The 230686-nt window shown below is 58.6% G+C and carries 153 protein-coding genes, 1 tRNA gene and 32 pseudogenes (1 of these 186 running past the window's edge); 114 read left to right on the forward strand and 72 right to left on the reverse strand.

All coding sequences use genetic code 11. The features are described from left to right. From ABIA40_RS01445 to ABIA40_RS01460, 4 genes and pseudogenes are all read left to right on the forward strand, one after another. A protein-coding gene (locus ABIA40_RS01445; protein WP_404538456.1) for an ABC transporter substrate-binding protein crosses the window boundary here: on the forward strand, positions 1–1051 show its 3' portion. Its footprint begins 56 nt before the window's first position; only the last 1051 of its 1107 coding nucleotides appear in the window; its start codon lies off the left edge, out of view; its stop codon occupies positions 1049–1051. A gap of 250 nt (positions 1052–1301) precedes the next feature. Next, positions 1302–2396: an ABC transporter ATP-binding protein gene (locus ABIA40_RS01450; RefSeq protein WP_404538459.1), complete on the forward strand. Its 1095-nt coding sequence runs from the start codon at positions 1302–1304 to the stop codon at positions 2394–2396. Positions 2397–2417: 21 nt separating this feature from the next. Continuing rightward, positions 2418–3917: an ABC transporter permease subunit gene (locus tag ABIA40_RS01455; RefSeq protein ID WP_404538462.1), complete on the forward strand. Its 1500-nt coding sequence runs from the start codon at positions 2418–2420 to the stop codon at positions 3915–3917. An 817-nt stretch (positions 3918–4734) separates the two neighbouring features. Then, a pseudogene (locus tag ABIA40_RS01460) lies at positions 4735–5173 on the forward strand (nuclear transport factor 2 family protein). 199 nt (positions 5174–5372) lie between these two features. On the opposite strand, the pseudogene istA reads toward ABIA40_RS01460, so the two are convergent. Continuing rightward, positions 5373–6785: pseudogene (gene istA / locus ABIA40_RS01465) on the reverse strand (IS21 family transposase); the annotation flags it as partial. 745 nt (positions 6786–7530) lie between these two features. Between istA and ABIA40_RS01470 the strand changes: the two are divergent. From ABIA40_RS01470 to ABIA40_RS01510, 9 genes and pseudogenes are all read left to right on the forward strand, one after another. Further along, positions 7531–8448 carry a 3-hydroxyacyl-CoA dehydrogenase NAD-binding domain-containing protein gene (locus ABIA40_RS01470; protein WP_404538465.1) on the forward strand — a complete coding sequence of 306 codons (918 nt, stop codon included), beginning with the start codon at positions 7531–7533 and terminating at the stop codon, positions 8446–8448. Positions 8449–9168: 720 nt separating this feature from the next. Continuing rightward, positions 9169–10650 (forward strand): 3-hydroxyacyl-CoA dehydrogenase NAD-binding domain-containing protein, encoded by a 1482-nt coding sequence (locus ABIA40_RS01475; RefSeq protein WP_404538468.1) that lies wholly within the window; start codon positions 9169–9171, stop codon positions 10648–10650. A gap of 449 nt (positions 10651–11099) precedes the next feature. Next, positions 11100–11741, forward strand: a pseudogene (locus ABIA40_RS01480) (CoA transferase); the annotation flags it as partial. A 277-nt stretch (positions 11742–12018) separates the two neighbouring features. After that, the gene (locus ABIA40_RS01485) at positions 12019–12816 is read left to right on the forward strand and encodes an SDR family NAD(P)-dependent oxidoreductase (protein WP_404538471.1); all 798 of its coding nucleotides are present in this window, start codon (positions 12019–12021) and stop codon (positions 12814–12816) included. Positions 12817–13571: 755 nt separating this feature from the next. Continuing rightward, positions 13572–14666 (forward strand): ABC transporter ATP-binding protein, encoded by a 1095-nt coding sequence (locus ABIA40_RS01490; RefSeq protein WP_404538472.1) that lies wholly within the window; start codon positions 13572–13574, stop codon positions 14664–14666. Between the two features lie 89 nt (positions 14667–14755). Next, a complete protein-coding gene (locus tag ABIA40_RS01495; RefSeq protein ID WP_404538475.1) occupies positions 14756–15820 on the forward strand; it encodes an ABC transporter substrate-binding protein in 1065 nt (354 codons plus the stop codon). Between the two features lie 84 nt (positions 15821–15904). Next, positions 15905–17155, forward strand: a complete 1251-nt coding sequence (locus ABIA40_RS01500; protein WP_404538478.1) for an ABC transporter permease — start codon at positions 15905–15907, stop codon at positions 17153–17155. Between the two features lie 5 nt (positions 17156–17160). After that, positions 17161–17988: an ABC transporter permease gene (locus ABIA40_RS01505; protein ID WP_404538481.1), complete on the forward strand. Its 828-nt coding sequence runs from the start codon at positions 17161–17163 to the stop codon at positions 17986–17988. A 428-nt stretch (positions 17989–18416) separates the two neighbouring features. Continuing rightward, a complete protein-coding gene (locus tag ABIA40_RS01510) occupies positions 18417–18797 on the forward strand; it encodes a transposase (RefSeq protein ID WP_404538484.1) in 381 nt (126 codons plus the stop codon). Positions 18798–18964: 167 nt separating this feature from the next. On the opposite strand, the gene ABIA40_RS01515 is transcribed toward ABIA40_RS01510, so the two are convergent. The 9 genes and pseudogenes from ABIA40_RS01515 to ABIA40_RS01555 all read right to left on the reverse strand — a co-directional run. After that, entirely contained in the window at positions 18965–19378 is a 414-nt protein-coding gene (locus ABIA40_RS01515) for a tyrosine-type recombinase/integrase (protein ID WP_404538487.1), read from the reverse strand. A gap of 12 nt (positions 19379–19390) precedes the next feature. Beyond that, positions 19391–19642, reverse strand: coding sequence for a tyrosine-type recombinase/integrase (locus ABIA40_RS01520; protein ID WP_404538490.1), 252 nt, complete (start codon positions 19640–19642; stop codon positions 19391–19393). A 155-nt stretch (positions 19643–19797) separates the two neighbouring features. Further along, positions 19798–21450 (reverse strand): IS66 family transposase, encoded by a 1653-nt coding sequence (gene tnpC / locus ABIA40_RS01525; protein ID WP_404538493.1) that lies wholly within the window; start codon positions 21448–21450, stop codon positions 19798–19800. A gap of 45 nt (positions 21451–21495) precedes the next feature. Beyond that, positions 21496–21843, reverse strand: a complete 348-nt coding sequence (tnpB, locus tag ABIA40_RS01530; protein WP_212400135.1) for an IS66 family insertion sequence element accessory protein TnpB — start codon at positions 21841–21843, stop codon at positions 21496–21498. Further along, entirely contained in the window at positions 21840–22241 is a 402-nt protein-coding gene (gene tnpA / locus ABIA40_RS01535; protein ID WP_404538496.1) for an IS66-like element accessory protein TnpA, read from the reverse strand. Before tnpA (ABIA40_RS01535) ends, tnpB (ABIA40_RS01530) begins: the two co-directional genes overlap by 4 nt. A 30-nt stretch (positions 22242–22271) precedes the next feature. Beyond that, a complete protein-coding gene (locus ABIA40_RS01540; protein ID WP_404538498.1) occupies positions 22272–22592 on the reverse strand; it encodes a site-specific integrase in 321 nt (106 codons plus the stop codon). Positions 22593–22928: 336 nt separating this feature from the next. After that, on the reverse strand, positions 22929–23501 hold the full coding sequence (locus tag ABIA40_RS01545) for a tyrosine-type recombinase/integrase (RefSeq protein ID WP_404546131.1): 573 nt from the start codon (positions 23499–23501) through the stop codon (positions 22929–22931). Then, positions 23501–23719 (reverse strand): tyrosine-type recombinase/integrase, encoded by a 219-nt coding sequence (locus ABIA40_RS01550; RefSeq protein WP_404538501.1) that lies wholly within the window; start codon positions 23717–23719, stop codon positions 23501–23503. The genes ABIA40_RS01545 and ABIA40_RS01550 overlap by 1 nt, the downstream gene beginning before the upstream one ends. A gap of 77 nt (positions 23720–23796) precedes the next feature. After that, positions 23797–24762: pseudogene (locus ABIA40_RS01555) on the reverse strand (tyrosine-type recombinase/integrase); the annotation flags it as partial. Positions 24763–24925: 163 nt separating this feature from the next. On the opposite strand from ABIA40_RS01555, the pseudogene tnpB (ABIA40_RS01560) reads away from it, so the two are divergent. From tnpB (ABIA40_RS01560) to ABIA40_RS01570, 3 genes and pseudogenes are all read left to right on the forward strand, one after another. Next, positions 24926–25210 (forward strand): annotated as a pseudogene (gene tnpB, locus ABIA40_RS01560) (IS66 family insertion sequence element accessory protein TnpB); the annotation flags it as partial. Between the two features lie 50 nt (positions 25211–25260). After that, a pseudogene (locus ABIA40_RS01565) lies at positions 25261–25625 on the forward strand (IS66 family transposase); the annotation flags it as partial. A gap of 772 nt (positions 25626–26397) precedes the next feature. Further along, on the forward strand, positions 26398–27282 hold the full coding sequence (locus ABIA40_RS01570) for a 3-keto-5-aminohexanoate cleavage protein (protein WP_404538502.1): 885 nt from the start codon (positions 26398–26400) through the stop codon (positions 27280–27282). Positions 27283–27895: 613 nt separating this feature from the next. Here the strand turns inward: ABIA40_RS01570 and ABIA40_RS01575 are convergent. After that, positions 27896–28372 carry a plasmid pRiA4b ORF-3 family protein gene (locus tag ABIA40_RS01575; RefSeq protein ID WP_404538505.1) on the reverse strand — a complete coding sequence of 159 codons (477 nt, stop codon included), beginning with the start codon at positions 28370–28372 and terminating at the stop codon, positions 27896–27898. Positions 28373–29595: 1223 nt separating this feature from the next. On the opposite strand from ABIA40_RS01575, the gene ABIA40_RS01580 reads away from it, so the two are divergent. From ABIA40_RS01580 to ABIA40_RS01635, 12 genes and pseudogenes are all read left to right on the forward strand, one after another. Further along, a complete protein-coding gene (locus ABIA40_RS01580) occupies positions 29596–31065 on the forward strand; it encodes a M81 family metallopeptidase (RefSeq protein ID WP_404538507.1) in 1470 nt (489 codons plus the stop codon). 88 nt (positions 31066–31153) lie between these two features. After that, a complete protein-coding gene (locus ABIA40_RS01585; protein WP_404538509.1) occupies positions 31154–32755 on the forward strand; it encodes an ABC transporter substrate-binding protein in 1602 nt (533 codons plus the stop codon). Positions 32756–32827: 72 nt separating this feature from the next. Continuing rightward, positions 32828–33769 (forward strand): ABC transporter permease, encoded by a 942-nt coding sequence (locus tag ABIA40_RS01590; RefSeq protein ID WP_404538512.1) that lies wholly within the window; start codon positions 32828–32830, stop codon positions 33767–33769. After that, entirely contained in the window at positions 33769–34644 is an 876-nt protein-coding gene (locus ABIA40_RS01595) for an ABC transporter permease (protein WP_404538515.1), read from the forward strand. Before ABIA40_RS01590 ends, ABIA40_RS01595 begins: the two co-directional genes overlap by 1 nt. A gap of 281 nt (positions 34645–34925) precedes the next feature. Beyond that, positions 34926–36068 carry an ABC transporter ATP-binding protein gene (locus ABIA40_RS01600; protein ID WP_404538518.1) on the forward strand — a complete coding sequence of 381 codons (1143 nt, stop codon included), beginning with the start codon at positions 34926–34928 and terminating at the stop codon, positions 36066–36068. A gap of 41 nt (positions 36069–36109) precedes the next feature. Beyond that, positions 36110–37099 (forward strand): ABC transporter ATP-binding protein, encoded by a 990-nt coding sequence (locus ABIA40_RS01605; protein ID WP_404538521.1) that lies wholly within the window; start codon positions 36110–36112, stop codon positions 37097–37099. A 176-nt stretch (positions 37100–37275) separates the two neighbouring features. After that, the gene (locus ABIA40_RS01610; RefSeq protein WP_404546133.1) at positions 37276–38514 is read left to right on the forward strand and encodes an NAD(P)/FAD-dependent oxidoreductase; all 1239 of its coding nucleotides are present in this window, start codon (positions 37276–37278) and stop codon (positions 38512–38514) included. Positions 38515–39263: 749 nt separating this feature from the next. After that, the gene (locus ABIA40_RS01615) at positions 39264–40130 is read left to right on the forward strand and encodes an MBL fold metallo-hydrolase (protein ID WP_404538524.1); all 867 of its coding nucleotides are present in this window, start codon (positions 39264–39266) and stop codon (positions 40128–40130) included. A 925-nt stretch (positions 40131–41055) separates the two neighbouring features. Continuing rightward, positions 41056–41490: pseudogene (locus ABIA40_RS01620) on the forward strand (ATP-binding protein); the annotation flags it as partial. 311 nt (positions 41491–41801) lie between these two features. Then, positions 41802–42680 (forward strand): amino acid ABC transporter permease, encoded by an 879-nt coding sequence (locus ABIA40_RS01625; protein WP_404538526.1) that lies wholly within the window; start codon positions 41802–41804, stop codon positions 42678–42680. Positions 42681–42693: 13 nt separating this feature from the next. Beyond that, a complete protein-coding gene (locus ABIA40_RS01630; RefSeq protein WP_404538529.1) occupies positions 42694–43458 on the forward strand; it encodes an amino acid ABC transporter ATP-binding protein in 765 nt (254 codons plus the stop codon). 47 nt (positions 43459–43505) lie between these two features. Beyond that, a complete protein-coding gene (locus ABIA40_RS01635) occupies positions 43506–44321 on the forward strand; it encodes a transporter substrate-binding domain-containing protein (RefSeq protein ID WP_404538531.1) in 816 nt (271 codons plus the stop codon). A gap of 371 nt (positions 44322–44692) precedes the next feature. On the opposite strand, the gene ABIA40_RS01640 is transcribed toward ABIA40_RS01635, so the two are convergent. The 3 genes and pseudogenes from ABIA40_RS01640 to ABIA40_RS01650 all read right to left on the reverse strand — a co-directional run bounded on the left by ABIA40_RS01640 (position 44693) and on the right by ABIA40_RS01650 (position 49793). Then, complete coding sequence (locus ABIA40_RS01640) at positions 44693–46048, reverse strand: amidase (protein ID WP_404538534.1); 1356 nt, start codon at positions 46046–46048, stop codon at positions 44693–44695. Positions 46049–46837: 789 nt separating this feature from the next. Further along, positions 46838–47258 (reverse strand): annotated as a pseudogene (locus ABIA40_RS01645) (MFS transporter); the annotation flags it as partial. Between the two features lie 1650 nt (positions 47259–48908). Continuing rightward, a complete protein-coding gene (locus tag ABIA40_RS01650) occupies positions 48909–49793 on the reverse strand; it encodes a 3-keto-5-aminohexanoate cleavage protein (RefSeq protein WP_404538537.1) in 885 nt (294 codons plus the stop codon). Positions 49794–50080: 287 nt separating this feature from the next. Here ABIA40_RS01650 and ABIA40_RS01655 point away from each other — a divergent pair, with 287 nt between their 5' ends. Continuing rightward, a complete protein-coding gene (locus ABIA40_RS01655) occupies positions 50081–51034 on the forward strand; it encodes a 2OG-Fe dioxygenase family protein (protein WP_404538540.1) in 954 nt (317 codons plus the stop codon). A gap of 172 nt (positions 51035–51206) precedes the next feature. Here ABIA40_RS01655 and ABIA40_RS01660 read toward each other — a convergent pair. Further along, positions 51207–51589, reverse strand: a pseudogene (locus ABIA40_RS01660) (IS701 family transposase); the annotation flags it as partial. A gap of 923 nt (positions 51590–52512) precedes the next feature. Between ABIA40_RS01660 and ABIA40_RS01665 the strand changes: the two are divergent. The 6 genes and pseudogenes from ABIA40_RS01665 to ABIA40_RS01690 all read left to right on the forward strand — a co-directional run. Further along, a complete protein-coding gene (locus ABIA40_RS01665; RefSeq protein ID WP_404538542.1) occupies positions 52513–52698 on the forward strand; it encodes a hypothetical protein in 186 nt (61 codons plus the stop codon). 343 nt (positions 52699–53041) lie between these two features. Then, positions 53042–54231, forward strand: a protein-coding gene (locus ABIA40_RS01670) for an IS3 family transposase (RefSeq protein ID WP_225174769.1) whose coding sequence is annotated in 2 segments (ribosomal slippage) — positions 53042–53291 and positions 53291–54231 — 1191 coding nt in all. Because the reading frame shifts where the segments join, the coding sequence is not laid out codon by codon here. Positions 54232–55092: 861 nt separating this feature from the next. Next, positions 55093–55638, forward strand: a complete 546-nt coding sequence (locus tag ABIA40_RS01675) for a GNAT family N-acetyltransferase (RefSeq protein WP_404538545.1) — start codon at positions 55093–55095, stop codon at positions 55636–55638. 129 nt (positions 55639–55767) lie between these two features. Further along, the gene (locus tag ABIA40_RS01680) at positions 55768–57132 is read left to right on the forward strand and encodes a CapA family protein (RefSeq protein ID WP_404538548.1); all 1365 of its coding nucleotides are present in this window, start codon (positions 55768–55770) and stop codon (positions 57130–57132) included. A 446-nt stretch (positions 57133–57578) separates the two neighbouring features. After that, positions 57579–58564, forward strand: a pseudogene (locus ABIA40_RS01685) (IS110 family transposase). A 198-nt stretch (positions 58565–58762) separates the two neighbouring features. Further along, positions 58763–59014: pseudogene (locus tag ABIA40_RS01690) on the forward strand (transposase); the annotation flags it as partial. Between the two features lie 248 nt (positions 59015–59262). On the opposite strand, the pseudogene ABIA40_RS01695 reads toward ABIA40_RS01690, so the two are convergent. Beyond that, a pseudogene (locus ABIA40_RS01695) lies at positions 59263–60316 on the reverse strand (IS110 family transposase). A gap of 74 nt (positions 60317–60390) precedes the next feature. Here ABIA40_RS01695 and ABIA40_RS01700 point away from each other — a divergent pair. Further along, positions 60391–61030 (forward strand): annotated as a pseudogene (locus ABIA40_RS01700) (DDE-type integrase/transposase/recombinase); the annotation flags it as partial. Between the two features lie 258 nt (positions 61031–61288). Here ABIA40_RS01700 and ABIA40_RS01705 read toward each other — a convergent pair. Continuing rightward, positions 61289–62316, reverse strand: a pseudogene (locus tag ABIA40_RS01705) (IS110 family transposase). Between the two features lie 72 nt (positions 62317–62388). Here ABIA40_RS01705 and ABIA40_RS01710 point away from each other — a divergent pair. Next, a pseudogene (locus tag ABIA40_RS01710) lies at positions 62389–62658 on the forward strand (transposase); the annotation flags it as partial. A gap of 15 nt (positions 62659–62673) precedes the next feature. Here ABIA40_RS01710 and ABIA40_RS01715 read toward each other — a convergent pair. Together ABIA40_RS01715 and ABIA40_RS01720 are read right to left on the reverse strand one after the other, a co-directional pair. Then, positions 62674–62877 (reverse strand): hypothetical protein, encoded by a 204-nt coding sequence (locus ABIA40_RS01715; protein ID WP_404538550.1) that lies wholly within the window; start codon positions 62875–62877, stop codon positions 62674–62676. A 676-nt stretch (positions 62878–63553) separates the two neighbouring features. Further along, positions 63554–64579, reverse strand: a complete 1026-nt coding sequence (locus ABIA40_RS01720; RefSeq protein ID WP_404538553.1) for a RimK family alpha-L-glutamate ligase — start codon at positions 64577–64579, stop codon at positions 63554–63556. Positions 64580–65690: 1111 nt separating this feature from the next. Here ABIA40_RS01720 and ABIA40_RS01725 point away from each other — a divergent pair. The 4 genes and pseudogenes from ABIA40_RS01725 to ABIA40_RS01740 form a co-directional block, all read left to right on the forward strand. Then, positions 65691–67160, forward strand: coding sequence for a 3-hydroxyacyl-CoA dehydrogenase NAD-binding domain-containing protein (locus ABIA40_RS01725; RefSeq protein WP_404538555.1), 1470 nt, complete (start codon positions 65691–65693; stop codon positions 67158–67160). A gap of 763 nt (positions 67161–67923) precedes the next feature. Then, entirely contained in the window at positions 67924–68151 is a 228-nt protein-coding gene (locus ABIA40_RS01730) for a hypothetical protein (protein ID WP_404538558.1), read from the forward strand. After that, positions 68097–69459 (forward strand): annotated as a pseudogene (locus tag ABIA40_RS01735) (transposase); the annotation flags it as partial. The gene ABIA40_RS01730 and the pseudogene ABIA40_RS01735, both read left to right, overlap by 55 nt. A 75-nt stretch (positions 69460–69534) precedes the next feature. After that, positions 69535–69796 (forward strand): annotated as a pseudogene (locus ABIA40_RS01740) (transposase); the annotation flags it as partial. Positions 69797–70036: 240 nt separating this feature from the next. Here ABIA40_RS01740 and ABIA40_RS01745 read toward each other — a convergent pair. Further along, positions 70037–71261, reverse strand: a pseudogene (locus ABIA40_RS01745) (IS110 family transposase). Positions 71262–71490: 229 nt separating this feature from the next. Between ABIA40_RS01745 and ABIA40_RS01750 the strand changes: the two are divergent. The 4 genes and pseudogenes from ABIA40_RS01750 to ABIA40_RS01765 all read left to right on the forward strand — a co-directional run. After that, a pseudogene (locus tag ABIA40_RS01750) lies at positions 71491–71709 on the forward strand (transposase); the annotation flags it as partial. A gap of 464 nt (positions 71710–72173) precedes the next feature. Then, positions 72174–72930: pseudogene (locus ABIA40_RS01755) on the forward strand (IS5 family transposase). Between the two features lie 668 nt (positions 72931–73598). Further along, a pseudogene (locus tag ABIA40_RS01760) lies at positions 73599–74786 on the forward strand (IS3 family transposase). A 492-nt stretch (positions 74787–75278) separates the two neighbouring features. Next, a complete protein-coding gene (locus ABIA40_RS01765) occupies positions 75279–76934 on the forward strand; it encodes a class I adenylate-forming enzyme family protein (protein ID WP_404538561.1) in 1656 nt (551 codons plus the stop codon). A 258-nt stretch (positions 76935–77192) separates the two neighbouring features. On the opposite strand, the pseudogene ABIA40_RS01770 reads toward ABIA40_RS01765, so the two are convergent. From ABIA40_RS01770 to tnpB (ABIA40_RS01780), 3 pseudogenes are all read right to left on the reverse strand, one after another. Beyond that, a pseudogene (locus ABIA40_RS01770) lies at positions 77193–77611 on the reverse strand (integrase core domain-containing protein); the annotation flags it as partial. A gap of 56 nt (positions 77612–77667) precedes the next feature. Next, positions 77668–79188, reverse strand: a pseudogene (gene tnpC / locus ABIA40_RS01775) (IS66 family transposase). Positions 79189–79309: 121 nt separating this feature from the next. Beyond that, positions 79310–79599: pseudogene (tnpB, locus tag ABIA40_RS01780) on the reverse strand (IS66 family insertion sequence element accessory protein TnpB). Here tnpB (ABIA40_RS01780) and ABIA40_RS01785 point away from each other — a divergent pair. The 6 genes and pseudogenes from ABIA40_RS01785 to ABIA40_RS01810 all read left to right on the forward strand — a co-directional run bounded on the left by ABIA40_RS01785 (position 79546) and on the right by ABIA40_RS01810 (position 85923). Continuing rightward, on the forward strand, positions 79546–79842 hold the full coding sequence (locus tag ABIA40_RS01785; protein WP_404546458.1) for a hypothetical protein: 297 nt from the start codon (positions 79546–79548) through the stop codon (positions 79840–79842). The pseudogene tnpB (ABIA40_RS01780) and the gene ABIA40_RS01785 overlap by 54 nt on opposite strands. 286 nt (positions 79843–80128) lie before the next feature. Next, positions 80129–80906: pseudogene (locus tag ABIA40_RS01790) on the forward strand (IS110 family transposase). Positions 80907–81217: 311 nt separating this feature from the next. Then, a pseudogene (locus ABIA40_RS01795) lies at positions 81218–81448 on the forward strand (acyl-CoA thioesterase II); the annotation flags it as partial. Between the two features lie 937 nt (positions 81449–82385). Continuing rightward, positions 82386–83570: a pimeloyl-CoA dehydrogenase large subunit gene (gene pimC / locus ABIA40_RS01800; protein WP_404538564.1), complete on the forward strand. Its 1185-nt coding sequence runs from the start codon at positions 82386–82388 to the stop codon at positions 83568–83570. A 70-nt stretch (positions 83571–83640) separates the two neighbouring features. Then, the gene (pimD, locus tag ABIA40_RS01805) at positions 83641–84783 is read left to right on the forward strand and encodes a pimeloyl-CoA dehydrogenase small subunit (RefSeq protein WP_404538566.1); all 1143 of its coding nucleotides are present in this window, start codon (positions 83641–83643) and stop codon (positions 84781–84783) included. A 315-nt stretch (positions 84784–85098) separates the two neighbouring features. Then, positions 85099–85923, forward strand: a complete 825-nt coding sequence (locus ABIA40_RS01810; RefSeq protein WP_404538569.1) for an enoyl-CoA hydratase-related protein — start codon at positions 85099–85101, stop codon at positions 85921–85923. Positions 85924–86556: 633 nt separating this feature from the next. On the opposite strand, the gene ABIA40_RS01815 is transcribed toward ABIA40_RS01810, so the two are convergent. Next, a complete protein-coding gene (locus ABIA40_RS01815) occupies positions 86557–87900 on the reverse strand; it encodes an LLM class flavin-dependent oxidoreductase (protein WP_404538571.1) in 1344 nt (447 codons plus the stop codon). A 955-nt stretch (positions 87901–88855) separates the two neighbouring features. Between ABIA40_RS01815 and ABIA40_RS01820 the strand changes: the two genes are divergently transcribed. Both ABIA40_RS01820 and ABIA40_RS01825 read left to right on the forward strand, forming a co-directional pair. Next, positions 88856–89968, forward strand: a complete 1113-nt coding sequence (locus ABIA40_RS01820) for an aminopeptidase P family N-terminal domain-containing protein (RefSeq protein WP_404538574.1) — start codon at positions 88856–88858, stop codon at positions 89966–89968. Between the two features lie 345 nt (positions 89969–90313). Next, on the forward strand, positions 90314–92746 hold the full coding sequence (locus ABIA40_RS01825) for a CoA transferase (RefSeq protein WP_404538577.1): 2433 nt from the start codon (positions 90314–90316) through the stop codon (positions 92744–92746). A 19-nt stretch (positions 92747–92765) separates the two neighbouring features. Here ABIA40_RS01825 and ABIA40_RS01830 read toward each other — a convergent pair whose 3' ends face one another. Further along, on the reverse strand, positions 92766–92975 hold the full coding sequence (locus ABIA40_RS01830; protein ID WP_404538580.1) for a hypothetical protein: 210 nt from the start codon (positions 92973–92975) through the stop codon (positions 92766–92768). Positions 92976–93034: 59 nt separating this feature from the next. Between ABIA40_RS01830 and ABIA40_RS01835 the strand changes: the two genes are divergently transcribed. From ABIA40_RS01835 to tnpC (ABIA40_RS01900), 14 genes are all read left to right on the forward strand, one after another. Beyond that, positions 93035–94126, forward strand: a complete 1092-nt coding sequence (locus tag ABIA40_RS01835) for a diaminobutyrate--2-oxoglutarate transaminase (protein WP_404538583.1) — start codon at positions 93035–93037, stop codon at positions 94124–94126. Continuing rightward, positions 94110–94331: a hypothetical protein gene (locus ABIA40_RS01840; protein WP_404538586.1), complete on the forward strand. Its 222-nt coding sequence runs from the start codon at positions 94110–94112 to the stop codon at positions 94329–94331. Before ABIA40_RS01835 ends, ABIA40_RS01840 begins: the two co-directional genes overlap by 17 nt. Before the next feature lie 39 nt (positions 94332–94370). Further along, positions 94371–95261 carry a crotonase/enoyl-CoA hydratase family protein gene (locus tag ABIA40_RS01845; protein ID WP_404538589.1) on the forward strand — a complete coding sequence of 297 codons (891 nt, stop codon included), beginning with the start codon at positions 94371–94373 and terminating at the stop codon, positions 95259–95261. Between the two features lie 631 nt (positions 95262–95892). Next, on the forward strand, positions 95893–96585 hold the full coding sequence (locus ABIA40_RS01850; protein ID WP_404538592.1) for a hypothetical protein: 693 nt from the start codon (positions 95893–95895) through the stop codon (positions 96583–96585). Positions 96586–97506: 921 nt separating this feature from the next. Next, positions 97507–98886: an LLM class flavin-dependent oxidoreductase gene (locus ABIA40_RS01855; protein ID WP_404538595.1), complete on the forward strand. Its 1380-nt coding sequence runs from the start codon at positions 97507–97509 to the stop codon at positions 98884–98886. A gap of 1560 nt (positions 98887–100446) precedes the next feature. Then, complete coding sequence (locus ABIA40_RS01860) at positions 100447–101736, forward strand: aminotransferase class I/II-fold pyridoxal phosphate-dependent enzyme (RefSeq protein WP_404538598.1); 1290 nt, start codon at positions 100447–100449, stop codon at positions 101734–101736. A 584-nt stretch (positions 101737–102320) separates the two neighbouring features. Further along, positions 102321–103109 carry an SDR family NAD(P)-dependent oxidoreductase gene (locus tag ABIA40_RS01865; protein ID WP_404538601.1) on the forward strand — a complete coding sequence of 263 codons (789 nt, stop codon included), beginning with the start codon at positions 102321–102323 and terminating at the stop codon, positions 103107–103109. Positions 103110–103397: 288 nt separating this feature from the next. Continuing rightward, a complete protein-coding gene (locus ABIA40_RS01870) occupies positions 103398–105872 on the forward strand; it encodes a CoA transferase (RefSeq protein ID WP_404538604.1) in 2475 nt (824 codons plus the stop codon). Between the two features lie 857 nt (positions 105873–106729). Beyond that, entirely contained in the window at positions 106730–108085 is a 1356-nt protein-coding gene (locus ABIA40_RS01875; protein ID WP_404538607.1) for an aspartate aminotransferase family protein, read from the forward strand. Positions 108086–108375: 290 nt separating this feature from the next. Next, complete coding sequence (locus ABIA40_RS01880; protein ID WP_404538610.1) at positions 108376–108570, forward strand: transcriptional regulator domain-containing protein; 195 nt, start codon at positions 108376–108378, stop codon at positions 108568–108570. Between the two features lie 235 nt (positions 108571–108805). Further along, a complete protein-coding gene (locus ABIA40_RS01885; protein WP_404546135.1) occupies positions 108806–109156 on the forward strand; it encodes a DUF2285 domain-containing protein in 351 nt (116 codons plus the stop codon). Between the two features lie 282 nt (positions 109157–109438). Further along, positions 109439–109840, forward strand: a complete 402-nt coding sequence (tnpA, locus tag ABIA40_RS01890; RefSeq protein ID WP_404538496.1) for an IS66-like element accessory protein TnpA — start codon at positions 109439–109441, stop codon at positions 109838–109840. Then, the gene (tnpB, locus tag ABIA40_RS01895) at positions 109837–110184 is read left to right on the forward strand and encodes an IS66 family insertion sequence element accessory protein TnpB (RefSeq protein WP_212400135.1); all 348 of its coding nucleotides are present in this window, start codon (positions 109837–109839) and stop codon (positions 110182–110184) included. The genes tnpA (ABIA40_RS01890) and tnpB (ABIA40_RS01895) overlap by 4 nt, the downstream gene beginning before the upstream one ends. 45 nt (positions 110185–110229) lie before the next feature. Continuing rightward, entirely contained in the window at positions 110230–111882 is a 1653-nt protein-coding gene (tnpC, locus tag ABIA40_RS01900; protein ID WP_404538493.1) for an IS66 family transposase, read from the forward strand. Between the two features lie 149 nt (positions 111883–112031). On the opposite strand, the gene ABIA40_RS01905 is transcribed toward tnpC (ABIA40_RS01900), so the two are convergent. The 6 genes from ABIA40_RS01905 to ABIA40_RS01930 all read right to left on the reverse strand — a co-directional run bounded on the left by ABIA40_RS01905 (position 112032) and on the right by ABIA40_RS01930 (position 120323). Continuing rightward, positions 112032–112940: a LysR family transcriptional regulator gene (locus tag ABIA40_RS01905; RefSeq protein ID WP_404538613.1), complete on the reverse strand. Its 909-nt coding sequence runs from the start codon at positions 112938–112940 to the stop codon at positions 112032–112034. 166 nt (positions 112941–113106) lie between these two features. Then, positions 113107–113388 carry a helix-turn-helix domain-containing protein gene (locus ABIA40_RS01910; RefSeq protein ID WP_404538616.1) on the reverse strand — a complete coding sequence of 94 codons (282 nt, stop codon included), beginning with the start codon at positions 113386–113388 and terminating at the stop codon, positions 113107–113109. Between the two features lie 2416 nt (positions 113389–115804). Continuing rightward, a complete protein-coding gene (locus ABIA40_RS01915) occupies positions 115805–116383 on the reverse strand; it encodes an anthranilate synthase component II (protein ID WP_404538619.1) in 579 nt (192 codons plus the stop codon). After that, entirely contained in the window at positions 116380–117771 is a 1392-nt protein-coding gene (gene pabB / locus ABIA40_RS01920) for an aminodeoxychorismate synthase component I (protein ID WP_404538622.1), read from the reverse strand. Before pabB ends, ABIA40_RS01915 begins: the two co-directional genes overlap by 4 nt. Positions 117772–118308: 537 nt before the next feature. After that, positions 118309–118593: a Dabb family protein gene (locus ABIA40_RS01925; RefSeq protein ID WP_404538625.1), complete on the reverse strand. Its 285-nt coding sequence runs from the start codon at positions 118591–118593 to the stop codon at positions 118309–118311. A 656-nt stretch (positions 118594–119249) separates the two neighbouring features. After that, positions 119250–120323 carry an MFS transporter gene (locus ABIA40_RS01930; RefSeq protein WP_404538628.1) on the reverse strand — a complete coding sequence of 358 codons (1074 nt, stop codon included), beginning with the start codon at positions 120321–120323 and terminating at the stop codon, positions 119250–119252. A 1273-nt stretch (positions 120324–121596) separates the two neighbouring features. Between ABIA40_RS01930 and ABIA40_RS01935 the strand changes: the two genes are divergently transcribed. From ABIA40_RS01935 to ABIA40_RS01975, 9 genes are all read left to right on the forward strand, one after another. Further along, positions 121597–122358 carry a hypothetical protein gene (locus tag ABIA40_RS01935; RefSeq protein ID WP_404538631.1) on the forward strand — a complete coding sequence of 254 codons (762 nt, stop codon included), beginning with the start codon at positions 121597–121599 and terminating at the stop codon, positions 122356–122358. Next, positions 122355–122726, forward strand: coding sequence for a hypothetical protein (locus tag ABIA40_RS01940; RefSeq protein WP_404538634.1), 372 nt, complete (start codon positions 122355–122357; stop codon positions 122724–122726). The genes ABIA40_RS01935 and ABIA40_RS01940 overlap by 4 nt, the downstream gene beginning before the upstream one ends. Before the next feature lie 393 nt (positions 122727–123119). Next, positions 123120–124157: a biotin synthase BioB gene (gene bioB, locus ABIA40_RS01945; RefSeq protein WP_404538637.1), complete on the forward strand. Its 1038-nt coding sequence runs from the start codon at positions 123120–123122 to the stop codon at positions 124155–124157. Position 124158: 1 nt separating this feature from the next. Further along, entirely contained in the window at positions 124159–124512 is a 354-nt protein-coding gene (gene panD, locus ABIA40_RS01950) for an aspartate 1-decarboxylase (protein WP_404538640.1), read from the forward strand. 89 nt (positions 124513–124601) lie between these two features. Then, on the forward strand, positions 124602–125741 hold the full coding sequence (locus tag ABIA40_RS01955; protein ID WP_404538643.1) for an 8-amino-7-oxononanoate synthase: 1140 nt from the start codon (positions 124602–124604) through the stop codon (positions 125739–125741). Further along, positions 125738–126367 carry a dethiobiotin synthase gene (bioD, locus tag ABIA40_RS01960; RefSeq protein ID WP_404538646.1) on the forward strand — a complete coding sequence of 210 codons (630 nt, stop codon included), beginning with the start codon at positions 125738–125740 and terminating at the stop codon, positions 126365–126367. The genes ABIA40_RS01955 and bioD overlap by 4 nt, the downstream gene beginning before the upstream one ends. 1 nt (position 126368) lies before the next feature. Beyond that, positions 126369–127631: an adenosylmethionine--8-amino-7-oxononanoate transaminase gene (locus ABIA40_RS01965; protein WP_404546137.1), complete on the forward strand. Its 1263-nt coding sequence runs from the start codon at positions 126369–126371 to the stop codon at positions 127629–127631. Between the two features lie 1492 nt (positions 127632–129123). Beyond that, the gene (locus ABIA40_RS01970; RefSeq protein WP_404538649.1) at positions 129124–129492 is read left to right on the forward strand and encodes a hypothetical protein; all 369 of its coding nucleotides are present in this window, start codon (positions 129124–129126) and stop codon (positions 129490–129492) included. A gap of 1622 nt (positions 129493–131114) precedes the next feature. Then, entirely contained in the window at positions 131115–133010 is a 1896-nt protein-coding gene (locus ABIA40_RS01975) for a methyl-accepting chemotaxis protein (protein WP_404538652.1), read from the forward strand. A 1091-nt stretch (positions 133011–134101) separates the two neighbouring features. Here ABIA40_RS01975 and ABIA40_RS01980 read toward each other — a convergent pair. After that, positions 134102–134404: a hypothetical protein gene (locus tag ABIA40_RS01980; protein ID WP_404538654.1), complete on the reverse strand. Its 303-nt coding sequence runs from the start codon at positions 134402–134404 to the stop codon at positions 134102–134104. A 626-nt stretch (positions 134405–135030) separates the two neighbouring features. Here ABIA40_RS01980 and ABIA40_RS01985 point away from each other — a divergent pair. Together ABIA40_RS01985 and ABIA40_RS01990 are read left to right on the forward strand one after the other, a co-directional pair. Next, entirely contained in the window at positions 135031–135231 is a 201-nt protein-coding gene (locus ABIA40_RS01985; RefSeq protein WP_404538657.1) for a hypothetical protein, read from the forward strand. 1866 nt (positions 135232–137097) lie between these two features. After that, on the forward strand, positions 137098–137358 hold the full coding sequence (locus tag ABIA40_RS01990; protein WP_404538660.1) for a hypothetical protein: 261 nt from the start codon (positions 137098–137100) through the stop codon (positions 137356–137358). A 215-nt stretch (positions 137359–137573) separates the two neighbouring features. On the opposite strand, the gene ABIA40_RS01995 is transcribed toward ABIA40_RS01990, so the two are convergent. Continuing rightward, positions 137574–137855 (reverse strand): hypothetical protein, encoded by a 282-nt coding sequence (locus ABIA40_RS01995; RefSeq protein ID WP_404538662.1) that lies wholly within the window; start codon positions 137853–137855, stop codon positions 137574–137576. Between ABIA40_RS01995 and ABIA40_RS02000 the strand changes: the two genes are divergently transcribed. From ABIA40_RS02000 to ABIA40_RS02010, 3 genes and pseudogenes are all read left to right on the forward strand, one after another. Next, complete coding sequence (locus ABIA40_RS02000; protein WP_404538664.1) at positions 137854–138141, forward strand: hypothetical protein; 288 nt, start codon at positions 137854–137856, stop codon at positions 138139–138141. The two genes, ABIA40_RS01995 and ABIA40_RS02000, sit on opposite strands and share 2 nt — an antisense overlap. A gap of 179 nt (positions 138142–138320) precedes the next feature. Beyond that, positions 138321–139247 (forward strand): HesA/MoeB/ThiF family protein, encoded by a 927-nt coding sequence (locus tag ABIA40_RS02005; protein ID WP_404538667.1) that lies wholly within the window; start codon positions 138321–138323, stop codon positions 139245–139247. 331 nt (positions 139248–139578) lie between these two features. Then, a pseudogene (locus ABIA40_RS02010) lies at positions 139579–139892 on the forward strand (zincin-like metallopeptidase domain-containing protein); the annotation flags it as partial. Positions 139893–139989: 97 nt separating this feature from the next. Here ABIA40_RS02010 and ABIA40_RS02015 read toward each other — a convergent pair. Beyond that, the gene (locus ABIA40_RS02015; protein ID WP_404538670.1) at positions 139990–141054 is read right to left on the reverse strand and encodes a hypothetical protein; all 1065 of its coding nucleotides are present in this window, start codon (positions 141052–141054) and stop codon (positions 139990–139992) included. 437 nt (positions 141055–141491) lie between these two features. Here ABIA40_RS02015 and ABIA40_RS02020 point away from each other — a divergent pair. Beyond that, positions 141492–142283: pseudogene (locus ABIA40_RS02020) on the forward strand (M4 family metallopeptidase). A 70-nt stretch (positions 142284–142353) separates the two neighbouring features. Here ABIA40_RS02020 and ABIA40_RS02025 read toward each other — a convergent pair. From ABIA40_RS02025 to ABIA40_RS02065, 9 genes are all read right to left on the reverse strand, one after another. Beyond that, positions 142354–142899 (reverse strand): hypothetical protein, encoded by a 546-nt coding sequence (locus ABIA40_RS02025; protein WP_404538672.1) that lies wholly within the window; start codon positions 142897–142899, stop codon positions 142354–142356. Continuing rightward, entirely contained in the window at positions 142899–144284 is a 1386-nt protein-coding gene (locus tag ABIA40_RS02030; protein ID WP_404538675.1) for a tyrosinase family protein, read from the reverse strand. The genes ABIA40_RS02025 and ABIA40_RS02030 overlap by 1 nt, the downstream gene beginning before the upstream one ends. A 35-nt stretch (positions 144285–144319) precedes the next feature. After that, positions 144320–144961, reverse strand: coding sequence for a cytochrome P460 family protein (locus ABIA40_RS02035; RefSeq protein WP_404538678.1), 642 nt, complete (start codon positions 144959–144961; stop codon positions 144320–144322). Between the two features lie 35 nt (positions 144962–144996). Next, positions 144997–146616: a WD40/YVTN/BNR-like repeat-containing protein gene (locus tag ABIA40_RS02040; protein WP_404538681.1), complete on the reverse strand. Its 1620-nt coding sequence runs from the start codon at positions 146614–146616 to the stop codon at positions 144997–144999. Positions 146617–146966: 350 nt separating this feature from the next. Beyond that, positions 146967–147356, reverse strand: a complete 390-nt coding sequence (locus ABIA40_RS02045; protein WP_404538684.1) for a hypothetical protein — start codon at positions 147354–147356, stop codon at positions 146967–146969. 19 nt (positions 147357–147375) lie between these two features. After that, positions 147376–148764, reverse strand: coding sequence for a tyrosinase family protein (locus tag ABIA40_RS02050; RefSeq protein ID WP_404538687.1), 1389 nt, complete (start codon positions 148762–148764; stop codon positions 147376–147378). Between the two features lie 219 nt (positions 148765–148983). After that, the gene (locus tag ABIA40_RS02055; RefSeq protein WP_404538690.1) at positions 148984–150936 is read right to left on the reverse strand and encodes a multicopper oxidase domain-containing protein; all 1953 of its coding nucleotides are present in this window, start codon (positions 150934–150936) and stop codon (positions 148984–148986) included. Positions 150937–151070: 134 nt separating this feature from the next. Next, complete coding sequence (locus tag ABIA40_RS02060; protein ID WP_404538693.1) at positions 151071–151583, reverse strand: hypothetical protein; 513 nt, start codon at positions 151581–151583, stop codon at positions 151071–151073. A gap of 80 nt (positions 151584–151663) precedes the next feature. Next, positions 151664–152698: a trypsin-like serine protease gene (locus ABIA40_RS02065; RefSeq protein WP_404538696.1), complete on the reverse strand. Its 1035-nt coding sequence runs from the start codon at positions 152696–152698 to the stop codon at positions 151664–151666. A 683-nt stretch (positions 152699–153381) separates the two neighbouring features. On the opposite strand from ABIA40_RS02065, the gene ABIA40_RS02070 reads away from it, so the two are divergent. Beyond that, the gene (locus ABIA40_RS02070; protein ID WP_404538699.1) at positions 153382–153609 is read left to right on the forward strand and encodes an I78 family peptidase inhibitor; all 228 of its coding nucleotides are present in this window, start codon (positions 153382–153384) and stop codon (positions 153607–153609) included. Positions 153610–154530: 921 nt separating this feature from the next. On the opposite strand, the gene ABIA40_RS02075 is transcribed toward ABIA40_RS02070, so the two are convergent. Together ABIA40_RS02075 and ABIA40_RS02080 are read right to left on the reverse strand one after the other, a co-directional pair. After that, complete coding sequence (locus ABIA40_RS02075; protein WP_404538702.1) at positions 154531–154698, reverse strand: hypothetical protein; 168 nt, start codon at positions 154696–154698, stop codon at positions 154531–154533. 334 nt (positions 154699–155032) lie between these two features. Beyond that, a complete protein-coding gene (locus ABIA40_RS02080) occupies positions 155033–157465 on the reverse strand; it encodes a patatin-like phospholipase family protein (protein WP_404538705.1) in 2433 nt (810 codons plus the stop codon). On the opposite strand from ABIA40_RS02080, the gene ABIA40_RS02085 reads away from it, so the two are divergent. Next, a complete protein-coding gene (locus tag ABIA40_RS02085; protein WP_404538707.1) occupies positions 157445–158572 on the forward strand; it encodes a hypothetical protein in 1128 nt (375 codons plus the stop codon). The two genes, ABIA40_RS02080 and ABIA40_RS02085, sit on opposite strands and share 21 nt — an antisense overlap. A gap of 6 nt (positions 158573–158578) precedes the next feature. Continuing rightward, on the forward strand, positions 158579–159373 hold the full coding sequence (locus tag ABIA40_RS02090; RefSeq protein WP_370157748.1) for a hypothetical protein: 795 nt from the start codon (positions 158579–158581) through the stop codon (positions 159371–159373). 440 nt (positions 159374–159813) lie between these two features. On the opposite strand, the gene ABIA40_RS02095 is transcribed toward ABIA40_RS02090, so the two are convergent. After that, positions 159814–160332 (reverse strand): recombinase family protein, encoded by a 519-nt coding sequence (locus ABIA40_RS02095; RefSeq protein ID WP_404538710.1) that lies wholly within the window; start codon positions 160330–160332, stop codon positions 159814–159816. On the opposite strand from ABIA40_RS02095, the gene ABIA40_RS02100 reads away from it, so the two are divergent. Beyond that, positions 160280–160486 (forward strand): cold-shock protein, encoded by a 207-nt coding sequence (locus tag ABIA40_RS02100; RefSeq protein ID WP_404538712.1) that lies wholly within the window; start codon positions 160280–160282, stop codon positions 160484–160486. The two genes, ABIA40_RS02095 and ABIA40_RS02100, sit on opposite strands and share 53 nt — an antisense overlap. 883 nt (positions 160487–161369) lie before the next feature. Here ABIA40_RS02100 and ABIA40_RS02105 read toward each other — a convergent pair. Then, positions 161370–162323, reverse strand: coding sequence for a hypothetical protein (locus ABIA40_RS02105; RefSeq protein ID WP_404538715.1), 954 nt, complete (start codon positions 162321–162323; stop codon positions 161370–161372). A gap of 742 nt (positions 162324–163065) precedes the next feature. Continuing rightward, complete coding sequence (locus ABIA40_RS02110) at positions 163066–163572, reverse strand: hypothetical protein (protein ID WP_404538717.1); 507 nt, start codon at positions 163570–163572, stop codon at positions 163066–163068. 2067 nt (positions 163573–165639) lie between these two features. Between ABIA40_RS02110 and ABIA40_RS02115 the strand changes: the two genes are divergently transcribed. From ABIA40_RS02115 to ABIA40_RS02140, 6 genes are all read left to right on the forward strand, one after another. Then, positions 165640–165831, forward strand: a complete 192-nt coding sequence (locus ABIA40_RS02115) for a hypothetical protein (RefSeq protein ID WP_370157753.1) — start codon at positions 165640–165642, stop codon at positions 165829–165831. A 288-nt stretch (positions 165832–166119) separates the two neighbouring features. Next, positions 166120–166623, forward strand: a complete 504-nt coding sequence (locus ABIA40_RS02120; protein ID WP_370157754.1) for a hypothetical protein — start codon at positions 166120–166122, stop codon at positions 166621–166623. A gap of 636 nt (positions 166624–167259) precedes the next feature. After that, complete coding sequence (locus tag ABIA40_RS02125) at positions 167260–168174, forward strand: DNA-processing protein DprA (RefSeq protein WP_404538721.1); 915 nt, start codon at positions 167260–167262, stop codon at positions 168172–168174. Continuing rightward, positions 168171–168785, forward strand: coding sequence for a hypothetical protein (locus ABIA40_RS02130; RefSeq protein WP_404538724.1), 615 nt, complete (start codon positions 168171–168173; stop codon positions 168783–168785). The genes ABIA40_RS02125 and ABIA40_RS02130 overlap by 4 nt, the downstream gene beginning before the upstream one ends. 414 nt (positions 168786–169199) lie before the next feature. Beyond that, positions 169200–169772: a hypothetical protein gene (locus ABIA40_RS02135; protein WP_404538727.1), complete on the forward strand. Its 573-nt coding sequence runs from the start codon at positions 169200–169202 to the stop codon at positions 169770–169772. Positions 169773–169886: 114 nt separating this feature from the next. Then, positions 169887–171128 carry a Fic family protein gene (locus ABIA40_RS02140; RefSeq protein ID WP_404538730.1) on the forward strand — a complete coding sequence of 414 codons (1242 nt, stop codon included), beginning with the start codon at positions 169887–169889 and terminating at the stop codon, positions 171126–171128. 114 nt (positions 171129–171242) lie between these two features. Here ABIA40_RS02140 and ABIA40_RS02145 read toward each other — a convergent pair whose 3' ends face one another. From ABIA40_RS02145 to ABIA40_RS02175, 7 genes are all read right to left on the reverse strand, one after another. Further along, positions 171243–171404, reverse strand: coding sequence for a hypothetical protein (locus ABIA40_RS02145; protein ID WP_404538732.1), 162 nt, complete (start codon positions 171402–171404; stop codon positions 171243–171245). An 835-nt stretch (positions 171405–172239) separates the two neighbouring features. Then, positions 172240–172506: a hypothetical protein gene (locus ABIA40_RS02150; protein ID WP_404538734.1), complete on the reverse strand. Its 267-nt coding sequence runs from the start codon at positions 172504–172506 to the stop codon at positions 172240–172242. Continuing rightward, on the reverse strand, positions 172494–173279 hold the full coding sequence (locus ABIA40_RS02155) for a hypothetical protein (protein ID WP_404538737.1): 786 nt from the start codon (positions 173277–173279) through the stop codon (positions 172494–172496). The genes ABIA40_RS02150 and ABIA40_RS02155 overlap by 13 nt, the downstream gene beginning before the upstream one ends. Next, a complete protein-coding gene (locus ABIA40_RS02160; RefSeq protein WP_404538739.1) occupies positions 173276–173872 on the reverse strand; it encodes a hypothetical protein in 597 nt (198 codons plus the stop codon). Before ABIA40_RS02160 ends, ABIA40_RS02155 begins: the two co-directional genes overlap by 4 nt. A 70-nt stretch (positions 173873–173942) precedes the next feature. Beyond that, complete coding sequence (locus tag ABIA40_RS02165; RefSeq protein ID WP_404538742.1) at positions 173943–174752, reverse strand: metallophosphoesterase; 810 nt, start codon at positions 174750–174752, stop codon at positions 173943–173945. 19 nt (positions 174753–174771) lie between these two features. Continuing rightward, the gene (locus ABIA40_RS02170) at positions 174772–175314 is read right to left on the reverse strand and encodes a hypothetical protein (RefSeq protein ID WP_404538744.1); all 543 of its coding nucleotides are present in this window, start codon (positions 175312–175314) and stop codon (positions 174772–174774) included. A 417-nt stretch (positions 175315–175731) separates the two neighbouring features. Then, positions 175732–177324 carry an Eco57I restriction-modification methylase domain-containing protein gene (locus ABIA40_RS02175; RefSeq protein ID WP_404538747.1) on the reverse strand — a complete coding sequence of 531 codons (1593 nt, stop codon included), beginning with the start codon at positions 177322–177324 and terminating at the stop codon, positions 175732–175734. Here ABIA40_RS02175 and ABIA40_RS02180 point away from each other — a divergent pair. Genes ABIA40_RS02180 through ABIA40_RS02195 form a run of 4 tightly spaced genes read left to right on the forward strand, consistent with a single transcriptional unit; the run spans position 177323 to position 187794 of the window. Next, the gene (locus tag ABIA40_RS02180) at positions 177323–178570 is read left to right on the forward strand and encodes a hypothetical protein (RefSeq protein ID WP_404538750.1); all 1248 of its coding nucleotides are present in this window, start codon (positions 177323–177325) and stop codon (positions 178568–178570) included. The two genes, ABIA40_RS02175 and ABIA40_RS02180, sit on opposite strands and share 2 nt — an antisense overlap. After that, a complete protein-coding gene (locus tag ABIA40_RS02185; protein ID WP_404538752.1) occupies positions 178567–181290 on the forward strand; it encodes a hypothetical protein in 2724 nt (907 codons plus the stop codon). The genes ABIA40_RS02180 and ABIA40_RS02185 overlap by 4 nt, the downstream gene beginning before the upstream one ends. Beyond that, complete coding sequence (locus ABIA40_RS02190; protein WP_404538755.1) at positions 181287–185564, forward strand: helicase-related protein; 4278 nt, start codon at positions 181287–181289, stop codon at positions 185562–185564. Before ABIA40_RS02185 ends, ABIA40_RS02190 begins: the two co-directional genes overlap by 4 nt. Then, the gene (locus ABIA40_RS02195; protein ID WP_404538758.1) at positions 185557–187794 is read left to right on the forward strand and encodes a hypothetical protein; all 2238 of its coding nucleotides are present in this window, start codon (positions 185557–185559) and stop codon (positions 187792–187794) included. Before ABIA40_RS02190 ends, ABIA40_RS02195 begins: the two co-directional genes overlap by 8 nt. 278 nt (positions 187795–188072) lie before the next feature. Here ABIA40_RS02195 and ABIA40_RS02200 read toward each other — a convergent pair. The 5 genes and pseudogenes from ABIA40_RS02200 to ABIA40_RS02220 form a co-directional block, all read right to left on the reverse strand. Next, positions 188073–188148 (reverse strand) — tRNA-Ile (locus tag ABIA40_RS02200). 280 nt (positions 188149–188428) lie between these two features. Further along, positions 188429–188584 (reverse strand): annotated as a pseudogene (locus ABIA40_RS02205) (helix-turn-helix domain-containing protein); the annotation flags it as partial. A gap of 484 nt (positions 188585–189068) precedes the next feature. Continuing rightward, positions 189069–189317, reverse strand: a complete 249-nt coding sequence (locus ABIA40_RS02210) for a cold-shock protein (RefSeq protein WP_370158073.1) — start codon at positions 189315–189317, stop codon at positions 189069–189071. A 210-nt stretch (positions 189318–189527) separates the two neighbouring features. Then, positions 189528–189851, reverse strand: coding sequence for a hypothetical protein (locus tag ABIA40_RS02215; RefSeq protein WP_404538761.1), 324 nt, complete (start codon positions 189849–189851; stop codon positions 189528–189530). Positions 189852–190174: 323 nt separating this feature from the next. Further along, the gene (locus ABIA40_RS02220) at positions 190175–190567 is read right to left on the reverse strand and encodes an avidin/streptavidin family protein (RefSeq protein WP_404538764.1); all 393 of its coding nucleotides are present in this window, start codon (positions 190565–190567) and stop codon (positions 190175–190177) included. A 710-nt stretch (positions 190568–191277) separates the two neighbouring features. Between ABIA40_RS02220 and ABIA40_RS02225 the strand changes: the two genes are divergently transcribed. From ABIA40_RS02225 to ABIA40_RS02240, 4 genes are all read left to right on the forward strand, one after another. Further along, on the forward strand, positions 191278–191817 hold the full coding sequence (locus ABIA40_RS02225; RefSeq protein ID WP_404538767.1) for a hypothetical protein: 540 nt from the start codon (positions 191278–191280) through the stop codon (positions 191815–191817). A gap of 607 nt (positions 191818–192424) precedes the next feature. Beyond that, positions 192425–192694, forward strand: a complete 270-nt coding sequence (locus tag ABIA40_RS02230) for a hypothetical protein (RefSeq protein ID WP_404538770.1) — start codon at positions 192425–192427, stop codon at positions 192692–192694. Positions 192695–193218: 524 nt separating this feature from the next. Continuing rightward, positions 193219–194181, forward strand: a complete 963-nt coding sequence (locus ABIA40_RS02235; RefSeq protein ID WP_404538772.1) for a hypothetical protein — start codon at positions 193219–193221, stop codon at positions 194179–194181. A 10-nt stretch (positions 194182–194191) separates the two neighbouring features. Continuing rightward, the gene (locus ABIA40_RS02240; protein WP_404538775.1) at positions 194192–194770 is read left to right on the forward strand and encodes a hypothetical protein; all 579 of its coding nucleotides are present in this window, start codon (positions 194192–194194) and stop codon (positions 194768–194770) included. A gap of 557 nt (positions 194771–195327) precedes the next feature. On the opposite strand, the gene ABIA40_RS02245 is transcribed toward ABIA40_RS02240, so the two are convergent. Beyond that, complete coding sequence (locus ABIA40_RS02245; protein WP_404538777.1) at positions 195328–196485, reverse strand: MFS transporter; 1158 nt, start codon at positions 196483–196485, stop codon at positions 195328–195330. Between the two features lie 400 nt (positions 196486–196885). Here ABIA40_RS02245 and ABIA40_RS02250 point away from each other — a divergent pair, with 400 nt between their 5' ends. The 3 genes and pseudogenes from ABIA40_RS02250 (at position 196886) to asnB (ending at position 200451) form a co-directional block, all read left to right on the forward strand. Then, entirely contained in the window at positions 196886–197497 is a 612-nt protein-coding gene (locus tag ABIA40_RS02250) for a CDP-alcohol phosphatidyltransferase family protein (RefSeq protein ID WP_370157772.1), read from the forward strand. A gap of 34 nt (positions 197498–197531) precedes the next feature. Next, positions 197532–198317: a formyltransferase family protein gene (locus ABIA40_RS02255; protein WP_370157773.1), complete on the forward strand. Its 786-nt coding sequence runs from the start codon at positions 197532–197534 to the stop codon at positions 198315–198317. Between the two features lie 303 nt (positions 198318–198620). Next, positions 198621–200451 (forward strand): annotated as a pseudogene (gene asnB / locus ABIA40_RS02260) (asparagine synthase (glutamine-hydrolyzing)). Positions 200452–200861: 410 nt separating this feature from the next. Here asnB and ABIA40_RS02265 read toward each other — a convergent pair. From ABIA40_RS02265 to ABIA40_RS02290, 6 genes are read right to left on the reverse strand one after another with little or no spacing between them, the layout of a single operon-like run. Next, on the reverse strand, positions 200862–201593 hold the full coding sequence (locus tag ABIA40_RS02265; RefSeq protein WP_404538781.1) for a peptidase C39 family protein: 732 nt from the start codon (positions 201591–201593) through the stop codon (positions 200862–200864). Between the two features lie 9 nt (positions 201594–201602). Next, a complete protein-coding gene (locus ABIA40_RS02270; RefSeq protein WP_404538784.1) occupies positions 201603–202508 on the reverse strand; it encodes an ABC transporter permease in 906 nt (301 codons plus the stop codon). After that, positions 202509–203444, reverse strand: coding sequence for an ABC transporter permease (locus tag ABIA40_RS02275; RefSeq protein WP_404538786.1), 936 nt, complete (start codon positions 203442–203444; stop codon positions 202509–202511). A gap of 7 nt (positions 203445–203451) precedes the next feature. Further along, positions 203452–204351 carry an ABC transporter ATP-binding protein gene (locus ABIA40_RS02280; protein ID WP_404538789.1) on the reverse strand — a complete coding sequence of 300 codons (900 nt, stop codon included), beginning with the start codon at positions 204349–204351 and terminating at the stop codon, positions 203452–203454. Continuing rightward, positions 204352–205482 carry an ABC transporter ATP-binding protein gene (locus ABIA40_RS02285; RefSeq protein WP_404538792.1) on the reverse strand — a complete coding sequence of 377 codons (1131 nt, stop codon included), beginning with the start codon at positions 205480–205482 and terminating at the stop codon, positions 204352–204354. Further along, positions 205425–206870, reverse strand: a complete 1446-nt coding sequence (locus ABIA40_RS02290) for an ABC transporter substrate-binding protein (protein ID WP_404538794.1) — start codon at positions 206868–206870, stop codon at positions 205425–205427. The genes ABIA40_RS02285 and ABIA40_RS02290 overlap by 58 nt, the downstream gene beginning before the upstream one ends. 331 nt (positions 206871–207201) lie before the next feature. On the opposite strand from ABIA40_RS02290, the gene ABIA40_RS02295 reads away from it, so the two are divergent. Beyond that, entirely contained in the window at positions 207202–208701 is a 1500-nt protein-coding gene (locus ABIA40_RS02295) for an alkaline phosphatase family protein (protein WP_404538797.1), read from the forward strand. A gap of 19 nt (positions 208702–208720) precedes the next feature. Next, positions 208721–209521, forward strand: coding sequence for a phosphonate metabolism transcriptional regulator PhnF (phnF, locus tag ABIA40_RS02300; RefSeq protein WP_404538800.1), 801 nt, complete (start codon positions 208721–208723; stop codon positions 209519–209521). A gap of 270 nt (positions 209522–209791) precedes the next feature. On the opposite strand, the gene ABIA40_RS02305 is transcribed toward phnF, so the two are convergent. Both ABIA40_RS02305 and aepX read right to left on the reverse strand, forming a co-directional pair. Continuing rightward, a complete protein-coding gene (locus tag ABIA40_RS02305; protein ID WP_404538803.1) occupies positions 209792–210565 on the reverse strand; it encodes a phosphocholine cytidylyltransferase family protein in 774 nt (257 codons plus the stop codon). Between the two features lie 325 nt (positions 210566–210890). After that, the gene (gene aepX, locus ABIA40_RS02310; RefSeq protein ID WP_036031328.1) at positions 210891–211748 is read right to left on the reverse strand and encodes a phosphoenolpyruvate mutase; all 858 of its coding nucleotides are present in this window, start codon (positions 211746–211748) and stop codon (positions 210891–210893) included. 605 nt (positions 211749–212353) lie between these two features. On the opposite strand from aepX, the gene ABIA40_RS02315 reads away from it, so the two are divergent. After that, positions 212354–212527 (forward strand): helix-turn-helix transcriptional regulator, encoded by a 174-nt coding sequence (locus tag ABIA40_RS02315; protein ID WP_404538805.1) that lies wholly within the window; start codon positions 212354–212356, stop codon positions 212525–212527. Between the two features lie 752 nt (positions 212528–213279). Here the strand turns inward: ABIA40_RS02315 and ABIA40_RS02320 are convergent. Then, positions 213280–213600: a hypothetical protein gene (locus ABIA40_RS02320; protein WP_404538808.1), complete on the reverse strand. Its 321-nt coding sequence runs from the start codon at positions 213598–213600 to the stop codon at positions 213280–213282. Between the two features lie 422 nt (positions 213601–214022). On the opposite strand from ABIA40_RS02320, the gene ABIA40_RS02325 reads away from it, so the two are divergent. The 4 genes and pseudogenes from ABIA40_RS02325 (at position 214023) to ABIA40_RS02340 (ending at position 220042) form a co-directional block, all read left to right on the forward strand. Further along, positions 214023–216149 carry a prolyl oligopeptidase family protein gene (locus ABIA40_RS02325; protein ID WP_404538811.1) on the forward strand — a complete coding sequence of 709 codons (2127 nt, stop codon included), beginning with the start codon at positions 214023–214025 and terminating at the stop codon, positions 216147–216149. A gap of 987 nt (positions 216150–217136) precedes the next feature. Further along, on the forward strand, positions 217137–217511 hold the full coding sequence (locus ABIA40_RS02330) for a helix-turn-helix domain-containing protein (protein WP_404538813.1): 375 nt from the start codon (positions 217137–217139) through the stop codon (positions 217509–217511). Further along, entirely contained in the window at positions 217486–218775 is a 1290-nt protein-coding gene (locus ABIA40_RS02335) for a type II toxin-antitoxin system HipA family toxin (protein WP_404538816.1), read from the forward strand. The genes ABIA40_RS02330 and ABIA40_RS02335 overlap by 26 nt, the downstream gene beginning before the upstream one ends. Positions 218776–218836: 61 nt before the next feature. Then, a pseudogene (locus ABIA40_RS02340) lies at positions 218837–220042 on the forward strand (IS701 family transposase). Positions 220043–220246: 204 nt separating this feature from the next. Here ABIA40_RS02340 and ABIA40_RS02345 read toward each other — a convergent pair. After that, the gene (locus ABIA40_RS02345; protein ID WP_404538819.1) at positions 220247–222439 is read right to left on the reverse strand and encodes a hypothetical protein; all 2193 of its coding nucleotides are present in this window, start codon (positions 222437–222439) and stop codon (positions 220247–220249) included. Between the two features lie 1878 nt (positions 222440–224317). Between ABIA40_RS02345 and ABIA40_RS02350 the strand changes: the two genes are divergently transcribed. Next, positions 224318–224680, forward strand: a complete 363-nt coding sequence (locus tag ABIA40_RS02350; protein WP_404546139.1) for a Wadjet anti-phage system protein JetA family protein — start codon at positions 224318–224320, stop codon at positions 224678–224680. A 169-nt stretch (positions 224681–224849) separates the two neighbouring features. On the opposite strand, the gene ABIA40_RS02355 is transcribed toward ABIA40_RS02350, so the two are convergent. After that, positions 224850–225263 carry an isocitrate lyase/phosphoenolpyruvate mutase family protein gene (locus ABIA40_RS02355; protein WP_370157789.1) on the reverse strand — a complete coding sequence of 138 codons (414 nt, stop codon included), beginning with the start codon at positions 225261–225263 and terminating at the stop codon, positions 224850–224852. A gap of 664 nt (positions 225264–225927) precedes the next feature. Here ABIA40_RS02355 and ABIA40_RS02360 point away from each other — a divergent pair. The 3 genes and pseudogenes from ABIA40_RS02360 to ABIA40_RS02370 all read left to right on the forward strand — a co-directional run. Further along, positions 225928–226122, forward strand: a pseudogene (locus ABIA40_RS02360) (response regulator transcription factor); the annotation flags it as partial. A gap of 762 nt (positions 226123–226884) precedes the next feature. Next, positions 226885–227091, forward strand: a complete 207-nt coding sequence (locus ABIA40_RS02365) for a cold-shock protein (protein ID WP_036030656.1) — start codon at positions 226885–226887, stop codon at positions 227089–227091. 2764 nt (positions 227092–229855) lie between these two features. Continuing rightward, positions 229856–230059, forward strand: coding sequence for a hypothetical protein (locus ABIA40_RS02370; protein ID WP_404538822.1), 204 nt, complete (start codon positions 229856–229858; stop codon positions 230057–230059). Positions 230060–230686: the final 627 nt, after the last annotated feature.

A 230686-nucleotide genomic window follows, 5' to 3' on the forward strand; every position in this document is an offset into this window, starting at 1 on the left:
TTCGGGTGTGCTGGATTCAGTCACGGGCCACGCGCTGGCGCGATCGCCGGAGGAGCTGCGAATTGTAGTTGGAGGAGGTGATTGGGGAAAAGCGAATATCGAAGCTTATGTCAAACCTTTCCAAGCCGAGACCGGAATTAAAGTTACGCCCATTACCGACCAGACCAGCTTGGCACAGATCGAGCTGATGGTGACGACCAAGAACGTTTCGGTGGACGTAGTTGGAGCAAATCTAGGCACCGCTTTCACTGCGGCAGCGAAAGGTTACCTTGAGGAGATCGACTACTCGATCTATAAAAGCGAGGAGCTGGCCGGGATAGTAGATTTCGCCAAGAAACCCTGCAGCGTGCCTGCGCTGATCTATTCCTATGTCATGGTCTACAACACCGAAAAGTTCTCAGCCCAAACACCGCGGCCGACCTCGTGGACCGAGTTTTGGGAGGTCAACAAATTTCCTGGTGTACGCGTACTTCACTCTGGCCAATTGGGGACTGAGGGTCCCTGGGAGGAAGCGCTGCTGGCGGATGGCGTGGCTCCGGACGCCCTCTATCCGATGAATATCGATCGCATTTTCGCCAGCCTGAACAGAATTAAGCCACACGTTCGCAAGTGGTGGACCGTTGGATCGGAGATCCAGCAGATCATGCACGACAAGGTGGCCGACGTCATGAATTCTTATGACGGGCGGGCTGGGCTGTTGATCGACCAGGGCGCGCCGCTTGAGATCAACCGAAATCAGAGCAAATTGAGCTGGGACTACTGGGCCATCCCAAAGGGTAGCCCGAATGTACAGAATGCGCAGAAGTTTATCGAATTCGCGACCCGCGCCGACCGCCAGGCGGCCTTCGCCCAGCTTATTCCGTACGGTCCGACCAATCTTAATGCCTACAAGCTTATACCGGAGAAAGTGGGTCGTAGACTGGCCAGCCATCCCGACTACATGGCGCAGAGCATTCGGGTCAACATGCAGTGGTACGGTCAGACTGGTCCGGATGGTGTATCCAATGCCGAGCGGCTCCGCGAGCGCTGGAACGATTGGATCCTACTCTAAATTAGAGATCTATCGGCTGCGAGTGACTCGCCCAGGGGCTTCCTCGCCGGCCGGCTACCGTTTTGATCTGAGATTTCGTGGTGGCATCATGCGTGTTCGAGCGGATGGAATGACTTGTTTGGCTTCACGCTGATTGCCGCCAAGTGAAACGGCACGCCGGCTCTTCAGGGTAGCCCCTAGGCGGGCTCCCTCAGAAGAACGTGCAGCTCTAGAGTCGACTAGCCAATCAGGGTTGTTTGGAGCATTCGTGATGATCCCGCCTATCAGAAGTCCCATTTCGCTCGAAGAAAAGGCAGCGTTGGAAAAGAGCTCGGATGCCGCACAGATTGAATTCTGCAACGTAACAAAGATGTACGGGCAGGTGACTGCGGTCAGAGACCTGTCATTGGCCATTCGTCGCGGCGAATTCCTGACCATGCTCGGTCCGAGCGGCTCTGGCAAAACGACAACTCTGATGCTGCTCGCGGGTTTCGACATGCCTGATCACGGAGACATCCTGATTGGCGGAAAGTCTGTTGCCGCGGTGCCATCTTATCACCGCGACCAAGGCATAGTGTTCCAGAGCTACGCGCTGTTTCCGCATCTTACGGTGCGCCGGAATCTAGAATTTCCCCTCGAGATGCGCGGTATGAAGGCCGCTGAGAGGACAAAGCGGGTCAACAGCATCCTTGAACGTGTGCACTTACGTGAGTTCGACACACGCGTCCCATCGCAACTCAGCGGCGGGCAGCAGCAACGCGTGGCGCTTGCTCGGGCGCTGATTGCCGATCCGCCACTCCTCCTGTTGGACGAGCCGCTCAGCGCACTCGACCGTAATCTGCGTGAGCAAATGCAAGGTGAGATCAAGAGCTTGCATCAGGAGTTCGGCATTACCACAGTTTGCGTGACTCACGATCAGGAGGAGGCACTCACGCTCTCAGATCGCATCGTTGTCATGCGCGAAGGGCGTGTCGAGCAAACTGATACGCCGGAGACGCTCTATGACTGGCCAGCGACGCGCTTTGTGGCAAACTTCATGGGCGAGGCCAACATTCTAGAAAATCCTTGTTTCAGGATCGAAGCCGATGAACGCCAGTCTCCGGGAACCGTGCCTATGATCCGACCAGAGCGCATCTGCATCACCAGCGCAGACAAAAAAGTGGCCGATAAGGACTATCGCCAGTCCGTCACGGGTACTGTCATCAACATGATCTATGCTGGCCCGCTACGTAAATACAAGGTGAGCGTCGGGAGCAGCGTCCTTGTGGTGCGGGAACATGTCTCATCAGGGCAGCACACCTTTCGAGCCGGCGAGGCTGTGCGGCTCGATTGGCTGAGGTCCGATGTCCGCTTCGTAGCAACGTGAGGCGCTGGGAGAGCATTGCAGATGAAGACGATTCGGAAATTGGGTCAAATCCCCATCGCCCTCACTGTGCCGGCATTAGGCATTCTACTTGTTGTTTTTGGCATGCCGATCGCTCTGCTCTTCTTGAAAAGCGTAAATGCGCCGGCTTTGTCATTGGCCAACTATCAAGCGTTTGTCGGCCACACCGCCAACCTTCGCGTGCTCTTCCAGACGATAGAAGTCAGCGTGGTGGCCACGACATTCTGCCTCGTCATTGGCTATCCGACGGCTTATCTGATTGCGGCCGCTCCAAAGCGCGTTCGCTTAACGCTCACCGCGCTCGTCATAATTCCCTATCTGACGAGCTTATTGGTCCGCACCTATGCATGGATCGTTATTCTCGGCGATCGCGGCCTTATCAACAATCTGCTGCTCGATCTCCGGCTAATCTCTAGCCCTCTACCTCTCATTTACAATCGCCTTGCCGTGTATGTTGGCATGGTGCACATTATGCTGCCAGTAATGGTCCTACCGCTGGCCAGCGTCATGCTGGGTATTGACAAGTCGCTGTTGCCCGCGGCCCGAAGTATGGGTGCCCGCCCATTCGCCGCCTTTTGGCGCGTATTTTTCCCGCTGAGCCTGCCGGGCGTACGCAGCGGCTCACTGCTGGTGTTCGTGCTGTGCCTTGGTTTCTACATCACGCCGGCGTCCCTCGGGGGCTTGCGCGACGCTATGTTATCGACGTTCATCGCGGCGCAGGTCTCGAGCTCGTTCAACATGGCGCGAACCGCGGCGTCGGCCTTCATCCTTCTGGGCATCGCGGCGGTCGTGCTGTCCCTGTTCGGACTCGATCTCTCAGGAACGCAGCGCGATGCGGCGCGACATTCATGGCAGTCTTGGTATAGTTTCTCGCGTTTATTCGGCGCGCTGACTCGCTATTTCAATGAGATAACCGCTCCGTTTCGCGCCAAGCGTTGGGCGGCCAAGCTCTACCAGCCCCGGAGCAGTAGCCACTTGTGGTCAATCATCGGCACGGCGTTCGTCGCACTTGTCATGTTCTACTTGCTCTTTCCTAGCCTTGTAGTCATCATTATGTCTTTTAGCGCCGACACGCTTCTGAAGTTTCCACCCTCGGACTTTTCGTTAAAGTGGTATCGTTCCTTCTTTGATCATCCCTCCTGGACCGCCGCTACCTGGACTAGCATCGAGATCGGGATCGCTGTCGCTCTTCTGTCGACATTCGTCGGTACGCTCGCGGCTTTTGGCCTCAATCGCACTTTTCCGCGGCTGCGCAGTTTCGTGACAATGCTAATCCTGACGCCGATCACCTTGCCGAGTATCGTCGTCGCCATTGCGGCCTATCTTGGGCTGCTGAACCTAGGATTGATCGGCTCGAAGACCGGCATAGTCGTGGCGCACAGCATCGGCGCAATCGGTTATGTCGTCGTAATCGTCTTGGCGACCCTTTCAAATTTCGACCCACGGCTGGAAAAGGCTGCGAAAAGTATGCGAGCCGGGCCCTGCGGACCTTCGCGAGGATAACATTGCCGCTAATCCGGTCTGGCATAATTGGAGGGGCTCTCTTCGCGTTTATTCACTCATTCGACGAAGTTGTCGTGTCATCGCTAGTCAGCGGGCTTTCGGTCCGCACACTGCCGTTGAAGATGTGGGAGAATATGCGCCATGAGATCGATCCGACGATCGCTGCAGTGGCGTCATTGCTTGTACTTCTGCCGCTGCTCTGGCTGCTGGCCATCTACGCTACATGGTGGCGGTCGAGTCGAAGGCTCAGCGCAAATCTCCGGGCCACCACGGGCTGAGCTGAAAACGTCAGCTGTCGTCAACGTGGTTGCACGATCGGCAGGTTGACACCACTCAGACTAGGTTTGCGATAATCCGCCGCGATCAGACATTTGCGGCAAATCCATCGAAAATCCGTTTGCAGTCGACAGTTGATCGCTGCCATCGACGATCCTCACTTGCGCGCTCGCCAGCGATGGCGTCCGCCAATCCGTGCTCGACCAATCGCGATGAACTTCTGCGTCTTGGGAGCGAATTGAACCTAATCTAGGCGTGTGTCCCCAGGAACTCACTGACTTTCGTCTTCGCTACAACGTAAGATTCTATTTCTTCGTAGGCGCCCGATGAAGAGTCCAAAGTCGGCCAACGAATGACGAATCCAGCAACAGCACGTTTCCTGCCGATGAGCCCCGTTAGTTCGTTGCCTCTGCGGAAGAGGAAACGCGTTGTTTGATTCTCGAGTCCCCAAGCAATGAGGGTGGCGCGACGACTTGGAGTACCCAGAACTCGCGGCCCCAACAGTACTCTCTCTTCGACGCGGACTTTAGAAGGAACACGAATGACAGAGCATTGCTTCTGGCGCTTTTCGCGCGCATTACACCGCGCGGTCAATGACGCATCTTAGTGTGATTGAGCCCTCATCGCCGAAAAGGCTAGCTGGGCACTCTACGGACCAATCAAACATGTTTCCGTTTCTGGGCGCGCGGCATGGCAGGCAAGCCGTGCTCGATGTGATTGGTCGCCTTTCCGAAAGAATTCAGATCCGAAGTTTTGATCGCGAGAGGACAATACTCAGGGTCGATTCCGCTGCGTCCATGCTTCGGTGTTGCCTGATGGCGCGGACGTCCGACAAACCAATTGCATTGCGCGTGGCGCAGTTCGCTCAATTCGAAGCCGGTCGGCTCGTCGATATGCGCGTCCTCCTCGATACGTTCGATCTAGTTGAGCAGGCAATCGGTCGCCCAATTCAGCTCCCGACGACCTGCCGGCCGAACTGAGGAGCAACAGCACTTGTTCAAAGGAGTCGGTTGACAGAGCATTCGTAGGCCGATTAGTCGTAGGCTTCGGCCGTGACACGATTATGGTCTAAATTGGTGCTCCCCTACAATTTCGCGGTGAGGCGCCGGCTGGGGCTGATATATGAGAATACTTCTTACTAGCTCGATTCACGCTGATGCAGGAGCGCTTCTCTGTCGCCACGCGGAGGGCGGGGTCACGTTGACGGGCCAGGATATTGAGCACGACATCGGCGAAATGGACGCTGTGACTGAGCGCTTCGGTACAGGCTGCTTCCACCGCGGGCAGACCGTCGGTCAGCACCGCGTTGAGGATGTCGACCATCTGCCGATTGCCATCGTCGGTGCTGGCAAGCTTGCGCCGGATCCCCTCGATCGCCGCCGGCAGCACCCAGTCTTTGAAGGGAGCACCGTTGCGCAAGGCGCCGGGTTTGCGGACTAGCACCGGCACATAATGCCAGGGGTCGTAGACGGTAGCGCCGCGGCCAAAGGATCGCGGGTGCTCGGCAACGATGCGTCCATCCTGACGGATCACGATGCGATCGGCATAGGCTTGAACCTCGACCGGTCGTCCGACTGCGCTGGCTGCGACCGAGTACTTGTTGTTGTCGAAGCGCACCAGGCAGGTCTTCGAGGTCGATGCCGTCACCGCCTGGAAGCCGTCGAAGCGGCCGGCATAGGGAACGAGTTTGGGGCGTTCGGCTTCGAACACGTCCCAGATCGTCTGATCGATCAGCTCCGGATGGCGATGAGCCTTGGCGTAGGCGATGCATTTGTCGAGCAGCCAGGCGTTTAACTCGTCCAGGTTTTTGAACCGCAGCCGCGGCGTGAAGAAGCGTTCCCTGACCAGCCCGACCTGGTTCTCGACCTGCCCCTTCTCCCAGCCCGACGCTGGCGTGCAGGCGACCGGATCGACCGGATAGTGGCTGCACATTTGCAGGAAGCGGCGATTATAGCGACGGTCCTTGCCGACAAAGATGGTCTCGACCGCCGTCTTCATGTTGTCGTAGATGCCGCGGCTGCAGGTGCCCTTAAACAGAGCGAACGCCCGGTCGTGGGCGTCGAATACCATCTCCTGCGTCTCCGGCGGATAGCCCCGCACGAACAGCATGCGGCTGTGACAGAGCCGGACATGGGCGGCCTTCACCATCACCGTGGTGCCGCTCAGCAAGACCACCTCGTGGCTCCAGTCGAACTGGTAGGCTTCGCCTGGCGCAAAGCTCAGTGGGACATAGGCTGATGCTGTCGATTGCCCGCGTTCTTTGCTCCACCGCCTGGCGTGACGCCGCGCGGCATCGTAACCGCCGTCATAACCACGGCCGCGTAGCTCTTCGAAGATCCGGATCAAGGTCAGTTGCTCACGCGCCGATTTACCCGCGTTCGCCGCCAGCAGCCCGTCGAGCTCCGATGCCCATCGCCCCAGCTTTGGTCGTGGCTGCACCTGCCGCTCGTACTCGAAAGAGGTCTTTCCGGACCTCAGCACCTTCCGGACCGTGTTCCGCGACACCTTCAGGTCGCGGGCAATCTCCTTGATCGTCTTGCCCTTGATGAAGTGCTCGCGCCGAATCCGCGCAATCGTCTCTACGACCAGCATCCCCAACCACCTGCTTCATTCCAAAGCAGGCAGCGCAACAGACCTAGCAAAAGGGGGTCAATTTTGGACGCCGATCCCCCGCCTTAGGGGGCAATATTGCAGGCCGAATGACAGTCTTCCTTGGAATGCATGTATGCCCGAAGGGCAACATGGATCTCGGGTTCGGCGAGCTCGCGAAGGCGGGCCTCCGCCACGAGGACGCAAGAGCTCGCAATCGGGCCACCTTCGAAGGCGCGCGCCGGACCGAGTCACCCGGTCGACTTCAATGCGAGCTATACAGAGCTATCTCTCGGCGGCCAGCCCCAAAGTGACAGCGAGAACTCTCTGGATCACGGCGCCGGGCAGCCGCACGCTAATCGCGCGGAGAGTTTGATAGCCGTGCCGCTGAGGGATCAGGGCTGCGTTCCCCGCAAGCTGGTACTGTGGACGCTCTCTTGCCGGGAGTTCGCAGGAGCCCCCGCCTGCGGTTGTATCCTGCGCAACCTTAACGAACCGCGGCGGATTCCGGCAAATTGGCGACTGCTTGGCAACTTTGCGCCGCCGCTTTCGCCTATATAGCGTTCTAAATAGTTGCGAGCGTGCGCGTGATGCGATTTCGCATGACTGGAGTGCCTGAAGGCCGGCCGAGAGGTGTATGGGCTAAAAAGGATTGCCGGAAGGGAGCTGCCGCTTTCGAGCAATTGCCCCACTATGCTTGTGCTGGTTGCTGGTTGCCAATGGTTAAAGAGGAGATTTGCGCCTGATCATGACTGATCGTAAACATACAGTCGCGGTTCTGGGCTGTGGGCTCATCGGGCAGAGTTGGGCGGCTCTCTTTACTGCCTACGGCTATGATGTCATCGGTTGGGATCCGGCGCCGAAATCGCTATCGGCTATACAAGACCAGATTGCCCGATCTCGCGACCAAGTTCGCCTCCCGGAAATAGCTCGTTTGAAAAGAGGATCGTTCCGGCTTGTAGACACTCCCGAAGCCGCGGTTGCGAGCGCTTTCTGGGTCCAGGAGAACGCCCCTGAATTGGTGCCAGTCAAACTGGAGCTTTATGAGCGCGTAGAAGCAGCGGCCAGCTTTGACACGGTCATTGCGAGCAGCACGTCGTCCTTGACGTGGTCCCAGCTCGCGACTGGGTTAAAGCACAATCGTCGCTTTATCACTGCACATCCGTTCAATCCACCGCACATCATGCCGCTCGTGGAGATCTATGCGGCTGATGAAGATGTACGAAGGGCGGCTGTTTCATTCTTTAAGAACCTGGGTCGCGAACCGGTCGTCCTCTCACGCGATGTGGTCGGTCACATCGCAAACCGGTTAGCGTCGGCCCTTTGGCGTGAAGCTGTCAATATTATTGCAGAAGAAGTGGCCGATGTCGCGGCAGTCGATGCAGCGCTCGTGCATGGGCCGGGACTGCGCTGGTCTGTGGTCGGTGCACATATGGCTTATCATCTCGGCGGTGGACCGGGTGGTATAGAACATTACATAAAGCATCTTGGGCCCAGTCAGGAACGGCGATGGTCGGCTCTCGGCACGCCGCGGCTTACGCCGGACGTCTGTGATCGACTGGTGCGCGGTGTCATTGCTGAAGCGAACGGTCGTTCAGTTGCAGAACTCGAAGCAGACCGCGATGCCTCTCTGTTGAGGGTGTTGTCTGCGCGAGAGCAGCGATGATTCCTTATTTCTTAGCCGTATGAAAGCGAGCGTCCGCAAATCGTTGCTCATAGGCGTGGTGACGAATCCGTCCAAATGATATGCCTCGGGGTAGCGCTCTAGAACGAAATTGTGAGATCTCCCATGTTCTCGCTCTTCGCTCGGCGAATACAACGAGGCGAGCTGATCGGGGCTAGGTGCGGCTTCGTCCAAGTGTGTTGCTATGTCTATTGGTTTCCGCGAAGAGTGCGTCGCCCTCAATATGCTCCCGACAAGCTTGCCAAAACGCATCGATAATGTGCGCGCAATGTAGATGGTCGGAGCGGCGTTTCTATCTTCAACCTAATCAGATGAGGTGTGCAGGTCGATGCGCACGGGAGCCAGATGCTGATTGGTTTGATGATCTAAATGATCTAGCGGAATGATGCAGCGCGTGCTTGCCACTGACGGCCGTTCGCTGCAGCACGCCAGCCATGCGGCCGCTCGATCTATCTCGGCTATGCGCGTGCATCCTTATAGTTCGTTGTGACTTCTAGTTCGTTGTGACTTCGCTCGGTTCACGGCCAATCCTTGACAAGACAAACCTTCACGGGTTGCGGTGTAGGCGCAGAATTACTGCGCTAGGAGAGAGATATCGCTCGAACAGACATCATTGGGCTCGGTACAAATTCTTCGAGGCGAAGCTCGTCCCTGATGTGGCCCGGTGTCCACTTCTCGAATTCCAAACCTGAGGAGTTAATAGTGGTGCTTGAGAGATCGAATCCTGCGGATAAGCGACCGCGCGCTGTCGGGCTTCTCGGGGGCGGTGTGATTGGCGGGGGATGGGCGGCGCGCTTCATCCTCAACGGAATCAAGGTGCGGATCTACGATCCGGCCCCTAATGCAGTTGAACATGTGCAAAAGGTAATCGACAGCGCTCGACGAGCCTATCGACAGCTGACGCCGGTCTGGCTGCCGCCAGAAGGAGCGCTGACGGTGGTCGAGTCAGTGGCGGAAGCCGTGCGCGGCGTAGACCTCGTGCAGGAGTCCGCACCGGAGCGCCTGGAGTTGAAGCAGCATCTGCTCGCAGAAGCCGCCCGCGCGGCGCCGCACGGCGCCCTGATCTGCTCCTCGACCTCGGGTTTTCGGCCGTCGTTGTTGCAAGCTGAGATGGAGCAGCCGGAATTCTTCCTCGTCGCGCATCCGTTCCAGCCCGTCTACCTGCTTCCATTAGTTGAATTGTGCGCCGGGGAGCGCACGGTGTCCGAGGCGGTGGAGCGGGCGGCGGCTATCTATCGCGCCATCGGGATGCACCCGCTTGTGGTGCGCAAAGAGATCGACGGGTTTATCGCCAACCGGCTGCAGGACGCAATCTCCCGTGAGGCGCTGTGGATGGTACATGACGACGTCGCGACCTTGCAGGAGATCGATGATGCGGTCCGCTATTCTTGGGCGCTGCGCCGCGCGGTGATGGGCTCCTACCGGATGGCCAATGGCGGACCCGGCATGCGTCAGTCCATAGCTCAATGGGCATTCAAGTGGCCGTGGTCGAGGCTCACCGAAAAGCCGGATATGGATTCGGACTTTTTGGACAAGGTGGCCGAGCAGGCGGATGCACAGGTCAAGGCTGATCCTCTGCCGCTGCCCACCGAACAAATGCGAGATGACTTGCTCGTCGCGCTGCTGCAAGCATTAAGTTCACAGGGCTACGGACCCGGCGAGACCCTTGCGAATTGGGAGCAGGAGCTCCGCAAACTTGCTCCCGAGCCCATCAATGAGTCCGGGCCGCTCCGATTGCCGATCCTGGAGGTGTCGGCTCGTTGGCTCGACTATAACGGCCACGTCACGGAAAGGAGCTACCTCCAGCTGTCTGGCTTCGCGCTCGGCAAGCTGTTTAGACATATCGGTCACGATGCTGACTATCGAGCCAAAAGTGGCAGCTACTACACGGTCGAGACGCATATGTGCCATCTCGGGGAACTGCACGCCGGTGATCGGGCCGAGGTGCTCACGCAGGTTCTCGGCGTCGACGACAAGCGGTTGCATCTCTTCTATGTAATCCGGCGCGAGGGCGACGAGAAGCCGGCTGCAACCGTCGAGCAGATGCTGATTCATGTGGACGCCGTGACCAAGCGTGGCGGGCCAGTGAAGGGCCGCGTGCGCGAGCGTTTGCTGGACTTGGCGCGACGGCACGCCCAGCTGCCCCGTCCGGAGGGGGCCGGCGCAAGCATCCGGATGCGCTGAGAACGAGTGCACTATGTCAGTTCATCGCCGTCGGCAAACGCAAGATCGGAATGGACCCAAACGGTGACAGGACCTGAGCGGCGAGGCGAGCGATGTGCCGAGCGCCTAAGCAAATCGCTCATTCGGCCATCGAGGTCACAGGCAGGCGGATAGGCTATGCACGCGCACGTGCGTGAGCTTGAGCTCCGAGAGGGAGCGCTGGAGCCCGCGACATCTATTCCTTGATCTCGAGACCTCGGCCCTCGTTGCTGCAGTCAAGATGAAGCGTGCTCAATGCCTTCTCGTCGACAACCCGTTAGGGGCGGCTAGGAAACCGAATGGCTAAGTTGGGTGCAAAGAGCAAGGACACGGCCGTCGGCCGGCTCGGCCGCGAACCATCCGAGGCCGCGCCGCTCGCTGGGGTACGTGTTATCGATTTCGGTCAGTACATCGCAGACCCATTGGCGGCGATGATCCTGGCGGATCTAGGTGCCGATGTTGTCCAGGTAGATCCACCTGGTGGTCCGTCGTGGGATCACCCGGGGACCAACATTCTGAACCGGAACAAGCTGAGCATCGCCCTCGATCTCAATATACCCGGAGACATTGAGATCGCTCGCCGGCTCGTCGCGACAGCCGACGTCGTCATCGAGAACTTCCGACCTGGCGTCATGGATCGCTTCGGACTTGGCGCAAGCGAGTTGTCTGCGGCCCTCCCGCGGCTAGTCTACCTGTCGTTGCCAGGCTTCGCCAGCAGTGATGCTGGAGCTCGCGACATTCCTGCTTGGGAAGCGATTATCGCCGCCGCGGTCGGAGGATTTATCGACGCGGGGCTGAATCGCATTTTGATGGGCGTGAAAGCGTCCTACACTGCATTGCCGCTCGCGTCAGTCTACGGTGCCGTATTGGGCGCGATGTCCATCGTGCTCGCTCTTCATTCGCGTGCTAGGGACGGCCGTGGCGATATAGCGGAGGTACCGCTCGCGGCAGCGCTGTCGGAGGGTTTGGCCTACAACCCGATGCGTATCGAAAGACTGCCGGCGCGCTATAAGGGTGTCCGCGAGCGCGAGATAGAACGGCGTCGGCAAGCCGGGTCGCCTTTCGATCTCACTTACGACGAACTAGAATCCTATCTTGGTGCTTTATACCGGCATTACCGGTGCGCAGACGGCCGCCAATTTGACTTCCAGGCGAGTGTTCATGTCAACCACACGAAGCGCGCACTGGATCTGCTCGGTGTCCTTGAACGCCGGCTGGAGTTTTTGCGACTGCACCACAGCGGCCCCGTGAGGGGGCCATCGCAAGCAGCCTGGTGCCATTGAGCATGGCAGCCTGCGCCGGAGTTGATACTCACTATTCGCAACAAACACCGCAAGAGGGGTAATGGTCATGACTAGCACCACAGGTCGCGAATCTCCTAAAGGTGAGAACGGCTACGAACAGCGATCCCACGCCCTTGGATGGTCACTCAAGGGCCGAGTCGCGCTCGTAACTGGCGCGGCAGGAGGGCTGGGGAGGGCCGTTGTGGCTGAACTATCTGAACGGGGAGCGGACGTGCATGGTGTAGACATCGTTGGCGAGGGTGTCTTCCACGCGGATCTTTCGACTGCGAGCGGAAATAGGGAAATGGTCACCCATGTACTCGAGACCGCTGGGCGCCTCGATATCCTCGTGTTGAATGCTGGCGACCAGGTCATCGCACCGCTCGACCAGTTTCCAGAGGTCGAATGGGAGCGTCTCAATGCCGTGATGCTGGACGGACCGTTTCACGCGCTGAAGGCGGCGTGGCCAGCTTTGACCAGATCCGCTGGTGGTCGAGTCGTGGTCACGGCATCAGTATCAAGTTACAGGGGCGCACCCAAGAAAGTTGCATACACGGCCGCAAAACATGGCGTTCTCGGTCTGGTCCGTGTTGCCGCGCGGGAGGGCGGCGTCCATGGCCTTACTGTCAATGCCGTCGCGCCGGGCTGGATGGATACTGGGATAATGCGTGGTCAACTACAAGCCCAGGCGGCAATCCTAGGTAAGAGCGCCGATGAGGTCATCGCGCTATTCCGCTCGTCACAGCCCGGCGATCGTTTCGTCGAGGTCCATGAGGTCGCGGCAGTTATTGGCTTTCTTGCTAGCCCCTGTGCTTCCGGAATAAATGGCGAATGCATCACTATCGATCTGGGTGCGAGCGCCTGATCATAACACCAGCTATATCTGTCGCCACAGCAAAGGTGGTTCACTTGATGTTTCGCAAATTTCCACCAACCTGAGTCGGGATAAGCGCACCAATCATTGCAAGCACAGAGCGGCAAGATGAAACCAAAGGAAAGGATGGGAGAGGGTACAAAGGACATCAGTACGGTTGATCTCGGTACAACAATGGCCATAGATACCAAAGCTCGCGCCTGAGCCAAGTCAAATACGATTACCTTGACGCTCGTCCGAGGAAGAAATCCCGCAACGGTTCACCAAGCTAAGGTATCCTCCAAGTCGATGACGATGTGTGTTCGCAAGAACTCGTGGACGAACTGTATCCAGGAGCCGGAAGAGCATCGTTTGGGGGCGGCATAAACGTCGGGTGAAAGTGAGTGTGAGATACCGGCTGTAGGGTCGCCCGCTTGCAAGGCAACTCATGTTGCGCATGAAAGCGAATCCCCCCGATCTGTCGAGGTTGCGCTGAATTTCGCCTCGCCGAGTGGCCAAATCAGTGAAATTCGTCGCTGGCAGCCGGTACATTTTTCGTGAAAGACGAGCTCTTGTCTTTTAAGGCCGCAACGTGAACCGCGGTCGGAGAAGGGATATGCCAATTGGTTATTCGTAGCCTCCTCACGGAGAGCCTATCCGTGCGGCCGCAGGCGCAGGTCAGGCAATCCGTGAAGAAAGAACATTGTGGTCTGGTAGCCGACGGCGGCGCGTCGCCAGGCCAAGCGCCGGGACTCGGGAGGGGGGCGATGCCGGACGCGAGCAATGCATTCGTGAGGTTTGCTGACATTCAGAAGACCTACGATGGCGAAACGTTGGTCGTTAAAAATCTCAACCTGGATATCGCGCGGGGTGAGTTCTTGACAATGCTGGGGCCCTCCGGATCCGGCAAGACGACAACTCTCATGATGCTCGCCGGCTTCGAGATGCCCACCCAGGGGCAGATTCTTCTGGGCGGGCGCTCGATCGATAAGATGCCCCCGCACAAGCGCGACATTGGTATGGTGTTCCAGAACTACGCGCTTTTTCCGCACATGACCGTGGAGGAGAACCTCGCGTTCCCACTCAAGGTCCGCAATCTCAGCAAGGTTGAGGCTGAGGCCAGAATTAAGCGGGCGCTCGACATGGTTCGGCTCGCCGCTCACCGCAAGCGTCGGCCAAGTCAGCTTTCCGGCGGGCAGCAGCAGCGCGTCGCGCTAGCCCGCGCCCTCGTCTTCGATCCCAAGCTCGTGCTAATGGACGAGCCGCTCGGCGCCCTGGATAAGCAGTTACGCGAGCAGATGCAGCTTGAGATCAAGCACATCCACGAGGATCTCGGCGTCACCCTGGTTTATGTGACGCATGACCAAAGCGAAGCGCTAACTATGTCGGACCGCATAGCGGTGTTCAACGACGGCGTCATCCAGCAGGTCGCCGCACCTATCGAACTGTACGAGCGACCGCAGAACGCCTTCGTCGCCCAGTTCATCGGCGAGAACAACCAAGTACACGGCAAGGTCGTTGCGATGAATGGCGCGATTTGCGAGGTGGAAGTTCCAGGCGCGGGCAGCGTGCGTGCACTGGCGGTCAATGTGGAGGCGGTCGGTCAGCCGACCGTACTGTCATTGCGGCCGGAGCGGGTGAAACTGAACCCTGCGCCGGGATCTCTGCCTAATGTCTTCGTCGCGCGAGTTGCCGAGCTGATCTATCTGGGCGACCACGTGCGCACCCGGGTTTCATTCTGCGGGGATAGTGACTTTGTGATCAAGTTGCCGAATTCGGAAGGCGTGGTGCAGCTCGAGCCTGGCGCGCCGATCACTATCGGCTGGAGAACGGAGGATTGTCGCGCGCTCGACGCGTCATGACGATGACCCGAAGCTCCGCGGTGAAGGCAGTGGCCGGGTTTCGGCGCGAACCTATTCCTAAAGATCGCATAGCAGGAGGGAAGCAGACAATGATGAAGAGATTGATGATGCCTGGTGCTTTGGCCATAATCGGCTTAGCCGCGGGTACGCTTGCGCCAGCGAAACTTGCCTTTGCGGGCGATCCGCTGACGATAGTCTCATGGGGGGGGGACTATCAAAAAGCTTTGCGCAAGGCCTATTTTGATCCATTCACAAACGCAACCGGGATCAAGATCACCGAGGACGAATACAGCGGCGAGGTCGCCAAGGTCCGTGCCATGGTCGAGTCCAAGACCGTGAGCTGGGACGTGATCGACACGGCGGGAACGTTCGCCTGGAATTTGTGCGCCCAGGGTCTTCTCGAGACGATCGACTGGAAGAAGGTGGGCCTCGACCGGGCCAAATTCGGTGACCCTGCCAAATTTGATTGTGGTGTGCCGTTTCAAGTCAATTCCACGATTGTGGCCTACGACAAGGACAAGCTGTCGGATGGTCCGAAGACAATCGCTGACTTGTTCGACACTAAAAAATTTCCCGGCAAGCGCGGGCTTGCAAAGAATCCCCAGATCAATCTCGAATGGGCGCTGATCGCCGACGGTGTGCCCGTAAAGGACGTCTATAAGGTCCTCAACACCCCCGAGGGCGTCGAGCGCGCGTTCAAGAAGCTCGATACGATCAAGAAGGAGGTCGTCTGGTGGACGGCGAGCGCCCAGCCGCCCCAGCTGTTGGCTGATGGGCAGGTTATCATGACTTCAGCCTATCACGGCCGCATCTACAATGCTATCAAAGACTCAGGCAAGCATTTCGAGATGATGTGGGACGCTGCGCCGGCGGGCTGGGCGTACTGGACGATTCCCAAGGGCAGTCCGCATCTGGACGACGCCTACAAGTTCCTCGCCTTCGGTGGCTCCCCCCAACCGCAAGCCGACCTGACGCACTACATCCCATATGGGCCCAGCAACAAGGATGCGATGGCGCTTGTCGATGCGGCTGTGCGGTCCAGTCTTCCGAATACGCCCGAGCATGAGGCCATTGCTCTGAACGTGGACTACCTCTTCTGGATGGAAAAGGGCGATGAGTTGCGCCAGCGCTTTAACGCCTGGCTTGCAAAGTGAGCGCAACCCAAGGCGAGGAGAACTTCCGTTCTCCTCGCCTTGCACGGACGATCTGCGACATTGAGAAGAGTGGGAGAGGAGTCGATGGCGACGATGGCCGTCCAAATCGCCGGCGTTGCCGGCGGCATACCGTTGCCGGTCAAGCTGCGGCGGGTCGAGCGCCGGCGCAAGCTGACGGCATTCGCTCTTGTCCTGCCGCTCCTGCTGTTCATCCTGACCACCTTCGTCGTGCCGATCGGCCGGATGATGCTCAACGCGATCTATGACGATACGCTGCTTACACTCATGCCGCGAACAACGGCAGCGCTCAGCACTTGGGACGGCAAGGACCTGCCTGATGAGAGCGTCTATGCCGCTCTGGCCGAAGATCTCCAGCAGGCCTGGACGCAGAAGACTGCAGGCGTGGTCGCCAACCGGATTAACTATGAGCTCCCCGGCGCCGGCGGCCAGGTTCGCTCGAGCGCCCGTAAGGCGAGCACACTTTCCAACGGCCCCTACAAGGCCGTGTTAATCGAAAATAGCCCGCTCTGGGGGCAGCGCGGCGTATGGAGCTTGCTTAAGCGCGGCCACTCAGCCTACACGGCTTACTACCTGCTGCGTTCGCTTGATTACCAGTATGGGCCCGAGGGCCAGATCGTCGCCTCCCCGCCGGAAAACGCGATCTTTCGCGACGTCTTCCTGCGCACACTTGGTATTAGCATCGGCGTGACCGCTTTGACCCTGCTGCTAGGCTTTCCGGTGGCTTATCTCTTGGCGACATTACCGGCGAAGACTGGCAATCTGCTGATGATCATGGTTATTCTGCCGTTCTGGACGTCGCTTCTGGTACGCACCACGGCGTGGGTCGTGCTCCTACAGGAGCACGGTCTTGTAAATGACCTGCTGATGGGGCTGCATATCATATCGCAGCCCGCGGAGCTCATATTTAACCGAATCGGCACAGTGGTAGCGATGACCCATATCCAGTTGCCATTCACATTGCTGCCGATTTACAGCGTGCTAAAGACGATTCCGCCGAGCCATGTCCGCGCCGCCCGCTCGCTCGGCGCCGGTCCATTCTACGCGTTCTGGAAGGTCTATTTTCCCCAAACATTACCAGGGATCGCTGCCGGCTGCCTTCTGACCTTCATGCTATGCCTGGGCTATTACATTACCCCTGCGCTTGTCGGGGGCCCGGCCGACCAGATGGTCAGCTCCTTCGTGGCCCACTATACGAACGAGGATCTCAACTGGGGTATGGCCTCGGCCCTTGGTGTCATCCTGCTCACTGCGACTCTGCTGCTTTACTATGCTTACAACAAGCTGGTTGGCTTTGACCGGCTCAAGATGGGATGAGTGCGATGGCCGCTTCCGCCTATGCCTCTCCAATAGAGAAGGGCTGGTACTATCTGCACCGGCTGATCTGCGCGGCGGTGCTGCTGTTTCTCATCGCGCCGATCCTTGCCATTCTCCCGCTATCATTCAATTCTGTGCCGTTTTTCACCTACCCAATGCCAGGGCTGTCGCTGCGGTGGTACGAGGAGTTCTTCCTAACAGATCGTTGGCAGGGCGCGCTGCACAACTCTATCTTCGTCGCCGTGTTGGTCACGCTGCTGTCGACTGCACTCGGGACGCTAGCCGCGCTCGGGTTGAGTCGCCCGAACTTCCCATGGCGCACTCTGGTGATGAGCCTATTGATCTCACCGATGATCGTCCCAATAGTAATTACCGCTGAGGCTGTATATTTCTTCTATGCCAATGTTGGACTGCTCAACAGCTATACCGGGCTGATTCTAGCGCACACCACGCTTGCAACGCCCTTCGTCGTCATTGCGGTGACCGCGACTCTGATGGGATTCGACCACTCGCTTACACGCGCAGCCGCTGGGCTGGGCGCGCCGCCGATTACCGTATTCTTCAAGGTCATTCTGCCGCTTATTCTACCAGGCATGATCTCCGGAGCGCTTTTCGCCTTCATCAGCTCCTTCGACGAGGTGGTGATTGCGCTTTTCGTCACTAGCGGCGAGCAACGCACGTTGCCGAAGGTTATGGTTTCCGGCATCCGCGAGCAGATCAGTCCGACTATCACTGCCGCGGCCGCCGTGCTGGTCCTGTTCTCCATCGCCTTATTGACAATCGTCGAGATGCTGCGCCGACGGTCGCAGCGGATGCGTGGGATGAGCACTTGATTTCACCGACCCCGTCGGAGAGCGCCTCTTCCGCTTTAGAGGCGGCGGTCCGCCTGCCAGCTTCCCAGCGAAGGCCAGAGCAATGACGAACTACGCCCGACAGTCAAGGAATGGGTCGAACAGACGACGTTCTGGACGACCCACGAGCGTCTGATTGAGCAAAGCCAGCGCCTTTCGGGTACCTCCATCAATTCCAGCGGTACGATGACTGGGCCGATCTGTTCTCCGCCTACTCCAGCAGTAACTTTGCCTCAGCTGCCTCGGTCTGGATCTTTCGAGCGAGGGCTAGCGGTGCAGGATCTCAGGAATCTAAATTTCTGCCAATGCAGTGCCGTTGACCGTAAGCGTAGCGCCGAGGCCCTTTAGATTGTCTGTGCGCAGCCTTCGGAGCACCGTTAGAAGAGTCATCTTCGGCAAGGGTGCCCATAATGGACGACCATTCGGACGACATAAGACGACCGGTGACGCAGCGTATTGAAGTGTATGCTGGTGCAGGCCGGAAGCAGTGGCCGGATGATTTGAAGGCACAGATTGTGGCGGAGAGCCTCGAGCCAGGTGCGGTTGTGACAGATATCGCACGCCGCCATGGCTGCCGGCCGCAGCAGGTGCATGACTGGCGACGCCGGGCGCGTTCAGGTCAACTGGTGCTGCCAGCTTCGGTGGATACACTATCATTCGTGCCTTTAGTGTCGGAGACGTCGCTGCCGGGGACTGCCGCGCCCTCCGGATCGCCGGAGGCTGCCGCTGTTACGATTGTGTCCTGGGGGAACGGGTGGAGGTGCGCGGAACACCTAGGCTTGCCGTGCTGAGTGATGTGTTTGTGGCATTACGCCGGACACGTTCATGCTGACGGCTCCGGCTGGCCTCATGATTTATGTTGCGACCCGACCTGTAGACTTCCGGAATTATGCGGAGCCCACGATTATGCGGAGTGTGCGGCGGGAAGTTGGTTCCCGCCGCGGTCTTCTCGCCTATTTCACTCCGCATAATTCGGCTTGCGTCCGGCCACATTCAGCATGGCCAGGAGCTTGTCGGGCGCCCGGAATCGACCGGGCGTCAGCATCGGCGGCGACATGGCGGCGAGCGCTTCGAGCTTCTCTGTCGGATCGGCGCGAAGGTAGACCTCGGTGCTTTGCAGGCTGGCGTGTCCGAGCCATAGCGAGACTTTCCGGACGTCGCGAGTCGCCTGAAGCGTATGCATGGCGCAGGTATGGCGCAGTACGTGCGGACTGACGCCTTTGCCGGCGATCGACGGCGCCTTGCGAGCGGCGGCGGCGACATGCTTGGTCAGGATGTACTCAAAGCCCGAGCGGGTCATCGCCTGAGCACGGGCGTTGAAGAACAGCTCAGGAACGTCGGTGACTGGGCGCACTTTGAGCCAAGCCTTCACAGCTGCAGCCGTTTATTTCCAGAGCGGCAAGACACGTTCACGACGGCCCTTACCCATGATGTGCACGCTGGATATGGTCTGGCGGTCGATCTGATCGAGCCGAAGGCCGACCAGCTCCGACACGCGCATGCCTGCGGCGAAGGCCAGATGCAGCATGGCTCGATCACGGATGCCGGACACGGTGCTCGCGTCTGGCGCATCTAACAGAGCCTGCAGCTCGTCACGAGTGAGATAGCCGACGAGCGCCTGATCGGTCTTCTTCATCGGGATCGCATGGATCCGACGTGATTGGTCGAGGCAGGATGGCACCCTGTATTCCAGATTCGGGAGAACGAGTTGATCGGTACGCATACGACGAGGACCGCCTGATTGACGTACGCGCGCGGGCTCAGTGAGCTCTATGATCGGTTGGGTGAAGGTCAGGCGGCCTGCTGACCGGCAGGCTTATCGGCTTGGCGCAGGAGCTTCCATTCCCAGGGCAGCAGTTCGTGCAGCCGCGACGTGGGAAGATCGGCGATCCGGGCAAAGACGTCGGCGAGCCAGGCCTTGGGATCGACGTCGTTGAGGCGACAGGTCGTGATCATCGTCAGCATGATAGCGGCACGGTCGGCGCCACGCTGGCTACCAGCGAAGGTCCAGTTGCGCCTTCCCAAGGCAATGCCTCTCAATGCACGTTCAGCGCAATTGTTGGTCAAGCAGATCCTGCCATCGTCGAGGAAACGGGCGAAGTCGTCCCAGCGCCTGAGCATGTAGTTCATGGGCTTCAGGACCTCGGCGGAGCGCGAGAGGGTTTCTCGCTCGCGCAGCAGCCAGGCGTGCATGTCGTCGAGCAGCGGCTTGCTCCGCTCCTGGCGCACGGCGCGCCGCTCGTTGGCACTACGGCCGTTGATGGCGCGCTCGATCTCGAACAGGGCGTCAAGACGCCTGACCGCCTCTAGCGCGATCGGGGAGACCGGTTTGCCCTTGCGGCCTTCCCGTGCGGTTTTCTCGATGTCGGCCAGCTCGAAGAAGCCTCGCCGCGCATGGGCCAGGCAAAATGCCGGCGTGATCGGCATCGCTTTCCTTTTTGGGTCGAACAACGGCTCGAAGCCGCCATAGCAATCCGCCTGCAGGATGCCGGCGAAGGCGGCCAGATGCTTCTGGGGATGTTCGCCCCGTCGGTCGCCTGAGGCATAATAGACCGCCGCCGGCGGCGCAGGCCCGGCGAACGGCCGGTCATCCCGCACATAGGTCCAGATCCGGCCGGTCGTGCACTTGCCCTTCGCCAGGATGCGGATGGTGGTGTCGTCGCCATGAAGGCGCTCGGCCGCGCGCACATGACGCTCAATCAGCTGGAACAGCGGCATGACAGCGAAGGTTCCGTGGCCCACCTGGTCGGCCAGTGTCGACAACGGCAGGTCCATCCGCTCGGCCTTGAAGCGCACACTCTGACGATTGAGCGGGATATGCATGCCGAACTTGTCGAACAGGATCGTCGCCAGCAATTGCGGACCGATGAAGCCGCGCGGCGTGGCATGGAACGGTGCCGGCGGCTGGCTGATCTTCTCGCAATCGCGGCAGGTGAACTTCTCGCGCACCGTCTCGATCACCTTGAAGCGACGCGGGATCTCCTCCAGCGTCTTGGTGACATCCTCTCCGACCTTCGCCAGCCGAGATCCACCGCAGCAGGCGCAGCTCGTTGGAGCCTCAATGACGACGCGCTCGTGTTCGATGTCGTCCGGCCATGGCTGGCGAACCGGCCGCTTGCGCATGAAGGGGCGGACGTTCTGCGTCTTCGCCGCTGCGGCCTGCGCGGCAAGCTCATCCTCGCTCGCCGTGGTGACGAGTTCTTCGAGCTCCAATTCCAGCTGCTCGATCAGCCGCGCCGTGCGCTCGGATCGCTGCCCGTGCAGTTCGCGTTTGAGCTTCTCGATCCGCAGTTCGAGATGCGCGATCAGCGCCGCGTTATCCGACAGCTCCGCCTGCGCGCTGGCAGCCATCGCCTCGGCTCGCAGCCGCGCCTCACGCTCGGCTTGCAGCGCTGCCAAGGCACTGACGAGATCCGACGGGAGGTCGTCCGGCTTCGATATCATGAAGCCATTGAATCAGATCGAGCAGCAGATTCAAACCCAAAACGGTTATCCGACCCGCGTCGGACGCTGGGTTTCTTGCGGATTGCGCCAATCGATCCCGGACAGCAGATAGCTTAACTGCGCCGGCGAGATCGTTACCGATTCACCTGCAACCGATGGCCAGATGAACTTTCCTCTCTCGAGTTTTTTTGTGAACAAGCAGGCTCCCTGGCCATCGTGCCAGATCGCCTTCACGAGATCGCTGCGGCGACCGCGGAAGACGAACAGATGACCGCTGAGCGGGTCTTTGTGTAGCACCTCCTGCACTTGGAGGGCCAGCGACGGAAAGCCTCTGCGCATATCCGTGTAGCCAGTCGCGAGCCACACTCGCACATTCCCCGGTATAGCAATCATCGGCGTCCAAGCACATCGAGAACCCGCGACAGCGCCTCCGGATCGACGTGCGCATCCACCCGGATGCACCGTCGGTTGCCGAGATCGATCTCTATCAATCCAGTACGCGCGGCTGCCACCGAGCGAACTCGGCCGTCAACGGTATGCAAAAGCTTCGGAGCTTCCTCAGCGGAGGCCGCTACGGCGGCGATCTGCACCGGCGTAAAAGACGGTACAACTTGTTCCGATGTCCGTGCTTGTCGACGCCAGGTAAACACCAGGCTGGCCGCTACTCCGTTGCGACGCGCAACCTCGGTTACCTTCGCGCCCGGTGCCAGCGTCTCCTCGACAATCCGTGCCTTGTCGTCCTGCGACCAGCGCCGCCGCCGCTCCAGCCCGCCCAAAACCTCGACCCGCATCGCCTGATGACCTTAAAGCTAGACCTAAGGTCACACGCTTCGCGAATTACCACCCGTCATGCAAGACGGCCCTCGTCGGAGGCGTACGTTGATCGCAGCGAGCCGGGCATTGCGAGTTCGTGCCGAGTTGCCGCGCTGCTTCTCTAGATGCTCCAGGAATGCCAAGATCAGCGGCGCGTCGAGCCGTTCGATCTCGATCTTCGATGGCTTGAGCTTGAGTCGGCCGGCGGCAAATTGGAGCAACAGCTGGAAGCTCTGGGCATACGCCTCGCAGGTATGCTGGCTCGCCCTGCGTTCTTTGGGCAGGTGCTCGCGCAGGAAGCTGCTCAGGTAGGGGGCGAGCGCAGTCATGCGGCGCCTCCAATGAGCATGCCTCGCCGGCCTCGGCGATCTGGCCCATTAGGGTCCGCGTCGCCTGCAAGTACCAATAGGTGTCGGTCACGTGGGCGTAGCCGAGGTAGATGCTGAGCGCCACGATATGGCGGGCGATCGCAGCACGATCGTGGCGGCACTGCTCCAGCGAGCGGACCGCGAAGGTGTGGCGCAGATCGTGGATGCGCGGATCTCGCCCCGCGTAGGCGCCCCGAGATTGGTAACTGTCGAGGAGTTGCAGGAAGATGCGTCGCGCGGTGTTGTAGGGCAGCCACTGTCCGGCAACCGATACGAAGAGAGCACGATCTGTGGTGGTCAGCGACCGCCGGGTGACCAGATATCTGTCGAGCGCCAGCCGAGCTGTTGCGTGAAGTGCAACAGCCGGCTCTTCTGGAACTTGGTCTTTCGGACGACGAGCCCATCGGCACTTACATCGTCGATCCGCAGCGCCAAAGCTTCCGCGATCCGCATGCCGGTAGCGGTGAGCAGGCCGAAGAGCGTTACATACATGATCGGTCTGATCGAGCCTACCGGCCGGAGTGCCGTCGCAGCGCGAAGCAATCGTGCGATCTCGTCCGCACTATAGATATAAGGCGGTCGCCGCTTGACGACAGCGTGGCCGAGTGCATCCGCCGCCGGAACCTGATGGCGCGGCTTCACGGCATGCATCGCCAGCGCGAACCGCCGCACGGTAAGCAACCGGTTGCGGCGCTGCTCCGGTGACGGCGCTCGTGCGGCCCATGCCAGGACCCGGGCACTTCTGATGTGCCGGTCGCCGTGCTCCTCGGCGAAGCTGACGTAGCCCCTCAGCAGGATTTGCTGCACACGGAACTTGAACCCCAGCGACTGCTGCTGGTCCACATATTTGGCCAGATATTGACTCAGCATCACGCATCTCCCGGCCAGGGCTGCGCGATCTGCAGCAGCATCGTGACGTCGACTTTGGCATAGTGCGCGGTCATGTCAGGCGAGCGGTGGCGGAGCACGGCACCAACCGTGTCGAGCGTCGCGCCGCCCCGGAGCATGGCCGTCGCGGCCGAGTGTCGAAGCAGGTTGGCCCCATTCGACGGAGCGGTGATGCCGGCCTTTCGTATTGCACAGCGCACACGTCAGAGACTACGCTCGACCTTGTCAGTGGCCGGATTGGTGCGTTCAACATGAAGAAGATTCGACCACCGACGACGTGCGGCCGGGCTTGATCCAGATAAGCGAGCACGGCATCACCGGCGTCTTGCGGCAATGGTAATCTCGTTTCCCGGCGCCCCTTGCCACGAACCGACAGCGTAGCTTGTTGCCAATCAATATCGGTGAGACGAAGAGAAAGAATGTCGCTGGCTCGCAAACCCAGTCGCGCCAACAGCAGCAGGATCGCCCGATCACGCACGCCAGTCGCCCTGGTCTGATCGCACGTTGCAATCAACGTCTCGACATCCGACGAGCGGATGTATCGCGGCAGCGACGACAGTCGCCACTGCGGAATGATTGGCACAGCCTGATCGAGTCCAGCTCGGCACACCCCCGCGCGCTGAGGAACCGCAAATATCCTCTCAGCGCCATCGTCATCGTCTTCACATAGGCCAGCGAGACCCGCTTCGTCTCTGCAATGATCACGTCGCGAATGAGCTGAGCATTCCAACTTCGCGGCCTGATGCCAAGCGCCGGGAGCAGCCGCATGACCATGCGACCGTGCCGATCTATTGTCAGCTCTGTGACGCCGCGATGCTGTCGCAGTCAGTCCTGGAACTCGACCGCCCGGCGGTGGGGCGTCGGTAATCCGGGCTTCGGCTTGCGCTGGACGATTCCGCGCTCGCCGAGAAACTCGATGAACCGGCGCACCCGCCTCACGCACTTCGCGGACACGCTCCTCTCGCGACGGATGCCGGGACATCGACAGCGATGCCAGAGCGAACCGATCGGCGACGCCATCATCGATACCAGCGACTGCGATCTTGGCCAGCGTCAGCCATTGCGCGAGGTAACCGGCTGCAGCGTCATAGCCGCTCACCGTCAAGCTCTTATGCCCCAATACTGTCAGGTGTCGTGTGAACTCCGTCACCAGCGGGGCGAGATCGCCTGCGTCCATGCAGCGCAGCCCGTGGCAGTGATCCTCACTCGACTTGGTCATTCCTTGTCTCCCTTTCGTTGCCATCAGGCAGGAAGGGAGGCCTCGGATTATGCTGAGTGAGAAAGAGGGCAGCAGGCCTAAACTGTTGATAACGAAGCGGGTCTCGGATTGAACGGCCGCACACTCCGCATAATCGTGGGCTCCGCATAATTGCGGTTATGGTGCACCACATAACCGCAAGGGCGCGGATGGCTTGGCACTCTTGGCGAAGGAGACGCTGGGCCACGATCCGATGAAGGGCGTGGCAGTGGTCTTCCGTGCGAAGCGTGCCGATCGGGTGAAGATCGTCGTTTGGGATGGCAGTGGCCTTGTGCTGTACTGGAAGCGGCTTGAGGGCAGCGCCTTCAAATGGCTGCCGGTTGTTGACGGTGTGATGCGAATGAACGCCGCGCAGCTGTCGGCGCTTCTGGCCGGCATTGATTGGACACGCATGCACCCATCCCGAATCCCGCAGCCGAAAGCACTTGCGTAGGGCATAAAATCTTCGCTACATCGGGGCGCGAAGCATGGCAACTCGGGCCAATGAGTGATTTGGCTGATGTGCTGCCGAGCGATCCAGCCGAGTTGCGTGCCTTTGCCGCGGCTCTGCTGGAGCGCTGCGCCAGGCTCGAGCGGTTGCTCAAGCAAAAGATGCGCAGTTCGGTCGATCCTCCGAAAAGCTTGACGTTGATCAGCTCCAGCTTGTTCTGGAGGATATCGATCAGGCCGTCGCGGCTCTCGAAGCAGCCGAGGATCATGCCAATCCCAAAACATGCGAGAAGAGAGCTGCCGAGCACAGGGCCAATCGCGGTCAGTTGCCGGAGCATTTGCCACGCATCGTTGAAACACTGATGCCGGCTGCAACCTGCTGCCCGTCCTGCAAAGGCGATCTCGTTGAGATTTCGCGCCGGCGGCGCACCACGGGACCCTCATCTCGGCATGAAAGTCTCGCGATTCAAGCATCAGACACACAATTCCGGCACAACATGCTTTCAAATTGAGGAAATCCGCTTCATCCTGCAGCTATAGTGAACCCGATCACATGCCAACGATTTCGGGACAGCCGAGTGGCAATGCCGCGCCAAAGCTTTGTTGGACTTTCAACCATGGAGATGAACCCAGAGAGCCGACGATAGGCTCGGCGACTATGGTATTTGCGGCTGTCAGATCGTCGTGAATGCCGCCTGAGTTCTGGTTACGTATGTGCGCTACAATCCCACAAGAAGCAGCCCACCTTGCGGCTGCTCGCCCCCTTGGCTGGAACTACGCGGTTTCCATCCCCGGAAACGTCGATTCGGATTCACACGCGGTATTCATGAAGTGCCTCTGCATTCGTGCACTCGGATATCACGCGGGACTACGGACAACTCCAGCTCAACGACGCTTTCCATCAAATGATGGCGGCAAGCGCAACCGGGTTGCCGCCATCGACGGCAAACCGCTGGAATTCAATGCTAGCGCAGCAAGCCAGCACCTCGCGCCGGTCCCTCCGAAGTGGCCTGCGAAGCTGCAGCACTACCATACTGGAAGTCTCTCCTGGATGTCGGCCGTGGGACTAGTCTCACTGCCGCACTGCCGAGCGATGAGCGAGGCTCTGCAACCCAGGCATCGCGGCCAAAGCCTCAATGTTTCAACTCCGACTCAGAGTGAGTCCCCAGATTATCAACAGAGGAGATCTTGATGTCTCGAAAAGTGATCGTAACGTGTGCAGTTACTGGTGGGAGTTCCGAGGTCATCGCGAAACACCCCGATATTCCGAAGACGCCTTCGCAAATTGCAGCGGCGGCATTGGACGCCGCGAAAGCAGGGGCTGCGGTCGTCCACATCCACGTCCGCGATCCAGAAACCGGGGTCCCGTCGCACCGGTTGGAGCTCTATGAACATGTCGTGAAGAAGCTTCGGGACGCGGCTACTGATGTGATCATCAATTTGACCTGTGGAATGGAGGGGAGCGTGAGGCTCGAATCCCTCGACCCTATAAAGCTGGACACAGCGAGCTCACTGAAAAGTCCTGCGGGACGCTGTATTCACGCAATCAAACTTCAACCGGAGATTGCCACCCTCGACTGCGGCACGATGGCTTTCGGGGAAAGCATTTTTGTCGCGCGCATGTCCGACCTGCGAGAGATGGCAACGCTCATGAGAGACGCCGGCGTGAAGCCGGAGCTTGAATGCTTCGAGCTAGGCCATATTGAAAACGCCAAGCGTCTAGTATCAGAAGGCAAGATTGATGGCCGGCCCCTCTTTCAATTTTGCCTCAGCACCGGGTATGGCGCTCCTGCTGTGCCGATCGTCATGCAGGCGATGCGCGACATTTTGCCGTCAGGGGCTATCTGGGCCGGATTCGGCTGCGGCGCCGACGAAATGCCTGCGGTTCCACAGCTGGTAGGCTTGGGCGGGCATGTCCGAGTTGGATTGGAAGACAACATCTATCTTCGGCGTGGCGTGCTGGCTTCAAACGCCCAGCTTGTTGAGAATGCGGTTGGAATCATCGAACGTATGGGCGCCAGCGTTGCTACACCGGCAGAGGCTAGGGAAATTCTCGGCGTCGTGAAGCGCGGATAATAGAGCCCGACTTTCGCGGCCTGTTCTGGACTATTCCGGAGCAGGCCGAGTTTCGGTCATTCAGAAGCAAGCTATTCATCGCCGCCCCCGCCGGCCAAGCATGCGTGGTTCGAGACCGACCGAGCGAACCGACAGCGGGAACTCCTTGAGCTAACGGCCGCCGCCGGGTTGATGATCTACGCGCAGCACATGTCGATTGTAACGTGAAGATAGTGTTTGTCTGGCGCGATAAACTCATGCTCTATGCATCAGCACGAACCGGGCATCGAGAAATCCTGCAACAAGAGAGAGGTCGAAGGCATTGTCAGGAATGCGCGCAACTTGCATCATACCGGAGCCTGCGAGATAGCCGGTGTGCAGTTTGGCTTGAAGGGCACCCTCACTGCCTTGCCACAGTAACGAAAGATAGAATCCTGCAGCGCTCTAAAGGTCTACTGAACCGAACGGGTGTCCGCGGTCAGCGGCATAATGAAGAAATAACGCGACGCACGAGCCTTCGGGACTGGCGCAAGTTGAGAGTACGTGAATACGCACTTTGGCATTTCACTGCGCCCGCTGCTGGGCTGTATCTGAAGAGGTAGAAGTCGATAATATCGATCCCAATCCTTAAGTGTCACTGCCTCTCTTCCGGTCTCCACCTGCGCGCGCGCGAGGTCAACGGTAAGCGTAGCTCTGCGGCCCTTTTGATTGACGCTTGACGTTTATTTGAGCCGCGCGGCGCGAGGCCGCGGCTTCCAAATTCCGGACAATGCGTTGACGGCGGCCTCGAGCGTCTTCCGGTCGACGACGTTGGGATCGAACTGTTCGGGCCCGAGAGGTGCATATTCTCATGTTCTGGATGAGTAGGGTCGCCGATGGCGTCGAGGTAGTCGGCATAGCCTGGTGCACCGCCGACGTCCTCCGGAGGACAACGACCGGCAGCCTCGAGCAGGAGCGGTAGTCCCTCCATCGTCGTGTTGTCGAACCATTTTTCGAGTTTGATCACATGGTCCCAGCTGTCGCCGAAAGCGAACGGGCTCGCACGCGAGGCAAATCCACACCACCAAGGCGGCGAGAGCGTTCGGATCATGTGCAACGACGCGCTTTGCATTCAGGACTCATTTTGCCTTACTTGCCCGTCCCACAACTAAGCTGGTCGCATTTCCAATTGAGCCGCTCCAAATAATCCACGCACGATTGACGGCGGATTAAGGGGCGGATTTCATCACTAGAACTATGCGGTCTTCGCTCGATCCTAGAAAAGAGGCCGCCGCAGCATGGCCGGCGGGTATCAGGTTCGCCATCGCAAATCGCGAATTAGATCGAGACCAGCATTGTGGCAACGACCCTAGATTTAAAACACGTCGGTTTGTGGGTTTCCCAATAAAAAGCTCAACGCGTTGGACTCTATTCCGCAATCATGGCTCTGCCTTCATCGCAGCCTTGCTTTGGACTAGCGTGGTGCTGTCACGGTGCGGCGACGCATAATCGGAAGGTGGGCGCACGCGTCACCAAACGGTCTTGTTTGTCCAATTCCTGATACGTCGGATGCCCGCCTCAGCTCCTGCACCCCAGCACGTCTGCCCCGTTGTATTAAAGCCGAGACTGTGGCGGGGCACTAGCGCGTTCTGACTAAGTCGTAACGTTCGCGCACAGTTTCCACGCGATAGGCATGTAACTGTCACCAACTAAGCGCGCAATTGCGATTAGATCATAATGTTCGCTGCAAGCGCGCTTCAGCGCTTTAAATCTGTGGTACGAAGCGCGCTGTCCGCGGAATGAGCTCTGTAATGCGCGTGATCTCCGTCATACTAGGAGTCCGCGGCGTCTAACATCGAGCCAGGTTCCCAAAAACTGCTCGGGCAATTGCGCTTGGCCACCTCGCCGCCGCATCATGTTCAAGATCCAAAACGTCGACTGCCATTGACTGATTGCCAACACGACCACGCCGAGTTTGGCCATCTACCTTATGAAACGCTTGATTAGCGAGATGAGTATGCGCTGCGCAGAATTCCTGCGGCCCGCGGAGAAATTGGCCGTCAAGCTGCAGCAGAGTCCTGCATAATGCCTCGCGAAAAACTGATCAACGAGTCGGGGGGGGGCTTAGGATGCAGGCAAGCCCACGCACTAGCTGGATCGGCGGGAGACTCCGTGCTCAATCTGAAATTCGGTAAAGGCGCTGAACGGCGAGTAATCGTCTTCCGTGGCGGCTCAGTGCTCCCATGGATGTGGCCTGAGAAGCAATTGGGCTCGTTCGTGTCCGCTGAAGCTGGCGAAGTCTGCTCGCGAATTTAGAGAAAAACTACGCCGAAAAAAGCCGGGAGACTGTTTTAGATGCGCTTGTTCGCTGCCTCCATTGCGACGGAAACAAACCCGTTCTCGCCTTTGCCAACCAGCCTCGATTCGTACAAAAGGAGTGTATTTTTTCGGCCTGGCGAACACCCCCGAGAGCGGCCGGTTTTTGGCACTGACCCGCTCTGGGTGGCGCGGGGCAAGGCAGCCAGCGAAGATTTCACTCTCATTGAAGGGAGCTGCTTCGCAGCTGAACCCGCTGGTGTGACGAACCGGTCCGACTACGAGTTCATGAGAGATGAGATCTTAAGCGAACTCAGGGCGGCGCTGCCAGTTGATGGCGTGCTATTGGGTCTTCATGGTGCAATGATTGCGTATGGGTATGACGACGTAGAAGGCGACATCTTGGAGCGCGTGCGCGCCATCGTTGGTCCGAAGTGCGTGATTGGCGTCGAACTCGATCCGCATTGCCATTTGACTGTAAAACGGGTGAAGCTGGCTGACGTCATTGTCCTCTACAAAGAGTTTCCCCACACCGACATGGTGGAGCGCGCCGAGGATTTGCTCGGAATCGTGCTGAAGACATTGCGCGGGCAGGTGAAGCCCGTCATGTCCCTCTATGATTGTCGACAAATTCAGAGCTATCCCACGACCCAGCCTCTGATGCGCGGCTTTGTCGACCGGATAAAAGCGATGGAGGGTAGCAATGGTGTGCTTTCGATTTCAGTCTGTCACGGATTCGGCTACGCTGACGTGCCGGAGCTGGGGAGTCGCATCTTGGTCATCATGGATAAGGACAAAAGCAAAGGCGATGCACTTGCGACGAAACTCGGCGAGGAATTGGTCTCGATGCGAGGCCGGACCATGCCGCAATACTACTCCGTTGATGACGGGATCAGTGCAGCAATTAACTTCGAGGGGGCTCCGGTCGTCGTAGCGGATCCCGCCGACAATGCTGGAGGCGGGGCGCCTTCGGACAACACCACCATTCTTCGTCGCCTAATTGAGCGTCAGGTCGAGAACGTCGCGCTCGGCCCGCTCTGGGATCCAATCGCTGTACAGCTCTGCTTCGACGCGGGCGAAGGCGCGAAGTTTTCGCTCCGTTTCGGTGGAAAGATCGGTCTCGCCTCAGGAGCGCCGATCGATGCCATGGTAACTGTGGTCGGACTCCGCCGCGATTGTTGGCAAAGCTTTGGTCCGAACCGCGGTCGGCTCGGTGACTGCGCTGCGGTGCGGGTCGGAGGCGTCGACATCGTGCTCAATACCACGCGTACACAGGCTTTGGGACTGGAGCTGTTTCGTAACGTCGGCATCGATCCGCGCGCCAAAAACGTCGTCGTCGTCAAGTCGACCAATCATTTCATGGCGAGCTATGGCCCGATCGCGAAGCAAGTAATTTATATCGACAGTGGCGCGCTTTTAAGTCGCGACTGCCGCAATATTCCCTACAAGCGCGTAACGCGCCCAATTTGGCCGCTCGACGAAAATGCGAGCCATGGCCTGATTCTTTAGGAAACAATAGCTGGAGAAGGCCGCTCTCGGGCTGAATGCGTTCGAGGAAGTGCGGCAATTCTGTTGTTGATCGGAGAGGACAATAGACATGACAAACGTCACGCGTCGCACAGTTGTGAAAAGCGGTCTCGCCGTTGCTGGGGCGATCGCAGCACCCCGGATAGCACTGGGCCAAACGGCTGACGCCAAGACAATCAGAGCCGTTATGCATGCCGACATCCCGACTTATGACCCTATCTGGACCACTGCAAACATCTCGGCCTATCACGGCGCGATGGTCTATGACACGCTGTTCGGCGTCGATGGCCAGCAAAATCCACGCCCGCAGATGGTAGGCAAATACGGGCTTTCGGATGACAAGCTCACCTGGACATTCCAGTTGCGCGACGGGCTTAAATTCCACGACGGTGCGGCAGTCACGAGCCGCGATGTCGTTCCGTCCATCCGCCGCTGGGCCGCGCGCGCGGGCTTTGGTCAGAATATGATGAGCTATGTGAAGGATATCTCCGCCAAGGACGAAAAGACATTCGTTATACAGCTCAAGGAGCGCTACGGTCTCGTTATCGATCTTCTTGCGACGAATACCGAGATGCCAATGTGCTTCATCATGCGCAAGAAGGAAGCCGAAACCGACCCTATGCAGAAGATCGACTCTATAGTCGGTTCGGGTCCATTCAAGTTTAATCACGATCAGACGAGGCCCGGCACACAATACGTCTACGACAGAAATCCTGACTATGTGCCGCGGAAGGAGCTGCCGAGTGGAATCGCTGGCGGTAAGGTCGTCAAAGTCGATCGCGTCATCTTCATAAACATGCCGGATCCACAGACTGCGGTCGCTGCAGTCCAGTCGGGCGAGATTGACTTCTACGAGACCCCGCCGAACGATCTATTCGAGCAGCTCTCACAGGACAGGGACGTTAAGCTAGAAGTGCTCAATCCGGGGGGGCTGATCGGCGTCATCCGATTCAACTTCCTCCACCCGCCGTTCAACAACGTGAAGTGCCGCCAAGCGATCCTGCACATCGTCAAACAGGTTGACTATCTCCAAGCCAACTACGGTAATTCCAAGTACTACAACACCTGCGGTTCGTTCTTCACCTGCGGCGGCCCGATGGAGAACGACACAAGCACCGGTTGGTTCAAAACTGCGCCCGACTATGTGAAGGCAAAGCAGCTCCTGATGGAGGGCGGGTATGATGGTCGCCCCGTTGTCCTCCTCCAGGCGACCACCATTCCTGGTTATAAGAATGCGGCAGAGATTCTCGCCGGCGAGATGCGCCGAGCGGGGATCAACGTGCAGATGGAGCCGCTGGACTGGTCAGGTGTGGTGACACGCCGCGCGAGCAAAGCGCCGCCTGGCCAGGGAGGCTGGAATATCTTCATCACCCAAGGGGCCGCCGGAGGTGCGGGCATTCCGCTTGGGGTCTTTTATCAGGCGAATGGTGAGAAGGCTTGGTACGGCTGGCCAAGCGATGAGAAGAATGAGGAGCTTCGCACCAAATGGGCTATCGCCGAGACTCTCGAAGAGCGTAAGAAGCTCGCCCGCGAGATACAGGAGAACGCCTGGAATTTCGTACCGCATGTCTGGTACGGGCAGGGCAGATCGGCGGCTCTGATGCGCGCCAACATCAATGGGTTTCTACCGAACCCAGGAATCGTGCCTTTCTGGAACGTCGAGAAGACGTGATCGATCGGGACTAAAAGGAAAGGGCGGCGCATCGGATCTCCGAGGCGCGCCACACAGAGAGTCATCGCATCCATGAGTAGCTACATCATTCGTCGCCTCCTCTCGATAGTACCGGTAATGGCGGTCGTTGCCGTCAGCATTTTCCTGCTCCTCCACTTGTCGGCCGGTGACCCCGCAGCCATTATGGCGGGCGAGAACGCATCACCGGAGTCCATCGCGCAGGTCCGCCAAAAACTCGGCCTGGACGAGGCGCTGTGGAGGCAGTTCCTCATCTGGGTCCTGAACGTCCTGCATGGCGATCTAGGCCGTTCGATGTTTTGGAACGCCCCGGTCACCACACTTATCGCGCAGCGTGCCGAGCCCACCATCGCCCTCGCCCTATCCACCAGCATCTTTGCTGTGGTGATCGCGCTGCTGCTTGGCGTCTCCGCCGCCGCGAAAGCTGGCACGGCGCTCGACCGGCTCGTGATGGGATTTGCAGTGCTCGATTTTTCCGTACCAGTGTTCGTCGTGGGATACGTTCTCATATTCGTCTTCGCTATTCAGCTCAAATGGTTACCGGTCCAGGGCTACTCACCCATATCCGACGGGGTAACTACATGGCTAAGCAGCCTCATCCTTCCGACTGTAACGCTCGGCCTTCCATATGTCGCGTTCATTGCGCGCATGACCCGCGCAACGATGCTCGATGTGCTGAGTGAGGATTACATCCGCACAGCGCGAGCCAAGGGCGTCACCAACCAAAGGCTTCTCTTAAAGCATGCACTTAAGAACGCCGCAGTACCAATCGTGACGGTGATCGGCATGGGCGTGGCGTTTCTCGTCGGCGGCGTGGTCATCACCGAGACCGTCTTCAACATACCGGGCATTGGCAGGCTCGTCGTCGACGCCATCACGCGGCGAGACTATCCCATCATCCAAGGCGTCACCCTCGTCTTCTCCGGCTTCTACATGTTGGTGAACCTTTTAGTCGATCTGTCCTATCCGTTCTTCGATCCGAGGATCCGGTACTGATGGCTTCCGCCCTAGCCGAGATTCGGAGCGCAGTGCGGCCCAAGCGCTCAGGCCTTCGCGTCTTCGCCCGCCGCAACCCAACGATAGTTGTGGGCTTGACCCTGCTTACCATCGTCGCCCTCACGGCCCTCTTCGCGGCCTCCATTGCTAGTGATCCCATGGCGATAACACCGGCCAATCGCTTGGTGGCACCCTCCGGGCAACACTGGTTTGGTACTGATGCGCTTGGGCGCGACGTTTTTGCGCGGACCGTCTATGGCGCACGCGTCTCGCTGGTGGTTGGCCTTTTGGTGGCTATGTTGGCGATCTTCTTCGGCCTGCTCATCGGCCTGGCTGCTGGCTATTATCGACAGCTGGACGCCTTCATCATGCGAATCATGGACGGTACGATGGCGATCCCTTCGATCCTGCTCGCCATCGCGCTAGTCGCCCTCAACAGCGGTGGCGTCCTTGTGGTCGTGATCGCGATCGGCATCCCCGAAGTTCCGCGCGTCGTGCGCCTGGTGCGCTCAGTCGTGCTCTCAACTCGCGAGTTGGCCTTCGTCGAGGCCGCGGTGGCGTCGGGTAGCGGTGACCTGAAGATCATCTGGCGCCATATCGTGCCGAGTACGATAGCGCCGCTGATCGTGCAGGGAACTCTCATTCTCGCCTCGGCCATCCTCGTCGAGGCCGGGCTTTCATTCCTTGGCGTCGGCGTGCCACCGGAAATTCCGACTTGGGGTAACATGATCTCGGCACACCGCCTCTACCTCGCGCGTGCGCCTTGGACAATCTTCTTCCCCGGCGCCTTCCTTACCGTCGTTGTGCTTGCCGTCAACCTCCTTGGTGATGGACTCCGCGACCGCCTTGATCCGCGACTCGCGCGCCGGATGTGAGGGATGGACATGCTTGGCAGTCGCTGGATTTTCCGCTTCGCCGCGGACCAAAAGGAAAAAGACGTAAACGACTTCAAGGTATCAGTCTCTGTCGCGATCTATGCGATCCGCCTTCGAACGCGACAGGTGATGAGCGCCGCCTCCGCACTACACCGTGCGTGCCTCTACGCCGCCGGCATCTTGCCATTCAACTTTCTAAGTCTCAAAGAAAAGCTGACGCCTTCATCGCGGAGAGTAGCACAAGGACCGAACTCCAATAGGGCGAAAGGAGGGCCACTTGAATGGCTAGCGTAACATCGGATGCTAAAAGCATCGAGGCGACCAAGAAAGCCGAAGCCGTCCCAGATGGCATCGCAGAGGCACTGAGGTGCTGCGCCGAATCAGAACCCCGCGTTGAACCTCCATCCCGCGCGGAAACGGATCCGATCAACGAGATCGCGCCCGTTCTCACGGTCGAAGACCTCCGGACTTATTTCTTCACGCAGGACGGGACGACACGGGCCGTCGATGGCGTGAGCTTCGAGGTGAAGCCCGGTGATACTTTAGGCATCGTGGGTGAAAGCGGATGCGGAAAGAGCGTCACAGCTCTCTCCATTATGCGACTCCTGCCGACCAAACTGGCACGCACGATAGGCGGTCGCATCCGCTTCGAGGGCCAGGATATCCTAGCGCTCAGCGAAGCCGAAATGCGACTGATTCGCGGCAACCGCATCGCTATGATCTTTCAGGAGCCAATGACCTCACTGAACCCCGTGCTCACCGTTGGTGATCAGATCGCGGAGGCAATCATGATCCATCAAAAGGTGGACCGCGCGGGGGCTCTGGCGCGTGCGGCCGAGATGCTGCGCCTTGTGCGCATTTCTGATGCCGAGCGTCGCCTGAACGACTACCCGCACCAATTCTCGGGTGGGATGCGTCAGCGTGTCATGATAGCGATGGCTCTCTCTTGCAGCCCCAAGCTCCTCATCGCTGACGAGCCGACAACGGCGCTGGACGTCACCATCCAGGCGCAAATCTTGCGACTCATGCTGGAGCTGAAGGGACGCATCGGGGCCGCGATAATGCTCATAACTCACGATCTCGGTGTGGTCGCCGAGACTTGCCAGCGAGTGATCGTGATGTACGCCGGTCATAAAGTCGAGGAGGCCGCCGTTACGGAACTCTTCGACCGGCCGCTCCACCCCTACACGAAGGGCCTGATCGCTTCCATCCCACGCCGTAGAGGGCTGGGAACGTCGGCTCAGCGCCTAACCGAAATCCCTGGCATCGTGCCAGCTCTAAACCAACCAATCAGGGGCTGCGCCTTTGCGCCGCGCTGCGCAGTCGCGACCGCGCGCTGCCAACGCGAGGCTCCTCCCTTGGAACGCCACGATGGCACACATTTCGTCGCCTGCTGGGAGGCCATGAACGTGGGGGCAGAATGATGCATCAATTGGTCGTTACAGAGCCCAATGAGCGTGCTGGAATGACGATCCATGACGATGCCAAGCCGGTTCTCGAGGTCATTAATCTTGAGAAGCACTTTCCGGTACAGCGCGGCTTGCTGCGGCGCGAGGTGGCGCGAGTTAAAGCCGTGGATGGCGTTAGTTTCAGAATCGCGGAGGGTGAGACGCTCTGCCTCGTCGGCGAAAGCGGCAGTGGCAAATCGACCGTGGGCAGGCTTATCCTCCGCCTCACGCAAGCGACCGCCGGGTCAATCAAGCTCCACGGCGTCGACGTGACCCAACTCGGCGAAGGCGAGCTGCGTCCCCACCGACGGCGCGTGCAAATGGTTTTTCAAGACCCCTACGCCTCGCTTAACCCCAAGCTCACCGCTGGTAAGATAGTCGGCGAACCGATCGAGAACTTCGAGAGTTTGTCTTCCGGCGAACGTGAGGCGCGAATTGCAGCCGTCTTTGAGAAAGTGGGCCTCCGCGCTGAGGCTATGAGCCGTTATCCCTTCGAATTCTCCGGCGGGCAGCGGCAGCGCCTGGCCATCGCTCGAGCCCTGGCCGTCAATCCCAGCCTTATCGTCGCCGACGAGCCGGTCTCGGCGCTCGATGTCTCGGTCCAAGCTCAGGTGCTCAACCTTCTTTTGGACCTGCAGGAGGAGCTGAAGCTAACGTATCTTTTCATTAGCCACGATCTGGGCGTCGTCCAGCACATCGGTCACCACATTGGAGTGATGTATTTAGGCCGCATCGTCGAAATCGCGCCCAAGAAAGCGATCTTCACTGAGCCGCTTCACCCTTACTCCCAGGCCCTGATCGCCGCGGCACCGGTACCCGATCCGCGGTTCAAGCGCGAGGACCTCCTTCTCGAAGGTGACGTTCCGAGTCCTATGAACCCGCCGAGCGGTTGCCGGTTCCATACGCGTTGCCCATTTGTCACAGCGCGCTGCCGCAGCGAGGACCCTCTATTACGGGAGGTCGCGGGTGGCCGTTTCGTCGCTTGTCATTTGCGCGAGGACAACTAAGGGGCCCGCTACCGCGGCCTGCCTCAGCGGGGATGGCGCGGACGCCGAACTATCAGGCCGTGACAGGACGACGGCACAGAGTTGCGGCGCCTCTAGATGAACGTCTCAATGACAATGGTGCCGTGCTTGAGCTGCGCGTCACGTTTAACGTTTCGCATGAGATATTGGTAGGTATCATGAATAGCGCGATTGTACTCGGCGCGGGCATTATCGGCGTGTCAACGGCATTGCACCTGAAGCGCCGCGGATGGCAAGTCACGCTCATTGACCGAAAAGCGCCGGGTCACGAAACAAGCTACGGCAATGCCGGCATGATCCAGGCGGAGGCGGTGAGACCCGTCGCGATGCCCCGAGAGTTCTCGGCGCTGCTGAAGATCGCTATGGGGCGTACTAACGACGTGCGCTATAGTCTCCCCGCTCTCCCTCATCATATCGAGCCTTTGCTGCGTTATTGGTGGCATTCGGCACCAAAACGCTATCGGTTGGCTATCATCGGGTGGGCCTGTCTGATCGCCCATGCAACGCGCGAGCACGACATTTTTATCGTTGAGGCGCATGCCGAAAATTTATTGCGTCGCGCCGGTTATCGGCAGCTACATCGCGACCCGGCGGAGTTCGCGCTCGCGATCAGAGCCGCGGAACGAGATCAGCGCGACTTTGGTGTGCGGTTCCATGCGCTTTCTGGTAGAGAACTCGCAAAGGCAGAACCAATCTTGCGCCATGATCTCGCTGGCGCCATTCACTGGCTTGATACTTGGACGGTGTCGGATCCGGGCGGCCTTGTCGCAGCTTACGCTAGCCTGTTGCAGCGTTCTGGTGGTTTGGTGTTGCGCGGCAACGCACATACATTGACGCAAACGGGAGCCGGCTGGTCGGTCGAAACGGATGACGGAAGAATTGATGCGGAGTCTGCCGTCATAGCGCTGGGGCCGTGGGCGCCAGATATTCTGCAAAACTTTGGTTACCGCATTTCGCTGGTGCGCAAACGCGGCTACCACATGCACTATACCGGCGGTAGTTCCCTCAATTTACCGCTGGTCGACAAGGCATTTGGCTACGCCATGGCACCAATGGCGCGTGGCATTCGCATCAGCACTGGTGCGGAGCTTACCGGACGCGACGCGCCAGCAACTACAATACAACTAAAAGTAGCCGAAGCTTCAGCTCGCAATCTAATCGATCTCGGTACGCGTGCCGAACCTGAACCTTGGTTTGGCACGCGCCCGTGCGTACCGGACATGCTGCCGGTACTTGGTCCTGTGCCCCGCTATCGTGGCCTGTGGATGAACATTGGCCACGGCCATCAAGGCTTTACGCTTGGTCCCGCGACGGGCCGCTTGCTCGCCGAGATGATGAGTAATGAAACTCCGATCGTGGATCCGTTCCCGTATCGGCCAAATCGTCTCTATGCTTGATCCTCGCGCAGCCCTTTTCTTCGGGACTGTTGCGAGGCAAGCGCGTCGTTGCTACCGCAACTGCAACTAGCGCGATTCCATTGCAACCTCATGTCAATATGGGCAGCCCACAATTATGCGGATTTCTCCTGTGCATTCTCAGGAAGCGACTGCAGTGCGCAAGCATGTTTGTCAGCACGTGAGGAGCTAGTCCAATCCAACCGTCATGCATTTCACTTTTGCGGAGCATGTGTGTCAATGCCGCAATCGCGCTATCCAATCAGGCGGCACATTGTTCGTCTTTTCTTGCGTAAAAACTCTGGCGCGGTGTTGTGGTGGGGACCCCACGGCTAAGCTCGTCAAGTTCAAGTAACCCCTTGACCGTGCACCACTTCCTTCACGGCGTGGTCGGGTTCATCCTCCTTCCGGCGCACCGATCCGCACGGACGCCGTGACGGCAAGTTCGCGCTCAGCAGCACCGGCGGCGCCGCTCAAAGGTGCTATGGGAATAACTGCAAGACGCGCTGATTTCGACTTAGTCGCAATCGCTGCTGAATTTCAGCACAACAAATTCCACATTGCAGGAATCCTGCCTTAAGCGAGGGCTATGCTGTTGCTGATGAACGGCCGGTAGTTGCGGTCCAACTCAGCGAGATCACAAGATATTCTACCGACTCGCGACCTTCGTTGCGAGCACCTCGTGCTCAACTGTCGGCATCTGCGCGCGACGGATCGAGTGCGTGCGATAGATTGGGGGGAGGAAATAACCTGTGAGCTTGATGTTCAAGGTAGGCAACTTCACTATTCATCGAATCGTAAAATACCAAAAACCCGCTGGACCGGCACTCGCGATCCTTCCGAGTTTAACACCCGAGTTATTGGCGGAAAATCGGAATTGGTTGCGGCAAGCCAGCGCGCTGGATGACAATGACGAACTGATCATGTGCATTCAGTCATATGTTATTAAGACGCCGCATCACACCGTTCTGGTCGATACCTGCATCGGAAACGACAAGTGTCGATCATACGATCTCAGTTTCCACATGAAAACTGATGACACGTATAAAAATGCGTTGAATGCGGCAGGATTTATGTTCGACCACATTGATATTGTCATGTGCACGCATTTGCACGATGATCATGTCGGCTGGAATACGCGTTTGAAAGACGGCTGCTGGGTTCCGACCTTCCCGAAAGCTCGCTACATTTTTGCTAGGGCAGAGTTCGACTATTGGGACAACGTGAACAAGTCGTCGAATCCGGCGTTTTTGGACAGCGTGCTACCAGTTGTTGAAGCCGGCCGAGCCCAGCTTGTCGATAACGAGCAGGAAATAGCCGACGGTATCCGCATCATGCCAGCACACGGCCATACCCCTGGACACGCCGTCATAGCGTTGGGCCGAACGAATGACGAGGCCGTGTTCATAGGCGATCTGATGCACTCGCCTCTGCAGGCGGCCTATCCAGAGCTGTCGTCGAAATGGGATATGGACCCGCAGCTGGCCGCTGCCACGCGACGCAACTTCCTTGAACACTACATCGACACTGACACGCTGTTCTTCACCGCACATTTTCCTGCGCCGTCGGTAGGTAAAATACGCCGTAAGGGGAACGGGTTCGCTTGCGAAACGACGTAGCCGATTGTTTGGGCCTGTGGCCTGCGCAGCCTGTCGAGCTAAAGCTGGTCCGGTCTGACTGTTCATACTGCATAATGCGTTCCACCCGTTGGTCACTTACGGTCGAGCGCTGCCGCTTCAAGAGCCATGCGCAGAGAGTTTGATATTTATTGCGGAGCTGCTCAGATTGGCGCGTCGCAGGCCGATAGTTGGGGCTTTACTCTCATCGAGGGAGTTCCTTCGCCGCTGAGCCAGCTGGCACGACGAACAGGCCGGACCGCATGCGATGAGATCTTGGGCGAGCTCAAGGCAGGCTGCGAATGGACGTTGTGCTGCAGGATCTTCATGGCAATGACGACGTATGGCTGTGACGCGAACCCGGAGCGGGGATAATGATAGTTGTCTCCGATAAACGATGAAGCGGGGTCACGCGGGTGCACTGTTAAGCACAGGGTAGGATCGTGAAGGAGGGGAAAACCGTGAGCGAGCTAGAATCATTAATCGCTTTCTTGTCGGCTACGCGAAGAACAACGCGACTGCGAGGCATTCCTTCCCGAGCTGGGAGGCATTCGAGGCGCATCTCGACACGTGGCAGCGTGAGGTTGCGAACGTTCGCATCCACGGCACGACCAGGCGCCGATCATCCGCTTTGCGCGTGACGAGATACATTGGTTGAAGCCGCTCGGCGGGCAGCCGTCGTTCGGATCCTTGCGCGAACTGACCTGCATCGTCGGTAATGATTGCGCCGTCGAGATCGGTGGCGCCCTATTGGCGAGCGCGTGGCTGTAACAATCGCGGCTGGCGAAGTGTGGATGCGCCATGGACTGCACCAGGTTGCGGTCCACAAGCAATCGGAGGGGCGCCGGCTGCGGATCGTCGACTCCGCCCATCTCGCTGGTGTTGCTGGGCGCAATGGCACGGTCCGCGGGGCGGGGATCGCGGCGGCCTTCCTGGCTTCGACTTCGAGGCTTCGAGGCGCAGCCGCCGATGGATCGATCCAAAGCAGATCCGTGACCTTTGCCGCGGCACGTTGGATCGCCAACGGAGAGAACGTGCTGCTGCTTGGCCCGCCGGGCCTCGGCAAGACGCACCTGTCCATTGCACTCGGGCGAGAGGCAATCCTGGCCGGATACACGGTGACGTCGAATCGCAGCGCAGCCAATGGGGCACCGTGTTCGCCGATTCCGTGGTCGCTACCGCCATCCTCGATTGGCTTCTGCACCACAGCCACGTGCTGACGATCCGCGGCCACAGCTAACGGCTCCGCGCCAAGCGCAAAGAGCGGCCTCATCAAGCCGCCGCCCGACGGTACGGCCCTCCGTTTTGCTCCGCCTCCCTCTGGCCCATCACCGTCGGAAACAACGTTCAACCGAGATCATAATCGGGGCAGTTCTCCATGACGCAAAGGGGGGGGGCGGATGGTGTTTGACATGTTCGAGAAGTCGCGGCCGTCGTTGGTTTCGTCCGACTCTAATGGCGAGCGCGTAACCCCCGACTTCGGCGCAAGTGCTTAAACTCGCCACCACGGAACGAGTACTGCCATCGACCGTGCCGGCGCCGATCGCCGGCGCAGAAGGCGGTATTGCGCCGAGATAATGCGCGGGACCTAGGATTTTTGATTTCTATCGAATCCCCCATAGGTCTACCAAGTGAAATCGCCACACGCATGAACGAGTGCCATAAGGTTCCAGAATGGCAAGCGTATCGGATCAGGATTACCGAATAAGCGAGCACGCCAGCCCTACGGCCGAAGACATCTCTCGGTTCGAGCGCGTGCGACGTAGGCATGTGGGACGATATGTCGGCGCCACGATAGTGGTTGCGCTTGCGGCCTGGATTGCAGTGGCGTTTGCCCGTGGTCAAATCGAATGGTCGTATGTTGGGCAATTCCTTACAGCTCGCACTATCGTGCTTGGCTGCGCCAATACCATTCTGATGACCGTTTTGGCGATGATGCTAGGCGTTGTAATTGGTGTCACGGTCGCAATCATGCGCCTCTCAACCAATCCTGTGCTGAATTGGGCGGCCGCGAGTTACGTGTGGTTCTTTCGCGGGACACCTTTATTGTTGCAGCTGATGCTGTGGTATAATCTTGCCCTGGTGTTTCCAACCATCGCTATTCCGGGCCTCTTTGAAGCCCGTACTGTGGACGTTATGACGCCCTTCCTCGCCGCGTTTCTCGGCTTGGGAATCAACCAGGGGGCATATACCTCAGAGGTGGTGCGAGCTGGTTTGCTGTCGGTCGACTCAGGGCAGTACGAAGCGGCTAAGGCGATCGGTATGCATCGGCTTCAGGCGCTGCGTCGGATCATATTGCCCCAAGCAATGCGCATGATCCTGCCGCCGATTGGCAACGAGGTTATTGGTATGGTCAAGACCACGTCACTCGCAAGCGTGATACAATTTTCGGAAATCATGCACAGCGCACAAAATATCTACTACGTGAATGCGCGAGTGATGGAGCTGCTAATAGTAGCTGCGATCTGGTACTTGGCAATCGTCACAATATTGGTCGTCCTGCAGAGCAAACTAGAACGCTACTTCGCCCGCGGCGCCGGAAAAGCAAAGTAAATAAGGACTGGAGATGAGCGCGATCCTTAAGGCCGTCGCTGTGAGTAAGTCGTTTGGTGCGTTCAAGGCGCTTAAGGATATAAATCTTGAGGTGATTCCAGGCGAGGTAGTGTGTCTGCTCGGACCTTCCGGAGCGGGGAAAAGCACTTTTCTGCGCTGCATCAATCAGCTCGAAGTTATTGATGGTGGTGCCTTGTGGGTTAACGGCGAATGCGTGGGTTATCGTCGCGTAGGGGGCAAGCTGTGCGAAATTTCCGAACGCGAGATCGCGCGGCAGCGACGTGCGACGGGAATGGTTTTTCAGCGGTTCAATCTGTTTCCACACAAGACTGCGTTGCAAAACCTCACTGAGGGGCCAATCCAGGTACTTAAGACGGAACAAAAGCAGGCCGAACAGCAAGCTTGCGAGCTGCTTCGACGAGTCGGTCTCCTGGATAAACGCGACGCGTACCCAATAGAGTTATCAGGTGGCCAACAACAGCGCGTAGCGATCGCCCGCGCGCTTGCCATGAAGCCGAGCTTGATGCTGTTCGATGAGCCTACTTCTGCGCTCGATCCCGAGCTAGTGGGGGAAGTGCTAGCAGTCATGCGGGATCTAGCGCAATCCGGAATTACGATGATGATCGTCACTCACGAAATCGGGTTTGCACGAGAAGTTGCCACCCGTGCGTTGTTTATGGATCAGGGGCAGGTCGTCGAGGCGGGGCCTCCGGCGCAGGTTCTTTGCAGTCCAACGCAGCCCCGTACGCGCGACTTCATCTCGGCTGTGCTGAAATGATTGGGCCGGTTATTCGGACTTCAAGACCGAGCGTTAGGGAGAAACACATGCTCGCGAAAATTGGACGTCGATTTGCCGGAAGCGCAATCGCTCTCGCATGCGTACTTACTACCAATTTGGCCGTCGCACAGGAAAAAAGAGTTCTCCAGGTGGGCGCAATGACCGCATATCCGCCATTCCAATTCAAGGACCCGGCATCCGATGAGCTAAAAGGCTTCGACATAGATTTGTTCGAAGCTATGGCAAGTAGAATGGGCGCGAAGGTCAACTGGAAGCAAATGGATTGGCTCGACATGGTCAACGGGGTGAAGACAAAACGCATTGATCTTATGATAAACATAGCAGACCTCCCCGAGCGGCGCGGCGAACTCAGCTTCCTCGACTATTCGCGAATGAATTCGGTTTTCTTTGTACAGAAGATGGATGCAGATCGTATTCCCAGTATGGACGCGTTGTGTGGCAAACGGGTTGTTGCATCGCGCGGTACAGCCCAGCCGGCCTTGGCTAGAAAATGGAGCGATGAACATTGCACGAAGCTTGGTAAATCTGCGGTTGATGTCTTGGAAGTTGGGGCATCTGCCGATGTGCGAATGCAATTGACTCAACGCAGAGCAGATGCAGCCACCGACGTTGAAACTCTCCTTCGATTCATGGATACGGAACAGAAATACACTGTTGTTGGAGAGCCCTATGCGGTCGGCTTGTTAGGCATGGGGTTCGCAGCAGACAACCAGGAATTTGGAAAGGCGCTCAAGAGCGCACTAGAAGCAGTTATCGCGGATGGTACGTATAAAAAGCTGCTTGCTAAGTGGAAGTTTCCAGATAGGACGGGAATAGGGAATGTAACCATTAATGGCCAGTAGCTAAACCTAAACCGTAGTGGTCCAACATCGGTCGTTCAAGCTATAGTACTGCGCTTTCAGCAAGGTTGGACATTGAGGGGCCAATGGGGCATCCACACATAAGGATCGTTACAGAGCAGTCGGTTTAAAACGACGTGTCGACCGTCACCGGCGGGAGACAAAAAGCACTGGTTCGACGCCGAATATTTGCTCAAAAGGTCGTACTCGTAGACGAGTCAGCGAAGCCGCTTGGGATAACTCGCGGACGAAACGCGCGAAAGGCCATTTTCTATTCTGCAACGGATCGGTTCTAAAATGTGGGAGCCCACGTCTGCCCCCTAACCTAGCGCATAGTGATGCACCCCGCCTTCGTCGGCCGATGCGCCTCCTATTTATCGAAGGGGGGGCGGCTTGCGGTGTCGCGTTGAGCATTCGTATGCGTAAGCGTACGCCAATAAGCGGGATTCACTCCACATTTCGCCCACGAAGATCAAGCCGAACGGGGAGCCCGACGCGTAATAGCCCGCCGGAACGGTCACTGCGGGGAGACCAGCAATATTGATTTCACTGACGGTTGTCTCCCGAATGAACTCTCTCCCGTGCAGCGGCGGTAGCTCCTGCAACATCTGAGGAAAGACGCAGGCATGGAGATGATGGTGCGCAAACACTTCTTCAAATGTCGCGAGGTACTCTTGCTTGACAGCAATAAACTCATCGATATTCGGCGGTTGCGACGGGTGTGCTAGGATCGCTTCGAACTGCGGCAGATGGAGCAAGGAGCGCAATGCGCCCATCGCCCCAAAAAGGCTTTCCTTTTCAGTTGCCTTCGCGAACTCCGCAAAGGTCTTTAGCGCGGCGTTAGGCCCCAGACGTCCTAGGTATCTATGAACGTCGTAGGGAAGGGATTCGAGGCCACGGGCATCGTAACTCCCATGGCGGGCAGTCGCTTTGCGAAGTCCAGCAAAACCCGAGCCGGCAAAAGGATCGTCTATCAGAACTGCGCCTAGTCTTTCGAGTTCTTCTTTTGCCCTATCGTAGAGTTGCTCGGCCTCCTTTGAGAGAGGTTGATTGCGCCATCCGCAGCCGTAGAGAGCGAGCCGTTTGCCCTCGAGCGCATCCAAGCTAAGTTTGGAGGTGTAACCTCCTTTTGGCTTCTTGCCGATACCTGCGAGGGTCTTTGGATCTTCTGACGTGTAGCCGGCAAGCGCATCCAGACAGATGGCCGCGTCACGTACACATCGTGCAATTGGACCTACCACGTCCAAGTTTGACGATAGAGGCATCACGCCAGCGTTAGATACCAAACCGGTAGTTGGCTTGACACCTACGAGGTCCTGCGCCGAGGCAGGATTCTGAATCGAACCACCGGTTTCTTCGGCCAAGCCGAGCACAACCATAGCCGATGCGACGGCGGACGCCGTCCCCGAGCTGCTGCCGCCAGGTACGCGGTCGGGCATCAAAACATTTAGTGTCGGCCCCGCCCAACTATCGTTCGCATGAGCGCCACTCCAGCTGAAAACAGGGACATTTGTTTTGCCGATGATTACGGCTCCCGAGTCCCGCAACCGGCTTACGACCGGTGCGTCCCGCTCTGGGATGAGGTCGATCCCACCTGTTTTGCCGTACAGGAGGGACCATCCCGCGGTGGTAGGAAAGCCGGCCATATCAATGGTGTCTTTCACGACGACTGGAACGCCCGCCAGCGGACCAAGGCACTCTCCGGCCGCGAGTCGCCGATCGATTTCCATCGCGTCCTTCACCGCCGAATGGTTCAGAAAGATGATCGCGTTGTACTTCGTGTTTATACCGCTCTATCCTTTCGAGGCTTGCCCCCACTAGCGACTGGGCTGTGTACGCTCCGGTTGACAAGCCCATCTGAACATCTTCGACGGTAAGGCGCAGAAGATCCGGCGATCGACGAACGATCCGGGCTGCGGGGGGCTGATTCATGGCTGCTCCATCGATCGCGCCTAGAATGCGTTGGTTGCGATCTCTCCTGTCCAGCTTGCGGCGATTATGGATAAAGACACATACTCTTAAGGCGCTGCCAGGCATCATGCGCTCGACGAGCGCCAGTGAGTACCTGTGGGATACGGTCCGGATACTAATGAATGAGATAATGAACCTCCCCTTCGGCGAAGGAAATGACACGCAGAATGAAATCCACAGGCAACCGGCGACGGCGCCGGGTAGGGCGAGAAGGACGTTCCAGCGTTTACTCTGCGATGCTAGCAAAGCAATTTGTCGTTACTTAGATTAGACGTCTGTCTAAGCCGACAAGACCGATGCCGAATTCGGCGTCGCGCAAGGATGCGCGGATGTTTGAACGCACTCTGAATTGAGAACTAGCACACCCTGTGCGCTCGGCCATCGTTTCATCTGCGCGCTCCACCAGGGCGGCCAATCGAATCTAACCTCGAACGCACTTGAAAGCACGACTCCAGCCTTTCACGTTGTCACGGCGACATCAGGAGGGCGCTACGGGCATTGCCCTGATCTTCGCATGAAGAGTGTGAATTTGCTTTACTCCGGCTTGCCTATCGGCCTCCCATGGCCAAGCGCTCATCAATTTCCAAGAAATCCCTGACCATGCACACTTCCGTCATAGTTGGCTCAGGATTATCCCGCCGCCGGCGCACTGATCCGAACGAGCGCTCTAGCATGCGCTCTCACCCGTACTGGCCCGGGACCGATATGGAAAGCCGACGCCTGCCGATCTAGCGCCCGCTCTGATTGCGTCGAACGACTGCGCTGTCGCAAATAATCTAAGGTGGGACAATGATAGGTTTCGGTCTACGGCTCGGGATCGGCGATGTCGTGCGCACGCGACCAGCCATGCGCGCCTGTGCGCTGGGGGTAAAGCTGAACGTCTCGCATTACGGCGTGAAAAGCGCGTGCGTTCTTCTGGGTTACGCGATACTCGATTTCGAGGACAAGCGGTCCGCTACGCCCGGTAAGATGCGTTTCTCCGAACCCTCGTGTCTGCACAACAGCTTAGTCAAGGCATCGTTTCGGGGCTCGCTACTGATCCGCCGTCAATCAAGATCGTATTGGCTCGTGCCTTGGCGCCGGCCGTGATCGGCGATGGGATTGTCGCACTCGTGCCCATTGTCGCCCGGTATCCTGGGTGGCATACGGACCTACCTGTATAACGCTCGGCGCCTTCGGTCTGGGCGTCGTCATTGGCGCGCTCATCATCACGAGATGAACTGCGATATTTGGCTCGCCCACCGCCAAGTCACGGACCGCCGCCTCGCTGCTCAGGCGCTGGCGCAGCACTCAGCCGCGAGCCGAAAGTGACGGCGGCTTTGCTGTTCTTCGCAGGAGCCGTGTGGATGATAACTTGGGGCCCGTTAATATCAGCCAGATATCCCCAAGCCAACTGCCGACAGCAATCCCGCCCAGATCGCGTGGCGTATGCTGCGGCTGCCGTAGGTGCGTGCGCCCTCAACGCGCCGCTCTATCCGCCGCTGATCTGCAGTGTTCCTGTGGTCCGGTAGCAGACGCCAGACTCCGCTCCCAACGCGCCACATAAGAGTGTCGGCTCCACTGATTCACGCGACTAGGCGGTGCAACAGCTAGTTTTTCTGGCTCCTTATCTGCGGAATGAGAAATCGGTTCTGTGCCGGTTGCGATGATCCCTCCGTGAACATGACCGGCTCTCGTAAGGTCTTCTGGCCCTAGCTTTGCAAGCTTGATTGTCGCTACCTGCTTGCTGCCACTGAAACTCTCCGCACGGGCGGGAGCAATGAACAGAGCACCTCGTCCTCCTTTCGTAGATAACCGCAGATGAGGCTCCGCTGCATGTTGGCAACGAAGACTCCGCCAGGTAAAAGCCACTGGAGGAAGGACTAGAATAAGTTCATCAGAAAAACAGAGTGGAAGATCCACAATGAATGTTCTTGGCATTCTAGGTTAATGAGACGAAAAAACGCGCCGCACTTGGAGAGAAAGCATGAGATCGCAAATCAATCATGTTGTGCATCGTTCACCAACCGCGCTTATGCGATAGAGCCAGTTTGCAGCATTTCTGGCGCACACAGGCCCACGGCGGCCTTCAGATGCGCGATCTAGCGGCGAAGGAGCTGGAGCCGTCGTTCCCTTCAATGGCGGACTGCGGGTTGAATTGTGGAAATTCGACGCTGCCCCACGCCGCCTCCCGCTCAGATGCTGAAGGGCCAACTACAACGATACGCGACCAGCTAGCAACTAGGACGGAAAACACCATCGGAGTGCGCCTTTGACTAACCCGCGACGGGATCTGGTGCTGCGCTCTGCGGATCGCTCCGCACCAGCTCCACTCGTACCACGGTCCATTCGAGTAAATGCACCAGAGCGGGATGAAACCCGGGCGCAAGGTCGCGTTGTAAGGGAGAAAGATAGGGCCGCCTGGCCTAAGCGGTCCCGATCTTCTGGCTTGGTGTCATCTCGCCCGCGAAGCAATCTGGGGCAATCGAACGCAGCATCGGCGGCCTCACGGCAGATGAGAGGCTCCGTATTCGCAAGGAGAGAAGCACGCCGCTAGTGGTGGACAACGGCAGGAAATTCCTTGGCAGCGACATAGGCGAACGCGCCTTGTGCGACTTGCGCTCACAAAGTATGCCACGTTCATCCGCGCTTAACGACGCCGAGAATTTCTCGGGCCTCGGCCGGTGTAGTAATGCTAGCGCCCATGCGCTCGATGATGCCAACCGCGTTCTCAACCAGCTGGGCGTTTGATGCCAGCACGCCACTCCGAAGGTAGATGTTATCTTCCAATCCGACTCGGACGTGTCCGCCCAGCCCCACCACCTGTGGGACCGCAGCCATTTGGTCGGCGCTGCAGCCGAATCCAGCCCAGATCGCACCTGAGGGTAGAATGTCGCGCATGGCCTGCATGACAATCGGCACTGCGGGAGCGCCATACCCGGTGCTGAGGCAGAATTGAAAAAGCGGCCGACCATCAATCTTGCCTTCTGATACTAGACGCTTGGCGTTTTCAATGTGTCCTAGCTCGAAGCATTCAAGCTCGGGCTTGACACCGGCGTTTCTCATGAGGGCCGCCATCTCTCGCAAATCGGACATTCGCGCGACAAAAATGCTCTCCCCGAAGGCCATCGTGCCGCAGTCGAGGGTAGCAAGTTCGGGCTGAAGTCTAGTTGCATGAATACAGCGCTCCAAGGGACGTTTAAGCGAGCTCGCTTTATCCAGTTTTGTGGGGTCCAGAGAGTCGATCCTCACGGTCCCATCCATTCCACAGGTCAAGTTGATAATGACATCAGTAGTCGCGTCCCGAAGCTTCTTCACGACCTGTTCATAGAGCTCCTGCCGGTTCGACGGAACCCCCGTTTCTGGGTCCCGAACGTGAATGTGGACGACCGCAGCACCTGCCTTCGCAGCTTCCAGCGCCGCCTCTGCAATTTGTGACGGCGTCTTGGGAATGTTGGGATGTTTCGCAAGGACCTCGGCACTCCCGCCAGTAACTGCGCACGTGATGATGACCTTTCGCGACATCAAAGATCTCCTCTACGTTAGGAAGCTATGAAAGATAGGTGCTTGGGCTGCTGTAGAGCTTTGGAGTATCCGCGCTCACCCGCCAGAGCTCCTGGCATGAGAGTTGTCTGCGCCGACGTTGACGTCCAGTCGGGCCACAGGGCCACTGCCGCTCGACGATCGCTGTGATTTGTCGCCAGAAGCGTTCGCACCCTTGGCCCGAATAGACGACCTCCTCAATTTGAGAGCTAGGCACACCCTCTGCACCTGCTTCATAATCGCGTGGCTTGCAGACATAGGAGATGACGATGAAGGATGTATCGTCTGCCCAACTCGACGAGCCATATATGAGGAGGTACACCAGTTGGCTCGATGGAGCTCGGATTGCGGCAGGCCAGGGACAGATTGAACAGGTGTTTCCCGTAGTCGAGCGGCCGCACCCGACCATCGAACGCTACCGGGATGCACTAGAGCGTGACGGATTTGCCTGCGAAGCCGGAGAGAATATTCAACTCGTGGTCAGCGCGACTGCGATGGAGTGGATCACCAAGGCGCGCGACGCGGGGCGCAACGGGCCAATCGACCAGAATCCTGGCGGGCGTGAAGCTGGACGCCACCGTTATCACTCGGTCGGAGTATATTTAAAGCACGCCGCCGCCGGGATGCGGTTCCTTCCGTGTCCGCCATTTGTTGACGGCCAGGGCACGCAATTCACGACGTTTCTTCAGCCCTCAGGAATGAATCGCGACTATAGTGCTGAGCGCCGGTTTGATCCCTTGCCGGAAGATCTCATTCGGCACAAAGGTCTTCAGGAAATCGTCGATTTCTGTTTCCAGGCTACACCGTCTTCCTTGTTTCCCAACGGAGCTCGCGACTGGATGAGGACAGGACTTCATCTGATCTCGTTGCATGCCGAAGAAACCCGGCCGGGCATCAGTAGTCCGAATCGGGCACATGTCGACGGTGAATTGAGTACCACAATTGTGATGCTTGAGCGCATGAACGTTATCGGCGGTGAGAGTTTGATCGTGTCGCGGGCGTTTGCGGATGCGCACCCGAATGAAATACCACTTGAGCATCGGCGGGCGAGCGTTACGCTCGAGCAGACCTTGGACATTCTTACGGTTGACGACCGGCGCTTAGCCCATTACGTGTCCCCCGTCTTCGCACGGAAAAGCACGAGGGGGTTTCGGACTGTTCTCCTCGTCGACTTTACGCCACTCGTGCCGGTGACATCCGATCAACTACTGAAGTGGGAGTAGATACCGAAGAATCGAGAGCACTATAATTTGATGCTGTGGCAGTATCGCCTACTCTCGCGTTCTTGTGTATGTATCAATGCGGGTTGGTAGCCGCTCCCAAATTCTTCCTCGACTCTGGTTGGTTGTCGTCGCGCGGATAGGTGCTCATGGGGCAGGTGAACGGCTAGCGTGACGTACGACGGGCAAGGTTGGCTGGGGCGGACGGCCGTTGCTTCGTGTGTTTTCTGCTAAGCGGATGCGAGGGGACGATGTTGCGGCAAGCGTAAGCAATCATTGTCATCAGGGCATGGCGATGAAGACCTGCCCATGATCGCCTTCGAAGTGATCAGTCCAAGCTTCACCTGCTGATCGGCCTGCTCATCACACATCTTGTTTTGATGGTGGCGCCCAATGTGCGCAGAGTCATCGCTGCAGGGAAGTTGGCGATGTAGCATTTCTTCTTCCCTGAGGCTTGTTGCTCGCCAATGAGCCAGCCATCATGGTCCGCAAGATGCTGCTGACTTTTAGGTTAAATCCGCTGCGGAGGTGGTCGGCGGTGCGGACAGCGAGAGCAGAACGTCAACTCACGGCTTTCTACCTGGCGCCGGCGAGCATTGTTTTGCCCCAATCGATAAGATCTCTGACCGACAGTTTCTCGCGGAGCACGAGGCATCGCTAACGTCGGTCGTGCGTCGCGTATCGCTCCGTCCGACCGTCGTTGCTGCCAGTCGGAACGGTGCGGCTGCCCGACCGGGCGATCTGCGTGTGCGCGAGCACAACACCTTGACGCCAGAGATTTTGCCGACGGGTACAAGGCGCACTTCTCTGGGTTCGGTGGATTTTATCGCCGACTTTCCTCACGTGCGGCGCAAGTTAAAGGCGATGATAGCGACAGCCCGCAAGATCGTAGCCTTGTTCTCAAAAACCACTGGCACGGCATGCACTACAGAGCCGCCGGCCCGGACTATTATGAGCAGCAATATCGCGGCCGCGTCCTCACTACCTTTCAGTGCAAGCCAAATCTCTGGGCTTGGTGTTACGGTCCATTCCGGGTGCCTCCGATCCGGCTGTTTCTTAGGAAGTCGATCGCGATGTTTGCCGAACCCGCCGCGCGGACTATGCGGTCCAAGTCATGTGCCGTGTGCTCGGCGTCTCGCCTGCGACGATACTGCACCACTGGGAGCGGCGTGGCTTCCCAATCGCGCCCAATCTGCTCCAGCGGAAACTTCTCGCCGCCGCGCAATCAGGTCCGGATCGCCGACATTACCTCTGAACCGGCCTGGGATGGTTGTACCTGGCCACATCATGGATCTGTACGTCGCATCGTGCGGCTGGGCGGTAGATGAACAATGCGCGCCGAATTGCAGCTGGCCGCGGTACGAATGGCGATTAAGGGAGAAGGTCCAACGCCGGCCTAATCCAACACTCCGACCGTGGCATCCCATCTAGCTTCAACCGACTATCGCCCGGCCTTGCAAGCCGCCGGCTTAGGGCCGTCCATGAGCCGCAGACCCGACTGCTACGCCAATGCCGCTGTGGAAAGGTTCTTCTACGCGATCGAGACCGAGGTAGTTCACCGCCAACATGCAACGCACAATGAAACAGGGCTCCGCTACATCGATGGCCTCTACAATTATCACCGCAGACACTCGGAGATTGGCTACATCAACCCGGTCGAGACCTAAAATCGGCTTGAATCCTACTCACTGTTTTTGGAGGGAAGATCAAAGTTCCTATCTTCCAGATCCTGAGACCAATCAGTGAATTCTCTGCGTGATTAGATCGTGTTGACGGTTCTCGGCGGCGATGTTTACGTCGTCACGTAAGCTCTGGCTTCTTTCATAATGGCTAGCGATGCGAGGGAACTGCTTCGATGCGATTGACAGAGCGTCAACGCGATAGGGATGCTCAGAGACCAGCGATCGTATTTGAGCTGGATCGCGCGGTTCGATCGCGGCGAACCGTGACCTTGCCCCCGGGGCTTAATCCAGTTTGAAGTTCGTTCTGGCCCACGACGAGGACCAGAGCATGAAGCGTAGCCGCTTTACGGAAGAGCAGATTATCGGGATCTTGAAGGAGCACGAGGCCGGGGTGTCGGTCGCCGATCTATGCCGCAAGCACGGCGTGAGCGACGCCAGCATCTACAAATGGAAGGCCAAGTACGGCGGGATGGACGTCTCCGAGGCCAAGCGGCTGAGGACGCTGGAGGACGAGAACACGAAGCTGAAGCGGCTCCTGGCTGACGCCATGCTGGACAATGCGGCGTTGAAGGACCTTTTGGGAAAGAAGTGGTGACGCCCGCGGCCAAGCGGAAGGCTGTCGCGCATCTCGTGGATGCCCACGGGATGAGCGAACGGCGGGCGTGTAAAGCCATCGGCTGCTGCCGCATGACCATGAGATATCGGACGACCCGAGCGGATGATGCCGGCGTTCGCCAGCGCATGAAGGCGATCGCCCAGGAGCGCCGCCGCTTCGGCTATCGGCGCCTGCATGTTCTGCTCAAGCGGGAGGGCTTTGCGATCAACCACAAGAAGCTATTCCGGCTGTACCGGGAAGAGAAGTTGGTGGTGCGCCGCCGTGCCGGCCGCAAGCGGGCGATCGGGACTCGGGCGCCGATGACGGTGCCGATGGCACCGAACGACCGCTGGTCACTGGACTTCGTCTCCGATCAGCTCACGGATGGCCGCCGCTTCCGCATCTTGACCGTGGTCGATGACTGTACCCGCGAGTGCTTGGCGCTGGTGGCCGATACCTCGCTCTCCGGGGCCCGGGTGGCGCGGGAGTTGGATCGGCTGGTCATGGAGCGCGGCAAGCCAAAGATGGTGGTCAGCGACAACGGCACCGAACTTACCAGCAACGCCATCCTGACCTGGGCCGATCGGAGCCGCGTCGCCTGGCATTATATCGCTCCGGGCAAACCCATGCAGAATGGCTTCATCGAAAGCTTCAACGGTCGGCTCCGGGATGAATTGCTGAACGAGACGCTGTTCACGTCGCTGGCTCAAACCCGCGTCGCGCTCGGATGCTGGCGCGCCGATTATAACTACACACGACCGCACTCACAGCTCGGATGGAAGACACCCTCCGAGTTCGCCTTTACCTGCCACCCGCGCCGGGATCTGGCGCTGCGCTATGCCGATGGCTCCGCGCCAGCTCCCGTCGCTACCACCGCCCAACTGGGCAAATCCAATGGCTTGAGCGAACTCAGAACTGGATAAAATCTGGGGGCAAGGTCAACCGCCACTCACGGAAAACCTCTCGGCTACAAGGGCCGACGGCGACGCTGTTCGTACCGAGCGTCGTGAAGCTATCAATGGGTCGCAGCCATCGACCTCTTGGACCGCGCCCAGTGATGTCGAAAGAACGGCCGCCTGCGGTATTCGTACGGAGGTGGATCTTTGTCGAAAGGCGCAGCGCGAGCGGCTGAGCGTTTCGTCATTTTTGGTTCCCGTGCCGGTGATCACAATAGATGCGTGTCCGCCCTCGGCGCCAGACGCCCCGAAATCTCGAATGCCGCCCCACCCGCGAGTTCACTAGAGTGTGTTAAGCGGATGAACAGACCCAAAGAATGCCATTGACGGTACGCCGATTGTCTAGAATTGGCGAACCACGTTCGCCACGATCGGGCAACAACCGATGGACCATCTGCCATTGTGTCTCGGCAGATCTTTCGGCTTCCCTAAAATAGCAAAGACAGTTTTAATCAAAGGTCTATTGCTGGGTCAAAAACCGTCAATACGCCTAATGCCGCGGCACGTGAAGGAGTTTTCGACACGCAAGGTGCGAGCGCACTCCCAATACTGGTAGGTGAACGCATTTGTGCGCATGCTAGTGTGCCGCTTGCAGCTTCGAAAGCACCTGCATGAAGCGCACCAGCTTCGTCTCCAGCGCACCATCATGGAGGTTCGCATGGTCATGGCGGGCCACATCCATTTCTCGCTAAAGAAGGATGGGCCGCAGCAGATCGAGCCCGTTGTATCCAACCAATCCCGGCATCCCGGCTCGATGAAAAGATACGGATGGTACCAAGGCTCGACAGAATTCTTCAGCGCCAAATGGCGATGACTGGGAGAGTATCGTTGCTTACCAACTACACCGAACGTTTAATCCTTACTTCCATGCGCCCAGAACACGAAGTGGAGTTGTTCAAGCTGCACAACGATCCATTGGTTCAGCAGATGAACTTCAAGAATGTGGCGCAGACCACTCAGGACGTGCGCAAGTGGCTCGATTGGGCGTTGGTACAGTGGCGCAAGAACCGCTTCGGCCACTGGATGGTTTATCAAAAGTCCAGCGATGGTCCGATCTTCACCGGCCGCTGCGGCTTGGTCGACTACGAAAGCGACCTCGAATTCGTTTGTTTGCTTTGCGAGCACGCTGTAGGACGCGGCCTCGGTCCCGAGGCCGCGTCTTTCGCCATCACACATGCCTTGCGAAACTCGACGAAGGAAAAAGTGGTCGCCTTCATTGCAAAGGGCAATGTCCGGTCGGAGCGAGCAGCCAAAAAGCTGGGCCTGCGCTATATTGATGACCGCCAGTATGAACATGATGGTAGTCTCAGGCAATACTACGAAGTAACCCGCCAAGAGTATTTTTCTCGGCACCAGAGCATAGCCGCAGGGTGATCACGATGGTTTTCTGGCAATATTCGTCGCTTATGAGCGCCTGTGGTTAGACATATGGCCACTCGACCTCAGCCAATCGTGTTCTATGGAGCCAACTCACCAAGAGTTAACCAATATAGAGGTCGCCACATGGAGGAACCTTCAAACCAGTATACCGCCCAACAGGATGGTCGCTATGACACGGTTGGTTCGACCGCAACGAACGTCGCGGACGGTTTCACAATGGTGGCAGTTGGCGACCTTCTCGTCACGCGGCCGCTAACTAAAGGAAGGCATCCCGGGTTCGCCGAGATTATTGAGATCCTTCATGATGCGGATGTCACGTTTGGTAACATTGAAACCAGCATCTTCGATATCCGATCGTTCAAGGGTAGTCCACAGGCTGAGCACGGTGGGGCATACGTAATCAGCTTACCAGAACTCGGGCCCGATCTGAAGGCGATGGGATTCAAGGTCGTAAGCCGCGCGAATAACCATTCGCTCGACTGGGGGCTCGAAGGCATGCGGGAAACGAGCAGAGTGCTCGATCAAAACGGAATAGTCCACGCAGGTGCAGGCGAGAATCTCGCACAGGCAGGCGCCGCCCGCTTTCTGGAGACCGTACGCGGTCGCGTGGCCTTGGTCTCCTTTGCCTCGACGTACACGCCACTATCTCGTGCGGCCGATCCCGCCAGCGAGGCTCCAGGCAGACCGGGAATCAATGTACTGCGTTTGGCGCGAAGCATCGTGGTCATGCCCGAGATGCTTGAGTGCTTGCGCCGATTACAAATTGAACTGCCGGGCTTCAGGCCCGGCAGAAAAGGTCAAAGCTCAGTCGAGATCGCTGGGGTGACCTACAAAGGTGGCAATAAGAGCGGTTATAGTTATGAAGCTGACCCGCGCGATATTGCTGACATACTGCGAAACGTTCGCCGGGCGAAGCAGTTCGCTGACTTCTGCATAGTCACGAACCACGGTCATGAGCCCGGAAATTGGAGTCAAGAGCCTCCAGACTACGAGCAATCGTTGGCGCATACGTTAATCGATTCCGGAGCGGACGCGTACGTCGTACATGGACCTCATCAATTGCGAGGAATCGAGATCTACAGGCATCGTCCGGTGTTTTATAGTCTTGGAAACTTCATCATGGAGGACCTCCATACGCCCGTGGGAGCTGACATGTTTAACGCTTACGGTAAGGACCCGCGCGTCGACACGGATGCGGATGTGACCGTGGACGAGATGGCAAGAGAGTTCTCAGATCCAATCTTCTATGAGAGCGTTGTCGCGGTCAGCCGATTTGAGCAGAACCAGCTAGCCGAGTTGCGGCTTTATCCAATCGAGCTAGGATACTCAAAGAGGTTTGCGGATCGGGGCGTACCGCGGCTCGCCCCCGCGACGGAGGCAAATGTCATCCTAGAGCGTCTACAGAAGCTTTCAGAGCCATTTGGGACCGCAATTGCAATAGAGAACGACGTCGGAGTGATAAGGCTGCGGCCGACGATGCCAAGTTGATGCTGGCCAAATGCGTCCGGCTCTAAAGCAGGGGACAGAACGACTTCGACCAGACAGTGCCGAAGTCGGTGCAGCGCCCGACGATGCAGAGACGGAAGGGCTGAGGCCGCGAGCGTACGTATGCTTCGTCTTGCTACACAGCGCCGGTCTTGGATTCGCTGAAGGACCCCTTGGCGGTTCAGACGCGAGAATGAGTATTGACGTTAGGCGTAGCGCCGAGGCTCCTCGGATTGTTTTGTGCGTCTTCGGTACGCCGCTAGAAGAGTCGTCTTGAAAAGGGCTGACCTTGCCCACGGGCTTAATCCAGTTTGAAGTTCGTTCTGGCCCACGACAAGGACCAGAGCATGAAGCGCAGCCGCTTTTCGGAAGAGATGGGGTATTCGGTCCCGATCGTCTGACCTATTTGCCGGGCGGCACGTTTTGGCTGACGATCCTGGACCAACTCCATCCGAAGGAGAAATAGTCATGTTGACGAGACCGGAAAGCTTATCCGGGAGGGAACCACCTTGGCGGACGCGCCATCGATTGTGCAGTACCTCGAACCATGGGCTGGTCAAGTTGAAGGGGTGGGCCTTGAGGCAGGACCGACGTCAGAATGGCTGACCGCAAATCCAATCAAACTGGGGCTGCCGGCCGTCAGTTTGGAAGCCCGCCAGGTAGGGCGGCGCTTTCGGCCATGCCGGTGAAGACCGATCGGAATGACGCCCGTGGGATCGCGCAGGTGGTGAGAACGGGATGGTTCAAGCCTGTTCACGTCAAGAGCATCGGCAGCCAAAGGGCGCGGACGCTGGCCGCGGCTCGCAAGCATATCATCCGCTCCATCGCTCCCACAGAGCAAGTCATCCGCGGACTTCTGCGTCCGCTCGGTCTCAAAGTCGGAGTCGTCTCGCGGACTCTGTTCGCGACGCGAGTTCGTGAGTTGGTCGGCGGTGACGCCTTGCTGGAGGCGATCATGAATCCGCTGCTTGCCGGACGCGAAGCGCTGATGCGGCAGTACAGCCGACTGCATCGTCTGGTTCTGAAGGCCGTGCGCAGTGACCCGGCTTGTCGGCTCTTGATGACGATACCGGGGATCGGCCCGGTCTCTGCGTTGACCTTCCGCTCCACTGTGGACGATCCTAGGCGATTCCTGTCTCAATCCGTCGGCGCCTATCTCGGGTTAACGCCCCGGCGATACCAATCTGGCGAGGTTGATCGGGTGGGACGGATCACAAAAGTCGGAGATGGAGAGACGCGCACAGCCCTGTTCGAAGCTGCCAACGTTATTCTCAGGCCATCAACCCAATGGTCTCCGATGAAGGCTTGGGCGGTGCGTGTTGCCCACCGGCAAGGAAGCTAGCGTGCGAAGGTCGTGCTGGCCAAAAAGATGGCTGTCGTCCTTCACCGAATGTGGGTTGATGGAACCGAATTCAGATGGACCGCGGTGGCGTAAGGACGCCATCGCCACCCAAGAGACGCCCGTCGCGGGGCGTGGGGATGGTCGAGTTCGTATGATCTGTCGTGGCGTCCGCCCTCCAGGCGCTGACTACGCCGAAGAGCTTGAACCGACCATTCAACCGAATCCCATCGTGTGGCGACTTTGCCGACCACGAACAGAAGCTAGGTACCCGCGGCACGCGCTCTTAAGGGATTGACAGAAGCAGACCGAATACAGAAGCAGATCATCGGGATTTTGAAGGAGCACGAGGCCGGCGTTTCGGTCGCGGACTTGTGCCGCAAGCACGGCGTCAGCGACGCCAGCATCTACAAAGGGAAGGCGAAGTTCGGCGGTATGGAGGTGTCGGAGGCCAAGCGGCTGAAGGCACTGGAGGATGAGAACACGCGGCTGAAGCGGCTGCTGGCGGATTTCATGCTCGACAATGTCGCGCTGAAGGACTTGCTGGTAAGAATGTATGGTCCGCCCCGTCCGTGCAAGGGTTCGTAACAGCAAAAATGACGCCTTCAGTTGCATAAATGTATCCGGCCTCTCGCGAGTGGGCTGCTGTTGCAGCCAGGCCATGATGAGATCCGCTCACGCCGTTCCCAATAAATGGTTCGGGCACGAAGCCCGCTTTTTTGCATAGGGCTTACGGCATGTTGATCCACTGTTTCGTCATCACTGTTCCCGAGCCTTGCAAGAAGCCAGAAGTGTCAGGTGAAAGCAGGATCTCTGCGTTCGTAGAGAGCTCCAGGCTTGTTCAAGACCGCCCAGACAATGCGGGCCATCTTGGCGGCAAGAGCGACAACGGCCTTGTTCGGATGCATCCGAGCCTGGTGCCTGTCGAGCCAGCTTCCTAGGCGATCGCGCGTTCGGTCCAAATGCCGGAAGCAGGATCGTGCGCCATGCACTAGAAGCTTTCTCACATAACGGTTGCCGCGTTTGCTGACGCCAAGCAACGTCTGTTTTCCGCCGGTCGAGTATTGCCTGGGCACTAACCCCAGCTAGGCAGCAAGGTCGCGGGCCTTGCGAAACTGCAGCCCATCACCAATCGCGGCAAGTACGGCGGTCGCACCCAATGCGCCGATACCAGGGATTGTCATCAGCCGGCGCGTGACGTCCTCTCGATCGGCAACCGCTTCGATCTCCGTTGTCACTTCGCGGATCCGTTCTTCGAGGCGGCGGAGATCGGCGAAGAGATCGCTCGCCAGGCGACGCATCACTGGTGACAAATCGTTTCCTTCGTCATTCAAAGCGCGCGGCAACTCGAGTTTGAATATTCCGGCACCCTGACGCAAAGGCACACACCGTACTCGAGGCAGAAAGCCCGCATCTGATTGATTAGGCGAGTCCTCGAGCCGACCATCTAGTCACGGATTCGATGCAGCGCTTGAAGATCGACCTGGCCCTCCTCCTTCACGGCGACGAAGCGCATTGTCGGTCGCGTCGCGGCCTCAGCGATCGCCTCGGCGTCGAAGATATCGCTCTTATTTGACTTCACATAGGGTTTCACGAATTGCGCGGCGATCAGGCGCACCTTGTGACCAAGCGCCTGTATCTTCCGAGCGAGCCACTGTGAACCGGCGCAGGATTCCATGCCAACTATGCTTGGTTGTGCGCGAGCAAAGAACTGAAGAAGGGTGTCCCATCGAAAGCGAACTTTCTGAACAGGTGTGCCGTCGCAGCTCAGGTCACGACGTGGAACAGGTTCTTGCCAATGTCGATTCCATAGACAGCCGCCGGTCGCGGAAAATTGCGATGGGCCATGATACTCTCCTCTTTTGATCTGACCTTCCTATGATGAAGGAGGAGGACGGGGCGGACCATCCCATTAATGGTAGGGCCCGCCGCCAAAGCGCGCTGCGATCGCGTATCTGCAGGCCGTCATGAGCCTGTCGGAACGGCGGGCCTGCTGGATTGTGGGGGCGGATCGGAAGATGATCCGCTATCGCTCCAGCCGCCCGCCGGACGCAGTTCTGCGTGGCCGATTGCGCGATCTCGCCAACGAGCGGCGGCGTTTCGGCTATCGCCGGTTGTTCGTCTTGCTGCGGCGGGAGGGCGAGCCATCGGGGATCAACCGGATCTACCGGCTTTACCGCGAGGAAGGGCTCACCGTCCGCAAACGGCGGGCTCGCCGCAAGGCCGTGGGGACCCGTCGAGGCGAGGCCGAACGCGCGCTGGTCGCTGGACTTCGTCCACGACCAGTTCGCCAATGGCCGACGCTTCCGCATCCTCAACATCGTCGACGACGTCACCAAGGAATGCCTGGGCGCCATTCCGGAGACGTCGATCTCGGGGCGGTGCGTGGCCCCCGAATTGACGGCAATCGTCCAGCGACGCGGCAAGTCAGGAATAATCGTGTCCGACCATGGCACCGAATTCACCTGCAACGCCATGCTCGGTTGGTGCAAGGACGCAGCCATCGATTGGCACTTCATTGCGCCGGGAAAGCCGATGCAGAACGGCTTCGTCGAGAGTTTCATGTATAGACGGCCCCGCGGATGCAAGGGATTTCAGCAGCACTTTGGTTACCGGTCGGGTGCGTTCTTGTATACGGCCTGTTAGTGCGACCGATGCCATGGCCGCTGGCCCTGATGGAGATCGCGGATCGAGGCCTCATCAACGGGTCGCGCTTGTTGCGCTTAAAACTCTTCGGGCTTTCTCGATCCCCAGCTCCCCCGGTTCCATCACGCTGTCATCTGCCCTCACATCTTAGGGTGGCCAAAAAAGCGCGGCAGCTCAGGCCGCGGGCTTAGGCCGATAGAACTCACCGGTCGTCATCATTGCCCAGATGATCCGAGCCAACTTGTTGTCTACAGCGACGGCAACAACCATGGGCCGACGCCGTTCAAGCAGGGCTTCGATCCAGCCAGCTCCGACCCGGGACCGGGCCTTTGGATACCGAACGACGTTGCGTGCCCCGATGACAAGCAAGTGCCTGAGATAGGAATCGCCCTGCTTCGTTATGCGGCCGAGCCTGTCCTTCCCGCCGGTGGAATTCTGTTTAGGCGTCAGGCTAAGCCAGGCCGCGAACTCTCGTCCGGAGCGGAAAATTGTCGCGTCCGGCACGGTCGCGGCGAGAGCTGTGGCCGTTATGGGACCGATCCCGGGGATCGAGGACAGCAACTTCGCCATCGGATTTACGCGCTGGATCTGAGCCAGCTCGCGCTCGATAGCCTCGACCTGCTGGTCCAATTCCTTCAGTTGGTTCACAAGCTCGGCTAGTGCGATCCGGGCGTGGGCCGGTAGCGTCAGTTCCTCGTCATCCAACACGTCCACCAGACCATCCACCCGTTGCCGGCCTTGCCCGACGATGATTCCGAACTCAGCAAAGTGAGCCCGAATGGCGCAGGCTGTCATGGTTCGTTGGCGGACCAATAAGCCTCTTGCACGATGAAGCATCAAGAAGCCTGGTTCTCGCCGCTCTTGATGGGAACGAACCGCATATTGGGACGGGTGACCGCTTCGCAGATCGCGGCCGCGTCAGCGGCGTCATTTTTGTCTCTTCTTCGTACGTAGGGTTTAACATAGGCCGGCGGGATCAATCTCACATCATGTCCAAACTCCCGAATCTCCCGCGCCCAGTGGTGAGCAGTCGCGCAGGCCTCAATGCCGCCTAGACAAGGCGCGAGCGAGGAGAAGAACGACACGATCTCGCCTCGCCGGAGGCGTTGGCGACCGGCCACTTGGCCTTGGCCATTAACTGCATGGATGTGAAATACATGCTTCGAAATGTCCAACCCAATTGTCGCGACTTCATTGGTGATTGCTCCTGTTACCGGGTTCGTCCATTGCCAGTGTATCGCCGGCGCCGAGGGAGCGGGGCCGTCTTCCCCATCAACGGTCGCCTGCGGGATGAATTGCTGAACGAGACACTGTTCACGTCAGTGGCCCAGGCTCCCGTCGCACTCGGATGCTGGCGGGCCGGTTACAGCGATGCCCGACCCCACTCGCAGCTCGGATGGAAAACGCCCTCCGAGTTCGCCTTCACCTGTCACCCGCGCCGGGATCTGGCGCTGCGCTATGCCGAAGGCTCCGCGCCAGCTCCCGTCGCTCCCACCGCCCAACCGGGCAAATCCAACGACCGGAGCGAACTCAGGATTCAATAAAACTTGGGGGCAAGGTCAGTCGATCTGCTCGCGCTGGTACACGAGCTCAGCTACGAAGGGATCGAACTCGCCAATGGGCTTGCCGCCGTGGATGTTGGCCGATGGACCGAGCTCGGACAGCTGCGCGTCCACCTCGCACCCGATCCTGCCTTCGTGCCGCAGGGTGATGGTACAGCTTCCCGCGTGGCGGCGGACATTGTATTCCCGAACTGTGGGCATCGAAAATCACCTAGCTAGCTTCCCGCATCCGATGCTGTTGCCTGAACTGATTCGGGGCGGACGGATGATCCACCTTGGAGATCTCATCGTGATTATGGACCTTCAGCGTCAGGTCTTGTCGATCGGCACAATTGCACGGCGCAGCTACGCGCCTTGAAAATAATCGGCAAGTATGTCGCGGGCGGCCTCGAACTAGCCGCCTCCGAGCCGCGGCAGGCCTGGCAAGCTCGGCCCCTATCTCGAATATCTTCGCATCGCTGCCTTCCAGGGCTGCCCGTTGATCACCGAGCTATAGTCGTGGTCACCTTGGAAAATTTTCAAGCCCATCCTCGCTGAAAGTTCGTTCCCATCGACGCACCGCGAGGCGCGGCTTTCGGCCGGAAAGACGTTCGATTGCTTCGACTTCGAGGCCTGCTCGATGATCTCCATAGCGCAGGTCACCGCGCTCGCCGCTAGCCATGGCTGGGTGGGCAAGTGCGAGAGTTTGTTGCGGTTCCGGCCGCCTGGCAACGTCAAGAGCCCCTTAGTAGCGGCGATCGGCTTACGTCGGCGCGTGTCGGGCAACTGCATTGTCAAGGAGACCGGATTGCCGCCGAGGAGCCAGTAAGCTCAATTGTTGTGGCGCCTCAGCCACAACAACGGCATCAGAGCACGTCGCATCGGTGTCACGCGGGCTTTATCCGGGAGGATGGCATCTCTTTCGAAGAACAGCGCTTTCAAAGCGATTTATCATCAGCTCGGCTACCTTGTCCGAACGATCTACCCCAGAAACCAATCCTGCGTCGTATAGCCCTCCCGGGTCGTCCATATTAAGCTCAAGAATATATGGATAAGCCATGTCTACCCCGACGAAATTGATCCCATGCTTCATCAGGCGTTGACCGATCAACTCGACGAGCTCGATTTCCCCGGAGTGCAGGTCGACTGGGATCGGCTTGGCTCCCTGAAGTATGTTCGACCTGTGATCGTCTGGATGCCTTTGCCGACCATACCAAGCAAGCGCCTTCCCACAAGCAACGAGGACGCGCTTTTCGCCTTGGGCCACCTCCGGAATGAACCTTTGAAGGATAGCATAGTCAGCTCGGAAGCCGCGTAGCGCACTACCCGGAGTGATTGCGTATCGCTCGAAAATGGTTCCTGTAAGACATTGAAGAATTGCTCGAACATTTGGTCCTTTTGGAGGGAGCAAGAAAACGTTTTCTCCGCAAAACCCATTTGGCGGCTTCGCCACCCAACACTGGTCTTCCTCCTGACGGTACCGTTCCCAAAGTAACGAAAAATCATTCGATGTATATGAGAAAGCTCTATTCTCCTTTGGCACAAGATGGCCCAGTGCATGTTTTGTATTTAGAAACATCATTCCTTCAATGCTGTTGACAAAGGCAGCATGTTGAGAAGCCAACCACAACATTTGCCAAACGTCACGGGCTACACGATCCTGGGGCCGGCTCATGACCCAGACTAGATGGCATTCATCAAGAAAATATGGTCCTCGATCTCCTAGTGCAGAAGATCCGACGTCGTACGGTAAGCCCTTTGCTCGTAACAGAACTCCTCGCGTAAAATAGCGATAGTCATCTGCTGCAATAGAATTGACCTCACCGAGTACTACTTCGCAGCCGGAGCGGCGGAATGCATTGCTGATGACCGCATCATTTTCGCCTAGGCAATCGAGCGTGTTTGTCAAAATAAGCAATCTCATTTTGTTCTCCTGGCTTGATAAGATAGAATTTTGCACTCGCTATGCGATTGGAAGCTTCAATGCGTCGAGAGCCTACCTCAGTCCTATGTCAGCGCTCCATCTCGGCACTCACCTAGAAATAGAAGTACGCGACCTTTGCCATGATCTGTCCCGCTGACATTCGCGGCGGCGCTACCCATTACGCATCATTTTACTAGCAACTGCTGTGCCAGCGTTGCCTTTCCGGTAAGCCCTATTCTGCTTTTAAAAATGTGATCCAGAGATAATTTTACTGTGCTGGAGCTTACATGATTGCGCCTTTGTCCTAAGTTGGACAATGCTTGGGGGCCTTGAAAACTATCAGGATCCCACGTTCACAGCCTTTCAGCGAGGTCCTTTTGCGAGGCCATATGCTAACTACTTCGACGTTCTCTGCAGGACGCAATATTCAAGGTCAACGATCCGATGAAGTGGATAGCCGCTGAACGACGGAAACCACGTAGATCGTGGAAATCTCAAACGGTCCGAAGATCTCCTACCTCTTGTGAATTCTGCAATACCGTTGTCGAAGCGCAGCTCGCTTCTCAAAACAATAGATCCGGCGTTCACCTTCACGCTGTACTCGTATGGGAGAGGAGCGGCCGATCGAGTTTGGTAGAAGATAACCTGGCACCAAGCCGTCCCGGCTTGCGGCCGTTTGCATGGGCTTGTCGGAAGACACTATGGTTGGGAGTATCAAGGCCTTTTTCAGATCGTATTCAGTATTGTGACGTTTGAGATCCGATAGTTCACAGCGTCATTTAGGACGAGCTAACATCCTTTTATGTTTTCTCCCTGGCGAGCGCGCTCCTTGTGCGAGTGGCATGCCAATTGCTTAGACTGACGCATCAGGGACTTGGAGGATTATTCTGTCGGTGTTCTTACGAAGTGCGCTTCGTTTATTCTACTCATGGTCTGACGGGGTTCAATTCAGCGAAGGCGGTCCGCCCAATGTCGCCCCGCACATTGCGGGCTCGCTCGTCGAAGCGGCGGGGTGCTGGTGCGGTGCACTTTGCGATCGCGCGGATGCGGATGCGATGAACGGCGAGCCTGACCAAATGTGCGAGAAGGTGTATGCTTGGGAGAATAAAAAATGCTCGAGAAGTTGAACCCAGGCGACAAGTGGCCGCACACTGTCGGGCTCTTAGGAGGTGGTGTCATCGGCAGCGGGTGGGCGGCACGCTTCATCCTTAACGGAGTCGACGTGCGGCTGTATAGCCCGTCGCGTGGTGTGACCGAGCGCGTGCAGGAAATGCTGACCAGCGCGCGGCGGGCATACCGACAACTAGCGCCGGTTTGGCTGCCGCCAGAAGGATCGCTAACGGTGGTCGATTCTGTGACTGACGCGGTGTGGGGCGTTGATCTCGTGCAGGAGTCCGCGCCGGAGCGCCTCGAGCTCAAGCAGAAATTACTCGCGGCCGCTGGTCGAGCGGCAGCGCCCGGAACTCTGATCTGTTCCTCGACCTCAGGGTTTCGGCCGTCGTTGCTGCAGGCGGAGATGGAATCGCCCGACTGTATGCTCGTCGCCCACCCTTTCCAGCCTGTGTACCTGCTTCCGCTGGTTGAACTGTGTGCCGGGGAGCGCACCGCGCCCGAGGCTCTGGAACGGGCTGCTGCGATCTATCAGGCGATTGGAATGCACCCGCTTGTGCTGCGCAGAGAAGTGGACGGATTTATCGCGAACCGGCTGCAGGACGCCCTCTCGAGGGAGGCACTGTGGCTGGTGCGCGACGACGTGGCGACTCTGCAGGAAATCGATGATGCAGTGCGCTACTCTTGGGCCTTGCGCCGCGCTGCCATCGGCTCCTATCGCATGGCCAATGGCGGCGCCGGCATGCGCCAGTCCATCGCCCAATGGGCCTTCAAGTGGCCGTGGTCGAGGCTCACCGAAAAGCCGGAAATGGACTCATCCTTTCTGGATAAAGTTGCCGAGCAAGCAGACGCGCAGGTCAGGGCCGACCCGTTGCCGCTGCCTGCTGAGCAAATGCGTGACGAGTTGCTCGTGGCCCTGCTGCATGGGCTGCGCTCGCAGAGCTATGGACCCGGCGAGACGCTCAATCGGTGGGAGCGGAGGCTCCGCGATCGCGCTTCCAGTATCACTAACCCTTCTAGCCCATTGAGGACGCGAACGCGAGACATACCGGCAGATTGGATGGGCGACCAGGGCCCTCTTAACGAGAGCCGCTACCTCCAGCTCTTCGGCGACGCTACGGACATCCTGCTCCGGTCTATCGGCGTCAACGACGAGTACCGCTCAAAGCACGGTAGGTACCGCACGCTCGAGACCCATATGTGCCATCTAGGGGAACTCTATGCCGGAGATCGCGCCTACGTGCTCACGCAGGTTCTCGGCGTCCAGGACAACTGTCTTCATCTTTTCCACGTGCTCACGCGCGAAGGTGATGCCGCGCCCGTCGCCACGCGAGAGCAGATGCTGCTTCATGTCGCCCCAAGCAGTGGAAGTAGCGAATCTATGCAGAGGACCGTGCGTGATCGCGCCTTTGAGCTGGCGCGGCTGCACGCGGATTTGCCCGGACGGAGTGCAAACCTTCGATTTCGCTAGCCCCGAACTTTGAGGCGGCTACTAACAGCAATTTGGCTCTAGAGGGCGCAGCATCAAGACGAACAATAATTGAGGACCTTCCTGATTGGGTACTTATTGGATAAGCGGCATCGAGAAGCTGTGATTAATTGCGCGAACTTCCGGTTGCGGTGCGGTCTCTGACGAGCTTGTGCGCCTTGCTAGAGAGCAGATCCGGTACCGCCGGTAGAGTGAGCGTGCTGAGACCTCCATATTGATGATCGTACAAGGCTACCACCGAGCTATGGGGCTCGCGCTGCAAATTCGGAGCCCCGTCGCAACGGCCTGGATCCCGGCGTGACATGAGACGCTGATCTCCTGTTTGAGGTTCCGCTTGGACTTGGCTACGCTCCTTCGGGATTTCAACATCAGGACAGACGCGCGGAACCCCCGCCAATTTCTGCTCGAATCGAGTGTCGCATCTAACGTACTTTGTGTGACTAGATTTCCTGTTTGCCGAGGACCTGCCCACTGTGTTGGATGAGTGGCGACAGAAATATGCCGTCTTCGTTCGCGCGCAGCTCATGCGGATAACCGTGATCTGCGGACTTCTCGCATGCTCTAGACCCGACCTTTTGCCTGCGGCGCGGGTCGTGTCCCCAGTGATGGTGTAGCTCGGTAGAGCAAAGCCGCCCGGTCGCGCGCCCCGAATAGCGCCGTAGCGGGCGGGCGGCTTTGCGGTGGTCACCGGCAGTTCGCCGGTCGGGTCGGGTTGCCGACACCAACCTGATTTGAGGAGCCACCGATGACCGATGAGATGATGGACCTCCGCACGCTCATGGAGAAGACTCCTGACGCGGATCTTTTCGCCAAGGTGCTCAACGCGACTTGGCAGCGTTGCCGCGTGGGGTTGTTGAAAAAGCTGCAATTGGCTAATTCCGTTCTCGTCGGCGATTCGCGATCGGCGGAGCAAACGAGATGCTGGGGCGCAAGGAGCGGGGTCAGTTGGAGCTCTTCATCACGGGCTCGCTGAAACAGCTCGTCCCAGATGAGCACGTGCCCGCACGGGTCGATCGTGTGCTCGACCTGTCTTGGCTAAGGGAAGAGGTGTCCGACTGCTATTGCGCGAACGACGGTCGGCCAGGCATCGATCCGGAAGCCGCGGTACGGCTCATGCTCGCGGGTCTGCTCACCGGGATCGTACACAATCGCAAGCTGATCCGTGAGGCTCAGGTCAACATCGCCATTCGCTGGTTTGCTGGTTATGGCCTGCACGAGCAGCTACCGCACCATTCAAGCTTGACGCGCATCCGCCCGCGCGGGGTCGAAGAGCGATTCCGTAGGATCTTCAAACGCACGGTCGAGGCCTGCCTGAAGGCCAAGCTCGCAACAGCCGAAGTGGTTCACATCATGCGTCGCTGATCCGCGCTAACGTGAGTTGGGACAGCGTCACCGAGCAGCATGTGATCGATTTGCTGAGCGAAAATCAAGGTGAGGATGAAAGTGAACTCGAGAGAAAGGGCCGGCAGAGCGGCAAGTACAACATTTGCACCACCGATCCGGATGCGACAATGGCCATCAATGCCCGAAACCGGCGGCTGGAACCGCTTCTTACAAGCAGCACACTGCCGTCGATGACAAGGTCGGCGTCATTCTGGACGTCGTGGTTACGACCGGACAAAAGAACGAAGGGGAGATGATCGAGCCGCAAGTCGATGAGGTTGAAGCTGTGACAGGCGTCGACATCAAGACGGTCACCACGGATGCCGGCTATGCCTACGCTAAGGTTTACGGTGCGCTCGAGGGGCGCGGCATCGACGCCTTGATCCCAGCTAAAGCCGAACCAATCAAGAGCCGCGTACCGCTCAGACGCTTCCGATACGATGCCAAGCACGACATCTTGAAGTGCCCGCAAGCACGTATCTTGGGCCCCGCGCGACCCATCAAGCACGGCCGTTTCTTCTATTCGAAGGCGAAGGATTGTGCCCGGTGTCCGCTCAAGGGCGATTGCTTATCGAAAGGGCGGGTTAACAAAACGGTCGTTATCGGTGACGATTATCCTGCACTGCTCCGCGCCCGCCGCCGTCGCGAGCGATAGAGCAGACAGGATCGACGGCTCTATCAGCACGATCGTTGGCGCTCAGAGGGCTTCCACGGCGAAGCCAAGACTTGGCACGGACTGGGTGGCGCCATACGGCGTGGTCTCCCAAACGTGAAGATCCAGGCCTACCTGGCAGCTGCCGCCATCAACCTCAAGCGGCTAGCAGCAGCTCTACTTCCGCTTATTCTGCCTTGGATTGTCCTCACAGCGTTTGCAGCTTCAGATCGCGCTGTAGCGCGGGTTTTGACGCGAGGGCCATGGTGGGGCTGGTCGCCGCATCGCGCGAAATCTATTGGCCACTTCTTCAACGACCCCCGTGTGCAGTTCATGCGCAACGCGCTGGCCCAATGCCGGCAAAAGCGGACGGCACGTCGTCTCCGCCTTCATCGCCACTGCGTTTGCCCAGGACGATGCCGAGGCCGCACGAGCGCAATGGCGGAATGTCGCCGATCAGCTCCGCCCTAAGCCACCCAAGCTCGCCGGCTTCCTCGACGAGGCCTAGACCGATGTGCTGGCCTACATGACCTTCCCGCCGCAGCACCGCACCAAGCTGCACTCCACGGATGAGATGGACAAGCGATTTCTTCATGGTCGGGACGACCATTGCGGAGATCGCTTTAAGTCCATTCTTTTGTTCGGCTGCGCTGCGGGCCATTCTTTCGTCCCGGCCACCGATCTCGCAGCCGCCGCGAGCGGGGGCGGTCAAGGCTGGCCGCATTGCGGCCACCGCAAGGCTTGGCCTTGGTCGGCCCGAGCACGGCGGTACGCTGGCCTGGAACGGGACTGCATTGGTGCCTAGAACTTGCATCAGTCGCGATTATGGTTGTGGCGCGCGGGCGACCTCGTGGCGAAGCGTGATGCGTCGGCTGCAAGCATCACCGGACTGGCTATCTTTTTGCCGAGCTGAGGCGCCCGCGCGCCGGTTTTTGGCCGGACGTTTCCATTGCGACACGATTCGTTCGTAGCTTTGCTCAGCCTGTGCGGCAAAGAACATCTCGCGGTGGCGCAGCGCCTTGATGTTGTAGGCATAAGCTGGTCTTCCACGCCGGCTCCTTATTGTTGCGGATGCCCGGCTTGAAGTTGAATCGCGCGGGTCTTGTTGGCGACCAGCGCCGGGCGCGCCCACAGGTAACCCTCGCCCTTCGTCAGCAAATGCCAGCAGAACACCGTGAGCTTGCGAGCCACGGCCACCCCCGGCGACCGGATAGCCACGCCGGGCGCGGATCCGTAGGAAAAACGCATGCAGTGGACCGGGCGCCTTCGCCGCTGCCCAGGCCGCCTCGACCAGCATCGCGCGCGCATGATTGCGGCCGATCTTGCTGATACGGCCGTGGTGAGCGGCTCCCAGCCCGGACTGCCGCACCCGTGGGTTCAACCCGAAATAGCTCACCAGCTTCTGCGGGCTGTTGAATCGGCTGATGTCGCGGATCGCTGCCATGACGCCGGCGGCGACCGCCAAGTTCACGCCGGTGATCGTCATCAATCTGTTAACCGCGGAATTCTCAATTGCGTCCTGCGCGATCTCGCGGTCGAGCAGGGCCGGGTCTTTCCGCCAGCCGGTCGAGCTCACGGACGTGCCGATCGATGGCCTGTTGGGCGGCCAACCACGCCCGGCCGCGGGCGTTGAAAAGATCGGCATGCGGGCACTTCGGGATTAGGTGCGCGTGCAGGATCGAATGCACCTCGTTCTTGAGCCGCGTGCGATGCCGCACGACCTGGTAGCGCCCCGCCACTAGCCGACGCTTGCGTTCGGTCTCCGCGTCAGGCGTCCAGATCTGCGGCAGGTACCCGGCCGCCTGCAGACTGGCGAGCGGCCGGCGTCGAATCACCCGTGCCACGAACGGCGCCAGAACCCGCGACACCGCCAGGCTGTTGGCAGTCGCTTCGACCACCACCTCATCACTGGCCAGCAGGGTCTTGCCAAATCCCTCCAGCGCCGTCCGCGTCATATCGATGCGGCCCGCATGTCGGAGCCTGCCGTCCTCCCAAAACACCACCTCGGCGAAAGTACGGTGCACGTTGATGCCAATCACCCGTCGTATTCGCACCTCCTGCCAGACATATGACTGGGCGACACGACAACTACGGATTCGCACTCCCAGCGCAACCGGGCGAGTCGCAGAGGCGGCCAGCTACTAACCCGAGCTCTCGGCTCATCGAATAACATCTGCCTGCCCGCACTTCGTGCTCCCGGTCTCCTCTGTCCCGATGGTCGAACCATACGCCACAATGTAGAACGCCGCAGCGGGAACGTTGGCACCGAGACATCTCATACCGGTTACCAACTCGGTCGGGCGCTTCAACCGCGAGATCGAGCGCCGGACCGACGTCGTCGGCATCTTTCCTAATGAGGACGCCATCGTCGTCGGCACGATCTTGCTCGAACAGTACGATGAACGGGCCGTCCAGCGCGCCCGTTACATGACGCTGGAAACAATCGAGCCGTTGAGCGATGATCCAACGGTCAGCCTCCCGGCTATCGCCGGTTGACCAGTCCGGCTCCTGCCGGCGAACGCGGTGTCCCACCGCCAGTTAACCCAATGCAGGGACACGATCCCGGCGTGATCGCCGAGCCCTGCCCGTCGTGGTCTGTGATGGACTGCTGACAGAAATTTAGCCAGCGCCTGATCGATCACGGCGCTGCAAGGTTCGATCGTTCCGCCGAACGGCGCCCGCGATGTGGGAGCAGCGTTTGTGCGCGTGGTTCCCGGCTGAAACGATGGTCTGCGTGGCCCGCCGCAGTCTGTCGATCAATTTAGGCAAGTTGGCTGTTGTGGTGAGTGGCAAGCTGCGACCGTCAGAGGGCGTGTTTTTCCGCCGCATAAGCGCGTCGATTTCGCTTGCTTGGCCGGCCGTTGCCGATGCGTTGAAGTGATAGACTGTGGGGACTATTGGATTCCGCAATTCGGACGGAGCGTGATTCTAGGGCTTCTTTTAGAGGCAGCCTTGGGCGCATGGATCAGGTCGTTCTGAGCGACCCGCAATAGCGACCGTATCTCCGGCTTGATCATCGGTTGGCCGGATCAGCGTGGTTGGACTGGCCGCGCAACCGGATATTTGTCGAGGGGCGTGTCGTGGGTCGTGCGAACCGGTGCGCCGTGGCGTGATCGGCCCGAAGCGTTTAGCCATGGAATAGCGTCTTCCGACGCTCCAGCCGGTGGAGCGCAGAGGGGTCTGGCTACGCATGTTCGAAGCACTCGCAGATGATTCGGACTTCGAACACCCTTGTCGCCTCCACCATCGTACGCGCCCGCGCGCCAGCGGCGCAAAAGGGGGTCCAAATCAGGCGTTCGGGCGTTCGCTCGGCGTCCTCCCGGCTAAAATCCATATGGCTGTGGCGGCTTGGGTTGCCCGATCCGCTTCTTCCTAACAGCAGGTCAAGCCGGCGATGCGCAACAGCCGTAGCCGCTCATCGAGAGGCTCGCAGCCGAGGTCGTGATGGGCGATACCGCCTAGGATTCCGATACTTTGTGATCTGTGATCGCCTCAAAAGCCGCCCAACCCGTCGTTCCGAAGGCCTCAGGGGCCATAAAGCATCCGCTGAACAAGCCTCTCTACGCCGAACGTCACCTGATCGAATGCTGCTTCTCGAAACTCATGCGGTCCAGCCGTGTCGCCACGCGATACAAGAAAGCAGAGCGAAATCACTTCGCCGGCGCTGCTATCGCGGCAACTCTGCTCTGGTTGAGGACAATTGTCCACACAGCCTAGGGCTAGCCAGGAAGGCATCGACGTTGTTCATATTCGCCGTCTGCATCAGTGTTGCGAGGTGATCCAGGTTCGTGCGCGAAGAGCTATTCTCTCATTGTAATTGTCTGTGGCCTTATGACGCCCTCGGCGATGTTGGAGTCGAGCTCAATGCGGTTATCGATGAGGAAGCGCTCGAAGAGAGAGCGGCGCGAGGATTGACTCGGCCAGTTTTGATTCCCGGGGATCCGCCGCAAGGTGTGCTGCCAGAGGTCGAAGCGATCTGCGAGACGGCCGCGGAGGCTTGCTTCCGCGCGTCAACCAACCCGTGCGTGGGGGCTTTGGCCGCGCACGGTCTTCTCTCCAACCGCCAGCGCAATGCCATGCGTTCGATTGTCGTCGTTCCAACTTAAACTTTCATGCAACATGTAGCTCATAGAACTTGTGCCTGTGTGACCAGCAGCCGGCCAACGTGATGCCATCATTGCCGCGATCGGGGCGCGTCAACTTGTTTTAGGCGGCGTAGCCTTCAACCTGCAGGAAGCCGCGATAGCCATTGAGATGCCAGGCCGCACATTCGCCGGAGCGGCAGTCTTGGAGGGGATCCGCCATCATCAGCGGGCCGCTGCTGACCTGCCACTGATTATTTCCTCCAGAAGGAGTTAGAGTCCGCCCCGAAGAAGGACGGACGGATGAAGCGAGCAAGGTTCACGGAAGAGCAGATTATTGCTGTGTTGAAGGAGCATGAGGCCGGGGCGAAGACCGCCGACCTGGCTCGCAAGCACGGGATATCGGAAGCGACGATCTACAACTGGAAGGCCAAGTTCGGCGGCATGGATGTCTCCGAGGCCAAACGGCTGAAGGTGCTGGAGGATGAGAACGCGAAGCTGAAGAAGCTGCTGGCCGAGCAGATGCTCGATGCGGCTGCGCTACGCGAGCTTCTTTCAAAAAAATGGTAGGGCCCGCCGCCAAACGCGCTGCAGTGGCGCATCTGGAGGCCAAGATGGGCCTGTCGGAGCGGCGGGCCTGTTCGATTGTGGGCGCGGACCGGAAGATGATCCGCTACCGCTCCCGCCGTCCGCCAGACACCGAGCTTCGCGCCCGGCTACGCGAACTGGCCAACCAACGCCGCCGGTTCGGCTATCGCCGGCTGTTCGTCCTGCTGCGGCGGGAGGGCGAGCCGTCGGGCATAAACGCGGATCCACCGGCTTTATCGGGAGGAAGGGCTCACCGTCCGCAAGCGGCGGGCCCGCCGCAAGGCCACGGGCAGCCGGGCGCCGATCTTGGTGGAAGCGAAGCCGAACGCACGCTGGTCCATCGACTTCGTCTACGATCAGTTCGCCAATGGACGGCGCCTCCGCGTCCTCAACATCGTCGACGATGTCACCAAGGAATGCCTGGGTGCGATCCCGGACACGTCGATCTCCGGACGGCGGGTGGCTCGGGAGCTGACGCTGATCGTCGAGCGGCGCGGCAAGCCAGGCTCGATTGTCTCCGACAATGGCACCGAGTTCACCTGCAACGCCATGCTGGCCTGGTGCAAGGACACCGGCATCGACTGGCACTTCATCGCGCCAGGCAAGCCGATCCAGAATGCCTTCGTCGAGAGCTTCAACGGTCGCATGCGCGATGAACTGCTCAACGAAACCCTGTTCTTTGATCTCTATGACGCCAGGACAAAGATTGCGGTGTGGGTTGCCGACTACAACAGCGACCGCCCGCACTCTTCGCTGAAATACCTCACCCCGGCGGCCTACGCTGCCACATTCACCGCAACGGGCGATCGGCTGCGCAACCCCGACCAGCTCCGCCGATCGCCCGTTGCTCCACCCGCGCCACTCGGCGTACAAACCCTGGAGACTCTGACTGCTACTGGATGAAAATTCAGTGGCAGGTCACTGCCGCCAACGTTCGATCGTCTCGGACATGGGCCTTGAGCCTCTCTTCTTTGAAAACTTGAGGTCTCGATCCCAAGCCAAGCTGTGCGCACAATAATACGTCAAATTGTTGTCGAGCATCTTCGCTAAGTCGAAGAATGATGAGGATCGTGGCACAGGCTTCTCGACTTTTACGGGCGTATTTGATGGCCTTCGGGGACCAGCTATTGAAGCAGATTTTCAATAGCAGTTCAGTCTGTGACGCTACGTCCTTTAGAATGCTGACGCTCATAATAGGCCACCTGGATAGGTAGTGCGCCTGTCTCTCTTAATGATGCAAAACTGCCCCGTGGTTAGCAAGCAACTCATCAGAATAGAAGGCGAGCAGTCGCGCGTGTTGTTGGTCCGATCCACTCGCTTTATTGCCAGACGAACGCTCGTACCACAAAGTCTCGACCAGAACTGCCATTTATCCCCTGAACCGTAAGGTATTCAATGACAACCCCGACAAGATTGAGACTAGATGAGCTGGAACGGCACGTCGCAAAGTCGTTGCGAAAGATTGAGGCGCTGGAGTCCGCATACGAGACGATCACGATTGGACAGCTAGTTTCAATGCGGGCGAGAACGCACGGATCAACGATCGCAATCGACGTCTTCGATCGCGGTGAGCGTGCGACCTATTCCGAGATGGACCGATGGTCCAACAAATGTGCGCATGCGCTGCGTGTATTCGGCGTACGCAAGCACGATCGCATCGGGGTGATGCTGCCCAATCGTATCGCATTCCCGATGTTGTGGTTCGCAATCGCTAAGCTTGGTGCCGTGATAGTCCCGATCAATATGCGCTACACTCCCAGGGAGATCGAATACGTTCTCAGCGATACACAGGCTAAGTTTGCAGTTATCGACGAGTCTGTAGAGTCAGTATTCTCCGCAATGCAACCCTGGCCCCAAGGTCTCGCCAAAGAGCGAGTAATTCTCGTTGGACGGCATGCTGAAGGCACCGCAACGACTCTCGACAAATTGCTTAAGGGAGCCGTCGACTCTCCAGTGGAGGCGGATATACGACCCAACGACCTGTTGAACATTCAATATACCTCGGGGACAACTGGCTTTCCGAAAGGCTGCATGTTAACGCACGACTATTGGGGTATAAATTCGTACCAATGGGCGAGCGGAGACGAGCAACCATACGAGAGGTATCTATCTATGCACCCTCTCTTCTATGTGGATGCTCAAGGGCATCTTATGAAGTCGTATCGGCAAGGCGGCACGCTCTACCTCGCTCCGTCAATCAGCTCGACGCGCTTTATAGGGTGGCTCAAACAGCACCGCATCGAGTGGTGCATGTTTCCCGAGTTGATCGCGCGCCAGGCCGAGGCAGCCGACGAAGACGGGGCGACGTTCCTGAAGCAGTGCCTGACGTGGGGTTGCAGTCCTGATACAGTACGCAAACTCCGGAACCGCTTTCGTATGCGGACCCAGGATGCTTATGGCATGACGGAAATCGGGTTTGGCACGCAGATGCCGATCGACCTTGAAGAGATGGCCGATTCGGGATCAGTCGGACTTCGTTCGACATTTCGTAACCTGCGGCTGATGAATGAAGATGGAACACCGACGCCGGTAGGCGAGGTCGGGGAGCTGTGGGTGAGCGGCCGTGGAATACTTAACGGTTACTGGAATAGGCCGGAGGCCAATGCCGCCTTGTTCGAAGGAGAGTGGTTCAAAACAGGCGACCTGCTGCGGCGTGACCAGCTAGGATTTTATTGGCTGTTAGGACGCACGAAGGATATGATCCGACGCTCGAACGAGAACATCGCTGCGCGTGAGGTGGAGGCCATAATCCGGGAGATTCCTGAGATTGCGGATGTTGCCGCGGTGCCCGTTCGTGATACAAGGCGCGGCGAGGAGGTCAAGATCTACGTGGAGTTGAGAGGAGGTCTGAAGCCAGACAATCTGCTCGTGCAACGCATTCTCGAACATGCTCGCAACAATCTTGCCGTGTTCAAGCGGCCTCGGTACATCGCGTTTACTTCCGCGCTTCCGAGAACCACCTCAAGCAATAAGGTGCTCAAACGACAGCTGACGGCGATTAGCGATCCGCTTTCCGGCGCCTACGATGCTGAGGAGAAGCGCTGGCGCTGAACCACGAGTGTTCTCCTCCTGGGTCTCGTACAAGCGCGGTTGCCGGGTTTGCGTCAAACGAAACACGCTGCGGCCGCTGCGATGCCAGAGAAGTTGACATGATCGGTCGCGAAATAGCTCGATTGCTCTATCATGAATTGCTTTGTTTTTAGCGATAGCACGCCGGAACCGCGGCCCACTTGGTAGCTCGGAGTGTGACATTGGTGCTCGAATGTAGGCGAAGCGTTGGTCCCAGAACCATCACTGCTAAATCACGCTCTAGATGTGGAGCCTCAACAGGTTGTTCCTGGTTAGGGCGAGTCTCCTGATGGGTGGCATCGAACCGATACTGCCATGGGGCCGATGGCAATTGTAGTTGTGAAGCCATCTGGGCAGTTCAGCGGCTCTTTCGTCTGAGGTGTTGTAAGCGCGGGCATAGGCCCATTCGCGCAAACTGGTCTGGATGAAGCGCTCGGCTTTGCCGTGGTCTTCGGCGTATAGGGCTTGGTGCGGATGTGCTTGAGGCGGAGACGCTTGCAACCTTTGCGGAAGGCGATGGATTTGTAGCAAGAACCGTTGTCGGTCATGACCCGCTCGATTTTGATGCCCAGGCTCGCATAGTAGGCGATTGCGGCCTTGAGGAAGGCCACGGCGCAACCCTGTCGCTCGCTTTTCATGACCTTGCTGAAAGCGATCCGTACGCGTTGGGTGACGGCCCCTGGTTAGGTCATCTTGGGGGGATGGCTGACCTCGCTTATGCGGCCTGAGCGACGTTCTGAGGTCGCCAATTCCAGGGCATGAGTCCGTGGATGCGCTGGCGGGATGATCCGGTAGGCGCGCGAGCACGTCGGCGAGCCAAGCCTGTGGATCGATGTCGTTGAGCTTGGCGGTGGCGATAAGGGTGTAGATCGCAGCCGCACGCCGGCCACCCTCATCGGAGCCGGCGAAGGTCCAATTTCTTCTGCCCACGGCGACAGCCCGTAGCTCGCGCTCGGCAGCATTGTTCGACATGCAAAGCCGCCCGTCGTCAAGAAAGCGGCTAAATGCATCCCAGCGGCTGAGGCAGTAGTTGATCGCTTTGGTCGTGTCGTTGTTCCTGGAGAGCTTGGCGCGCTGCTCGCGCAACCACGCCTCCACTTCGACGATCGGTGGCCGGCTACGCTCCTGGCGCACACGCAGGCGCTCCTGCGGAGCAAGACCGTTGATCTCACGCTCGATGACGAACAGGACATCGATGCGCTTGACCGCCTCGGCCGCGATCGGCGCCTTGCTGAGCCGCGCGAGATCAAAGAACTTCCGTCTGCCATGCGCCCAGCACGCGGCCTCGATGATCGGGCCGCCCTTGCGATTGGCCTCGTAGAGCCTGCCAAAGCGGGCGTAGGCGTCGGGTTGCATCAGTCCGGCATAGCCCGCCAGATGCTGCTCCGGATGCGCACCGCCACGGTCGGGCGAGTAGAAGAACACGGCCGCCGGCGGATCTGGGCCGGCAAACGGACGGTCGTCGCGCACATAGGTCCAGAGCCGGCCGGTTCGCCTCTTGCCCTTGGCCAGGACCGGCACCGTGGTGTCATCCGCGTGGATGCGCTCGGCTGCGAAGACGTGGTTCCGGATCGCGTCGACCAGAGGCATCAGGGTTGCCGCGGAGGCACCGACCCAGTCCGCGAGCGTCGATACGTCGAGGTTGATGCCTTCACGCTGGTAGACGTCGCTCTGACGATGAAGCGGCAGGTGCAGGCCGTACTTGGCAAACAGGACATGGGCCAGCAGCTTGGACCCTGCACGCCCGCGCGCATCGGATGCGAGGGAGCGGGGGCTGGGTGATCGCTTCGCAGGCCCGGCAGACGAGCTTCTCGCGCACGTGCTGGATCACCTTCCATTGGCGCGGAACGAGCTCCAGCGTCTCGGTCACGTCCTCGTCAATCTTGCGCAATCGACTGTCGCCGCAGCATGGGCAGTTGGCCGGCACCGGATAGACAATGCGCTCCCGCGGCAAATGCCCCGGCAGCGGCCGGCGGGCTGGCTTGCGACGCCCGAACGATGGCACCGCAATCTTCTCGGTTGCCATCTGCGCCGCGGTCTCAGCTTGCGCCGCGTTCTCCTCAAGGTCGGCGAGCTGTAGCTCGAGCTGATCCAGCAATGCGCCTCGCTCGGAGGACTGTCCGAACTGCTCGTGCCGGAGCTTCTTGATCGTGAGCTTGGGCTTCTCGATCAGCAATGTCCCCGCCTGGGCTTCCGCCTCCGCGGCCAACCGGGCCGCTCGCTCGGCGCGCAGCATCGCCTGCAGCGTGGTCACATCTTCGGGAAGAGAATCATCGGCGCCGATCGCGGACCAGAGAATCACAAGGCGCGGTCTCTGTCCGGACCGCTGATCGTGCCACCGATTCAAATCCCAGCGATCAGCCGGCCGTCTGCGGTCGCCAGGTCAGTTGCGGCATCCGCCAGTCGATGCCCTCCAGTAGGTAGCCAAGCTGGGCTGGGGTGATTGTCACCACGCCGTCAGCCGACGACGGCCAGAGAAAGCGGCCGCGCTCCAGCCGTTTGGCATAGAGTGACATGCCCAGCCCATCCAAAGGATCTTGATGAGCTTGCCGCTTTTGCCACCGAACACATAGAGGTCGCCACCGTGTGGGTCTTGCGTGAACGCTTCCTGCACCAGCAAAGCCAGCGAGTTCATGCCGCGACGCATATCGGTGTGGCCGGTCGCAATCCACACCCGCACGCCCGACGCAATGGGGATCACCGCGCCCGTCCATCTGCCAGAGCCGCCACCGCGGCCTTCAGCGTCGCCGCATCGATCGTGCCCGTGATCCGCATCCGAGCCCCGGCCGCAAACTCGATCTCGATCGATCCGCTGCTGCTGGACGGCGCGACTGGACAAGGCATCGGCCCTGATTCCGCGACCACTACCGCCGGTACGAAGCCAGGTTGATCGGCGGCATCCTTTGGCTCAGACCGAAACGACCGTCGCCATCGCAGCAGCAATGAGCGCGAAACGCCATACCGCCGCGCTGTTGCGCGACCTGGCGCGGCGCCTGTAAACTCTCCAGAACAATCTTGAGCTTCTCATCCTCGGACCAGCATCGCCGCCGCCCCGTGTCCACCACCTCAAGCCGTTCGACTTGGGCACTGCGCCTATCACTGATGGGGTGGACGCCCCCTCGCACCATCCTTGTGGCAAGGTGGCATCGTTCATCATCTTTGAGACGGAGGTTTCTATGTTAGCAGTTAGCACAATTGGGCTGGATCTGGCGAAAAACGTGTTTCAAGTCCACTGCTCGGATGTCTCAGGAACAGTGACTCTCCGCAAGAAGCTCCGGCGGGACCAGGTGCTTAAGTTTTTCGCTACGCAGCCGGCCTGTACCGTTGCCTTGGAAGCGTGCGCTAGTAGCCATCACTGGGCGCGGGAGATCGCAAAATTCGGACGTCGGATCCGCCTCATTGCACCGCCCTACGTCGAGCCGTTTGTTAAACGACAAAAGAACGACATGGCGGACGCGGAAGCCATCTGTGAAGCCGCACAGCGGCCGACCATGCGTTTCGTGGCCATGAAAACAGAAGAGCAACCAAGAACTTGCCTATCGTGTTAAAGAGGATGCTGAAGCAAAGCGGTTGATGACCGTTCCCGGCATAGGACCGATTACCGCGACGGCGCTTGTTGCACTAGCTCCGGCAGCCCAGGCCTTTAAGAAAGGCCGTGATTTTGCTGGGTGGCTCGGTTTAACGCCGCTGCAGCGCTCGACCGGAGGAAAGCAGAAGCTTGGCGAAACTTCTCGCATGGGTGGGCGAACATTGCGCAGACTACTGATCATCGGCGCGAGTGCTGCCGTGCGATGGGCAAGGCGCAACGGCTCTTCTAATCCTTGGCTCATGGACATGTTAAGTCGTAAGCCGCCCATGCTGGTGATTGTCGCCCTGGCTAACAAGATGGCGCGGATAGTCTGGGCATTGATAGCGAGGGGCGGAATATATGGAGCTCCAGCCGCGGTGGGCTAGTTCTCCCGCTGCCTACGATGTGAGAAGGTCGAACGGAGAGTATGGCGCAACGGTCAGAGACGGGATCGGGAAAACCAGATTATGAACACGCGCCTCGAGCGCGCATCACTGAATTGGACCCGCTCCGCGAATCCCATACAGGCCGGCGGCATGTAACGGCTAGGCCGGACACATGTCAGCACCCGATCGCGCGCTCCAGACTCATTCGAAAAGATTCTTCTTGCATTAACGGGGGCGTCCACACATGTCCATAAGGACAGTACTCAACAACACGCCTCACTCGGCAAGGCGGCCTCCACCGGATGGATACGCTCGATGCGGTGTTGGCGCGTTATGGCAGCACCCTGTTCGACGAACGAATGATGTCCGGAAGCCTCGATCACGTGATGTGGTTTCACCAACCGTTCCGCGCCGATTACTGGCGGCTCTTTGCCAGGCAGCCGCCGATCGGGCAAAGTGGACCGGTCTTGAGGCGAGGGCTGATCTTCAGGGTCGATGGCACGCTGGTGGCTTCCGTGGCCCAGCGTCGCCCAAGAAGGAGCAGTGCGCGCCCGAAGCTGGCACAAACGCATCTGGTCATGCCGGCTGCGGTGTATTTTGAGATCCCCAGTCCAAAATCACTCGAGCGAGCATCGTTCGAGCTCGGCTTGCGCGCGACCTGCTCCGAGATGGCAAGGTCGATCTCTGTTCATGTGTCTTACGAATTCGAACCACTTTAAGTCGTGTACCTGGGTCTACTTCTGGGCGCCGCCGCCATGGATGAAAACCCACTCGTAGAGGAGCACAACAAAAGAATGGATTTGCGCGATGAACGACGCAATAGGCCAGGCTAAGCAATCGAAGGGTGGCGCATGTTGAGAACTCGATCCCTTTTTGAGAACTCGATCCCTTTGCCTTACAATTGAGATTTCATGTTTTCTCCAGGTTCACGAGGGAGTGACAGTTGCGGCATCGAGCTCGACAGACCATTCAATGAGTTTGCGGCATTCGCAACAATCGCTACTGCCAGAATTTGTTCGCTTTCTAACAGGTGCGGGGCGACTGCCGGATGCAAGCGCCCGACGCTGCTCAACAAAATCGGCATATTTCGAATGGCACGAGTGTTGCTCTTGAGATAGTGGAAGAGCGGACTCCCGCAGATAGTGGCAGAGCCAACTCTCGCCGGTTGTCAATCCGGCATCTGTTCCCCTTCCGAGAAAGACGCAAAAGCGCCGGAGTACCTGCGCATACCCTAATTCTGTTGATGGAGACCAGCAGTGTTTGAAAGTGAAGCCAAGGCTAGCTCGAGTTTTGAGCTCCCAACAAAGACGCTGAGAACAGCCGAACGTGATTAGATCAAGGCTCTTCCGACGGACTCCTCAATTGATCCAGTTTTAGTTTCTCTGATGCACACGAATGTATGGGTCTAACGATCTTGCGTCGTAGGCGCCTTGGATGACAGACTCGATATTGCCCTACATCGCTCATAGGACGAATTTGATGGAACTTGCATTCACAAAAGAAGAACAGGCCTTCCGCGAAGAGGTTCGCCAGTTCCTTCATGATAATGTGCCGGCGGAGATGCGACGTAAGATGGCCGAAGGCCGTGACATCCCTAAGCAGGAGATGGTCGCCTGGTGGCGCATCCTCAACAAAAAGGGTTGGGGCGTCAGCCACTGGCCGAAAGAATATGGTGGGACGGAATGGACCCCGGTGCAGCAGTATCTCTTCAAAGAGGAACTGCAGATGTATCCGGCACCGGTGCCGCTCGCCTTTGGCGTTTCCATGGTTGGCCCGGTTATCTACACATTCGGTAACGAGGCACAGAAAAGATACTATTTGCCGCGCATCGCCAATGTCGACGACTGGTGGTGTCAAGGGTTTTCGGAACCCAGCTCCGGCTCGGACCTCGCTTCGCTCAAGACCAAAGCTGAGCGCAAAGGCGATAAGTGGATCATAACTGGTCAGAAGACCTGGACCACGTTCGCGCAGTACGCGGAAATGATCTTCTGCCTTTGCCGCACCGATCCGAGTGCCAAGAAGCAAATGGGGATTTCGTTCATCGTGTTCAGCCTGAAGTCGAAGGGGGTCACCGTGCGCCCGATACAAACGATCGACGGTGGTCACGAGGTCAACGAGGTCTTCTTCGACGAAGTCGAGGTGCCTTATGAGAACCTCATCGGCGAAGAGAACAAGGGTTGGGACTACGCAAAGTTCCTGCTCGGGAATGAGCGCACGGGTATTGCCCGCGTGGGCGTCTCCAAGGAACGGCTGCGCCGCATCCGGGATCTCGCGGGCAAGGTCGAATCCGGCGGCAAGCCGATCATCCAGGATGCGGCGTTCCGCGAGAAGTTAGCTGCCTGCGAGATTGAGCTGAAGGCGCTCGAGCTTACCCAGCTCCGTGTCGTGGCCTCCGAGGGCAAGCACGAGAAGGGAACGCAAAATCCGGCATCCTCGGTTCTGAAGCTCAAGGGGTCGGAGATCCAGCAGACTACCAGCGAATTGCTCATGGAAGTCATCGGTCCGTTCGCCGCGCCCTTTGACGAGCATCCGAACAGCCCCACCGCTATGGATTGGACCACGCAAATCGCGCCTAGCTACTTCAACAACCGGAAAGTCTCGATCTACGGCGGCTCGAACGAGATCCAGCGCAGTATCATCGCCAAGCGGGTTCTGGGACTTTAGCTCATCTCCCTCTCCGCAACTGTTGAGGTCAATAGGTCCAACGCGTTCTCTCGTCGGAGGGCAGTAAGAAATGGAGTTCGATCTATCGGAAGAGCAGCGGCTCCTAAAGGAGAGCTGCGATCGAATGTTGACCAATATCTACACTTTTGAGGAGCGCAAGAAATGCGGAAGGGAGGAGGGCGGCTGGAGCAGAAAGATTTGGAGTCGCCTTGCCGAACAGGGTCTTCTTGGCCTGCCATTTTCCCAAATTGATGGTGGCTTCGGCGCCAGTGCAGTGGAGATTGGCATCGTGATGGAAGGCTTGGGACGGGCGTTGGTGCTCGAGCCCTATCTGCCGACAGTTGTGATCGGCGGCGGGTTCCTCCGCCATGGCGCCTCACCCGCGCAGAAGGCCGCGCATATTCCGTCCATTGTTGCCGGTCGGGAGAGCTTTGCCTTCGCTCAACTCGAAAAGAACTCGCGATATGACCTACATGACATTACCGTGTCGGCGAGCAAGAAGTGCGACGGATGGGTGATCGACGGTGAAAAACTCGTTGTGATCAACGGCGAGAACGCCGACTCGTTGATTGTGACGGCGCGCACAAAAGGAGCCCAACGTGATAAAAGCGGTATCGGCGTTTTTCTGGTGCCGGCCGACTCCAAAGGCATCTCCAAGAAGACCTACCCGACCCAGGACGGCCTGCATGCCGCGAACATCACCTTCACCGGAGTGGAGGTGAGTAGCGATGCCGTGATGGGCGATCCCGAAAACGCCTTGCCGTTGATCGAGCGCGTGGTTGATCAGGCCTGCGCTGCGCTCTGCGCGGAAGCGGTCGGCCTGATGGATGAATCGCTGAAGGAAACGGTGAAATATCTGAAGACTCGGAAGCAGTTTGGCGTGCAGATCGGGTCCTTCCAGAGCCTACAGCACCGCGCCGCAGATATGTTCGTGGCGCTTGAGCTGGCGCGCTCGGTTGCGATGTTCGCCAGCATGGCGGCCGATTTCGAGGATCCAGCTGAACGGACGAAAGCGGTCTCGGCGGCAAAGGTACAGATCGGCAGGAGTAGCAAATTCATCGGGCAGGAATCGATCCAGCTGCACGGCGGAATCGGCATGACCATGGAGGCCAAGATCGGTCATTATTTCAAGCGACTGACCATGGCCGAGAGAATCTTTGGAGATGCCGACTATCATCTCCGCCGCATCTCTGAAGGGGGCGCCCTGGTTTGAACTGTGTTGTGCGGAGCATCCTGCAGAGGTCGAGATTTAATCTGCCTGCGCCGGCGGCGTAGCGGGACGCAGCCTAGAGCTGGGCGGAGCCGTGGCGGCTGAAATGAAGCGGGAGTGGACAGCAAAGGGCGTGCGAGTTGTGAAAGGGACCGCATCAGTTAGGATCTGCCAGAGCGATTGCCGAACATCCGGCGTCAATAGGGCCAGATACGGAGCGCTTGTGCGTACCGGAAATGGCAGCACACTCGCGTTCAGTGCTTACCCGAGCTCGCGTTCCAGCCGCCGATCATGCCTGCAGCACATGGAACAAGAAGTATGTCTAAGAAAGTGAGCATGGATTCAGGAACCAGTGAGTTGATGGTGGAAACGCGCGACCGTGTTGCCATTATTACGTTCAATAGGCCTGAGGCTCGCAACGCGCTTTCGGATGGCCTAACGTCTGGGTTGCGCCGCGCGATCAAATACTTCGCTGATGATCCGCAAACTGGTTCGATCCTCATCACGGGTGCGGCCACCGCCTTTTGTGCAGGGAGTGATGTGAAAGCCATGCACCAGAGTCGACCAAAGACCAAGGCGACCTTCGAACAGCAGCTCGAGGGTCTACGAGTCGCTCAGCGGATGCTGACCGGCGCACTTGTCCAAGTACGAAAACCAACCGTCGCCGCCATAGCCGGCGCAGCAGCGGGCGCGGGACTTGCCCTCGCACTTGCTTGCGACATCCGGATTGCCGCGCGGTCGGCCATTTTGACGACTGCATATGCGCGTATTGGCTTGTCCGGCGACTACGGAATCGCCTGGCTTCTAACGCGAGTGGCGGGACTTGCCCGCGCGCGCGAACTGATGTTCCTGTCTGAACGCATTGATGCACAACGAGCCGAAAGTCTCGGGCTGGTAAATCGAGTGGTGCCGGACGCTTCTTTGCGTGAGGCCGCCTTCGGGCTAGCGGCGTCCCTTGCGGAAGGTCCTCCGATCGCGCTGAGCCTCATGAAGGACAATTTGGATCACGCCGTGACCTCCACATTTTTCGAGTCGCTCGATCTTGAGGCATCGAATGTGCTCAAGAGCGAACGAACTCTCGATTACAGAGAGGGCGTGCGCGCGTTCGCGGAGAAACGAAAACCGGTTTTTGAAGGACATTGACATTTTTTATCTCACCTCGCGGGCCCGCTAAAGATGCCGTTCTGGCGAGAATCTATCAAAGATCAGAATGCCTGGGATCGCGCTATGGCAAATCGTTGCCATAGTAACCTCTCGCGTTTGGCAGCAGCCTGTGTAGGAGCAGGCTGAGAAAGGCCCGTCTAAAGGGGGCGGCTTTGGTTACGCAGAGCGGCCAACTCTCGGCAAACGCATGCTCTGCTTCCTTTATCCATGCTGAAGATGTGCGGACACAGCACGCCTGTCCCTAACTTGCTGCGTAGCGTGCTACAACTGCATCAGACGCCTGAAGGGGCCCTGAGATTCGTCGAAATCAATTGCAAGCTCGGCCGCATGAGCAGTCGCCTTGCAGGACGCGGCACCATCGTAGCCGGAGAGTGTAATCCAACCCCGATTTATCGAAAGGTACTCGTTCTTGCATTTTAACATGCCATCGTCATCTACGGCCCTGGCGGGGGCTGATTTGATAGAGGCCGTGACGCTCTGGTCCCCATCCTCGCTATAAATAGAGCCATGATTCTACATTAGTAGGTGCTTTCGAGTCGGAAAGTCAGAAGCTACTCGACGGTGGCAGATCTCGGCCCGGTGAGCCGACTACGCAATGTTTCGCGCAATTGCTTAACTCGCTCGAGCAAACCGATTGAGTGGTCGTTTGAGACCGAGGTTCTCTCGTAAGCTTTGACCCGAATATCCGGACCTGAACTTTCCCCGTCGTCGTAGTACGGGGACGACGAGTTCAACAAAATCCATCAGTTCGCCAGGAGTGGTCGCTGGTATTACGTTGAATCCATCGGCCGCTCGTTGATCGAACATTTCCCCCATTACGTCGGCAATCTCGTCCGGCGTTCCGATGGCCATCAGGTGGCCACGGCTGTCAGATACCACTCGGATCAATTCTCTCCAGGTGAGTTTCCGGCGCGCGGCCAAGTCGAGGAGCACCTTTTGGCGGCTCTGGATGAAATTCGTCTGCGGTAGGGAATCTGGAACGAACGAATCAAGGTCTACTGAATGCAGATCGATGACTGACCCAAGCCAACGATCCGCCGTCCCAATTTGCACGTCGAGATGTGTGTAGGATTGTAGCCGTTTCAGCTTATCGGATGCTTCTTGATTTGTATTCCCGACGACCGGAATGATGCCCGGCATCACCACTACCTGATCGTCCTCGCGTCCGAGTGCGCGCACTTTGTCTTTGAGAGTCGCATAGTATTGTCTACCGTGCTCAAGAGAAGGCTCTGCCGTGAATATGACTTCACCCAGTTCTGCGCCGAACCTAATTCCAGCATCGGACGCACCAGCCTGCACCAGGACTGGATAACCCTGCGGCGGTCTTGCGATGTTCAGCGGCCCCCTGACTGAGAAGTACTTTCCTCGATGATTGAGTAAATGAAGCTTTGTGGTATCAGCGTAAATCCCGTTTCGCTTATCGCGAATGAATGCGTCATCGTCCCACGAGTCCCAAAGACCTTTGACAACTTTGACGAATTCCCTTGCTCGAGCATAGCGCACGTCGTGGTCCGGAAGTTCGTGGTCGCCAAAGTTCGAAGCCTCGAACTTGATTCCAGAAGTGACGATGTTCCAGGCTGCACGTCCGTGGGATAAGTGGTCAAGTGAGGCGAGCATGCGTGCAAGATGATAAGGTTGGTGGTACGTCGTCGTTGCGGTCGCGACGAGGCCGATATGTTGTGTTCTCGATGAAAGGGTGGACAGCAACGTGATTGGCTCAAAGGCGTCGTTTCGACTTACGCTAGTTAGGCTTGCATGATCCAGCTCTGCCACGCTTAGGTGATCGGCAAGGAATACGAAGTGAAATGCAGCGCTTTGGGCGAGTGTTGCCAACTGCGCATAGTGGTTAACGTCAACTCCGCCGTTTGCGGGAACACTAGGATCGCGCCATGCGCCGTCGTGATATCCTGCTCCAGAAAGGAACAAACCGAGCTTCATTTCTTCTGTACGGGCCATGCCTATCTCCGTTTGAGTTGAGCGACCGTGACGCATCGTTCAGCGGCTTTGGGTGTTTTGGGCTGGAGACCAATTGACATTGCAAGGCCAGACCGAACGTGCAGCGTTCGCGCCTCAAAGTGTTATCGGGCCTGTGCCTGCCGAGCTGAGTTAGTCTGCTTGACCATGACCAGCGGCGCTAAACCTTGACCTTCTGAAGTAGCCAATCTCGGAAAGAGCCGGCGAGAACAGCCGCCAATCGTCAATTGAATGCTGACAGTTTCTGTTATCTATATCAATTACTAGCGTTGGTAGTTGCGAGGCGCAGACAGCCTCCGCTTGTCTTGAGAGGTGCACTTGTCTTGAGATGTTCGAGTTTGTGGGGAGAGACCACGTGGGTTGCGGATATGACCGCTGCCTGTGCTTTTAGTGGTGGTTCTTCCCGGTCCAGACGCTTTGAGACAGTTCTCCACACGCGCTGTGTCGGCCGCGAAAATAGCGCTTCGATGCGCCTTTCGGCGTTCTGAGGCCCGCCCATAGTGCCGACCTGAAGATAAACTAAAGATGGGAGCGGCCCAGCCTAAAGATGCTAGCCAGATCATCCGTGGTGCCGTCGTGCTGGCACAATTTCTACGATGACTTGCAGGTACTAACCGCGGCGCGCGCTTGTCTCGCAGGGCAAAGGCGTGCTGGTGATTTTCTTAGGATAGTGCGGGCTGCTGACAATTGCGTCCCCACGCCGCATGGCGTCGGAAAGCTAGCACTCCAAGCCGTGATGAGCGAAGCCCCTGGATGCGCCACATACGAATTTGCGAACATCAAACACTCCACATTTGGTAGGTTTGTTTTTCTACTCTCTCGGGCTACCAAGTGGGCAAGCTCGCAAGCCCATCGCGCAACTGCCGCTAATCCTCAGATGCGATAATGCTACTCAAACATGCCGATTGGGCTTGGGCGATTAACGGGAGAATCACGCGTGCCCGCTTTTCATCAGCAGGAATATCGGGATCGTACGGTTGGGCTCCGTCAGCAAATGGCCGAGGGCGGGATGGACGCACTCCCACTTATGAACGCGTCCAACCTGAACTATCTCACCGGCTATGAAGGACCCTCAGATTACTTGCCGCAGTTTATTCTCGTTTGCCCGAGCGAGGAAGATGCGTGCCCCGTTCTACGGGAGATGGATGCCGCATGCGCACCAGCTTCATCGTATCCGCCGAACTCACACATGCCCAGCTATCCCGAGAAATACATCGGTTCAAAATACATCGGTTCCAATAAGCGGGCCCAATGGCAGCCGATCGACGATCTGATCCGCGAGCGGACTAAGGTAAGCCGTATCGGGGTCGAACTGACAGCAAATATCTATGTGGTGAACGCACATACGGCTCCGAGCACGAGCCTGGACCTCCCGAAGAGCATTGATGCCGGTGGCAGGATCTCTAACCTGAAGCTGCGGAAGTCTCCCGGCGAGCTGGGCTACATGGAACAGGCAGAAAAGATCGTTGATCGCGCCATGCAACTGGGCCAGCTCCAGATCTCTCTCGACGCACGAGAATGCGACATCGCCGCGGCAGTAACACACGCACTGTGCGCTGGTAAACCAGAAGCGCCGGGAGGAGCTTCTCGCATCTTGCCGACGATGTCGATCCGTCGACCCGTGACCGCGCCTCATAGCAAGTGGTCGGACGGGTGCTATGCGATGGATTGCCAGACCAATTGCGAGCTCGGCGCTTTCCGGCATCGATATTGCTGCGCGTTCCCGGAAACTATTCTTGGGTGTGCTGTCCGCTCGGCCGCGGTACATGCACCATGCCTCCTGGCGACGTGTGAAACTGTCCGCCCTCGAGCGACGTGCGGCGATGTCGCCGAGCATTCCGGCGCGCCTTCAAACGCCGTGGTGTGCGCAAAGAATCGCGCGCATCGGCTATTCCTTGGGCATCGATTGGAGCGACGGTGGGGCGACTGCAGGAACGGCCATACCCGATATCGAGCGACTATGACATTCCACTTAATATCTGGGAAAAGGACGATGGCTATGTCTTCACCGAGACCGCCCGGATCGACACGAGCAGCGCAACGTCGCTGAGCAGCATGTCGTGCGATCTGCGCGTTAACTACTGAGCTTCTAGGTCTATTGTGATGCGGCTCGCACCGCAATTCGTCATTCGAGCAACACTGGCTGCCGGGTGCAGTGTCAAACGGTGCACAAAAGTCGGTACAGTCGGATTGAACTGGTCTTGTGTAGAGCGATCGAAGGGCGAAGTCTCGCCATAGCGCCGATGGACGACTGGCGGCACTGTGAACGCATATGCATAGAGCGCTGGTAGTCCCTTGTGAACCAGCCGGATAGCAGTGTGATGGCTAACAATATGAGCTGATATCGCTGTAGCTGCATCGGGAGGAGAACGTGGTTGGGAGAATGGAGGTCTCGATGGGAGTGTTATCTCATCTGCGCGTCGTCGAGGTTGGTAGCTCGGCGGCGATGAGCTACTGCGCAAGGTTGTTTGCAGATTTTGGTGCCAATGTGCAGAAGATTGAGCCGCTACAAGGAGATCCACTTCGCCGCAGCGCGCCCCTCACCCCTAAGGGGCAGAGCGCGTGGTTCGCATTCCTGAATTTCAATAAGTCAAGCACGACTATCGATGCCACTACCCCCGACGCGATCACGCGGCTAACGGCGATGATCGAGGGCTGTGACATTCTGGTCGATGGTCGCGATATTGACCCGGCGGGTTGCCCGGCCATCGATATCGCCACGATACGCCTGCGGCGACCCGGGTTGATTCACATCGAAGCAAGCTGGTTTGGTCGTGAGGGGCCCTATTCAGGGTTCGCGGCCACCGATTCGACAATTCGGGCACTCGCCGGCCTCGTCAAGCTGGTCGGACCAGTCGAGGGCCCTCCGTTGCACGCACCGGATTTCCAGACGGGTATCCTCGCCGGCCTATGGGGCTTCATTGCCGCGTCTTCTTCCGCAATTGCGCCAAGGCAAAATGAGGCTGGTCGGTCGTGGTCGCTCAGTATCTTCGAAGCAAGTCTCGTGATTAGTGAATACCTACTTTTCGATGCAATCGGGCGTGGCGAGAAGATGCACCGAATCGGCATCAACCGCTTCCAGCCAACGTTTCCAACGGGCATCTATGAGACAAAGAAGGGTTGGCTCGGTGTTACAACCGTCACGCCGGCACAATGGCACTCGTTCTGCGATATGCTCGGCCTGGCCGAGTTGCGCGATGATGCGACTTTGGTCGTCAGCGCCGGTCGACTGAAAAAAATGGAGCAACTTGAACGACAATTTATACCGAGGCTAAAGGAGCGGACGGCGCGAGAGTGGTTTGGGGAGGGGCTGAAACGCAAGATTCCGATAGTCCCCGTGCCAGAAATTTCCGATCTGCTCCAGGACCATGAGAAGAGGGCGCGCGGCGCGATCGTACCCGTGCACTTTGGCGAAGAAGAGGGGCTGACGGTTGGGTCGGTGCAGCGGCTGATATCGACATCGCCGCGGCGGCAGGGAAGAGTTCCGGCTCCCGGTGAGCAGCAGCAGGCTGATGTCAATACCCGAACCCACCCGACCGGCGCGACATCGCCTGGCCTCGTCGATGCCGGCGAGCCGCCCTTGAAGGGAGTTCGGGTCATCGATTTCTCGATGGGCTGGGCAGGGCCGCTGTGTACACGCACACTAGCTGATCTCGGCGCGGACGTCATCAAGATCGAGGCCATCCAGTATCCGGATTGGTGGCGTGGCGTTGACCGACGGGCCATTTACGTGGACGCCCAAATGTACGAGAAGGCGCTGGAGTTTTGCGTCATGAACCGCAACAAGCGCGGCATCACCCTCGATGTGAAGCGACCGCAAGGCCTCGGTCTTGCCAAACGGCTTCTGACGCAGGCCGATATCGTCGTCGACAATTATTCGGTCGATGTATTGCCAAAGCTCGGCCTTGGCTATGACGTGCTGAAAACGCTTAATCAGCGGCTAGTTATGATGTCCATGTCAGCCTTTGGGGCGAACAGCCTGCATCGCGATTGCCGAGCTTACGGCTCGACTCTCGAACAGGGATCGGGGTTGCCTAGTGTCGTTGGAAGAGGCGAGGGGCCACCCGTGATGAGCCACGTCGCGTTCGGGGATGCCGTCGGCGGATTGAATGGCTGCGCTGCAGTTCTGGTTGCGCTGATTCATGCCCGCAATACCGGCCAAGGACAGTTTATTGATCTTTCGCAAATCGAATGTATGATGCCCTTTGTGTCGCCGTGGATTACCGTTCAATCCATGAACGACGAACACCCGACCAGATACGGCAATCGACATCCGCAGTTCGTGCCGCACGGCTGCTTCCGCTGTGCGGGTGAGGACAACTGGATCATGATAGCCGCGACTGACGAGCTTATGTGGCAGAGGCTTGCAATCCTTATTGGGCAGCCGGATTGGGCAACGGACGCGTCGCTGAAATCCGCTGAGGAACGCCGTCGTATTGAGGATGTGATCGAGCGAGGTATCGAGGCCTGGACGCTGACCCGCGATCCGGAAGAGGCCATGTGCGACTTGCAGGATGCAGGGGTTGCGGCCGGCGTGGCCCGGTTGCCGATTGACTTGCTCAAGGATCGACATCTCGGGTCACGCGCGTTTTTGCAGGAGGTCGACCGCGCTTTCATTGGTAAACATTCGCAGCCTTCTATGCCCATTCGCGAAGGTGCGCGGCCCTATGCGGTCCGCATGGCGGCGCCAACGCTCGGACAACACAACAGAGAGATCCTGTCAGAGCTTCTTGGTCTCTCTGACGTTGAAATCGCCGAGTTGGTGAGGGAGGGCGTTATCGGCACGAAGATGCTCTCGGACGCGGAGCTTGCAAGACCGCCGCTCTAACAAAGCGGGGTGCTATGGCTCAGGTTTCAATTGGCTTGCCGGAATTAGCCAACCAATGTGCCTTCGCGCGCGGGCCAGGACATTGGACAGCAAGCTGTCGTTTGAGAAGCAGATGATGCCCGTATTGGGTGCCACCAATGTGGATAGGTTCGCAGTTCGCGGTTTCTAAGTAAGCAGGCGGAGCAGCAACATGAAGCTTGGGCAACGAGGGCGCGTTCAGGTTCGCCATGGCCACAGCTCACGCAACAAGAAGCTTGTTCGTTCATTTGAATTGAGGAGGAGGCGAGTATGCAAGAGATAAACGCGGCTCCAAACATGCAGGCCTTAGACATTCTAGAATCAAACGTACGCTCGTACTCTCGTTCTTTTCCGGCTATATTCACTCGAGCGCGCGGCTCGACTATGCTGACGAATGATGGTCGAAAGCTTATTGACTTTCTATCCGGTGCTGGAACGCTGAACTACGGCCACAACGATCAAGAAATCAAAGCTGCCATTACTGAGTATCTCGCCTCGGATGCCGTGGTTCACGGTCTTGACATGGCCACTCCCGCAAAGCTCGACTTTATGCAGACCTTTAAGTCGGTCATTCTCCGAAAGCGCGATCTGCGATACAAGTTTCAATTCACGGGGCCAACAGGTGCTAATGCTGTTGAGGCAGCGTTAAAGCTCGCACGCAAAATTACACGGCGTCAAAATATAGTCTGCTTTGTGCATGGATATCATGGCATGAGTTTAGGCGCGATTGCAGCTAGCGGTAATCGCTTTTATCGCGCAGCTAGCGGCATTCCTTTAAGTGGCGCAACTTTCATGCCGTATGATGGCTATCTCGGGCCAGGATTTGATACGGCTGACTATCTTAGAAAGGTCCTGACAGATGAAGGCAGTGGCATCGATGCCCCAGCTGCAATCCTCGTCGAGACTGTGCAGGGGGAAGGTGGTATAAACGTCGCTAGCAAAGCATGGTTGCAATCAGTTCAGACCATAGCCAAAGATGTCGGTGCTCTCCTCGTCGTTGACGATATCCAGATGGGCTGTGGTCGGACGGGCGAGTTCTTTAGCTTTGAGTTCGCTGCTCTGTCGCCAGATATCGTTGTATCGTCAAAATCGCTAAGCGGTTATGGTTTGCCATTATCGATGCTGCTGATCAAAGAGGGACTCGACGCTTGGCAACCTGGTGAACATACAGGCACGTTTCGAGGGAACAATCTTGCACTCGTATCAGGTACCGCAGCTATAAATATTTATTGGCGGTGCGAGACCTTGTCGCGGCGCGTTAAACACACGGGCGATCGAATGCGAGGCCGACTTGAAGCCATAGCGTCCAGGCATGGAAAAGGTTTTGCCGTGCGTGGGGCGTGGAATGGCATTAGGGTTTGATTGCCAAATTGCCGAAATCGCCGAAATCGCTGCACGCAAAGCGTTTGAAAAGGGACTGATTATCGAGCGGTGTGGACCTGTCGATCAGGTCATAAAGTTTCTGCCTGCACTCACTGTCGACGATGAGACGCTAAACCTCGGCTTTGAGATATTCGAGGAGTCTTTGGCCGAAGCTCTGCAACACACGGAGACTCCAGTTGCCTGACTCCTGCTGTTCGTTTGAGCAACCAGTGAAGGAAATACCATGGCCTACGAAACTATCAAATATGAGCTCGTCAAGCAGATCCTCACAATTACCCTCAATCGGCCGGATAAGCTCAATGCTTCGACTTCTACCATGGAGCGTGAATTGATCGACGCGTTCGACTGCGCAGATAAGGACGACCACGTTCGCGCGGTTATTGTAACTGGCGAAGGTCGTGCTTTCTGCGCGGGCGCCGATCTTTCCACGGGTGCGCAATCATTTGACATGGACGCGCGACGCGGGTTGGTGAAACGGCTGCCTGATGGCAAGGTAGATTACAGTCATTCGAGCGTCCGCGACAGCGGCGGCCAGCTCACGTTGCGTATTTTCAGATGCTTGAAGCCCGTGATCGCCGCAGTAAACGGGCCGGCGGTCGGCCTCGGCGTTACCATGCAACTCCCTATGGACATCCGGATCGCGAGCGAGGCTGCACGGTTCGGTTTTGTGTTTTCCCAGCGCGGAATTGTGCCTGAGGCAGCCGCAAGCTGGTTCCTGCCACGCATTGTCGGTATCGCGCAGGCGCTGGAGTGGTGCTACAGCGGGCGTGTATTCCCAGCACAGGAGGCGCTTGCTGGCGGATTAGTTAGCAAGGTAGTTTCACCGGATCAACTGTTGCCCGCGGCGCGTGTGCTCGCTCACGAGATTATCGAGAAGACCCCGCCCGTAGCGATCGCATTGATACGTCAGATGATGTGGCGCATGCTCGGCGCCGATGATCCCATGGAAGCCCACAAGGTCGACAGTCGAGCCAGCTATTCGCGTGGCCGTTCCCAGGACGCCCAGGAAGGCATAATGGCGTTCCTGGAGAAGCGGCCTGCAGTGTTCAAGGACAGGGTATCGGCCGATATGCCTGACCATTTTCCTTGGTGGACCGAGCGAGAGTACAACTAATTGTTCGCTTGCTCTGGCCAGTCTAAGGGCTGATCGGATCGGGCGCCGCAAGGTTATTCTGCCAGTTAGTGAGAATTCGCCGGATTTGGAGCCGGCCGGAACGAATCCATCCGGCCGATGGAGATGACTTGATGATCCTCGATCCGGAATGTTCCGGAATATTCTTTCCTTCGGCCTGGCACGCCATCCGTCATCCAGTTCGCCACTCGAGTCGCGAGACACGTTTTCGGGCAGCAGCACAGGGTTGGCAGTGACGTATACGCTGAACCAGACGTGTGCCCCCCTCAAAGTCAAAATTGGGTTCCTTCACGCGCAAAGCCGGTCCTTATCGGTCCGCAAATAATGACGCAATTGCGATAACCCGTTGAGGCGAGGTGCCCGCCCAGCTCACGTCACTCACCGCCCATCCGGAGAATGCATGTAGGTCGGGGGTCCAACGGCCTTCCTTTGGAAACATCTGCTGCGATTGTCATCTGACAGCATCGCTCTCGGTCAGCGAGCCACGTTTCCAATGCAGCGTCTGGGCACCACCGCAAAATACAACGCCTCCTCAGAGCAGGTAGTATCTCGACCAAAGCTAATGCTTTACATCAACGTCGCGCCCCTCGTGACGACAGGACAACGGCCGTAAATGAAGAGCGTAGTAAATCCGCTGAATGTTTCACGTTTCCTTCGACTATATGACGACGCCGCTGCCCAGAAAGGCATCGAGGTCTCGATAGGGTTCGATTTCCACGAGTATGTCTCGATCACCAATAGGGTGCCAACGAAGAAGCCGACGTACCCGATTTTTCGACCAGACCGTTCGCCGATTAAACCAGGAGAGGGATACTGGATGGTTGGCGTTGATAGTAGTGACGAGGTCGCTTTTGTAGAGGCGGCTCGACTGTATGATCTTTCCCATAGCAACTTTGCAGAACATCTTGAGTCGCTCAAGGTGTTTTATGCCGATCCAGGCAAACATGCGCATCCTCAGGACCGGTGTATTTGCACGGCACCAAGTGCGCGAAAGATTACCGGGAAGGTAGTCTACCACGGCGATGTTTGGGTGCGCAGAGATCTTAGAGGGCAGGGCGTGCCCAAGATCATGACAGGAATAGTGCGCGGCGTGTCTTTTGCCATGTGGGCTCCCGACTTCGTGTGCGGGCTCGCACCGCGCTGGTCACACGATAAGAGCGTCTACCTTGCGGCCCATTTCGAACCAGGCGGATCTATGTTGCAGCTGGTGGACGAGGATATTGTGGACGACGATTGGCTCATGTGGGTAACGGGCGAGGAGCTGAGGCAGAGTGTAGATCAACACCACAGAAGTCAGTCGCCGTAGCCCCTTGAAAGTCGCACGCATAATGCGTGCTACTACTCGGGGCATCTCCTCGGGATTGATGGCACCGTACACTCGTGCGCGCACCCGCAGTATAAGCGGCAGCGTTGAAGGCGCGAAGTGACCATGTGGTCCTGCGTTCGATTTTCATTTGCCGGGGCGATCGCCGCGACGCATGCTCTATAAACGTCGCGGAACAAGCGATATGTCCTTCGGATGCGTAAGACAAACGTGGATCGCCCTAATATTGGCACTCAGTCTTCTCCGAGGTGAGCACGAGATGCGCTCCAAACGACTCGTGCTGACACCGAATACTTCTAGATGCATCTTTTAGTGATGCTTGGCGGCACCCGATAGATGCATGCAAGTAATAGGAAGTGGCGGCAAGCGATTGCCCAGGCTCTATAGCTGGCGTTCTGCCGCCCTAAGTGATCTTCGAAGGCCCCCTCTGATCTTGTAGCTGCAAAAGCAATCCAACATGGTTTAATGATTTCAAACATGTCAGAGACGGAGCGTCAGGTTCGGCCGCGTCGGAAAACCTCTCCGATGCATGATTGTGTATGCTGGCAGATCGAACGGAGAATACAATGCAACACGGGAATCATTGGCGGTCGGCGGATCGGACAATTTCGGTGCACTGTCCACGCGACCAACAGCCCCACTTCAATACCGCCCACGCGCGTGCGGTAGCCGGATCACTTGGCCGTCGAGCGAGTCAGTAGGTCGGGTGCTACCCCCTGCGTTAGAGAATGGTGCGTTGGCCCAATTGAGGCAACATCGTCAGAAACGGTTCTGGGGGAAGCGTAGTCGTCGCGATCTCTGGCCGGTATGAATTTGCCGAGTGCTGAGGCCGTGCTTTGACCTCAATATGGTTACGATCCGAAGGGTACGCGCCGAATTGGCAATTCTAAGGGAGATACGGCATTGCGGCTTAACGAACAAATGAAGCTCGGACTGTTTCTCGCACAGGCGGGATTTCACGAAGGTGCATGGCGCGATCCGAGCGTGCCTGCGAATGGCGGAGTCAACATCGACCACTATGCTCGCGTGGTAGGACTAGCCGAAGATGCGGCATTTCACTTCGCATTTATCGCCGATAGCCCATGCGTATTGGAAGGAGATCACGAACACATAGCTCGTGTGGGTCGAAATGATGGCTTCGAACCTATCACGCTGTTGTCCGCGCTATCATCGAAAACACAAAATATCGGCCTGGTTGCAACTGCGACAACCACGTACAATCAGCCCTATCATCTTGCACGTAGGTTTGCATCTCTGGACCACCTATCGCGAGGACGTGCAGCCTGGAACATCGTCACTTCGGGAGTGAAGTTCGAAGCTGCGAATTTTGGCGATGACGAGCTGCCCGATCATGACGAGCGCTATGCCAGAGCGGGAGAATTCGTAGAAGTTGTCAGGGGTCTTTGGGACTCATGGGAAGACGACGCTTTTGTTCGCGACAAGGAAAGTGGCATTTTCGCTAACCCCAAAAAGCTTCATTTGCTAAACCACCAAGGGAAGTACCTATCAGTGAGAGGCCCGCTGAATATAGCGAGGCCGCCTCAAGGGTATCCTGTGTTGGTTCAGGCTGGCGCATCCGATGCCGGAACAGACTTCGCGGCAAAGTTCGCCGAGGTCGTTTTTACGTCCTCCCCTTATTTGGAGCTCGGTAAACGATACTACTCAAGTCTAAAAGAGAAAGCGCGCGCACTCGGGCGAGAAGACGATCAGGTGCTAGTCATGCCGGGCATTGTTCCGATCGTCGGGAAAACGAAACAAGAAGCATCTGAGAAGCTGCAGAAGCTGCAATCGTATACCCATATCGACGTGCAAATTGGATTGGCAAATCGTTTGCTGGGGTTTGTCACCGACCTGCGTTCGGTGGATCTCGATTCGTTGGTCCCGGAATCGTTACCGCAAACAAATTTCACTCAAACTACCCAGAAAATGCTTCTCGAATTAGCCGTTCGTGAGAAATTCACCTGGAGAGAGCTAATTCGGCGGATATCAGACAGCAAAAGCGCACTCATGGTTGTTGGAACGCCGGACGAAATTGCCAAGGTAATGGTGCGTATGTTTGATGAGCGCGCAGCGGATGGATTCAACGTAATGCCTGCGACCCTTCCGGCTGGACTCAAGGATTTTGTTGAGCTCGTTGTTCCTGAATTGCGCCGACTAGGGAAGTTCCGCTCCGGCTATTCCGGGCAAACTCTACGAGACAACCTCGGACTCAAGCGACCGCTCAACCAGTACGCTCTGGACAGTGCAAGAAGTCGATGCGAGTCTTACGGCGCTAGGCAGTAAGCTCAAGCTCTCTGTAGTTATCGTCCTTACGCGGTCCGGCGCAAGCTGCCAGTGAGTGCGCCAACGGCTTTCCTGAGCTGCCATTCCGAACCTGAGTCCCATCGGCTGCTGGGTGACGAACGCACCAAGTGTTCCGCCAATGACGTGCACGTTGCCGGGCGCGTTTCCACTCCGCGGCAACGTTGCGAGTGCTCTTGTGAGCGGTCACCGCTCGCCGTCTCGCCGCACCATGATTATCTGTGCGGTGAAGCTTTCAATTACCCTCAAAGTCGCGTCCGACCATGGACCCAGCGCGATGTCGGTGAGGCGTGACAACCCACGCACATGACGGTATTGCGGGCAGCGGATCGCTGGCGCGGGCGAGACAACCACCGAGGGGGCGACCTTGATTCGATAGTGCGAGAGTGGCTTTCTCTCACTTTTTTCTTGTCGTTGACCAAGCGGTCGAGCACGCAGATTCCAGTCGCAGTCAAGGGTTGGCGACGCGTCTTGGGCGGAACGGCTGAGCATCGCCATCCGGAAGACCCGCCAGCTCACCATGCAATACAGCGAGATTAGATGATAGACGCTGGCCGGTCCTGAGCTTCGACTCCTCAGCTTTGGTGCCCGATTTGAGGATCTACTCGACACGTCGATCTTTCATCTCGAAGGCCGTTCTCGATTGGGGCGGCGCGGGAACCAACAGGCAGGGCAGTGATCGATCTCATGGCGTCCCGCGCTTTTCGGTATGGATCACCCTCGGGGGGCAGAGCAGGATAGCGATTCTGCTTTCCGGTCGGCGGCAGGACGCTAATCTTGCGATACCTGATCTCAAGAACGGCCTGGTCGGGATCGCCGTTGCTGTCTCTGACTTCGATGCCATGGAGCCCTTTACTGCGACGCCGTCCATCTCGTCCGCTATCGTGTGACCCCCGTCTTCAGCCAAGCGCTTGACGCAGAGAATGAGTTCCGATCTCCTGGGCTGCGTAGAAAGGATCGTAGATGTCACTCTAGTGATCACCGATGTGGAGGCATCGACCCTGGAGTTGCGTAGACCGCTTGAGATTTTCCCACCGGGCGCTTTCTTTTTTTCTATCCGAATCCGGAACTGATTAGTATTCCCTTTAAGCGCCGCCCTCCCCTTAAAGTTCTCACGGTTCAGAGCGCAACGGCCGCGGGCCCGAGCGGCACACCCTCGGCTGTAAGCGCAGGCCTCGAATGCGTCAGTCCGATTTGAGGGCACGCCTAGTGCCGGTCAGTGTTTATGCTCTTGGTGAAGCCGATCTAATCTCCTGAGACGAGCAGAGATGCTCGATGCCGGATCGGTTTGCATGGAAAGCTGCCTAGGTCAGAACCACGAATGAAGCCCATCTTGCTCGTGGCTTCTGTAAGCAACACCGCAAGGCCGCTTCTTTACCATTGTCTCGGGCTCAAGCCTGTCCGATTTGGTAGCTGCGCAAGGGTCTTCGTCAGTGGTTAAGTTTGCTGAGGCCAATCAAGCTGCCCGCGGCTGGATGTAGTCGAGACTTCAGGCGGAGCCGCGCCAATTGAACGGGCCGGCTGCCATCCTTGGGAGATGAAATGGAGATTGAAGTGCAAGAGCGGACTCCGCTCTCAAGTGGCGGTTCTCCGAACGGACATTATCGGAATACCGCCTACATGGTCAATAAGAGCCGACCGTATTTCGATGCAGCCCACGAGGCTGGTCTCATGGCTGTCCAAGGGCGCTCTACGAGCGGACGCGCCTTTGTGTTGGGCTCCGGGCCACTTGACAGTCGACCCGAGCTAATTGATTTCGTGCGATGTTCATACCTAGGCTTAGACAATCATCCGTTGATCGTCGCTGGCGCGATCGAGGCGATCGAGGCGCACCAATCGTTGCACTGGTCGTGCGCACGGACGCGGCTCAATTTTGATCTTCTGGCAGAGCTTGAAACAACCCTGTCGGAGATGTTCTGCTCACGCGTGATCGCGTGTTCCACTGTCATGCTTGCCAATCTAGGCATGATGCCGCTCCTTGCTTCGGGCCAGTTGACCGGCGGAAGGAAGCCGGTCGTTGTTTTCGACCGCATCGCGCACATATCTCTTGCCTATCACAAGCCGGTAGTCGCTGACGAAACGCGGGTGGAAACGATTGCGCATAACGACATCGATGCACTCGAAAGCTTGTGCCGCAAACATCCTATGGTCGCCTACGTATGTGATGGTGTATACTCCATGGGAGGAAACTCGCCTATAAATGAATTGCGCTACCTCCAGGAACGATATGGGCTGTTTCTCTATATCGACGATGCTCATGGCATATCGATCTTCGGAAGCCGAGGCGAAGGATTTGCTCGTTCTCAGTTTCCGCAACTGTTAGGTAACCGTACCGTCATAATAGCCTCTTTGGCCAAGGGCTTCGGCGCATCGGGGGGCATGGTGATGCTCGGAACGGCCGACCACGAGGCGCTGTTTCGACGGTACTCTATTCCATATGCGTTTTCGGTGCCGCCCAATTTAGCGGCGGTTGGCGCGGCGCTTGGCTCATGCAAGATTCATCAGTCCCAAGAGCTCGGCGAACGGCAGATGCGATTGGCGCAACGGATCAAGGCCTTTGACGGTCGTGTCGCAACCGCCGAGCAAGGAAATCCATTTCCAATCAGAATGATCGCTCTCGGATCGGAAGCCATGGCGATCGCAATCGCAAAAGAGGTTCTGAGTGCCGGCTTCTATACCTCGGTTACGTTCTTTCCGACCGTTCCGCAAGGAAGGGCGGGGATTCGGGTGTGCATTACGGCTGATCATGAGCCCCGCGATATAGAGCGGCTGTGCGACTGCGTCTTGGCGAAAGTAGCCGAAGTAACCGGAAAGCCATATCCTCTGAGGTGATACAATGATTCAGCGAACGAGGACATTGAGCCGTCCTGTCGCGCATGGGACTTGCCTAATGGATGCAGACAGACAGGATGGTCAACAACTCAGTTCATTGTTGAACTTCGAGAGTATTTCCGGATCACTGAAACCAACATCTTCGGCGGGCCCGTTCGCGACGACCAATAAACATTCCGAGCGCGCCTATGCTCGACCGAGATACGTCGTCTTAGGTCAGTGTCGCCCAAGAAGACAGCCAGCATCGAGGATGCTGGCGCGAGATCGCCGCGAGTTAGCGATGCGCTTTTGTCGCGGTTTCAGCCGACTCGATGCACGCCAATGAAAGATCGAGAAAGCCGCCACCGCTGCTATGTCCGGAATGCTCAAGCTACGCCTTGTGGTGGAATTTGTGACGTTCTCTTCTCGCATGTGAGCCTACCGCGGATTCAAAGTTATGCACGCAAAGCGCTGTGGCCCAAGTGGACTTGGAAGCCAAGTCCCCCTTTGCAGTTTGAAGCAAGGGCGATATCTCGTCCTGAGTCGCGGTCCCGTCCATGCGCTATAGACTCGATCCCTAAGTCGTTTGCGACCGCTTTACGATCATGCTGAAACCAGCAAAGGTCAATGGCCAAAGCAACAGCCGCGTTGCTCTCGTGACCGGAGGGGCACGCGGGATTGGATTGGAGATCGTCCGCCGATTTCTCAATGATGGCTATCAGGTCGCTTTCGTGGCGACAAGAGCAGAACATGTAGAGCGGGCGCTTGCTCATCTACGCTGTCCGGAAGATCGGCTCTATGCGGAGAGGATTGACGTAACACGACACAAGGAGGTGGAGGGATTTGTCGACCGCGTTCGGGCACGTTGGGACGAGATAGGGATTCTCGTGAACAATGCTGGCATCTCCCCCAAGCGTGTGGAGCAGAATGCTCCTTGGCTTTCTCAGACGTCACTCGATGAATGGGCGCGAGTAATCGATGTCAATCTCAACGGCCCATTTTTGCTTATGCGGCTTTTGGCGCCAGCAATGATTGCGAAAGGCAATGGACGCATTATCAACATCGGATCGCTCGCGGGCCGTGCTATACCGATGATCGCCGGGCCGCACTATGCCGCGTCCAAAGCGGGATTGGTCGGATTGACCCGCGCTGCTGCGCGGGATCTCGCTCCACATGGCATTACAGTCAATTGTATTGCCCCTGGGCGGGTACTCAGCGATCTGACTGGGCCCGCCGAGGCCTTGGTCAACCGATCCGCTCTCAGCAGGATCCCGGTTGGTCGGTTTGGAACTGCTGAAGAGGTGGCGCACGTTGCAGCCTTTCTGGCCTCACCGATGGCCGGCTTTATCACAGGTGCAACCATCGATATCACGGGCGGCGAATTCGCTGCCTAAGCCAAGCGAGATCGCTCTGTTTGCCGACGACCCGATGCTGACCCGATCCGGCCTCGCGGATTCCTGAACGTGCAGTTGTCGGCGTAGTCTAAGCTGCGGGGTTTGCTGCCAACGGCACGGCGCGTGTCGCGGGCTCGTTGTGAGGGTCTGGCCTTGGATCAAGACTTGCATGCGTTCGATAAATAGCGCCGCCCCACTTCTGCCAATCGCAAACACCGTGTGTCGGCGCCTGTTAGAAAGTGCCGGCGTTTGCCTATGGATAAGGTGGCGCGTTCAGGGGAGCATTAGATGATACGGAAGGTGGAGCGCTCTACGGAGGTATTATCGCATTTGCGGGTACTCGAGATTGGCAGTTCGGCCGCGGCCAGCTATTGCGCGCGCTTGTTTTCGGATTTCGGCGCCAATGTTCAGAAGGTCGAGTGCCCAGCGGGAGACCCGATTCGCCGCAGCGCGCCACTCACGCCCGGTGGTCAGAGCGGGTGGTTTGCATTCCTGAACTTGAACAAGTCAAGCGTTGTCGTGGATGCGACGGACCCGAATGCGATCGCGCAGCTAACGGCATTGATCGAAGATTGCGACATTTTGGTCGATGGCCGCGATATTGATTCCGCAGACTGCCCGGCCATCGATATCGCGGCGATCCGGCAGCGACGACCCGGGTTGATCTACGTCGAAGCAAGCTGGTTTGGTCGTGAGGGGCCCTATGCGAGATTCGCCGCAACGGATTCGACAATCCGCGCGCTCGCCGGCCTCATCAAACTGGCGGGACCGGCGGAGGGCCCGCCATTGCACGCACCAGACTTCCAGTGTGGTATCTTAGCCGGTCTGTGGGGCTTCATTGCCGCGGCTTCGTCAGCAGTTGCGGGAATGCGGGGCGTAGGGAGAAACTGGTCGTGGTCGCTCAGTATCTTTGAAGCGAGCCTTGCTCTCAGCGAGTATCAGATGTTCGAGGCGTACCAGCGCGGCCCCGTCATGCGCCGCATTGGCATCAATCGCTTCTGGCCGAACTTTCCAGTCGGCATTTACGAAACCAAGAAGGGATGGCTCGGCATTACAACAATAACCCCGGCCCAATGGCGCGCATTCTGCGATATGCTCAGCCTGTCCAAACTGCGGGACGATCCGGCTATGGTCCTCGGTGCCGATCGTCTTCAGTACATGGAGCAGATCGAACGACAGTTCATCCCGAGGCTAAAGACGCGGACTGCGCAGGAGTGGTTTGTCGAGGGATTGAAGCGTAAGATCCCAATCGTGCCCGTACCCGAAGTGTCCGATCTAATGGTGGACGCGCAGATGAAAGAGCGCGGCGCGATTGTACCCGTCCTGCTGGACCAAGAAGAGGGCTTGACGGTCGGCTCAATGCAGAGGCTGACATCGACTCCGCCGCGCCGGGGCGGCAAGGTTCCGGTTCCTGGCGAGCAGCAGACGATTTCGAAGAGCCGTCAAAATCTCACGGACACTACGACGATCGCTTCCGACTGCATTGATGCTGGCGGACCCCCACTGCGGGGAGTTCGCGTCATCGATTTCTCGATGGGGTGGGCAGGTCCGTTGTGTACGCGCACGCTGGCTGATCTCGGTGCGGACGTCATCAAGATAGAAGCTATCCAGTATCCAGACTGGTGGCGCGGCGTTGATCGACGGCCTGCTTACATCGAGGATCGTATGTACGAGAAAACGGCGCGATTCTGCATGGCGAATCGCAACAAGCGTGGCATTACACTAGACCTGACGCGGCGACAGGGCCGCACGCTTGCAAAACGGCTCGCGGCGAGAGCCGACATTGTCGTCGATAATTATTCGGCCGACGTGCTGCCGAAGCTCGGGCTTGGCTATGACGTGCTCAGAAAGCTCAACCCCCGCCTCGTGATGATGTCGATGTCAGCCTTTGGCACGAAAGGCGTGCGTCGCAATTGCCGCGCCTACGGCTCTACTCTCGAGCAGGGATCGGGACTGCCGAGCGTGATCGGAAAGGCCGGCGGACCGCCGGTGATGAGCCATATCGCCTTCGGGGATGCTGTCGGCGGGTTGAACGGCTGTGCTGCGGTTCTGGTTGCCCTTATTCACGCCCGTAGTGTCGGGCAGGGCCAGTTCATTGATCTTGCCCAGGTCGAATGCATGATGCCCTTTGCGGCGCCATGGATTACAGTTCATTCGATAGCGGGCACACCGCCGGTAAGATACGGAAATCGACATCCGCAATTCGTTCCGCATGGCTGCTTCCGATGTTCGGGCGAGGACAACTGGATTGTGGTAGCCGCGACGGACGCGAGCATGTGGCAGAGACTTGCCGCCCTTATTGGGCGGTCCGACTGGGCCATGAACAGTTCGCTCAGCTCTGCCGAACAGCGCCGCGGCATTGAGGATGTCATTGAGAGCAGCATCGAATCCTGGACGCTCACCCGCGATCCCGATCAGGCTATGTCCGAGTTGCAGGCTGCAAAAGTTGCTGCCGGCGTCGCCCGCCTGCCGATCGACCTGCTCAACGATCCGCATCTCAGGTCGCGCGGGTATCTGCAGGAGGTCGAACGCGCTTTCATTGGCTTGCATCCGCAGCCGTCAATGCCGATTCGGGACGGTGAAGCACCATATGCAATTCGCGCGCCGGCACCGACCCTTGGACAACACAACAATGAGATCCTGTCAGGGCTTCTGGGTCTTTCCGACGCCGAGATCGCGCACTTGGCTAGGGAGCGGATCGTCGGTACGAAGATGGTATCGGAAGCAGAGCTCGCAAACGCGAGGAGCGCGGCGTCGAACTAAAAAATCAACTCTATCGGGACGATGACGCGATTTCAGCGGTGCGGAACGACGCGCTGGGCGCTTGATGCTACCGAACCGCCGCACTTCAGAGCCCGAATCATACACTGAGCCGCGTGCAGTGCGGCTCCGAAACCGCGTGCGCTACGGGTGATGACGACGAGGTTCCCGTCGATCTAGACCGTTTCTGATTCGAGCGAATATGAACACTGGTAAGGCGGGGAACATTACCTGCTTGGTCGCCGTCCACCGACGCACAGAAGCGTCTATTTCAAGCCCGAAACTCTTAGTAAGTTGCCTACTGCTGCTGACGAAGACGAATAGCTGCATTCTCTCTGCATATTGCGATGTGGAGCCTAATACGCGGCGAGTTCTCGATTAGCAAAAGGCACCACTACTCTCACCAGAGTAGGTAGTGGCTCAATCCATTTTTAGTGTGTACGTAATTTGAAATTCGGCCTACCGGCCATGATGCGGCATCTGAGAGGCTTGGCATTGCCTGTACGGAGACGCGGCAGGTCGACACTGCTATCACCAAGGAGCCAAACCGGCCATTGGGGAATGCGCGAGCGCTCCGGCCAGCGGCCTCATTACAAACAGGCCTACTAAGATGCTCAGATGAAAGCGCGAGCGAAAGTCACGGATCGGCTCGAGATGCAGCCAATTTGCTTTTGGTCAGACTTGCAGGTCCAAGTATTTGCCGTCGATTTAATTCCAGAGCAACGCCGTGTCCCCATAGCAGGCGCGATTCGCGGGGCCAGCAAGTGGTTGCTGGGTGAAAGGTATAGCTGGACCCGCCCAGCACAAATCCCGAAGAAATCGAAAATGGTGCCGCGCACCAGGAGCTTGCAGGTTTCAATATGGCGGCCGAAATGGGCGTTGGGCAGAAGTCCAAGGACAACTTTGACCGGGCATGGCTGGTGTTCCCTGATGGAACGTCACGAGTAACCATTGATCGAGATCCGACTCCACTTTACGTTGAGCGCGGGATCGGCAGTTATCTTTTCGATGTCGACGGCCGCCGGTTTGTCGACCTCAATTGCAACTTCACCACATTGATTCATGGCCATGCCTTCGAGCCTGTGGTGGAAGCGCTAACCAGTCAACTCCAGCGCGGCAGTTGCTTCGCAAATCCAACGGAGAGCGAAATCGAGCTGGCCGAACTACTTTGCCGCCGCGTTCCGGCGATTGACCGTGTTCGGTTCGTCAATACGGGGACCGAGGCCGTGCTGTTTGCGATTAAGGCTGCGCGGGCCTTCACGGGTCGTTCCAAAATTGCCAAGCTCGAGGGCGCTTATCATGGGGCATACGACTGGGTCGAGGTCAGTCAAGCGGCGACTCCGGCCAATTGGGGTGATCCAATTGCACCCCAGTCTACTGCGTTCTATCGTGGGATGCCCACGAGTGTGCTCGACGAAGTTGTTGTGCTACGCTTCAATGATGTTGAAAGCGTGCGCCGGTTGATGTCGCTGCATGCTGACCATCTCGCCGCAATCATTGTGGATCCGATGCCGAGCCGCGGCGGTCTCGTGGCGCCGAAGCCGGAATTCATTGCTGCAGTGCACGAAGCAAGCCGTGCCAACGGCATTCTGGTGATTTCCGATGAGGTCCTAAATCTTAGGCAGAGTTTTCATGGTGCTTCCGCCCGTTACGGTCTAGTTCCGGACCTCGTCACGATGGGCAAAATCATCGGGGGCGGGTTGCCAATTGGAGCAATCGGCGGCCGCGAGGACGTGATGAAAGTCTTTGACGGGTCAGCGGGGCGGCCGCTGCTTCCGCAAGGCGGCACGTTTTCTGCCAATCCTCTATCTATGACAGCGGGGCTCGCCGCAATGAGGCATTTAGATCACGTGGCCTTTGCACATCTCGAGACACTGGGGGATATTGTCCGTGACGGGATTGGGCGGGCCATCTCAATCCGGAATGCGCCCCTCTGCGTGACCGGGGCGGCCTCCCTCTTTCGACTTCATCCGTGCGCAAAAACTCCGAATGACTATCGCGAGATCTATCCCACCCCTGCAGGAGCAACCCTAATGAAGCAGCTCACGCGCTTCTTTGCGGACAATGGCATTATCCTGCCGCATGGTGCAGCTGCGTCGCTCTCGACGCCGATGACTCGCGCCGACGCTGAATTGATCGTAGATGTATTTGCAGGCTTTCTCGACAGCCATCAAGACTTGCTAGACGCGATAGAAGCGTTCAATAGACCGATGTAATAGCTGCGCAGTCTGTTTGCACTGTCAGGCGCATGACATAGGTCTCGGCGAGACCCAGGAATGCCGTGATCTGAGCTGACTTTGGCTATCGCGATCTGCTGCGTGGCGGCTGGCCCAAGCAATGAATACCGCGGATGTCAGGATCCGCGGAATTCCAGAGCTATCGCAAAAGTGGATAAATTCATCAAGTAAGTGCGTGCAAAGGCGCGCACGCGGTACGCACGAAGCCGGAAAGGGCCACAATCATCGGCTGCATTTCGCCGTGGGTGAAGATTGTGCGGGAATGGTGCATGCCGGATACTGACTGGAGATCTGAGGAAGCGTACATCGGCCTCAAAAGGGCAGAAGCTGCCGACCTGGCCTGGGAGTGGCTGCGCCGGGATCGCGACTACCAAGAGGATTATAGGCGGCTATCTCGCCGCGGACGTTCAAGCGCAGCGGCGGGCGAGTTCCGAAGCAAGTGGGGGCTCTCGTTTTCCAGCTGATCCACAAAAGACCTTCGACAAGCAAGCAGTCTTCTGGGCGCCCGAAGTTTTGCCGACTGTGCTTCATGTGCGGTTAGCCCGGTGCCTGTCGCCGGAAAGCCACCAGCTCGATTTGGCCAACCTGCCGGGTGGCGAGCTTCGTCGCGCGCCGGATGGATGGCATGCAATCTTGCCGCTCGGGGGCGCGAAACATCGCCTTTGGCTTAGCAAGCTTCCGCCGAGCGGGTCTGCTGTCGTGCTCGATCTGCCTCTCGACGCGCATTTCGAGCTTCGGTTGAACGCCGCAAGCCGATTGTGGCGCTCGCTTGAGCATCGGCCGCTCGGAACGCACCATCTAGCTTTGCCGGCTTTAAAGCAGCGTCAACTGATCCTCGCGCTGCGTGCACTGGATGGATGGCAGCAAGGAAATAGCTATCGTCAAATCGGGCAGGGCTTGTTTGGAAGCGATCGTATTGCGGGCCCAGGGTGGAAAACAGACGACCTGCGCAGCCGAACCATTCGGCTTGTTAAGCTGGGCCGGCGTCTAATGAGCTTTCGCTGCCGCGCATTATTCCGCAAGGGCAGGCGAAGGAATGACAGTTCATGAGCTCTTAGAAGATCAATGGCATACCTGCGTTCTAACGACAAATCCTCTGCTGATTATGGCATGATCGCGGTATAATGCGATCTTTGCGTAGCGATCTCTTAGCTGTTTTGGCGTCGGGATTGCTGCAACAGACAGACGCTCGCTTCGCAAGGGTTTGACGAATCTGCCTGGATGGTTCCTCAAGTTGACTGCTCTGTACGCCTCCGACGAGGGCCGTCTTGCATGACGGGTGGTAATTCGCGAAGCGTGTGACCTTAGGTCTAGCTTTAAGGTCATCAGGCGATGCGGGTCGAGGTTTTGGGCGGGCTGGAGCGGCGGCGGCGCTGGTCGCAGGACGACAAGGCACGGATTGTCGAGGAGACGCTGGCACCGGGCGCGAAGGTAACCGAGGTTGCGCGTCGCAACGGAGTAGCGGCCAGCCTGGTGTTTACCTGGCGTCGACAAGCACGGACATCGGAACAAGTTGTACCGTCTTTTACGCCGGTGCAGATCGCCGCCGTAGCGGCCTCCGCTGAGGAAGCTCCGAAGCTTTTGCATACCGTTGACGGCCGAGTTCGCTCGGTGGCAGCCGCGCGTACTGGATTGATAGAGATCGATCTCGGCAACCGACGGTGCATCCGGGTGGATGCGCACGTCGATCCGGAGGCGCTGTCGCGGGTTCTCGATGTGCTTGGACGCCGATGATTGCTATACCGGGGAATGTGCGAGTGTGGCTCGCGACTGGCTACACGGATATGCGCAGAGGCTTTCCGTCGCTGGCCCTCCAAGTGCAGGAGGTGCTACACAAAGACCCGCTCAGCGGTCATCTGTTCGTCTTCCGCGGTCGCCGCAGCGATCTCGTGAAGGCGATCTGGCACGATGGCCAGGGAGCCTGCTTGTTCACAAAAAAACTCGAGAGAGGAAAGTTCATCTGGCCATCGGTTGCAGGTGAATCGGTAACGATCTCGCCGGCGCAGTTAAGCTATCTGCTGTCCGGGATCGATTGGCGCAATCCGCAAGAAACCCAGCGTCCGACGCGGGTCGGATAACCGTTTTGGGTTTGAATCTGCTGCTCGATCTGATTCAATGGCTTCATGATATCGAAGCCGGACGACCTCCCGTCGGATCTCGTCAGTGCCTTGGCAGCGCTGCAAGCCGAGCGTGAGGCGCGGCTGCGAGCCGAGGCGATGGCTGCCAGCGCGCAGGCGGAGCTGTCGGATAACGCGGCGCTGATCGCGCATCTCGAACTGCGGATCGAGAAGCTCAAACGCGAACTGCACGGGCAGCGATCCGAGCGCACGGCGCGGCTGATCGAGCAGCTGGAATTGGAGCTCGAAGAACTCGTCACCACGGCGAGCGAGGATGAGCTTGCCGCGCAGGCCGCAGCGGCGAAGACGCAGAACGTCCGCCCCTTCATGCGCAAGCGGCCGGTTCGCCAGCCATGGCCGGACGACATCGAACACGAGCGCGTCGTCATTGAGGCTCCAACGAGCTGCGCCTGCTGCGGTGGATCTCGGCTGGCGAAGGTCGGAGAGGATGTCACCAAGACGCTGGAGGAGATCCCGCGTCGCTTCAAGGTGATCGAGACGGTGCGCGAGAAGTTCACCTGCCGCGATTGCGAGAAGATCAGCCAGCCGCCGGCACCGTTCCATGCCACGCCGCGCGGCTTCATCGGTCCGCAATTGCTGGCGACGATCCTGTTCGACAAGTTCGGCATGCATATCCCGCTCAATCGTCAGAGTGTGCGCTTCAAGGCCGAGCGGATGGACCTGCCGTTGTCGACACTGGCCGACCAGGTGGGCCACGGAACCTTCGCTGTCATGCCGCTGTTCCAGCTGATTGAGCGTCATGTGCGCGCGGCCGAGCGCCTTCATGGCGACGACACCACCATCCGCATCCTGGCGAAGGGCAAGTGCACGACCGGCCGGATCTGGACCTATGTGCGGGATGACCGGCCGTTCGCCGGGCCTGCGCCGCCGGCGGCGGTCTATTATGCCTCAGGCGACCGACGGGGCGAACATCCCCAGAAGCATCTGGCCGCCTTCGCCGGCATCCTGCAGGCGGATTGCTATGGCGGCTTCGAGCCGTTGTTCGACCCAAAAAGGAAAGCGATGCCGATCACGCCGGCATTTTGCCTGGCCCATGCGCGGCGAGGCTTCTTCGAGCTGGCCGACATCGAGAAAACCGCACGGGAAGGCCGCAAGGGCAAACCGGTCTCCCCGATCGCGCTAGAGGCGGTCAGGCGTCTTGACGCCCTGTTCGAGATCGAGCGCGCCATCAACGGCCGTAGTGCCAACGAGCGGCGCGCCGTGCGCCAGGAGCGGAGCAAGCCGCTGCTCGACGACATGCACGCCTGGCTGCTGCGCGAGCGAGAAACCCTCTCGCGCTCCGCCGAGGTCCTGAAGCCCATGAACTACATGCTCAGGCGCTGGGACGACTTCGCCCGTTTCCTCGACGATGGCAGGATCTGCTTGACCAACAATTGCGCTGAACGTGCATTGAGAGGCATTGCCTTGGGAAGGCGCAACTGGACCTTCGCTGGTAGCCAGCGTGGCGCCGACCGTGCCGCTATCATGCTGACGATGATCACGACCTGTCGCCTCAACGACGTCGATCCCAAGGCCTGGCTCGCCGACGTCTTTGCCCGGATCGCCGATCTTCCCACGTCGCGGCTGCACGAACTGCTGCCCTGGGAATGGAAGCTCCTGCGCCAAGCCGATAAGCCTGCCGGTCAGCAGGCCGCCTGACCTTCACCCAACCGATCATAGAGCTCACTGAGCCCGCGCGCGTACGTCAATCAGGCGGTCCTCGTCGTATGCGTACACTGCTCTCAACGTCAAGTAGCAAGCAATACGTTGATCTCCGCTGTATCAGATTGAGAGGGGCTTGGCAGGCGTCAGGTAGTCTGCCGAAGAGGTACCTTCTTGCAAAGACGAGCCACCCATCGGCAAAAAGAACGAGCGATCTCAGGATGCTGGCTGCGATCCACGGCATAAGCGCGATAATGCATGCCACTTGGAGTGCGTGAGCCGGGGATGATTTGCAAAGCGCCCCCTCGCACCAGATCAGTGACAATGATTTCCGGTGCTACAAGAAGGCATTTCCCTGTCATGACTGCCGGCAGAGCGAGATAATTATGATCGTACCGCGCGCCCGCTCGTACGTCGTTTGGGGACAGACTCATGGCCCTCAGCCATGTCGGCAGGATATCGGGACGTGATGTGATGTTCAGAATCGGCGTTGATCGAACGATTGAAAGGTCTCTTCCCGCGACCAGATTTGGCGGGCCGACGCATACCAGCTCCTCCTTGTAGATCTCCCAACTGTCGGCGGATTCGATGACGGAAAGATCGCGCGTAATCAAAATATCAAAGTTATCGGAAGATGTTGGCGGCGATAGCGAGCTGACGATGTCAACGATAACCCCTCCCGCTTCAGCAGAGAACTCCTGCAGATTTGGAATCAGAAGCGAAGAAGCAAAAGTCGATAATGATGTGCGGACGACAATCCGATTGGTTTCAGCGGCCGCCCGCCGCCGCATTCTCTTGGCAGTGAATCCGACTGTCTCGAGCGGTTCAGAGACTGCGTTTGCGAATAGCCTCCCAAACTCCGTCAAATCACTGCGCCGCCCCCGCCGCTCGATGAGATCAGCACCTAGATAGTCTCGCAGTACGGACAGATAGCGGCTGACAGAACTCTGCGTTGTGCCCAAAGTCGTGGCCGCGCGTGTGACACTGCCTTCGCGCGCGACGGTCACAAAAGCGCGGATGGCATTTAAAGGAGCCTCATCGTCTTGAGCTGTCACTGTCTGCTCCAGCGCCAGAATGAACCATCCATCACATTAGTCGATAACCCAAGCGGGATTGCCGCGTGTGAAGGGCCGCCTACGCATAAAATCCTCTTGGGAGCGTTACTGGTATTGGTCCTGTGTCGAGCAAGATCTGCATCACAGATCGGTGCTGTTAGCGTGACTAAGTCCTTTTGCGGCGAGCCGCCTTCGGCTTGCGACCTTTACGTAAGGTAGCCGGTGGGGGTGCACCCTTGGATGGCCGAACAAACAGCTCGGAAACAGCAACCCCAAGCGTCTCGGCCAGGCGATCGAGAAGATCGATTGTCGGGTTCGCCTGTTGACGCTCAAGACCGCCCATATAGGAGCGATCAACACCTGCATCGTAGGCCAGTTGCTCCTGCGAAATACCGCGCTGGACGCGAATCCGCCGCAGATTGTAAGCCACAAGCGCGCGAGCTCTCATGCGCGCAGGCAGCCATTTTGATGGCGATCAAACCACTGGCTATAACCCGCCTAAAAAAGCGTCGCACTAATTGGAGGTTTCAATCGAATTCTTCGATATGTGTCATCGAAACTGGGTAGTCCGCGCCAGCGCGGTCATGGCAACCGTGCCTCTGTCAATTTGTAGCGACGCAGGTTTCGAGGCGGTGACCGGAGCCCAGCCGTTCCGCTGCTCGGCAGCCGTTCGATTGCGCTTCCGATTTGCGCAAACGCCCGTCAGCCCAAGGCAAAGATGCTGATTGCGAGGGGCCCTCAATCAAGGAATGGAGTTGCAGGTTTGATGAATGAGCCGGCGCAGTGCGAATGCCCTTCAGAGGAGGTTAGATTGGCCGTCAGCCCTGCATCAGCGCAGAAAAAGATTCGCAAGATGTAGCCCGCGCGACATTTGCTGACGACTTGCAGGACCGGCAGAGAGGTCCCAAAGAAGTACTATCTCTGATTGTTTTTCTCCGTAATTAAACGCGGGGAGACTCGTGAGTCAAGGCCCTTGAGGCCCACGTAAGCAGCGTAAGAGCATGGGCGTTTTATGCAGCCCTCAATCGTTAGACAGGTAAAGGTCGTGCTGTCGTGGTTTTGTGAACAGCTATGACGCGCTTACCTTCGCGCGAATCGACAATATGCAGGCAGCCCGTCCGGCATTGAGGAGATCTCGTAACGCCTGGGCGGGCGGGTGAGGTACCGTCAGATGTGGCTATTGCCGGGCGACACCAGGAACCTGTCCGGCGCTCTTTACTTTGAATCGACCACTCTAGGCAGCTGCAATGTCCCGGTGGGCAGGCAGAAAGAGATAATACTTCCGTCCTGCGTCCTCTCTTCGATCAGCAGCGATTGCCTTGTTCATTCCTCGCGCCCTCTCACGATGGGAGGACCAAAGCTCGCAAGCGCGCACTTTGCCCACGGTGTTGAACTGACTGTGTCGGGCACAAACGATCGAGAGTTGGTAGAACGTGCAGGAAGCGGGCCGCCCGATTCGCAGCGAGCTCGCCTCGAAGCCGTCTATATTCGTTCGTGAATGAGTAACCGGAGGCCGCTGCTCCTCAGGCTATCACGAGGCCAAGGCCGGACAATTTCAATGACATGAACGATACTCGGCGGCCTATGCGCTTCATCTAGTTCGTGAGTTGGTCCGAATATCGAGTTCAATCTCGCGTGTCACCTCGATGATGCTCTCTGGATGGTGGCCGTTCTCGACAAGAGCATATTTCAAAGCTTGGGCGCGGCTGACAAAAAGGCCGCCAAAAGAGCCCCCTAGTTCGCGGGCTACCCAGTTACCGCGCCGGTTCCTGCCAACCACAATCAGCGGTACCGAGCCCGGCCGAGGAGGCTCCAAGAGCTGAGTCATCATGTCTCATCCGCGACCTGGTGGTTCAGGTTCGTCAGTTGAGTCCCCAATAGCGGTCGCCGGCTTCCAAGTCGTTATCGCAGTTGTGACGGTAGCTTGCATGACGGCTCTCAAGGAATAGGTGGTGTCGACATCGGATCGACTGCCTGCGGTCCATAGGTGGTGGCTCTGGCCGCGCGGCCACCGTAGAGTTCGGCTGCAGGATACGTCAAAACCTGAACCGGGTTCTCCTACGAGTTCTGGCAGTCAACACGGAGGCCGGGCATACTGAGAATGTCCAATGGCTTTGGCTCTGCCGCTGCTTTAAGGGATCGATGCGATCGATCCCTCCAGTCAGGCGCCTGCGAACAAGGCTGTAATCGATACCAAAAATCGGCCACTTGCCGGCTGGCACTTCACCAACGAAAAAGATGAGCTACCGTCTCAAGCCTGTGTGTTCGGAAGGGCGCTTACAGCAAACACCGCGCCCGCTGTCTTACAAAGCAATCGGATCTTGCCTGGCGCCGCACCTGCGCGGGATTTTTCACGCCTTTCTCCGCGTTTGATCTGTAGTGAGGCAGCAGACCCAATTCTTAAAAGTCACACCAGCCGATAGACCGCCGAGCTCAAGTGGCTTCGGGCCTATGCTGCGGACGACCGCCATGGAGCCGCGCGGTCCGCCGGGGCGTCTATGTCTATGCTCCGATCGCAAAAGCGACCGACCATCGTCCATCCGGCAGGATAAATGGGATCCTCCGGGTCGACTGCTACAGTGATGGCAAACTCGCCGAGTGGGGTGACGTTCAGCTTGCATTCTGTTGGTCGCACATCCAGCGGAACTTACCACTCTGGCGCCGCGCTCGTTGCAGGCGAGGCGCTCAAGCATATCCCGAGTTCTATGGCACAGAGAGAAGGACATCCACGGTCGCAGCGCCGATACGCCTCGTCTCGTTTCGTTTTTCATTCCGTTCTCCCGACGAGCGCTGAAGCTTGGCTGCCTCGGCGTTCCTGAGGATGTTCAGCTGCCTGCTCTTGTCGATTGGCCTACATCCTCGGTTCAACGAGTGGCTGCGAGCCGCAAGAAATTGTTGAGCAGCAGAGACCCGCATTCGGTGAGTATCGATTCCGGATGAAACTGCACGCCGTAAGTTGGTTGATAGCGATGTGCGAGAGCCATGATCTCGCCTTCCTCGGACCGCGCTGTCACCATGAGGTGGGGTGCGGAGGCCGGGTCGAGCGTGATCACAAGCGAATGATAACGACCGACGGAAAGTGGGGAAGGCAGTCCCTTAAATAACGGCCCCCCTTCATGCATTATGCGAGAGGATCGCCCATGCATGGGGCGTAATGCTCGAGTCACTCGTCCGCCGAAAACGCGCCCAATACATTGATGCCCGAGGCAAATCCCGAGAATCGGGATGAGTCCCGAAAGCTCGCGAATAACGGCCACAGATATTCCCGCCTCGCTTGGAGTGCAGGGACCAGGCGAGATAACGATTGCGCGGGGATTGAGCTTGATCACGTCAGCGACGCTGATCGCGTCGTTCCTAACAACCTCGGTTGACTCGCCTAGCCTCTGAAAGTACCGGCCGATGTTGAAGACGAAGGAGTCGTAGTTATCGATAATGAGGATCACAGCGGACCAGGTACTTCAGCGCCAAAAGCTTCAAAGATTCGCTGAGCCTTCGCGAGCGTCTCAGCGTACTCGGCCTGCGGATCCGACATCGCCGTTATCCCGCCTCCTGTATGAAACACGGCTTGATCGCCATCAATAGTCACCGTGCGGATCGCGATGTTGGTATCCATATACCCGTTAAAACCGATGAAGCCGATTGCCCCGCAATAGATCTGTCGAGCCACTCGCTCGATTTCCGTGATGATCTCCATCGATCGCACCTTTGGCGCCCCCGTGATCGAGCCGCCTGGGAAGCACGCTCGCAGCAGCGTGATGGCGTCTTGGCCCACTGAAAGTTCACCTGTGACAATCGAGATGAGGTGGTGCACAGATGCGTGGGTTTCGAGGATGCACAGCCCTGCAACTTCGATCGAGTGCGGCGTGCAAACTCGCGACAGATCATTGCGCAGAAGATCGACAATCATGCAGTTTTCGGCGCGGTCCTTTTCGGACGCGACTAGGACCTGCGCGCGGTGCTGGTCCTCCGCTAAATCATTGCTTCGCGCTATCGTGCCCTTGATGGGGCGTGTTTCGACATTTCGTGCGTCTAGCTTGAGGAAACGTTCCGGTGAACTTGAGGCAATGGTGAGCTCGCCATAGCGCAACAGGGCCGCAAACGGGGCCGGATTGAGGGACCGCAGCCGGCAGTAAAAGCTAATCGGGTCGAATGAGGTCGGCATCCTCGCAGTGAAGCGTTGCGCGATGTTCGCCTGGAAGAGGTCTCCGGCTAAAATGAGGTCGATGACGCGCTGTATGGCCGCGATGTAGCCGTCCAGGCTGAAGTTGGACTGCCATGCGCCTGATGTGCCAGGGAGTTCCTTTAGAGCTGGCGTCGGCACGTCAAGCAAGGCGGCGAACTGATCGGCGCGACGGCGTGCGCGTTCAAGTCGAGGCGCAGGCTCCTGAGTGGGCCATCCAGTAGAAACGATCCAGCACTTGTGATCCCGATGGTCGAAGCTGATGACGACGTCATAGAAATGCAGGACACACTCGGGTAACGCGCGACCGGCAATTGCAGGTGCCGGCAATCGCTCGAGTGTCCTGTTTAGGTCGTAGCCCCAATAGCCGGCTGCACCTCCCTGAAAGGGAGGGAGATCTGTTCGGTTCTGTTGCGGATATCTAGCGAGGAGACTGCGGAGAGCTTCCCACGCATTGCCCGCAAGAGCGAGGCCGTTGCAACTCGCTTGTCCATTGTTGACCATGTAACTGCTGAATGGATCACAGGTAACATATGAGTAGCGTCCCAACTCGCTCCTGGCGGCGCTATCCAAAAAAGTCAGGTTCGGTTGATTTCCCAGGCGCCGCATAGCAACGGCAGGTTCGATCCATCGAAGTTCGCGGACATGCATTTGAGAACCAGCTGTTCTGCTCTATTGAGAGTTGTTCCGCCAGGCGCTTTTTGCCAATTGCTTTATCTGCAGGCGCGGTCCCCTAGCGGCCGCCCCGCATCTGAAGGAAAGCGCGATCAATCTGTCTTTCCGAGCTCGGTTGCGTTCACTGAGCGCCCTTGAAAAGCGAAGTCCGGGCCGAATGTCCCCGGTGAAGCTGCCTTCACGTTCTCACTGCAACCGGCGTCGATCACGGATTGTCTGTGCCCTGCGGCTCACGGCTCCGTCTTGCTCCTGGAGCTGGCACAGGCCAGCTGTTTGTGAGCCTAACGAGCTTAGAGGAGGAAAATCAGCCGAGACGAAGTCGCCATGCATATATTTGGAGGTTTTTCTTGTTTTGTCGCAGAACTTCCTCAGGAGGCCCCTCGTCAGAGCAACGAACTGGCTAAATTTCGAACTTGCCCCTTCGCCCGACGACCGCAAAGCTACTGTTTGAGCGCCATTTTGTGACGCCCGCATCGTGCTTTGGCCCAGCCGTCTTTCAGGAGCCCGCATCCATTAGACATTATAGTCCGCCGCGAACCGTAGCTCTCGAAGAGGGCGCACACGCCTGATTGATTCCTGGTATAAAGGATGCCCCTTGTAAGCTGCGAGTTCGGCGTCGCTATCGAATTCACCATAAACGATGACATCGATATCGTTCCCGAGTGGGTCGCTCTTGCGATTGCGGGCAATCTCCAGCCGACGTGGATGTGGAATTTTCGTGAGGATCGATAGACCTTCGATTATGCCCTCAATCTGAGCTTGGTCCTTGGCGGTGAAGAACACGATGTGACGAATCATGGATGATCGGCGATCCCGGGGAGTGAAGCTGGGGTTTACTATCTCGAACGTGAGCTCGCTGCAATGGCGGCGCTGGCCACGCAGCCCGCGGTTGGTGCTCGGGCCCCTTGCTGTTGAACGTCCGCAACATGGATTCGCTGGGGCGCTGGGCGGGACAAGATGACGGCAAATCATGGTCCCGCGACGCGTTTCCAAAAGCGCGCTGCTGGTAGACGTTGCACGATAGTCTAGCTCTACGGGCTCAACCAAGTTCGGTCGATTCTCACGAAGCTTAGCTGCTTAATGAACTACCTTTGGCGGACCACGATGCTAAGGTTGCTTACTTCGATGATCTGGCGGATTCGAGTGATAAGCTGAATATGTTTGCGCCGGACGCCGCTGATCCGGCCGTGTCTGAGTATCGCCGTTAATGAATTGGCGTTAAGCCCGCGAACGCATTCCACCTCAGGTAAGTGCGCTCGCTCAAGGACATCGATTGGCGAGTGCGCGGCTCCGACAGGTCAGCCGATAACTCGATCGTTGACCGATATCACCTCGGACATCCTGCGGTCGCGGCTTCTGCAGGTACTCCATCACGCATGAAGGCAACAGCCAGCCCAATGCCGGTAAGACCAATCAGGAGCGATGCCGCGGCCAGAGACGCGACGCCGCTAGCCTCAACAAGGATGCCGCCGACAAAAGCGCCCGTGGCGATCCCCGCGAACGTGGTCGAGCTGTTCATTGCCAGCACCAAGCTTCGAACGATCTCCGGCCAGACCGAGAAGCCGGTGCTGGATCGGGACGAGATACATGTAGCTCGCGGTACCCCAAAAGAAGGCGATGAGCACGGTGAGGGCTCCATGCTGTCTGAATGCAACCAAACCTACGAGTAAGATGAGTTGTGCGCCTGCAACCGCGATGAGAACTCTATACGGGCCAAAACGGTCTGTCAGCACGCCGCACGCAGCGTTTCCGATCACGGCTCCGAAACCGTAGGCGAAGAGCGCGGCCGAAAGCAGCGGCACCCCGGCAGGCAGAGAACCGATGATCAAGACGCTCACATAGGAGTAAACAATGAATTCGGAAACGACGATGAATAGCGTCACCGAAAGGATACCGTAGATGCTCTTTGAGAGGCCTTGCGAGATCGGGCCGTTTCCGCGCTCCGGCGCCTTGGCAGCTATTGCGGACATCATCGGGGCGAGGATTACCAATGCGAGAAGCCCGGCAATGACGACGAAGCCGAATGAGAAGCGCCAGCCGATAGCATCTGCGATCCAGCTTGTGGCTGGAACGCCCGCAACCTGCGAAACAGTCATGCCGCCACAGATGAGGGACAACGCGAACCCTTTGCGCCCTGGCGGCATCAGCTCCGCGGCCAGCGCGGTCGCCGTCGGGGTGAACATCGCCGCGCCGTAGGCCGCAATGACGCGACCTGCGGCAAGGGTAAGGAAGTTCGGAGCGATCGCGCAGATCAGGTTACCGATGATGAAGATTGAAACAGACAGAATCGGAACATTGCGGCCGCTCATGGCCTTGAATATCCAGGCATTCAGCGGAGCGAAGACCGCGTAGCAGAGCGCGTAAATCGAGATGATCGAACCCGCCGTGCCGGTTGAAATTGCAAGGTCGCGAGAGATTAGATCGAGCGCTCCAATGATGACAAACGTGTCCAGGCCAATAGCGAACGCAGCAATGGTCAGAGCAGAAATGACGAGTTTCGTTCGCGCGTCGGGAGGGGATAAGGTCATGACGGTGCTCGTGCATGTTGTTGTGATGTGTTCAAGGCAGCACGTCATGCAACTCGGGATTAAGGCTGGCGATGATCGTACCCGAGTAGCGGCGTCATCGCCTGACCGACTTCTTCCACGATCTCGAGCTTGTCGGGTGTTGGACCGTCGATATGCTGAAAGCGATCCCCGCATCACACACGCCTTCAAGGAGTGTTTTTCTCGACGACCGGCTTTGTTGTTTCGAAATTCATCTTAGTCCATGCTTTTGGATGGAGATACCCACCATCTTGGGGGGGGGCTGCGTCCGAGGCTACTTCACATGCTTGCGTTTAATCACCGCGATGCTCTGGGTCGGTAGTATGAAAGGTGTCGACGACCTGGTGACCATCGCGGATCTTCTCGATCACGAGATAACATTCAGGTGGCACTGCACAGGGACATAGCCACCTCCGTGATTTGCGGGCTCGACTGTGGCAATCAGGAAATTGTCGACGAGTATGATTTTCGCATACGACGAGTCCTTGGGAACGCAAGGTACTAAGGACGCATGATCGTGAAAGCGTCTCGCTGGACCGAGCGTGTAGATACGCAACGATCAGGAGACAGCCTGCTCATTTAGTATTGTCGGTTCGAGCTCGCAGGCCCGCCTCCCATCAGCGCATACAGATCTTCGATGATCCGCCTGCGCAAGCCAAACCCACCTCAATCGCGGCGCAACGTGCCCTATCTCTGCCACGCGATCGGGTTGCATCATGTGCGCGCGGCGGTCGCTGATCGAGCCTTGCGCGGAAAACGGGCAGCAGCGGAGCCGACGGTCCCGAGGTGTTGTCTGCGGGGTCCGAGATGATGGTGCGCACCGTACTGATTTGATCGCGCGCAGGGTACCGAAATGATCGCGCCGGATTTTCGGACAGTGTGAGACTGGTCGTCGGCGCACTTCTCGGGCTGTGACCAGCTTGGATGCTCGGAGCCGATTCTGGGTGTCATGCGCCAGGTGAGCGTGATTGTGAGGTTTAGCCTTGAAGCTTGGCCCTCGACGCGCGTTGTGGCTAGGGTGTCGCGGTAGGGCCGACGACGGCCGACACGGATTGTCAGCTTTCAGGGCCAATGTCGGGAAGCTGGCACGGCGATGCAGGACGATGCGTCGGAAGCCCTCTGTTTGTCGGCGGCATGCCGCTTGCTCGTATCGAGCGGGCGGCCCGTCACAGGGTGTGCACGGTCGTAACACGAACTTGGCTACGTTCGCCCAGTCGCAATAAGTTTGGAGCTCGCCTGCGTGCCTGATATGAGGTTGAAAAAATCGCTTCTGCACGCCGCGCTGCTCTCGGCGATATGTCTTACGGTCGCGCTGCTCCACGGGCAGTCTAGTGCGACGTCGGCGGACGATGCGTTCCTCTGGCTCGAGGAGGTCGAGGGGCCGCGCACATTGGCTTGGGCACCCGCCGCGAAGGAAAGGACGCTCGGCGCGCCGCAGTGGTATTCTCGCTACAATCGCTCTTACCCGGACAAGCTGACGATCGGCGAGGCAAAACACCGGATTCCGTCCGTTTCTCTTGAACGGCAAGGTCTCTTATCTTGCTGGCAAGACGAGAGCCATGTGCGCGGCATATGGGGGCGCACCGCGCTTGAGGGCTACGGTGGCCAGGATCCCCGATGGGAGACCATCCTGGACCTTGACGTGCTCGCTGTCGCCGAGAACAAGAGCTGGATCTGCAAGGGTCACAGCTGCCTTGCGCGCCGCTGCCTCGTCAAACTCTCTGACGGTCGCAAGGACGGCGTGTCCATACGCGAGTTCGACAGCGAAGCCAAAAGCTCTGTGGCAAATGGTTTCGAGCTGCCCGAGGGCAAGCAGAGCGTCGGCTGGTTGGGCCGCGACACTGTCCTTGCTGCACGTAACTGGAGCGAGGGGACCACGACTGAGATAGGCTACCCCTTCGTGCCGAGGGAACTCAAGCGCGCTCAGCCGGTCGACCAGGCGCGCGAAGTTTTCCGCCGCCTGCGCACCGACTTGAAGATCGTGCCCTTGGTATTGGTGAACGGCGGATCGCTATGACCCGCGTCGTCTGTTGGACCAACGGCTTCGAGCGGCAGTATGCGCTTTTCGAGCCAACTGGGCCGATTGAGCTCGATCTGCCGAAGGAGGCGCCGATCGTCAGCATCGCAAGTGGTCGGCTGCTTGTGAAAATGAACGAAGACTGGATCCGCTACGGCGCTACCAGTTTCAAAGCCCGCGCAATGATCTCGCATGATTTGGTCGAATGCAGACAGGATCCGCTGCTGGCGAAACCACCTGTCGTTTTCCAGCCCGACTGTCGGCAGGCACTCCGACGATTTGGCGGCCCCAGGAATTTCCCCCCGCTCCTGACCTGTCAAAGCAAGGCATTCGTCTGTAAATACTTGATATGCCATGCCCCGCGTTAGGCGAGCCGTTTACGGATATCGAGCTGTCGACAATTGCTCCGCGTGGGCTTGGTCCTCGGCGGTGAACAACACGATGTGACGAAACATGGATGATCGGCGATCCCGGGGAGTGTAGCTGCGTTTACTATCTCGATCGTGAGCTCGCTGCAATGGCGGCGCTGGCCGCGCAGCCCCTGGTTGGTGCTCGAGCCCTTGCTGACGAACGGCCGCAACATGATATCGCTCGGAGGCGAAATCGATATTGCGTAGGGCTCTTTTCGCAGAAATCATGCAATCTGGCTGCATTTCCGCCGTCTTTGAGCGAGAGTAGGCCTTTATACCTTTGCCCTTGAAAAGGCGCGAGCTTCAATCGAGTTTCAGAAGGTTTCCGACCAAGCTGACAATGATGAATGCATGAATCCTGCCGCAGAAGCCAGGCACTACAATCGCGATAACAAAGCGCTTGTCCGCTTTGATTGGACGGTCCTCGAGGGGGAAGCTTTGTATGGGCTGCCGTTTGCAGACCTTATATTCCAAGCGCAGAACGTCCATCGCGAGAGCTTCGATCCAAATCACGTCGAGGCCGCTAGCCTACTTAGCATCAAGACAGGGGGCTGTCCGGAGGATTGCGGCTATTGCTCCCAGAGCGCGCACTTCGCTACAGATCTGAAGGCCACCCGCCTGATGGATGGTGGCGATGTATTAGCCGCAGCAAAACGCGCCAAGAATGCAGGTGCAACTCGCTTCTGCCTGGCTGCGGCTTGGCGTAGTCCAAAGGAGCGCGATCTTGATCAGGTCTGCGACATGGTCAGGGCCGTGAAAGGTCTTGGCATGGAGAGCTGCGTCACCCTCGGTATGCTGACCGCGAGCCAAGCAGCAAAACTCTCTGAAGCTGGGCTCGACTTCTACAACCATAATGTCGATACCTCGCCTGAATTTTACGGCAGCATCATCAAAACCCGTACACTAGCGGATCGCCTCGAAACCCTGGTGCACGTTCGCAGCGCCGGGGTCAAGATCTGCTGTGGAGGCATCATTGGAATGGGCGAGCGCATCGAGGATCGCCTCGGCATGCTCGTGCTGCTTGCAAACCTCCCAAGCCATCCTGAAAGCGTCCCGATCAACCTATGGAACGAGGTCAAGGGCGTGCCGGTCAATGAAACCGCCCAACGTCCTGATCCCATCGCCGTGGCGCGCCTGGTCGCGACTGCTCGAATCATGATGCCGAAGAGCGTGGTCCGGTTGTCGGCCGGACGGCAGTATATGACGGACGAACTGCAAGCCCTCTGCTTTTTGGCTGGCGCAAACTCAATCTTCATCGGTGATACGCTGCTGACGACAGAAAACCCCAACTTGGATCGCGACGCGCACTTGTTCGCGCGGCTCGGCATCACGTCTGAGCTTGCCGAACGAAACAGCGCAGACGATCGAGGCGCTGACGGGCGAGTGTGAAGTGAACATCACCCTCATGAAGGGCAAAATCCATCGCGCTTCCGTGACGGAAGCCGATCTTCACTATGAAGGATCAATCTCGATTGATCGTGCGTTGCTGGACGCGGCGGGGGTCCTGCTCTATGAGCGCGTCGAGATCTACAACATGGATACGGGGGCGCGCTTTGCAACCTATGTCATCGAGGCACCGCGTGGGTCCGGTATCATTGGTTTGAATGGTGCTGCGGCACGATTCGCGATGCCAGGAGACAAAATTACGGTCATTGCTTATGCATCCTTCGACGAAGCCGAAGCAGAGGTGTTCCAACCACGTGTCGTGCTCGTTGACCGCAACAATGGCATCCTCACCCGTTAAGACCTGAGTGGCATGTTCAAGCTCGTCGTCGGCGGCTATCGCCAAGGCGCCGGCAGCATCGGGTGGAGTGCGCAAGGAGCTCGTCGCGAATGGATAAACTCGGGCCCTACGTCAAGGCTTTGCGTGCCCTGCAAGATGACAACCGGTTGCGCGGTCTCAATTCGCGTGCCGGAATTGATTTTTCATCCAACGATTATCTGGCGCTTGCGAGTGCATCGCGTATGAAAAAGGCCGTCTTGGCGGCCATCGAACGTGGCACCCCGCTTGGTTCTGGCGGTTCGCGACTTCTGCGCGGCAATTGTGAAGAGCATGAATGCCTCGAGGCGGAAGCCGCTCAGTTCTTTGGCGCAGAGACGGCGCTGTTTTTTGCTGGCGGCTACGTCGCAAACTTTGCGGTCCTGACGACGCTGCCACAGCGCGGCGATCTGCTCGTCCTCGACTCTCTGGTTCACGCCAGTATTCATGAAGGCGCGCGAGCTGGCAGGGCCGACTTTCGCATAGCTGGCCATAACGATGTCGGAGCCATCGAAAGTGCGATCCGCGATTGGCGTGCGGATGGAGGAATGGGCCGGGTCTGGATCGTCGCGGAAAGTCTTTACAGTATGGACGGCGATTTCGCCCCCCTCAATGATCTGGTCGCGCTCGCCGATCGCCACGACGCCTTCTTGGTCGTTGACGAGGCCCATGCTACGGGCGTTTACGGTGAGCAGGGCCGAGGGCTCACCAGCCATTGCGGTCACCGTGAAAATCTCCTGGTGATACATACCTGCGGCAAGGCATTGGGAGTGGCGGGAGCGCTTGTCACTGCTTCCGGTGTGCTACGCGACTTTATAATCAATCGTTGCCGTCCGTTTATCTTCGCGACCGCGCCTTCACCCTTAATTGCCGTTGCCGTCAGAGAGGCACTGCTCATCTTGCAGCGGGAACCCGAGCGCCAGCGGCACCTCACAAGGCTGGTTGCATTCACGCATCGGAGGATGGAAGCCTGTGGCGTGCGATGTCCTTCCAGCTCGCAGATCCTCCCATACATGGTCGGGGACAATGCTCATACGATGCGGCTCGCCTCTGCGATGCAGGATCGCGGCTTCGATATTCGCGGAATTCGGCCGCCCACAGTACCGGCGGGGACAGCGCGCTTGCGAATTTCACTGACGCTGAACGTCAACGAGGATGATGTGGTCTCCATGGTCGATGCGCTCGCTGAGGAGACGAAGGAGAAGGCTCGATGAGTTTGCGGATCGTGGTGACCGGAACAGATACCGGGATTGGGAAGACCGTGTTCGCAGCCGGCTTGGCCGATCTTCTCGGCGCCAGTTATTGGAAGCCGATACAAGCCGGCCTCGACGGAGAGACCGATACCGAAACCGTCACAAGGTTGGCTCGTCTCTCAGCCGATCGAGTGGTGCCGGAGCTCTACCGGCTTCGAACGCCCGCATCGCCCCACCAGTCTGCCGAAGTGGACGGCGTTCGCATTGACGCAGCCTCCATAAGCCCGCCAGACACGGAAGGACGGCCTCTTGTCATCGAGGGCGCCGGCGGGCTTATGGTCCCGCTAAGTGGGGATACACTCTACATCGACGTGTTTGAGAGGTGGCAGCTTCCGGTCGTGGTTTGCGCGAGCACAAGACTCGGTACAATCAATCACTCGCTGCTGTCGATCGAGGCTCTTCGAAGGCGGCAGATCACGATTCTGGGTGTTGCGTTCATCGGGGAACGCAACCCGGAAACTCAGACTGCCATTCGTGAGATTGGCCGCGTGCGCTGGTTGGGACGACTACCTCTGCTTTCGCCTCTCACGCCAGAGGCACTTCAGGCGGCATTCAAGTCTTCGTTTCGTGCTGACGATTTCAGTTGAAATGCTGACCCCAAGCTCGCCAATTTGGCATCCGTTTACGCAACACGCGCTTCAAGGCGAGATGACAAGGATCGCGCGCGGTGAGGGGGCTTACCTTCACACCGCCGACGGCCGACATATCATGGACGCAATCTCGTCCTGGTGGGTCGTGACCCACGGCCATTGCCACCCACATATTGTCAGCGCCATCCAGGACCAGGCGGGCAAGCTCAATCAGGTTATCTTCGCGGGTTACACCCATGAGCCAGCCGAGGAACTTGCGGCGCAACTCCTGCAGCTCACGCCGCCTGCGCTTGAGTACGTGTTCTTCTCAGATAGCGGTTCGACGAGTGTCGAAGTCGCGCTGAAGATGGCGCTCGGCTATTGGAATAACATCGGCAAACAGCGGACCCGCATTGTGGTCATGCAACACTCTTACCATGGCGACACGGTAGGAGCGATGTCGGTCGGAGCTCGTGGCGTGTTCAATGCGGTCTACGAGGCCCTTCTGTTTGACGTCAGATCAATCCCGTTCCCGGCGACAGGTCGCGAGCGGGACACGCTCAGTGCGTTATATTCAGTGTGTCGGGAGGAGATGCCGGCGGCCTTGATCGTGGAGCCTCTGATTTTGGGCGCGGGCGGAATGCTGATGTACCCAGCCTGGGTGCTGCGGGAGATGAAGCGGATCTGCGAAGAATGGGGCGTTCTCTTCATTGCAGATGAAGTCATGACGGGCTGGGGTCGAACCGGAACGCTGTTTGCGTGCGAGCAGGCCGACGTCACTCCGGATATCGCATGTTACTCGAAAGGGCTCACTGGTGGATCGCTTCCGCTCGCAGTGACACTCTGTCGCGCTGATATTTTCGAGGCGCACTATTCGGAAGATCGCAATTTGACGTTTTTCCATTCGAGTTCATATACGGCGAACCCGCTTGCCTGCGCCGCCGCAAAGGCCAATCTGGATCTTTGGCAGAACTCCGATGCGCGAACGCACGTGTCATCCCTCGCATCCATGCAAGAGGACGCAATTCAGCCGTTTCAGACAGATCCACGCTTTGCAAACGTTCGTCGGACCGGCACCATTACTGCGCTTGATCTGAAAACAGATGACGCCGGCTATCTCGCCGGTATCGGTCCGAAACTGCAAGCCTTCTTCAGTGACCGAAGTCTTCTCCTGCGTCCGCTCGGGAATACGATCTACGTAATGCCGCCGTATTGCGTTACAGCCGCAGATCTCGATCAGATTTATGCCGCGATCAGGGAGGCTGCCGATCTGTTCGCTTGATGCACGGCGAGCAGAACCGCGAAAGATCTGGTGAACATCGTCAAGCAGAGCTGAAATATTGCAGGATTTGCGCGGCCAAATGCCGTTCATTGCATTTTTAAGGATCAAAATAGCAGTTATAGCTGGGGAAGTTTGGCGCAACTGCTTTCAAGGGCGGCGCCAAAAAAAGGCGAGCATCAGGGTCATCCTGCTGCGCCCGCTGCTTCTTGCATACCCGAGAATCGGAACTGGCGACTCCGCACGTCATGTGCGGGCGCTGTGACGTGGAAGTGGAGAATGCATGGGACTAATTTAGGAGGCAAACATGCGCAATAACTCTCACGCTTTCCATGGTGGAAGGTGCTGCGCTATTTGTGGCGGGAAGTTCGGGCTGATCCGCTACTACTGCTGGCGAACGGCGCTTTGCTCTAAAAGGTGTGTCGACCGCTTTAAGTGGCGGCGCGAGGCCGACCAAAAATGGTTGCGCTGGTTACGAGCCGCTTGACAGCTGCCACTAAGTGAGCTCCCTTGGACAGTGCCCTAGCCGGGCGATGCCTAGCGCGACATCACCCGACAGGCCAGCGAATCGAGCGAGGCGCTTTCAAGGGTGGTGTGGAAACTAGGTGAGACGGAGCACGGCAACAATCATCAGTTCCAATCCTTACGGGCTGAATAAGGTTGCTACGGCTAAGCTGTGATCGGGCCGACTTTGCACGACCGCCTCCAATGATGCGCTCAAAGCGTACTATTTCTTCTGGCTTTCTGTCGCATGGATCCCGTTCGCCCTGATGCGTTTGTCTGCAGAACGGAAACCCCTCCTGATCGATCACATGGACGGGTGTGATTTTGGGAGAAGCAGCTTTCAACTCATTCGTCGGCATCTGCCGCAGGCCGGCTGCGAGCTTGGGCGGCTATTATGGTATCGGCCACGAACGGCTTGCGAACTCTAGCCCGCCGACGCTCCGAGACGCGCATCGATCAGTCTCGCCGAGGTGGGCGGGCACGGAGGCGCCAGGAACTAATGCTGAAGCGGCAGACTCGGTTCTTCGAAATTGGTCTTGAGTAGAGCTATGGCTTGAGCGGGCTGCCATGTCCGATCAATTTTCAATTTACAAAGTCTCGCTTGAACGTTGCCGTCGAGGGTGGTCGTGGTCCATCTCCGCGACGAATGGCTCGTTGGTCATGGCGGGAACGCAAACCAGCCGAGCCGCGGCGCGCTATGAAGCCAACAGAGCGCTCTTCCTGTTATTGCAAACTGCGCCGTACCGACGGCGGCTTCCGTGTGGTTCGACCAAATAAAACGGTATCTTCGCCCTTGGAACGTGCCTTGATCGATGCTTCCGCGTCGGGAGATGAAGCCGCTCTCCTCTTCTGAACGAAACTCTTTCCGTGTCCGTTCCAACCATCAGTGTCGTAGAATTGTCCAAGCATGAGCCACACTTCAGGTCGTGTCTTTGCAGGGCGTCACCATTCCAGTCCTACAGCAATGGAAACGGAGGGGCTCCCCATAGCGATGACGACAGCTTACGATGCGGTCACGCGCGCATCGCCGACACAGCGGTCGACATCATTCTCGTCGGTGATAGTGTCGGCAAGGTCTGCCCGGAGCGTCCACGATACGCTTCCCATCAGCATGGCAATGATGAATCATCACCTGGAAGCAGCCTCGAGCACAAGGCCTCGTGCGCTGGTTGTGGCTGACATCCTGTTTCTCAACTTTCATCTCAGTCTCGATGAGACAATACGCAAAGCCGGAGGTGAAACTCGAGGGCGGCGCCAAGCGTCTGGGATCATGCGCGCTTTGGTGATCGCGAATCCCAGTGATGCGGCATCTTGGTGTGTGTGGTCTTTACCACAGAGCGCCCATGTCATGGGGGCTTAGCGCCTTTGGGCTGGTCGAAGACAAAAAGGCCAAAATTCGTTCGCGCCTACGCCAATGAGGCGGTTCTACAGGAGGCGCTGATACGCTGGGCGGTCGATGTCCGTCACGGCACATTCCCTCGGAGCAGGAATGCTATCAGCTTCCCGATGAGCTCCGCGCGGCCATTGCGAACCGGAAGGTTCCAACACGAACGGAGTGAGGGCGATCTGCAAACATAGAACTGAGTAGGATTGACGAAAGTGCAATGCCACAGGTCCGGCCAATGCCGGCGATCAGGTCCTAGAGCCGCTCAGAAGAATGGGACGCGCCTAGTCGTCGGGCGCGTCCCCTAGCCGCATCGCACTGCGCGCGGTCATGCGGAAATTGGACTATAACCGGCGCGCCCGCGCGGATTTTGAGCGTCGATGGTTGTTGATTGCATCAAATCAGTGCCAAGAGCGCCCTAGTGTGCAGCATTGCGCTCCGATCTTGGCAGGTCGGATGGGGTGCCTGGGGGGAGAAGGATATGGTTCGCCATTTCTACCGGCTCCGAATGGGCACATTCGCAGCTGCATTGCGGCAGCACAGCAGGCGCGAAATGCTGCAAACAGTCCGGTTTCAATACAGTCTCATGCAGCTTGGGAATGAATTGAAGTCCTCCGACAAACGCTGCATCGCGGCCGGAGATCCGTTAGAGGTTGAACGGGCGCGCGATCGAAGTCGTTCCTCACAGCCTTGCTCCTAAGATCCCGCGGAGCCCGGCGGCATTGCCCTCTACCGCAAAGCGGCTCAACGCCCTGACCCTCACGAGCTCTGCGCCGGAGCGGTCATTCGCCTGGTCGACAACGCCCGCAGGCGCGTGAGGGGTTAGTCTGCACGCTATCGCCTCGTTGACATGGGGTGTGCGTTCGCCACCCGCCCAGGGCGGCCTGGCTGACTAACGCCCTCGCAGGTCCGCAGAGCTTGCAGCACGATCGTGGGCTCCAACGTAGGGCCACAACTTAGGTCGAAAATTGTGCGATTGACGTGAGCGATCTGCTTTCGTCGGATTGCGAAAAAAGGCCGTGCGAAAATTCCGCACGGCCAAGTCAGGGAGGAAACGCCCCAAAGGGCGGCTGAAGAGAGCATAAAGTGAGTGCCCACACTCACTGGAGCTCCAAGCTTGCGCCTACGGTCAAGTCGCGCAAGCCGGATGTTGAAATATCCGTTTCTTGTGCTGATTGAGCCCGAATTTAGCGCATGCGTCGCATGTTTTATGCGAATTGAACCATTTAGATGCAGCTATTCCGCGAGACGCTCAGTTCAAAATGATCACGTCTCCCACGCTCTATGTTCGTCACTGACCCAACAGCAGTTAAGTCGTGCACCGGCACGGGGCGCGCGCTCGCACGAGTTCAGCATTTGGAAATTAATCTAAAGTAGGCAGCGCTCGTTGTTGATTGAACGAAGCAGGTTGAGCCAGTCCGATCAACGTGCGCGTTGCTTTCTGACCTGCGATGGTCAGCAATGCTCAAACAGATCAGGTCACATCGAGGGACAAAAAGTGAGCAAGAATTCGTCCGACACTGGCGAGCGTCCGTCCGTCAGATGGGGCTTTCGAATCGGATTGCGCGAGCAGATGGCAGCGCTCGGGGATTTCCGGTGTGCTGGTCACCGGCGTAATCTGCGCCGCAGCTTTGCACTACGCGAGTATCGTTCAGCGAGAGGCGAGTGCGAGTAATGAATTGAAAGCCCGTGTCGTTTCATTGTCACAAAGCTTTCTGGAGTCTGGCCAAATCGCGACCGAGTTCCTCCGCAGGCCCAGTGAAATGTCGGTCGAGACGCATGCGGATCTTGTTGATCGCCAGCTCGAAGAGTTAGGTGGGGTCGAAAAACTGATCGGGGAGTTGCCCGAGGATGATCCGCTGCGGCAGGCAGCCTCCCTGCGGCCGGTAATCAATCTCTATGCGACCCGCTTTGGGAACGTCGTTGCAGCACAACGCAACTTAGGCTTCAATGAAAATGAGGGATTCCAGGGCAAGTTGCGCACAGCCGTGCACGCCGTCGAGGAGCGATTGAGCCAGGTGAGGCAGCCGCGCCTGATGATCTTGATGCTGTTGATGCGCCGCCATGAGAAGGATTTTATCTTACGGGGCGAAGAAAAGTATGGCGATCAGCTTTCCGCCAGGGAGATGGAGTTCGAATCCGAACTTGCTCAGGCAAGTCTGCCTACGGAGGAGAAATCCCAGCTTCTCGAGCTGATGCGGGCGTACAAGGCAAATTTTATATCATTCATGGTGACGCAGCAGACGCTGAGCGATCAGGTGGATGATCTTCGACAAAATTACAGCCGCATTCGCCCGGCAATCGCAAAGGTCATGTCCGCGGCAGACGCGCATGCGCTCGCTATGGAGATCCGAGCCGGAGAGATTCGGCAGAGGCTGGTCTGGCTCATTGGACTTGCAACGCTGCTCGCGAGCCTGTTCAGCATGCTCTTCGGGCAGCGCATTGCCAAAACGGTCTCCTCGATGACTGCGGCCATGCGCCAGTTAGGTGAGGGTCGGTTCGATGTAGTTTTGCCCGGCCTTGGTCGAAAGGATGAGCTCGGCGATATGGCCGAAGCTGTAGAAATGTTCAAGCTGAGAGCTCGTGAAAAGCTGCAGGCGGAGCTTGATGCTAAGGTCGAACGTGACGAGGCTGCTGCTGACCTGCGTAAGGCCGATATCGCTCGGCTTGCGGGCGAATTCGAAGCAGCCGTAGGGCAGGTGATCGAAGCCGTTTCGTCCGCCTCGACGGAGCTGGAAGCCTCCGCCCGCAGCCTTACCTCTTCTGCGGTTGAGAGCCGCCAACTCTCTATGGAGGTTGCCTCATCATCCGACGACGCCTCCGCCAACGTTCAACGCGTCGCGACCTCGACAAGTGAGATGGCTATAACTATCGCTGATGTAGGCCGGCAGGTCGAGGAAGCAGCGGAAATGGCGCGCCAAGCGGTGCGCAAGACCGAGCTCAGCGATCAGCGCATGGTTGGTTTGGCGTCCGCGGCGGAGCGGATCGGCAGCGTCGTTCAACTCATCGCCGCGATCGCGCGGCAGACCAATTTGCTCGCGTTGAATGCCACAATCGAGGCTGCTCGCGCGGGCCATCTCGGCCGGGGTTTTGCAGTGGTCGCCGAGGAAGTGAAATCCCTGGCGATGCAAACCGCTCAAGCGACAATCGAGATTGGCAAGCAAATCAACGACATTCAGGCTGCAACAACTGAAGCCGTCGGCGCGAATACCCAAGCCGGCGCCATCGTCGCTCGCATTTCCGACATCGCTATGACTGTTGTCGAAGCCATCGGCGAGCAAAAAGAGGCCAGCAAGAATGTCGCGTTCAACTTGCAGGAAGCTGCGAGCAAGACCACTCAGTTGGCAGCGAGCGCCGGTGAAGTCACTTATCGCGCGAGGGCAACAGGAGGGGCGTCGATGCAAGTGTTAAGGTCTGCCGAACTGCTGTCTGAGGAAAGCGCTCGGCTGAAGCACGAACTTGGAGGTTTCCTCAGGAGAGTCCAAGCGGCCTAACTAGAGTAATGAGCCGAAGCTGTACTCCGGGTCGTGGAGGAGTTGCAGTCCGAAGGCTCGGAGGTGATCGTCTCTGAGGGGGGGACGAGAGAGCATCTGCGTACAACGCTGTTCGATCTGGCGATCCTTGATCTGACGCTCTCCCCCCACCCCTATCATTGAAAGAAATTCCTCTGCGCCGAGCCAGTGAGCAACGTCCCTTAGCCCGACAGTCGGTAGCCGACTTCTGCGCTGCAACGAAGGACGATCGATTGCATAGCGCTTGCTGCTACCTAGCTGCCTCTGCCGTGAATGAGATCGTTAGAAAGCGCTGGCAGTTTTAGTCAGGGCCGAGCATCTATGGGTAGTAATTGTCACTGGATAGAGTTGTCCAGTTGGTGTCATTCGCTTGCAACGCCGATTGAGACTTCCCACGCACCAACTGGCGATGATCCGTGAACTCAGCGCTGCCGGATAGCCGATGTCCTCTTGTAAGCCGAACAGATCAATCAACACCGCTGCCAAGCCTGCTACATTCCATGGAATGGAGTTCGTCGGCGAGGACCCTTAGGCGCCGCGGCTGGTCTTTGTTGCGTCGTTCCTATACCGGTGCCCACCATCCGCGTTGCAAGGAGCTGGCAAGACGATCTCCTATGGCACGACCCTACGCGCGCCGGATGGCGGAGCTGCCATCCGCGGAAGGTCAATAGAGGGCAGCCAGAGCCCCTCTCGAAGTGGCAGCAGGCGAAGTCGGGACACCCGTTAGATTATGAGAATTGTGGAGCAATAGCCTTCAGGAGGATGGAGCAGGACGGTGCTCGGACTTTCTGACTTTCAGGGCGCGCCTTTTCATGGTCGCGGTCAGCTTCTTGGTTTTGGAATTTCTCGGTAGCTTAGGATCTGAACGTTCGGACGATCCAATTGAGACTTTCTCTTCATTCCGTTTCATCCGTCCCTCTCCAACAAAGGGCTTACGCCCGAGTGAATCATCAAAACATCCGGAGTCGAGATCACACAAAGAATACGCCGTGCATTCAGAAGATTGTCGGGCTACATCTCAGGATTCTTGTTGGTCTGCCAGCCAAGCCTTCTGCAGCCGGTGCTTTATCGCGCTAGGTCTGTTGCCCAGCTTGCACGCCAGCTGAACAGCAGAGTCTCCAAAAACGAACCGAACGCGCTTTTCCTGCTTCGCGGCGATAATCGCGAGAAGTTTGCTGGCGTCGTCTGCCAATGAAAGGTGTATGACCCGGGGATCCCGCTTGCCTGGCTTGATAACGCAGCAATCTCTTCCTCTCCAGCAGCTCCGATTGCGCGGTGACGAAAGATGGATCAACCTTCATCAGCTTTGCAAGCACGTTGACCGGAGCACCTTGTCCTCGTCCACGTCCGCCAACACCATCAATCGAGAGCATCATTTGCGCCCTGGTAATGCCCAGCGCAGCAGCGCGCGGCAATGAAGAAGATCATTGGCACGCATTGATCAGCGGGATTCGCGCGTAGCGCCGGACCTCCTCGCCATACTCCGCAGGTTTGTTTCCGGGGTGTCTTGTTGGGGCGGACGAGTTCGGCGCATTGTGTGCAAGGTGCTCGATCCTCAACTTTGTTTGGGTTCAGAATTCGACAGAGACCCGGCTGTTGGGCCGACCGGCTGCGAGCTGCGGGACCTACCGCTGGTAGGTCACCATCCTATCGCTCCGCTCTCGGTAGCCCCCGCTTCGATGCATATACGCCGCAACTTCGCACGGTCGCGCAGGTGGAATTCGTCGAAATTTCTACTCGAGCGAGGAATTTTGGCGTTTAGGGCCGTCGCGTGCGCGATGGCCGTCTCGCTAGGTCGGCAAGGCTACAATTCAAGAGTGAAGCATCGGAATTGACCCACGAGGCGCACAGATCGGGAAAGGGTAGGCGGAAGCACAGGGAGCGCGGAGCTGAGGCCGACGATCGATCGAAGCAAGACGGTATTGGTCTTTCGGTTACTCGATCCATTCAACTAGAAGGCGCGCTGTGCTATCATCGCCCTTCAAGTTGGGGGGATTCTCCGATGTTCGACGCCACTACCACAGCACTTCTGCGTGAGATCCTCGAAACGGTCTGCGTAAACGTGCCTGGGAGTGATGGCGGCGTGCGGGCATATGTCGCCTCGAAGCTTCTGGAAGCCGCCAGTAAAGGTGAGAGCACGCGCGAGCGTCTTGAGCAGATTGGCCTTGATGCGCTTCGACACGCCCCGAGCATGTGGCGGTAAGCGACTAACATTCCAGGTCTCAGAGTTGAATGTCTCGAGAAAGAAGGCGCTCCACGCAATCTTAGGTCAGACCGCTTACCAGAGCTCATTTTACTCAAGAATTAGCATTGTGGCAGATTTAAAAAGAGCCGTCCGCCCACCGACCAGACTCCGTGCACTCGGTAAACTTGGTAATCCTGTCAATGATGCGATATGGCGCCAGAAAATCGAACTTGTGAGAGTTACCAGCGTCTCAGCCCCGACGTCATGTCATCTTGCTTCCGTTCCGGCGATCACCGCCGCGATGAGGCTGGGACTTCCGCAAGAGACCGGTTTCAAACGAGTCGCAACTGCCGCAGACGTCGGCCCTTTCGGAAAGGTTGAGCTTAACAGGAGCTTAGGGGCCAAATTCTTCGACGTGGGGCTTAGGTGCCGCTGCGTCAGTTCTGCATTCGTAAAAGACCTGGCTGACCGAGGCGAGGGCGGGCCGAGTGCTCGCGACGAAAGCTGCGGTGTAGATCGAAAGCCCTGTGTGAGGTGGCTGTGTCCCCTTAGGTTTGTAAGCCCGAGTTGCGGCGGCTCCAAGCGTTGTTGAGCTATGGTGCATTGACCGGTGGCATGGGCGCAGTCGGTCGAGGTGCAAAGTCAGTATGGAGCTGACCCCGTGCGGACACCATGATCGCAAAGGTCACTAGAAGAATGAAAAAGCCGCGCATTTGACGACATCAATCCGAAAGCCATTGAGCAACTACGAAGCGTTATGCTCCGATGCTTCACAAGGGCCGCGGAGGGATAACTACGAATCCGCGGCTCGTGAGGCGCGGAAGCCGGTAATGCTTTATGCTGTAGTGCTGCCGAAGAACAGCAAACTCGCCCGTGAGAACGACGAAAACATGCATTCTGAACCGAGAAGGGAAGGAATTTTGCATTGGTGTTGGACAAGAATGCTGTTCGGGGCGGGAAGCAGCAGCGGTTGTATTGCGTCTTTGGCGCGATCGAGGACGGCTCTATGCGCAATCACGACCTTGTTTCGGGTAGCTTCTTGGCCCTGACCGCTGTCGGCATCGCACTTTTCTGCTCTAGCTTGCTCGCATTTGCCTTGATTTAGAGCGCCGTAGCTGCAGCCAGGGAAGTCGCAGGCTTCGGCCTTCCGAGCGAGGCAACAAGCGGATCCCGGAATACTCGTGGTGGACACAGTACTGCCTCCAAGACATGCCTGGACTGCTTCGGAAACGACGGAAGCGCCGCCGCTATTGCGATTTGTGCTAGGGGGGGCAACTCGATGGCTGCAGATCTTTGGAGCCCAAGGAGCTGTTTGAGTATCCATGAAAAGCAATTATTCTGATATTCGCGACGGCGGCCGATTCATGTGCGACGATGAAAGTGTGGAGCTACCCATATCAAGGTTGCGCGGGAAGAGGCGACCACTGCGCTCTCCGAGATAGCCTTCGAATGGGCTGGAAGCAGGCCCCATCGCCCCATGCACTTGAAGTTGCGATGACTATAGCCCTGTCTTGCAGCTGGTGTCTCCAGCGGTCCAAGGAGAACGTGATGAACAACACGTTCCCATCCGTAGTGTTGATGCTGTTTCAACACGCGCCGCCCGATCTAAAGGATAAAGTAAGTCACGCACACGAATGCGTTACGCGTTCTGTAGTGAACTGCCGGAACTGGCAGCGCCAACGCGTTTTCTGCCGCTGCAGCGGCTAGAAGATCAAAAACAATATGCCATCTTGTTGCGCTACGAACCGAATTGGACGAGGCGAGACTGAAATTGACGAGTGGCTCGCGGCAAAGATAGCGGCAGGAAAGTGCTGACTCGATCAGCAGAAAGACGGCGATTGATCGGCCATTTTCGCCGCTAATAGTCGTGGACGCAATGTTAAGTTGTTTCTCCGCGACTGGCTGGGGGGCAACATGGTCAAAGCGTTTCGCAACACCGTCATTGCTGTCACTTTTATCGCAAGCGCCAGCGTCAGCATTTTGTGGGATCTTGACGGCTACATCGCCTGTGGCCTTGCGCTAGTAATCTCATTCGCGGCCGGCTATTGCGTCGAGCGCGCCTTCATCGATCGGTCCCATCGCGAGATGATCCACCTCTACGGCGCCGACTGGCATTCGGCAGACGACCGACGCGACGGTACATGATCGGCATCCCAGCTGGTCGGATGAGCGATCGTTGAGACACGTCGCACGGTTCACGCTGATCGACCTCTATATTGGTACGCATGCCCCGCCACCCTAGGGCTGTCTACGGGGCGCGGGTCTGAAATCCGTGCGCAATCGGTAGTTAAGTGAAAGGACGATTGCCCGTTACGTTCAGGATGTTGTACAGGAGACGAGCGGCGCGTGAAAGCTGGGGATTACATCTGGCTTATGTGCGGCGTGCGACGCGGCGTATTCGGCCTGCGGTTATTGTTGTATTGAGTGCAGGAAAACTCGGCCGCTGAGATTTGATTAAGGTCAACTCGTAGCTTACACCTCCGCCTTGTGAGGCGCCTGCGGTCATCGACGCCAGGACCAGCTTGCGCGAGGCAATGCCCTTCTGGTTGTTCCGCGGCCGCGATCGTGCGCTGATTTTCGACAAGAAGCTTGGCCAGACCATTGCCGGAATGGGTGGCCTGAAACTTGTCGATGCCGGTCATGCAGGTTCTCGCGGATGGACCGCAACTTGCGGCCGACCCAGACGAAATAGCCTATCGAAGGATGGAAAGCCCATCAGACTTCAGGGAGATCACGATGGCTGGCGATGCAGACGATAAGACCAATGAAAGACCTGAAGTGCTTCAGGGGCTTGCGCCCGTCGACGCCAAGCTGCTGCAGGAATTCCTCAAGGAGATGGACGAGAACGTGATTCCCGACATCGTCAAGGCTGTCGAGAAGAGGCGTCTGCGGGCAGCTGAAAGCCGCCAATGGCAGCTCAAATGCTGACGTAGCGACTTACCTGAGTGATTTTTTCGGCCGATCGTAGGCTGCGCGGACGAATGCTTCAACTGCCTCTCCGGCCTCCGCGTCCAGGGCCGGATCAGCCCGCAAGAGGCTGGAAATTTGCGCCATCGGTTCCGGCTGGCTCGCGCGATACGGCGCGTTGACAAAATCTGAGGCGTTAGGTGCAGCCCAGGCGGACAGCGCCGCCAGGATGGCGGCATCGGCACGCCGTCCCTGCGCCATCCACGTCAGGGTTTGCGGACGATCAATATGATCTTCAGATTCGGATGTTTGCCCGCGTAGGCCAGAAGACCTTGTCGCGCGCCCACATTGCGGTGGTCGGCCACGGCGCGGTCGGTAGCCTTCTTGTAGAATATCTGGCCCGCCCAAGCGTTGGCTATTTCACGCTAGTTGACGACGATGCGGTTGAAGCGTCCAATCTCGCGCGGTTGATCGGAGCATCGCAAGCCGATGCTGAAAATCGAACACCCAAGGTTCAGCTGGCGCGACGCCTGATCCAGCAGGCCAACCCATCCGCGCATATTGTGCACTTCAATGCTGATGTCGCGAAAGCTTCAGTCGCGGACCGTCTCAAAGGCTGCGACTACGTCTTCCTTGCGGCGGACTCGATGCGGGCACGCCTGGTCGTGAACGCGTTGGTCCACCAATATCTCATTCCAGCCGTCCAGCTGGGCTCAAAAGTCCGGGCCGATGAGCAGGGGCAAGTCATCGATGCATCCAGTGCTATTCGACCTCTTCGTCCTGGTGTGGGTTGTCTTTGGTGCAATCAGCTGATCGATCCCAATCTCCTCGCGAAAGAGGCCAAGACTGATGCGGAACGAAAGGCCCAAGCCTATGGCGTTGAGGAGCCTAATCCGAGCGTGATCAGTCTTAATGCGGTCTCCGCAGGACATGCGGTGAATGACTTTCTGATTGATTACCTGGGTTTACGAGCTGATCGGCCGTTGCGCTACCAGCATATCAATGCCCTGACCGGAAAGATGCAGCTGGTCGAACCGCGTCAAGATGTTGATTGTTCGGAACGCTCGAAAGGCGGGATGCGGTTCGAGCGAGGTGATGGCGTAGATCTGCCCTGTAGTGAAGGCTAACACCCGGCCCGTCCTCTTGACCTAGATTGTAACCAACGCAGCCATAAGGCATGCCTCTCGGGAAAGCCGCTTCGCTTTTCGGATATCTGCGGGGCGATGAGCGCTTGCGGTAATGCGATAGCGCCTTGAGCCCATCCTTTGGCGGGCCCAGCGCGGAGATCGTTAGAGCATGCGCGCGTCTGCTCACTTGAACTGAGGGGACAATCGCCTCCCTCGAGGATCATCGCGACGTGGCGACAAGAGTTCGAGGCAATGGTTGCAGGGTTGCCTCAGGAAATCATTCGCTGATCTCCGGAGAGTTAGATTACGAGCTGGAGCGTGGATTGCTGGCGCGACCCTCGCGCACGAGACAACGCATTGGACGCGCGATGAGCAGCGTCTCAATGGCGAATCTGGCCGCAGGCGCTTCGGCGAGTATGCGGTGGAAGAACTTGTCGCCGAACTCGGGGCCGCGTTCCTTTCGGCTGATCTCGAATTGACATCGGAGGTGAGGGACGCCGCCTAGTCGGATTGTGGATTAAGGTGCTGAAGAACGACAAGCGCGCCATATTCACCGCTTCATCGCACCCGCAGCGCGCGGCCGATTACCTGAATGGCTTGCAGCCGAATACCGACGAGCGGCGAGGGGAGACCGAAGCCGCCTGATTGTGGATGCCAAGTCCGCGATAAAAAAACCGGCGAGCGTCACCGCTCGCCGGTTTTGATTTTCGTACACGTGCACGCGACGTGGAAGGCTGAAGTGTTAGTGCGTGTAGCCCTTCACAAGCACCGGGCTCTCATTCAGAAAATCATCCGACTTCAGGCGGTTCAAGTCATAGTCGGACTGGGCAACGATGATCGGGCTCTGCACGAGGTCCGTGTCTGAGATGCTCCGGTCGATGCCGACAAGATGGCCGGCCCACACCGAACCATCCTTCGAACGCAGGAGGCTCAACTCGCCCATCACCACGCCCTTTTCGTTGCGATAGGTCAGCATGGCGCGCTTTCCGTCCGAACGGCCCGTGAGGTACCACCAGCGCGGATCGGGTTTGCCGTCCTCCGAATAGCCATGGAAGCGGCCACGAACCACGCCGGCACTATCGAGGTTCGAGATGCGGAATTCATACTTAAACTTGGTGGTCGTGTTGATTTTGCCCTGGCCGGGGGGCTGGTCGCCCGGCTCGTTCGTAAACGCCGCCATATCCTGACGCAGATACAGGTATTCGGCGGCCGGATCGACCCACTGCGGCGCGTGGGTGGCCGCGACCTGCTGAATGCCACCGGCCAAGACACCTGCGATGCCAAGCGTCTTCGCCAACACCAGCCCCCGGCGGACCGACGGATTGCGGATGAGCTGGCTTGCACCCGACTTCGCCCAGGCAAGCAACTGCTTGAGCGGCGAAACCGCGGCCGCCGCTTGGGCGGCGGCCGAAGCTTCGGCGATCTCGGGAGTGGCGACTGCCGCATCGCCAGAAGCGGTCACGACGGCGGCATGCGAGATGCGCGACGTAACTTCGACCGGCGCGATCACAGCGGCATCGTGCGAGATCCGCGCGGCTGTATCGTCCATTGCGGTCGCCGCTGTGTCGCGGGAGATACGCGCGACAGCATCGTCGGACTGCGGCGCCGCGGCATCACGGGACAGCGGCACGACCACGGCATCCATTGCCGCGGCGTCATGCGAGATGCGCGCGCTGGCATCACCCGGCGCGCGCGCCGCAGCATCGTGCGAAATCCGCGCGACTGGCGGGGTAGTGTTGGGGGAGAGTGACGCCGGCGCGTCATGCGAGATGCGTGCGGTAGAAGACTTATTCCCAAGCTTGGCCATGGCCAATCCTATTAGGGCGGTGTTGAACCTCATACCGCTGCCCTCGACGCGTATGAGGACCACGCGCCAAGGTTAAAGGATCGATTCTGAACGCAACCTGTCCGCATCCTTAACGTGTGGTAATGATGCGCTAGGCAGACACGCGGATTTTCGGCGGCAAGTCATTGATCCAGCGGCATCAAAGCCCTTGTGGTAAAGCCCGTGGAGGGAGCGAGCGCCATTGTGTCGCATGCCACCAGGCTACCGGCCACCGCAGTAATTGGCGCAGGCAATGAGAGCGTTGGTATCGGCTTACGTCCTCATGATGCGAACCCGCTGCTATCGCGCCACCGCGCAAAAGCTCTGATTCTCCATAAGAGCGCGGCGATGCCGTTCCTTATCGTCTCAAACCAAATGGACCGGCTGATCCGGCCGGCCGACCCGCGACGTTTATAGGAATGGTGGCTGCCAAGGACCTCGTACCGGGTGCCGCCGGCGTGGCCGAATCGACGAAATTCCTGCAGCTGGACTTTGTGCGGTCGTTGCGTAATGCATGTTCGGAGCCAGGCGATCCGCTGGCGGCCCGCAGCGGGCGCGAGTGGCGCAATGCCGCCTGGATCCCCGGTCAGATGATCTACGGTCAGCGGCAGGTCAATGGGCAGTTCCGCTCTTACGCGGCGGCCCTGGACATCGTCGCGCACGAATTGCTGCATGGCTTGACCGATTCAACCGCGCGGTTGGAATATCGATTTCAGTCGGGCGCGTTGAACGAATCCTACTCGGACATCTTTGGGATCATTGTTTCCAACCGCCACATCCCAAACATCGACAATTGGAATTGGGAGATGGGTGAGGATCTCACCGAAACCGGGCTGCCAATTCGCGATTTTCGTGAGCCGACTCGTTTCAACCAGCCCGCTCACATGGACGACTAACTCGATTTTTCGATCGACGAGGATTACGGTGGAGTGCACACTAACAGCGGCATTCACAACAAGGCGGCGTTCAACATTCTGACCGCAAGGACCGGCGACGAGCAGCTATTCACCCCTGCCGATGTGGCACGGCTTTTCTACACGACGCTCGTGAATCATCTAACTCGCACCTCCAAGTTCATCGACAGCAGGAGAGGGGCGATATTGGCGACAAGGTCGCTGTTCCAGTCCGATCGGCACCGCGATCAAAAGGTGAAAGAAGTCCAGACCGCATTTGACGACGTCGGCATTGTCGATGCGGGCGCAGGGGTTTGAACTTCCTCACTGCTATACGCTCAACGGAAGTGAATTCTGCGCTATCGCGGAAATCGCATTTGAGTGTGGCTTAGCTGGTTGGAATGCCAAGCGCATGTCGCCCGGCGCTATCCAGCACTACGACTTCATTCGTCGTGAGCGGGCCGCGAAGCCGCTCCTCGATCGTGATAGTGATCGGAGCGGGCGAATCCCCTTCCGGCGGCTCAAGGACGATCTCGTAAACCTGGGCGTCTGCGGTGGCCTGAATGATGCTGAACCAGGCCGATGCGCTGCCATCAGGTAGCAAAACATCGCAACTAAGGGTGAAACGGTCCGGTCCTGTCAGGGCGAGATCGAAATTCGAGCCGGTCGGCTTGATCAACCGCCCGAAGCCGGTCGTCTTCCAACGCGTGAACAAGTCGATCCATTCCTTCGGCCAGGGCCCCCCATGTGACTTCGGCGGCATCGGACTTGCCGCGTTCAGGAAGTCAAGGACGTCCTGATGCTTGTTTTTCAAGTCGTCGTAACTCGCCAAGTCCACGCGCTTTGCGGGTGGCAGCCGCAACATGTGTATCGCGTCAAGCGCGCGAAACATCGGCAGGATGTGCAGCTCGAATAGCGGGCGTCGGTCAGCCATCATCGCTCTTCCAGTGACAGAGTGCCCCAGAGTGGCCGCTGTGCGATCCGCTCGTTGGCGCTTGCGCGCGCACTTTCGAACTGACTATCAGAAGTCGGCTTAGCGTCGCTGGTCAGCGTGACGGTGAACTCGTTCCCGAGCGCTGTGACGGCGTTGGTAATGTCAAAGTTCACATTCGTGGGATGATGCGCGTGACCGTGCCCTTTCCAGACTGTCGCGGAGTCAGCGAGATAGCGCTGGCGCTCCTGCTCGCCGAGCGTCGAGATGTTTACGGCGGGCGGATGCACATAGGCGCGAATCGCATAGGTCGTGTCCGGCAGAACCGCAACGTCGCGGACACGCAAGATTCGCCGCTTCTCGCCTGCAACGCGCACTGCGCCCGTCGTCGTCATGCGCGGGCCAGCTTGCACCGACTCGAGATCCCGCTGTGTGCGGGCGGCGCTCGCGACGGGTACGGCAGGCGCATCGATCGAGAAGTCATACTGGTAACCGTAGGCGAAGCCGGCCGGCATTGTCGCGGTCTGAGCGGTGTCCGCCATCACCGGAGTGAACGGTTCGACCCAGATTTTGGTGTTCGGCGTCGTGAATGGTTGCGGAGACGTTGCACTGGTGTGCACACGCTGCCAGCGCGCCCAGATGAGGTCAATATATGCATGGAACGACCAGTAGATCGGATCGCGAGATGCGCTCTCCGGATTTCCCATCGTGGGGCCGATGTCGCCGTGGATGGTGTTGTGTGGCCCCTTCTCCACCCATCCATAGCTGCCGCCCGATCCATCCGGCGCAAGCGGCTCACCTGCGAACAGGAGCCAATCCGTTTCCTGCACCATCTTGATTCTAATTTCGTCCGCATCCCACTGGATACGACGAGTCAAAGGCGTAACCGCGTGCGCGCGGCCGTCATGGAATAGCGGCGAGGTCCTGTCCTCGAAGGCCGTCGGAAAACGCATCCCCGACGCTGGCTTCGTCCAGTCCCAAAACGGCAGGCTTACGTCGGCGGTACGCGGAGGATCCGCAGCGCGCAACAGTGCCTCGAAGCCAGCGAGATGCGCCCGATGCCAGGGAAAGAAAAGCTCGTTGCGGTGCTCACAAGCGCCGATAGATCCGTCTGGACGGACCCGCTCAAAATCATTGTGCAGAGCTGCCTGCCACACGTAGCCATCCTTGGCTGTGGCTGACGCGAGCCCGCGTTGGACAATAATTTTGAATGCGTGCTTGTAATTGTCGAGCTCCGTCGGCGTGAGGTCATCGATGTTCTTGCGCTGCGGCATCGCGGCGAAGGCCGGCGTACTTCCGAGGCCGACAGGAAGCAGGGCTGCAACGCCCGCCTGGCAGGTCGTTCTGAGAAGGTTGCGCCGCGTCAATCTGCCATTGTCGTCCCGCATCTCAGCCTCCGCAGTTAATCGCTATGCAACATTTGTCACTTCAGGAGTTTGCGCAACGTCGGATAGAACTGCGCCCAGACGTTATCCATGCTGGCATGCTGCCGGTGACAGCTCTCGCAGACCTGATCGGGAAATGCCGGTGCGAACTCGCGAATGTTGGACGACCGTTGTTGGTCGCTGAAATCGTAGTAAGCCCATGGCGTCGTCTGGCCGTCGGGACGCGCCGAATTCTTGACAGCAACCTCCAACCCGCGCCGTTCACCGTTGAAAACCCCGCTCGACAGTACGCCGTCCGCCTCCTTGCTTGCGGCGCTAAAAACCTCCATCACGAGTATCGTCGGCTCCGGGAAAGTCCTAGTTCTGCGGAAATGCTCATAAGCCTCCGGATTGATGTAGACATTATGGAAGAGTTGAGGGGCGGCGCGCGCGGCTTCGACGGAGGTCATAGTCGGAAGCTCCTCCTTATACGCAAGACCCAAGTTGGAGCCGACAAAAACCCAACCCTCGAAATCGATCGGCGCTTTCAGCCTGCCGTCGGGGCCGTATTCTGGTTTCGTAGCTGACTGGCCTACAGCGGAAGAAGACGATGCAAGCCATGTAACGGCGAAAACCAAAAAGATATGGATGGAGCGACGATGGCGCATGACCGCATTTACCACCAGCAGCATGTAAAACATTGCTCACCCCCTTCCGGTATCCTTCGGGAAGTCCACTAGCTCATTGCTTGCGGGATCGGGGCTCCTGCCGTAATCCAATCTGACAGCAGCTGGATATCGGCCTGCGCCATCACGCCCTGCATGGGCCCTGTCCCGATGATCGCAACCACAAACATGCTGCGATCGGGCTCGCCCGGAATGATCAAGCCGCCGCGGATAAGCGCGGCCATCAAATCCAGCGGTATGTCGAACAGCGATTTCAGTGATACTGGCCTGCCGTTGACGTCGGGAAGTACGAGGTCGTCATGCGCGCGTTTGGCGCGGGGGGCGAAACGCTTGATCAACTCCGCGACCTGCGCGCCGAGGGCGTCGGGAGTTGCGCGCGCTGGGCGGACGATCATGCCAGTTGTCGGCTGGCCGTCGACAAGAATGCGGTACATGAAATGGCCCGTGCCGGCATCCACGCCGTCATCGGTCTTAAAATTCCAGGAGAAGGTGCGCGCGCCCGATTGTGGCGTGCGTTCGTCCGTCACGACCTTCACCAGCGTCTGCCTGGGATCGAAGATCGTGATCGCCAGATGCCTTGCGTCTTGAGGGACCTGGGCGGTGATGTCGAGCGTATCCCACGCCTTTGGAATCGGCGGCTCCGCGATCCGCGGCGCGGCCGCCAATGCGGCCAGCGCGGCGCCTTCCGCCGCGATGCATTGATAAATCGTTCCGCCGGAAGCGTAAGCGACGATCGGTTCCGTTTTGGTGAAACGAAAGCGATTGAGGAAACGGCCGACGCCGTTGGCGTCGAACCATGTCGCGCCGCCATCAATCGTCCCACTGGTCGTACCATCTGGATTGCCTGACGTGAAGCCGTGGCCCCACCCGCCGACCCATCCGACCTTCTCATTAATGAAGCCGATCCCCTCCAACTCCACGTTCCGCTGCGGATCGGTGATCGGGATTCGCTTCCAACTCTGGCCGCCGTCAGTCGTCTTCAGAATTGCGGCTGCAGTGTCGTTCTCCAAAGACACAAATCCGACTTGCGGAGTCAGGAACTGGATCTTCCAGCCCCATTCGCCGGTCGGGAAGTCGATCCCGGAATTCTGCAGCTTGTTTTCCCAGGTCTTGCCACCGTCAGCGGTGAACATGATCACGGGCTTCAACTTGTCGTAGGTGGTCCCGCCGTTGCCGCCGACCACCCAGCCATGCAGATCGTCCACAAAATAAGTATCGATCAGAAGATTGGCGTGGGCCGCCATAGAGATCGAATTCCAGGTTTGGCCGCCGTCTGTCGTGTGCATAATCGCGGCTTCCCGATTCGGATATTGCGTCCCAGAAGCAAAGACGACTCCCTTCGAGGGCGAGGAGATCCCGCAGATTGCGCTGGGCAGTGGCGGCAGGCTAGCGGTTATGTCGACCCAGGTCTTGCCGTCCTCCGTCTTCCACAGGCGCTGCCGCCGCGTGATCGAGCCGACCCAACCGTCGGTCGGGCTCGTGAAACTCATGCAGCGGAGCCAAGTATCGGCATCGACCGTGTGCTGGACCGTCCAAGTCGTGCCAGCGTCTTCGGTATGCACGATCTGGCCAGCACTGTTCACACCCCACCCGATCTGCGGGCTGATGAACCAGATGTCGTCGTAGCGTGTCTGGACTGGAGCCGTCGTGGGATGCCAATTGAAAGCCATGGGTCTTCCCCCCGGCAAAAACAAAACTGCGCGGGCCAACCGGAAACATCAGCATTCTATGCAATCAGGCAACTTTAATACAATTCCAGGATGCAATCAAATCACTTCATCTTAAGCGCGCATTTGCCGCAGCCCTCGCGGCTTGCTTCGCCCGGCGTGAGGCTTTTCGCAGCCTTACGGCGCAATTCAGGCGGTTCTGCGCGGCGGTAACAGCCTTCCTCTGATTGCGTTCGACCTCGATCACCTCAAGCAGATCAACGGTCGCTTCGCCGGCATGGTCGTAGCGCTACGCTGAGCGGAGAAGGAGCACACCTCTTTCACGGCAGTAATTAAGGCTAATCCATCATGCCTTAGCGGCTTGCCGGCACGGTCACGAGATTGACGTGCCGGATTTCGCTCGGCTGCGCTGGACGCGCCGCGGCACCGCTTTGTACGATCTGCAGGCGCAATCGCAACCGCCCCTCTACAAGAGCGGCCCGTGGTACGGGAATCGTGGCGGTCTCGCCGCGGGGCGCATTCGGAATGCCAAGTGATCTGACTGTCCCGAGGAGTTCACCTTGCTCGGTCATAACCTCCAGGCGGGCGCCGCGCGGCAACGGCCCGGTCACGATCTGAATTTCGACTGCTTCATCGGCCGCTAGCGGGTGCAGCGCCTGCAATTCGATCACGCCGCTCTCCTGCCCAATCAGCGGGCTCGCAAGCAGCACGCTGGCGCAGATCAAAAGCACTCCGGTCGGCAAGCCAGTTCGCATCCGGTCGTCAGTCTGTCCTAATTCGGATGGCGCTGACAAGTGGTGCGGGCGCTGCGGCTGCAGTCGGAGCCGCCGCGGGACGAGGGGGAGTCCCGATCGGCACGACACGCACATCGAGCGGAACGGTTGCCCCCGTCGCGGCCGAAGCCAGCGAATCCGGCAGCGGCACCGTGAACGTGGCCGGGCCGTGATGAGGATGGCCGAAAACGGTGATCGCGCCGGCCGCAACCGGTGCGCTGCCCGGACCGGCGGACACCAGCACGCGAAAGCGGCGGCCGGCGTCGTCATGACCGAGGTTCAGGGTGACCTCCACGACGGGGTTGCTGTCCGCGGAAGCACTCGATGCCAGCGCAGCCGCCGGCACGTCGGCGATACCGCCGGCTGCGGTCGCCGCCCCGACCGCTGCGGAAGTCACCCGGGCGGAAAATACCTGCGGAGAAGCCTCGGCCACGGGGCCCGGCGCAGGCACCTGATCGTCGCCCGAACCCGGCGAATAGTCGTAGTCGAACAGCACAGTCGCGGCGTAGTCGCCGGCCTTGGTTTGCGAGACCGGTTCGCCCTTTGCATTGCTGAAGAACAGGAACTTCTCGTCGGACCAGGCGGTGAGATCGGCGCCCTGCGGAAGGATTGGACGTCCCAACGCAGTCTGCCGGCGCGTCCAGACCGTCCAGAGCCGATCCAGATTGCTATGATGCAGGAAGAAGATGGGGTCTACCGGCGAGAAGAAGGAGATCATGAAGGCATCGCCGCCGCCGCCCATGGCGCCATGCACGTTGTCGTGAGGACCGCTCTCGAGAATGCCCTTAATGCTGCCACCGCTATGGTTAGCGGCCTTCGCGCTCTGGAAGCCAGCCGGAGCACCGGTAGCTCCGCTGCCGGCAAACTGCGACGTCCTCAACGCGCTGCGTATAGTGCTCATCCCGACTGACAATTTCGTGTTGGAATCGAGATCCGGATTCGACGCCGTCAGACCTCGCGCACTCGGCTGGTCGAAGAACACTTGCGGCAAGACCTGCCAGAAATCACCCGGCGTGGTGAATGGAAACGGCCGGAGCGCCAGCAACTCCTTCTGTGCCGGCGAAAATGATGCATAGAGCGCCGTGATGGCCGGTTCGAAGGCCGTTTTGAATTTTTGGAAGGTCGGAATGAATGCGCCGTTGTTGGGATCGAGCACATCGTCAAACATCGCCGCCGGGACGCGCGGCGTCTTGGTCCAGTCCCAGTAGGGCAAGGCGAATTCCGGATCGCCAGAGAGATCGCGCAGCGTCACCTCCAGCCAGCCGAGATAGGCCCGATGCCAGCCCAGGAACCACCAATTGCCGTGCGGGCAGTCGAAGAGATGAACGATCGCGTTGCGATACCAATTCCGCGGATCGGTGGGCGGCAAGGCCAGCATCTTTGTGATCCCTCCCTTGTAGCTGGCAAGAACACGCGGAGGCATCGCCGGGTCGGTGATCTCCCAGCGGCGGAATTTTGGAGTCTGGGCCGAGGCGCCGGACGGAAAAGCCTGCGATGCCGCGAGCGCGGCCCCTGCAGCTAGCAGATCGCGGCGAGTCAGAGAAGGACGAGCGGCACGGATCATAGTTTTCTCCAATCCATTTGGCGTTCGTCGCGCTTAGTGATCGTGATGTGCCGCCGCGATCCCACCCGTCCCGTCGGGAATACCGATACGGACGTTCTGCATCATGCCCTGGTCCTCGTGATCCAGGATGTGGCAATGCAAGACGAAGTCTCCGATGTAGCGGCGATAGCGGGTGTACACGTAGGCGGTGTAGCCTTGGCGGATGAATAGCGTGTCTTTCCACACCCCCTTCAGATTGGCATATTGGGGCTCGTCGGCATCGCCGCTCACGCTCACATCCTGGCCGGTGGAGTCTTTGATGATCTTGGCGACCTGAAACGGATTGACGTGGATGTGGAACGGATGTCCGAACGCATTGACGGTGGATAATTTCCACTCCTCGATGCCGCCGAGCGGCAGCAACTGGTCAATGCGGTCCGGCTTGTAAGGCTTGCCGTTGATCTGGAAACCCGCCGCCCCGATCTCGAATTTGGCTTCCCGTTGCGGTGGCTTGATATCGGTATCGGCGATCGAGGCGTGCGGGATGAATGAATCGAGGCGAAGGCCGTTCGTCAGGTCGTTGCGCACCTTCTGGCGCGCAGACAGGGGCATGAAGCTTTCCGCCGCCGCGACGAGCTGCGCCTGGACGTACGCCTTGGGATCGGCGACGGCGACGCCCGCGGCAACGGATACTTTGCCGAGAAACTGACGGCTCTTCACCTGGCTGTTCACGGTGCTGGTGGCGGGCGCCGCTCCGTCGAGCACACAATACTCGCCGGCCTCCGGGAACACCACGAGCAAGTCCTCGCGATAGCCCGGCTGAAGTGTGCTAGTGGAGCGCTCGACGACCTGCGAACGCGTCAACCCATCGGCGGCGAAGGCGAATTGCGGCAGCAGATCGTTGCCGGGACAGTTGCGCGTCACCCAGTCCTCCTGCCGTTGTGCCGCAATCACCGCATAGGGATCGGCGTTCGCCCGCATCTTCTTGAATTGCAGATTGACCGTATCCCTCACGCCGGCATGGACGACGCGCCAGCGCTCGATCGCACCGGCACGGGCGCCGGCAAAGGTCGGGATCACTTCACCATTGATGCTGGTGTAACGGCCGGACTTCCGCCACGTAGTCGGGCCGAACTGATCATAGCCCTCGATCCCCCCGACATCCGTCGAGGCGCAGATGTAGAGACCGTTGGCATCCTGCTTGATTTGCCCATTCGCATCCCGGCACGCGTACTGGATCTGCTGCAGCAGGATGACTCGTTCGCGGTACTTTGCTCCATCGCTATTGCGCAGCAAGGTATCGATGTCGCCATGACCATCCGGACCCGGCGGGCGGTTGCCCCGGACGATCAACACGCCTGCCATGCCGCTCGACACCTGAAGCGCGGTCGATCCATGCCTGTGCGGATGATACCAGTATGTTCCCGCCGGATGATCCGGCGGCAAGTTGTACTCGTACTGAAAGCTGACGCCCTGATTGATACTCAGCAGCACGTTGTCGCTGTTGCCGGCGGGGCTGACCCACAGACCGTGCGCATGCAGGTTGGTCCGGTTAAAGCAGTTCGGATTGTTGACGTCCGGATCGGTCGGCGGGCATCGCGGGTCTGCGGGCAGCTTGTCGTTGTTCAGCGTGATGCGTACGGTCTCGCCGGGGTCGATCTCTATCGTCGGTGCGACGAACGGGACTTTCGGAGCCTCGACTTCCCGGACGTCGCGATACGAGCGCAATTTCACCGAGTCGTATTGATTGCGCCCCGGATTATAGATCCTGGCCTCCGTGTATTGGATGTTTAGGTTGATCACCGCTTCTCCGCCGGCGACCGGCGCGGCTCGCGACGGCGCTCCCGCCGCCGTCGGCGCCGGCGCACCGACACGCGGCGATAGACGCTCGATATTGGCAACCGGGGGGTCGACGGCAATGCGCTCCGTGGCCTGCCCCGATGCGATCCCGGTGCCGGCGAGTTGAGCAAAGGCGAGCAGAAACGCGCCCTTGAAAATCCTGCTCAAGACGGCGGAGCAAGATGTCCTTCCAAAATCCGTCTTCGAGAAGAGAGCGTGCAATGAAAGGCAGGCCGGCATGGCGCGATACCTCGAATGATCGGTCTGGTGCGAGCAATCTTTGAAGCCGGTGATCGTTGCGTCTAGGGCCGCTTCACCGCGATGAACGAGGCTACATAGCCAGCTGGGGCCCCATCATGCGGCTTCGCACGGATGACGCTGCCGACGAGCGCAGGCACCTGGTTGACGCCGGTCGGCCAGCGATAGTTGAGCTGGCCGCGATAGTCATATTCCCAATTTGCGGTGCCAGTGCCGGGACGCCCGAGACCCACGATCTCCACCGTGGGCACTCCACTGGCGGTATCCTGCTTGACCGTGCCTTGCAGATCGAGCCCGCCACCCGGCCAGTCGATCGCTCCCTTCAACGTGGTGCTCGTCGGGATCTCGAAGGTGAAGACGGCTTCGGCGAAAATCAGCGCCAGCGCCTTCTCTGCCGCCGTGTTCGGATCATCCGCGACCGGCGTCGGGTTGTTGTGAAAGCTTCGATAAGTCCATTTCCCCGCCAGGCTGCTCGCCGAATTTTCTTCTGAATGCGACAAGGCCGGCAACAACACCAAAGAGAGCGCCGCAATGGACGCGAACAGATGTCGACGCATATCACGCTCATAAAATTTAGAGTTGAAACATCGTCAATATACCCCTGTGCTAGCACAACCGCAAGACGTCATTTCGCGCATCAGCATCCGCCGGCTTCAAGATCGGTTCGCTCGCAAATCCAGTTTCGCCTCTCCTTGATCGTCACATCCTGCATAGCCATCGATTCCGCAGTCATGCAGGCGTGCGCCCATTGCATCTCCGGGCTGCCGAACTCAGGACGAACCAGCGTGTTGTAGGAAATGACGCCCTGGATGTACCGTGGACGAAATTCCCTGCTCTTGTCGGTTCGTCGACATCCTCGATTGCGCCCTGCCAGCACAGGCCCGCCGGAATCACCCTGACAAAAGGCGCTCTGATGACGGTCGCCTGGGCCAGGCTTGAACTTGTACTGGCCGCCAGCATCTTTCTGCAGTGGCACCGGCCAGGTCAGATTGAAGCGACCGAGAGTGCCCTGGTCGGCGTTCGAGAAACCGTAGCCTGCGATCGTCGCGTCAGGAAGAAAGCCTTCTGCGCTCGCCAGGCGAGCCGTTTCGACCGGGTCCGCAGGGTACGGCGAGGCGAGTTGCAGCAGCGCCAGGTCATCGGCGTAGTAGACATTGTTGGTCTTGGCGGAGCCGCCATAGCGGCCATAGACGATCGCGCGCGACAGCTTGCGCTCGCGTTCAGCCGCAGTCAGCGTGACGGCGTTGTCCGCGGTGATCCGGAATTGGACGAGTTCGTCCGCGCCCATCATCAGGTCGGCGCCCTGATTGGCGCCTCGCGTGCTCGGGGGATCGTCCCCGATCAGGCAATGGGCCGCCGTCAGCACCCATTGCGGCGAAATCAGAGTGCCGGTGCACAGCGCATCCCAACGGCCGGCGGCGCTATTGTACTGGCTCATCTGCACGACTTCAGTGAACTGCGAAAGGGAGTATTGCTCGCAGCGGCGGCCGGCGGCAGTCGGGCCGGCTATGCAGGACTTTGCGCGCGTCGCCAGTTCTTCGAATGGAATGTCGCAGTCGGTCAGGCCGCTGTCGAAGGTCTGCGGACCGGCTCCGTGCTGCGGCATCGCCGCCGCAGCCGGCGCTGGCGGCGCAAGCTGGGAGACTGCGACATTCGAGTCAGCGATGATCACGGCCGTCGCGCCCTGCGGTACGACATGCGTCGTCGCGGACGCAGATTGCCGATTCGGATCAACGCCCGATCGTGGAGACGGTGGGGCGGGTGGAGGGCCGACCGGCGTACCGGGCACGACGATGATGTTGGGACCTATCGTACCGGGAGGGTGCCGGGTCGCCGGGACGACGATCACATTCACGCCTCCGTCGGCAGATCCCGCAACCGGGGGCGGAGGAGCTGCAGCACCGGCGGGCGACGCTGCACTCGTGGCGGCCCGGCTGCTCAAGCGCCGCGTGCAACCGGGCCCAACGCAGGTGCCGCTATCCACGATGTCGGGAGCAAGGCCGCTACCTGAGCGGGCCGGTGCCGCCGCGCCCGCCGCTACTGCCCCGGCGTCGTGCGCCCTGAGGCAGCCCGGCCCGACGCATTCGCCAGGATCGGTGATCGGATCGACCGGCCGCAGTCCGGTCTGTGCTACGACAGCGATACTGCCTGGAACGAATGAAATGGTTCCGAGGGCGACCGCAACAAAAAACCGCTTTCCGATTTTCAATTGCATGGAAAAATTCCAAATTGACAATGCACAACCTTTAGCCGCACTGCTCGGTCGTATCAACAGGATTGCGCAATTGCGCATCGAAGGCGGGAGCGTGTGCCTTGAGTCAAAGGATTTGCTGGTCGCTGCTGGTTGCGCTGCTGTTGGCCGTGCGTGCGCAGGCGGCCACCGCCTGCGACCCGGACCCGTGCCGCGGCATGATAGGCAAGCCGTTTTCAGCAGAATTGGCCGAGGAAGCGCGGCTCATCGCTGGCGCGAAATCCGTCAGACCGAGCGGACCGGGCATCCCGAGCAGCGCCGACGTGCGCGGCGATCGGCTCAATGTTCTTCTGGACGAGAAGCACATTGTCGTCGGCTTCAGGTGCGGATGATTTCTGATGATCGACTTCAGATCGGCTGACCGCGCTTCGGAAATATGTCCTTCTAGCTCGAACTTGCGGGTGGCTGTCGTGCTCGACGACGCTCGGCGTCAGCAACGGAGCGATCGAAGGGCATCAGCCTTAGATCTTGCCCGCTCGTTCACTCCGGCTTCCGTGAGGTCGTACGCACCACCGAGCGCACGCCTCGGCCTTTGGAGTACACATCACACCGTCATCGATCAGGACGATAAGACCTATATCGATTGAGGCGAGGCGAGCAGATGGCAAGCTCGTTTCTACAGTCCTTCCTTTCCAGCTGATGGTGAAGGAAAGACCTTGTGTACGCAGTGACTCGCTTCTTGAACGCGAACTGGCAGTGGATAACTGGCAGCCTTGTGATTCCTAAGTGCGATATTCTTGTGGAGTAGGCTTGTAGGCCAGAAGAGACAGGCGCCATTGCGAACGCCTATACAAAGTCCCTTTGGGCCTCGCGCTGAGGACCGCCTTCCAGTAAGACGGCTATAGGCTGCATTAGGTCGCACGCAGACGGGGGGATTCGAATTTTCGGCAAAATGGAAGCCGCGGCCGGGGCCTAGGAAAATTCACACATCTCCAAAATGGGAAAACTATGGGGCGCACTGGTTGAGTATCCCGATGAGCCGGCTAAATCGTTGTCGCCAGCAAGTCGTTCAAAATTCCAACAAGCGCGCTATATGAATCGGTCGAGCGCAAACGCATTTCGACCCCTATCCGCAGATCGCCCCTGAAGTGCCCGGCCCTGCGCATGTCCTCCAATAAAACCTTGCCATTGCACAGGTCGCGCCACTTATCGTCCCACTTGAGCTTTAACTCTTGTAACGACTCGGAAATCGTCGCTGGTATTCATCTTGGAAGTCATTTTTCGATAAGGCGTTGAACCGCCCGTTCATTTGTTCAATACGCGTCCAGAGTGCCGATGCCGCTTCCGGGGGCCGTTTTCTCAACGACTTTCATTTCAAAGCAAATGTCTTCTAGGCCAAGCTGTTTGAAGACATCGCGACCGGCAACAACATCGAGCTGCTTCAGAGCAAGCCGTTTCATCGCCGACGTTGCCTCGGTCACTTCGCAAAAGGGGCTTCTGCGAATTCCTTCTCTCTCGAAAGATCAGTGATTAGGGCAAAGCACGCCCCTGAATCGAAGAATTGGTAACTCTTAGAAAGAAGTTCTCTCTGTCGCTGCGACACTCGGACCGCTAAACGCCTACTTTAAAATGAGCTCCAACATCCAGCACGCGACGCGGCCCGCCTGGAGCCGGCAATGAACAATAGGATTCGATAACCCGAAGTCTCACGGGCGGACAGGAGATGGTCCGCGTACTGCCCTCAATAGAGATCTGAGGTCCGTAGCAAGCAAATTCCATCGCGGTTTGAGGGTATCCTATACCGTTCGGAAGGCGCTACGGCGACGCTCGCAAATTGGGAAAACGAGTGCGCGCAATTTCGACCAACTCCTGTCTCAGTGCGCCAGATACCGACACGACGTCCTCGCCCGTGATCATACGACGCGCGATGTGCTCGCCGAGTGCTCGATAACACTCGAATTGTTTCTCCGAGAAGAGCTGTTCCAATGTGGTCTCATGGGGGAATGACGGATTCTCTAACTTATATTCGGTGACATAGTCATTCTCGTCTCCCGTAAGCGATGCCTTAATGTAGATGAGTACGCCCATCTCTCTCTCCATCTTACCTTCGGGGGGTGGATAGTCTATCTGCCCGAGAGCAACGTGAGGGCCGGGCTGCGGATCGCGCTTGCCCTTTCTCAGTTCTGCTGAGGTTGCCCGGGTTCGCTCCGCGATCGGCTTCCAGTCAAGGGAAATAACGGTCCCGAGATCGATGCGCGCAAATGCCTGCAGCTGAACTAAGGACAAAGCTCTCATGTCCTCGTCAGCTTCGGCGTCCACGGCGACGATTATCCGGCATCGGCGGCGCAATAGTTCATAGATTCCAAGATTTTCGATGTGGCCTCCGTCCGTGAGAAAAACGAAGCCTTTCCTCTTGCCGTCCGTGAGGGAGCCTTCAGCGACGGTTGTTCCCGACTTGAAGAAGGCCTCATGCATTAGGTACTTCGGTCCGGGGCGGCCGGACCAAGTTTGACCTCGAACCTTTCGCTTAGCTAAACGATAAATATCCGCGGGATGGCATAACCATCTTCCGAGCCTCAGATTGAGAAATGCAATAGTCGGCGATAGCGGACGTAGCGATGCTACTCCCATATTCGGAGCTGCAGCCGCACCAGATATCGCCATCGCGGTTCCTATGTTCAGTCCGTCAGTGATTTTTTCTGCCGACCGTGTATCTACGTATCCCGTGGCTTCGCTTCCTACAAAGAGCCTGCTGAACAGAAAAAAGTCAGCGTTTCGGCCTCGCCTGTTCGCGAACTTGGAACCGGGCACGTTAAGTGCAGTGTTGATAAGATGATAGGGTGATCTACCGCCAGGAATTTCGCTGAATTTTGTGGTGTCCGCACCTTCAAGAACATCGTTTGAACGCGTTCCGAACAAGCGCTCGATCACGCCGCGCGGCGGCGTGGCCAGGACTGCCCTTCGCTTGAAAAGAAAGGCTCTGCCTAAGCGATCGCGATAGAGTTGGTGGAGTGAGTTAGCGTTGACATTCAGTATCGGCCAGAAGAGGAAAAATGCAAGCGCTAGCGCAATGTAGAACGCCGTCGCAAGCGGACGAACATGTTCGATCGTGACCTCGTTTTGCAGAGCTAATGCTGGTGCAAGTGGCCAAGGCGTGTGGTCAGTCCATGTGTCGGTAGCGGTCATTCGACAGGGTTTGATGTCATTCGTGCAATTTGAAATGCCGATGGCCCAATACGTGAGTTGAAGCACAAATAACCAGAATAGTAGCGGGATAATCAAAGCAAGAAAGAATAGAACGATGCGGCTTGTCCACTTGGAAAGTGCTTCGGCAATGCTGTTTGAAACCGCTTTAAGAGCCTTCTCCGAGATCGAGCGCAGAAAAGGCATGATCGCAAGAGCGATCGGAGTAAAGAACGCAATGACTGCGGCGATGTTTCCGAGGGGGCCGTTTCCAGCTTGCGAAGAGATGTGAACAATGTCCGTTCCTCCGTTCCAAGGCAGTCCAAACATGATTCGCAGAATGGCGAAGTGTCCCTCTAGAAAAAGCGAAACCAGGAGAAGAAGGAATATCGACGACGAGGCTCTCGCATAAAAGCGCCGGTCTTCAACCTTCACTATAGATGCAAGTGAGACTATGACGGAGAAGGCGACCAGCGCGATGAAGATGGTGCCGGTCGATATCATAGTGAGCGGAAATCCTGTTCGTCTCAGCGTCTCCGGTATGTGGGACCAGACAGGCGGCATCATCAGCGTTTTTGTGTCGGTAACCAGGGCGAGCGCACCGGCTGCGAGGAGGAGAAATGGCAAGATGACGACGACGTTCATCGCTAGCCCGCGAAGGTAGATAGCTAACGCGGAGATTGCCGAAATGGCCCCATCCTGGAGGAGATAGCGCGAGTTGTCGCGCAAGTGTTGCGTCTCCGGAGTTTCGCCTGGATCGAATCCTGTGCGGCCGAATGGAAACTCGTTGTCGTAGCCCATCGAAACCGTTAGCGACGTTCCGATGTAGCCTCCGCCAGAGACGGTCGACATATAATCGAATCTATGAAACGAGTCGTGCGCGTTCAGCGCCTGCAAGACTCCTAGACAAAAGCTTGCGGACCTTATGCCTCCTCCGGAGAGCGAAATCCCGGTGAGCCCCTGGAGCGTGCTCGGCGTTAGCCTAAGCGCGTCAGGAAGCAAGTCCGCGCCTCGTATGGCACGGTACTCGGCCAGGAAGACGCGTTGAATATCGGTTTCGAACACTGGGGCCGGTTCAGTCGGCTCGCTGCGAGCGGTCCTCAGGATCTTTCATTGTCCCCCTCACAATGGCGCGCCCCTCTGCTTGAATTGCTGCCGAAACCAGCGGCCCGTGCAAATGTGGAAGGGGCGCCTTTGAACCCAACGTTTGAATTGACACCTGCAATCAATGATTGTAGGCCGATTTTTGGGGGAACCGAAATGATTGTTGTTGGGCGGCGCGGTAATGGCGTGCAGGGCGGCAGGGTGAAGCTGTCTGCTTTCTTGCCTGACTGGAAGATGGCTTTAACATTTCGCGCCAAAGTTTTTGCCGCAGTCCGGCCGCTCTGCCATTTTATCGAAGTGCGCTTTGCGACAGAGCATTCAGTTGCCAGGCGGTTCTCCCGGGGAGTCCTGGACCGGCCATTCGACCGAAAACTGCAGCGACGCTGGTCTAGGAGCGTTCGGGTCAGAGAGGTCGAGTTTCTGGAATACGCACCTCAGGTCGGTTCGGCCCGATCAGTCCGAACTCTCGTTCTCGGCTCGCGACGTGTTGTCGTGTACGTGATCAATGGTGTGGGCGCGGGCGGAAGCTTTGTGGCGCGCCGCGTCCTGAACATACCTCGTCGACAGGCCTACCACGACGTCTTGATATCTCATGGCATCGACCGCGCCGACCGTACCGCACTCAACTACACCCCCGCGATGCTTACGGCAGCAGTGCTGATGTATCGGCGGCTGGGCGTTCATCTGATCTATTTGACCGCGGGTTTATCAGCAGGTGGACGGATTTGGCCCAAGTACGGCTTCCGGCCGGTCAACTCGAAGGAATGGTGGCGCTGCCGTAAGAAAATATTGAGTAATCTCAATAGGATGCCGCCTGAAATCCAACGCTTGCGCGGGGCCAGAATTCGGGCTTTGCTCGATCATCCCAACCCACTGAATTTGCGAATTATTTACCAACTCAACGACCAAGTACCGGACATTGTGGAACCGACACGCTTTCGAAACCTGGGCAGCGTCCTACTGACCGGCACAAGGTGGCACGGAGTGCTCGACTTGTCAGACGTGGACTCTCGGCGCATATTTGAGGACGCGGTAAAAATGGATCTTCAGTGGGTGGGCAGAGGTTAGAAGGTCATGAGGCCTGTAACGCTCACGAGCGCAGAAGAATTCGCTGACCGTCTGGCGGCTGAGCAGGAAAACGGTGATCCGCACTGGGACCGCGGCGCGCGTGTGTCCACGTGCCGGGAAGCACTGCTGAAAGATCTGCTCAGCGTGGTTGAAGCCCGCAATATGTACGGCGCGGAAGTCGTCAGCGAAGCCCTAGGAGAAATACAGCAGCGGTTGAAGGCAGTCCCCTATAGTGACGAATCTTTCGTCGCAGTCGCGCGCGCCGTGGACCCCAAAAGGCCGCCAGTCAGTCGCTCTGATTATCCGTATTTCGATGGCGGACATCACTACGCGAAATACGCTGGCGCCGTAGCTGTCCTAGTTCTGGTTCTTGGTTGTGGCACCATTCTGGGCTCCTGGCTGGAGTTTACAGGGAGTCTTGCGCGTCTGCCGTCCGCGCCGGGACCGGTTGCGGCGGTCGCGAAGATGTTGCCGTTGCCTGAGAGCCCCGTCGAAGTGAACAACGACAGGGTGTCCCTTACGGACGGCACCCCACCGCTCAAGTACAGCGTGCCGGATACCACAGCGACTGAGAAGATGTTGGAATCGGAGGTGGCATCTGCCCAGGCGAAGGCAGAAAAGTCGCCAGAGATCATTGCTGATCAGATTAGAGCACTCAAAGCTCGCGTCGAAAACGATATTATCGCCATCGAGGCGCGCAAGCGTGCGCTTGCCCGCAGCCATTCAAAAACATCGGACGCTTCCTTCTCCGTTGGAACAGTACCTAAATTGAGTATCCCAGCCAGGTTCGATGTTCGGTGACCAGCGAGCTAGTTCCCTGATTATGCCATCCCGCCGACAATTCAGAAAAATTCCCGACCATTCGGATTTGGATGTGGAGGAGTTCCGGATGTTCGTTTTATCCGCCACCGAACGGTCTTCAGACGCTCGGAGCGGTCGCTTAATGTTTGCGTTTGTCCCCGGTCCCGTGAGCCGGTGCATTCCGGCCTGCGAGTCGGTCTGAGAGCATGAAAACGATCTCTCTGCCATACCGCTGCCCCGCCGAGGATCGCGTCTTCTTAGACGATTCCCGCCGGATCTATTCCGCGGCGTTGAGGGGGGCCTATGCGAACGCGGCCGATCTAAGCGGAAGCCGCTGCGGGACTTAGTCAAACGCTTCACTGCGCCACGCTGGAAGGAATGGACCTGCGCAAGCGCAATCACAGGCAGCTTGTTGTGATCTCATGAACAATGACGTTGTTTTAGGCGCAGAGTTGCATCAGCGACGCCACATGTGCAAGGCGCCTTGCTAGCCGAGCAGTGTCGGCGACAATGATGTCGGTCACTTGACCCGATCTGATCGCGGATATTAATCCATTGAGCCCATCGCGCTCCAGGGACATCCCCAACTTTCCGGAGCCCTGAAAAACGAAGTCAGGATCGCAGACAAACGTCAGGGAGCAATAATTGACGCAGTTCTGACCTGCCGCTTCATAAGCAAGATCGCGCCTCGCTCGGAATGGCCTGGCGCAACGCTCTGTTGCTCCCGTTGAGATCCGCATCGCTTCGCTCACGACCGCGGAGCAACTCCGCCATTGCAAGTTGCGCTGCCCCGTCAAAGCCATTTCCATGAGTGAGGGACGTGCTGCGGCTCGCTCATGCTTGCCCCTTGAAGGCCCCGAAGCTGTTCGATAAATCCAAGGCGTTGAGCTTTTTGGAGATAATGCAGTGGCGATGGGTGTTGTGAAGTGGTTCAATCCAACTAAGGGGTATGGGTTCATTCAGCCGGAAGATGAGGGAGCGGATGTTTTTGTGCATATCAGCGCGGTAGAGAAAGCAGGCTACACTGGCCTCGCGGAGGGGGCGCGCGTCAGCTACGAGCTGAAGGCCGGTCGTTCGGGGAAGATGAGCGCCGAAAATCTTCGTATCGGCTAATCTCGACGAGGCCGGCATTTGGCAGCCTCCCTCGGTCTTGTTGTGTCGTTTTCCGGTCATCCAGCAAGCATCAAGGGTCTCAGAAATCCCGCGGTGCTGCCAACACCGCCAACACCCTGGGGGTTCGACCCCGTAGCATCTTGCCACGACTATGAAGCAGGCATCCGGGAACGGAGTGGTGGTCAGTGACTTTGCGTAAGCGCGCATGTGTCTAAGATATCACATGGACTGCCTTTCGTGGGAGAGTCGGATATCCGACCATTCTCCGCTCGCGCTCGAGTTAGGATGACTGCGCGGGTGGAGATCAGCGTTTGATTGTTCCCGGTGGCTGCTTGATTGCGGGCGGCCTTTTTATAGTACCTTCAATCTAGGTCTGCCATGGACCGGAATCAGCACTCGTGCACAGCGTGTGACAGGCCGCGGAGGTTCATCAGTAGCGAACCAGTGGCCAGCCGGTACGAAATTCGGTCCTATGAATGTCCATCCTGCAAGAATGTCCTGAGGATGGTAGAGCGCACCGAACCAAGCATGTTTCCAAGACGATCGGGAACCCGTCGCCGTATGCATCGTAAAACGATTTGCCGGCAGGCCTCATGGTGCAATCGTTGCCCCGGTCGTCATAGGTCAAAAGAACGGCGTTTCTCCCGGGGCCGCTTTATCTGCCAGCTCGGAAACGCGCAGCTCTAGTGTCATGATCAAACGTAAGACGTGCTCGTTCCCGGGCACTTTCACGGCAGACGCTTGCGGGATTCTTAGCGCTCGCAATCGCAACTCCATACGCCAGCAGGGCCGCACTGATCTGTAAGAAAGACTAAAACACCTGTTTCGAAGTGCTGGCAGACAAGGCAAAGGTCTCCGAGTCTGCTGATGCTCGATGTAGAGGTTAGCGAAGGGTCGAAGTCGGTAGCTTGCTTATTACGTTGCCACTCTCTGCTACGATGCGCAACGGCCCGTCGCGCATTGCGATCATATACTCGAACGTGCTTGAGCCGCCCCCTTGCACGTTCCTCGCCGGGCTGCGAACCACCCAATCTACGATACCATTGGCCTTACAACCTCCAATACTCGCGTCACACTGCACCGTGAGAGATCCTTGGCGTACTTTGTACAGGCGTTGAGGCCAACGATTCATCGAGTTAATTTTGTCCGTAAGCACCTCGTTGTCTGACACTTCACGACCATAAAAGAGCACGCGGCTTCCGTACAGTCGGGGAAGGATGCTGGTTACCTTCTCGTTTGGGCTGGACCACAAAGCAAATAGCGTGGTTATGAATTCGCCGACTTTATCGCGCAGTGTGACCGCTGAAGCGGAGGGGGCACTCTCACTTTCGCTGTTGCTTGACGTTGTCGAAGTCGGCTCCGTTAGCGTGAGATCGATCTCGTTCTTCTTGGCCTCCTCAGCGGTCAGCCAGGTCATGGAGGTTGGCGAGGCCTGCGTGATGTAGATGACGGCAGAATAGGACAGTCCTAGTTTGTTAACGTAGGCCCCAAGAATGGCGTTGCCGATACCAGTCTCGTTGCCGTTACCGTCATAGGCGGCGTGGAAGCCAATTCGAGCCTCGGGCGACATATAGCGTCTGGTCCCGCCAAGCCAGACGAGCGCGCATGCGGATGCACAACGAGCATTTGCTGGGACCAAGGTAGCAAAGCCCTTTGACCGAACCAGCTCTCCCATCCCGATGCCTGCAATTAGACTTCCACCATCACTGCGGAGCGCAACGACGGCTTTGGAAACCTTCGTGGTTCTCTCGGCAAACAGATCAGCGTCGCCTTTCTCGATATCTCCAGATAGCTCTATGAGAGTGAGTTCGCCGAGAGGGCGGATGTGCAGCTCCATGGCACTGCAGGAAAGACCTCCAACAAGGACCAGTGCGCCTCCAAGGAGGCCGCGGCTTAGCTTGTTTTTGAGAGAGTATCGTCGCCAAACAAGACGCGGGATACAGGAAAGCCTGGCTCGTCGTACATTCGATGCAGAGTGTTGGTGTTTCATCTGGCCTCAGCGCGAAGCGGTAGTCTTACGATATGCTTCCACCATCGCCGGGGTCACGTCGGTCGGATAGCAAAGTGGGACGGATCCTCCCGGCCGCGAGTAGGCGCTTCGTCCGCCACAGGCGCGGCCATTGCGCATCAGGTCATCCGGACAAGCGCATGGTCTTCCAGTTGCGTGATACTGATTTCGGCTTGCCTGGATCAGAATTGCCGCAATGGCCGCCGCAGTCATTACCATCGCGACCTTATGCTTTGCGTCCTGTTTGGATAGTCGCTCCGCTGAGTTCGGCTTTTGGCTCTCGGCGCCCGACTGCACCTTGATGACCGACGATCGTAAATCCTGGTGTTCAGAACCAGCAGACGTCGCAGCAACAGGCCACGGGCTCAAAGTGCCGGGAGGAGCTTGCGCCGCAATCGGTGGTGGGGACGGTACGTTAGCTTTCCGATCCTGAACTGGATCTTGGCGGCCCAAAGAATAGGCGGCCAACGCCGCCAAGCCGACTAGGACAAGTACTGCTCCCCCGCGCATCGCCGTGCCTTAGATATGGATGCCTTATGCTACCGTCCAGGACGGCTCGCATCAGCGCCTTCTATGCTCCTGTCGGCCCTTGAACAATTTCGATCACGTGCCGATCAGGACCAATGGAAATCACAATCTGATAGGTCTTCGTCCCTCCGCCATCGGGAGTCACCGGAGGCGCAAGATGCAATTGGCCACCGTACCATTCGCCTGGCATGAAAGTATTATCTTTGATTACCGACTGCTCGATCACTGCCATATTGCGCTGACCCGTCTCGATCGTTGCGGCAATCATGGCCTCATTCTGAGCCGTCGCATTGCTCTGAGCGATCGCTGCCGCAGTTGGGCTATGGAAGGTCCCGGTGCGTCCCCCAGGCGTAGTATAGTGTCCGTATCCTGCCTGAGACGCACTATAGGCATTTCCGGCAGCTGCCAGTCCTGTGAAAGCTGCCGCTGCGACCTGCCGGTTCTTCTCCTCCTGAACCAGCATTTCGTAAGTAACAACTTGCATGCCGTAGTCAGATCCGCCGACGTGTTGGCTTGCCGCAACTTGTGCAACCCGGAAATCGATAGGCATCCTGCTTAGGTTGTTGATCGCGACAGCGAAAACGGGGCGCCCGCTAGCGCGCACCTGGCGGAGGCGGGTCGGACTAGAACAAGCGAGCTCTTCTGCTGCGAGACCAGGGCCGGCTGCCCATCTCGCATTAGTGCCTGTTGTTGTGAGTTTGACGGCCGAAACTGAACTGTTTCAGCGCTCGTTACGCATGCGCCTAATGCACAGCACAGAATTACTATTCTCAAGACGCGCATGACTAAGCCCCCGCCTGCATCGATAAAGCGCAACCAGCAGGGGCAATCAATAGACTTGCAGCATCTAAGGACGCTAGACCTTCGTCGTGTCCAGCGATCCTCTGCATCTGGGTACGCTCAAGCCTGCATTGAGCGGCGGCAGCGGCGGCCCGCTGCGGCGATTCGGAACTTCAGCGTAACATCGGAACTGAGGCCTCTGAGGCCCTCTTGTTGACGATTTGGGTGCATCGGCGGAGGGTTCGTGCATAATGGGGCGGTCTGCCTCGGGGCTGGACCTGAGCAGCGGACCTCTCGGCCCCGTGCTGCGGATTCGGTGCGGACCTCCAAGGCGGCACGGGGCCGATCTGGTCCGCTCTGTGCGAGCGGCGAGCAGATCCCCGCCTTAGCTCAGCAATCCCCCGGTCACCCTCTGGTGTAGCTCGAGCCAGCCCCGCGGGGCCACATAATTGTTGCGCAGCAAGTCGAGCTTTCGGGGGCGCGGATCCTCGCGATGTGGATGCAGCATTCCGGCTGGAAAGGCCCGCCTTGCGGCGGCTCGCGCATCATCAGATGGCTGAGCGTAGTCGGGGCTGCCGAAATGCTATCCTCGAGCTGTCGCGGCCAAGGGACCACTGGGAAAGCGCCAGCATCTTGGCGGCGCCAGTAAGACCGACACGCTGCTGTGTCCGGCTAACGCCGTGCACGCGGCCGCCACTGCTCCCGTCGTTACAGCCATAGGCGCGACCTGACGAGCCTTTGAGTTCGTGATTCTGAGGTATGCCCTGCTTCGTCTACCCTCCAATGCTCAAGATAAAAAGCCGGAGCGGGGTCGTGGTGAAAGGCCGACGTATTACCGGTCCAACAGGTGCTCCGATGGGAGACCAATATCGAGCTCACGCGCAGACCCTTGTCGCTCGTGTCGACTTCGGAGGTTTGTAAGGATGCTAACCCTTGCTGTAGGGCTACCCGCATCGATCGGCCTGGGAGGAGGACAGCAAACCGCCAAGCTTCGCGTGTTCATGGCCGGTGGACGTACTCAAATGCTTCGACGTGTGCGAACAAGGCGAGATTATTCTGTAGGCAGTGGCGCCGCCCTTCATCGAAACCAGAACTGCCGAGCAAACCCTACGCTTGAAACGCTTGAGGGGATTGCCGCCAGCTTCGGGGTACGGTTCATCGACTTAATTTGATCGGGCTCGCCTCATGCGTTTGAATGCTGAACATGTGGGGGGACCCGTCTTTGTCCTAATAGGGCTTGCAGCCCTGATTGCCTATACTGCCGGACGCCATGATGCCCCTCCGGCTTTGCCATCGCCATCACCTGTCGCATCGCGCTTAGTCACGCCAATGGCGCTCGTCGAAGCGTCGCAGGAAGCCCCGGCGATTGCTCAGCCGTCGCCCGAGCCTTTCGCCGCAACCGGCCGCGAAGCCTAGCCGGTCAGAACCAGCGTCTCCAAAGTCAGACGCGACGCGGAAGGTGGAGGTCGTGCTAACTGCGGCGGCCATCGCGGCAATAATCGTCAAAGCGAGCCGAGATCGTTACTACGCTGCGGGACACCCGTGTGCTTGCCCGGATGACCTTACGCGCAGCGGCCGGGCATGTGGAGGGAGAAGTGCAAACTCGCGACCGGGCGGAGCTGCGCCAGCCTGTTATCCGAGCGACGTCGCGGCCGCCATGATGGAGGATTGTCGCAAGACCGTCGCGCGTTGAGTGTTGTGACGCCGCGGGAAGAGTAGAGTATAAGCCGCTGTTATTGGCGGCGCTCGTGTTGTCGGCTCAGAGGAGAAGCCCATTGCGTGATCTCCCAGACTCACTTTAAGGCAAGATTATCGCAAAAACTGGACATGAGGCGAAATGTCGAGATCGAGCCGCACCTTGCCAACCAGTGGCTACGCAATTTTGGTCGATGGATTGGTTAAGGCCGAATTTTCATCCAAGGAAGGCGTTGAGAGCGGAGCGCTGAACCTTAAGAGGCGCTTTTCGCTGCTGCAGGTGAAGATCTACGATGCTCAGGCAAAATCAGAGCGCGAGGTCACCTCGATCTAGCTAAAACGCCATCGACGATCGTTTCAGTCGGCTCTAATACCGTTGCTTCTGATGCCTTGCCTCATCTGCGGTCACGAAAAGACAATTGATGCGCACCTGATCCCGCGTGCGTTTGCCTTGGAAGTGGCCCCGCATTCGGGCGAAAAGCATGTCATCGGATATCCCGGGGCCGACAAGTTCCGGAGAACTAACACCGGTGTTTACGATGCCAATATACTCTGTGGCCCTTGCGACCGGAAGCTCGGTGCGCATGAGGGATACGCAGTCGAGTTCCTAAGAAAGGCACGAATGCGACTCGCGCCCCCGCACTCGTATTTGCATGCAAAGGAGGTCAACGGGGACCGCTTCGTTCGCTTTGCTGCTGGCTTGTGCTGGAAGTACGCGGTCACAAAGCAGGCCAACGGAAGGATCGGTACTGGCCGGTATCGCGAAATCCTTGCTGACGTTGCGTTCGAGCGAGCTCCGGTGCCTTCGTCGATCGATCTGACGGCTATTCAGTTGTACACCGGCGACACCGAGGTCTATTTCTACAGGGCCCCCAAAGCGGACAGACAGCAGGGCGTAAATCTGTTTCGCTTTTACATTGGAGGGTTCTTGTTCTTCCTAAAGACAGACAATCGCGCCAACCCTGAAGTCCCTCCTCAGGAATGTTGGCTACGCGGCAAGCAGTCGGCCTCCTTTGCCGTTCTCCCGGCAGAGATGTTTGAGGAGTGGGCCATCGGCAAGCAGATCGCTGGCCGTCCGAACCTTCGATCGTATTTCGATAAGATTCGGTCGAAGCCAGCCCGGTGAATGACTGCCTGCGAACTAGCCTTGTTGTCCTCCATGTCGTGCAGGCTTCCGATCGAACCGTGATCGGCCCGCACCGCGCGGGCTACTCAAGAAGACGCAGGTGGCTAAGACCTGCGAAGTTCTTGTTTTGCTGAAACGGCCCGACCAGGCCGCGAGCGAATGAGGTATTTTCGCCGGTACGCATCCAGGAAATCCTGATCGCAACAGATGCATTTGCCCGAGGTGTCGCGGGCGCGCGGATCGGCTAGTACGGGAGCCAATGGGCGCAACAGGTTGATCCGCGTGATGGACGGCGGAATCGGTAGGCCTGCGGCATGCTTCAGAACATCGGCTGCCAATCCCGAGCGGATTGAAACGCCATCGGAACGACTGCCGTGCCGGCGTTGCCGGGATTCGCTACGTCGCGGTGGCGGCCGCGGCCGCTAGGCCTCAGCTTGATCGGATAACGAGCCCGTCAGATGCAATCAAGGAAATATTAACCGTTTAAGTCAATGTTTTGTAATGCGATGTTCTATGTTCTTGATTTGTTCTTGGCGCGTGATAGGCTTTCCTGACGCTTTTGCGTTGTCTCTTCAAAGCAGGGGACTTCGATTCTGCGGATTCGACGCCGCGGCAAGGGCTAGCTAGGGTTGGACGATGAACCTTCTCGCAAGAATGAATGATAGGCCGGCCGTACGCTCAATCTCGCCGCGCATGGAGTTGGGTGCTTACGAAGCGCTGTGGCTCGAGAAGGGGGCCACCTTCAAAACGATCGCGGAGAAGTTCGCAGCGGACCCGACTGCCGTGCCGTCCGACTTCGTTTCTGGCGCTGTGGCGGACGCGCGCGCATCCGAAGTTTTAGCTGCGCTCAAGAGGGCAGGCGTGTCTAGGTTCGGCACTCGGCTGAATCTCACCGGCAACTATCCTGCGAAGCTCCGAGATGCGAGGCATCCGGTCGAAATGCTTTACTTTCAAGGCACTTGGGAGCTCGTTGAAACCCGATGCGTTGCCGTTGTGGGCAGCCGCAATCCAAGCGAAGACGGGAAGTTGCGTGCGGGAAAGTTGTCACGTGCGTTGGTCGAGCGCGGCTTCACCGTCGTCTCGGGACTCGCGACCGGTATCGACACCGCAGCTCATACGGCCGCACTCGAGGCGAAGGGCCATACCATCGCTGTCATCGGAACGCCCATCGGGACCTACTACCCGAAGGAAAATCAGGCGCTCCAGCGCAGGATCGCGGAGGACAATCTGCTTATTTCTCAGGTACCTGTTCTCCGGTACGCCAGTCAGCACGTCCCGCAGAACAAGCTGTTTTTCCCTGAGCGCAACGTCACCATGAGCGCTCTCACCGAGGGAACGATCATCGTCGAGGCCAGCGACACAAGCGGGACGCTTACGCAGGCCCGCGCCGCCCTTCAGCAGGGCCGCAAGCTGTTCTTTCTCGATTCTTGCTTCAAGCGGGACGACATCACCTGGCCGGCGAACTTCGAGAAACGGGGCGCGATCCGTGTTCGCGACCTCGCCGATATCTGGGGTGCGTTGGGTAATGGCGCTCCTACTTCAGCAAATTGACGAGACCAACCGCCGGGACCCTCGACGAGGGTGACGATTGCCATTACCTCTACGAATACACGGCTGGTAAGGGTTGGCAGGGCGGCGAGACCAATCAGCTGATTCACAATCTTCAGAAGAAGCGTAACGATGGTGGCTACCACTACAAAGCTCCGGCGATCGCCAGATGCGCTCGCGACCTATCTGCGGTCTTGAGCGCCGAATGGCTGGACCAGGCCACGATCGTTCCGATACCGCCATCGAAGGTAAAGACCGATCCTGCTTACGATGATCGGATGGTGCAGGTTTGCAGAGGAATCCGCGCGCCGGCGCCGCCAGACGTCCGGGAACTAATCGAGCAGATCGCCTTTACCGACACGTTCAAGGGCGGCAACCGGAAGGCACCGGCCGAACTCAAACAGAACTACAGGATCGCGGAAAACCACTTGCAAAACCTGCGAGGTATTGTCGGCATCTTCGACGACGTCCTCACGACAGGCTCCCATTTCAAGGCCGTCAAGGAGATGATCTTGGAGCGCGCGCCAAAGACGCGAGTGATCGGTCTCTTCGTCGCCAGGCGAGCGATTCCAAACCCATTTGGCGAGGTTTCGATTGATGAGTTGTTGAAATAGAGATCCTTGCCGGGGTAGTGGCGATGGCGTCTAAGCCGATCGTCGTCAGCGCGACCTAACCCTGTAGAATAAATGCTCGCCGATACCCATCGCGTCAAGAGTGGACGTAATAGCGCCGCGGGTACTGAAGGCTAGGCTTATGACGGGTCAGCGCTCACAACACGAACTTATCGGCTGCTACGACTGCGGCAACGGTGTCTCGTTTTCGGCTTTGGCTTGTCCGCACTGCGGCTCGCGTGAGCCAGCCGGCCCCTATGTGGAGACTCTAAAGAGCGACGCCTGCACCGGATCGAAGAGAAAAACGATCAGACCTTGATTGGCATGACGGTCCTGTGCGCCGGAATAGGCTTCTTTTAGCAGGGCCGCCGGGAGCGTCTGTATCATTTGAGACTTAGCCTGTGCGAACGCCGGCGAGTGGTCCTGGGCATCAAGCCGACCGTCCTGCCCGGCTCCGACTGGAAGATCAGCAATTCGCTCGATCCGGAAGTCTTCGCCACCTGCTCTCGACCGATGCCGTCCAGATCAAGGTCGGCACCTCTCGTTCGGATCGACGGCTGGAGTGTTCAGCCCAGGTGGTCCCCGTATATGGACCCGGTAGGCTTCCTGAAGGTCTCGGCATTCGGCATCGAAGAACAGCGGGTCAGGGTGACCATCTACTTCGCGGATCCGCCCGAACCGTGGGCCGCGCTCGGCCACGACTACGGGGGCGTCGTCCACGTGACCACCTGGAGCGTTCCGGACGCCCTGACGGTGCCGGTGAGCGCCTTGTTCCGGAAGGGCGACCAGTGGGCCGTTTTTGCTGACGAGAACGGGCGCGCCAAAGTCGTTCCGGTCAGCATCGGCCGCCGCAACAACCGGCAGGCCGAAGTGCTTGCCGGGCTGGGTGCGGGGGACCGCGTGGTGCTGCATCCCAGCGGCCGGGTCACTCACCGGGGCAGAATTGCTGGCCGCCGAGGAGGCGGCAAGCTGGTGGTTAATGAAACTTAAAGGGGGGAGCGGCTCCGAAAAGCCTAAATAAGCTCCTCGCGATCGCGATATGTTATGGCTTTTTGCAGGAACCCAAACTATAACTAGGAAAACTCCCCCTTATTTTAGGTTCCCGTGAAGCGCAGCGATCTCAGCCACACGATCCGCGAGACCCTGAAGCGGCTTCCGCCGCCCTACGACTCTCACTACGGGATCGTGCCGCCGGCACCCCCGGAGGAGGGGGTGTTCGTCGGAGGGGCGATGAAGGCCCTGGAAGCCGCTCAAGCGGCCTTCGGCAAGGTCGACGCCATCGCCGCCCAGATGAAGGACCCCTACATCGTCAGCCGAGTCCTTACCAGACGTGAGGCAGTCAGTTCCTCTTCTATCGAAGGCACCCAGAGCACTCTCGACGAACTGCTTTCGGTCGAAGAGACGGGCGACGACGGCGCCCGGGACGAAGCGCGCCAAGTCCGCAACTACGTCGTTGCCTTGGACGGATTCATTCCGAGAGCCGCCAAGGATGGCTACGGCGTCTTCACGATGGATCTGATCAAGCACCTCCACCGCGCCGTGATGAAGGACGACCCCGACTATCAAGACGTTCCCGGCGACCTCCGCACGCGTGTCGTGTGGATCGGCGGAAACAAAGACATCGCATATTCCAGTCTGAATCCCCCGCCTCCGGCCGACGTCGCCGACTGCCTCGCCCAAACGGTCGACTACCTCCGGAACGAGGGCATGCAGCAGATGACGCAAGGGTTCATCACGCGCATGGCCATAGCGCACACCCACTTCGAGGCGGTGCACCCCTTCCGCGACGGCAACGGTCGTGTCGGCCGCCTTCTGCTTCCTCTCATGATGGCGGCGGAGAGGCACGTCCCTCTGTATCTTTCGCCTTACATCGAAAGCAAAAAGGGGGCGTACTACGCTTCGCTCAAGGACGCTCAACAACGGCTCGACTGGGAGCCGATCATCACCTTCATGGCCGACGCCGTCGCCGGCACCGTCGAAGAACTCATCCGGACCCGGACGGCACTCGCGGAATTGTCAGAGCGCTGGAGGGAGCGCCGAAAATTCCGAAAGGGATCCGCGGCCACCCGCGCTTTAGACGAACTTCACAACTATCCGGTCGTGACGGCGAAGCGCCTTGGCCAACTGCTCGATGTCTCGCCCACGCAGGTAAATCAGGCCATCGCGCAATTGCAGGAAGCCGGCATCCTGCAGGAGAGGACTGGATACGCGCGAAACCGGATCTACGCCGCTCCCGAAGCGCTCGCCATCATCAACCGTCCCTTCGGCGAAGAGCCCATCTTTACCGAAGTCGCTGCGGCCGATACCGATCTGGACGAGGTCTTGCCTGGCCCGAAGTGGCCTTGATCTCTCGCTAGAGACCACACTAAGGCGGCTGCGAACGAGCGTCCCCTGTATCCTGCAGCTTATCGCTCCGGGTGGGGAGGCGATGCCGCCGACGCCACAGACGACGGCGAAGTCTCAGCTCATCTGACACGCGTCGCGCCCGCCGGACGAGCAGGTCCATTTCAGATCGACGGCAATCGACGCCAATCGGTACGCTCCGCCCATCATCCGTGCCACTTCCTCGTCCGTGATCGGACGATCGACTTGATCGGGGATCCGCGCGGTACCGACGAACATGCCGGTCTCGGCGTCGATGCAGTGACGGTGCCCAGGCTCGGCGGATCTTCGCTTCCGGTTACCATTACGTCGCACTACCTTCGCGATCGGGCTCAGCGCGAACAGTTATTCACCACACAAATGAAGGAACGCCGACCGCTTCAGAAGCGGATGGACGAGATTAGGGTTTGGCATCAGGCAGAGCGCGCCCGGTTGGCGCGACAGATTGTCGAGTTCATGCGCCGCTCAAGGCGGCGGCACGACCCCGAGAAGGAAAAGCAGCGCCGCGGTCCCCAATTCGAAATGTAGGAGATGTGTTCATGAACGCGCTAGTTTCCTTCCGCGACATCGCCGCGAGCGATCCGACGCCCGCGCCCAAGCGCGTATCTGCTCCAGAGCCCCACGCATTGAATATGCCCTTGGGCACGGCCCGGTGGCGCTTGCTCATTCGACGCACTCCTCCTCTCGTCCGTCCGGGCATGGACGGGCGTTCGCCGCAGGTGCGGCGCGCATCAAAATCCTGATCGTGGGACCGAGAGAGGATCCGGGAGCGGCGATGTCGACGCCAATTCCTCCTTGCGAATCCTATGGGCGAGCGCCCTCCGGAATCGATGGAGCACGCCTGCCTGCTCTCAGGCCTGAACCCAGCTGATACCCCAATCGCGCAGCGCGTCAAACGGAATCTGGAAAAACGATAGCTGGGTCAATCGCTTACGGCTGTTTTTCAAGGATTCGTCTGTCTAGCTAAGTCAGCTGAATCACGAGGGTTTGTAGGATTCACAGCTTGCGCATTAACCATCGAGATTTTTGTTGTAGAAACTCGCTCTCGACGGACCTACGAACCCAGCCTACGCGCCTACAGATCGGTCCACTCGGCCATCATCGCCTCCTCGCATGCTCGGTGAAGAAGTGCCGAGACGCGCTGGCGGCGCGCGTGGGCCAGAACGGAAAACCTTGCGATGCCGGGCGGCGTGCCGATCGAAGGATTGGCGGTCTCCATGACGATCACCTGATAGTCGCTCAGGTCCGCCAGGTCGCTCGCATTCCCGATGTGCATCGTACCGAGCGGCCGGCGCAGCGCGCTGCTGCCAGGCGGCCAAAGTTCGACTGTCACGACGAGCACGTGTTGATCTCCTTGAGATCGGCGGTTGCCCGCAGCGCGGCGGACGCCGCGGCGAGCCGCTGGGCGATGCGTTGCGGGCCGGTGCCGGGGCGGAAGGCCGCGTGCAGGTCGTCGAGATCGAGTTCGGCGAGGGAGGCGTCGTCGAGCTCGACCGGCGCCCGCCCGGCGAAGCGGCCGATCGCGGCCTTCACCACGGCCGCTGTCGGAGGTCCGAGCCGGATCGTGAGGTCGGCGGCGCCGACCAGGGCTCGGGGAAGCAGGCCGACGTCGGCGGAAATGCCGACCACGGACCGGCCGGCGGCCAAGGCGCCCGAAACAGCGCTCGAGCCGGATGACCGTCCCAGGCCGGGCCAGTTCGGTCGGCTCCTAGTGTGCTGCAGCCATCGGTCGCCGAAACACCGGCGGAAATGGTCCGAAACCGGCAGGACCCAGGCAGCCGTCGGCACCATGACGATGACGCAAAGTGCCTGGCCGTGGCGCAACTTGCGGCGCAGATCCGACGAGGCGGCGGCCTCGAAGGCGGCACCGACGGGCGCTGTGATTGCTTCGGGACGACCACCCGGGGCTGGGCTGTCGGTGTCCTCCTCGGTTTCCAGGTAGAAGTTGCCCTCGATCTGGGACTCTTCCTCGGGATCTTCGAAGCGGCCGCGATCGCGGTCGAAGACCCGGTCGATCAGGACGGTGCCGGGCGCCAGGCAGTGCTGGTCGACGAGGCGCTTCGGCCTCATCTGGACGGCGATGCCGGTCGAGCGGCGTTTTGTTGTCTTCTTCATGTACGGTACCTCACCATAGTGGACGGCCCGAGCGGCTCGGACGTCAGGTCGAGTTCGAGGAGATTGGCGCAGGCGAGCGACATCACGGCCGGCGATGGATCGGCGTCGCTGCTGATCATCTCGAGCAGCCGGCCGAGCTCCATCGGCCCTTCGTCGGCGAGAGCTTTGAGGATGCGCAGGCGCAGCGGCAGGGAGACCGGCCGGTCCTTGTAGGACCAGACCAGGCTAACATTGGAGCGGCGCGGTTCGGCCCGCAGGTCCTCGGCCGTGACGATGAGCTGCTTCACGCCGAGCTCGCGTAGCGCGATCAAGGCAAGACCTTCCTCGTCGAGCGAGCGGATCCGGCGGGCAGGAACGACGTCGAGGTAGAAGCGGCCGTCGAGCCGTGTCAGGACGACGGCGTCGACCTCGACTACTTGCGCGGTCCCAGCAGGCGCCGTCGCAACGTGTGAGATCGCGCGGACCGCCGGATCGAGCGATGCGATTGCGAGCGCCTCTCGGAGCGCAGGGTGTCGCGCGGGGACCGGGGACCGGTTTTGGCGGATGAGAAGAGGTGGGGGCGGCGGGGCTTGGGGGAGAACATGACGAGGCATCCGAAACCATGGAAAGGGCGGGGCGGGTTTCGGTGTGGTTCTGGTCGGCGTCGGTCATGGTCGGCCCCCTTCAGATCTCGATGATGAGCTTCTCGTTGAAGTCTTGGTTTTCCCAGGTCTTCTCGCCGGGCGGCCACGGGCCGTACCCCTTCGCGTTCGATACGAGGCGGGTCTGGCCGATCACCCTGTCGAAGGATTGGTGGGTGTGCCCAAAGACCCAGAGGTCCGCGGGCCGCAACGCGTCGCGACCATCGTCGGGTGCCGGCACCATCAGGTCGGTGAGGTCGCTGTAGTATGCGGCGCTCAGGAGCTCGTCCGGCTTGGGCGGGTCCGAGAGACGCAGCTCCGGGCGCCGGCATGCGTGGTGGGTCACGATCACAAGCGGACCGGGCCGATCCTTGCGGAGCTCGGCTTCCAGGAAGGCCCGGGACCGTCGGTGCCTGGCCAGCGCATGCGAAGGACGAAAGCGCTGGGCGTAGCGGTCGGTCCTGATTTTCTTGAAGTCGTTCATGCGTTCCGCCGCGATCGCCATCTCCCGGCGCTGATCTCCAAACAGCGCGAAGTCGGTCCAGAGCGCGCAGACGACAAAGGTCACGTTGCCGATGCGCACGGTCTCGTTCTCCAGCGCGTGCACGTGCGTGCCGGCCGCGGCCGCCTTGGCCTTCTCAAGGGTGCGGTCGATGTCCTCGCCATAGGCTTCGTGGTTGCCCATGCAGTAGATGACCTGCCGGTCCGACGGCACGCGATCGATCAGCCAGGCGACACCTCTTTCCATGCGCGGGGTCAAGTCGCCGGCCATGATCATGACGTCGAATTGCGGTCGCGCGTCTCCGGCCGGCAGGTCCCAGCCGCGGGTGAGTTCGATGTGGAGGTCGGACATGGGCCAAAGCCTCATGGCGCTACTCCTCGACGCCCAGCGAAGCAGGGTCGACGTCGACGAAGACGTCGTTCTGGCGGTCGTACCAGCGGCACGTGAGGAAGCGCCTGCCTTCGACAAAATGACGAACCAGGTGGATGTTCTCGATGCCCGACCGGTGCTCGACCGGGGGGCGGCCTTCCGAGTGCGCCTCGCAGCGGGTCGTCAGCCAGGCGCCGTCGCGGAGGCGGCCCTCCTCTCCGCAGACCTCGCAGGTAACGGCGCTGCGGGCCTCCGCCAAGCCGATGGCCTTTTCGACCTGGGCGTCCGCGTCCGGAGGCAGCCGGCCGTCCCAGGAGACCCTCAAGGTCCCGTACTTCTCTTTGATCTGGCTGAACCTAAAGGCGCCGCCGTCGGCTTGGACGATGCCCGCGATCCGGACGCAGAGACGGTCGAGTAGGTCGCGCCAGCCGGCGTCGCACTCGGGCGAGCCTTGGGCCAGGCCGGGGAGGTCAACAGGCGGCTGGAAGAGTTCGCGGTGAGCCTCGATGAGCTCGACCCTCCAATTGCCGATGCTGCCTGACATGACTGACCTTGAACACTACCGTGAACGAAACAAGAACATTTAGACAGGAAGATCAGCTGGAGTCAAGGGGTTAGCGTCTGATTCTTATATAAGAAGCAGACGCCTTGTTATATAAGATCGGCGTGTCGGCTCTGGCCCTGCCGCCGCTCCGGCCTTATGGTTGACCAAAGCTTATCGCGCAGCGGGCGGATGGATGGTCGGGAAAAGGAAGGCGCCGAAGCGGGGGAAGAGAACTCCTGTCGGGAATAGGGTTCAGTTCCTGACGATGATGCATCCTGACGTCATCGCAGACATCAAGGAGGTCGCTATCGCGGAGCATCGGGCAGCCTGGGACATTATGGAGCAGGCAGCCCTGGAATTCCTTAGGCGAAGGAAAACAAAAAGGGCGCCGCCGAAAGGTCCCTGACGCGAACGGCTCTAAGCCGCCTTTTGCGGCAGCGACAATGCGCTTGCTAGAGGCAAGTTCATCGACATCAACGTCTTCAAGGATATCGAAGCTGTTCCACAGGCGCGATTGTACAAGGCGGTCATCTCGAGAGAATTCAACGTGTAGGCCATTGCTCTCAGGTCCGCCATCGAGGCATCGGACGGCGGAGTCAGCACGATCACGTGGTTTTCCGCAACGAAAGGCCCGACATCTTCCAGGAACCTTCGATCGACTACGGCGGCATTGATGCGCCGCCTCTGCTTTCGGTTCGCCGTCCGTTGCACCACCAGACACGGTCGGCGTATGACGTAGGAAAGCTCGGTATCCACGGTGACGCGATGGCCATCCACATTGGCCTTCATGTGGTCGAAGTCCAGCGATCCGTCCGGACGAATTGCCGCCGCCCATAGCAGCGCGACGGACGAAGCCGCACGGGTCTTTGAGATGCGCTCTTGCCACCTGTGGGGAACGACCGGCCCCACTTTCCCTGCCCAGCCGAGCTCGGACAGCGAGCGTCCCGTCGAGATCACGTCCGACGTAGGAAGCTCCCAGCGCCCGCCTTCGCGGTCGAGCCTGATGCTGCCCAGAACGCGATCCCTTCCATCGTGTGCCAGGCTGCCGACGCGGACCGCAGAACCCTGCGCGACCCCACGGCGCATCGTCACGATGATGCAGTCCTGCGTGACGTCCAGGAACACGCGTTGGCGGTTCTCAATCCTATCGATCGCGATGACTTCGTCGGCGATCGACTTGCGGAACGCCGTGAATGAGGGGCCTCCGATCATGCTCGCCGGCATCACGAACGACAGAAGCCCGCCCGGCTTCACGAAGCCGCGGCAATGATGCAGGAAGGCCATCGACAAATTGAGATAACCTCCTCTTTCGGTCAGATCGGGCCAGCGTTCGACGTAAGCGTGGTAGTCGTCGCGACCGATGCGAACGTAGGGTGGATTGCCGACGACCACGTCGTAGTTGCCGCTGGTTTCCTTTTCCAGCGTGTCCGCGACCTCCACGCAGTTTTCGACTGCTTCCCAGTCCTGTTCGGTAGGACCGTCAGCCCCGCGCGCGAGAGCAACCCGCCAGGCGAGCAGATCCTTCGAGACCCGGGCGAGCCGGCGGTCGATCTCGATGCCGCGCAGGAGTTTGAGCGCCTTGCCCGGATTGCGTCCTTGAAGCGAACGGCTGATGACGCCGTGCAGCGGAGCGAGGAAGGCGGCTCCGCCCGCCGCCGGATCGATGATGGAGTGCCGGGTCGGGTCGTAGCCCTGCGCAGTCAGCCTGTTCAACACGTATGCCGCGAGATACGGAGGCGTGAAGTACGCTCCAAGACGCTCGCGCTCGCCTGATTTGAGTTGCAGCGCGGCGACGACTGCGGCCGCATGCTCGCGCCATTCCAAAGGCAGCGACTTGATGCGGGCATGCGCTGCCTGAACGGCCACAGGCGCCCTCGGAAGCCGCCCATGCGCGATGCTGGCGACGGGATCCGCACAGCGCCATTCCGAGGTTTCGATTGCGCGGCGAACCGCGCCGAAGAAGCGGGTGGTCGCGTGTTGGTATACCAGATGCTGCTGCTGTTGCCCCATGCCCAAACTCTACCGAACAAGTCGGCATTCCGGAACAACGCTCTCTGCAGGTTTTTTGTTAGTTAATGGGAAGAAGGATTTTCCTGAGTACCTTGATTTGACCATCTGCGAAATCTCGTGGTTAATGAAGTCACATATCAGGAAATCGGATGCTCCCATGTCCCCCCAGTATGCACTAGAGCACGATCAGCGGTTGAAGGATGCTTGGGCTTATCAACGTTCGCGCGTCGATGCTTGGGAGGACCGGCCGTTTCCGCCCCTTGAGTGGGCGGAACTGGAAGCGTTTCTGTACGGGACGGCAGCAACCTTGGCCGCGGTCGTGGGCCCTGTCGCGAACTTGGAACGCGAGCTTGCGGAATTGATCGGCACCTATCTGACCGGCGATCGCGCCGGTCAGATCGACATTCCCCCCACGACGCCACCGGGCCGGGCTTGGTCGGCGGTTCCGCTCGCCAGCCTCTCGGGTCCGTTCGTGGACTCGATGCGGCGTCTACATGCCTATGGCTCGATCGGAACGCTACCCGACGACGATCTGCCGGGTGGGATCGAGCAGTTCGTGCGCCGCATCGAATCCGACCTGGATTCGCTTGCTTCGCTCTTGAAGAATTTGCCCAAGGCGGCAGCCACTCCAGGACGACTGAACCTTCAAATGGTCCACGACATCGCGTCGACTCGCTTGGCGGTGGACGAAGGAACGCGTCAGGCGCCGGCCGCCGGACTGGCATGGCTCGGCCGAGTCAGCGTCAAGACCGTCCAAAACCTGCTTTCCCGCGGGCAGCTCACCGGAGGCTCCGGATCGGCTGACCCCCACTCGGCGCGAGGCTGGCTCGCCGACCGCAAGGACTGGTCTCGCTCTTGCTGGCGCGAAGCCATGGAGGCCATCAATTCGGGCTTGGTGGCCCCTTTCCAGGAATTCGACGCCGAGCAGGTTGCAGATACGTCTGCGGATGGCGAGGACGCGATCGTCGAATGGACCTTCGTGCCGCGGGCGGCGGACGGTTCGCTGTTCCTTCCCGACCTTATGCGGCTGCGTGGATGGACGATCGGGGCGCGCGGCGCCGAGAGGTCGTTCGGGGATTACTGGCGCGCGCTCGATCATCTGCAGCAGACGGATCGGCCGCATTGGCGCCGTCCGAACGAGGCTGGAGCCTATAACATCGTCGTTGGACGAGACTGGGTGAGGATCGCGCGCGCCGAAATCGACTTGCAGCTCCGGGCCGTGCTGAAGACCGGGGGGCGTCAATGAAGGGACGCGACGGCGACCGTCGAAACCGCTTCGGCTCCAACCTCGACGTCATCAGACAGTCTCAACGGAACGATCTCGAGCGGCGCCGCAGCCTTCTGACGAGAGCCCCGACGGAGCCGCCCGCGGCGATCCAAGCGCAGTCCGCGACCCCGACCGCGACCCCCGTGCTGCCGGCGCTGCGGCTCTACCATCGCTCCGACCTGAATTCGGAAGTGAATTATGTATCCGCAGCGCACGCCGCCGTTTCGACCGTCGCCGATGCGGTGATCGAACGAAAGAGCGGCGTGATCTTCACGTGGCCGGACCGGATCAATAGGCCGCTTGGCGTGACGATTTCCGCATTGCTTCGGGCCCAGTCGGCGCGGCCGACGCTGCGATGCACGGTGGCCTATTATCCTTTCTCGGACCGCAAGACTCATAGTCTCCAATCCATCTTCGTCGACGAGGAGGATCTTGCGGCCCGCTATCTCGAGACCATCAGGGCGATGGACCGTTCCCAATATAGCGGGCCGGACTATCAAAACGCCTACCTTTTGAAGGGCCTTAGGGAGGCCTCCGCGGCTGGCGGCAGCGCGAAGATCAGCCATCCGAACCTGCGCGAACTGATCCCGACATTCGCGCCTATCGAGCACAACCACACGATCCGCTACGCCGACCGCGACGAGGACTTCCTCGGCGACATCGCTTCGCGCAGGACGTTGATCAAGGAGGCCTCGAAGTATCGCCGCGAGATCTCGTCGAAGGACGTAGCCCCAATCGCGATCCTCGGTCTGCCCGCGTCGGTCGACGGCATCAATCGCCTCTTCAAGGCCGATTCCCGGCTGGGCGACCGATGCGACCTGATCGTCGCGGACGCGACCGACGTCGCGTTCGGCCAGGCCGATTCCTGGCTCAAAGGCCTGCGTCGTCTCGCGCATCTCGCCCGCAGCGCCGGGCAGTCGGTGCCCATCGTGGTCATCACGCAGGACGGCGTCATCGCCAAGACGGCCTCCGAAATCATCGCGTCGGCCGGCGGCGGCGACCATGCGCGGCCCAAACGCATTGGCGTGCGCAGCGTAGTCAAGACCGTCCCCAACGATTTCACGACGCAATCGGAGGTCTTCGAAACGTGGAATGCGGCCTCGTTCACGGCCCACCTGAAGGCTAGGGAACTCGCCCAATTTCGCGAGGACGCGCTCTCGCTGGCATCCAATCTCCGGAGCGCCGGCTATCCCGGCGCGGCCGACGCCGTCGTCAAGGCCGTCACGTTCGCGCGAACGATCGCTTGCCTGCCGATTCCCCTGACGATCTTCCGAGAGCATCTCGACTACATGGAGCGCGCCGGCGCGGTCTCGGACTATGTCGCGGCTCAGTATCGTTTCCTCGGCGTCGCCGATTCTCTCCGCAAAGCGGAGCGGGATGCCGACAGCCTCGGAGATGCCGTGCACGCGTTCCGCAAGCGGGCCGAAGGCATGGTGGTTCGCTATGCCGACGGCGGGGAGGTCGCCGAGCTCGTCCGCGAGCTCATCGGCAAGGCCGTAAGCAAGGCGAATCGCACCATCGTCGCGTTCCGGGACCGCGTCGTCCTCTCCGCCGTGTCGGAGTGGCTGGCAGATCGCGAAGACATCGACCAAGCGAAGCTCGCAAGCAAGCTGATCCTGACGACGACCGAGGCGCTTGCCTCCACATTGTCCGCGACTTCGCGGGGAGCGCCGGTCGACTCGCTTTTCCTAGTCAATCCGAAGGTCCGCCACTTCGAGCGCATCATCCTGTCGCCGTCGTTGCCCCGGAAAGTCGGCTTAATAGGAGACGGAGGAACGCTCGGCGCGATCGCCACCGTTCTGGCGCCGGTGACGCCGCTGTTCGAGGGCGAACCGGCCGCGCGGCTTAAAGCCGTGTCGGCCAGCCTCGCCGAATACGCGGAACGTATGACCGCGTTCGACTTCGAGAAGACGATAATTCCCGAGTTCGCGCCGGACCTGACGCTCGACTTCACCATTCAGGACTCCTCGGAGGGCGGACCGTACGAGGGTCCGGTCGTGGAGCTCTATACCGAAGACGGGTACCTTCTCCGGCTGCCGTCGCACGCCGAATGTCTCGTCATCCAGGAAGACGATCTGAAGCCTTTGAAAGAACAGCCTGCGGACAAGGTCTCGGTCGGCGATCGCATCTTCGTCTTCAGCCGGGATCTCCACGATCGTTTGGAATTTCTCTTGGGCCCGGTGAAATCGGAAGGCACGACGCTGCTCGCGTCCTATCAGCAGGCGGTCCGAGACCGCGTCGCCTTGATCCCCGGCGACCGGCAGAAGCAGGCTTTGGAAATACTGACGCGAATGAAGACGGCGGCTGCGCTGATCGACGAAGAGTTCGACGTCGGCCGCAACGAAGTCTCCAACGTCATCCGCTGGATGTCGACGGGCCGCGCGAACGGCCGTCCCGATGCCCCCCGATCCGTCAAGAATTTCGCCCTGTTCATGAACGCCATCGGCGTACCCGAAACGATCGCCGCGCAGTATTGGCGCAACGCGGTCGTCAGCTCGCGCGTGATGGCCATCCAGGTCGGACTGCACGCCCACGGCAGAGCCCAGGAATTCGTCATGAATCCGCAAGGCTTCTACGCGCGCGCTTCCGAAAAGAAGCCGGAGCTCAAGCAGCTCTGGGAAGAGATGGTGCGCAGCGCGAGCGTGGTCGTCCGCAGGCACTTCGTTTCAGGAAAACAACGTAAGGAGAATGACCGATGAACGCGGCTCAACCGGGTCTGCCAAACGTCAACTCCGCGCTTCGCGACGACCCCGACCTCGCGCAAGAACTTAAGGAGGCGGTTTGCGACGCGGTGGTCAACGCGGTCGGCGGCAAGGCCTCGGGGGCAGGGGAGTTCGGAACGGTCGTGCTCGGACAGCGACCGCGCGATCAATTCGCATCCGGATTCCTCCTCAACCAAATGTCTCCTGCGGGCGAGGACGAAAGTAGCGACATCCGGATCCCCGTGCACGGCGCGAGCCTCAAGCTCCGGAGAGATGCCGACGGCCGAATCACGGTCCAGCCGCATCTGGCGGTCTACGTGCGCGTGCTGCCGACATGGGAAGATCTCGACAACGACGTCCTGGGCCTTCGTCCGAAGCCGAGATTGTCGGCGCACGTCCGCCAGGAGGTCAACGCGGAAGCTTTCGCGATCGCGGAAGCCGCGCGCGTCGGCGGCGACACGCGTTCCCGGAAAGTCATCTTTGCGGAGACGGCGCGGCAGTTGCTGATGCGACGCGGCGTACGTTTCGCCGGGACAGTTGAGACCATCGTAGCGGTCAATCCGGAGGAGGAAACGAATCTTGGTGCCGAACCGCAAATTCCTCGCCCGGGCCGGAGCACCGAAAAAAAGACGGCTGGCGAAGAGACGCCGGTCGAGGTCGCCGAGACGACCGACGGAGCCGTGTACCCCGACGATCTGTGCTCTCCCGAAGATATCCCGATGAAATTCAGGCGGTTGACCGTCGTGGTTCCTCCTCTGGTCCTTTCGTTGCGCAGCGCGGACAGAGAACGGAGCGAGGCGATCCGCGAACACGCCGTCCTGATGAGCGGGGCGATCGCGAAGGCCTACGACGATTTCATGCGCTCCGAGGAAGGGACGCAATGGTGCTGGCGGAAGATGCGTCTGCCGCCAAGCGCCTTCCGGTCGCAGCGGAGCTGGGACGCGGCACTGTCGACAATCCGGGCGACGCCGGTCAACAGAGCCCACCTTTGGCCTGCTCAGAACGTCGAGATCGCTCTCGAGTGGGCGACTAGTCCAGCCGACGACCGGATCATCCATGCCGGGGTCGGCCTGATGCACCGGACCTGCGGCGCCGTCGGAGATCAGGACGGCGACGGCGGGCTCTACCAGGTCCGTTTGGACATCGACGTGCGTCCCGCCGCGGCGCTGATCCCCTACGTTCTCGAACGCGTCAAGCCTGCCTACGACATCCAAGGATTCCATTCGATACCGGCCGCGGGCTGGAACGCCGGAGTCGCACAGAACGAGCTGGAGGACGGCATCCGACTTACGACGACATGGATGCCCCGGTATAACCTGCCCCGCATTGTTCCCAACCGCATCGAGAAGCTGGACATCAGCTTCAAGGCGCTGGCCGATCCGAACAAGCCCATCGATCAGCTCGAACTCGTCCCGGATGCCTTCGCGCGTTGGGTCGACGAGCAGAGCGGCACCGTTGACCCGACCTCTGGGCTCGCCGCCGACGATGCGGATGGGCGCGAACGCGAGCGCGCGAAGTTCGCGAAGGACATCGCCGGCTACGGCGAAGAGATCGAAGATCTGCGCGTCGGCATCAATCTGTTGAAGCAGAGCCGCGCGGCATGGCTCAAGGATCCGAAAGCGCCCGCCGCGGCGCCGTTCAGGGCTTGGTATCTGACGAACCAGGCTTTTCATGAAGTCGGCCTGATCGAGAACAAGACGTCATGGCGGCTCTTCCAGCTCGGATTCATCCTGTCGAACATCGTTTCGCCGTCGACCCGCATCAAGGAATTCGAGCATCTCTATGCGCCCAACCGGCAGACCATCGAGTCGGCGTCGCTGCTCTACTTCGCGACCGGAGGCGGCAAGTCGGAGGCGTTCTTCGGGCTGCTCCTTTTCACCCTCTTTCTGGACAGGATCCGCGGGAAGCGCCGCGGCATCTCCGCCCTGATCCGCTATCCGCTTCGCCTTCTGACGGCGCAGCAAGCGCGCCGCCTGGCCAAGGTGCTCGCCAAGGCAGAAATCGTCCGCCGAAACGACGGCATCGACGGCGCGCCGTTCGAGATCGGATTCTGGGTCGGAGGCAGCAGCACGCCTAACCGCCTGGCGAACGGCGATCAGGTCCTCGACGAGTTCAGGTGCATTCCCGCAGTCGACGCATCGGAACATGCGGACGAGGAGGCCAACCTTGCCGACCCGGCGTACTCCGCCGCCCTGCGCGACTACAACAAGCTGCCGAAATGCCCCTTCTGCGATCGGGACACCGCGCTGCGTCGCTACCCGAAGGAGAATCAGCGGCTCGGCATCGTCTGCCGGAACGCCGAGTGCGAGTGGAACATCAAGACCAAGAGCAACGTAGAACGGCCGCTACCATTCCTGCTGGTGGATTACGACATCTACCGGTGCGCGCCTTGCATTCTCCTCGGCACCATCGACAAGCTCGCTCTCATCGGACAGCACTGGTCCACGATCAACAGGATCGGCGGGATGTTCGGTCTCGCACGGCTGATCGACGACAACGGCCTCTTGGAGACGCCCTACGATCTGAACGTCGCGAAGGCCATGGAAGGGCGCCATCCGATCGCGCCGTCCTTCGCAGGCGGCGTCGAGGTATTCTTCGATCCTGTCCCTTCGCTGATCATCCAGGACGAAGCGCACCTGCTGGAGGAGAGCCTCGGGACCTTCGCCGGTCTGTTCGAAACTACCCTCTATCAATGGTTCCGCTCGCTGCGTCCCATTCTCGGCGACCGCATGTCGCTCGTCCCCGGCGATGACTCGGACATCCGCCTTCCGAAGGTCGTCTGTGCCACCGCCACCATCTCCGACCCGGAGCGCCAGATCCGCGTGCTCTACCAGAAGCGCGTGCGGCAGTTTCCCCGCAAGGGGACGCGTCTGTATCGTTCGTTCTACGCCAACCCTAGCCGGTTCGAAGGCAGCGCCGGCGAGCGCAATGACGCGCTCTCGTCGTCGGTGGATGCCAAGGCGATCGAGACCTTCGCGCCGTGGGCGCGCGTCTACGTCAGTCTTCTGACAAACGGCCGACCGCATACGACCGCATCGGTCATGATCCTCGGCGCGTTCACCGCGGTCGTCACAATACTTCTGCGCGATCTGTGTTCCGGGAATCCCGAGCGCCAGGCCAAGGCGTGCCGGATGCTCGTTTCGAACCTCGGCGACACGCCGGTCTCCGCCCGGCACAGGGCCGCCTTGGAGCGACTGGCGGGGTCCGGCCGTTTCGAAATCGTCGCATCCGCTGTCGACCTCCATCGCGTCGCTCTCACCTACGTCACAAACAAAAAGGGCGGAGACCAGATACTGTCCGCGCTTCCAGGCATCGCGGACCGACAGCATCGGGACTTCGGGCGAAGTGCGGTCGTCGAAAGCATCCGTACCGATCTGATCAGCGGCGGCGTCGAGTCAGGGGCGGTCGAGGCGATCGTGCGCAAGGCCGAAAAGCAGTTCGATCCGGCAACGGAGGACATCCAGGACGCGCTGCGAATGATCGTTGCCACCTCGGCGGTTTCGCATGGGGTCGACGTCGAGAACTTCAATTCGATGTTCTTCGCGGGCATGCCCACCGCGATCGACGAGTTCATCCAGGCGAGTTCACGCGTCGGCCGCACGCATGTCGGCTTTTCGATGCTGATTCCGACGCCGCAAAACAGACGGGACCGCTTCATCTCCGAGGTCCATGAGACCTTCCATCGTTTCCTCGAGCGCATGATCGCGCCCCCGGCGATCGAGCGGTGGGCCGATCGTGCCGTCGTCCGGGTCATTCCTTCGCTCATCCAAAACTGGCTCATCGGCAAGATCTATCAGGAGCAGTTCGTCGCGGACGCGGATCCGGAAAAGAAGCGGACGCGCATCTTCAGCAAGGTTTCGTTCGTGCGTTCGCTGGTGAACCGCATGAAGTCGACCACTTTCGTCGACGAAGCGGAGAAGTACATCGCCGGGTGCGTCGGGATCGACGCCGAAGTCGGCGGGGCCGACGCGCAACGGCAGATCGTCTCGACGATGGTCAGAGATCGGCTGCAGGAGTTCGTGAGACTTCTCGACATGCCGACGGCGGACGGCGACCTCGCTGCCTTCTGGGACCATTTTCGGGGCAACCTCGACAGTCCGATGACATCTTTGCGCGACGTCGATGCGCCCGGAACCGTCCGTCCTCTCATCAATGCCCGCAAGGCGGACGCCAAGGACCGCTTCCAGGCGATGATGCGGTTCATCAGGGAGGGCGGCACCAGGAAGCCGCAAGGCATGATCGAAACCACCGCGGAGCTTCGCAATGACTGACGAAATCTTCACCATGAAGCGGTCCCGGTCGCAGCTCGCGACGATCTACGCGCCGGGGGCGTTCTTCACCTTCGAGGGCGGCATGGGCGCGTGCATCGCCCAGCCGGCCGCGCGCATCGAGGCCAAACTTAGCGAGATGCTTAAAAATCAGGTGCTCGACACCATCAACGAACGCGTACGGAACTGGGAGATCCAAGGCTTGAACTGCCGACGCCCGGCGGGCCAGCCGCCGGTCGACCCGGAGCTGGTGCTCGACCCTCAGCTCCGCAACGACGACGGGGCCCCTCGTCTTCGCGGCGACCGTCTGGCCTTCCTCGTTCCGGACGTGATGAACTATATTCCGGAGCCGCTGACCTTCGTCTGCCGCCGGTGTGGTCTTCTGAAGGACTTCGGTGGCGTCGAAGAGTTCGAGACGAAGAGCGGCACGCTCGAAGACGGATGTCCCCACCGCATGCAGGACGAGCCCTGCAGGTCCAATTGGGAACAGCTGGACGTGGTCCAAGTCCATTGGTCCGGCGGCTACCACCGTGTCTCCACGCTTTACAACAGGTGGGACCGCGACCGTCAGGACATCGTCTGGAACCGCGTCCAGTGCCACTGCGGCAACTCGCACTACCTCCTCGATCGCTCGTCTCCAGTCTTCAGCAAATGGCGGTTGATCTGTTCGGCCTGCAAGAGCGCCACGAAACTCCCCGTGCTCAAAGATCCTACCAGCTTGCGGGTTCTCGGCGACGGGCTGAACCAAGGATCGAACCAGCAGGTCGAAGTGAACATGGAGCCCGTGTCGTATCGCGCCAACAACGCGTACTACGTCCAGGGCGACAGGGTCCTCGCCTTGGCCAACGAAGACTACTTCCCGCTGCTCCTGCGTAGCCGCACGGAAGAACTGAAGGGTTTCATCGCGAAGGCCTTCGCCTATCCCGTCGCGGCGATTTCCGAGGCGGACATCGAGAACACGCTGCGCGAAAAGAACCGAGCGACGGAGTGGCTCTCGTACAAGAACCACGCCGAAATCATCGCAATGATGCGCGGCATGAAACGCGAGGATCTGGCCGAAGCGTCGGTTAAGGCGCGGCAGGATCAGCTTGATCGCTGGCGGACGGAAGGACTCATTCCCGATGTCTACCAACGCACTCCCGCGCTCGACTACGCCGTGGACATCCGCGCCGAACAATGGGACCGCAAATTCGATCCCATCCGGCAGGCGGTCGAACACAAGACGCTGGAAATCGACGTCCTCAACGACGCCGACAAGGTGATCAACGTCAGGGAGCCGAAGGATCCGATCCTGCCCGACATGAGCCCGGACGAAGTCGAGACGACCAAGTCACAGGTATCGAACGTCCTCTCGATGCTCGGCATCGAGGACATGCGTCTCGTCCGGAAGTTTCCGGTCTGCGAATTCACGTTCGGCTACTCGAGGGTCGAATCCGGCCCCCGCGTCAGCCGGGACAAGACGGGCGAGATGTGGGAGATGCCCGTGAAGCTCAACCTTTTCCCGCGCGCGTACTTCCACGAAGAGCATGTCCAGCCGATCTACGTGATGAGGCAGGACAACGAAGCGTTCTACGTGCGCCTGGACGAGAGCTGCGTCCGGGCATGGCTCGATGCGAACGGGATCACCTACGAACTGCCCGCCCCGACGAGCCGACTGGGCGCCGCGATCATCGACGGCTATCACACGACCAGGCCGGAAGGCGGCGGGTTTTCCAGTTGGCTGGACGAGTATCGCGGCAACGCCACGCCCGAATCCCGCAATCTCTGTTCATACGTCTACACGCTGCTGCACACGATGGCTCACCAGATGATGCATTCCGTGGCCCAGGTGTCGGGACTGGAGCTCGGAAGCCTGACCGAGCACATCTTCCTGCCCGACCTGGCCTTCGTCGTGTATCGCCGGGGCACCACGATGGATCTGGGTTATCTCAGTTCGGCCTGGCGGATGGCAACCAATGCGACCGACGGCAATCTGGTGCTCTCGTCGATGCTGGACCCGACGAGCCTTCGCTGCGGCTCGGGAGCTTTATGCGACGAGCGCGGGGGAGCCTGTCCGGACTGCATCCTGATTCCGGAAGTCTGCTGCATTAGCCGAAACAACTTGCTCAGCCGATCGGTACTCCGTGGCATGGCAAAGCCGCACTGGGACGTAGCCATACCCCGCGATCAGACCATCGAAGGCTATTTCGAGGTCGTGAGGCGGTTGCGCCGAGTCGCGCGCGAAGCGGCTTGACGACCCGCAACTCTCCGACGAGGCGGAGGGATCGACCGAGCTTCTCGAGGTCAAGGTCGCGCCAACGATCATCTAGGCGACTTCGAGGTCTGCTTAAGGTCGAAAAAGACCCCCCTCGACTCCTTCGCGCTCGCGCTTGGGCGTCAGAAAAAATCAGGCGGGAAAGCCGAGCGGCATCAGCGGTCTACGAAATCGAGTCACTCTTAAAGGCGGGAACCGAGTCACTCTTAAAGCGGAATCGAGTCACTCTTTCGGTGTCCGCACAAGGCGGGGTAAGTTGGTGGGCCCGGCAGGACTCGAACCTGCAACCAGACCGTTATGAGCGGCCGGCTCTAACCATTGAGCTACGAGCCCCGCCGCGGGCGACCGCTGAAAGACAGCCCCGGACGATGCGCGGGCTCCTTTATAGGGTGGCAGGCATTCTGGCAACGCCAAAGAAAGGGCTCATCGAAGCATGCCACAGGCTGACTGACCAAGTGAGCTTCTCGTCGCCCTCGAACACAAGCGCCGGCACCGCCTCACCAAGCCATGCCGACTCGATATCCCAGCCGTCCGGTATCGAACCTGACCAAAATCGTGGTCGCTGCGCCGGCCTTCATCGCCGCTCGCGAGGCTTGCACGCCCGCACCACGATCTAGTTTTGCAGGCAAAAACTCGCGAGCCGCTGCCGATCTACAATCATGATCTCGCGTTGAGTATTGCCGATGAAATCGAGCACGCCGGCACTACGCAATTGCGACACTGCATGTGAAACTGCTTCAATAGTCAGGCCAAGGTAATCAGCGATGTCGGCAGTCTGATGATCTGCGTGCGATTCCTCGCTAACATACGCCTGCGGTAGCCGTGCCGAATCGCGCCTGTTTGCAAAATCACAGGCTCTGAACACAAAAGGATAGGAAGAGACGGGGAACAGGTGTAACTCCGGTCGATGAAAACATTTCGGGCGGTAGTCCTCACAGTCGAGGGCGAAATCATTCTGACGATTGGTTTAGTTTGTGCCACCGAAAACGAGGCCAAGGCACGTGCTGAGGACCTGCTCGAGGACGATCCTGTAGAACTCTGGGATGGACCGCGCAGAATTGCGCGCTTCGAGCCCGAGTGCTAGCCAGCCTCGCACGAGCACGGCTTCTCTCATCGTCTCTTCGCACAAAATGCAGAAAACGATCGGCGCGAAACCTGAAAACTCAGCGCAAATATGCAATCTGGTGTTTTTGGTCGCGCCGAAAGCATGGTCTGTAAGGCGCGCGGAACGTGGCAGATGCTTGAGATGGACTTCACGCGGGCTGAGCGCAGGGGATGCAGCGAGAGTTCTCCGCCGCAGCTGAAGGGCTAAAATCATCCAAAGCGCAGACTCTTCTGCGGGCACTTTGCCTGAGCTGGTTCGAGCTCGAAGCCGATCCGGGTCCCTCCGCAGGAGCGGCGTAGCCGGCCTTCTCAACCGCCCTGATTTGCACGAATAGGTCGACTCCACCATCATGCTTGATGATACCGTAGCCCTTCGCCGCGTTAAACCACTTTACCATGCAGGCCGTCACGTCAGTATCTCCAGTTGAATGACCGCGATCCGGCCGTTCTTTACGCAGCGATCCGTCCCTTACCTGGTGGGTGCACGTGACAATCGCAATCCGCTTTGCAAGCTATCGCGACTGGCATTCGCGCCCGGACGGCCGATTGCGGCGGCGATGTCTTCGACTGCCATTGTGAAGTGGCGACGTCAAAGGAGGCGCGGGAAGTTAACTTGCGAGAGGCTTCTCAATTGTCTCTTCGATCGCTCGCTCGCTCGCTCGCTCCTGAGTGATCGTCCCGGCCGCTCGTTCGAGCGAAGCAAGAAAAGCGCGTCCCCCTTCTGTTATGATCCAGTGCCCGGAGTCTCGCTCAACCAATTTCTGCCCGAAAATATTGAGACCTGGTGCCCGCTCGGCCAGTCGCTTCATGCGAGCCGTCCACTCCGGACCGCTGGTGTAGAACACTGTCAGGTAATTCCTTAGGACGGCAAGACGGGCGCGGCCCTCCGGTTGGCCGGCGAGAATTTTAAGTATCGAGAGCTGAAAACTCACATCCGTCTACCAACGCCCCAACACGAACGCAGTATATATTAGCGGCACCCCTGCTGCGGCCTCGCGCTCCGTTTCAAAACAAGAACATGAAGAGTAATGCTAACGCGCGGAACGTTCCACAGCGTGGGCGCAAGCTTAAACTGCCGTTTCGAATCCTGGAAGCGGCCTTTTAATGTTGTTCGTGGGCTAGGCTGCCAAGCATCCAAGCTGCGTGACGCTGGACAGCCCAGAGCTTTCCGAAAGGCAAGCCTCAACGTCTCACAGCGACCAGCCAAATTCGCGAGAGCGCCGATCGAAGGTCGCGACGTGCAAGAAGAGTGAGACTACCATACGCGCGTGAATGTATCCGCGCCCTTCAACTTGCTGGGCTTGCCGTTCTGGTCAACGTAGAACAGCGTCCATGACGTTGGCATTTTGGAGCCATTAAGTTTGCCAACCCAGCGGGTAACGGAATTGCACTGGGCAAAAGTGACAACAAAATACAACCCCCTGGGACTAACGGCTCCGGATGCGGGATAGGGGATGCCTTGGCACGCAAAACCGTGAGCGTGGTTTGTGAAAGTTCCTTGTATTGCCCCGCTGTTGGCGGGCAAAACGAACAGTTCTGAACCCCGTTCATTCTTCCAGAATGAAGGAGCAGGAAGACCCTGCGCGGTGGCCTCGCCCGACAGCATGAAGCATTGGGCAAGCAGCAAAAGTCCTAGAAGTCTCTTCATATTCAAACCTCGGAAGAAGTCGCGTAACGGTGGCAACATAGATCGTGCAATTTGGTACAACTTGAGGTGACGTTCGCTGCCTTATCTTGCATTCGGCAGTGGAATGCTGCGCATATACCCGGAATCGCGCCGGATCCCGGCGCCCTACGGCCTGGATCCCCCGAATGACTGGTTGCGGCGGCCGCGCGGTAAGCCGATGCTCGGCTACTTTGATGTCGGGCGAGCGCTCCCGGCGCGCCGACGAGAGCGACATCGGTTTTCGCGATCTTCGCCATTGCGCGCCGATTGCTGACCATCGAAAGCAAGTTTGAAGGTCTGCCGGCGTCTCGCAAGCAACCAGCTGACTTCGACGACCTCGCATCAGCTCGCTAGGTGCGTTAAGCCCCCGTATCCATCCGTTTTCGCCGCTGGATCGGCAAAGCCATGAGAAGGTTTGCGTTTACAATAGAGCACTCCTCGGGGAGAGATCGTGGGAATCGCGAGGAAAGTCATCCGTCATCTTGGTGTGTCAGTGCTCACCCCCGCCAATTCTTGGAGTTTCAACGGCAAAGAAGTGGCCGTATCAGCAGCAAGGTAGCGCTGGCTCTCGGAGCACGTCGTGAACTGAGCTGGAGCACTGGCAATATTGCGCAAAGAGGTGCTGTCGTCGACGGTACCACTTGACGGTTGGCCGGTATGGCGTCAACGAGAAAAGCCAATAGGAACTGGACATGGATGTGATTGATCAAGCGAACGCCTCGGAGTTGCCGCCCGACTTGCACAGGCCTTCAAGGCGCTTTTCTTGGATCCTCTTGCTTTTGGCCGTCTCCATCGGCCTGTGCGCTGTGGGTGCCTATTATTGGACTGGCGCCGAGACACTTTCCGGGACGTCATCGGCGCGTGAAGCTGCTCAGATGACAGGCTTGTCACACGAGGAAAAGGAAGCTCTCTGGGAGATCCGATTGGGACAACAGAAGGCGAGTGATGAAATTGAGAAGGCAAGTGATGGAATTGCAGAGCTCAATCGCAACATGGGTGCGCAGCAAGCCGATTTGAAGCGGATGGCCGACCAGATCGAGGCATTGACGGCCAAGATCGAGTCTTTGCAGAATTCACCGGTCCCTACATCTGTGCCTGAGGCTCCTTCTCCACCAGCAGCCCGTCCTGTATCGAGGCCGGTGAAGAGAATGGTCCAGCCCTCTAAGTCAGAAGGCCCAATCTCGGTCGGGGGTGCGCCGCTAATTGCTGATCCCGGCTCCGACCAGCGTTGATACACTCGATAGTGCTGTCGCGGGCGCTTCAGCCTTCCGGCTGGTCGGCCGAGCCTGGGTCGAGTTTTCTGCGTCTCTTGAGTTCGAGAGATCAAAAGGTCGAGGGCTGCTTCAACCAGCAGTCCGACGAATGGCGTTGCCGTCGGTACCGGCTGGATCATGTTTTCCTCAACGCGTCTGAAGCACGTGACCCTGCTCAACCGAGCTCAATACGCGTGTTGGACGCATCGATAAGCGACTGCGTGTTTCCACAGCCTCGTTGGAGCATTCCTGCGCCTTTGCGGCTCATATCGACTAAGAGCGACCTGCATCAATATGGACTTCTGTCAGGGGAGCCCGCTTTGATCAGGAAATGATCCGCGATCGCGAGAAGTCTGCCGGCAAGCTTTCCGACCGCCGAAGTGGATACCTCTGGCGGAAAGGTGATCGCGATTTCCAGGGGCACGCTGGCGCGACCTGTGGCTGTCGTTCCCCCCAATTGGTACGACACCGTTGCCTATGAACACTCCAGAGAGAGCGCGCGAACGTGGGGTCGCATCAGCGCTCCCGGTGTGATCGACGGGCCGATCAAGGGCGAAGCGTCCTGGCCTATGTCGAATAGGTGTTGATGCCATCCCTCTTGCTCGGCGACACTGTCGTCATCAACAATCTCGGCACCCACAAAAGAAAGATCGCGCGGCGCGCCATCCGACCGGAGCTGTTCTTCCTGTCGCCCACAGCCCGAGCTCAATCAATCGAAGTCTCCGCCAAGCTCAACTCCGAAAGGCCGCCGAGCAACCGTAAACACAATCTAGAAGCGCAGCGGTGCCTTGCTGGACCGCTTCACGCCCGGGAATGCGCCAACTACCTCGTCAACGCCGCATACGCTTCAACATGACGCGCTCACGCTCAAACCACCAAAATGGCAAAAGCGAGTAGCGGTAAAAGAACGAGACCAACCTTTGTCGGGTTTGTTGGGTTCGTGACCTAAGTGTTGCAACGTGTTCGCAGAGCCAAACCGACGGAAACCCAATAAACGAGGGCCTGGCGCAATCAGCGAAGTGGCACGAGTTTTGATGCATTCCTTGCGGTGCGGCAGGCGCTGCCGTCTGGAATCATGTTTCGGTTACCTCATGGGTCAAGGGAGGAGGGAAAGCGGCATGACGGGCCTCCGTCAAATCGCATGCTTCAAATTGCATGCTATTGGATGCCGGGGATGGCATAGTTCGCGACCTCGACGCTATGGGCCAGTCGACTTCGGAAAGAGTTTTTTGAAGGCTGGCTCCAGCCGCTTTTTATGGACGGCGAGTGCTAGCCTAGCAGGCTCGAGAGTTTGTGCGGTCTCGGCCTTGTCTTGGTTCCCTGACATCAGCAATGCAATCCGCATCGGCTTTTCCCTAAAGCCTTACAGGAGGTGCTTGCATGAGCTTGGATGTTGAATGCGATGGTGCGCCGCATGTCAGCCCCGTCGCAGGTCAAGTGTTCCGCGACCTTGGCATTGAGCCGATCATTAACTGCACCGGCGTGCGTACCTCCTACGGCGGATGCAATCCAACCCGACCTGTAGTCGCCGCAATGGAAGCGTCGGGTCAGGGCTTTGTCGTTCTGGATGAACTAGCGGAAGCGATCGGACGGAAATTGGCTGCGCTCACCGGTGCCGAATGGGGGCTCGTGACCGCTGGAAGTGCCGCAGCAGTCAGCCAGGCGGTCGCTGCTTGCGTAGCTGGTAACAACCCAGAAAAAATGCTGAAGCTCCCGTTACGAGGCGAGAGGATGGTGGTTGTCGCTGCTGATCAGCGAATGGCTTACGAACACGCAATTCGAGCAGTCGGTTGTATGGTGCTTCCGATCGGCCGTGCCTCAGACCTCGATCAGCTTCAAATTGAGAAGATCGCAGCAATATGCGTTGTTGCCTCAGATATTCCGAAGTCGGCGTTATCGTTCGAACAAATCGCTTTGCGCTCTAAAAAACTGGGAATTCCACTGATCGTAGACGCGGCCGGACAGGCGCCCAAGTTTCCGAACGTTTGGCTTCAAAACGGTGCCGATCTGCTGATTCATTCAGGCGGGAAGTATATCAGCGGACCGCAATCTACCGGCTTCCTACTCGGGTCGGAAAGATTGTGCAGAGCGGCGTATCTAAATGGGCCTCCTGGCCAGTCGTTTGGTCGGTCAATGAAGGTTGGTAAAGACGAGATCATTGGCGCTTACGTCGCGTTGGAGCAATGGGTAAAGGGAGGGGCTGCTCGTGCGATGGAAAGATGGCGCGAGTGTATTTCGATAATGAAGCGGGAATTTTTGAGCGTGCCCCGGCCTTTATGTCCAAGAGATGGAACCGGACTCTGCGTTCTGCAATCCACGAATAGCAGTTTCTTGGGACGTTAGGACGTTCTCAGTGAACGCCAACCTGATTGCCAAAAAGCTGGCCAGCGCTCGGCCGCGCATTGTGTTGCACGACTGTTGGCAAGGCCCCCAACGGATCGTAGTTGATCCGACCAATCTGACCAAAGTTGAAGCCGAGATCGTTGGCCGTTCAATCGTTCATGCCATTGCAGAACCGCCGTTAGCGCCAGCGGCACCAGCAGAGGGCGCTTTCGAGGAGCTGGCGGGAGCATGGCAGGTCTTTATCGACTTTCTTCACGGCAGCGCTGTCCATGCGTTCACTCTACTACAGGATCGCCACGATATTGCGGGCACGCACATTGGCGCCGAGGTTTCGGGTAGCTGCCGAGGCAACATAATTGGATCGAAATTGAAGCTCCTTTCACAATTACCGGGAGACCCCTTGGGCTTAGACTACGAGTTCGAAGGTACGTTTAGCGATGGCAGCCTGACGGGCGTTGTTCACTTGGGTGCATCCGCACCCAAGTACAGCGGCATTACTTTTAGGCGGCAGTTCGGACAAGCGACTTGGCGCGCTGAGCGTACCCGAACAAATCACGCCGACAGTGTAAGCTGTGCAAGTTGTCTCTAGGCAGTGGCCTTTTTAAAGGTAGGCCCGAGCAAACAGCAGAGAATCACGGTGGACGGTAAGTCAGCCATGTCCATGCTCGCTTAGAGTGCATGCCGGCCGCGCTTGATAGGTGTGCTTAGTGTGGACGGTTACATCGAGACCGGCTGTCATCACGGTTAGCCCGACCAAACGCTTTGAAAGTCGGCTTGCCACGTACTTCGTATCATGACCATGGCTGGACTCGGACGAAAGTGGCTGCAGCACGCCGCGGAGTGCCCCACCGATGGTGGCGTCAGTCGCGATGACCAAATCAACGTGCCCCTCCTCAGCCTGTGCTTCGGTCATTCCAGTGCGGCTTGCGGCGCCTTGGTGTGCCCAGGTTCGTCGCTCCAGTCGGCTCGCGCTGTTGATTGCGGCTCCCGGATCTTGCACAACACAACTCTGCCGGATACGCGCCGACCTCGGCCTGGCGACCTAAACTGTTAGGCATGCGATTTCTCCATCGAAGATGCCCCGACAATTGTTTACTATCCGGTCAAGTTTAGGTCGCCCTCACTCTGAGGTGGAAACACATTTCTTCAACGGCTCGGCTCTCGTTTTGACCGAGCGCTCACAAATGCGAATGAAAGCGTGCTTCCTATTGCGCAGAGAGCTAGAGATGCCAATGCGAGCACGATACCATAGTGGCTTTGGATGAAACTGAAGAAGAATGGCGCAAACGATGCCGTGGACAATCGTAACGTCGTGATCAACCCGACTCGTGTTCCATACCCATCCGGACCGAAGACTGAGAGAGGCAAGCTTCCACGACAGATGCTGTTTAGACCAGAGCTAAACCCAAAGAAGGCAATGAAGATTACAATTCCGACGAGAGTGTGAGACGCCAACATAATGACGAATGTAGCAGCCGCGAGAATAACACATGAGAGCATGGTGAGCTGAATTGGGGATACCCTCTCGGTAAACGAGGCTGCAAATAGCCGTACCGCAACCTGCGACGGGCCGAAGAGAGTCGAAACCAGCGCTGTCCGCTCCATCTCTAAACCGGTCGACGAAAGGATTGGGATCATCCGGCCGAGAAGTGCTGAGAAAACAAAGGTCGTCAGCGAAAAGCCGACCGATACCAAGACTAGATCGATCAGCTTGGAAAAGGAGCGGGCTTGCGGCCCATGGACCTTGCGCTGATTTCCAAGTGTCCCGGAGGACCCTCCAAGAGCCAAGTGGATTAAGGGGAGGGCGAGAAGAACATTGCAGCCTCCGTAGATCCAACAGACTTGCCTCCAGGATATCGAAGCGAGCAACAGCGAGGTCAGCGGCCAAAAAACCGTTGACGAGAAAGCCACGATCAATGTCAATAGAGCAATTTTCCCTTTGGCATGAACCGCATCTCGCTGAACCAAAAACACGAATGCGGCCTCGTAAAAGAGAAAGGCCGACGCAAGTTGCATGCCGAATAGGGCGATCGCGAAAACGACTGCATTCCAAGATATTGCCGCAAGTCCCAGACTAGCACCTCCAGCGAATGAGGCCACTCTCATAGTTTTGCCTGCGCCGTATCGGTCCATGAGCCGACCGGCAATCAGCGACATCAGCGCACTGGCAAACAACGCTAAGGAGAAGCAAGCGAGTATCCACTCCTCTGTGACGCCGAGGTCACGGGAAGCCTCTTTTGCGATGGCCCCTACGCAATAATAGAGCGTGCCGTAGCTGATAATTCCTGCACCGCCCAATGCCACGACAATCAGCCTATCATCCTCCCAGAGGCATCGTGATCTTCTCGGTTCCTGTAGCATATGCCGAGTGTCTCACCTGATGCGGCTCACCTGAGCAAAAAGGGCTCTGTTTGCAGGACGAGGCAGGGAGTGCTCCTCGCGGTGACGGTGCTCTGGAGACTTTGAACTTCAGCCTGTATAGGAGAAGGGCCAAGCTAGCCGATGCTCGGACTCGTCTCGTCTCAGCTCCGCGCGACGGGAAGAGCGGCCGTCTTAGCTCGAGGAATCATTAAGCGCGCCTCCTAGAACTGGTAGTTTGCGGACTTGGTGGACCTCGCCCAACTTAAGCGTAGTTGCGGTACGTAAGCGGCCGCAAGGGCGTGATTGCGATCGCCTTCGGCAGAAACAACAATATCGAGGCCCGATGATCGCCTTCCTAGCTGACCGCGCAAACGCCGTTACTGCAGTGGGGATCCTCTGCTCTGGTGCAGCGATGGGGCTAGTAACGAGAGGACACCAGGAGGCGGGAATAGCGCTCGGACTCTGGGCCATTATCGCTGATGATGTGGATGGCGAAATTGCCCGGCGCACCAAGAATCGTACAGCGGCCACCAAAGCCATTGGTAAATCTCTCGATGCGTTCTCGGACCTCATCTTTGGATCAGTCATCCCGGCAACTGTCATCGCATCTTTCATCGATTTGCCAGCATCTGCGGTATTCACAGCCTTCATGATATTGATCGGGGCTCTTCGCCTGGCATATTTCGACTATTTCGGATTAGACGATCGCGGCTATTCGACCGGTCTACCTCTCTCCTACGCTCTGCCAGTGCTCGCGGCGATCTTGCTAATTGACCACACGATCGCGCCGCTTGAGTTGGGCATCGTTCTTCCTGCTGTCTTTGTACCTCTATCGCTGCTCCACATCGCCCCGTTCAAGGTCAAAGCCTCAGGCACTCTTGTGCATGTCATCACCATCTGCGTAGCGGTCACCGCGTCCGCCGGACTGCTGATTGCGAGTAGAACGGGCGCATAATCGGTGTGGCCTAGGACACGGATAAGGCTGAGAAATGTCGAGCTTAATTGATGGCGTGGTATTTGCCGGAACCAGGGGACTTGCGACCCGCTGTCTTCTGTTTGTCATCGAGACCTGCGGCAAAGACCACATCGCGGGCATTCTCGGCGCTTCCCGGTACGAGAAAACATGGTGGCGGCATGAAACCAGTGAGGAGCTTTGGCAAATCGCTGATCGCTTCGGGATACCGTTCTTCGAGTCGATAGACGATGTTCCTCCTCTCGGAGAATTTCTCGTCAGTGTCATGTGGAACAAGATCTTCCCTGCCCGAATCCTCGCAGGCTTTGAGCGAGGAGGCATCAATCTTCATCCAGGCCCGCTCCCTGAATATCGCGGCAGTTTTGCGCGGACGCATGCCATACTCAATGGCGAGAAGAGCTTCGCGGTGACTGTCCACGAGCTCTCGGAGCGAGTGGATAGGGGCGATATCATTGGCGAGTTGCAGTTCCCCGTCCTGCCTTCAGAGACAGCTCTTTCTTTGGATACCAGAGCCCAACGTTATGGCTACGCGCTCTTCTGCCAGGTGTGGCTGCGTTTGTTGGACGGGTCCTTCACTCGGCGCTCCCAAGACCAGTTGATCACTCAAGATAAGCGCAAGCCTTGCTTCTATCCCATGCGCATGATGACCGCACTTTTGGATTCGTCGGACGTTCCACGCAGCGCCGAAGAACTCGATCGGCTCTACCGCGCGCTATATCTTCCACCACGTATTGAGCCTCCGAAGTGGCTCGTGGAACGAGTCCTGACCAATGAGGTTCGGACGCTCATCCGTCGTGTTTAGCCTCAAAGGGTAAGGTTTGCTTGGCGCGCGGCGCGGCAGGTAATCCGGAATACTTGGATCGCGCTTTTCGATGAGGTCAATGAAGGCCAGTTTGTTGCCAGCACACCGCGGCTCCGAAACCTGACCGTGCTCTTAGCTCTGGAGGGCGTTTTTTGGAGCATCCAGCCTATCGAGAGGTGCCGGCGAGCCGGCGACCCGACCGCCTGGGCGTCGGCTTAGGACGCATGAGGAGGGCTAGCTGTGTGTGGAATTTGCGGATTCATTGGACGGATTACCGATAAGTCAGTGACCGAACGGAACCTCGTGCGTTGCGTTCAGAGGCTCGCCCACCGCGGACCCGACGCGAGTGGCAGTTGCGTGACGTCCTCGTTTGCCTTCGCGCATCGGAGGCTCTCTATCATCGATCCGGACCCTCGGTCGAATCAACCGTTCCTCGATGATGAGCTCGGCCTGACAGTCACTTACAATGGGGAGATCTACAATTATCGAGACCTAAGGCGGGACTTGCTCAGGCTCGGATACCGCTTTCGGACAGAGTCGGATACGGAGGTACTTTGCAAGTCATTTGCTTGTTGGGGGATTGATAGCGTCAAACGTCTGCGGGGAATGTTTGCTTTCGCAATATACGACCAAAAGACCGGCACAGCGTTCCTCGTCAGGGATCGGCTCGGAGTTAAGCCGTTGTACTACGCTTGCGCAGACAATGGAATTGTCTTTGCCTCACAGCCGTCAGCCATCCTGCATTGGCCGAGAGTCCGCTCAAAGCTCGATCCGGTCGGATTATCAAGCTTCCTCTCCTACCGTGCCGTCTTCGGCGAGAGGTCGCTGTTTGCAGATATTCGAAAGCTACAACCTGGCACCTGGCTGAAGATCACAGCGCAATCGCACGAGCATACGCGTTGGTGGGATCCTGCGCGCATCGATGATAATGGTGATTGCAGTTCTCTCGAAACGTTGATCGGCAGCGCCGTGAAGGAAAATTTGGCGGCCAACAGCCCAGTCGCCGCGCTGCTTTCCGGAGGGCTCGATTCCAGTGTCTTGGCCTTCGAGCTTTCAAGGCAATCTTCACACAAGCCGACATGCTTCACTGGCGTCGTATGCGATGATGAGTACGATGAAAGCCCCTATGCTGTCGAGGTCGCTAAATCCCTCAAGCTCGCCCACGTCTTGGTTCGGCTGCCCGGGGCAACGAGCCTGGATGTCGTTAAGCGCCTTACCGCATTACGTGGTCACCCCGTCGGCATGCATAACGAAGCGGCGATGTATTTGCTCGCGCAAGCGGTCGGCCCACTCTCACAAGGTTCTCCTGACCGGCGAGGGTGCCGACGAGATATTCCTGGGATATAGCCGGATCTTCAGATTGTCCTTCGACCTTCGCCGACAGACAGTGCTAGCCGCTTTGCCTGACGTCATTGGCCGCCCGGCGCGACGTCATATCGGCCTTCCCAAGTTCAAGGCGAGCGAATTTGACCTCTTTCTTGCGCGGTACACCTACTTTCCCCAAGCCGAGAAGCTGCAGCTGGGGACACCGGCATGGAGAAAGGACATTGTTCACGATGCGGATTTGATCAATTGGATGAATAACGCCTACCATTCAGGCGGCACCAGTCCGGTCGAGCGCATCAGGCAATTCTTTGTACGGCATCATCTGCCGGCGCTGCTGGAAATGGTCGACAACACCACAATGGCGGCCGGGGTGGAGTCTCGAGTGCCCTTCACAGACCATCGTATCGTTGCGTTGGCTCTGCGCATGCCGTTTTCAGAACATCTGCGTTGGAAGCATGCCTTCGCCCCGTTTCAGGCGGCCTTCACTTCGATTGACAGATTTAGCGAGACGCTTGACGTTTCCAAGGCCGCTCTGCGCTCGCTTTACAGAGATCGAATTCCCGCAAGCGTGATCACGAGAAAGAAGCTCGGGTTTCCGTTGCCGTTAGGTAAGTGGGCGGCAGACCAGAGCTCGGCGCCGTTTCGAGAGTTAATCTTCAAAGACTGTCCCGCGATCGCCGATTATCTCGATGTTGGCGCTCTCCGACGATGGTATGCACGCCACTCTCAAGCGGCCGACGATAGATTCGGAAAGCAACTCTGGTTGATCTGCAATCTAGAAGTTTTCCTTCGTGAACTATCTTCATAGATCTTTGTAGGATCGGGCGAAGGCAATCCGGAATTCCGTACCCATCAGCGGTAAGCCTCGAGCCGATCGGTACGGAGCGGGAGAATGCCAGAGGGCGAAATGGAGAATGTGTGGACGCGCCATCCTGCGATCCAGTTCGCATAAAGCGTTCTGAGGCAGCTGGAACGGCGGCGAACTAGACCTGATGCATTAAGACACGACTGAAGGTAGTCGACCATGATTGCGGCCTAACCCTTCTGCACCCGGAAAACGCACGTTAGACTAACGCCCCGTAGGAGTGCAGGGCCGGCCATCCTGATGGCTGGTTATGCTACTGGCGGACGCGGCGCGTACCGGCGCTGCCGACCGATGGCATCATTCGAATCAGCTGATAGTGGCTACGTTGGGCCTTTAGCGGCTACCAAAATACATCAGCGTTCGGGACCAGAAACACTCGGTGTGTCAGGCCGAAGTTGAGGGCTAGCAGGAATCCTGGGCAGCGGAAGCGCAACAGTCGCCATTTTTGGAAGTCCGGCAAGAATGACCGCCCTTTCCCGGTCGGGACCGAACTCCGTCATGCTGGCAAAGCTCTCGTGGTCGACGCGCGTGGCAGCATCTGCCTCGGCGGGATCTTTGAGAGGATCATTAAACAATACGTAATCGGCGTTGGCCCCGGTCACTACCACCCAATGAGTGATGGTTTTACCTTCGAACTCAATGCTGACCATCACGATGGGATACCACCCCACCGCCATCCATTTCGAGAGGTCGTCGGGGCTGTAAGTGCCAATATGGACAGGGATGCCGCGCTGGTATGCTTCGGCGAGATCTCGCTCCTGGAGAATCTGCATCACCTCCACCTCGCCGCCTTGTGATGCGCGAGACTGAAGAAAAAGCCCATCATGGCTCACGACTACGAGGGTTGCGAAGCCGCGGCGTTTGAGAGCTAATGCCAGACCAACCGGCCCGCAGCCGCCGTGAATGGTGGTTGCCTCGCGCCAGATCTCGAGCTCAGCTGTTTCATTCGGCTGATATCGCTGGTCCAGCGCGGACATGACCATCATCAGGGAAGATGGTCCACAAGTGAACTTCCTCTTTTGCCGATACAGAGGAACGTTCCTGACCATTTGATTTGTTGAGCTTTCGAAGTCGGGACGCGACATGATGGCACCTCAGATGGATGTGAAAGAAGCTGAGCGAGGTGTCATCTGGCGCAGCGACTCGCTGATTGCCATGAGGGCGATCGCTGTCGCTGCGATGACGAGGCCCGGCGCGAACGCGATCCACCATGCGGTCATCAAATAGTCTCTGCCGAATCCCACCATATTACCCAAGCTGGACATCGGCGGTTGTATCCCCAGTCCCAGAAAGCTCAGGGTGCTTTCCAGGAGAACCGTCTCGGTGAGCCCAAGGGTCATGCCGACCACGATGGTAGGTGCACAGGCAGGCAGAATATGCCTTGCGTAGATATGGACCCGCGAAGCATTGTAGGTCCGCGCCGCCGTTACATGGAGTCGATTGCGGGCAGTCAAAGCCAGTCCTCTCGCGATGCGGGCGTGGCGCTCCCAACCATGCAAGCCCACAAGACACACAAAGAGTGCCAGGGAATTGCCAAATATCGTTATGACAAGGAGTGCAGTGATCATGAACGGCACAGCAGCCTGCATATCGACAAGTGCCATAACCCCGTCATCGACCAGTCCGCCAAGCTCGGCAGCGAGAAAGCCCAATGAAACGCCGAGCAGCGTACTGATGAAGGTCCCGCCAGCCGCAACGAGCATGCTGATCTGGATCGAATATATCAAGCGTGCCAGCACGTCCCGGCCGAGCTCGTCGGTGCCCAACAAATGTTCCAGCGTGCCGCCGAAGAGCAGTGGTGGCGAAAGCCGTGCACCCAAGGAGATCTGTGCTGGATGATAGGGGGAGATCACCTGGGCCAGTGCGGCAATCAACAGACACCCGACGATCCATATGGAGGCACCATAGAATCCTATTTTTGGTAGCCTTTGCGGAACGCGCCCGTCTTTCGACGAACGAAAGACGCTCCAAGTCCAATCACGCGCCCAGACGGTACTCATCTATGTCTCCGAGGAGTTCGACCGCGGATCGAGCCAGGTGTAACCGAGATCGACGGCCAGGTTGGTCATGATCATCGCAGTGCCAGCAAGCAGGACAATTGCCTGGACCACTGGAATATCTCTGCTTCCGACGGATGTGACGAAGAGATTTCCGATACCGGGCCATGAGAAGACCGTCTCGACGACCGTCGAACCAGTTACCGCTCCGCCGATGAGTAGGCCAAGTATGGTCAGGATTGGCACCGCCGCATTGGGCAGTACGTGGTGGATCAATATCCGCGAGAACGGAATGCCGCGCACAAACGCAGCCAACACATGCGGGCTATCCAGCGATTCACGAACGGCCACGCGCGTGTAGCGAGCAAGCACGGCCGAGCTTGCGGCCCCCATGGTGACTGCCGGCAGAGCCAAGCTGCGCAAGCTTTCAGCCCCGCCGGTTGGCAACCAATTGAGCTGAATTGAGAACACCAGCATCAGGACGATTGCCAGGAAGAAGCTGGGAACGCACAATCCCACGAGGCTCGCGATCGTGCACGCACGGCCTATGAAGCTCGATGGAAACACCGCGGCAGCTATTCCTCCCGCAATGCCCGTGACCGCTGCCAACGTAAGCGCAGAGCAGGTGAGCATCAGCGTCAACGGAAGGTGGCTGAGGACGACACCGAGTGCATCCTGTCGGTAAACGTAAGAAACGCCTAAGCTGCCTCGGACGACGTTATGGAGATAGGCCAGGTATTGTACCAGGATGGGGCGGTCGAGCCCCAATTCGCCCGAGTATGCGGCGCGCATGTCGGCGCTCGCATCCGGCCCGAGTAAGACGGTTACGGGATCGCCCGCGCAGCGCATAAGAATGAATACACTCGTTACCATCAGAACAAGCGTGACAAGTGCGCGGGCAATTTTGCTCGCAAATACCTTCTGGGCTTTTCGCCTCATGCGGCTCTCACCTCTCCGCCGGCAAGCGCCGACGCCCTATTGGCTGCGAACAGGGTTTTGAAGATAATGCCATTTCAACGTCGAGTTCAGAATTGGGCACCGCCCTCAGCAGGGACTTCATGTAATCTGTCTTCGGATCGAGCAGTACCTGTTCGCGTGAACCGCTCTCAACGATGGTTCCGCGCTTTAGGACAGTGATCTCTGAGCAGAGATAAGCGACGGATCTGATGTCATGGCTGATGAATAAGAGGGAAAGACCCCGGCTCTCACGCAGATCAGACAGAAGGTTCAGAATCTGAGCTTGAACGGTCATGTCGAGTGCGGAGACGGGCTCGTCACAGATCAGAACTTCGGGATCGAGAATAAGCGCCCGCGCTATATTGACCCGCTGCGCTTGTCCGCCGCTTATCTGATGTGGCAGTTTGCCAAGGATCTCACCCGATAGGCCGACGGCGGAAATTGCTGCAGCGAGCCGAGCCTGACAACCGGAAGACTTCATTTTGAAGTTCACAAGCAGGGGCGCGATAATTTGTTTCCCGATCGGGGTGGCTGGGTTCAGTGCGTCGATAGGGTTCTGAAAGACAGGTTGGACACGGAGGCGGAACGCAGCCAATCGAGCCGGCGTTAGCAGCTCGCCATCGAAAAAGATCTGGCCCGCTTGTGGCGCTGTCAGCCCAAGCAGAAGCTTCGCAATTGTGCTTTTGCCACTGCCGGACTCCCCAATCAGCCCATGGGCTTCCCCACGACGGATGCTCATGTTGATCTTGGTCAGCCTGGCGCCGCCAAGGACCTCCGCAGTGGAGCGGCGAGCAGCCGGGTAACAAAAATCGATATTGCGCAGCTCGAGAATGGGCTCGGTGGACGGGGGCGGTGTGCGAACGGGAGGAGGCCCGATTGGCAACGTCATTCATGCCTCCAAGTTGTGGCATGCCACCACTTGTTGTGGAATGCCCTGCAAGGGGGGCCTTGTGTGTCGGCAAATCTCCATCGTTCCGGAGCACCGAGATGCGAAATTGCAGCCGGCCTGGCGCTGAGTAGGTTCAGGGAGGCTGCCCGCAGGGCTGTGCAGACGCCGAAGATGCCCTGAAAGCGGGGGCACGGCGGAGAATAGCGCGCGCGTATAGGGGTGCAGGGGAGTGCGACCGACAAGATCGGCGCCCCCGATTTCGACCAACTGGCCGGCGTAGAGAACGCCGATGCGATCCGACCGCTGCAGGGCAACGCCGAGGTCATGGGTCACAAAGAGGATTGCCATGTCTGAGCGGAGCCGTTCAAGCAAGTCAAGGATCTGCTTTTGCGTGGTTACGTCGAGAGCCGAGGTCGGCTCGTCTGCGATGAGAAGCTTCGGCTTCATCGCGAGCGCCATTGCAATCATGACGCGCTGATTCATTCCGCCAGACATTTCGTGCGGATATTTTCTCATCGTCTCTCTGGGGTCATCGATCCCCACATCGCAGAGCAGATTTGCAGCGCTTTCGCTCGCCTCTCGCTTGCTCAAGCCGCCAATCATCTGGACGGTCTCGCGAAGCTGGAATCCAATGCTCCGGACGGGGTTAAGATATAGACTTGGCTGTTGGTAGATCATCGCGCGCAGGCGCCTATCGACATCGGTAAGAGGCTTGCCTTCGATGTGAATGTCGCCGAGACATCTCAGCTCGGAACTTGCTACTCCCATGATGGTCGAACACAGGACGCTTTTTCCGCTGCCGCTTTCGCCGACAAGCGCGAAAAACTCACCTTTCCGCACCTCGAACCGAACGGCATCCAGGAGGCGCGTCTCGGGCCGGTCTGCAAGAACAACAGTCAATCCATCAATGCTCAGGAGCGGCGGGCTCCCAGCCGCAATCGCTGGGCGCCCGGCATTCCCGTGCTCAAAGGTTTGGACATAAGACGCTTCAAGTGCATGCGAAGTGGTTTGGTCCATGATTCCACCTTCCGAGCAGACAATATTCTTCTGCGTCTGGCCCAAGGCGTTCTCGGCTAGATGTTGATTGCGCCTGGCCGAAAATCCATCAAACCCGTCGGCGTCGGTGTCCACTTGATGTTGGCGCGCTTTCCGAAGAACTCGCCAAGCGAATGGAGCACCGTTCCTGGTGGATCAATCTCGTCGAATATGTCGAGCATCTCTTGATAGGCGGCTCGTCTTTCTACCGCATCCTGAGCCCTCAGCAAGATCGTCTCCAGCACGTTGAATCTGTCGTTGCGCCAATACCCACCCCTCTGAAAATTGCTTTGAGACCCCCAGCGCGAGACGAACGAGGCGGTGGGGTCGGGGTAGTATGTTCCATCGGACGAGTTGTTCACAGCGCGGCCCAGACGGTCTTCCACTTGGGACCAGTTCTCTTTCATTTGGATATCGACGTTAAGGCCGGCAGCCCTCCACATCGCTGCAATGGCTTGCGTTTCGATAAGCTCAGCCGTGTAGTAGTTGCCGACCGTTTTGAAAGGAATTGCTGCCCCGTTATAACCGGCTTCGGCAAGAAGTCGCTTGGCCTCTTCCGGATTGTACCGAGGGATTGGCCGGTCAGGATTGTAGAGAACGCCGTAAGCAGGATGTTGATGGGAGGGCGGCACACTTATGCGCTTGCGCCAAATACTATTGACAATGGTCTGCCGATCGATCGCAAGATTCATGGCGCGCCTTATGCGTGGATCCCGCAGCACATCGTTCGTGGTCGAATCATAGACCAACGTGCGGAAGGACATCGTGTCGCCTCCAACCACGTCCAAACGGTTGTCTGCCGCGAGGATATCGAACTGATCCGGCGCTACGGTTGTGACGATATCGAAGTCGCCGGCGCGAAGGCCGGCGACGCGTGCCGCCGGCTCCCGCACCATCCGAAACTCGATCCCCTTCAGCGGCGGCTTTCCACCCCAGTACCCATCGTGCGCCTCAAGGCGTATGTAGCGGTTTTCAACGGCCTCAACGACCCGGTAGGGCCCCGCCGCTATGGGAGCTCTGGCCCACTGATCAAACGTCGCCGCCTTCAGATAGGCCGATCTCGAGACGATGCCGGCTCCATAAGAGGTCAGGCGTTTGACAAAAACAGGATCGGGCGCCTTGGTGCTAAACTCGACAGTATGTCGACCGGTTGCCCGCACCGCGCTCATAGATGGAAAGCTGATTTGGCCAACGCCAAAACCCGGACTGTCCTTCGCGAGCATACGCTCTGCACCAAAAGTAAATGCGACGTCCTCTGCCGTTAGCTCTTCGCCATCGTGGAAGCGAGCGTCTTTCCGCAGAGACACGCGATATGTGGTGCTGTCGAGGGCTTCGATGCTTTCGGCCAACATCGGCCGAATCTGCCCGTTGTGCTGATAGTCGATTGCAAAGAGCTTGTCGTAAATACTCTCGAGTACCCGGAAGCTCACGAGCGCCGTTGCACGGGGATGGAGCGGATCGAGCTCGACCCGCAGATCCTGCATTGCAATCCGCAGTGCCGTTCGGCCAGCGTCTTGGGCAAAGACAGAGGTCGACGGGAGCAAGCTCAGCCCGCCGACAAATCTGAGAACCTCGCGTCGATTGCAAATATTCATTAGACATCCTTTATCGATGCGGAGCTCTGGACCACGTGCTCACGTTTGGGCCGGGCGGACTCGCACAATGTTTTTTCTGAGGGGCCGTTCGAGTACTGCGAGATATAATTCACAGCATGTGACACCATCATGACAGACCTAGGTGCCTAGGTAGCTCTGGACAAGCAGGCTGCCACTCCCGTAGGTTGAGGCTTCGGAATCGGAGCTGGAAGGTGGCCGAATGAAATTCGTAATTGTCGTGCTCGATGGCCTGCGCCCTGACCAGCTAGACGAAGCAGTCACGCCGAATCTCGCCGAGATGTCCAAAATCGGCCTTCGACTTGCCCGCCATACCTCATCTTTTCCCAGTGAGACGCGCGTTTCATCGGCCGCGCTGGCCACGGGGGCACATAGCTCGGCCCATGGAATCATCGGCAACCGTTTTTTGGCAAACGGTCGATCGATCGACGGATCTTCGCTCGCGGCCCTCGTGACCCTCGGCAGCGAACGCGGGGGCGTCCTCACCGCCACTACAATCGGAGAAGTCTTGGCGGCGCATGGCCGTGCGATGCTGTCGATCGGATCTCAGTCGCAGGGCTCTTTTGGTCTTTCGAGCTGGGGCAGTTGGCAGGCTGGTGCGCCGGCATTCTGGGTTCATGACCCATCGAAGTTCAGTAACAACGCGGCCGTTCGCCGGATTGCGTCATGCTTTCCGATGCTCCCTACCGACGAGCGGCCGGCGCGTGCTACCATTGAGCGTATCGTCGATCTATTCTTTTCATTTCTCACGAAAGCAGCGCTTCCGGAGGTCAGCCTGCTGTGGCTTTCGGAGCCGGACATTACATATCACATGTTCGGACTTCAGCATCCTACGGCCCGTGAGGTGCTCCACGAGGTCGATCGGCAATTTGGGCGCATTTTCGCTTGGTGGAGCGAGAAAGGAGAGCGAGAGGGAGTACAGCTTATTGCTGCATCCGATCACGGGCACGCCATCATTGGAGAAAAGGTCTCCGTATTGAACCACCTGCAGCGGTCGGGATTCAAGGTCGGATACGAGCTTACGCCCGACGTAGACGCCGCAATAACCGCTCAAAGGGTTGTCAACATTTGGGTCCGGGACAGAGAAGGCCGTCTTCTGACAGAGATGTATCACAGCCTTTCCGAGGAGCCATGGTTTGGCGTGGCTTTCTCACGTAAGGCCGCTGATGGGTCTCCACTTGTCGCCAACACCCTCCCGCTTTCGGCTGTCATGGCCGAACACCAGCGAAGCGCGGATCTGTCGTTTGTTCTCGCCGATTGCAGCGCGGCCAATCGGAACGCTCCGCCCGACGCCGTGTACTACGATGGAGCCTATCCGATCGGCGTTGGCATGCACGGCGGGCTTTCGGCGAACGAGCTGTCTTCATTATGCATCCTTGCTGGCAATGGCTTTAAAACCGGAGTTGCTGCTGTCCCAACCAGCATCGTTGACCTGGTACCGACGATCCTTTCCAGCTTGAGACTGCCGCTACCCTCGACTGTGCAGGGCCGTATCATTGATGAAGCTTTGCAAGATCGCGAGGACGCAAGCCAGTATGATGTCGAAGATGCGAGCGTCTCAGTTGCCTCTTCAGCTCGCCGGGCAACTGTCTTCCGGGAGCGTTACGGACAGCGTCTTTATCTGAGGGGAGCGGCCGTAACGCGGCTGGCGCAACCGAAGAACGGTAGACCTGACGCTAATCCGACGCAGTTGAACACCTGAACCACGGACCATTTGCCCTATGTATCAAGGAAAGCGCTGGGAATTTGTTCGATCGAACATCGAAGAAGCTATTGCGTCGAGCCGATTTCGGCCAGGCGAAAAGCTTCCGAACGACGTCGAGCTTGCTCTCAAATATGGTGTCAACCGGCACACCGTAAGATACGCCATTCGGAGACTTGAGCAGGAAGGATTGCTTCGTGTCGAGCAGGGGAGAGGCACCTTCGTTGTCGAACATCCAACAACCTATCTTCTCTCCCCTCAAACCCGGCTGACCGATAATCTCATCTCGCAAGGCCGCTTGGCACGTCGTAAGATCCTGTCTGCTGCAACGGTACCGGCAGACGAGCGGTTGGCCGGCTACCTCGACTTGCAGGCCGGTGACGATGTGCTGCGCATCGACACGCTGAGTTACCAAGACGAGATCCCGATCGTCATCGCGCATAGCTACTTTCCGGCGAAACGCACTCCCGGACTGCTGGACAAATTCTCTGGCACCAACTCGATCTCGACAGCTCTCAGGCGCATCGGAATTGACGACTACTCGCAGCAATGGGTTACGATAAGTGCGCGTCTGCCTTCCGCTCAGGAGGCGCGCCTGCTTGAAATGTCCACTTCGGCGCCGGTCTTCGTCAAAGAGAGCCTTGATTGCTCCGGCCGTGTTCCGATCAAATTTGGCGAGAATGTACTTTGCGCACCAAGAATCAGCTTCAGATTCGACTTCAAAGAGATTAGTTCCGCGGAGCAGTCGCTTGCAGGAAAGTCTCGATCCGGAAAAGCGCAAGCGAGCAAATCGAAATCATCTGCCTCCCTCAAGGTCTAGGTCTCGTCCCATTCCCGCGGTCAAAGCGGCTGGGCGCAAAATGACTGTTTCGCTACCACCTCATCGCTTGGGATGTGTTTTCACATTGTATGCCGGAACGAGCGCTTGCGTTCTGCTAAGACAATGGGCGCCGCTTTGATTGCGGCCTCCGTCAAGCTTACGGTTCTTGGCCGTTCTGACCCGCCCGGCCTCAGAGGCTGCCGCGAATGTCGAAGAGGCGCAGCGACAAACCTTCCGTGACCGTCTTGAACTTCACCCTGGGCGATAGGATCAAACGTAGTCGGCTTCTGCGAAGATGCGCTCGGCGGTACGCAGATCTTCCGCGTCATCGATTTCGTACCACCTGAGCCCGTCGCATCTCACCGCAGCAAGCAGCAAGCCTCGTGTTTCCACGAGATAGGAAAGAAGCTCTTCGGTGTAGGCCTGGGTAGCTCCGGCCCTGATCATATCGTCTAGGGCCGGAATGACCTCTGTCCGCAGAGTAGACGCGGACAGCCGTAACAGATTTATCGTCTTGTAGAGAGGGGGGCCACCCGCGATTAGATCTCGCGCTGTTTGCTTCAAGCGAAATTCTGAAATGAAGCCAAGATCGGACAACAGGACCGCCGATCCCTGCATCAGCTCATGGAAGGGAGCGACAGCAGCAGCGTTGGGCGCTTCAGTGATGATCAGCTGCCGCAATACATCTTCCTCGAAGAAGACGTCGCCCTCAAGAACGAAGTAATCTCCGGAAAGGAGTGCGTCACGCGCCAGCCATAGCGAATAGGCGCTCCCAGTACGGTCGTAAGCGGAGGATTCGACGTAGTCAATCGTAACACTGCCAAAGCGGCTGCCGCAGGCCTCTTGGATCGCCTCTTTGCGATAACCCACGACAATCGTTACGTGTTCCACGCCAACACAGCCAAGATTATGTAGGGCGTTGTGCAGGATGGGGGTGCCATGGATTTGGACTAGAGGTTTTGGGCTTAGCTCCGTGAGCGGCCGTAGACGAGAGCCCGCTCCAGCGGCAAGAATGAGAGCATGCTTGGGAACATTCACAGGCATTTCAATTCGCTTTCTTCATCCCGCCTATCGTTCTGCAAGCATCCTGAGCGCCTCTGTTAAGTGTCAGGTGCCGCAGACTTGTGAGACCACCCCAGAGCTTGAAAGAGGCAGGCATGAATCGTGGTCGGCGTATACACTTGCATCAGCCGCTGTGTGTCCGTTCTTGAGCCGCAGGCAAAGCTGTTTTGCCATGTCGAGAGCCTCTCCAGGAGTTTTACGTCGCTGACAGTTCTGTGACACTGAGCGGGACCGACGAAAGGTGAGGGGACTCATCGGCAGATTTTGAACAAAGGAAGCTTCAGGTGACAAACCCTGCTGCCATGGACTAGCGGGGCTGCAGATATTGCTTTTCGGCCACGGCGAGTTCGTCATACCTCAGGAGCTCGAATATCTCGCTGAGCGGTGCGATCTGAGGCTCAATGCTCGCAACGCTCTCTTGAGCTGCGATACTATCGCAGGCGCGCCGCATTGCAGCTGCCGCAGCTCGCATGGAGTGGTTGGCCCAAACCACTGTGGAGATGCGCGCATCCCGATAGGCTGAGACTGGCGTTCGATAGTATGTGGTCGGAACGATCACGACAGGTAGCCGGTTGCGCCACTCGGTGACGAACGAAAGTATCTCGTCCGCGGTACTCTTTCGCGAGTGAATCAAGATAGCATCGGCTCCCGCGTCGGCATAAGCGTGAGCACGCAAGATAGCTTCGTTCAATCCGTGCCCGGCGATCAGCGCCTCGATCCTGGCCACGAGAACAAGAGTTTCGGCGACTGCATCCTTTACAGCCCGCAGACGACCGGAGAATTCATCGATATCGGCGAGCGGATGCCGCTCACCAATGAGCGAGTTCAGCTTCGGGAAGCAGCTGTCCTCAAGCGAGACGCCTGCTGCGCCAGCCTGACCAAGTTTGCGTGCGAGCAGGCGAGCATTGTTGAAATTGCCGAAGCCGCCATCCCCATCAACGAGCACAGGTAGCTCTGTCGAGTCCACTATGCGCTCGACGCTCTGGACGAGCTGGCTCCATGAAGCTTCATTGGCATCACGATAGCCCAGGGAGCTGGCAATCGACAGACCAGACGCCCAGAGCCCCTTGAACCCTGACCGCTGTGCGATTGTGGCGGATAGGCCATCATGCGCTTCCATCAGAAACGAGAGCTCATCATTCGAGCAGACCTGGACATGAAGCATTTCGGCAGGCAACGGCCGCGCGCATTGATGACCTGCGGTGGGCCGAACGGCTTGTGGTTGATACTGCATGCCTAAATCCCGTAAGCCGACCTAGATTGCCACCAATGTCACTGCTCATATCGCTTCGGCGTGATGCCGCTCAATGACCAGCATTGGTAGTTTATCGGGACCGCAAAGGCTTGCATGATCGCCATAGAAGGCGCGCCGAACGCAAAGCTTTCGCTATGGGTTGATTGGCCTCGCGCCTAAGGCTGGAAAGAAGGGCTTGGATGCAAAATGAATGACCTGGGTTCGCGAGCCCGTGCTACTCCCCGAGAGGGAATTCCCACACTCCTTCGGGGGAGGAGTGCTTAGGGAAAGCGTAATATCCGGCTCACATAGATTTAGACGCAAATATCGACAGCCACGCTTGTCGTAATGCCGCCGTCGGATTGACGACAATGTCGAAAGCCCGTCGATAGGGCTACAGCAGGATGGCAGCCTCGTGCGAATGCAACGGCAATCGCCGACGAACTTGTCCTGCCTCGCCGATACTTTGCAGGCGCCACTGAGTGGTATGGCATTTGCTGATGGCATTCCTGTTCTCTCGACTCCAGGAGAAAATCATGGCGGATGTGAAAAAGGGTGTGCTGTCGGAACGAGAAAAACAGTGCTTGCGATGGATCGAGCAGGGGAAGTCATCCTGGGAGATCGCAGTCGTCCTGAACGTGAGCGAGAACACCGTCAATTTTCATGTCAAGAATGCGATGCGAAAGCTGGAAACGTCCAGCCGGACTTAGTGCGTCGTCAAAGCGCGACGTCAGGGTATTATCTAAGATAACGGCATCGGTTCCGTTGCCCCTAATGCAAATATGGCGAAGTGTTAGGCGCGACTTTGGGTTGCTCCGGCGGAATGTGAAGCAAATTACGCGCCCGCAGCTGTTTATGAAGGGTGTGCTTCTATTTCGTCGCCGATCGTCACGGGGCGCCGTGGACCACCAGGGGAGGTCAGATCGCGGCGCAAAACGCTCTTGAAAGCTCGAGGGTCTGTCGGATCCCTGTGTTAACGTTCTCATCGATCCGTCCCCGTGCTGCGGACGCGGCGGTCGGATGCGTGTCCCAATTGGGAGGCGGTCGTAGCGGTTTAGGTACTAAAGTCGTTGTCATCGGAAAGGCTGTGTAGACAGCCTAGGCCGGGCACGAAGACTGCAATAATAGTCCGTGAACCGATTTTCGAAAGCGTGCTGCTGTTAGAAATTGCCCCATACTCTAGCGCTCTGCGCGCTACCAAGTGCGGGCAATCCTCACGAAGCGTAGCTGGCTCTATGAGCGACCTCTTCGCTGACCTCCAATGCGAATGTTCGGTTCTTCCGATGATGTAGCGGATTCGAGATAAGCTAAACATGTTTGCGGCGGAAGCCGCGATCCGGGTATCTCTGGAAAGGCAGGTGACTCCGAAGTCAAGCTGACTTGAGTTGGACCACGACCAGAGGGCGCCATCAATGATGTGCAAAGTTGCAGTATCCACGGGGAGGCGAGGTGTGCAACGCGACTACAATCGTTGCGCAATGTAGAGCTCATATGCATTCTCTGCGAGGTGGATACGACAGGTGCGCAGAATTGCTGCTGATGATTTCGCCATTTTGTTGCGCAGTAGAACCTGATCTGGTGCTTGTATGTTGTTTGTTGGCTCAATCCCAAGACGTGTTGCAGCGTAGGTCGTTTCTTGGGCATTTTTACTCTCACGTCCCGAGCGCAATTCTCCCGGCAGTCTGTTAACGAATCGAGTTGTCGGCGTGACTTCGTGTGTTGCGCAAGGAAAAAGCTCCTCCAACTCGGCAATGCTTGCAGCCGACGGGTCGGAGATCGCCATGCATACCACCCTTAGCATGATGTCGATCTGGCTGCTGATCAATGCGCTGATCGTTGTGCTGATGATGCCCGTCGACAAGTCTGCCCGGTGACGCCAACAGGAGAACCTCGGATGCGGAGGTAAGCACCATCGCTGCGTCCCAGTCTTGCCACTGAAGATCGAAAAATGCTGGCGCTGTCTCACAGGCTGTCCGCCGACACGCTGTGATGTCCGCTTGGCAACCAATGGCGGCAACGGAACACGGTCGTGCAGCCCCCGAACGGCTGAAACTTGCGACTCCTTAGCCGGCACGCAGCTTGCACTAAGCGGCGCATGACATAGCGCAGGCCGCGCTATGTCATGCGCTTCCATGGTTTCCGCCGCGTCTGCTTGACGCGCCAGGGCCGGCCAGCGTGGCCCGCCGATCTTATCGAGAAAAGTCCATGAACACGCCACCACTCTTCTCCGCGGTGTTGCCTTCGATTGCTTGCGCCACGTCCACGGCGCTTTCACAGGAGCGAACGGATGCCGCCGTAACTGACGACCCATTCCTTTGGCTCGAGGAGATGGAAGGGCGAGGCGCGTTGGCTTGGGCTCGCGGCGAGAACGAGAAGACGCTCGGAGTGCTTCAGTCAGATCCTCGCTATCGGCGCTTCTACGAGCAGGCGCTCTCCATCCTGCAGGCCAAAGATCGGATCGCAGATGTTCCATTCGAAGGGGGCGGTTTGGAGCAGTTCTGGCGGGACGAGAATCAGGTGCGCGGCGTCTGGCGGCGCACCACGCGTGAGAGCGATCGTAGCCAAGACCCAAAGTGGGAAACCATCCTCGACGTGGACGCCTTGGCCGCCGCCGAAAACAGAAATTGGGTCTTTCAAGGTCACAGCTGCCTTCCGCCTGAAGAGCGCCGTTGCCTGATTAGTCTTTCCGATGGCGGAAAGGATGCCGTGTCCATACGAGAGTTCGATCGCGCCGCCAAGACCTTCGTCGCGGACGGCTTTCATCTCCCCGAGGGCAAGCAGGACGTCAGCTGGGTCGATGGTGACACCCTCCTTGTTGCACGGGACTGGGGCGAGGGGACTTTGACGCAAGCCGGCTACGCTTTTGTGGTGAAGGAGCTCAAACGTGCTCAGCCGCTCAGTGAGGCTCGTGAGATCTTTCGGGGCGAGCCCACCGACGTTGGGGCGTCCCCCTTCGTGCTTCGTGACAGCGAGGGTCATATTCATGCGACCGGCGCCGCCCGCGCAATCAGCTCTGTCGAGTCCGAGTATGTGGTCTTCCGCCCCGATGGGCCCGTCAAGCTCAATCTACCGAAGAAGGCCGAGATCGCCACGCTCGCGTGCGGCCGCCTGCTTGTGAAACTTGATGAGGACTGGTCACCGTCCGCGGGCATCTGCTTCACGGCCGGCTCGATGATCTCGTATGACCTCGATGAATGGAAACAGGATCCGTTGCGCGCCAGACCATCGCTCGTCTTTCAGCCGGGGCCCCGGCAGGCACTGAGCGAGTTCACTCACACAAGGAACTTTTTGATTCTGATGATCCTTGAGAACGTTCAGAGTAAAGCGTTCCTCTACAAGTACGATCAGGGAGCTTGGTCCGCGACACCGATTCCGCTGCCGGAAGATACAAATGTCAGCCTGTCAGCCACCTACGATGAAGCCGACCGGGTCATATTCACCGTCTCGAGCTATCTCAGACCAACCTCAGTTTGGTCTTTTGATGCCGAACGCAAAAGCTTGGAGGAATTGAAGAAGGCACCCTCTGCCTTCGATGCGTCGAACCATGTCGTGGAGCAGCTCGAGGCCATTTCGCGTGATGGCACGTCAATTCCCTATTTTCTGGTGCGGCCCAAAAACGCAAGGTTTGACGGCACGATCCCGACACTTCTCCATGGCTATGGCGGTTTCCAGGAGTCGCAACTGCCGTCTGATCTGGGACCGATGGGGCGGCTATGGCTCGAACAGGGCAATGCCTATGTCGTTGCGAACCTGCGCGGGGGCGGTGAGTTTGGTCCACAATGGCACCAAGCGGCCCAGGCGGCAACGAAGCAGACGACATGGGATGATTTCATTGCCGTTGCCGATGACCTGATCCGTCGGAAGATCACTAGTCCGCGCCAGCTGGGCGCGATTGGCGGCAGCCAGGGCGGCTTGCTCGTTGGCGCCGCGATCACCCAGCGTCCCGATCTCTTCAACGCGGCGATCATCGAGGTGCCGCTATTCGACATGCTTCGATACACCAAGCTGGGCGCGGGCGCCTCCTGGATCGGCGAGTACGGTGACCCCGCCATTGCCGAGCAGCGTGCGTGGATCGAAGGCTACTCGCCATACCAGAAGCTGGTGGCGGGCAAGACCTATCCCGCTCCCTTAATTCTTACCTCCACCAAGGACGACCGCACGCATCCAGCGCACGGCCGCAAAGCTGCCGCGAAGCTCGCCGCGCTGGGCCAGCCTTACTTCTATTACGAGAACATCGACGGCGGACATAGCGCCGCGGCCAATCTCGTGGAAGATGCGCGTCAACTCGCCCTTGAATACACCTATGCATCGAGGCGGCTTTGTTCTGAGTAAGTTCGGCGGACGGGCTGATCGAAGTCGATATCTAGAGACCATTGATTATCTCAACTCCTCACATTGCTCATCTGAATTCATGGAACGCAAGGCGAGAGAGCTGATGAGGGTGGTCGGCTCGATGAAGCTCGTCAGATGCGCAAATTACCGGTCTGAACAGCTTCCGCCGCTGGCGAGCGGATTTCCTGGCGTCCCAAGCACAACATGACGAGCTGGAAGTAAGTTGCCAGATGGGCTTCCTTGACTGAGAATTGTCAATCCGCGCCATGCCTGCATTGAGCTACGTGAAGTGCCCTGATAAACCATCTATTTCTCGTACGGTGAAGTCGCTACGCAAGCGGTCACGGATGCGACCAATTGCTTATTCCTCCGCGCAGTCGCCGTCAGAGGCCGCGGCGACGCAGGAACGGCAGATCCAATCGACGAACAGCGTGACGCAGCAGTCGCCTCGGCTGCCACCCCGGCTGCGAAGCGCGCGCGGCACTTAACTCAGGTAAAGTGCTATCGTTCTCACGCAGCATAGACCCAAATCGACAGCGATTGTTGATGGCCTGGAATGATTGTCTTTCCGCGGTGAGAAAGCGTTCGCGCAGGGTTGCACAATATTGTCGGCCAACTGCACGGGCGGGCGGTATGACCCCGACACATTTCGCGATCGTCAAAACTTCTATTAGGATGCTACTCATTCGCCGAACGTGAGGAGGTCGCCACATCGAGTGGACGCCAAGGACCATGTTTCGCTCGACGGATGAGCGGGGATTCCCTCCCGTCGTCATCGATTTCCAAAGAACCGAGTTGGTGTTGGCAGCAGAATTCCCCATCGGTAACTTTCCGGGTCGCCCAACCGGCTTTTGGCTTAAAAGTTCCCGTTCGGTAACCTTTTTGCCCGTATCGGAACTGCGTAGAGAAATCCCGCTCGGTAACTTTTCGCTGGACATTCCCGTTTCAGCTCATAAAATTCCCGATCGGTAACTGACGAGGGGAGCTATGAACACGCCTCCAAAGGGTACTCCCCCCTCATGGGGAAAGGACGCTCCTGGCGAGACCGGTGTCGCGCGCCAAGCCGCCGAGTTCGCTGCAGCATTCGGTCGCCTCATCCAGGCAGAACGCAAACGCCAGGGCCTCCGGCAGGACGAGCTGGCCATGGTGAGCGGGACAGGAAAGCGCTTCATCGTTGACCTCGAGGCCGGAAAAAGCACCTGTCAGCTCGGGCGCAGCCTGCACGTGGCAAACGTGCTCGGGCTGCGCATCGAGGATGTTCTCAAGGACGCCCAAGCCCGCCGCGCGAACACTTCCGAAACACCGGACATTCCCGAGAGCGACGAGGAGGAGCCTGATGGACCGTCTTCCGGTCTACTTTGAGACGCGAGAGGTCGGCTGGATCACGACCGCTGACGAAGCGTCAGGCTTCACCTATGCCGAATCCTGGCGCGGGCTGACCGGTGCCTTCCCTGTGTCGCTCACCATGCCGCTCTCGCGGGCGTCCCACGATGCCTCGGCAATTCTGCCATGGGCGGCAAATCTGCTGCCGGAGAACGCAACTCTCGGGATCGTAGGTCATATGCTCGGCAAGTCGCCGGCCGATGTCATCGGTCTTCTTGCCGAGATGGGCCGCGACACCGCCGGCGCGCTCTCCGTCGGACAGCCTGGCACCGGGCTGATCGCCGGAAAATGGCGAGAGATCCCCGACAAGGCCGCGCTCGAGCGCATCCTCAATGAGCTACCCCACAAGCCCCTCCTCGTCGGCGAAAATGGCGTGTCGATGTCGCTTGCCGGTGTGCAGACGAAGCTCGCCGTCGCTCTGGATGGCGACACCCTGTACATACCGATCGACGGCGCGCCATCGACCCACATCATCAAGCCCGATGGCGAGCGCTTGCCTGGCGCCGTTCAGAACGAGGCATTCTGCCTGACGCTCGCGCGCATGATCGGAATCCCGACGCCAAAGGTGACGACAGGGAGGGCAGGCGAACGTAGCTACCTACTGGTTGAGCGCTATGACCGCCGTCATGACGGCAAGAGGTGGCGGCGGCTGCATCAGGAGGACTTCTGCCAAGCCCTGGGCCGACCGCCAGCTGCCAAGTACCAGAACAACGATAGAGGCCTAAAAGGACCATCATTGGCCGACATGGTCGGCGTGACCCAGCGCCACATGACAGCACAGGAGACCGCCCGCTTCGTCGATCTTGCCATCTTCAATCCAATGGTGTGGAACACGGATTCCCACGCCAAAAATTACTCGCTGATGCTATCGGCGCGCGGCGCCGCCATGGCGCCAGGCTACGACATCGTCTGTGCGGCGCCATATCCGAAGATCACACGCAACATGGCGCAGAAGATCGGCGGGCAGAAGCAGGCTGATCAGCTTGGACGCAACCACTGGGAGCGCTTCGCCATCGACTGCAAGCTCTCTCCAACACAGACGATCCGCCGCGTCTCCGAGATTGCTCAGGCCGTGACGCACCATGCAATGGCGGCCAAGGCCGAGGTCGAAGCCATGCCTGCCGGCGGCGATCCCGTCCTGGACACTGTCGTGGAGGCGGTGATTTCGCGCGCGCGCGGCTACCTAGAGCGCCTGAAGCAAACGGAGCCAGCGCCGAAAGGCGCAGCAGCCCTATCGCCCTAGCATTACAGTTGCTATTTTCGGTGAGTTCTGAATCCATGGGTAGGACCATGTTCGGAATCTGATGATTGGCGGCGCGTCGGTTGAAGATACGCTGACGCTGTGGGCTTCCTCGTTGCGAGATGCCAAGCAACGCATCCGTCCGCTGTTTACGCAGGAGCGGGTGGCGGCCGCGGCGTGGCGGTTTCTCGACGGACTGTTGGGTAACGAGCCGCACAAGACGGGTTGGATGCGGGCTGAAGCGGCCGGCGATCCAGGCCCGTGGCGCCAGCAGGCGATCCTGGGTCGGGGGCAGTGGGATGCCGACGCGCTGCGCGACATTGTGCGTGAGTACGCGCTGGAAACGCTTGCCGATGAGGACGCGGTTCTGGTTATCGATAAGACCGGGTTTTTAAAACAGGACAAGGCATCGTGCCGCGTCGCACGCCAGTACACTGGCTCGGCGGGCAAGATCACCAATTGCCAGATCGGAGTGTTCGCCTCCAATGTGTCGCGGCATGGCCATGCCTTTATCGATCGCACGCTCTACCTGCCGGAGGAATGGACGGACGCCCCCGCTCGCCTGAAGGCACCGCATGTACCGAGCGATGTGGACTTTGCGACCAAGCCCAAGATCGCGCGTCGAATGATCGCTCGTGCGATCGCCGCAAAGGCGCCGTTCTCGTTCGTGGCGGCGGACAGCCTGTATGGCACGGGCGAGATCGAAACCCTGCTGCGCGAGGCGGGCAAAGGCTATGTTCTGGGTGTTGCTTCCAATCACGTGCTCCGTTCCTGGGGCAAGCCGCAGCCTGCCGCCGGCACCGCCTCCGCGATCGCGCAGAGCCTTCCCAAGAAGGCCTGGCGCGGCCTGTCATCCGGCGAAGGGACCAAAGGTCCGCGCTGGCACGACTCGCCTATCTCGAGTTGGGCCGATCTCGACGTCAGTGAATACAACGACGACCTTGCCGGGGAATGGACGCGGGGTCTTCTGATCCGCCGCAACACCGCCTACGGCAGCTCGGCCTTCTTCTCCAGTTGGTGCCCCAAGGGCACCTCCATGCAGAAGCTGGTGTCGGTAGAAGGCCATCGCTAGCCCATCGAGGACAGCTTCGAAACCGCCAAGAACGAGCTCGGCCTTGATCACAACGAAAGCTGCTCCTGGCATGGCTAGCATCGCCATGTCTCACTCGTCATGCTAGCCTTCGCCATGATGGCCGTCATCCGTCATCGGGCCAATGCTGAGCCAGCGCTCAAAAAAACGCGACGCCGGCGCACCAAACATCGTTCCTGATCCGCTGGTCGATCCAGGAAATCCGTCGCATCGCTATCAAGCTCGCTCAACGGCGCATCTCGATCGACCGTGTTCTCGCATCCTCTGGAGGCGAGCTCACCAGGCCGACGCTCGCCGCGCTCACCTCAGACGAAAAATGCAACTGTAATGCTAACTTAGATGAGCCCAGAGCCTCTCTTCGCGAAAAGCCTAATCAGTCTCAAATTATCTGACGTCGGACAGGTTGCCAACTGCGTTGTTCAACAAGGACCTACAGAATGCAGGCGTGAGCTTGCCGCGATGGATCACGACGTTTTCGTGCCCCATCGCGGCTCGCGCGCTCTGCCAGTGCCGATTGTAGCCGCGCTGTTCATTGGATTTCACATGGCAAGCGGCGAATTCGGCGTCAGCCGCCGTCGCCAACTGCCACGCATGTACCGGCCGCTTCGTATGGATGTGCACCCACATCGGATTCGCCGCCGCACCGTTGCGCAGCGCCTTGGGCCGCAGCTTAATCTCGAACAGCGTCCCCGGATCGCCGCTCAACGCGCGCGGAGGATCCGGAGGCTCCAACTCCCCGGCCGCCCGCAACTGTTCAAGGTATTTCTGCGAGGGAAAGCCATAGCTCTTCATGCAATCGATCATGATCGCGGCTCTTTGCCTCTTCAATGAGTTTGCCTGTCCCTGCACCTCGGAATACATCGTCTTCAGCCGGACTATCTTGTCGTGCACTTCGGGCACTTGCGCGGGCGTGAGCAAGCCACTTCGACGAGGCTCCTCCACCGCGGCTACACAGGCTTCGATCTCGGCGGCCTGTCTGTGGAGGCGCTCGACGACGATGTTTAGGACGTGGTCGGCGTCCTCGGGTTTCATCTGACGCGCTTGCGAGACGGCGCTTTGCTGAGCGGGCAGATCGAACTGCAAAAGTTCGTCCAATCGCTTGAGCATTCCCGTCAGCGCTTCTCTGGAGGGCGGAGCCTGCCACATCATCAGGTTTCCGCTCGCCGACGATGACGCCCGCGCGCGGGCCTCCTCCGCGCTCGTGAGTTTCTTTGTACCCAGATCCGAGAGTACGATAACCTTGCGTGTTGAGCCCGTGCCAGCGTCGGACCCGGCGAGCTGCGGCTCAGCGCCCCCAGCTGTCGAACTCCCCTCGCCTGCGGCCGCTGCGCGCCTGCCTTTGCCCTTCCTGCGCGCTGCAGTGCCTTCGCCCACCCCGGCAGTATGTTCCGGCAGCACAGCCCAAGCCGGCGGTTCAATCGTGGCTGGCGTCTTTGGCTGAAGTGCCAGCAGCCGCATGACTTCGTCCGCTGTAAGCCACGCACCTTCCACTATCTGATCCAGCAATTCTAACGGAAGATCGGCTCCCGCGCCGGCGTCCGTCAGGCTGGCAACCATGCCGCTTACTCCTGACGCAAATTCCGAAAGCCGCTCCATGACTCCTTCCAGAACGTCACGGTGCTCAGCGTCAAGCGGCGCTCCGTTGCGGTTCATCACGGCCTCGGCCGTCGAGGCGAATGCCGGAACAACATCCTCGATGAAGGTCCCGAGCAGACGCACCCGCCCGTCTCCATCGATAAGGGCGTCTCTGACGGCTGGTCCCAACCTGCTCGCTAGGGAGAGCTGCGCGAGAGTGATCTGCGATTCCAGATACTTGTACTTCGTATTGAGTGCATAGCCGGTATGCAGTCGTAGCGCGGCCTCTTCGGACTTCCGCAACTCGGGCGTGCTGCTTGGTAGGTCGGCAGTAGCCGCGCAGACGGATTGCATCCGCTCCGAGCGCAATGCCCTCTTTCTCCACCACTCCATGCAGTGCTCATAGTAGGGCTCCACGCCTGAAAGCACGCGGTTCAGCTGGTCAGGCGAAGCGGTGCGGATGATCCTGCCGAGCAGGGCTGCCGCTTTGTGTCTGCTCTTCTCCAGGTCATCGAAAATCGTAGCAGCCACGGCGTTACCTTCGTCGGCCGCGCTCAGCGTCTCATCGCGGAGCTGGCGAGCCCGATCGTCGGGCAGAATGCGCCTCGCCAAACCTGGGGGCAGAGCAGCGTAGTAGTCCAGAACTGCTGAGCCTGCCTTGACGACTTGATCGATCAGCTCTTGCCTCTCGGACAAGGTCCGGCCGCCCGTGGCTGCCCTACGACAGGTGTTAAAGTCCTCAAGCAGGCTGCCCAACGTTCGCTTTGCTGCCTTAACCTCATCTCTTGTTGGCGCCGCCACATCCGAAGTTGGTTGCCGGTTCACGAGCGGCGCGGTTCTATCTTGAGGCCCGGAGCGCATCCGCTCCACGACGGCCTCGAAAGATTGACTGCGTTCCCCAGAGACGAGGCCGAACTCCAGGCTCGAACTGCTCGATACCCCAGTGCTGTCGGCTCCTGCAGCTTCAACGTACGATTTGCCAGCTCGGCCGATGCCCGTCATATTTATCTCCGATAGAAGAGTCGAGAATGCGCAGCCTTCCTGGCTAAACCGCTTCGCTGACGAGTAGCTGACCAAGAGCCTTTTCCCCGATGCACAAGCCCATGTCGCCTCGGGTCCACTTCCATCGCAGCTGCTGTGCTGCTGAAGACAGCGATGCCGGCATAACCGCCTCAGCTGCGGGATCATCACGTGCAGTACATGACCGCAGCCTGAAGCGCGAATTTTTCGCGAGTGCGCTGGGGGCAGCACACCGTCACTCGACAGCCTTGCATTGGGGGTTCATTTTTCCTCTGGAAATTGCGCGCGATCGGCGCAGCAATGGGCGCGCGGACGTTTCGGGCGAAAAATTCGTACGCGGGACATCGGCGCATAATCTAGTGTCCTAAACCAGAAGTTCATGGCGTTTTAGGCCTTGGCTGATTGTGAGCGCAGAAGCGTTCGATGGAGGCTGAGAATGTCGTCAGCTGATTTGGTCCATCGGAATGTGCTCGGGTCGGCGTTGTGCTGTTCGATGAAGGACGTGATCTCAGCACGTAGCTCCGCCAGGCTGCGATAGATGCCGCGCCTGATTTTGCGCTCGGTGATGAGGGCAACGAAACGTTCGACCTGATCGAGCCAGGATGAGCTGGTTGGGGTCAGGTGGACGTGCCAGCGCGGTCTCTTGGCCAGCCAGTTACGGATCAGCGGCGTCTTATGGGTTGCCTAATTGTCTTGACGAGATGGACGTCCAGATCATCCGGCACGGGACTTCGATCTCATCAGAAACTTGCGGAATTCCGTGGCCCGTGGTGCCCGTAACACTTGCCGATGACCCGGCCGGTTGCGATGTCGAGAGCGGCAAATAGCGATGTCGTGCCATGGCGCTTGTAGTCGTGACTGCGGCGTTCCACCTGACCAGGACGCATGCGGAACGAGGGTTGGCTCCGATCTGGCGCCAAGATCTGTGGCTTTTCGTCGACACACAGCAGATGGCTCGCTCGGGCGGGACCACGTAGAGGCCAACGACGTAGCGAACCTTGGCGACGAAGTTAGGATCGTTTGAAAGCTTGTAGGTCTCCAACCGATGTGGCTGCAGGCCGAAGGTGCGCCATATCCGCTGTACCGTCGAGACCGACAGTCCACTGGCCCTCGTCATGCTGTGCGAGCTCCAGTGAGTGGCCTTGGGCAGTTTCGTCTCAAGGGTGCGGACGATTACTGCCTCGATCCGGGCATCTTCGATCGTGCGCGGCGTCGCTGGTCGATCCAGGAAACCCGTCGCATCGCTATCAAGCTCGCTCAACGGCGCATCTCAATCGACCGTGTTCTCGCATGGTCGCTCTGGCGGCGAGCTCACCAGGCCGCCGATGCACGGCGCGCTCTACGCCGCTGTATGTCTGATGGGCCATCGAACCGACGAGCGTGGCGCGAAGTGGGAAAAGTCCCGCGCGCGCGAGTTCGTTGACGACGAGATCTTCCATGTGGGGAAGGCAGGGTAACCGGCCCGCCTCAACTTTGCTGCCAGCTCGCGTCGCGCGCGATAGCCAATCTTGGCGCGCTGGAAAGCTTCCGCGCGTTTGGCAATCTCGGGATCGTCGGTCGGACCGACATATTTGAGGGTCGTCTTCTTCGATCCCTCGCCACCGAGGGCGTGTAGATCTTGTACTAATAGTATTCGCGGTTGGCTCGCTTCTGCTTTGAGAAAGGTCCCGTTTTCCGGAGCGGCTCGCGAGCCTCAATAAGGATCTCTCGCAGCGATTCGGCGGCTTGATCGTGCAAAATCCGCCTCAACGGAGCCGTCGAAAAGCTGAGGCCTGAGATCACCGACCGCAAGCAGCGCGAAGCCGCGCTCGCCGTCCGCGAGGCGCGCAATCATGCCGACCAGTTCACTAGTCTAAGAGCCTGCGGGCCATTCTGGCCGACCTGAAGCGCGTCCGACGGACCGTCATGGAGCCGAAAACAGTCGCTACCCGGCTGGAAGCCTTTTTCGAGGAGTTCGTCCAACAACTCCTGCTGAAGGACTTCGGGTCCATTCTCACCGTTAATCATCCGTACCGCTTCCGCGACGCCATCGTCGATCTCGCGCGGAGGATCTCCTGCACCCTAGAAACCATGCAGGTCCTCGCCGAGGAGTACACAGCTTCCAGCATGGCAGCCGACATTGAGGACGGTCGGATGGCCGCTGCCGACGACCTGCTGGCCATCGAAAGCATCTTCGATCAGATCGGGGAGAAGTTCGAAAGGATCGAGGCCTTCCGCAGGTAGCTCGAAGCCCGGTCCGCAACACCATTGAGTACGCCGAGCGGGTCGGGCAGGGACTCGTCGGGCCGGGCCGGCGACCTGGAGCGACGCCTGGATGCCCTACTGCGGGACGGCAGGCACCACAAGGCGAAAATCGAATGGAGCATAGCTTCGTTCAATCCGTGACCGGCAATCAGCGCCTCGATCCTGGCCACGAGAACAAGATTTTCGGCGACTGCATGTTTACAGCCCGCAGACGCCCGCAGAATTCATCAATATCGGCGAGCGGATGCCGCTCACCAATCAGCGAGTTCAGCTTCGGAAAGCAGCTGTCCTCAAGCGAGACACCCGCCGCGCGAGCCTGACGAAGTTTGCGTGCGAGCAGGCGAGCATTGTTGAAATTGCCGAAGCCGCCATCCCCGTCAACGAGCACAGCTAGCTCTGTCGAGTCCACCATGCGTTCGACGCTCTGGACGAGCTGGCTCCATGAAGCTTCATTGGCATCACGATAGCCAGCGAGCTGGCAATCGACAGACCAGACGCCCAGAGCCCCATTGAATCCTGAGCGCTGGGCGATTGTGGCGGAAAGGCCATCATGGGCTTCCATCAAAACGAGAGCTTATCATTCGAGCAGACCTGGGCACGAAGCATTTCCACAGGCGAGGGCCGCGCGCGTTGTTGACCCGCGGTGGACCGAACGGCTAGTGCTTGATGCTGCATGCCTGGATCCTGTAAGCCGACCTAGATTCCCACCAACGTCGTTGCTCATATTTTCTCGGCGTGATGCCGCTCAATGAACAGCATTGGTAGTTTATTGGGACCGCAAAGGCTTGCATGATCGCCATAGGAGGCGCGCCGAACGCATAGCTTTCGCTATGGGTTGATTGGCCTCGCGCCTAAGGCTGGAAAGAAGGGCTTTGGATGCAAAATGAATGACCTGGGTTCGCGAGCCCGTGCTACCCCTTGAGAGAGAATTCCCACACTCCTTCGGGGGAGGAGTGCTTAGGGAAAGGGTGATATCCGGCTCACATAGATTTAGACGCAAATATCGACAGCCACGGTTGTCGTAATGCTGCCGTCGGATTGACGACAATGTCGAAAGCGCGTCGATAGGGCTACAGCAGGATGGCAGCCTCGTGCGAATGGAGCGGCAATCGCCGAAGAACTTGTCCTGCCTCGCCGACAGTTTGCTGGCGCCACTGAGTGGTATGGCATTTGCTGATGCTTTCCTGTTCTCTGGACTACAGGAGAAATTCATGGCGGATAGGCGAGAGGTTGTGCTGTCGGAACGGGAAAGACAGTGTTTGCGATGGGTCGAGGAAGGGAAGTCATCCTGGGCTATCGGAGTGATCCTGAAAGTGAGCCTGAACACCGTCAACTTTCATGTCAAGAATGCGATGCGAAAGTTGGAAACGACCAGCCGGACGCAGTGCGTCGTCAAGGCGCGGCGTTTGGGTCTTCTTTGAGCCGCGGGTTCGGTGCGCTGTGGCGAAATACAAGCAGACGTCACGTGGCAAGTGTACAGCGATGATAGAGGTTCTGATACTATGAACAGTGCGTGCTTCCATGTCATCGCTGGTTGCTACGGTGAGGCGCAACGCGGACAAGGTAATCAAGCTAACGGCGCACGCGCATCACACTCTTGAAAGCTTGACGGTCCGTCGAATCCCAATGTCCGTCCTCCCCTTGCCGGCGTGGCGGTTCGATATGTGTCGGAAGCTGAAATCTGGTGATCATAGCGGCTGACGTGCTGAAATTGTGATCACCGAAACGCGGCTCGGACGGCGCGGGCCGGACCTCAAGTCCGCAATGATGGTCGGCAGACGCATTTCCAAAACACGCTGCTGGTAGACGCACGAACTAGCGCCCTTAACCAGGTTCGGGTGTTTCTCACGAAACGTTGCTGGCTTAGTGACCGACACTTCGCGGACCATCAATGCAAGCGTCATGTTTATGGATTATTGGGGAATGTTCGATGCGTGCAACTCTCTTGTGAACCGTTCGCCGCGGCAACCGAAGCGAAGGTCAAATCCTCATCCGCATCCACAGGAATGGAATGCGGTCGCGTCAGGGGCTTTCCATCGTTTGCATATTGGGCGACAGCTAGGCGTTCCGACAGAAGAATGAGACGAGACCTTCGCATCCATGCCGCGCTGTTTTTTGCCGCTGCTCTTGATGGCCGGAAGACTCTTCGCTAGATCACAACGGTTCACTAAGGAGGTGCCGACGTGGCAATGGGTATTGTGAAGTGGTTCAATCCGACCAAGGGTTATGGATTCATTAGGCCCGAGGATGGAGGCCCCGATGTCTTCGTGCACGTCAGTGCCGTGGAAAAGGCCGGTTACACCACTCTCGAAGAGGGGGCCCGCGTAAGTTATCAGCCCAAGGCCGGGCGTACGGGCAAGATCTCAGCTGAAGATCTCCGGGTTGGCTGATCCGAACGCCGGATGACGTCTTGGACGAGAGCGGGGTCTCTGTCTCGGGTTGATGAGGATAGTTGTCAGGTAATGGTGAGGTCTTGTTGACGTGACCAGCTCCCCTTCTCAGCTGAAGCAACATGGCCGAGGCGTGCGCCGTCCAGGCATTTGGGATTGCGACACCGGTGAAGCACTGTTGGCGCAGAGCCGTCAGTCCCGCGACAAATAGTTCTCGGTGCGGGCTGGTAATCATTGTGGTTCGAGTGCGGTGATCGTTTCATCACGAGAGCCGAGCTAGAAAAGCGCGTCAGCATAGCGCCGCACCGTGCTCTGGCGCAGAGTCTGGCGTGTCTGCTCTGCCTGAACTGCCTGCTGAAGGTGGTCTGGAATTTATTGCCTGGCATGCGCCGCCTGAGGCACGAACTCGTCCTGGACCGCCATCAAAGCCGTCGGGCTCGACGGAGGATTGTCCACGCTCTGCTCCTTCTCTCAAGAACAGCACCGCTACACCGGAGACCTTGCGAGAAGCTGACGGGCTTTGCCGCTGGCTGCAAGAAAGGCGACGCGCCATTTGCCGCACTTGATCTTGTCGATCAGGGGCTACCATAATTCTAAACGCAACTGTTCAGACCACGGACGCCAGCTTACGAATTTTTTGTGCAGCCACACCACCATTCCACAGAGTGCCTGTAAGCCCCGTTTGATGCCGTGGTTTGCGCGAATTCGACCCACATATACCTCGGCATGGTTGTCCGCCTCAATCCACGTGAGAGGCGTGCCAGATCGTGCCAATTCTTGGACTCACAGATCGCACCGTTCAGTCACTGAAGTCCGGTCTGTATATAAACCGGAAGACGCCGGCCTTTGCCTTGCGTGTCCGCAAGAGGAACGACCTGGGTCGTTATCAAACAACCGCACCAAAATTCGGCTGGGTCACTATCCTGACATGAAACTTGCTGAAGTACGCCGCCGTGACGCGGGTTTTGTTGTCGATGCACAGCTTAGTGTCGGCGACACTCAGAATAGCAATTCCCATCGCTGCTTGGGATCGGCAGGGTTGTAGACTGCAAGCGTCAGCGCTACTTCCAGCGATGCGATCGCCTTCCTGTGCCATCGCGAGCTTACCTGCGCTTGAGTTCAACGTTGATACACGAATGTCGGGTTGCAAACAGTTTGCGTCCTGATGGACATGGAGACAGAACAAAATAGGATACACTTCACAAGTATACACAGCCCAAGCGAGGTACAGCAGCCTTTTGGAAGAAGGGCACGGTCCTTGCTTGGGTGCAGTGAGCGTCACCGGTCTTGCAGGGGCTGTGATGCTGGGGCGCGCCTGACATGTTCTAGACCATTTCGGGTCCGCCCCGTTACTGCTCGCGAGGCAACATGGAGCAACGTATTCGAGCCCCTTCAGCGGCTAACGCGTTCGCTCATGCGCTCGGTCACGAAGTCCTCAGCGCATAACGAACAAGAAGGCCGCAGGTACAACAGAATCAGAGTCCGTGTAACCGGGAGCATAACAAACGGTTACGACTTCGAAAGTGAATGCCACATCCCCGGTCGCTACCGAGTATATATCACTTCGGAGCGGAGTCGCATTGGCTACTGAGGCCCAAGTGCCCAGGAGTCTATAGCGGTCTTGATTATTGCACCTCAACCTCCTTCTCCGTGAGAGTGACAGACAATGGTGTCCAGATAGTCGATTGGCGGAGGAATTCCTTCACATACAACGTCTGGTGGGTGGTCCGCGCAATAGAAGGAAGCCGACGATGGAAATTGTGCTAGCAATTGGCGCTGTACTCGTTTTCACCGCAATCACGGTCGCTTGCCTGTGGGCGCTTGGAGCCTCGCGTGGCCGAGTATCTTGGTGAATGAGCCGATGGAGAAAGCGTTGTTACCATGCCGCTCCTTCTCGTTGATTTTCTGCGCGATCCGGATTGGCCCGATTGAAGGTGAGACAGTTCGTTCCGAGCGGCGCAGGTGCGTAGCATCGCGAGGTAGGATGCAAGCGGGCCACGAACTGATCTTCGACCAGGCTGGGCCAAACGCGGTTTCGGAATTTAAGCGTGAGATCATATCGTGAACAGCCGTGGCATCAGATTGCGAGGAGCCTCCAACCCCCTTCTGCATTCCGGATCGACTGCCGATCGCCCGCACAGCACGTCAGTCTGGCGTTAACGTCGGCCACTGCGGCTCACGCCGCAAGGTCGTCGCAAAAGATGGTGGGAGCACTCTGGCCGACATCGGCTGCCGGAGCGAGCGCCGCTACAGGCTCGTGGTTGCGGCTTTCGCTGTCTTGCTCAAGACATCAGTTGTTTCAGTCGCGACAAATAGGATTGCCGGCAGCCAGATGGCGCGAAAAAACTTACATGATTCTCTCTATAAAGTGCTCGAGGGCATTGGCATTCCGGTTGCTTGAACGTGTGACGGCACCAATTTGGCCATGATATTCCTTCAGCACCCGATCCAGGTAATCAAATGAAACGTGGCCACTTCATCGATGGCAGACGTCTCCTGATGGACTTTCCAAAACGCGTGCCAGCGTCGCGAACTCTGCCACCTTCGGATTGCCGTTGGCTTTGCGGGCCAAAATCCGACTGTCCTGCAACGGGCTCGCGACCAATGGCGGTCCTCAGCAAGATGGCGCACACCGGGGTTAAGACGTTACGCTTCTGGACATTCTTTTGCGCCACCTTTAACCCGTGGCTCAAGCGCCCGTAGCGGCGAGATGCCAAGCGTGGGTTCTTGGAGCTAAGCGCCGGCCTTGCATCGGTGGTTACACATGATCAATGAGATGTTGCAGGACGATTGGGATGCGGAGAAAATAGTCAGGCAGCAGGATGAGCTCAAGGTCAAGCTGCTTCGTGCCCAATCGGTCGTCGCCGAATGTAAGGCAGGATTGGCGGATTTGGAGCGGAGGCTTGAGGGTCGAGCAATCTCATTGCCGATCGATGAACGCCACCGCAACTCTGCGGCAAACAATTGAATACGTGACGCGCTACCGCGCGAACCGCGAAGCATCGATGATCCTGTTGACCAGGAAGCTGCTGTGAGGTTTACCAGGCGATCATGAGACCATTGAAAGCTGCCGTAGCCCACGTTAACGGCGAGAATACCGACCGGCTTGCGAGGCATCATTTTTAAGGACCCGGGCGGGCGAGCTGGCGGCCTGCCGTTATGCAGGGCGTTTTGGTGATCGCGGTGCGTTGGGCCGGCGGATGGGGCGCGGAGTAACCCCACATGCCGGACGTCACCCTGCGGTGTTGACTAGAGCCTCCTATCTGTAGGGCTGCTCACGCAGATGTCTGGATTGAACGTCAAGAGCTGTCCCCCTTACTCAGGGCCAGTTCGGTCGCGTTATCCATCTTCCCGGCCGTAACCTCGTCAGCTTTTCGAAAGCTTCTCCGAATACGGATAGACCCATCGATCCTGGACGGGAGGCGGGCGTGCACTCGCACAATTTTTAGTGCTGCCCCTCCACCATCGGTACAGCACGCCTGACTAAACGATCAGCAGCCGAGACTGGCGAAAGAATATGCCTTTGAGCCGCAACTGAATACAGCGCGCGTGGCAGGCCTTGACTCGATGCCGCGGTCGCAATCCGCCGTCGAAT

This window comes from Bradyrhizobium sp. USDA 223, from assembly GCF_044909005.1.
Classification (GTDB): Bacteria; Pseudomonadota; Alphaproteobacteria; order Rhizobiales; family Xanthobacteraceae; genus Bradyrhizobium; species Bradyrhizobium yuanmingense.

What these genes read in the sequence shown, in the direction of transcription:
- ABIA40_RS01575 (WP_404538505.1), bottom strand. Translation starts at nt 28,372, where the DNA reads ATGCAAAGCGCGTCGTTGCACATGATCCGAACGCTCTCGCCGCCTTGG.
- ABIA40_RS02210 (WP_370158073.1), bottom strand. Translation starts at nt 189,317, where the DNA reads ATGGTAAAGTGGTTTAACGCGGCGAAGGGCTACGGTATCATCAAGCAT.
- tnpA (WP_404538496.1), top strand. Translation starts at nt 109,439, where the DNA reads ATGCGGGTCGAGGTTTTGGGCGGGCTGGAGCGGCGGCGGCGCTGGTCG.
- tnpA (WP_404538496.1), bottom strand. Translation starts at nt 22,241, where the DNA reads ATGCGGGTCGAGGTTTTGGGCGGGCTGGAGCGGCGGCGGCGCTGGTCG.
- tnpB (WP_212400135.1), top strand. Translation starts at nt 109,837, where the DNA reads ATGATTGCTATACCGGGGAATGTGCGAGTGTGGCTCGCGACTGGCTAC.
- ABIA40_RS02155 (WP_404538737.1), bottom strand. Translation starts at nt 173,279, where the DNA reads ATGAAGAAGACAACAAAACGCCGCTCGACCGGCATCGCCGTCCAGATG.
- ABIA40_RS01830 (WP_404538580.1), bottom strand. Translation starts at nt 92,975, where the DNA reads ATGGCGAACCTGAACGCGCCCTCGTTGCCCAAGCTTCATGTTGCTGCT.
- ABIA40_RS01970 (WP_404538649.1), top strand. Translation starts at nt 129,124, where the DNA reads ATGACGACAGCTTACGATGCGGTCACGCGCGCATCGCCGACACAGCGG.
- phnF (WP_404538800.1), top strand. Translation starts at nt 208,721, where the DNA reads ATGTATCAAGGAAAGCGCTGGGAATTTGTTCGATCGAACATCGAAGAA.
- ABIA40_RS01590 (WP_404538512.1), top strand. Translation starts at nt 32,828, where the DNA reads ATGAGTAGCTACATCATTCGTCGCCTCCTCTCGATAGTACCGGTAATG.
- ABIA40_RS02115 (WP_370157753.1), top strand. Translation starts at nt 165,640, where the DNA reads ATGTCGAGATCGAGCCGCACCTTGCCAACCAGTGGCTACGCAATTTTG.
- ABIA40_RS02190 (WP_404538755.1), top strand. Translation starts at nt 181,287, where the DNA reads ATGAACGCGGCTCAACCGGGTCTGCCAAACGTCAACTCCGCGCTTCGC.
- ABIA40_RS01720 (WP_404538553.1), bottom strand. Translation starts at nt 64,579, where the DNA reads ATGAGATTGCTTATTTTGACAAACACGCTCGATTGCCTAGGCGAAAAT.
- tnpC (WP_404538493.1), top strand. Translation starts at nt 110,230, where the DNA reads ATGATATCGAAGCCGGACGACCTCCCGTCGGATCTCGTCAGTGCCTTG.
- ABIA40_RS01630 (WP_404538529.1), top strand. Translation starts at nt 42,694, where the DNA reads ATGAGCGCGATCCTTAAGGCCGTCGCTGTGAGTAAGTCGTTTGGTGCG.
- ABIA40_RS01910 (WP_404538616.1), bottom strand. Translation starts at nt 113,388, where the DNA reads ATGAGAGCTCGCGCGCTTGTGGCTTACAATCTGCGGCGGATTCGCGTC.
- ABIA40_RS01955 (WP_404538643.1), top strand. Translation starts at nt 124,602, where the DNA reads ATGGATAAACTCGGGCCCTACGTCAAGGCTTTGCGTGCCCTGCAAGAT.
- ABIA40_RS01585 (WP_404538509.1), top strand. Translation starts at nt 31,154, where the DNA reads ATGACAAACGTCACGCGTCGCACAGTTGTGAAAAGCGGTCTCGCCGTT.
- ABIA40_RS01980 (WP_404538654.1), bottom strand. Translation starts at nt 134,404, where the DNA reads ATGATGCTCTCGATTGATGGTGTTGGCGGACGTGGACGAGGACAAGGT.
- ABIA40_RS01605 (WP_404538521.1), top strand. Translation starts at nt 36,110, where the DNA reads ATGACGATCCATGACGATGCCAAGCCGGTTCTCGAGGTCATTAATCTT.
- ABIA40_RS01840 (WP_404538586.1), top strand. Translation starts at nt 94,110, where the DNA reads ATGGCATTAGGGTTTGATTGCCAAATTGCCGAAATCGCCGAAATCGCT.
- ABIA40_RS01490 (WP_404538472.1), top strand. Translation starts at nt 13,572, where the DNA reads ATGCCGGACGCGAGCAATGCATTCGTGAGGTTTGCTGACATTCAGAAG.
- ABIA40_RS02015 (WP_404538670.1), bottom strand. Translation starts at nt 141,054, where the DNA reads ATGGCCAAGCTTGGGAATAAGTCTTCTACCGCACGCATCTCGCATGAC.
- ABIA40_RS01505 (WP_404538481.1), top strand. Translation starts at nt 17,161, where the DNA reads ATGGCCGCTTCCGCCTATGCCTCTCCAATAGAGAAGGGCTGGTACTAT.
- ABIA40_RS02295 (WP_404538797.1), top strand. Translation starts at nt 207,202, where the DNA reads ATGAAATTCGTAATTGTCGTGCTCGATGGCCTGCGCCCTGACCAGCTA.
- ABIA40_RS02000 (WP_404538664.1), top strand. Translation starts at nt 137,854, where the DNA reads ATGCAGGTTCTCGCGGATGGACCGCAACTTGCGGCCGACCCAGACGAA.
- ABIA40_RS02280 (WP_404538789.1), bottom strand. Translation starts at nt 204,351, where the DNA reads ATGACGTTGCCAATCGGGCCTCCTCCCGTTCGCACACCGCCCCCGTCC.
- ABIA40_RS01595 (WP_404538515.1), top strand. Translation starts at nt 33,769, where the DNA reads ATGGCTTCCGCCCTAGCCGAGATTCGGAGCGCAGTGCGGCCCAAGCGC.
- ABIA40_RS01545 (WP_404546131.1), bottom strand. Translation starts at nt 23,501, where the DNA reads ATGCTGAGTCAATATCTGGCCAAATATGTGGACCAGCAGCAGTCGCTG.
- ABIA40_RS01875 (WP_404538607.1), top strand. Translation starts at nt 106,730, where the DNA reads ATGGCGGCCGAAATGGGCGTTGGGCAGAAGTCCAAGGACAACTTTGAC.
- ABIA40_RS02125 (WP_404538721.1), top strand. Translation starts at nt 167,260, where the DNA reads ATGAACCTTCTCGCAAGAATGAATGATAGGCCGGCCGTACGCTCAATC.
- bioB (WP_404538637.1), top strand. Translation starts at nt 123,120, where the DNA reads ATGAATCCTGCCGCAGAAGCCAGGCACTACAATCGCGATAACAAAGCG.
- ABIA40_RS01495 (WP_404538475.1), top strand. Translation starts at nt 14,756, where the DNA reads ATGATGAAGAGATTGATGATGCCTGGTGCTTTGGCCATAATCGGCTTA.
- ABIA40_RS01650 (WP_404538537.1), bottom strand. Translation starts at nt 49,793, where the DNA reads ATGTCGCGAAAGGTCATCATCACGTGCGCAGTTACTGGCGGGAGTGCC.
- ABIA40_RS01925 (WP_404538625.1), bottom strand. Translation starts at nt 118,593, where the DNA reads ATGATTCGTCACATCGTGTTCTTCACCGCCAAGGACCAAGCTCAGATT.
- ABIA40_RS02370 (WP_404538822.1), top strand. Translation starts at nt 229,856, where the DNA reads ATGATCAATGAGATGTTGCAGGACGATTGGGATGCGGAGAAAATAGTC.
- ABIA40_RS02060 (WP_404538693.1), bottom strand. Translation starts at nt 151,583, where the DNA reads ATGCGTCGACATCTGTTCGCGTCCATTGCGGCGCTCTCTTTGGTGTTG.
- ABIA40_RS01725 (WP_404538555.1), top strand. Translation starts at nt 65,691, where the DNA reads ATGCTCGAGAAGTTGAACCCAGGCGACAAGTGGCCGCACACTGTCGGG.
- ABIA40_RS01835 (WP_404538583.1), top strand. Translation starts at nt 93,035, where the DNA reads ATGCAAGAGATAAACGCGGCTCCAAACATGCAGGCCTTAGACATTCTA.
- tnpC (WP_404538493.1), bottom strand. Translation starts at nt 21,450, where the DNA reads ATGATATCGAAGCCGGACGACCTCCCGTCGGATCTCGTCAGTGCCTTG.
- tnpB (WP_212400135.1), bottom strand. Translation starts at nt 21,843, where the DNA reads ATGATTGCTATACCGGGGAATGTGCGAGTGTGGCTCGCGACTGGCTAC.
- ABIA40_RS02030 (WP_404538675.1), bottom strand. Translation starts at nt 144,284, where the DNA reads ATGCGGGACGACAATGGCAGATTGACGCGGCGCAACCTTCTCAGAACG.
- ABIA40_RS01985 (WP_404538657.1), top strand. Translation starts at nt 135,031, where the DNA reads ATGTTCGACGCCACTACCACAGCACTTCTGCGTGAGATCCTCGAAACG.
- ABIA40_RS02195 (WP_404538758.1), top strand. Translation starts at nt 185,557, where the DNA reads ATGACTGACGAAATCTTCACCATGAAGCGGTCCCGGTCGCAGCTCGCG.
- ABIA40_RS01485 (WP_404538471.1), top strand. Translation starts at nt 12,019, where the DNA reads ATGACTAGCACCACAGGTCGCGAATCTCCTAAAGGTGAGAACGGCTAC.
- ABIA40_RS01730 (WP_404538558.1), top strand. Translation starts at nt 67,924, where the DNA reads ATGACCGATGAGATGATGGACCTCCGCACGCTCATGGAGAAGACTCCT.
- ABIA40_RS02270 (WP_404538784.1), bottom strand. Translation starts at nt 202,508, where the DNA reads ATGAGTACCGTCTGGGCGCGTGATTGGACTTGGAGCGTCTTTCGTTCG.
- ABIA40_RS01540 (WP_404538498.1), bottom strand. Translation starts at nt 22,592, where the DNA reads ATGACTGCGCTCGCCCCCTACCTGAGCAGCTTCCTGCGCGAGCACCTG.
- ABIA40_RS01455 (WP_404538462.1), top strand. Translation starts at nt 2,418, where the DNA reads ATGAAGACGATTCGGAAATTGGGTCAAATCCCCATCGCCCTCACTGTG.
- ABIA40_RS02265 (WP_404538781.1), bottom strand. Translation starts at nt 201,593, where the DNA reads ATGTCGCGTCCCGACTTCGAAAGCTCAACAAATCAAATGGTCAGGAAC.
- ABIA40_RS02145 (WP_404538732.1), bottom strand. Translation starts at nt 171,404, where the DNA reads ATGTTCGTCGGTACCGCGCGGATCCCCGATCAAGTCGATCGTCCGATC.
- ABIA40_RS02050 (WP_404538687.1), bottom strand. Translation starts at nt 148,764, where the DNA reads ATGCTGGCCTTGCCGCCCACCGATCCGCGGAATTGGTATCGCAACGCG.
- ABIA40_RS01765 (WP_404538561.1), top strand. Translation starts at nt 75,279, where the DNA reads ATGACAACCCCGACAAGATTGAGACTAGATGAGCTGGAACGGCACGTC.
- ABIA40_RS02250 (WP_370157772.1), top strand. Translation starts at nt 196,886, where the DNA reads ATGATCGCCTTCCTAGCTGACCGCGCAAACGCCGTTACTGCAGTGGGG.
- ABIA40_RS02180 (WP_404538750.1), top strand. Translation starts at nt 177,323, where the DNA reads ATGCCCAAACTCTACCGAACAAGTCGGCATTCCGGAACAACGCTCTCT.
- ABIA40_RS01870 (WP_404538604.1), top strand. Translation starts at nt 103,398, where the DNA reads ATGATACGGAAGGTGGAGCGCTCTACGGAGGTATTATCGCATTTGCGG.
- ABIA40_RS01610 (WP_404546133.1), top strand. Translation starts at nt 37,276, where the DNA reads ATGAATAGCGCGATTGTACTCGGCGCGGGCATTATCGGCGTGTCAACG.
- ABIA40_RS01865 (WP_404538601.1), top strand. Translation starts at nt 102,321, where the DNA reads ATGCTGAAACCAGCAAAGGTCAATGGCCAAAGCAACAGCCGCGTTGCT.
- ABIA40_RS02170 (WP_404538744.1), bottom strand. Translation starts at nt 175,314, where the DNA reads ATGTCAGGCAGCATCGGCAATTGGAGGGTCGAGCTCATCGAGGCTCAC.
- ABIA40_RS01665 (WP_404538542.1), top strand. Translation starts at nt 52,513, where the DNA reads ATGAGCCGCAGACCCGACTGCTACGCCAATGCCGCTGTGGAAAGGTTC.
- ABIA40_RS02175 (WP_404538747.1), bottom strand. Translation starts at nt 177,324, where the DNA reads ATGGGGCAACAGCAGCAGCATCTGGTATACCAACACGCGACCACCCGC.
- ABIA40_RS01580 (WP_404538507.1), top strand. Translation starts at nt 29,596, where the DNA reads ATGCGCTTGTTCGCTGCCTCCATTGCGACGGAAACAAACCCGTTCTCG.
- ABIA40_RS01470 (WP_404538465.1), top strand. Translation starts at nt 7,531, where the DNA reads ATGACTGATCGTAAACATACAGTCGCGGTTCTGGGCTGTGGGCTCATC.
- ABIA40_RS01520 (WP_404538490.1), bottom strand. Translation starts at nt 19,642, where the DNA reads ATGAAGAAGACCGATCAGGCGCTCGTCGGCTATCTCACTCGTGACGAG.
- pabB (WP_404538622.1), bottom strand. Translation starts at nt 117,771, where the DNA reads ATGCATGTCCGCGAACTTCGATGGATCGAACCTGCCGTTGCTATGCGG.
- ABIA40_RS01860 (WP_404538598.1), top strand. Translation starts at nt 100,447, where the DNA reads ATGGAGATTGAAGTGCAAGAGCGGACTCCGCTCTCAAGTGGCGGTTCT.
- ABIA40_RS01570 (WP_404538502.1), top strand. Translation starts at nt 26,398, where the DNA reads ATGTCTCGAAAAGTGATCGTAACGTGTGCAGTTACTGGTGGGAGTTCC.
- ABIA40_RS01450 (WP_404538459.1), top strand. Translation starts at nt 1,302, where the DNA reads ATGATCCCGCCTATCAGAAGTCCCATTTCGCTCGAAGAAAAGGCAGCG.
- ABIA40_RS02320 (WP_404538808.1), bottom strand. Translation starts at nt 213,600, where the DNA reads ATGGCGATCTCCGACCCGTCGGCTGCAAGCATTGCCGAGTTGGAGGAG.
- ABIA40_RS01810 (WP_404538569.1), top strand. Translation starts at nt 85,099, where the DNA reads ATGTCTAAGAAAGTGAGCATGGATTCAGGAACCAGTGAGTTGATGGTG.
- ABIA40_RS02305 (WP_404538803.1), bottom strand. Translation starts at nt 210,565, where the DNA reads ATGCCTGTGAATGTTCCCAAGCATGCTCTCATTCTTGCCGCTGGAGCG.
- ABIA40_RS02105 (WP_404538715.1), bottom strand. Translation starts at nt 162,323, where the DNA reads ATGGAGCTGCACATCCGCCCTCTCGGCGAACTCACTCTCATAGAGCTA.
- ABIA40_RS01825 (WP_404538577.1), top strand. Translation starts at nt 90,314, where the DNA reads ATGGGAGTGTTATCTCATCTGCGCGTCGTCGAGGTTGGTAGCTCGGCG.
- ABIA40_RS02255 (WP_370157773.1), top strand. Translation starts at nt 197,532, where the DNA reads ATGTCGAGCTTAATTGATGGCGTGGTATTTGCCGGAACCAGGGGACTT.
- ABIA40_RS01965 (WP_404546137.1), top strand. Translation starts at nt 126,369, where the DNA reads ATGCTGACCCCAAGCTCGCCAATTTGGCATCCGTTTACGCAACACGCG.
- ABIA40_RS02330 (WP_404538813.1), top strand. Translation starts at nt 217,137, where the DNA reads ATGAACACGCCTCCAAAGGGTACTCCCCCCTCATGGGGAAAGGACGCT.
- ABIA40_RS02165 (WP_404538742.1), bottom strand. Translation starts at nt 174,752, where the DNA reads ATGTCCGACCTCCACATCGAACTCACCCGCGGCTGGGACCTGCCGGCC.
- ABIA40_RS02290 (WP_404538794.1), bottom strand. Translation starts at nt 206,870, where the DNA reads ATGCAGGATCTGCGGGTCGAGCTCGATCCGCTCCATCCCCGTGCAACG.
- ABIA40_RS01930 (WP_404538628.1), bottom strand. Translation starts at nt 120,323, where the DNA reads ATGACCTTATCCCCTCCCGACGCGCGAACGAAACTCGTCATTTCTGCT.
- ABIA40_RS01625 (WP_404538526.1), top strand. Translation starts at nt 41,802, where the DNA reads ATGGCAAGCGTATCGGATCAGGATTACCGAATAAGCGAGCACGCCAGC.
- ABIA40_RS02110 (WP_404538717.1), bottom strand. Translation starts at nt 163,572, where the DNA reads ATGCCTATCGATTTCCGGGTTGCACAAGTTGCGGCAAGCCAACACGTC.
- ABIA40_RS02095 (WP_404538710.1), bottom strand. Translation starts at nt 160,332, where the DNA reads ATGAACCCATACCCCTTAGTTGGATTGAACCACTTCACAACACCCATC.
- ABIA40_RS01680 (WP_404538548.1), top strand. Translation starts at nt 55,768, where the DNA reads ATGGAGGAACCTTCAAACCAGTATACCGCCCAACAGGATGGTCGCTAT.
- ABIA40_RS01500 (WP_404538478.1), top strand. Translation starts at nt 15,905, where the DNA reads ATGGCGACGATGGCCGTCCAAATCGCCGGCGTTGCCGGCGGCATACCG.
- ABIA40_RS02335 (WP_404538816.1), top strand. Translation starts at nt 217,486, where the DNA reads ATGGACCGTCTTCCGGTCTACTTTGAGACGCGAGAGGTCGGCTGGATC.
- ABIA40_RS02225 (WP_404538767.1), top strand. Translation starts at nt 191,278, where the DNA reads ATGGATGTGATTGATCAAGCGAACGCCTCGGAGTTGCCGCCCGACTTG.
- ABIA40_RS02345 (WP_404538819.1), bottom strand. Translation starts at nt 222,439, where the DNA reads ATGACGGGCATCGGCCGAGCTGGCAAATCGTACGTTGAAGCTGCAGGA.
- ABIA40_RS01635 (WP_404538531.1), top strand. Translation starts at nt 43,506, where the DNA reads ATGCTCGCGAAAATTGGACGTCGATTTGCCGGAAGCGCAATCGCTCTC.
- ABIA40_RS02325 (WP_404538811.1), top strand. Translation starts at nt 214,023, where the DNA reads ATGAACACGCCACCACTCTTCTCCGCGGTGTTGCCTTCGATTGCTTGC.
- ABIA40_RS02040 (WP_404538681.1), bottom strand. Translation starts at nt 146,616, where the DNA reads ATGGCTTTCAATTGGCATCCCACGACGGCTCCAGTCCAGACACGCTAC.
- ABIA40_RS01940 (WP_404538634.1), top strand. Translation starts at nt 122,355, where the DNA reads ATGACCCGCGTCGTCTGTTGGACCAACGGCTTCGAGCGGCAGTATGCG.
- ABIA40_RS01845 (WP_404538589.1), top strand. Translation starts at nt 94,371, where the DNA reads ATGGCCTACGAAACTATCAAATATGAGCTCGTCAAGCAGATCCTCACA.
- pimD (WP_404538566.1), top strand. Translation starts at nt 83,641, where the DNA reads ATGGAGTTCGATCTATCGGAAGAGCAGCGGCTCCTAAAGGAGAGCTGC.
- ABIA40_RS02160 (WP_404538739.1), bottom strand. Translation starts at nt 173,872, where the DNA reads ATGCCTCGTCATGTTCTCCCCCAAGCCCCGCCGCCCCCACCTCTTCTC.
- ABIA40_RS02025 (WP_404538672.1), bottom strand. Translation starts at nt 142,899, where the DNA reads ATGGCTGACCGACGCCCGCTATTCGAGCTGCACATCCTGCCGATGTTT.
- ABIA40_RS02235 (WP_404538772.1), top strand. Translation starts at nt 193,219, where the DNA reads ATGAGCTTGGATGTTGAATGCGATGGTGCGCCGCATGTCAGCCCCGTC.
- ABIA40_RS02185 (WP_404538752.1), top strand. Translation starts at nt 178,567, where the DNA reads ATGAAGGGACGCGACGGCGACCGTCGAAACCGCTTCGGCTCCAACCTC.
- ABIA40_RS01640 (WP_404538534.1), bottom strand. Translation starts at nt 46,048, where the DNA reads ATGGAAATCGATCGGCGACTCGCGGCCGGAGAGTGCCTTGGTCCGCTG.
- ABIA40_RS02355 (WP_370157789.1), bottom strand. Translation starts at nt 225,263, where the DNA reads ATGGAAGCCCATGATGGCCTTTCCGCCACAATCGCCCAGCGCTCAGGA.
- ABIA40_RS02315 (WP_404538805.1), top strand. Translation starts at nt 212,354, where the DNA reads ATGGCGGATGTGAAAAAGGGTGTGCTGTCGGAACGAGAAAAACAGTGC.
- ABIA40_RS01815 (WP_404538571.1), bottom strand. Translation starts at nt 87,900, where the DNA reads ATGGCCCGTACAGAAGAAATGAAGCTCGGTTTGTTCCTTTCTGGAGCA.
- ABIA40_RS02230 (WP_404538770.1), top strand. Translation starts at nt 192,425, where the DNA reads ATGCCATCCCTCTTGCTCGGCGACACTGTCGTCATCAACAATCTCGGC.
- ABIA40_RS02035 (WP_404538678.1), bottom strand. Translation starts at nt 144,961, where the DNA reads ATGTTTTACATGCTGCTGGTGGTAAATGCGGTCATGCGCCATCGTCGC.
- ABIA40_RS02220 (WP_404538764.1), bottom strand. Translation starts at nt 190,567, where the DNA reads ATGAAGAGACTTCTAGGACTTTTGCTGCTTGCCCAATGCTTCATGCTG.
- aepX (WP_036031328.1), bottom strand. Translation starts at nt 211,748, where the DNA reads ATGCTTCATGTCCAGGTCTGCTCGAATGATGAGCTCTCGTTTCTGATG.
- ABIA40_RS02090 (WP_370157748.1), top strand. Translation starts at nt 158,579, where the DNA reads ATGAGGCCTGTAACGCTCACGAGCGCAGAAGAATTCGCTGACCGTCTG.
- ABIA40_RS01850 (WP_404538592.1), top strand. Translation starts at nt 95,893, where the DNA reads ATGAAGAGCGTAGTAAATCCGCTGAATGTTTCACGTTTCCTTCGACTA.
- ABIA40_RS01510 (WP_404538484.1), top strand. Translation starts at nt 18,417, where the DNA reads ATGGACGACCATTCGGACGACATAAGACGACCGGTGACGCAGCGTATT.
- bioD (WP_404538646.1), top strand. Translation starts at nt 125,738, where the DNA reads ATGAGTTTGCGGATCGTGGTGACCGGAACAGATACCGGGATTGGGAAG.
- ABIA40_RS01600 (WP_404538518.1), top strand. Translation starts at nt 34,926, where the DNA reads ATGGCTAGCGTAACATCGGATGCTAAAAGCATCGAGGCGACCAAGAAA.
- pimC (WP_404538564.1), top strand. Translation starts at nt 82,386, where the DNA reads ATGGAACTTGCATTCACAAAAGAAGAACAGGCCTTCCGCGAAGAGGTT.
- ABIA40_RS02120 (WP_370157754.1), top strand. Translation starts at nt 166,120, where the DNA reads ATGCGACTCGCGCCCCCGCACTCGTATTTGCATGCAAAGGAGGTCAAC.
- ABIA40_RS02275 (WP_404538786.1), bottom strand. Translation starts at nt 203,444, where the DNA reads ATGAGGCGAAAAGCCCAGAAGGTATTTGCGAGCAAAATTGCCCGCGCA.
- ABIA40_RS01655 (WP_404538540.1), top strand. Translation starts at nt 50,081, where the DNA reads ATGAAGGATGTATCGTCTGCCCAACTCGACGAGCCATATATGAGGAGG.
- ABIA40_RS01715 (WP_404538550.1), bottom strand. Translation starts at nt 62,877, where the DNA reads ATGCCCACAGTTCGGGAATACAATGTCCGCCGCCACGCGGGAAGCTGT.
- ABIA40_RS01995 (WP_404538662.1), bottom strand. Translation starts at nt 137,855, where the DNA reads ATGACCGGCATCGACAAGTTTCAGGCCACCCATTCCGGCAATGGTCTG.
- ABIA40_RS01880 (WP_404538610.1), top strand. Translation starts at nt 108,376, where the DNA reads ATGCCGGATACTGACTGGAGATCTGAGGAAGCGTACATCGGCCTCAAA.